This window comes from Alicyclobacillus pomorum DSM 14955, assembly GCF_000472905.1.
Lineage (GTDB): Bacteria > Bacillota > Bacilli > Alicyclobacillales > Alicyclobacillaceae > Alicyclobacillus_A > Alicyclobacillus_A pomorum.
This window is the reverse complement of the sequence record NZ_AXAR01000001.1, coordinates 288,358-474,303: the sequence shown is the minus strand read 5'-3', so window position 1 is coordinate 474,303 and position 185,946 is coordinate 288,358. Positions and strand designations below refer to the sequence as shown.

Sequence of the window (185,946 nt, the reverse complement as noted above, 5' to 3'; positions counted from 1 at the left end):
TTCGCCGCCTCCTGTGTTGGTTGGGCAAAAATCGTGCGAACAATCGAGGACACCATGGCTTGCGAGGACTTCGGTACCTGGCTCAATACATTGCGCATCGCATGTACCCTGCAACGCTGCCATGTAGCCCCGACCAGCGTCGTTTCAATCGCCGCCCGCAGTCCTTCATGAGCATCGCTAATCGCCAATTTCACGCCCTTTAATCCTCTTGCCACTAGGCTCCGTAAGAATGTCAGCCAGAAAGAACCGTCCTCGCTGGTGCCAATGTCAAAGCCCAACACCTCACGCTCGCCGGTGGCCTTCACACCAATCGCTATGACGAACGCAGGTTAAGGCCAGCGTAAATAGCGCGAGTATACCAGCAACAGCAAGCCATGACAGCAGCCCTGCCGATGAGCGAAAGCCCATAATTAACGCGACGAGAATGATAACGACAACCGAAATAGCGTTGGATACCAGCGAGGTCAGAACCTGCCCCCACAGAATGGTCGAACGTCAGTCTTCGATTGCCTGATAGACCGTGGTCCAGAAGTCGTGGATAAGCCGCGCTGAATCCGGGGTTGACATCCCGACCTGGGTGAGCAGGATTCCGGTGAGCTGGTTGTCCGGGTCGGCGTAGGTCGAGGTGCCGCTTCCGCCGTCCCAGCCGAACTGGCCAATGGACGCGTAGTCACCACGGTAGGTGCGCACCGCCATCCCGAATCCCCAGCCGCCGTGCTGCCCTTGGCCGAATGACACATGGACGTTGTTGCTGGCCATGGCGTTTCGGGCGGCTTGTTGCTCGGGCGTGAGGCGGTTGGTGGTCATCAGCTGGACGGCGGGCCGGGACAGGATCCGTTCGATCCCGTGCATCCCGTGATTCAGCAGCATCCGGAAGTAGGCGTGGTAATCGTCGACGGTGGAGGAAAGTCCGCCTCCGCCGCTCTGGAACGCCGGAGGCTGGCTGTGGCGTCCCCCCTTGGCCTCGTCCCACACGATGAACTCTCCGGTCTGCGGGTTGGGGGCGTAGAGGGGCGGCAACCGGTCGATCTTGTCGGCGGGCACGTGGAAACCGGTGTCCTTCATGCCCAGGGGGTCGAAGATGCGTTCGCGCAGGAACGTCTCAAACGACTGGCCCGTGACCCTGGCGACGAGCACGCCGAGTAGATCGTTGCTGATGTGGTACTGCCAGCGCTCTCCTGGCTGGTGCATCAGCGGAAGCGTGCCAAGGCGGCGCATCCACTCATCCGGCTCGGGCATCGGCTCCGGTAGATCGGGCGTGAGCCCCTGCTCGAAGATCGCGCCCATGATCGGAGTGCCCAGCGACGTCATATCCATACCGAGCCCGAACGTGGAGGTCAACAGGTCCCGTACGGTGATCGGCCGCCGCGCCGGCACGGTGTCGTCCAGCGGGCCGTCGGCCCGTTTCAGCACCCGCCGGTCGGCGAGTTCGGGCAGCCACGGCTCTACCGGGTCGTCCAGCCGCAGCCTGCACTCGTCGAGCAGGATCATCACCGGCGCTACCGCGACCGGCTTGGAAGTGGACGCCATCCGGAAGATCGTGTCCCGGCGCATCGGCGCACCACCGTCATGGCACATCGTACCGATCGCTTCGACGTGCGTCTCACCGTACCGGCTGACCAGGGCTACAAGCCCAGGAATCTTCCCGGACTCGACATGCCGTGCCAGCACGTCGCGCATTCTGCGCAGCCCTGTTTTGGAGAAGCCGCTGTTGCTTTGTCCCGTTGTAATCTTTTTCATTTGGTTTCACTCCCTTATATGACCGTAACGTTTGACAAATCGACGACCCATAGTCCTTTAAGCGCAGCATAGGTCAGCTTATCCATCGTCGCGCCGTCAAAGCAGACGGTTTTGAAGGCAAGGTAAGATTTGTTTGTCACGGAAAAAGGTAGACGGAATGACACGTTCTTGAGTGTCGCTCCCCTAAACGAAACGTCGTTCAGTGCAGACTTGTCAAACTTGACACCGATGAAGGTCTGCCCGTCAAAACAAATCCCTCGCAGATCGGAATATTTGAAATCAACGCCGTTAAAGATACAGTTCTCAAAAGTTGCTTCTCTAAGGTCGGTCTTGGTCAGCTTGACATCGGTCAGTCTTATATCAATGAATTTCGCGCCTTTCAGGTCCGACGTACTCAGGGTGGTGCGTACAAGGATGGATTTGCGGAAGCTTGCATCCGCAAGGTCAGTGACGGAGAAGTTGCAGTCTGTCAGATTTGCGCCGTCAAAATTGGCTTCACGCGCATTACTGCTTGCAAACGAGGTACCGGTCAAGTCGGCGCCAGCAAAGTCGGCTCCGCGCAACGCGCTCGCTTTGAATTTTCCTTTGTGTAAAATAACGCCCGCGAAGTCACTCTCTTGCAGATTGCTCGCACTGAGGTTTATCAGCACTTGCCGCTCCAGCGATCGGGAGAGGTTGGCGACCTCTTGTACCGTTTGCTCAATGTCGCCGATGCTGTCAATAGTCATTTCAAAAGCCGTTTCATCGTCCTTGCCTTCGGCTTTGAGTTCGCGGAACCGCTCCTGCAAATCGGAGAGAAGGTCAGACTTTAGTTCGGTAACGCTTTTTAGCCCATCGTATGGCGCAAATACGTCGTTCAAATAATTCGTCAATTTCTCATTCATAACATCAAATCTCCTTTACAATAAGGTGTCGAGTACGCGCTTTGCGTACTCCCAATTTCTTTTGTTGCTGGCGTAAGTAGCCTTACCCTTTTCGGTAATCCGATAATACTTACGCCGTCCACCTTGAGATTCATCGCCCCAATACCACTCGATGTCACCGTTTGCCTCAAGCCGCCGAACGCTGGAGTACATCGTAGCTTCCTTCAACTCATATTCACCCCCTGAGCGCTCGGCAATCAGCTTGACAATTTCGTAGCCGTAGCGATCACCTTCGGACAAGAGCCGCAAAATCATCGTATCGGTATGTCCTCGCAGCAGGTCGGATGTAATTTTGTTCTGACTCATATCGTCACCTCGACATCAGCATTATAAATCACACTACTGTGACAGTCAAGGTACTTTATTAATCTTAGTACAATGACTATTTATGAACAGGATTATTGTATAGCAAACAAAAAAAAGCCCATTTGTATGCTGACGGAAATCAGCAGGCAATGGGTTTTTGGGGATGTATCCACCATATGGTAAACATTTGTTTTTAGTGGGTTCCATATCGCTACGGCAATGCGGGCGAATCAGCTGTGCATGAATAATACGCCATATTCAATTAATCCCAATATCCTCGGATCCTCATAGAGATTTATTGCGCACTCCTGCCCCATAGTTCAGCAAGGAACACGTAATTGCCGTTGCATATTCATTCAAAAGTTCCTTCAGAATTTATACCGTAATAACCCGTATTAACTACGGACCTTCCGTCGGTGGATTCAAAACATGATCTGCGAAGTCATTAGCCATGGGTACACCAGAGACGAATTTGGTCAGCAGCGTGCCGATAATCGTATTGTGTTTCACGTAAATCTATATCTGGACCCAGCAAAAGCCAACACGCTCCACGAGCCGCACTTTGAAGTCCGACGCTACCCGCATTGATGATGCGTTTACCGAGTACAGTACGGTCAAATTGAATATGTGTATGCCCGCAAACAATGATGTCTTGACTCACTGAATCAATCATCGGTGCAATTTCACTATCTGGTGTATCTTTGCGAATAGCTTCTTCATCGCTTCTCGGAGAACCATGAACAAATAAGACTTGACCTAAACCGTCTATGTTAAGCGTGACGCTCTCTGGTAAGTTCTGCAAAAATTCCTTCTGTGGCTCTGTTAGTTGATCTGAACACCATTGATTTATCTCTGCAATCCAATCATCCAGTCCCTGTTCCGCTCCATATCTCCCTGCTACCTCTCGGTCAGCGTTACCTCTAATGGAATACACATTGCCACTAAGCGACAAAATCCGTTCCATAACCAATGCGGGTTGCGGACCCCAAGCGAGGTCGCCACCAACTACAATCGCGTCAACATGGCAATTCTCAATTTCTGATAATACCGCATCCAATGCTGAGGCATTCCCGTGGATGTCATAAATTGCGGCCACTCGTTTAACCATTGTTTTACCTCCTCTCCGTCTGTTTTACCGTCTCTTCTCTTCTGGTAAACCAAGTGTACACCCAATCATATCTACTCTGAAAATTCATTGATTTGCTATTGCGCTCTTCTGCCCCTAAATGCAGTAAGGATGGGAACTGTTAACTGTATGTTTATTCAGAAATCAACACGGGGCATTGTTGAATTTATGCCCCCTATAGTTCAATAAGTTTTGGGGATTACCTAAGTCAAACATACTGGTAAAATTGATAGTAAGTCATGGAGGGGGATATTGTGGACATTCGAATCGCTGAATTGCACCAGCGACAGGCTATTGCTGAGTGCGTGGATGCGGCTTATAGCATGTACATTGAGAGAATTGGGAAAAATCCTGCTCCTATGCTTACAGACTATACCGACCTCATTTCGAAAAATCTTGTCTATACAGTTACAGACAAGGGAGAATTAAAAGGTCTTATTGTGTTGATTCCGAAAGGAAACTACTTGTTGATTGAAAATGTGGCAGTCCACCCCAGTTTCCAAGGACAGGGAATTGGACGCAGATTAATTGAATTTGCTATTAAGTTTGCTAAAGAGGCATGTTTACAGGAAGTCCGTCTATACACTAACGAACTGATGACTGAAAACCTTATGTACTATCCCAAGTTTGGATTTATTGAGGTGGGTCGCCGAATAGAAGATGGTTATAGACGTGTATATATGTCAAAAACTTTGTAATTCGGCGTAGCCGTTATTGGAGTAACCTGCCCGTTAACGCAAGAAGGGGTCCCATGCCTCTGTCGCATAAGCCCCCGAATGTGAGAAGGACAGGAGACCGCTCTGGTGTCATTCTCAGCTGTATCCAAGAACGTCGGTTACCATCCGGTTGGAATGTTGATAGTGCCTTTAAAGCACCTGACGTTCACCGGTATCAGCTGCTTTTTGTATGCGATCAAGTAGTTTATGTAGATTAACTGCATCCTCAAAATTAGGAACACAATGGGTTCCCTCTATAATGTCCCTTGCAAATTTCTCAAGAGCTTGCGCTACATTGAAAACAGGTCCGTTAGAGATCGTATCAGGTACCCAGCGATAATGATCCGGGATGTTTAATTCAACAAGTGAAGCCGATTTGTTTGCATTGGCTAGATGCATACCTTCAACCTTCAAATCCCCCCATTGAAGTTGAGCATGAGTACTTTCATTGGACAGTACAAGAACGCCCTCTGTCCCGTAGATTTCAAACGAGACTCCCGTTCGATTGAATACGCCCCCCTGTACATGTATAGAGGCTGTTGCGCCGCTTTTTAATATTCCATTAATTAAGATTTGATCTGCGGTCGTCTTCTCTATGATTTCACCGGTTTCCTGCACTTTCGCTTGTTTGATTTGATTGGCAATCGTGGCCGATAACTCTTTAAAATCGCCAAGAGCATAACACAGTGCATCAATGGCATGTCCAGCATTAATGGTCAATAAGTTTGCACCATTGGAATTGTCCAATAAATATTTAGAGGTTTCATTCGTTGTACCACCTTTTGCCGTTGTAAAGACTTTCATATGACACGATAGCACTTTTCCTATATATCCCTCATCCACCAAGTTTTTCACATAGTTAACTTCAGGAGATTGCCGAGCCTGCAAGCCAACCGCATGGTGAACCTTTTTGGCTGCAGCTAACTTGTTCATCTCGACAGCTTGAGAAGTGTTTAACCCCAAAGGCCATTCACAATATACATGTTTCCCGGCATTGAGGACTGCCATGACAGCATTGTAATGACCGGGAACTTTTACACTCACAATAACCATATCCACATCCGGGTGTCGGGCTAGTTCGTTTGAATCCGAAAATGCATGAGGAACCTCAAATTGGGAGGCACTTTTCTCAGCACTCTCCATCCGGGTTGTACCGATTGCTGTAATTTTAAATTTCGGAAGCCGTTGCAATGCAGGAATGTGAGTAGAACTGGCCCATTGGTTGTTAGCCGATCCCCCGATTACACCGACATTTATTGTCTTATCCATTTATTGTATAGCCTCCCTTGAGTTTCTCCTTGGACACATCCAAGCCAACGAACTTTGTGATAGTCTTCATAGTATCGGCTCCTTCGTATGTGGCCCTGCACTGGTTTCTCAAGATTCAATGTAATCCACGATGTACGAATTGGGGCCGGTGTCGTTCATTATGACTAGTTCAACAACGAGCCGAATAATCAGTAGAGTAGGAGGGGGCGCCTAGCCTCCGACCTTTCTCACCACCGTACATGCGGGTCCGCATACGCGCCAGACGGCAAAACCGTGTGTTGGAGAGGTATCCAGCGATGTCTGCGAAATTGGGCGGTAGGCGTGAAGAATCGTCTTAACGCCAAGGTAGACAAGATATACTGCACCTACCGTCCTAAGAACCTCGATCAGCCAGCTCATGCGAGCCATCAGAAATCCCAACCCAACAAGGCTTCCGATGATCCAGATTGAGATAGCACTTGTAATACCAAGTGCGACAAATATACCTTCGCGCCGAGAGCGTGTTGTAGCGTAGTGGACGGTCGCGACAAAGTCTGGACCTGGGCTGATGACTGCTAAAATCCAGATGCCTGCAAGTGCCATGAGGCTTGGTAGATAAGACATGTCACATTTCTCTTTTCTCTAGCAATGCTGTTCCAAAATATCTTTTATAATTTATCACCTGATCAAACCTGCCCCTTAGCCGAATAAGGACAGGGCTTCAGAAATGCAAAGGCATACAAAATCGACGCATAAATAAACGTCGAATTGGCTTGTCGTTATTGCAGATACGCCCCCGTTAGTTGAAAAACAATAAAACGTATCAAAGAAACAACTCCATCTCATTATCCTTAGTAGTAAAACCCATTTTTTTGTATAGATGTTTTCCATCTTCAGATGCGTGCAACCAAATCCGTTTAACGCCAATTTTCTTGCATTCATCTATACAACTTTCAAGCAATCGTCTTGCCAAACCTTTTCCACGATAATCAGGGACAGTGTACATATTAAGAATGTAGGCTTCAATCCCTCTGAGATTTTCCAAATATGGTGGTCTTTTAAATAAAACCATTCCACTGATACTTACGGCTTCCCCTTTAGATTCCGCCATATAGGATATAAATTCATTGTTTGAAAGTGCTTTTTGTAAATACTCTCTTGTTGAAGTCTCTATAAGATGTTCCTCTTGAAGAGATTTTAACTCACCTAATTCTTTTAAAAGTTCTAACCGCAAACTAACTATCTTATCAATGTCTTCAATAGAAACCTTAATAAAATTAAACTTATTACTCGGAATCAACCAAAAACACGTCCTTTCTTTTGATGTTCTGTTCAGGCTTGTTACGTTTATGCCGCCGTATCTTAACAAGAATCGTATAACAAGCGAGGCATGATACTGCAAGAAGATTTAGTGGTTACCAGCACTATCTCATGGTGGAGGGACCCTACCCACGTTTGCTTAGGACGACCGAAAGTGCTTCCCATCCGTCCTTCGCATTCCTAACTTGTGGCATCCAACCGGTCGCGTCCTTAAACGCACGGTTCGTTATCCGGTGGCTTCTTGAAAGTACACCTTTCAATTCATCTCCTACCACCATTTTGGCTACCAAAGACGGAATACGTCTTACCTTTTGTCTCCCAACAGCGCGGGACAAAATGCTCAGGAACTCGTCGCGACGTACTGGTTCTTCATCTACAATGTTGTAAATTCCGGTAGGTGCCTGTTCTAAAGCACACACTACAGCACGTGCGGCATCATCTATCCAAATGGAAGATTGATATGCATCGTTAGGTCCTATCACAGCGGCATAACCCCATTTTGCCATTCGGAACACTTCAAGTGTTTGAGAAGATTCAGGTCCATAGAATTGTCCCATCCGAAGACTGATACCCCGACAACCAAGGTTTGCAAATTGTTGAATTTCTGCCTCCGCTGCAAGTGTAGACTGAACGAAACTGGCTGGTTCCAACGCCGAATCTGTATCAATCCAACGGTCACCGGAACTCGCATACACGTAAGTTACGCTCGGGTACACAATGGAGCCAACTCCTGCTTTAATCGCTGCATTGACTAAATTCCTGGTGACGTCGCGACGTAGATGATCGTTCTCAACCCAACTCGCCGGATTACGAACCTTAGAACTGGCGGGGATTTTTGTTGCTAAATGGAGGATGGCATCACAACCGTTCAAGGCGGTTTTTAAAGAATTGACATCAAAAAGATTAACTTCTGTGGGTTGGGCTCTCATCCTACGTAGAGTTTCTATGTTAGCAATTGAACGAGCCACCCCTAATACCTCATGTCCATTTCCGGCGAGGAGTTGTACTACCGGACGTCCGAGTACACCTGTTGCTCCAGTGACGAACACCTTCAAACGTGCTCACCTTCACTTTCGTATAGATTTCCAGGTACACACAGATCAGTGATATCTTCTTGCATTAAAACCCTTCAGGAACCACCACCACTTTAGGGAATACACGTCACAAACCTTTATCGATATTCAGTCTGTTGCGATCACGCGTGAAGGCACCGGGCCGGCTTGTTGGCCATCCGGTAATCGTTCTGCGTTGCCAATTCATAAACTTTAATTAACGGGGTCTCGCCTAGGCTGGAACCCTTATTGAATATAACTGCCCGTTACCTGAATAAGGCTTGTGTCGTACTTGCCCCCGTTTATTCACTAAGCATTTAGGAACAGGTGAGCGACGTTAGCTCGTTTTTTAGAATATCGAAAAAGTTCTCGCGTGCTGCACGCTCTAACCATGGGTCGTGCCCGCAGTCCCTGAGTAAAAACATACGAAAATCCTTAAGAACACGACTCAATGGTTCCTGTACGCCTTTGTACGGATGGGGGTCGTAATCTCCATGTATCGCTACAACTGGACACAAGATGGTCTCACCTAATTGAAGCAGTTGTCCACTACGTCTTAACTCTGATGCTTCCTGTGATACAAGTTTAAAAACATCGACATTAGGAGAAATGGGGGGTGGATCGGAAATCAAATCATACGAATCTGTTTTTAGCACCAATTTGCCCATACGAAGCAATGATTCCTCCACATCACTTTGATGGAGGTCGCCAGATACGTGTTGCATCAAATTATCAAATGTCGTTCTATCATTAGCATCAAATCTCTTCCACCGAGTCCCCATGATTTCATCGGCATAGCGGTCTTCAAACGGACTACTACTGACCAGTATCAATTTACTGACCAATAACGGGTAACGAGCTGCGAAGATAAAGGAAAGCCATGCCCCCCATGAATGACCAATTAATGTTACAGGGAATTTTGCGTTATCATCCAGCACCTTTTTTAACTCTTGCACTTGTTCCTGAATAGAAGTCGCCGTTTGCAACGGTTCCAAGACACCACAAAATTTAGCCAGTTCTGCAGCAACAGGTGCCAATTCCCCACAGGCTCCAGGACCGCCATGAATAACCGCCACTTGATAGGGGGAATTACCATGTTTTGTTACATTGCACAAGTCGCTCACCTCCCTGGATAACAGTAGTGTCGTTCTTGCACTCTCCTGCCCATAAGCTCCATAAGATCCAGCCTTGAACCCACATTATTCATACAAAATTGTTGCATACACAAACCGGCGCTACCTAGGCTTTGTGGAACACTCGCGCCGTTAGCGACATAACATTTGCTTTAGTCGAACAGTCCTCTACGGATTAGATTCGCCGTGATCGGCTCCCGCCCAATTTCTCTCGCCCACACAGACAACTGACCAATGTGATGTATTTCGTGAGCGATGACATGACGCATGATTTCTCCATGCCTGTATGTTATCCATTCACCGTTTGGACGTTGAAGCGTAAGTTCTTTACGCTCCATCTCAGGTGTCCATGACGCAACAAAAGGTTCCACCTCTGCGTGAAGCTGTTTTGATAAATCTCGCACTTTTCCCAGACTGCTGTACGCCTCGAAGGGCTCTTCAAATTCCGTCTTCCCCTGCAAAACGCGGATCCAACTGTATTCAACATCGACGATGTGAAACAGTGTTTTTAAGATTCCTCCAACACCGCCAATTCGTGTTTTAAGCAATTCATCTTCAGGAACATCTTCACACCAAGAGAACCAGTCATCACGGACCTGCCAGTTGTAATGAAACAAAGTCTTCATTGTAGGCCCACTCTCCCGTTTCGTTATTACGAAATACTCTGACCATTTAGGTCTATTAGCAGACAAGTTCGGCACTGACGTGCCATATCCTCTTATGTCGCTAACCTGCACGTTCGTATTATGAGGTCAGCCAGTTATTACTGGTTGACCTCTTTAATTATAGAGGTTTTCATTTCCGGTAGCCGGGTAGAACGTCCCTGCCCCTGGGTCTTTGAACCCGCTCGTTAAACTGTGCTATTGCACACTTCTGCCCCTTAGTTCAATAAGTGTAGCACATGGATAGCGTATGAATATGCAATGTCAATGTATAAACGACCGCCGCGTTTTTCTGCAAATTAGAACCGCGGAAAACACCGTATCGGGTTCCGGAGTTGGTCGGGAATGTAAGGAATGATGGACCGGAATGTATTGAGAAGGTAGTTCTGTACGTAATGGACGTGTTGAGCGTAGGGTGTTATCTTCTGCATCGGGGATAGGTACAGTTAAGGGACTGTCCGGTAGTAGGCAGTCCCCTTTGTGTTTCACCGTACGCGTAACGGGCGCAGCTGCGCCCATTAAACCATGTTTACGTTTTCACATATGTGCAATTTTCACACATTGACAAGCTTCAACAGAATTTATATTTGAATATTAAGATTATTTTGGAGAGGAGGATGAAAGGTGTCGTCGCTTATCGATTTTGATGACATGCAACGTATTTTACTGGAGTTGTGTGAAGATCGAGCAGAAAGGCCGGACATGGTTATTAAAGATTTAATCATTAATCCTAAGGTAGGAGAACCGACAGCAAAACAACCAGACACAACGCTATACCCTGAGATTGTTTTTAAACAAACAATCTAGGCAAATTTGAGCTATTGAGCACGAATGGCGGGACCGTCATTCTAATTTGATTATCTTAATTCCCCTTGATGGTACTAACATGCTCTCCAACCCAACGCTAAACAGACAGGCCCTTTTATCCCTTGGCGGAACCGCCATTCGCGTTGCTGCGTTCCTTGATATATCTGTACAACGTGGTCTTGCTTATTCCTGTAGCTTTGGTTATCTCGGTGATGCTGTATTGCTTGGTGTCATACATCTTGAGTGCCAATTTCACCTTATCCTCATCTTTGGCTGGCCTGCCTCCTTTCCGTCCCCGCGCTCTTGCACTCTCTAGTCCTGCCTTGGTGCGTTCGCTAATCATGTCACGCTCAAACTCGGCCAATCCGGCGAAAATGGTGAACACAAGTTTCCCTGTTGCCGTCGACGTATCAATGCCGTCTTTGAGTGATACAAAGTTGATACCCTTCTCACCGAACTCATTGATCAAATCAATAAGGTGCTTCGTACTGCGTCCGATACGATCTAGTTTCCACACTACAACCGTATCGCCTTTTCGTAGGTACTTGAGCATTTCATCTAACTGCGGTCGTTCGCGTTTTGTTCCGGTCATCTTCTCCTGAAATATTTGATCAACACCGTATTGCTTCAGGGCATCAATCTGTAGATCTAAGTTTTGGTCTTGTGTGGAGACACGAGCATATCCAAATATCATCGAGCGTCGTTCCTTCCGTTCTACATCATGTCTCCATGGTACCAAAAATGTTCAAGTAAAGAATTATCGACACCTTGATTTTGGAACGGTTTTTGGTGCCAATTTATAATGACATTTTGGCCATTTTGTAATGCCCTAATGAAAGTACCGAAAACGTTCGTTTATGGGACTAAAAAGGAGGATTTTGATGCAGAAAAGGAGAACCGTTAAATAACACTGTGAGCACCGTGCAGGACAAATTTAGTTAGAGGTGCTCGATAACCAACTGCATCGCCTACCAGTGGCGAAAAGGGGAAACAGTTATAGCCCAAAAAAGCGGCTATAACACTCCTCCTGCTCGAAAAGCAGGCTGATGCCCGGAATCTGAACATTAAAAGGCAACGGAGAGAAGCGCCCGCAAGGGTCGGAACCCTCGAACCGGAGAACCGATACAGAAAAACGAATGCAACAAAATCCCATTGTGTATCATACTCCGGTCCATCATTCCGTACATTGCCACGTAAGCGGCATTGTACGACATTTCGTTTTATATGTACATCTGTGTGTATCTCCCTGAGTACTCTGCGTATATTCCTCTGGGTATGTCTCTGAGTATTTTTAGGTACAAGAAACCCCTTGCTACACAAGAGGACGTGAAAAGACTTTATGCCTTCCGCTATACGTAAGCCATTTTTATATTGCCTGTTCGCTGGCCTCGCTGACTGACGAAAGGGTGACGGATTTACCTCTCTCTTCAGAGATACAATGTCAAGGGCGTTGTGGTGTCTTTCACGGTAAAGCTGCATCCACATGAAGTTCCTTCTCATGTGTACGGGTACTGCGAAACTGTAACTTCATGCCGAAAGCATCTCGGCGTTACGACGGCCCCCCGCCGCGCGCATACCCTAACCGTTCCGATATCTGTGCGCCGGTCCGCTTTACATACGGGGTCAGTTCACGGAGCCGCTCTAGTGTCATGCGGATGCTCGGCCCTGACACGCTGCACGCCGCCACCACCCGCTGGTTGTGTTCCCAAATCGGCGCCGCCACGCAACAGATGCCAAGTTCATTCTCCTCCACATCCACTGCGAAGCCTGTCTTCCGCGTCTCTTGAAGGGATTCAAGAAGAACGTCCTTGTCCGTAATGGTGTAGTCCGTGAGTTTCGGCAGGCCGTAGCGTTCGATGATGTTCAGCGTCTCTTGCCTGGGTAAGAATGCGAGAATGGCCTTACCGAGTCCCGTCGCATGCACGGGTACGCGTTTACCCACGCGAGACACCATGCGTATGGTATGTCGGCTCTCCACTTTCTCAATGTATACAACCTCTCCGCGATCCAGAAAGGCAAGGTGAACCACCTCATTGGACAGTTTGGCGAGTTCCTGTAAATACGGCATGGCTTCGCGCCGCAGGTCAATCGACGACAGGAGTCGCATTCCCAGATCAAGTACGGTGTACCCCAACTTGTACTTGCCGGTCTGAGGGTCTTGTTCGATATATCCCCGTTTCATCATCGTTCCGAGCAACCGGTGCACCGTGCTTTTATACATCCCGACTTCGTTCGCGAGCTCCGTAATCGCCATGCCACTCGGATGCTCACTGACCACTTCCAGCAGCATGAACGCTTTGTCCACCGACTTTACCGTGTAATCGTCCATTCTCCCACCGTTCCTTCAACGTCACTAGGACCTGCCTGCCAGTCGGTTTTGACGGATCAGCGCTTCCAAATTCCGCTACGCCCTCATTTGGAGGGCGACATGAGCTCTGTTTGTTCCTGAAATCCCCCAAAGAAGTCCGCGTTCTGCTCGATAATCCGCTGTGCATGGCGAACTTCGACGCACCGTGACGGCTTTGGCACCAGTTTCCCGGCGTTGCACAAATCCTTTGGATTGAACACGCTGCGGATCGCCAGTTGCGCTGCCAAGTCGGTGTCAGTGAACAAGAACCTCATCTCTTCCAACTTTTCAATGCCGACCCCGTGCTCTCCCGTGATGGACCCACCCACGTCGGCGCAGACTTTCAACACAGCCGAGCCAACCTTGATAGCCTTCTCCGTCTCCCCGGGAATGCGCGAGTCGTAGCAGATAAGCGGATGCAGGTTGCCATCTCCCGCGTGAAATACATTTGCAATGCGTAAACCGGACTCGCGACTAATCTCCGATATTTTGTGCAGAACTTCGGTCAATCGCGATCTCGGAATGACTCCGTCCTGCACGATATAGTCGGGAGAAATTCGTCCCGTTGCACCAAACGCCATTTTCCGGCTGCTCCACCACAACGCGCGCTCCGCGTCGTTCTCGGCCACCTTGACCGTTCGCACGTTGTGGCTCTTGCAAATCTCCACCACGCGCTGTGATGTCTCTTCGACACCCGCGGCCATCCCGTCCACTTCTATCAGCAGAACCGCCTCAATGTCGGCCGGGTATCCCACGTAGTAGTTGCTCTTGTCGACAGCCTGCATCGCCAATTGATCCATCATTTCAATGGCCGCCGGGATGATTCCAGCTCGAATGATATCAGAGACTGTGTCAGAGGCATCGGAAACCCTGTCGAACAGGGCAAGCGCCGTTTTCACGGCCTGCGGCTTCTTGAGGATGCGCACGGTAATTTCCGTGGCAATGCCCAAAGTCCCTTCAGACCCCACCACGAGCCCCAACAAGTCATAGCCGACGGGGTCCCCGAACGGTTGGCCTATGTCCACCACATTACCCGTTGGCAGTACGAACTTCGCTGCGACAATGTGATTGGTGGTGACGCCGTACTTCAGACAGTGTGATCCACCCGCATTCTCCGCCAGGTTTCCCCCGATGGTGCACACCGACTGGCTGGACGGATCTGGTGCGTAGTAGTAGCCCTTATTCGTAATCTTACGTGTCAGCGTTAAATTCACCAAACCCGGCTGAACGACGGCGCGCAGGTTGTCAAAATCAACCCTGAGCAACCGATTCATACGGACCAGGCTGACAATCACTTCGCCGTTAAGCGGCGTCGCCCCTCCGCTTAGTCCGGTTCCGGCTCCGCGGGGTAGAAACGGGATGTCGTTCTCGTGCAACAGCTTCACAATGCGTGCGACTTCCTCCGTGCTTTCCGGAAAGACAACAGCGCGCGGCAGAGACGTCTTCGCCACGTATGCATCACAGTTGTAAGTGTGCAATTGATGCGGCTTGTGCAACACCCGGGACGGCCCCAGGATGCGCACCAGTTCGCGAATGACTTTATCGCCGTTCATCGTGGTTCCCCTCCCGTCGATATGCCAGATCCAGCAGTTCCACCGTGTGCAGGACATCCAAATCGACCTTCCTGCGTTCGACGCCGGCCTTAATCTGCATCATGCACCCGGGGTTCCCCATGACCACGGCCTCCACCCCTTCCGGAATGTCATCCATTTTGCGCTCCAGCAACTGCCCGGCCATGTCCGGATGTGTCAAGTTATAGATGCCCGCACTTCCGCAGCAACGATCTGCATCAACCATTTCCACCAGGTTGACCCCAGGGATCGATTTCAAGAGCTCCCGCGGCTGGGAGCGGATCTTTTGCGCATGGCATAGGTGACAAGCATCGTGATACGTCAACGTACAGTTCACTTCTCCCTGGGGCCGCTCATACCCCACTTCCACCAGCAGTTCCGAAATGTCCCGGACGCGGCTTGAAAACTGTTCCGCCTTCTCGTGATAGACTGGATCGTCCTTGAACAGCTCCGGATATTCCTTGAGCGCGGCACCGCAACCCGCCGCGTTGATGATGATGTAGTCAGTGCCCGTGCGCTCAAACACGTCGATGTTGTGACGGGCCATTTTTCGGGCTTGTTCCCTGTCGCCGGCGTGCACTTGGAGCGCTCCGCAGCAAATCTGTTCCTTCGGCACGAGGACGTCGAGTCCGTTTCGATTGGCAACTCTGACAGTCGCCATGTTCACGTCGGAGAAAAACACGTCCATGACGCATCCCGTGAAAAGCCCTGCCGACGCCTTTCGGGCTCCTTGCGCCGGCATTAATTCAGGCAGTGCGTCGAGCGCCGACTGCTCTGTGATGTCCGGAATCACGGCCTCCAATTCCCTAAGGTGCATGGGTAACACCTTGAGCAGACCCATCTTGTGAACGGCGGTTCGCAAACCGGACATTTGATAGAATCGCATCAATCTGCGGATTTTCTTGAGACGCGCGGGACGAGGAAAAATGCCGCGCAAGAACAATTTCTCAACGGCACCGCTCAGTCCGCTGGGTGGCTCTTGATAATGCACTTGACCACGCGCTTCTTCAATCAACGCTCCCACCTGCACCCCGGACGGACACACAGTTTCGCAGGCGCGGCAGTCCAGACAGGTGAACACCGGATTTATCACTGACTCATCCAGGGGAAGCAGGCCTTGTGAGGCCTCCTTGATCAGATGCACCCTGCCCCGCGGAGAGTGGTTTTCGTCCCCCAGTTGCTGATACGTTGGGCAGACTTCCAGGCAGAATCCACAGTGTACACAGACAGAATACTGGTCTTCCTCGGGTGCGTCGGGCCACGGAAAGGACGTCGATCGCTGCGCCATATCCGCCAAATGCACTGCAGTCTTGGCCATGTTCAGATCCCCCCCACAAATCGACCTGGATTGAGGATGCCCTGTGGATCGATGGATGCTTTGATCCCTCGCAGTAGTCCTTCCACACTCCCAGTCGCTCCAAAACTATCCACCTTGTTGCGCACCGACAAAGGAGCCTTCTCCACAACTGCATGGCCGCCGCACTCGACCGCTTGCTTCCGGACTGCCTCGACAATGTGAACCACCTTATCAGCGGTGAGACCGCGGAGATATAATCTGCCAACACCGTGTCCCACACCAAGTGACAAACGGTACGCATCGACTGATACGTCGGAAAACACACTCGCTCCGATGGCAGTCAGTGTTGACGGTGGGGCGCCGATGCGGACAACAGTTTCCGCCTCCAACAACTGACGATGGTAGACATCCCACCATTCGTCGGCGGAGTCCTTCCGGAACACGGTGCATGTGAGCCCAAGCTCGTCGGCCCACTGTTTCAACTGTGCCGTCTGATCAGCAGCTGATGATTCGTTCTCATCACAATCCACGGACATGTTCCAATTTCCGTGGGACTCGCCAGCGACCTGTTGCCATCCCCCGGACGTCACTTCAAAGCGGCTCGGGATCAGATAGGAATCAACGACTTTTTTGCGTAGATGATCCATTGCCGAGGCCGATCCCGACAACACCACCGTTTCCCGGTGAATCGGTAGCGGTCTCAATTTAAATGTCACTTCCGTCAGGACACCAAGCGTACCAAAAGAACCCGTGAACAGCTTCGTCATGTCGTATCCAGCCACGTTCTTGACGACTTTGGCGCCGGTCCGAACGACTTCTCCGCCCGGATAGACGGTGCGCAGGCCGATGACCATGTCTCGTACCGTCCCGTACAGCACCCGACGCGGACCACTGGCGCCTGTCGCGACCACGCCCCCGATGGTCGCTTCATCTGCAAGGATGGGATCCAGCGGCAACATTTGCTGGTGTTCCCTGAGCACAGCCTGTAGCGTATTCAACGACACGCCTGGTTGAACCGTGACAACCATGTCTTCCGGTGAGTACGCAAGAATCCGGTTCATCTTTCCCATCGCGAGGATGATGTCCACGTCTTCTGGACTTCCCGCCGACAGCTGTGTGCCGGCCCCAATCGGGCAAACGGTCCAACGTTCCTGTTGCGCCAACCGCATGACCTCACTGACCTGTAGTTCGTTGTCAGGCTCCACGACTACCTGAAAACCGTCAGATGCGAAGTGTTCCGCGTTCCTCTTCACGATGCGCACGCAGTCTCTGCCGATCACGGCTGCTGCCGCTTCCGCCACAATCTGCGGAGAGACTTTCGACTCCACTCGTCCCATGTCAGCGCTTTCTCCTCCCCGTTTCCGCATTCTGCCGCATCACTCTGACCGTTTGATAGCTACTAAACTACTAGGCATTCACGTTTGCATCTGTATGTTTGTTCTGCATTGTGGAATTTCGTTCTAAAACGATTGTACAGAAAGAATATTCAAAATACAATGACAATTAAAAGGACCTCATGATGATCCGACCCCAGCAGCGCCTTGACACATGTCTGTGATCCAGGAGGTGTCGCCAACAAAACCAGGGTAAACAGAAATATCGCATAATCCTATCTTTATACGTTTCCTATGAGGAGGAGTCGGGTTGGTTGAACAACATTATCACCCTGTACTCGGCAGTATTGGTTGGTCAGCACTGTTGGCGTTGATTCCCATCTTGTTCTTCTTCTATGCTCTTGCAATTCGTCGGATGAAAGGGCACGTCGCTGCCTTGTGGACGCTGCTGTTGGCCATTGCGGACGCCTGGCTAATCTTTCAATTCCCTCTCGATAAAGCGCTTTCAGCGTCCGTATACGGCATGCTGACAGGTCTCTGGCCCATTGGCTGGATTGTGTTCACCGCGGTATTTCTGTACAAAATCACCGTAAAGACCGGCTACTTTGACATCATCCGCCGCTCCATTTCCGGTCTCACGGAAGACCGACGCATACAAGCATTGATGATTGCCTTTTCATTCGGTGCGTTCCTCGAAGGCACGGCCGGCTTCGGCACCCCGGTTGCCGTCGCCGCCTCCATGCTGGCGGGCCTCGGATTTAATCCCATGTATGCAGCCGGTATTTGTTTACTGGCGAACACGGCGCCTGTCGCATTTGGCGCCATTGGTATTCCCATCACGGCCATGGCGACCGCGAACCACGTGGATCCTCTTTTGATCAGTCAGATGGTCGGTCGACAATTGCCCATCATCTCTCTCATCGTACCATTCTGGCTGATGGTGGTGATGTCCGGCTGGAAGGGCATGAAAGAAGTTTGGCCTGCGGCGCTGACCACCGGTTTGTCGTTTGGATTGACACAGTTCCTCGTGTCCAATTTTATCGGCCCGGAACTCCCCGACGTGGCAGCGGCGATTGTATCTCTGATTTGCCTCGTGTTGCTCCTTCGTGTGTGGCAGCCGAAGTCGGTGTGGAGATTCAAGGGCGAACCGATGGCCGCCTATGAAACGGCTGCAACGCTGGAAAAGGAACAGCAATTATCCTTTGGGAAACTGTTTCACGCCTGGTCCCCGTTTTTGGTCTTGACGGTCATGATCGTATTGTGGGCCTTGACTCCGGTAAAGAAGCTGCTGGGTGGAGCTACGCAAGTGTTTAATTGGCCTGACCTGAACATGGCCGTAGCCAAACATGCGCCAATCACGGCCAAACTCACCCCGCTGGCAGTCACCTACAAGTTTGACATCCTGGCGGCGACAGGCACATCCATCCTCATCGCGGCCTTCATCACGATGTTCATCTGCCGACAGTCCCTCGGAGATTGGTTCCGGACCATGTGGGAGACATTTCTGGAACTGCGCTTCCCGCTGCTCACCATCGCATGTGTGGTTGGCTTTGGGCAGTTGTTCAACTACTCGGGCATGTCGGCGACCATGGCCTTGGCCTTGGCAACAACCGGAGGGCTCTTCCCCTTCTTTTCACCGTTCCTCGGCTGGCTCGGTGTATTCCTCACCGGAAGCGACACATCTTCGAACCTGCTGTTCGGCGATCTGCAAAAGCTGACGGCGCAGCAGTTACACATGAGCCCGTACCTCACGATGGGAGCGAACTCATCCGGCGGTGTCATGGGCAAGATGATTTCTCCGCAGTCCATCGCGGTGGGTACTTCCGCTACCGGTCTCGTTGGCAGAGAAGGTGAACTGTACCGGTTCACCCTGAAGCACAGCATTGCCCTCGTGCTCATTGTGGCTATCATCACCACGCTTGAGGCATACGTGGTCCCTGGTGTCATTCCAAAGTAAACTCGTGTATCAAACCCTTTAGGGTGGCCCAGGCGTCACTGTCCAGACACTGGGTCACCCGATTCTTGGTTCCATAATACAGAACCCAATTTCGCAATCCATAACAATTTGTGATACTATTCAGAAAACTACGTGTGCGATGCACACTATTTCAGCTAAGGAGGTATTCACCATGTCCAAGTACCTTACCCCGACAGGAATGGAGATCACAGGGGCGTACTCGCTCGAGTTTGCAGAAATCTTGAGTCCCGAGGCTCTTGAGTTTTTCGCAAGCATTCAGAGAAAGTTCGGTGCAATCCGCGAAGATTTGTTGAAGAAGCGCCAGCAGCGTGAAGCGGAGATCCATGCCGGCAAACTGCCGGACTTTTTGCCCGAGACAGAACACATCCGAAACAGCGAGTGGACCGTCGGGCCCATTCCACAGGATCTGCAAGACCGGCGCGTCGAGATCACCGGTCCGAGCAGCGACCGCAAGATGGTCATCAACGCCCTCAACTCCGGCGCCAAGTGCTTCATGGCCGATTTCGAAGACGCGAACTCCCCCACTTGGGAAAACACCATCCAAGGGCAGATCAACCTGCGCGACGCGATTCGGCGCTCCATTGACTACACCAGCCCAGAAGGCAAGCACTATGCACTGAAACCCGAAATTGCCACCTTGATTGTCCGCCCGCGTGGTTGGCACCTGGTAGAGAAACACGTGGTGCTCGACGGAAAGCCTGTGTCCGGCGCGCTGTTTGATTTCGCGCTCTACTTTTTCCACAACGCCAAAGAATTGTTGTCTCGCAACTCTGGCCCGTACTTCTACCTGCCGAAGATGGAAAGCCACCTGGAAGCGCGTCTGTGGAACGACGTGTTCGTGTTCGCCCAGGACGCACTGGGCATCCCTCGCGGCACCATCAAGGCCACAGTCTTGATTGAAACCATCCTGGCGACGTTTGAGTTGAACGAGATCCTATACGAACTGCGCGACCACGCCGCCGGATTAAATTGCGGACGCTGGGACTACATCTTCAGCTACATCAAGAAGCTGCGCAACCAGCCGCACGTTATTCTGCCGGATCGCTCACAGGTCACGATGACTGTCCCGTTCATGCGCGCGTACTCCCTATTGACCATCCAGACCTGTCACCGCCGGAACGCGTTTGCCATGGGCGGCATGGCAGCGCAGATTCCGGTGAAAAACGATCCCGTCGCCAACGAGGATGCACTCGCGAAAGTCCGTGCCGATAAAGAGCGGGAGGCACAGGATGGACATGATGGCACCTGGGTGGCTCACCCTGGTTTGGTACAGGTTGCCCTTGACGCGTTCGACCGTTTGATGCCCACTCCGAATCAGGTTCATCGGAAACGCGAAGACGTCCACGTGACCGCGGCTGACCTGCTAGCCGTACCCGAAGGCACCATCACCGAAGCGGGCCTGTGCAACAACGTCAGTGTCGGCGTGCAATACATCGAAGCGTGGCTGCGCGGATCCGGCGCAGTTCCGATTTTTAACCTGATGGAGGACGCAGCCACCGCGGAGATCTCCCGCACTCAGGTATGGCAATGGATTCGCCATCCGAAGGGAATTCTCGACGATGGCCGCAAGGTGACTGTCGAGCTGTTTCGCCAGACGCTCGCGGAGGAACTCAACAAGATCAAGGCGACCATCGGTGAAGCGGCATACAACGCGGGCAAATACGAGATGGCCGCAAAACTGATGGACGACATCACGACCAGCGACGAGTTCGTCGAGTTCTTGACACTCCCGGGATATGAATTGCTCGAGGATGAACGGTTGACGGTCTGAATGGAGCGCGTTCTTGGGTGTACGGATGGGGCTGTCGGGCGATGCTCGGCAGCCTGTTTGTGCGCTTAACAGGCCGCGCGTGCTCCTTGCCAGGTTTGAAAATTAGCCTGACCAACAATAATAATCGTGTATTTACATAGGAAAGTAGCTTGAAAACATGGTCAGACGGTGGCAGGGGCCCCGACAGCAAAACGACCCAATACGGGTCATTGGATCACTGGCTTTATAACCGTTTTTAGCCCTTACCCCATCGAATTCTTCTCGGCATGATGCCCCTTAGATGATAGGTCTCCGTTTACTGCATGAAAATGACACAAACCCGCCATGGTCCATAAATTGGGTCATACACCAACCAACGCCCATTCCCTGATAAATTCGGGACAATGGCCTTCGGCTCCATGGAACGGGTGTTGGCAGTCAGTATGGTCCTGGAGCTAGTCTGGGTCGATACATATTGATTTTATGCTGTCTTCGAATCGAGATGTGCGTGAGCTGCAAAGCGGTTCTTCAGAAAAGCACTGTCTTCTTCATGGTACTGCCCATGAGCCTCGCCCTATGTTCTGTGACTACAGAACATAGTTCGTGGATATTCGATTTTCCTAGATTTCAAGAGTATCCACCGAAACTTTGGATTCTGGTACGACGAGGTCAGGAACTGAAATATCAGCCGGTGGATGCAACCGCATTAACGTAACATAACCGAAAAACGCCACGCCCACACCGATAAACCAAGAAACGTCATACAGTGCCCTCAGTGATGGATCGAACTGGCCGATGAGCGATACCAGCGCGCCAATCAATGTAGCGACAAATGCACGGTAATTGAATCCCTTGTAGTAGGCGTATCTGCCATGCATTGTGTACAGCTCCGCGACGGCAATGGTCCGCTTTCTGAACACGAAATAATCTGCAAACATAATGCCGGCTACTGGACCGAGCAGTCCGCCAATCGTGCCGAGAAAAGCAAAGATGCTTGCCGAGTACTGCATCAGTTTCCACGGTAAGGTGAAGATAGAGAGAATGGCCGAAAGATATGCTCCGCGCCGGAAGTCGATCCATTTCGGGAACAAATTTGCTAAGTCATACGCAGGGGAAACGATATTTGCTGCTAAATTGGTTGAAACGGCCGCCATACAAAGGGTGACTACGGACAACAAGATGACAATTGGATTGTGGAAGTGAGCCAGGATTTGAACCGGATCCCAAAGGACCTGACCGAACGCCACTTTTGCGCCTGAACTTACCGTGATGCTGGCAAACGCAAACAGAAAGAATGTTCCTGGCAAGCCAAGTAGCTGACCAAACACTTGTTCGCGCTGTTTCGCGGCAAAGCGCGTAAAGTCCACTACATTTAAGACTAGGGTCGCCCAAATCCCAATGATGCCAGTGACGGCGGTGACAAACGGCATAAATGCGGAACCGAAGTTGTGAAAACTGCCAGTTTGGGAATAAATCGGTCCAAGTCCATGAGCAGCACGTATGGCCCAAATCACCAGCCCGATAAATACCACATAGACTAACGGACCGGCGAAAATTTCCATTTTCCGGATGGATTCCATGCCGTGGTTCAGAAACAGAACGTTTGCAAGCCAGAAGACGAGGAACGACAAAAGACCTGGCAGCGACAGACCAAGCAAGTTGAAACTTCCGCCTAGATGCGCCCAGCCGGGCCAGATGTTCACGAGCAGCACCATCAATGCACTGCTGCCTGCGAAAGTTTGAATGCCGAACCACATGATGGCCACGAACGCCCGCAGCACCGCCGGAATGTTAGCGCCGATGACCCCAAATGAGGTGCGGATAAGGACCGGAAACGGCAAGCCGTATTTGGCCCCTGCGTGCCCGTTTAAGGCGAGCGCCCCGTAGAGGACGAGCGACCCGACCATGATGGCGGCAATGGCAGCCCATGGTGAAAGCCCCATCGCTACCAACCCGCCAGCAGTGGCATATGTGGGGATGTTGTGAATCATGCCCATCCACACCGTAGCAAAGTTGTACCTGTTCCAATTTCTTTTCTCTTGAGGAATGGGTAATAGATCATGGTTGCTGAACTTACTGGCGCCTTCAGCGGTGAATTTGCTACGACCATCTTGCATTGCAATTGACCTCCCATCATTAAAAATAGGACGTAATTGTTGCATCACCTGACTCAAGCTATCGACTGCGGTGCTGATCTGTCTGTCACAGCATTAACACATGACAGAGATACTTCTTCTAAGAACCTTCCATTTTCGTAGAGTATTCGGCCCCTCTGCACCGTGTAGACTACTTTTCCGTGAAATGTCTTGCCGAGATAAGGACTGTGTGGATGCCGATAAAACAAATCTGCGCTCTCAAGCTTGAACGACGCATTCAAGTCTACTAGCGTCAAATCAGCGTCACTGCCGAGTGCCACAATGCCTTTCTGCGGAAACAGTCCAAAGCGTCGCGCCGGATTCGCAGAAGTTAGTCGAACAATTGCTTCTAACGGCAGCTTTCTAGCCCTATGCCCTTCCTCCAACAGTATGTTCAGCGTTGTCTGCGCGCCTGATATCCCTCCCCATGCCTCGAACATGTTGTCGGAACCTATATTTTTCAGAGAAACAGGGCTAGGTGAGTGATCTGATCCGATGATGTCGACCTCCCCATTGGCCACAGAACGCCACAACAATTCAACGTGCTCTTGGTCCCGAAGCGGTGGCGCACATTTTGCTACACCTCCAATCCGCTCAAAATCTTCCACGGTTAAAGACAAATAGTGTGGGCATGTTTCCACTGAAACATCTACGCCGCGGCTTTTGGCTTCCGTCACGACTGCGACGACGGGTGAACAACTCGCGTGCACGATGTGCAGCTTGCAGCCGGTGATTTCTGCGTAGGCAATGACACGCCGCACCGCCTCGATTTCAGAGAGGATAGGTCTGGTTAAACAGTAGTCACGCGCCGTCTGGCGGCCACTTTTCTGCATTATGTCTGTCAGGTGACGGGTTATAAAGTCGCTTTCAGCGTGTACAGCGAGGATTGAGTTTAACTTTGCAATCTTTTGCATGCCTTTCAGCAATGTGCTGTCGTCTACTCGCTCAAAATCTTCGATGCCGCTAGCGGACATGAAAGCTTTAAAGCCGATGACCCCCCTCTGATATAGACCTTCAAGCGAGTCCAGATTGCCTGGTACTAGTCCTCCCCACAACCGGCAGTCAAGCATTGACTCTCGGTCAGCAGCCTGTTTTTTCAGATCGAACGCCTGGACCGTATTCGTCGGAGGATGGGCGTTGAGCGGCATATCAAAAAATGTCGTCACTCCGCCGGCAGCCAAACTGCGGCTGCCATATGCGAATCCTTCCCACTCGGTTCTACCGGGTTGGTTAAAATGGACATGCGTGTCAATCAGGCCAGGAAAAATGTAAAGTCCCGTTGCGTCGATCTCGGCACGTGCCTTTACGCTGTCCGGCAAATGTTCCTCAATACGTACAATCCGCCCTTCGCGGACCCCGATATCCGCATAAAACCGGTAATTCTCATTGACAACACAACCATTTCGGACGATAAGGTCGTAATGTTCGCTCACAGTGTCTCCCCGCTTTGCAACAAGTCATAAAGTGTACAAGCGACAATCTTAGTAGCATTAATAAGATCATCAATCTTGACGTGTTCATCCGCCCGGTGTCCGTTTGCTTCCTCTAATGTTCGCGGCCCTGCTCCAAACATCACGACTGGTACACCAGCTTCAGCGAAATGGCGAGCATCTGTATAGAGAGGAACACCTTCAATCGGAGGTTCCCCGCCCATTAGCTCGCTCCAGTTCGTTGCCAGAGTTCGGACAAGCCTAGAATCCTTCGCGATTGGTCCTAGGTTGCTCGCAAGCAAAATGCGCTTGATCTCGATTTTGATACCTGGAAACGGTTTGACTGCTTGTTCAACAACGTCGCGAATCATAGCCTCGACTACTTCCGCGTTTTCCTCTGGGATGATTCGGCGATCCAAACGAATGACACATTCATCCGGAACCACGTTCGTATTGGTTCCGCCCTTGATGAGTCCTACCACGAGTGATGGCGAATCAATCCCTTCGACGCTCGAATGAATGTCAGACAAGGAGCGTCGATAATCGTAGAGTGCAAGTAGCACCGCCGTCATCGCCTCAAGCGCATCGTGTCCAGTATAGGGCACCGCAGCGTGCGCAGATTTTCCGATTGTTTTGATTTCTAAGTGTAAGCAGCCATTATGCGCGTTTGTGATGGAATGCGTGAACCCGGCGGCAATCGCCAGGTCAGGACGGATGTAATTGTTATGGATGAGCCATTTAGGCCCAATCATGCCACCTGTCTCTTCGTCAAAATTGAACGCTAAGACGACCCGCCCATTGAGGTCTCGAGCCACCTGCCGTAAAGCAAGAGCGGCAAACGTATAGGAAGCGATGTCTGACTTGGAGACGGCGGCGCCGCGACCGTAGATTTTCCCGTCTACATTTTTTCCGCCGTACGGATCTTCAGTCCATCCTAATCCCGGCGGAACAACGTCTCCATGCGCGTTTAAAGCAATTTCCAGGCCTGTGCCATCACCGAAGGTTGACGAGGCAATCACATTCGCCCCTTCAATCTGGCTTACAGCCGCTGCTTCTTCAGGACTTACTGCCAGGAACGAGGCGTCTTCAAAGCCGAACTCGCACAGACGTCTTTGAATAAAATGTGCAATTTGATGACAATTTCCCGGAGGATTATCTGAAGGAATCGTCACGATTTCCTGGAGAAATTGAATTAAACGCTCCTGATTTGCATCAATGTACTGAAGAATTTTTTGTTTGTTCGCGTCGAGCACCCTGCTACCTCCTCGAACATAAGTTATAAATTTACGAATATTATCGAATTTTAATTGACCTCTGATGTCTGAATGCACTCATTCAAAACGACATCAAAGAGAATTTCCGTTGCTGTTTCAATATCACTGGGCGAAGCGTACTCATCCGGATGATGACTGACACCGTCCTTGCAGCGAACAAAAATCATACCCACATCGCACACACCTGCGATGGCCATCGCATCATGCCCAGCTCCACTTTGAAGCTTGAGCGGTTTAATATTGCGCTTAATCAAGGCATTTTCGATCAGTGCAACCAAACGTGGAGAACAACGTACAGCAGGTGATTGCGTGACTAATTCAAATCGGCTTTCAAGACCTCTCTGTCGACAAATCTGTTCACACGCTGACAGCATCTCGGAAGCGACCTGCAACTTCCTTTGCTCATCAGTATCCCGGATATCCAAAGTACCCACAACGGTTCCGGGAATCACATTCCCAACACCTGGTTGAACATTCAACCTTCCCACCGTCGCCACAAGAGGCGGATATTGATTCGCAATTTGTTCAATCGCCATCATCATTTCTGCCGTACCTGTCAATGCATCCTTGCGCAAAGACATGGGCACTGTCCCTGCATGACCTGCCATTCCTAAGATGCAAAAGTTATATCGGAGCGCTCCGGCGATCCCCATAACAACCCCGCAGGGCTGATTCTCTTCTTGCAGAATTGGCCCCTGTTCAATATGTAGTTCTAGATAGGAGTGGACCGTCTTCGGATCTCGCTTTGCCGATGCGTAGTTTGCGGGGTCGAGCCCGACCTGTCGCATTGCATCAGATAACGTGATCCCTTGCTCATCTGCCGTCTGCAAGTCTTCGTCAGTCAGCTGACCTGCCATCGCCCTGCTACCAATTAAACTTGTATGAAAGCGGGCACCTTCCTCGTCGCAAAACGCTACGACTTCGATTGAACGATTTGGCCTGATCTCCCTTTCAAATAGTTGTGTCACGACTTCAATTCCTGCAATGACTCCCAAGACCCCGTCGTACTTACCCCCTTCCTTCACTGAATCGATGTGCGAACCAATCATGAGTACCGGGCTGTATGGGTCTGTTCCTTCATAACGGCCAATCAGGTTATTCACGCCGTCCCGGTGGACCTTCATGCCTGCTTCTTCCATCCATTGCTGCACAATGTCATTCGCTCGTTCACTTTGGTCGGTAAAGGAAAAACGAGTGACACCATTCTCTGCGGTCGCACTGATGGTTGCCAAGTATTCAATCCGTTCAATCATGCGGCTCACATTTAACCTAGCCATATTCCTCTCATATCTCCTTCACAGACGTGCGTTGTTGATTTCCAAAACGATCTAAAATTCCAACGAACGGCTTTGCCTCGGGCTCAGCAAAGGTCAACGCTTTACTTGTCTTTATCCTGCAGCCAACGAGAGCCTCGCAAAACTTCACGGCGGCAAGTGCACCGTCAATCACCGGGACACCCACTTCACACTCAATTCGCTCGCGGTGCACAGACATCGCCGCGCAACCGAGCACAATCGATTCAGCGGCGTCTTCTTGCACCGCTTGGCGACATTCGTCGATCACGCAGCGAACCGAAGGTTCTGCACCGCCGGTTAAATCCAGTACATGTAGAGGTGTCGTTCGAATACTTCGACATTTATCTTTCATCCCATAGTCATAAAGCAATCGCTCACTCATCATGCGCGTACGCGGCAACGTTGTCACAATCGTAAAGGTGGCGGCAACCATCGAAGCCATCTGCATAGCCGCTTCCGCAATGCCTAGCACCGGAGCGTTAGTCAATTCTCTTGCAGCATATAAACCAGGATCGCCGAAACAAGCTATCACGTAGGCATCGATGGCTTCTTCGCGGTCTCCCTTCTGGATTTCTTCTAGGATTCCGGGAACCGATAGGTAGTCATCATAAAACGATTCAATTGAAGGCGGTCCCATTTGGGGACTCACCGTGATAAGTTCCGTTGACGGTTCCACATATTGACGCAAGTGGTTGCCTAATGAATTCGTCAGAGACCAAGTCGTGTTCGGATTGATTATTTTGATGCGTGCCATTTCTCCGAGCTCCCTTCAGAAAATCAAAGGTGATTCGCCACCTTTTATCTTTCTGGAAATATGGTAGTGGGAACAAATTAGAACCTGGTTTATCATAATTTTTTAAAATGTATGTAAATTTACTTCGAAAAATATCAATGATTCCTGTAGTTTCAACGTCTTCGTATTCTGGTGAAGAACCGCGAACATTGGGTCGTGGAGTCCGGGAGGCTCCAGAACCAAATCATCCGCTGGCTAGATATTCGTTTTCCTGAGTATACGTCAGTGTTTCCATACGTTCTCACTCCCCGCTCTCTGGCAACTTTACACCTTTTCCCTACTCCAAGAGACCTACGTGGGCTAACACCCCTTCAGCTCATAGAAGCTTGGACAAAACACATGCCTCGCCCAGGTGGTTCTAGAGGTTTGTCGAAAGCGACTCATCGTCTTTTGGTCTAACAGTACTGTGTGAGCCGAATGTAGCATAAAGCTTCGGCGATGGCAATGGATTATGTAATAAAACCTTACATATAACTAAAAAAAAATTCGAATTTGTTAGATTATATTACATTATATGTTACGTAATTTGCCGAATGTAGTGTGGGAGATGTGATTGCTCTTGAGGAGGACAAGTGGGAATTACAGCACCTGTTGGACGCTTACGATCAAGTTCGAACGACCATCGACCAAGCCGTGAAAGAATCGAGAGCCTTCAAATGCCCTGCGCAGACCTGCTGAGGTCAGTTGATGGGTAAGTTAAGTGAAAAGATTATTGATGAACTTTACGACAGAATAGATAGGTGAGCTCTGTAGCTCCACCTGTTCTTTTCGTAACATGTGCATAGCCTCAATTCCCTTGAGGATACAATCGGCAGTTTGAAACGATTTGAACCCCAACATCGGGTTCGTGATTTTCTTGATAAACCGATGTGCTCCACGATGTTATTTAGGTATTTAGTTTGTCTAATTCGTTGTTTCGGACTTAATGATTGATTCGTCCTTTAATTGCTGTATTGCCGGAGGATATGTGGGGTTTTATCTACGGTGATGACTCGCGGCGCTTGATTATGCGAAGAAGACAGTGCTTTTCTGAAGAACCGCTTTGCAGCTCGCACATCTCGATTTGAAGACAACATAAAATAAAATCAATCGTCTTCCCTTTAGAATCACTGCTCTATATAGATACTTCCATTGTCCCTTTACTTTGATGTAGGTTTCGTCGACTCTGTAGGAGTCGGTCGTTGGTTTCAAGAAACGGCGAATTCGCTTGTCGAATTCAGGACCGAACTGATGAACCCAACGCATGATCGTCGTATGAGCGATATTCAAACCACGTTCTGCCATGGTTTCTGTTAGATCACGGTAGCTTAACTATATCGAAGATACCAATGGAAACCCAATCGAATTGAAGAGACACAAAAGCGCGCGGGAATCGGAAATCCGATAGACCCGCGCCATGACTGGAATTTCTGGCGGAGAGGGTGGGATTCGAACCCACGGTAGCCTTGCGACTACGGCGGTTTTCAAGACCGCTGCCTTAAACCACTCGACCACCTCTCCAGGTATACAACATTCGGCCAGAGTTCTTTCCGCTGGCCGAATGTCCTTTGTCTGTGGAGCGGAAGACGGGATTCGAACCCGCGACCCTCGCCTTGGCAAGGCGATGCTCTACCCCTGAGCCACTTCCGCAAGTGGTGAGCCATGCTGGACTCGAACCAGCGACACCCTGATTAAAAGTCAGGTGCTCTACCAACTGAGCTAATGGCTCGTTCAAGACGACGCCATTGAATATAACACAGATTACGCACTCGTGCAAATGGTTTTTTCAACCATTAGCCCTAGACCTTGCACCAGCGCATGGCGTGACTCAAGTACCCCTTTCCGCTGCCAACCCCATCCCCCTGCTTACGACGCCTTCGCCCTGCTTTCCACCACCAATGGCCCCCGTCTACGAATAATGCACAGTCATTCCGAGATACTACGACTATGAACATAACGTCCCGATATGTAGGCCTGCTTGGATTCGTCAGTTATATATTCCTGGGGGCACAGAGCGAGAACCCAACGATGGCTGAACGTCCGGTCAGTAATGGCGTTCCGAATTTTACGTACGCACAGAGACTCGTGCATGCCGATGAAAGTATCACGGCACCGCAGAAACTGAAGATTGCGTCCGCAGTGACGGCAATGAAACAGGAACCGGAAGAAGAACGGCAGATAGAAGTAGCACCAAGACAGCGTACGCAGAGTTTAAAAGGGAAACATGGAGATGGAACACAGCCCTCCGTGCGTTTGACCTCCACGAATCCCCTTGGAGATGCCACGACGCTCGGAGACTTCATGCTGACAGCGTATTCTGTGGGCCCGAGATCGACCGGGAAGTTGCCGTCCGCGCCGGACTATGGCATCACGTACAGCGGCACTCGTGCGGATGTCAGACGTACCGTCGCGGTGGATCCGAAGGTCATTCCGATTGGCACCCACTTGTACATCGAAGGCATTGGCGAACGCATCGCCGAGGACACGGGCGGCGCCATCAAGGGGCGCCACATCGATGTCCTGTTATCGTCCGACGAAGCGGCGATACAGTTCGGCGTCAAGCGGCATGTCAAAGTGTACGTGTACAGGATGCAAAAGCCTTCTGCTAGCCGCGAATTCCTAGATACGAGCGAATGGCAGCAACGTAAGGTGCAAACAACGGTGTCGACTCGGCGACAGCGTCCCTGACCTCTTCTGGGGTGAGCTGACGATATTTGCGAATCAAGCGCTCCCGAAACGATATGACGCTCAAAAACTGTTCAAACCAGGCGTTGTCCACAACTTCTTCTTCCGCAATTACGCGCAGAATGTCCGCGTAACCTCCCGGATCGCGCATCACTAGGGCGTCGATGATCTCATTGGCGGCGTCAACCACACACTCGACCGCGACGTGGAGTGCCCGCTCCGCTGCCCAGCGCTGAGTGGGCTCGTCCCACCAATTCGGTGACTGTTCGAGGGTTGCCAGCCAACCTGCGCGTTCCTCTACGGCGCACAGCATCTCATTTACTTTCTCGCGCAAAGCATCTGTAATAAACATCGGCTCCCCCATCCTTTCAGAAGATTGGACGAAGTGTGATAGAAACGTTTTACTGACCACCTCAGTACAGTATAATTGACCTTGATGGGTGTGGAAAGTACACCACGAAATCAACTCTGCCCCAGTGATAAGTGTGTGGATCAGCGCGTCGACATTGTGTCCATCGAAAACGTTTTGCAAATAGTTTTTGAGGATCCAACGCCACGTAGTGGGCCCACGGCCCAAATATGTCTACATATGCAACGGCAGAGCTGTACAGAGGAGTGGACGAAGCATGCTTGAGCAACTTTCCTGGAAAGTTGGCGGCCAGCAAGGGGAAGGTGTAGAGAGTACCGGAGAAACCTTTGCCGTTGCCCTTAATCGTCAAGGGTATTATGTGTATTCTTTCCGCCATTTTTCCTCTCGAATCAAAGGCGGTCACTCAAACGACAAAGTGCGTGTGAGTCTGAAACAGTATCGAGCCAGCGCAGACCATACGGACGTATTGCTGGCTTTTGACCAGGAATCCATCGACCTCAACGTAGGCGAAGTCAAGCCGGGCGGCATCGTCATCGCCGACGAAAAGTTTAACCCAACGGCACCGGACCACGTGCGCCTCTTCGTTGTGCCGATTACGAAGATCGCTGAAGAGTGCGGATCGGCCATTATGAAAAACATGGTCTCGCTGGGCGCTTCCGCGTGCGTCCTTGGGTTACCTGTGGACATCTTTTCAGAAGTGATTGAAGAACGATTCAGCCGCAAGGGGCAGAAAATCGTAGATCAAAACATGGAAGCTGCACGTCGCGGTTTTGAGTATATGAAGGAACTTGGCGGCGCAGACCCTGCCTTCGCTTTGAAGCCCGCCGACGGCAAACGCCGTTTGTTTATGATGGGCAACGACGCACTCGGCCTCGGTGCACTGGCGGCCGGTGCTCGCATCATGCCAGCCTACCCGATTACGCCGGCTTCCGACGTGATGGAATACCTGATCCGCAAATTCCCTCAGGTCGGCGGCGTCGTTGTACAGACGGAAGACGAGATTGCGGCCATGACCATGGCCATTGGTGCGGCGTACGGCGGTGCCCGTGCACTGACGTGTACGTCCGGTCCTGGTCTCTCGTTGATGATGGAAGCCATCGGCTTGTCAGGCATGACCGAGACGCCGGTCGTCATCATCGACACACAGCGCGGAGGTCCCTCTACCGGCCTCCCCACCAAACAGGAGCAATCGGACTACCTCGCAGCGCTGTTTGGGACGCACGGCGAGATTCCGAAGATTGTCCTGACACCGGCAACGCCGGAAGAGTGTTTCACCGTCATGGGGCGGGCGTTTAACTATGCGGAAAAATATCAATGCCCCGTCATCGTCATGACAGACTTGCAACTGTCGCTCAGTAAGCAAACGACCGAAATGCTTTCCTTGGACGACGTTAAGATTGACCGCGGAAACCTCATGACAGAGGAAGCCATTGGCGCGGAAGACCCGAAGGCGGAGTTCAAGCGGTATCAATTGACCGAAGATGGCATCTCACCGCGCGTGCTGCCCGGCACGAAGGGCGGGTTGCACCATGTCACCGGTGTAGAGCACGCAGAAAACGGCCGTCCCAACGAAACGGCGCCGAACCGCGCAGCCATGATGAACAAGCGCTTGCGCAAGCTCGCGGGTGTGGAACTGCCCGGTAGTGTCGAGAAGACCGGGGACGACAATGCGGACATCGCCATCATTGGCGTTGGGTCCAACATTGGTGCCATCGCGGAAGCAATGGAAAAGCTCCGGGCCGACGGCCTCAAAGTGGCACACATTCAGCTTCATGCCCTACTGCCGTTCCCGACCCAATCGCTCACGGCAGCCATCTCCGATGCCAAGAAAGTACTCGTGGTGGAGAACAACGCGACGGGTCAGGTTCGCCACCTAATGTCTTACTTCGGCGTCGAGCACAGTGACGTTTCGGGGTTGAACAAATACGACGGCCGACCGTTCTTGCCGTCCGAAATCTACAAACACGTCAAGGGGATGTTTTAACGATGGCGACGGTAAAAGATTTTCGCAATGACATCCGCCCCAACTGGTGTCCGGGGTGTGGCGATTTCTCCGTTCAGGCGTCCATTCAGCGCGCTTTGGCGTCGATGGGCAAGGAACCACACGAAGTCGCGATTATTTCCGGGATTGGCTGCTCCGGGCGCATTTCCGGTTACGTGAACAGCTACGGATTCCACGGCGTGCACGGCCGGGCTCTCCCCACCGCTCAAGGCGTGAAGTTGGCGAACCGCGATTTGACGGTCATCGCAGCAGGAGGAGACGGCGACGGATTCGGCATTGGCCTCAACCACTTCATGCACGCAGTGCGCCGAAACATCGACATCACGTACATCACCATGGACAATCAGATTTACGGTTTGACCAAGGGGCAGCACTCTCCCACCAGCGCTCATGGCTTTAAGGCCAAGACGACGCCTGCTGGCAACATCGAAAACGCGCTCGTCCCGACTCAAATCGCACTCGCGGCGGGCATCGGTTTCCTCGCGCAGGGCTTTTCCAGTGACGTCAACCAATTGGTGTCACTGATTGAACAGGGCATCAACTACAAAGGCTTTGCTCTGATCAATGTATTCAGCCCCTGTGTGACGTACAACAAAATCAACACGTACGACTTCTTCCGCGAAAACGTGAAAAACTTGGATAAAGTCGAAGGATACGATCCGACCGACAGAGCCAACGCGATGAAAACCATCATCGAGACAAACGGCTTTTGCACTGGGCTCATCTACAGAGACGATTCGCGTGTCCCGTACCAGAACCAGATTCCCGGATACCGCGAAGAGCCCATCGTCAAGTTGGACCTGAACCTGGATGAGTCCGTGTTCGAAGCGGCGCTCAAGGAATTTGCGTGATGGATCCATCGCAAGTACGATGATGAAAAACGCGGATGGGGCGTGTTTCCCATCCGCGTTCTTATGAATATGTTTGGAGGAGGTCCCCCCGTGAATCGCGTACTCACGATGGTTTGCTTTACAGCCGCCGCACTGTGGCTAGGTACTGGGTTCTACTTTTTCGTGTTTGCTGCCAATGAACTGTTTGCGGCTCTACCCGTCGACACAGCGGGACAGGCGGTTAGCGCCCTCTTCCCCACATTTTTTGCACTATGTACCACACTGTCCGCCATCGCGTTGATTGTGTACATATGGGTCGGGCGGATCAACGGCGCCCAGTCCATCCGATATTCCATCGGCCTTTGGGGCGGGGGCCTTGGGTTTGTGCTCAATGCCGTGAATCAGTTCTACTTGTTGCCCCGGGTTCAGCAGATTGAATCCAACATGGGTCCCGTGAGCAAAGCAGCACCAAACGTCTTAAAACAATTTTGGATGATGCACGGCATCTCCATGTTGTTGGAGTTGATAGCGCTGCTGGCCGCAGCCGCAATGTTTTTGGCCATGACGGGATCTGTAACATGGACGTGGGGCAGGAAAGGAGACCTCAACCGATGAGTGAATTGGATAGGGCCGGGTTCTCTCGCGTGCGGATTCCAGAGGGATGCATGCTGAAGCGGAAACAACTCTTCGAGTACACCACACCCCATCACGTTTACGACATCGAGCTGTTTGAACAACAGGACGGCACGTTTTATGCAATCGGTGTGCCACGTGACGAGGAACGATGGGTGGTGTACGGGTCCAATATCGTGGACACCGCCGAGCAGGCGTTGCAGATCCTGGTGGACAAGATCCAACGCGAGGGTGTCGACGTGCTGTTCGGATCTGGCGCGTCAGAAAACGACGGCGGCGAGTAGCCGACGCTGCGGCTTCACCACCACCACTTTCCGAACACGGCGCCAATCATGATACCCAAAATGGCGCCGACCACCACCTCGCGCGGTTCATGCCCCAGAATCTCCTTCAGTCGCTCTCCTTCAAACACAGGCTCTGGTGACGATTGAATGGTCATGCCGGAACGACGCATTTCCATCGCGATGCGATTCAACAAAGCTGCGTGCTCGCCGGCATGTCGCCGAATGCCGCCGGCGTCATACATCACGATGGCAGTGAATACTACGGCCGTTGCAAACGTCGGTGACTGAGGTCCCACCACGTACGCCAACGCCGTCGTTAACGCGGCTGCACCGGCCGCGTGCGAACTCGGCATGCCACCCGCGTCCACGACCTTGTGCAAATCCCACACCCGATAGAGTATAAAGTGAATGGGAATCTTGAGCACTTGCGTAATGATTATGGCTGCAAAAGCCGCTATCAGCGGTGAATTATGCCAAATACCCGTGAGAAAATGGATGAGTTGATGAAACATACGCGCCTCCACATGAATCAGTGTATCGCCAACGCACATGTTGTTCCGGCCGAACCTGCCAGGCGCAGGACCGTGGAACCCAACGCCTGGCAAGATCAACGCCGGACGGTTGACCGTTTAGTATTCCTGAATCTCTTTCACTGTGTTCCTGTCCAGGCGCCGGACCAATTCAGCGACCAAACGAACTGCGTTCTCGAAGTCATCGTGGTGGTAGATGGCCGAATGGCTATGAATATACCGCGTCGGGAATCCGATGGCAACGGACGGAACCCCCGACCCAAAGGTGTGGAACTTTCCTGCGTCTGTGCCACCTCCAGCGACGAATTCCACTTGCAGCGGAATGTTGGCTTCCTTGGCTGTATCTATCACGAAATCGCGGAACCGCGTGTTCGGAATCATGGAGGCGTCGTAGATCAGCAAGATGGGACCATCACCGCATTTGCTCATCGCCTCGCGCTTCGTCAGGCCAGGGGTGTCACCGGCAACGCCAACATCGACAGCGATAGCAACGTCCGGATTCACTTCGTGAATCAGCGTCTGGGCACCGCGAAGCCCAACCTCTTCTTGTGTCGTGGCTCCGGCGTATAAAATGTTCGGATGGGTTTGTCCCTGCAGTGCGCGAAGCACTTCGACAGAAGCGGCACAACCCAAGCGGTTGTCGAGCGCCTTGCTCATGAAGTACTTCTCGTTGGCCAGCGGTGTGAACGGCCCCCACGGTGCAATGGGGTCACCCGGACGCACCCCGACTTCTTCTGCCTCTGCCTTGTCTTTCACGCCGATATCAATGTACATGTCCTTGACCTTGACGACCTTGTTCCGTTCATCGGCAGGCAGAACGTGAGGCGGCTTGGATCCAATGACGCCCATGACGTCACCTTTGCGCGTCTGAATGACAACGCGCTGCGCCAACATCACTTGCGACCACCAACCACCGACCGTCTGGAAATAAATGAATCCTTCGTCGGTGATGTGGGTGACCACCATTCCGATTTCATCGAGGTGTCCGGCCACCAAAATCTTCGGCCCGTTCGCATCGCCGATTTTCTGGCCGACAATCCCTCCAAACCGATCCCGCACGAGTGCGTCAGACACCGGTTGAAGGTACGTCTCATACAACTTCCGTACGTTGTGCTCGTGACCGGAAATGCCGTTGGCATCCGCGAGTGTTCGGATGATTTCAAGGCTGTTGGTCGTCAACTGCAACCCCTCCTGTATGGTATGTACAACTCCCATGGTATGTACGTTTTCCACTGTACTTAGCCTCTCCCATCGTAACACATCTCCATCCAGTGGGACATAGCCTGAGACTCCGTTGTCGGATTCGAGGTATTTACCCTCACCATTGGTTCAGATCCCCATACGCTGAATATGGATGAATAAGAAAGGAGCACGAGGCAATGGTCAAAGTGGAACCTATGTGGCTAGGTGATTACCCCGTGGTGTCCATCGAAGTGCGGTTGCCGAAGACCAACTTGCTGATTATCCAGACGGACCATGGATATGTCATGTGCGGGGCACTTGACGTGCAGCTCCTGCGGAATAAACTGACCGATAGAGGAGTGATTGCGGCAAGGGCCGTCGGCGTAAAGACGATGGATGAACTGCTGGGCGGCACCGTGGAGTCCTGCACACAAGCCGCGGAAAACATCGGGATACATGCAGGCATGCCGATTCGGCTAGCGTTAATCACCATGATTGAAAAAGCGGGAAACCCGAACCTCCAATGACAAAAATACAGGCGCCGCGTTCGGCGCCTGCTTGCACTTCCATCCATTGTTCAGAACACGTCCATTGGAGCTCAACGGCTACGCAGCTCGTCGAGACGAATGGCACGTTTGTGGATGGTGTGCGCCCACTTCCGGTTGGTTTTCGTGAAGTATGCTTGAAACACCACAGGGCCCCAGGTCCACAGGAAGAACGGGAGAATGATGAGCCCGACGTACGCTTTCCAATTCACGCGCTCCAAAAAGAGCGCCAGCGGCATCTGCAGATACAAAAACACGTTCACAGCGACCCAAAAGTCGGTCGGCAAAAACGACGTGACGTGCGACATCAGTGTGTTCTGCGGCGTCGACACTTGAAGCAACAGCATCAAGGACGTCAAGAACAGAATGAGAAAGCGAGCCGGCTGGAACAGATACACACCAGCGTCAAACTTGACGAAGTTCCGTTCCTTGATACCCGCTACCAGCAGCGGAATCATGTGCTTCTTTGCACAATGGAAGTGACCTTGCATCCAACGCAAGCGTTGGCGCATCGAAGCGATGAGCGTGGTCGGTTTTTCATCGTATACCACCGCGTCATGCGCCCAAATTGGTATGATGCCGCGCTCTACGCAGCGAACGCCGAACTCCAGGTCTTCCGTGAGCCCTGTGGCTCCCCAGCCCATTTCCTTCAGCAGAGGCATGTCGATGCATAGCCCCGTGCCGCCAAGAGAACTGGACAACCTGAGATTTTGACGGGCGTTTTGCCACATGCGGTTGCTGTACCAGTAGGAGATGGCCATGGATACGCTAACCCACGTGTCGAACGGGTTCTTCACACCAAGATAGCCTTGGATGACCTTGTGGCCTTCCATCAGCCTGTCGTTCATAATGCGCAGAAAGTCTGGCGCGACGAGGTTGTCTGCGTCAAACATGACCATGGCGTCGTATTCCACGTTCCATTTCCAGAGCCGTTCCAGCATCCACTCAATCGCGAAGCCTTTCCCCCGCTTCTCCTCGTCCACCCGAACGTGGACGATAGCGCCGTGTTTTCTGGCCACATCCTTTGTGTGATCCGTACAGTTATCTGCAATCACGTGTATATCGTACAGTTCTTTTGGATATTCTTGGGCGGTAAGGCTGTCGATTAAAGGGCCAATCACGCGCTCCTCATTATGAGCAGCGATAACCACCGCAAAGCGTTTCGTCGGCTCGTGCCGTATGGGCTGACGCCGATGCCAAATGCCAAACAGAGACATCACAATCTGGTACACGCCGATGGCGCCCGTAAACAATTGCATTGCCACATATATGAAATTGAGCAACGCGTGAAGCAGGGACATGGACGTTCCCTCAGCTTTCTACACTGGTTTGCTTTCCGTGCATGGTGGACGTTCCAAAATGAGACACGGTTGGATTACGCAACTTGGGCAAACGCCCATCCGTTTGCCAAGCCTATGCGATAAAATCCATGACTATCCCATTGTCCTGAGATTCGGGGAGTCTGTCAACCCCGCGGCAGTGCTGCCACCGATTCACATTTAGGCGGAAATCATGTACCATGGGACAGGACCGCAAGATCCCGGACTGTCCAAGGAGGGCCCAAGGGTTGGCAGAACATCTCAGTACGTTTATTTCTCACTATGGTAGTGTGGCCGTCTTTTTACTCATGACACTGGAAAGCGTTTGTATTCCAATTCCCAGCGAAGTGGTCATGCCGTACGCTGGCTATTTAGCTTACATGCACGAGTTGTCTTTCGTAGGTGCAGTTTTGGTTTCGACAGCCGCAAACCTGGTCGGCGGGCTCATCGCATACGCCATCGGACGATTCGGTGGTCGAGCATTCATCACTCGTTACGGCAAGTACGTGCTGCTTAGCACGTCTCACCTGGAAAAGGCCGAGCGGTGGTTCGCCAGGTACGGTGAATGGACTGTCTTTTTTGGACGGTTGTTGCCCGGCGTCCGAACCTTCATCTCGCTGCCCGCTGGAGTGGCAAAGATGAACGTAGGCAAGTTTGTCCTGTTTTCCGCACTGGGGGCCTTGCCCTGGAACCTCGCCATGACCTATGGAGGATATCAACTCGGTAAACACTGGGATGAGCTGGACCGGTTGCTCAAGCCACTTACATATTTCGGTGCTGCGCTCCTGGTTTTGGCTGTCATCTGGTTTTGGTTCGGAAAGCGAAAGTCAAAACAGCGACAACGCAACGTGTCATGACGACTCCTGTTTCGCCTGCACGATGGATAACACCCGATGCTGGAGCGGCCCTTCCGACTCCAGCATTTCTTTTGGCAAAAACAAGCGGTACTCAGAATCGGGATTGAGTGACCGGACGATTTTCGATACGCGACTTAACTCGTTCACCCGTCCGTCGTCCGACAACACCAGAATTCCCTCACCGCGATACACGTAGGCTGCGACTTCGGAGCTTCGCCCGGACACGTAATAATCCGGATGAAATCCCAGCGCTCGCGCTGCCGTGCGCAAAGCTGCCCACTCTTCACTGTTCGGTTCCGGGCGGATGACCGGCGCAAATAGCTTTCTATCCAGAAAGCGTCGTGCCAAATTTGCCAGAACGCGGTCCTCCGACTTTGACCAGCGCCGGAAGGCGTACTGAAGTGTCGACTCGTCAATCGCTAGGTAGTCTTCAACGGTCACCTGGTCTTCCCCTGAGAACAGCGCCGCAAGCTCGTCAGGCATGTCCACCCATTGACCTTCCCTCCAAAGCTCACTCGCCCGCCGGAGGATTTGCCCGACCAGAATGTCGCTGCCCACGGTGACCGGGTGCAGGTACACTTGTGTGTACATAAAGTAACGCGCGAGAATGTACTGCTCCGCTGTGTGCAATCCACTTTGCTTGAGCATGACCGTTCCTTCGTGGAGCGCCAGCGAACGCACCAGTCTTGCCAGTTCAAACCGCCCGTACGTCACACCGGTATGCAGCGCGTCCCGCAACAGGTAATCCATTCTATCGACATCCAACTGACTGGTGATGAGCTGCTGCACGTACGGGAATTTTCCGTCCTTTTGCAGCACGCCCACGAGGTCCGATGCAAACGCCTCGTCCACTTGATTCAATACCGAGCGCAGTTCCTGGTCCTCTAGAATGATGCGCTTCGTCCAATGTTCGTGGTGTAAAGGATAAATGCGTTCAAAAGTATGTGAAAACGGCCCGTGCCCGACGTCGTGCAGCAATGCAGCGGACAGTGCGAGCCGCCGTTCGCGAGTGGAATCGGGCCATCCATACTCGCGATGTAAGTGCTCGACAACGCGTCGCATCGTCTCGTACGCGCCGAGCGAATGGGTAAACCGGCTGTGTTCAGCTCCGTGAAACGTCAAGTACGACGTGCCGAGCTGGCGAATGCGCCGCAGGCGTTGTACAGCGGACGTATTCACGAGTTGCCAAATCCACGGGTCGTCCACCCGGATTTCGTCGTGCACAGGATCTTTCAATACCTTCTCAAAGTGGACCAAAGCACATCCCTCTCCCAAGCGCTGGGTATAAAAAAGCCTGTCCGCACACGCTGTCGGACAGGCGCAAGACTATCTTAGACGTCGCAGGATCCGGGCTGTCCAGCTTGTGTCGCTGTCCGAAAACTCGATCCGCATCCACAGGTGGACGTTGCGTTCGGATTCAAAATCCGAAACCCTTGTCCTGTAAAGTCGTCCACATAGTCCACTTCAGAGCCGTCAATCAGTTCCAGACTGTCCTTGTCCACGAGCACAAGGATGCCGTTAATGTTGTACTGCAGATCCGACGGCTTCGGACCGTCCAGTGCCATGCCGTAGCTGAATCCGGAGCAACCGCCCGGCTTCACGTAAATCCGCAACGCGCTCTCATCCTCGCCGCGTCCGGCCATCATCTCCCGAAGTTTTTCGGCAGCGCTGTCAGTGACTGTAATCACGTCTGACCCACTCCCTTCGGTTCCTATTATACTGTACCATTCCGCTGTCTGCATGACCCGATTTACCAGGCTTCTACTCCATCGATTGTACGAACGCTAACACAGCTTCCGCGTGTCCATCCACTTTAACCTTCGGGTAGATCTTTGCAATCCGGCCGTCGCGGTCAATGACAAACGTCGTGCGCTCGATGCCGAGCACTTTTTTGCCGAACATGTTCTTTTCCTTCACGACGCCGTACGCGTCGCACACTGCACTCGTCGTGTCCGCCAAGAGCGTGAGTCCAGACAGTTCGTGCTTTGCAGCGAACTTTTGGTGGGATGCCACTGTATCCCTGGACACGCCGAGAATCACAGCACCCGCTCGTTCAAACTCCTGCGCCAAGCTGCAAAACGTCTTGGCCTCCAGCGTGCAGCCTGGTGTATCGTCTTTCGGGTAAAAGTACAACACCACAATTTTTCCTTTGCAGTCTGCCAGCGACACCGTATCCCCAGTTTGCGTCGGCAGCGTAAATTCTGGTGCAACTTGTCCGACCTGGATCTCTGCCATCATCCATCCTCCCACCACATTGTCTTATCAGCAGTATACCACTTTGCTCTGCGGCTTCTGCATCCACGAGCACCATGTCCGTCAAAACAAACAAACGCCGGCCTGAGGCTCAGACCGGCGACAGATTACGATTTGACCACTTTCACGAAGCGAATTTCCGGATCGTCAGGCCCTTGCACAGGCAAACCGGCGCGCAGGTTTTCCTCGATGTAGTCAATGTTGTCCTGCGTGACAATCTCGCCGGGCAGCAGAATGGGTATCCCCGGTGGATACACCATAATCATTTCTGCGATGGTCCGACCGACGCTTTCCTGGAGCGGCACCAACTCCGTTTTCGCGTAAAATGCCTTGCGCGGCGACATGCTCAGCGTTGGCATGGACGGCGTTTTGACCACGGCACTGCGCCGTCCAATCCGGTCTTCGTACATCTGCGAAATCTTCTGCAGCGCTTCGACCAGGCGGTCGAGATCCTCCGGCTCATCTCCCCATGAGACCAGGCAGAGGATGTTGTACAGGTCGCTCAACTCGACTTCAATGCTGAACTCCTCGCGGAGCATCCGCTCCACGTCGAACCCCCGGATGCCCAGGTCCTTGACGCAAATGGTCAGTTTTGTTGGATCCAACGCATACGTGGCGCTGTTACGGAGAATTTCTTCTCCTGGACAGTACAGACCGGGAATTTCGTTGATTCTCCGTCGCGCGTCTTCTGCCAGAGCAATGGCTTTCGACACGCGCTCGTGCCCGTACAGTGCGAGTTGCTTCCTGGCCACGTCGAGCGACGCCAAGAGCAAATAGGACGTGGACGTGGTGGTGAGCATGCTCAGTATCACCTGGACGTGCCGGGGATCCACCAGGCCCTCCCGAACGTTCAGGACACTGGACTGCGTCATGGAACCACCCAGTTTGTGGACACTCGTGGCGGCCATGTCGGCGCCCGCTTCCATCGCCGACATTGGCAGTCGCTCGTGGAACGGCGTATGCGTTCCATGCGCTTCGTCTACCAACACCAAGGCGTTGTGCGCGTGCGCAATGTCGACAATCCGCTTTAAGTCTGCCGCCACGCCGAAATACGTCGGGTTGATGACCACAATCGCTTTCGCGTCAGGATGTTGCCTGAACGCCTGCTCCACGGTTTCAACGGACAGCCCGTGCATGATGCCCAATTCATGGTCGACTTCCGGATGCAGGAAGACCGGCATGGCATCTGCCAGCATGATGGCGGTCAATACCGATTTGTGCACGTTTCTTGGGACCAGGATTTTTTCACCTGGAGAGACGGCGGCCAAGACCATGGTCATAATGGCCGAGCTCGTCCCTTGTACGGAGAAAAATGTATAATCAGCACCAAACGCCTCCGCCGCGAGTTCCTGGGCCTGTTTGATAATCCCAGTCGGTTTGTGCAGGTCGTCTAGTGGCGCAATGTTGATAAGGTCTAGCGACAACGCGTTTTCCCCGATAAATTGCTGAAACTCAGACTCCATCCCGCGGCCGCGCTTGTGCCCAGGTATGTGAAATTGTATGGGTTGTCGCTGCACGTGTTTGAGTAGGCCCGTGAACAGCGGTGTATCCGTTTGGTTCAATGAACTACCCCTTTCTCATCTCTTCATCGTCAAACGCCGCGCGAAATGCAGCTGCAGCGTTCTCCCACAAATCAGGCCGTAAGTTCACAAGGAAGTCGCGGACTTTGAGGCGGACTTCGTCAGGAATGTCGCTCAAATCAATCTGGCCCCTCACCGCTTTGTCCATCTTGTTGACTTGTTCCGCAAGAGATTTGTACCCCAATTTGGCTTGTTCGTCAATCCATATCACAAACGGCATGGCGCCGTGAAAGCCCATCTTGCCTTCGGATCTCTTCAACGTAATCCAGAACACGTAGACCAATCGTGGACTCGACAGTTCGTCCTTCGACTTGGCGAACGTGACGCTGCGCTCTAATTCACTTTTGGCGTGAATCGCACCGTTGTCAATGAAAATCCGGTCACCATCCACAAATACCGCCGAAAGCCCCTTCAATGTATCGTCCGTACTATGTACGGATTTCCCAGTCAGGCTTAACTTCTCCATCCTGCAGAACCTCCTTCGTCTGTGCCTACCGCTCGGAGAGTCCCATTCATTGTAACGATTCCATGCGGGAAAGTCATGCATCCGTCCGCCCAAAGTCTCCAGAAAACGTGCATGGCAATCTCGACATTGGGAATTGTAAGAGTATCTTGCACCTTTGTGAAGCAGGGGGAGGCTCATGAAAAGACTACTGATTGGAAGTGTCGCGTGTGCGATGCTGTCCTTCCTAGGGCTGGCACTACCACCGCAAGCACACGCTGAAAACACGATTTACAACACGTCTTTACCCAGTATTGTTCGCGTGGCCATCCGGGAAAACAACTCCAGCGGACAACCAGATCCGCGCGGGCGCATCATCTGGGTGCAGACCGTGCCATTTGAACAGTACTGCGAGGATGTGCTGCCAAACGAATGGATGCCCTCGTGGCACCCAGAGTCTCTAAGAGCGGGTGCCATGGCCATCAAAATGTTCGCTTGGTACCATCACCTTCACCCGGTCTCGATTGACGGGTTCACGTTCGACGTGGATAACACCGTGAACTTCCAAACGTACAGATCCTGGTCCCGCCAAACCGAGACCAATCAAGCGGTGGAGTCGTTGCGTGGCTACTCGTACGTCAAGCCAAATGGAGAAATCATCGAATTAAATTACCGTGCAGGCTATCGCGAAGATCCAAACTGGCAGTACCGCAACGCACAGAAAATGGCGCAGTGGGGTTCCCAATACTGGGCCGAGCGCGGCAGAACGTACATTCAAATTCTGCAGTTTTACTACGCCGAACGAGCCCTGCGCAGAGTTCGATAATTTTTCAGGGGGAATTGTTCGTGAAAAGCTGGTTACCTTCTGGCAAAACCCTTGGAGTGTGCCTGACCGCCATCGCGTTGGCGCTCTGGTCACTGCCGAATACGCCAGACCCAAACTCAACGTCAGACTTGCACACAGGCTCGTCGATATCCAGTGGCGCCATTCCCACGATGGCTGTCCCTGTGGAGGGACCGGCACAACCGAACCAAAGTCCTCCGCAGAACCAGACGCCGAGTCGCCCGCAGCCCCCGAGCAATGCCGTGAATCCAGCGGCACCGAAGGCCAAACCTGGGGATCCGACGGAGCCTACCAACAAGTTTTCGCCGTACGTGCCAATACCGAAGTCGAAGTTGCGCATCCGTGTCATCGACGGGCGCACGGAGCGGCCGATTGAAGGGGCCGAGGTGGTCCTCATCGAAACCGAGCAGCGGTTCAAGACCGGGCCTGACGGATTTACGCAGTGGATGGATGCGCCAGTTCTTCGCGATCCGCGCTATCGCCCACTGGTGGCCGAACTACACGGACAGCTCGGGGCCATCGCGTATAGAAACGGGTACCGCGATTCCATACAACTCGGGATTCGGGTGCACGATGGCGTTCGCAACGAAACCACCATCTGGATGTATCGCCTTGGACCCGGCGACAGACGGATTGAACCCGTGTTGTACCAGGTTCCGTACCACCGCCTGTGGTTGATTGAGTTGGCCGACCGGTTCAGAAGCAAGTCTCAACCCGGTGAAGGTCCTGAGCGTCCCTAGCACAGACAGGGCTGTCCCAACGGGTGGATCCCCCGTAGAGACAGCCCTCGCATGTGTAATGGACGTCGTACACCGAGACGCGCTCAACGCGCCTCTCTTGCTTCCTGCACAGCCCGCACAATGCGCAAGGCGGCTTCGCGCAATCTATCCTCCGTCGTCAACAAACCCACGCGCACAAACCCGTCTCCACATTCCCCAAAGCCGACACCCGGAGCCACCGCAACGTTCGCTCGTTCGAGCAAGAAGTCCGCAAAGGACGTCGATGTGTATCCGCTCGGCACAGGCATCCAGACAAAGAACGAACCTTTTGGACGAGGACAATCCACGCCGTTCTCCTGCAGTGTGGATACAAACGCGTTGCGACGCCGCTCGTACGTATCGACCAATTCACGCACACATTCCTGCGATCCGTTGAGCGCCTCCGCCCCTGCCAACTGTACAGCGGCAAACAGGGATACATAGTAGTGATCCTGCATCAAGTTGATGGCCGACACGACCGATGGGTTCCCTACCGCGAAGGCAATTCTCCACCCCGCCATGTTGTACGTTTTGCTTAACGTATAAATCTCCACGCCGCACGCTTTGGCACCCGGCGTTTGCAAGAACGACGGCGGCTTCACACCGTCAAAGCCGATGGCGCCATAGGCAAAATCGTGCACCACGAGGATGTGATGCTGGTTGGCATAAGCGACGACGTCAGAGAAAAACGCCGGTGTCGCGACACCACCTGTAGGATTGTTCGGGTAATTCAAAAACAAAAGTTTGGCCCGATTCGCTTCCGCTTCTGGAACGGCTGCGAGGTCCGGTAGAAACGCGTTCTCCGGCAACAGCGGAAACTTTACCATTCGTCCTCCCGCCAGGGCGATGCCGCTCCAGTAGTCCGGATACCCTGGATCTGGAACCAACGCCACGTCTCCCGGGTTCAGATAGATTTCGCTGATCTCCACGAGTCCCGTCTTTCCGCCAAACAGCACGGCCACTTCGGTGTCTGGATTGATATGTACTCCGTACTCCCGCGCGTAAAAATCAGCGACTGCCGCCTTCAGCTTCGGTAGGCCGGAAAACGGCGAGTACCGGTGTGTTTTCGGATTCAACACAGCCGTTCGCAGTGCTTCCACAACATGCGGAGGCGTCGGCAGGTCTGGATTCCCCTGACCCAGGTTAATGACGTCGTAGCCCGCCTGCACGCGCGCATTCACTTTGTCCACCAAGCTGGCAAAAAACTGTTTCGGCAACCTCGACATCCGCTCTGCCATTTCAAAGTGCACTAGACAGCACCCCCATCGCAACTTGCGACATCCATTGTCGCACGCCAGTCCGTGCTACGCAACGGATGCACATCGCTCAATAGACAGTACTGGCCTGCGTGTGCAACCGCAGGCCAGTCCATGGACAGTCTATGGAAGCGATTTGCTAATCTCCGATGCAGCTGCCGTACAGCCGTCACGCGGCAACGGTTTCGGATTCGTAACCGGTTACCGGCCGCTTGAGCACGAGCACAAGAACAGCGCTGATGATGGCACCGACGAGAATGCTGAGAATGTACTGCAGGACGTGTCCCATGAGCGGAAAGACGAAGATACCACCGTGTGGCGCTGGCAGCGTCACCCCAAACAGCATCGTCAGAGCTCCCGTGACGGCTGAGCCAACCATAATGGAGGGAATGACGCGGAACGGATCGTTCGTCGCAAACGGAATCGCGCCTTCTGTAATGAAACACGCACCAAGCACGAGGGCAACTTTCCCCGCGTCTCGCTCTTCCTTGTGGAACTTCCGACCATTGATCAACGTGGCGAAGCCAAGCGCAAGCGGTGGCACCATACCTGCCCCCATGACCGCTGCCATAATCACCTCAGCTTCGTGCGTGTGGCTTCCGAGTAGGCCAGCGGCAAAAAAGTACGCGACTTTATTGACAGGCCCGCCCATATCAAACGCCATCATTGCGCCCAACAACAATCCAAGCCCGATGGACGCGGACGCGCCGATACTGTTCAGACCATCCGTCATCCACTGCATCAGTGCTGCAATCGGTGAACCAAGCACATAAATCATCAAAAGTCCGACAATGCCGACAGACAGTACAGGTAGAATTAGAACCGGTTTCAAGCCTTCCAGCGCGCGTGGCAACCGAATCCAGTGTTTCAGCCACTTCGTCACGTATCCGGCCAAGAACCCTGCCAGAATGCCGCCGAGATAGCCCGCGCTCTCGTGTGGATGACCAAACATCGTCCCCTGTGTACCAATCCACCCTCCGACAAGTCCGGCGGCAAAGCCGGGTCGGTCCGCGATGGACTGTGCAATGAACGCTGCTAAAATCGGAACGAAGAGTACAAACGCTGAGTCACCGCCAATGTGCATGAACGCTTGCGCCAACGGCGATGTGTTATTGATGTCGACCGCGAAAGACAGGGCGATGAAGATGCCTCCAGCCACAACGATGGGCAACATGTGAGATACGCCATTCATCAGATGTCGATAGCCGGAAGGCATGCCGGACTTCTTCGCATCCTTACCTGCTTGCACCTTGTCGAGAAAGTCACTCGACTGGCTGGTGCCGTACACGGGCTGNCGCAAAGCGTCTTCCAGCAGCTGCTCTGGCGCTTTGATGGCACTGGACACAGACGTCTGTAGTAAACGCTTACCTTGAAACCGTTGTAGGTCCACGGCTTTGTCCGCGGCGACAATCACGGCATCCGCGCTCTGAATGTCCTCATACGACAGCTCCTGTTCCACGCCAGAAGCACCTTGCGTCTCCACTTTCACTTCATACCCCAGCTTCTTGGCCGCCTGAAGCAATGCTTCCTGCGCCATGTACGTGTGTGCGATACCTGTCGGACACGCCGTTACGGCTACGATTTTTTTCATCGATTCGCCCTCCGTTCGACCACCTGGATGGCGGCCTCAAAATGAAGTACGTCGGCCAGTTCCGGCCTCTTGGTGCCTGCCGTGGTGACGGCTGCGGTCGCTGCAGCAGCTGCAAAACGGATGGTCTCTTTCATGGATTTACCAGTGCATAAACCGTGCAGTATCCCAGCGACCACCGTGTCACCCGCACCGACCGACGAAACAACCTCCACCTTCGGCACGCGGACTTCCCACGTTGCATCTTGCGTGACAACCACCATACCTGAAGCGCCCATCGAGACGAGAACCATGCCTACGCCATCGGCAACAACCTCCTGCGCAACAGACACCACTTTCTCAACGCTCGAGAGTTCCAATCCTGTGAGTTCTTCTAGCTCGTGCAAATTGGGTTTAATCACATCTGGTTTTGCGAGAATGCCGTGACGCAACGCAGCGCCGCTGGAGTCAAGCAATGTTTTCAGCCCGAGTTCCTTGGCCTTGGCGATGGCCTCTTGATACCAATGAGCAGGGCATCCCTCGGGCAGTTTGCCACAAAACGCAAACCACTCGCTTTCGCCGGCCAACGCCGCAAGTCGCGTTTCGAACTCCGTCCACTCACCTGGTGAGGGCAATGTGGTGCTGCTATTGAACTCGGTCAGAACACCTTCGCTGTCGACCACTTTCACGTTCAGGCGCGTCTCTGTCGCTGTCGAAACGAATCGAGCGTCGATGCCCAAGTGCTGGAGCTGACTCTCTATCCAGCGACCATTCGCCCCACCGAGAAATCCTGTCGCCACGACGGGCGTTCCAAACGCCTGCAGCGCCTTGGCCACATTAATTCCTTTCCCTCCAACGAACTTTTCAGGTTTCGGAATTCGATGCAGCGTCCCTGGCATGAGTTTCTCTACCTGCACGAACATATCTACAGCCGGCGTAAGAGTAATGGTGACGACACGCTTTCCTGCCTTCAGTCGTTCTTCCTGATTGTTCATGTTGTCATTCCTTTTGTTGTGTTTCCTCGGCAACAACGACCTTGACGCCGTTTCTGTTCAATACTTCAACTTCATCCGTCGCAAGCGGAGCGTCTGTGATAAACGTGTGAATTTCATCGATATCGCAAATTTTCACGAGACTCCTTTGCTGCAGTTTGCTGTGGTCGGCAACCAGGATGACTTCGCGAGCCGCACGCATCATGGCACGTTTCGTCGCGGCCTCGATGGCGTTTGGCGTCGTGACGCCAAACGTGAGGTGGACGCCGTTGGCCCCCAAGAAAAACTTGTCCACGTGCAGTCTCGAGAGCACGAGTTCTGTGAACGGCCCGACCATCGCGCCCGTCGTCGTACGCAACTCGCCGCCGAGAATCAATCGGTGAATTCTTTCATAGGAAGCGAGTTCTTCGGCAATCATGAGACTGTTTGTCACGACGGTCAGTTCCATGTCCGGCAACAGTCTGGCCAGCTGCAAGGTGGTCGTTCCCGAGTCCAACAAGATAGTGTCTCCGGGCTGGATCCACTCTACCGCCGCTTTGGCGATAGCGGACTTCTCTTTCGCGCGCTGTGTGTGTTTTTCCTGAAGTGTCGGCTCAAAGGACGCCACCTCTATCGGTACGGCCCCACCGTGCGTTCGCTTCAACAGACCAAGCTCGTCAAGTTCCTGTAGATCTCTCCGAATGGTGGACTCAGACAAACCAAACTCTGCGGCTAACGCCGATACCGTAACACTTTGCGCATGAGCCAACCGTTCTAAAATTTTCTTTCTGCGCTCATCGGCAAACACCAGACACCACCCGTTTGTAGTCGAGCAAAGGATCCATCCGCCGCGACTCATTGTCATTCAAGCAGCCATTCGCAACCCAATGTGCTTGTTTGTGAACGATTCTGCTTGATTGCGCTCATTATAGTTTGATAACATGACACGTGTCAACCGTTTCTGACAAGCGCTTTCATGCTGTCACGTGCTATCTTTTCTCGGATTCAAAGGTGCCGCGGTGGCGGTTACGCGAAGCGCTAATTCGGATGACCACTCTGTCAAAAGGCGTCGGAAACGAGCACAATTGAGCACATGCGTGCAACCCAGTACATTCGGGAGGGATCCGTGTGATTGACGAAAAGCAAGTACTCCTCAATGTCCCGGCGAGTAGCCAGCGGGACGTGATTGAACGTTTGGTGCAAAAAGCGTTTGAACTGGGCAAGGTCACAGACGTGGCGAGTGTCACGGAAGCCGTTCTGAAGCGAGAGCAGGAAGGCACCACCGGTTTCGGTAAGGGAATTGCCATTCCTCACGGAAAGTCTGCCTTTGTGACCGAACCTTCCCTCTTTATTGCCAAGACCACTTCGGGTCTCGACTGGAAAGCCATGGACGGACAACCTGTGTCCACGCTGTTCCTCATCCTTGTCCCTGAAGGCAGCCACACGGAACATCTGCAAATTTTGGCGAAGTTGGCTCGCAAACTCATGCATGACGACTTCGTGGAGACGGTCACTCAATTGAACGACGAGGCATCGCTAGCGGACTTTATTCGGCGCGAGATTTCCTGATGGAGCGAAGTTGCCCGCGGCCGTGACAAAAACCAGGTAAGGGCCGAACCATCCTCCTGCCCTTGCCTGGTCCAACGATTCACCAGAACGCGTCAGCCGTCCGATTGCGCTTCGTATACTGCGCTGGTATCGTCGCCAGCGGCACTGTCATCGTCGCGGACACGCCCTGACGGCCAACGTTCCAAAGCTCGCAACGCTTCTTCGTACGAATCGTACACCTGTGTATACGTGTATCCCGCGGGATGACGCGCACAGTTCCCAATTACAATCTGCCACTGGTGATCCCCAATCTGATGAACCGCGTACGGCAGACCGTTGATTTCCCGAATGGGCACGCCTCGAAATTGAAATGTCACTTGGCTCCCCTCCGTTTGATGCCGAATACCGTTAGCGTATCCACAGTTGAGGCGTACATTCAGCCGCTCAGCGCGGGTGCGTGGATTGGAGAAGTGCATGGACGCGGCGTTTCATGCACAATTCCATGAGCAATCACGCGGTCCGCTCCTGTAAAAACCTCCTTCGCACAGCCACGCCAACGTCCGGACGGTTGGTGACAATCCCGTCCACGCCCATACTAAGCAGACGAGACATGATGTCCCCGTCGTCGATGGTCCACACGTGCACCTGGAGTCCAGCCTGGTGCGCGGTATCCACAAATTTTTGCGTGACGACGGGGAATCCGTAAAAGTCCATGGGGACTTGAAGCGCAACGTACGGAAGCGCTGGGAAGGCGTTGCGTCCCGTCCAGGTCCGCGAGAAAAAGCAGGTGCATTCTCGAATCGATGCACTGGTTGCAATACGGCGCGTCATCGTGCGAATGGTCCGCAAGACGTGGTGGTGAAACGACGCGAGTAACACACGTGACTCGGCGCCAAAGTCGTAGAGCTGCCGGACGAGCTGTTGCAAGCTCAGCGGTCGATTGGGCTTGACATCGATGTTGAATCGCACATTCGGAAACGCGGTCAACGCTTCCTGAAGTGTCAGTATCTCGATGCCTTGGCCGCGAAACGGATACGATTGGCCTGCGTCGGTTGTAAATTGGTAACCGAAGTCCAACCGTTTGAGTTCAGCGAGCGTGAAATCCTTGATGGCTCCACGACCGTTGCTTGTGCGGTCCACGGTTTCGTCGTGACAGAAGACCAGAACACCATCTTTCGTCCAGTGCAGGTCCGTTTCCAGAATATCTGCGCCGCACTGCAGAGCCAGTTCGAATGCAGGAAGCGTGTTGCTCGGCGCCTGCTGGCTATGGCCTTGATGCGCCAGGACAACCGGATACGGACTCTCCAAATACGGATGCACACTCTTCACGGCCGCTACCCACCACCTTGTTGGTCATCAGATGTCATAATCATCTTATTATCAGGACGTCCCTTCTGTTGCCGCACTGGACCAGTTGGGCATTCGCCGTCTCTACACAGGCAAATGTCCCATAGACTGGTGCCAAGGAGGGGCGGCACATGAAAATCACCCACCGATTCCTGGAAAAATTCATTGGCCAACACATCCATTGCTATACCCATTTTGGGACATTTCGGGGTGTCATCGTTCACTGCACGAAGCGCCACATCATTCTCTCTGCCGCACCGCGCACCCCATATATGGATCCAACGTGGAGCATGGAAGAGATGAGTGATGCCCGTCCGTTTTTGGGTGGTCCCTGGGGACCTGGGGGACCTGGGGGACCTGGTTACGGTCCAGGACCAGGACCCGGTCACGGACCCGGACCCGGACCAGGTCCTGGACCTGGCTGGGGCGGTGGCGGCGGAGGTTGGGGCTTCGCTATTCCACTCGCCGCCATCCTTGGTGTGACAGCTATTGGCATGCACTGGTGGTAGTCTTGACCGCGCGTCACCCTGTGGAAATCCCGAACTCGTAGCAGGGGAAGTCTCCATCCACGTCGAAGAAGATTCATTTGTCTAGACTGGATGGGGGGTGACGCGCTTGCAAAGACAACGACACCAGATGGATTATGTACTCTTCTTCACAGTGCTCATTTTGACAGCGGTCGGTGTTCTCACCGTCTACTCCGCGAGTACGGTCATCGCTCTACAGAGTGATTTACCGGCTTCCTATTACGCAATCAGGCAGTTGATATTCGCCGTCATCGGTATCGTCCTGATGATTGGCGTGAGTTTCCTCCCTCACAAATTTTGGTACCGAGTAGCGGTGCCATTTATGGGTTGCAGTTTGCTTTTACTGTTGCTCGTTCTCTTCATCGGTCACGAGACGTTAGGTGGGCGACGTTGGCTCGGTGCGGGCAGTGTGCTCATACAGCCTTCAGAAATCGCCATCATCGCGGCTGTTGTCTACCTGTCTTTCTTCTTCACGAAACAAGTGACGTTGATACATAGTTTTAAACGCGGACTCCTGCCCGGACTCATTGTGGTCGGCTTGGCGTTCGCCCTGATTATCGCGGAGCCGGACATGGGAACGGCCATGAGTTTGTTGACGACATGTATCGTGATTTTGTTTGCTTCTGGCGCCCGTCTGAAGCCGCTCCTCATGCTGGGCGGCGCCTTATTGCCGGTGGTGATTGGACTCGGCTTCATGGAGTCTTACCGATCCGCCCGTATCAAAGCCTGGCTGGATCCCTTCCATAGTAGTCAGGCCTACCAACTGCTGCACGGCTTCACCGCCATGGCGGCTGGCGGATGGTTTGGACGTGGCTTTGACATGAGCATTCAAAAGATGGGCTACCTCCCGGTCCCCCAGATTGACTTCATCTTCCCCGTGTTCGTCGAGGAGTGGGGATTTGTCGGCGCTATCGCGTTGCTGGCAACGTTTGCTGTGCTCATCTGGCGTGGATTCCACACGGCACGGCACGCGCCCGATAGGTTCAGTGCTCTGCTCTCCATCGGCTTGACCGGCATGATCACCTTCAAAACCATCATCAACCTCGGTGCTGTCACTGGCCTGCTTCCGGTCACGGGCATCCCGCTGCCGTTCATTAGTTACGGCGGCACCTCGTTGCTGATGAACCTCGTTGCCATGGGCATGTTACTGTCGGTGTCCCGCGCTACCGTCGCTGAAGAACCAGAGGTGGATCAACTCGCGGACGTCATCTACGTAGAAGACGTGGAACAACGCCGAGGCAAGCGATTGGGCCAGGCATCGGATGTACCGCCGCTCAGCGTGGTCTCCGAACGCCGTGCGGACGTACGGCCGTTGTACCAGCGGCGCCAGCAGAAGGCAGACCGTACGGGCTCCTGGCGTGCCCGCCAAGAGGTAGCGGCAACGCGACGAGAGACGCCCACAATTCGCCCTTCGTCCATGCCCATGACGTGGAGAGAGCGTCACCAAGCAGCCAACCGCCCTGTGTCCGACAAAGACGGAGGTAAGTCGAGGAGAAAATCGTTGTTTCGAAAGGATTGATGAGAGATGGCAGACGTTCGCACACATATCGAAGACATGGGGCACGACGTTTGGCTCATAGACTTGTTTGAACAGGACATCCCCTACCGAACCGGCGCGTACCTGATTCAGGACGAGAAGATGGTGCTGATTGACACCGGGTCCGGCAAGTCGCACGAGACATTGGTCCACGGGCTGCAGGAGCTTGGCGTCACGCCCGATATGCTGGACTACGTGATTGTTACCCACGTACACTTGGACCACGCCGGCGGAGCAGGGCACATCATGGAATTGGCGAAACATGCAACCCTCGTGGTTCACCCGCGTGGAGCCCGTCACGTGGCAGACCCATCCCGACTTTGGGCAGGTGCGGGACAAGTGTACGGCGACCAGCTGGAGCACTATTTTGGCTCAGTAAAACCTGTGGATGAATCGCGCATCTTGATCCGGAACCACGGCGATACGCTCCATATCGGTCAGCGTACGCTCACCTTTTTCGATTCTCCAGGGCATGCCAAACACCATTTCACCATTCTTGATCCGGTCTCGGACGCCTTGTTTGCGGGCGACGCAGTCGGAATACGCTATCGCACGGGATTTACCGGATGGGACTTTGAATGGGTGTTGCCGTCGACATCGCCTGTCGACTTTGACCCAGTCGCAGTCCATCGGACGCTGGACATGTTGGAACAGGTGCCGTTCAGTACTGTGTATCACGCGCACCACGGAAGGTCACCAAAGGCAGAGGCGATTGCGGCGACCCGCCGCGGTGCGGATGAAATGGCCGCCCTTATCGCGCGGGTGTACCACGAGGACATTTCAGCGGCGGACGTGGTGCCAGCGCTGCGGGAATGGGTGGTGGAATATTTGCGGAGCATCGGCTGTGAGCCAGGCGCGGACCTCTCCCCCCTGAACTTCGACTTCATGGTCGATGCCCTTGGCCTCATCCACTACGAACGCCAACGGCGCCGGGCATAAGCCGGCGCTGTTATGTCAGATGTCCGGAAAGTGGATACGAGCGTAGAACGGGATACGTCAGTTTCCCGTTCACGCGCGTGGACTCGAACAAGCACAGTTCCGTCACAGGAAAGGAAATGCCTTGCTGCGGGAAACCTTCACCACTCCCGGCGGCTTGAAACGTGGGCACGTTCAGTTTCCGCGCGAGGGTCAGGTGAGGACGGTACGGCCGTGACTCTACCGAAATGCCTCCGTGCCTTACAATGTGTCGCCGCACAGACGAGTGCAAGGCTTGTAGCGTTTCATACCCGTCATCCTCTGCCAGGCCAAGCCACAGAATGCGGTTTCGTTCAAACGCCCCAGCATGCGTGAGGCGAAGTGCAAACGGGCGCACGCTCTTCGCCGCCGCCTCCCCCACTTCGTCCAGAAAAGGCAACAAGTCGGGGGCCAATTCACCCAAGAACAGCACGGTGATGTGGAAGAGTTCTGGAGCGGACCAGTTCCCTGCAACCACACCGCGCTGCTGCAGACCTTTCTGCACGGCAGCCCCCTGCGTCTTACAGTCGGGTGGTATCGCCAAACCGTAAAACAGTCTCGGCACCCTCGGTCAACCCCTTGCCGTCAGTTCGTCGTACTTTGCTTTGTCAAAGCCCACCACAACCGTGTCTCCCGCAACGAGCACGGGTCGCTTCAGCAATTTGCCGTCCGACGTCAAGAGGTCCATCCACTCGTCATCCGACAACACCTTGTCCTTCAGCCCGAGTTCGCGGAACCTGGTTCCCTTGGTGTTCACAAATGGCGCCACACCCTGCCCGAGTTTATCCACCCACGACTGCAGTTGCTCTCTTGTGGGCGGTTGGTTCACGAAGTCTTGAAACGGTACGTCCACACCGCGCTCCGTCAGGTACTTGTGTGCATTGCGGCACGTTGAACATTTTTTGTATCCGTAAAATTCCAAGATCATCACCCCTCGGTTTGTTAGTCTGCGCCGGTGGTCACCGAGTCAAAAATCTCGTTCCTGCCAGCAAAACGTCGACAACCTTCTGCAGGCCGACCGCGTCCTCCTCGTCAAACCGTCCCGGAATGGGACTGTCGATGTCGAGTACGCCAATCAGCGCCCCGTCCTTCACCATCGGCACGACGACTTCTGCGCGCGAGTCCGGATCGCATGCGATGTGCCCGGGAAACGCAAGGACGTCCGGTACCACTTGGGATGTGCGAGTTTCTGCAGCAGTTCCGCAGACGCCTTTGCCCAGCGGAATGCGAATGCAAGCGGGTTTCCCCTGGAACGGGCCGAGAATGAGGGACTGCTCTTCGCTGTACCAAAGGTAAAATCCAACCCAATTGATGTCTTTCATGTGAACATTCAGCAGTGCCGCCACATTGCTTAGGTTTGCCATTTCATTGGGTTCACCGGCAATCAGGTGAGATACCTGCTCTACCACCATGTTGTAAAACTGTTCTTTTGTCTTATACTGCAAATCCGTCACGGTAAACAACGGCGTCACTCCTTCATCTGTCACAGTGGAGCCCGTTTTCAGGCCCCCACGTCCCATACGGTATAGTATAATCCATACGACAACCTTCTGCGGACGGACCCGCGGTCCTTTGATGAACGCTCGACGGAGTGGCCCGTCATTCATCGCAAGGTGTTGAACGACACGAGAACGTACGCATCAGTGACTTCTGGAGCTGCACGCGCAGCGGATTTATGCCATTCTGCGCTCGCATCCAGAGCACGTTGACAAGGAGTTGAATTGGATTGTTCGGCGTCTGGATTGGTAAGCTTGTCCTCCTCCTGCTGAGTATGTTGCGTAAACGAGCAACCAGTCTCCCAGGAAAAATTGCGTTGAAAGTGTCCCCGCGTTTGCTGCGCAAGCTCGGCACGCAACTGGAGAGGTGCATCGTCGTGACCGGAACCAACGGCAAGACGACGACCGCCCGACTCCTCGCGGCTGCCATGAAACAAGAGGACCCCATCATCCACAACACGGAAGGCGCCAACCTTCCGCAAGGTCTCGCAACCGCACTCTTGCGCCACACCAGTTGGTTCGGACGACTGCGGCGCAAGACTGCACTGTTTGAGATTGACGAAGCCACACTGCCGTTGGTGGCCGAGACATTGCCTATCAAGGTGGCTGTGGTGACGAACGTGTTCCGAGACCAGTTGGACCGGTACGGAGAGTTGGATACGACAGTGGAGAAGTTGCTGGCCGGACTGCGCAAGACGGACGCTGTCGCCATCCTGAACGCGGACGATCCCCTCGCCCGCCACATTGGCTTGTCCTACGGAAAGACGGTGTTGTACTTTGGTATGTCCAAGGAACATCTGAAGCAGGAACACCGCGACCAAATGCGCGACGGCGCGTTTTGTATGCAATGCGGCCACGAACTTCAGTACGACGGCTTTTACTACGGGCAATTGGGCGACTACCACTGCCCGAACTGCGACTTTTTCCGACCGGTGCCTGACTTTGTCGGCCACTTCCAGGAATCTCGACTCGAGGTGACGCAGGGTCAACTGCCGCCCGTATCGTTCCAACTCCCTGTGCGTGGCATCTTCAATGTCTACAACGCGCTCTCTGCGATTGCGGCGGCCCGCGTGTGTGGCCTAGACGCGAGTGTCATTCAGCAGGGTCTACGCCAATATCAACCACCGCTCGGTCGAATGCAGGCGTTCCCCACCCGCCCGCACACGGTGTTGAACCTCATCAAAAACCCGACGGGCTGCGACAGCGTGCTTCAGGCCATTCATTCGGAACCTGGAGACAAGGTCCTGTGCATCGCCATCAACGACCTCGCTGCCGACGGCAAGGACGTGTCCTGGCTGTGGGATGCCGATTTTGAACTGATCACAGAGGATGACAGTGTCGTCAAATGCGTCACGACGGGGCTCCGCGCTGAAGACATGGCGCTACGCCTCAAATACGGAGGTTATCCGGAATCCAATCTGTCCTACGTACCCGAACTCGAAGCGGGCTTGGACCACGCGCTGGAATTGGCAAGGGCATCTGGGGACGTGCCGGTCTACGTATTGTCGACGTACACCGCACTGTACCCGCTCGCAGACTTGTTGAAAAGGAGGGCGCACAACAATGAACCGGCCGCTATGTATCGCCCATCTGTATCCTGACCTGTTAAACCTGTACGCAGACAAGGGAAACATCCTGACACTGAAGCGTCGCCTGGAGTGGCGTGGCCTGGAGGCACAGGTCACGCTCGTCACCAGCAGCGAAGAAGCGCGACCAGGCGACTACGACCTCGTGTTGCTCGGTGGGGGGTCCGACCGCGAACAGGAGATTGTGAGCCGGACGCTTCGCCGCTCACGCGACGAATGGAAAGCGGCAGTAGAAGATGGATTGCCGCTGCTCGCGGTGTGTGGTGGGTACCAATTGCTTGGCGAGTACTACCAGTTGCCGGACGGCACCAAAGTTCCGGGCCTTGAGTTGCTCGACATGGTGACCGTGGCGGGATCGCCACGCCTCATCGGAAACGTGGCGATTGAGTCGGACGAGTGTGGCACCATCGTCGGATTTGAAAACCACGGAGGGCGGACAACACACCATCACGCCCCCCTTGGCAAAGTCATCTCGGGCCACGGCAACAACGGAACGGACGGCCACGAGGGCGTTCGGTACAAGAACGTCTTTGGCACGTATATTCACGGGCCCTTGCTTCCGAAGAATCCGGCGCTGGCCGACTTCATCCTGCAAACGGCACTCGATTACGCCGGAATCGATGTGAAACTTGAACCGCTGGACGACGAACTGGAGAAGGCGGCACGAACCGCGTTCCAGGTCCGTCGGATGAACTTGTCCGAGGTGGCGGCTCAGACACCGTAATGGAGCACGCTGACGACCAAGCGGGTGTGCCCTGTGAGATCACTGGATGCATCCGACACCAGGAATACCGCGGGGCCCACCCATTCCTCCCCTTCTCCCACGCAGCAGAGGCGACCAGGCGAAGAAGTCCGCCGGGTTCTGAATCATCCAGAAGCTTCTGTGTGCTTCGGCTATCCGCGTGAGGCGGGAACACCCTCTGGTCCTTCCGTGTGGCTTTGTAACGCGGTCCTTACCTCGTCCCACAGCGGCACGCTTTTTTTGGCCGCGCAGTCGTACGCAATCAGCGTTGCCTGTCCGCGCGCGACCCACTCTCCCCGAACATTTTGCAGTGCGTGTTCGACGACAAAACTGGAGTTGCCAATCCTGCCAATCCACGTGTAAATCTTGAGCGTCTCCGCATACGTGACTTGTTGCAAAAAGTCGCAGCGTGTGGACGCGACAATCAGGTTCCACTTCCCGAGCTCCAGCGTCGGATTGAACAACCGGAACACGTCCATTCTCGCGTCTTCCATGTACGTGAAGTAGGTCCCGTTGTTTACATGACCAAGCCCATCACATTCTCCGAATCGTACAACAATTTCTCTCACAAACATATCAATTCGCACCCTTCGTTCGTTGTAAGCTACGTCCGCTGTTCCCATACACATCATATCGAAAGGGCTCTGGTCACGCGAGGTCCTTGTATCGCGCTCGAAGTTCCCTCTTCAGCACCTTTCCACTTGGATTTTTCGGTAGCTCGTCCACCACTACGACGTGCTTGGGTACCTTGAATCGAGCCAACTTCTCCTTGCAATGCGCTAGCAGCGAATCCACGTCGATGACTTCCCCAGGCTTCGGAACAACCACGGCCGTCACGGCTTCAATCCAGTACGAGTCAGGGACGCCAATCACCGCAACTTCCGAAACACTGGGAAATTGATATAAGACCTCTTCCACTTCCCGGCTGGACACGTTGACACCCCCCGATTTAATCATGTCCTTCTTGCGGTCAATCACCGTCAGGTACCCTTCTTCGTCCATCACGCCAAGGTCGCCGCTGTGAAACCAGCCATCTTTGAATGCTTCCGCAGTCTTCTCCGGATCTTTCCAATATCCTTTCATGGCGTGTGCCGTGCGATGGACGATTTCGCCAATCTGCCCTGGTGGTAGTTCGTTGCCATCGTCGTCGACAATCTTCGTCTCGACGTTGAGGGAAGGACGTCCAGCCGAACCCAATTTCCGAAACTGATCCTCCGGCTGAAGTACCGTCGCCAGGGGCGCCACTTCGGTCTGCCCGTAGAAGTTCCAAAACTTCGCCTGCGGCAATCGCTGCGACAATTCCTTGAGAACTTCTACAGGCATGATGGCGGCACCGTAGTAGCACTTTTCCAAGCTTAACAAGTCGCGGGTCGAGAAATCCGGATGCCGCAGCAGCGCAATCCACACCGTGGGTGGACAGAACAGTTGTGTTGCGGACTCCCGCTCAATCGTCTCGAGAATGGCGTCGGGTGCAGCTTGACGGAGGATGATGCCCGTCGCGCCCACGTAGACACCGGGCCCGAGGAAACAGTTGAGCTGGGCACTGTGGTACAGAGGTAGTGCGTGTATCGCGACATCCCGCGCTTCCATGCGGCCGTCGACAATACAACTGACGTACTCCGAAATCAGATTGGCATGCGTGAGCATGACGCCCTTCGGCCGCGACTCCGTGCCGCTCGTGTAAAGCACATGGGCGACGTCGTCGTCTGATACATCCGATTCAAACGGCGTCATCGGCGCAGCGGCTCGCCGTGCCTGAAGTGGAACCCAATGCGCCAAATCGGCTGGCACTTCGGACGTATCCATCAGGTAACGCGCGACAATGCTCGGTTGCCGCCCGGACAACTGACAAGCCTGGTCGAGGAGTGGCGCAAATTCTCCAGACGCCGTCAGACAGGAGACTTCCGCGTGCTGCAGTATGTAAGCGATTTCTTCTGCGTTCAACATATAGTTGATGGGTACCATGGTGGCTCCGAGGCGGGCCAACGCGAAGTTGATGACCGCGAAATCCAGGCTGTTCCGGGACAATACGGCCACCCGTGCGCCTTTGTCCACTCCGTCTTCAGAGAGCGCATGCGCGGTCTGATGAACGGCATCGTCAAACTGTTGGTACGTCCAACGAACGTCCTCGTACACCAGCGCCAGCTTCTTCGGATACCGTGCCCGCGTTCGCGTCAAAAGGTCTCCCACGGTATTGCGCCGGGCCCGTGCAACGTAGGGCGCCGTCTCTGTGTTCCCCGTCACAGTGTGGCTCATTCAGCCTCATCCCCTCACATGTTTCTGAATATTCTATCATAAAGGGAGGTAGATTGCGGAGAGGCCGGCCTACTCTGTCCCTCGTCACACAGGGGGAATGTCACGGGTCCCTTTCCGGTGAATGTCGCCAATCACTTCTCCTTCGGCGTTCACAGCCAAATACGTCACATCTTCGATGGACTCGCCGCCGAGCCGCTTCACCTGCTCCAATAGCCATTCCATGTCGTGCCCCGTACTGCGCAGTTTGTCGTTGTCCACTTCCCCGTCAATGATAATTTCCACGTACGGTCCCTGGCCCTTGTCTGATAAATCCGGGCCATAGGCCAAATCGGCCTTGGAAACCGACTGTGACGCCTGAGACGGGAGGATGCTGAGGTTTCCTGTCGGCTCGAGAATGGCGTATTCGATGTCGGCATAAGAAAAATAACCTTTTTCGCGCAACAACATCATCAGGACGTCCAGGTTCACTTTGGTCCGCCCGAGGTTTTCCCGCAACACGACGCCTTTGTGGATGAGCACCAATGGCTCGCCGTTGGAGATTCGGCGAAACCTCCGGCTTTTCAACGCAATAAACGCAGCAATGATGGTGGCTGCCGTAAAAGCGACCAGGGTGTAGCAAGAGGCGGCCCAGTCCAGTACGGTCCGCGCAGCCATCATGTTGGCTGCAATGTTTCCCATGCTGGCCCCGGCCACCCAGTTGAAAAACGTCAATTGCGTCAATTGTGTACTCCCAATCCAGCGTACCAAAAGCAGTAAAATCACAAACGTCAGCAGGATACTGACGGTCAAAAACACCCAATATAGACTCATCATGTCCTCCGATACAGGTCTTGGTTCGTTGTCTCATCACCCAACCTACGTATCGGTATTGACATGTCCGCGTCTGAACAAACCCAACGCTTAGTCCGTGAGTGGCTCGTGGTAGGCCTCCAACACCTGGCGCAACTCGTCTGGAACTGGCGCTGGCTTTTGTGCTTCGTAATCGAAGTACACCACCACCGCCACGCCTTCAAACACCACAGTGTCCGTACCTTGCCGCCGCATGCGATTCGCGACGTCAAAGCTGGTGTTGCCGATTCGAGTCACCCAAGTCTCCACCTCCAGCACGTCGGGGTAATAGGTTTGGGCGCGAAAATCAACCTTGGCAGAAGCCAGAATGAGTGGGATGTCGGTCATCCCAACTGCTTGTAAGAAGTCACACCGCGCCTCTTCCATGTACGTGAAGTACGACGCGTTGTTCACATGCCCCAACATGTCTGTATCGCCGAAGCGCACGCGCAGTTCTGAAAGATGTCTCATGTCAGAGCGCTCCCATCATCGAAAAATTCTATATTCATCAACGTACTGAAGTTGAAACGCGAAAATCAAGAAATCCCATGACCGATGCACACGTTGCGACGCACGTGCTTCACAAAACAGGACGTCCCGCACCACCGCTCACAGCGGTGCGGGACGTCTCCGATGGCAGGACATGTCCGGATTATTCGCTATCCTTGTACATCGTCTTCAGCGAATCTATCACAGACGGGTCCGCCAATGTCGTGGTGTCGCCAATCACGCGGCCTTCCGCAATGTCCCGCAACAGCCGGCGCATGATTTTGGCGCTCCGCGTCTTCGGCAGTTCTGCCGTGAAAATGATCTCTTCCGGCCGGGCCAGGGCTCCAATCTTTCCGACCACATGCTGCTTGAGTTCCGCCACCAACTCCGGCGTCTGTTCCACGCCGTCCTTCAGTGTCACGAACGCAGTGATGGCTTGCCCCTTCACCTCGTGTGAGCGACCAATGACGGCAGCTTCCGCAACGCTCGGATGGTCCACCAAGGCACTCTCGACTTCCATGGTACCGATGCGGTGACCGGACACGTTGATGACGTCGTCAATGCGCCCCAGAATCCAGAAGTACCCATCTTTGTCCAGATGAGCGCCATCCCCCGGCAGGTAGATGCCTTGGAATTTACCAAAGTACGTGTTGCGGAAGCGTTCGTCGTCGCCCCACACCGTACGCAGCATCGACGGCCAAGGTTTGGTAATGACCAAGTAGCCTCCGTTGCCCGGCTCCACTTCGTTTCCTTCTTCGTCCACGACTTTCGCCGAGATGCCCGGCACAGGCCGCGTCGCAGACCCCGGTTTGAGCGACGTAATCCCTGGCAACGGGGCAATCATGGCCGCCCCTGTCTCCGTCTGCCACCACGTATCCACAATGGGCGCCTTGCCCTTGCCGACGTGTTCGTGGAACCACATCCACACCTCTGGGTTGATTGGCTCTCCCACAGTGCCTAACAACCGCAGCGTATCCAGGTTGTACTGCTCCAGATACTCCGTCCCCCACTTCATGAACGTGCGAATGGAGGTCGGTGCCGTGTAGAAAATGGTCGCGCCGTACTTTTCGATAATCTCCCAGAAACGCCCGCGGTGCGGCCAGTCTGGTGCACCTTCGTACATCACCACAGTGGCGCCTGCGGACAAAGGCCCGTAGACGATGTACGTGTGGCCTGTAATCCAACCAATATCCGCTGTGCAGAAGTACACGTCGCTGTCCTTGATGTCAAACACGGTGCGCAAAGAGGTGTTCGCGCCCACCAAGTACCCTGCTGTGGAATGTACGATGCCTTTCGGCTTGCCTGTGGTCCCGGAAGTGTACAGGAGGAAGAGCGGGTCTTCTGAGTCCATCTCCTCCGCGGGATACGGCGTATTCGGCACTTGCTTGTACAGCTCGTGCCAGTACACGTCGCGGCCCTCCTGCATTTGTGCACCGGACTGCTCGCCAACGCGCTGCACCACCAATACCTTTTCCACCGGCGTGTCAACAACCGCTTCGTCCGCGTTTTGTTTCAGTGGAATCAATCCACCTCTGCGCCAACCTGCGTCTGCGGTAATCAGCACCTTGGCGTCGCAGTCTACAATCCGCTCCCGCAGCGCCTTCGACGAAAAGCCACCAAACACCACGGAGTGGATGGCGCCAATTTTTGCACACGCCAGCAATGAGATAGCAAGTTCAGGGATCATCGGGAGGTAAATCGTCACCCGGTCACCTTTCTTGACACCGAGTTTCGTCAACATATGTGCGGCCTTGTCCACTTCGCGGCCGAGCATGTCGTAGGTGAACACTTTGCTGTCGCCCGGCTCACCTTCCCAGATGATGGCCGCCTTGTTTTTCCGCGCGCCTTCACGGTGCCTATCGACGGCGTTGTACGCAGCATTGATCTTGCCGCCGATAAACCACTTCGCGTGGGGAGGATTCCATTCAAGCACTTTCTCAAAAGGGCGGAACCACGTGAGGTGCTGAGCCTGTTCAGCCCAATAGCCTTCGGGGTCTGCCTCAGCTCGTTCGTAAACGCTTACGTCGTTGAAATTCGCTTGCGCACGAAACGCCTCCGAAGGTTGAAAGGTCCGTGTTTCTTGCAGCAGTGTGTCGAGTTTGTTGGATGCGGTCGTCACTCAGCTTATCCTCCTTGTTGTCCCCGCCGAACATCGCCTCGGTCAGGTCCCGATTTGTCATGGTTCAGTATATTTACACTTCTCTATCTAGAATAACAGAAGATAGGCCGTGATTGAAGCGTCGATTTCGACTTCAGCGCGGTGAGCCTCAATATCCCCGCGTCAGGTCGACCCGTCCCTCCTGCGGCGTACCGCTTGAACCGCCACACCCGCCTCATCCAAGGCCAGCCGCAGCCGCTTCGCGAACATGAGCGCATGTGGTCCGTCTCCGTGGATGCAGACAGTATCCGCAGCAATTGCCACATCCGTGCCTTGTTGCGACCGGACCCGCCCATCCCGGACTATGCGCAGCACCTGCGCGACCGCTTCCTCTTCCGTTTCAATCAGCGCGTCCGGTGCCGTCCGAGGCGTCAGCGTTCCGTCCTCCTGATACGTTCTGTCGGCGAACACTTCACTCGCCGTCTGCAACCCGATGGCTCGTCCAGCGTCAATCAGCGCACTTCCAGACAATCCGTAGAGAATGAGGGATTCATCGACCTTGTAGACCGCTTTCGCAATCGCTGTGGCAATCGACGGCTGGCGAGCGGCGACGTTATACAGTGCGCCGTGCGGTTTTACGTGGTGCAAACGTCCACCTTCGGATTGAACAAACGCGGCAAGTGCGCCAATCTGATAGACCACCATATCGTAGACTTCCTGCGGGCTCGCATCCATGGCACGGCGTCCAAAACCGACCAGGTCTGGGTACCCCGGATGTGCACCAATGGCGACCGAATGGTCCAATGCGAGCCGCACCGTCTTTCGCATGGTGGATGGATCGCCCTTGTGAAACCCACACGCGATGTTCGCCGAGGTCACGTAGGCCAACACATCGGCATCTGCGCCTTTCTGATAGGTTCCAAAGCTTTCCCCCATATCGCAGTTCAGGTCAATCTGCGGCATGGAACGTCATCTCCTTTCCCACAACCATGTCACACCGCATCTCAAGATGTGCAGTACACGCTGTTGCCGAAGCCACGCCCGTCGGGCCGACGCCACGTCCACTTCCTCGAACTGAATGACATCACCGGGTCGCTTCTGTGCCAGCCTGGGCAAATCCGCCGTCGCCACGTGTAGGATCCGTGGATACCCGCCGGTGGTTTGCGCGTCCGCCATGAGAATCATCGGCTGTCCACCCGGCGGAAGCTGAACCGTCCCTGGCATGACGCCCGCAGACACCAGTTCTCTGTCCATTGAAATCGGCAGCGATGGCCCATCCAGCCGCATCCCCATCCGATCCGCTTTGGGCGTAACGCGAAAACTCGCGCTCCACACGGCAGTCTGAGCCGCGCGGGACAATTTCGCGAAATGCGTTCCTGGCAGGGCACGGATGCGGCTCGCCAACAGCTCCGACCAGATTCGAGGAGAGACGCCCCACCGCGGCCAGTGACAAGCACCATCTTGGCGTGCACACCAACCGCCGATGTTGGGGTGAGAAGACACCTCCCCTACTGGCAGCACATCTCCTTGCACCAATGCCCGGCCTTTCCAGCCGCCGAGGCCTGCTGGCACATACGTACTGCGCGACTCCATGGTGCAAGGAACGTCGATTCCCCCCGCTACCGCGATATACGCTCGACACCCTTGCACCGCTTGGCGCAGTGCCAAGACGGCATCTTTTCGGATGAACAGCGGACGCCACATCGGCACAGGCGCCCCATTCACGGTGGGATGAAAGTCGGCGCCACAGATGGCGACAACGACATCTTTCGTACATCGCAATGTCGGTCCAACGAGTGTTACTTCGAGCGCTGCCGCCCCGAGCGGATTTTGAACCAAGATGTTGGCCACCTGGTAAGACACAGCGTCCATGGCGCCAGATCCACCGACGCCATATTTTCGATACCCTGAACGCCCACCGTCCTGCACGGTGGTGAACAGTCCAGGCTGGAGAACCTCCAACATACAAATCCCCTCGCTTCGCGCCCAAACAGTTTACACAGTGGAGCTGCTCAACGCAGCGTATTGTTCGGCCGTGATGGCCTGAAATCGAACCTGCTGGCCGGGGTGAAGCAAGGTCGGCGGGCGAGCGTCCGGATTGAACATGCGATACGGTGTCCGCCCGATAATCTGCCAACCTCCGGGCGTGTCGAAAGAATAGATGCCCGTCTGCTGACCCGCGATGCCCACGCTACCGGCTGGTACGACTACCCGAGGCTCGGATCGCCGTGGCGTCGCCAATCGCTCTGAGAGTCCCCCGAGATATGGAAAGCCGGGTGTGAATCCAATCATGTAGACCACGTACAAGCCAGACGTGTGGAGTTCCACCACCTCGCTTGGGGTCAAACCGTGATACTTCGCAACGTATTCCAGATCCGGTCCGAATTCTCCCTCGTAGCAGACCGGAATCACCACCGGTTCGCGTGCGATGGCGCTGACATCCTCCGGCTGCTGCCAAAGGTCCAGAACGTATGCGCGCACCGATTCGAAATCGATGGTGGCTGGATTGTATATGATGGTAAGCGAACTATACGCAGGCACGAGTTCGACGTAACCGGGAAACGGATGCTGCTCACACTGTTGCGCCAGCCGGGTGACGTCCTGGTACACAGCGTTGTCAATCACGTCCCCTAACGAGACCAGGACGGCTGAGTCGCCGAGCGGTGATACCTCGGGCGTACGCAACATGGTTCAGTCACCTCCCGATGGCTTTCGATTGCTCCAACATCACGTGGTGTCGAGAGAGCCAACGCGCCACTGCCGTACTCAACAACACAAGGAACAAGAAAACCAGTACGAACGAAAAGCCGAGGGCCAAACCAAACGACGACGCCATCCAGCCGATGAACGTGTTCAGCACCATGGTTCCGACGCCAGCCGCCGTGAACAGAAAGCCTATCACCGCACCGGCGTCCTCGCGAAACTCGTGACTGGCAACCGATGCAATGGTCGGAAAGACGATGGCAAAGCCGGCGCCTGCAACCATGAACAAGGGCAGCGTGGATTTCACCGACAGCGCCATGCCGACGGACCCGAGTGAAAGGCACGTACTGATTAGAATTGCGCGATAGTTGCCAAGCCGCGTAACCCACAGTGGCGCGCTCAGGCGACCGATGGTAAACGTCAGGTAAAACCCGGATAGACACAGTGAACCTTGCTCGACAGACGTGTGGCGGACGTTCACAAGATAAGTGGGCAGCCAGCCACAGACGGCCGTCTCCGCCATCACGTACGCGGTGATGGAAACCAGTAGCGTGTAAAGCAAGGGACTTTTGTAGACCGCTGAGCGCCGCGGGCCGTCCGCTGTGCGTGCGAGCCTAGTAATGGCTGAGGCGGTGCGTCGCAGGAGCGGATCGCGACTGAGCCATGTGACCCCCAAGACGCACAGAAGGCACGCGCCCAACAACACATAGAGACTGCGCCAGCTATGTAACGCGCCGATGATCCAGGCCGCCAGCACCGGAAAGCCGAAGGCGCCAAGTCCGTAGAGCCCGTGCAGCGTATTGAAGTAGCCCGCTCTTTGCTGCTCCGTCGAAGCCACTGCTGGAACGACGCCGTTCACGCCGATTTCCAAAGTGCCTGTGCCCATTCCGTACAGGAGAAAACCAGCTACGACACAGCCGAACCCGTGCAACGAAACGAACGTGGCTAATCCGAGAACAGTGAGCAATCCCCCGCACAAAATCACCTGTCGCATCCCAAACGTATCGACAGCAAACCCGCTGACGAAACTGCCAAAAACGTATCCGAAGGAGTTGGCAGCGAAGGCCATCCCGAGTTGAAAATACGTCAGCTGCCAATCGAACTGCATGAACGGTGCCGAGACACCCCGTGTGATGTCGAACGCTCCAAAGAGAAACATCGTCGTGAGCGCAATCGGAAAAGCGAGCGTTCGCACAGGTCGTCATCCTCTCCATGATGTGGTCCCAAGTGTAGACAGAAATGAAAGTTGTGGCAATCATCCGCACTTCTTTCACTGTAACGTAATTTCGCTCGACCGGGAATACATGAACCACCAGTACACGGAATGGACCGACTGCCGCCCAACGTTCTGGTTGATTTTGGCTGGAAATTGCAGTAGAATTTTGAGTCCTCTGAGTTGGATTCAAGATTGGAAGAGAAAGGAGTGCGGTGATGGAATCCACTCATGGGTATGCTTACGAAGCTCGTAAACTGTCGGAGACGCTCACGGAGATTGATAGGCAACGTGAGAAACTGGACCGTCTGCCACGGTACTACGGCGAAGACCTCGTCGAACAGTCGTTGGACGCCATCCGCGAACAGCAGCGTACAAACTTGGCCATTGCAGCGCGAGAGCCTTACTTCGGGCGAATCGACTTTCAGCCTGATGAGGCTCCTGAACCCACTCCACTGTACATCGGCAAGGTCGGACTGCAAAAGGCGGATACGGGAGATGTGCTGGTGGCAGATTGGCGCGCGCCGGTCAGCAGTCTCTTCTATTCATTTACCGGTGCGACGGACACAGCACAATACGTCTCTCCAGAGGGTGTCGTCAGCGGCACCGGTAAAAGTGGCGGACCACAGCGAGATCCTGGAACAGTGGTTCCAGCCCAACGGAATGACAGACAACGCGCTGGTTGAGCAGATTCGATACCGCGGGTCCGTTCAGTTTGCTCGCGACCTCGACGCGTACTTGTCCGGATTTGAAGCGAACATGGTACCGGCTGCAGACTTTGACGCAGGCAGCCATCTGAGCGTCGATTCGGCGACCATTCGCGAGTGGTTCTCACACGAATACGCGCACTACCCACTGGCCCAACGCCGAGAGAGAATCCTCTCGCGCTTGAAACGCGTGATTGAAACAGAGGCCAAAGTACGGAAAAGCAAGGGGATTTCGTTTGACCGCAAGAAAGCCATGCAGCGGCTGAAGGCATATGAACGGCTGTGGCCGGACTGTCGGCCTCTGGAGGTCTACCGCGAAGCAGTGGTCGCCCTAGGAATTGCCGGCCCGTCAGAGGAGAACACGCGGTCGAAGCGGACACGGAAAGTCCATACGGGATACACCACCGTACGCCGCGAAGAATTGCCAGCCCTGGTCTACCTGCACACCCGCCTTCGCGGTAGCGACAGTTCGTACATGTTCGACCACGTGGTTATCGACGAAGCACAGGACTTTTCGCCATTTCAAGTGTGGGTGCTCAAAGCGTTCTGTCCTTCCAACTCGTTTACCATCCTCGGCGACACCGCCCAGAATATCTACTCGCTCTACGGAATTTCCGATTGGCAAGCGTTTTCGGACTTATTCGAGGGGAAATCTCAGAAATTTACGTTGGACAGAAGTTATCGGTCTACGGTGGAAATCATTGAGTTCGCCAATTCTGTACTCGCCGAGGCGTCCGTCCAAGAGACGCTGGCAAAGCCTGTGTTCCGCAGCGGCGAACCGGTCCTCGTACAGACCGTGCCCATCCGTGAACAACCGCGCGTCATCGCAGAGATGTTGTCCGCGTGGCGAGCGGCAGGGACGCAGTCTGCAGCCGTTGTCACGCGCACGCTGGCCGAAGGCAAACGCATGGCAGACCAACTGAACGCCCTCGGAATGGAGGCGCACCTCTGACTGGGCAAGACACCACGTACCACGGCGGCATCTCGGTTGCCCCTGTCCATCTGACCAAAGGTCTTGAATTTGACGGCGTCATCATATCTGGCGTCAGTGAAGACAATTATCGACGGCAATCGCTCGACGCCAAACTCCTCTACGTTGCGTGTACGCGTGCCATGCACAAACTCTGCATCCTCTGCGCAGAGCCACCCTCACAGCTTGTCCGCGGTGCGCGCAACACCACGGCCGCGGCCGAGTGAACAGCTCGTGACACGTAATCCTGCAACGTCGAATTGCGTCATGCGGGCACACAAAAGTGCGAAAGATGTAGAAACATTTTTCTCCTTTGCGCCAACGGTTTGACAGGGTTTTCCGAGTGTGTCTTTTATGCTGGTTCCAAACTCGCATTCGGAGGTAAATCGGCATGAATGCAAACTGGCAAAAGTCACTGGCTCGGCGAAACGCAGTCGGCTGGCTCGCGGTTGTGGCACTGCTGGCCGTCAGTTTGCAAGGGGCTACACTCATCTCGAATTGGAGCACCCACAGGCTGGGCGACGAAGTCGCGAACCCCAGTACCGTCGTGAAACAAGCAGATTCCGGCGTTTCTGCGACCTCTTTCTCGCCGGCTGCAGTGACTGCACAAAGCGACGCACCTCTGCCGAACGGACCCGCACCGGTGTATTGGACAGATGGGCAGCAAGTGTATCGGGCCGTGCACTTTATTTCCAAGTGGAACTCGAAAACATCGAGTTGGCAGCAGATCTCTCCGGATTTGACGGAGGCGGCAGTAGCCGGCTCCGAGGGATACCGCGTCGACGGGATCACGGCACTGTCAAAACTCGGATCCACCTGGTACGTCGGAACGCTCGCCGGCAGTCTCTCCGTCGGGGTAAACGGTCATTGGCAGGACAGGTCCTTCGGGTTGCCCAACCGCACCATCACTGCGATTGCCATCTGTCCGGACAAACCGGATGGGGACGCGGCTGTCGTCGGCTTCGACGGGTATTCCGCCGCCACACCAGACTTGCCAGGGCACGTGTACGAGACGTTTGACGGTGGCACACAGTGGACGGACATCAGCGGCAACCTGCCGGACGCGCCCGTGCAGTCGCTCCACTTTGTCGGCAGGCACGGCGCAAGTCAATTGGTGGCAAACGTACAGGGACAGTGGTACGCCATGGAACACAGAGGCCATTGGGTTCAGCGGAACGGGGCATCGGGGTGAGTGGAGCCGCACCACGGCCCGGCCGCCCCTCCGCTCGCGCATAACCCAGCAAAGACAAACGCATGTTGAATCATGCAGGCTCCCACGCAAGCCGCCGCACGAGTATGGATTGTCCGAGACAATTCCGTATAATGTGCGTATGCGGCCTCTTGCCGTGAACTCCGACAAGACAGGAAGTGTTGGCGATTTTAACGCAGTTTTCTCGAACCGAACTCGTCTTTGGCAAAGAAGGCGTTGAAAAACTGAAAACCAAAACGGTCGCAGTCCTTGGAGCAGGCGGCGTTGGCTCGTTCGCAATGGAAGCGCTCGCCCGAACGGGCATTGGACGGCTCATCCTGATTGACAAAGATGTGGTGGACATTACCAACGTGAATCGGCAGATTCCTGCGCTGGTGACCACCATCGGTCGACCGAAGGTTGAAGTCATGAAAGAGCGCATTGCCCAAATCAATCCGGATTGTGAAGTCATCGCGCTGCAAACGTTCTTTCTCGAAGACACCAAAGAACAGCTGTTTCAGTTTCCGCTGGACTACGTCGTAGACGCGATTGACATTGTCACGGCGAAAATTCTCCTCATCAAAGAGTGTGTCCAGCGAAACATTCCCATCGTGTCCAGCATGGGCGCAGCCAACAAGCTGGACCCAACCCGTTTTCGTGTCATGGACTTGTCACAGACGCGCATTGATCCCATCGCAAAGGTGTTGCGCCGAGAGTTGAAAAAATACGGCATCACCAAAGGGGTCAAAACGGTGTGCTCGACGGAGCGCCCGCGCACGCCCAGGGAAGACGTGCGGCAGCAAATTGTCTCACCGGAAGTGGAGGCTACGTCGAAGGTGCGCAAAGCGAAGATGCCGCCGGCCAGCACCGCTTACGTGCCGTCCGTCGCAGGGCTCATTCTGGCCAGTGTCGTCATTCACGACCTCACAGGCGTATACCCGGAAGATTAATGGAGAACTGCCCACGCAGCGCACAGCTGCACCTTCACTACCCGCGTTGAGGCACAACTTCAGAATGTCACCTCACAAAAACAATGACGTGCTCGCAGTGGAAGCCTGCAGCACGTCACTTGTTCTGTCATGCGATTTGATGGTTCCCCAATTTACTTCGGCAACACCATGGATACCGACCGTTGCTCAGGCACAAAGTGCTCGCGCAGTCGCTGATTTGCCTGCTCCAACGTAATCCGTTCCAGCACGTCCGCCGTCTCAAACATGTCCGCCCCGCGGAGCGCGTAACTCACAAATGCGCGTGCAACATAGTTGGGATTGTCCACGGACGTAATGAAGCGCCCGATGGCCTTGCGCCGACTGCGTTCGAAGTCCTCCTCGGACACGCCGCGTTGTTGTGCCTCGGTCAACAGGGTCTGAACCGTCTGCACGAGGCGCTGCGGATTGGGTGTATTCCCCCCGACAACGGAGTATCCGTAGGTAGGGGCACATTCGTACTCCCAGGAAAAATTCTGGTCAATCAGGTTCTCGTCAATCAATCGGTGGTAAAAGTCGCTGCTTCGTCCGAACAACGCGTCGAGCAGAACGCCCGTTAGGATTTCCTGCTCCAATTGCTCCGGACCCGTCAAGCCGGTCTTTGCGTCCTTCCAACCGATAAAGCAGCGCGGTTGACTGACGCCGAGCTTCGCCGTGACTTCTGGTGCATCCACCTGGGGAGGTTCCTCAGGAAAAATTCTCTCTACGACAGGTGCGGGTCCGAACTGCTTCTTGGCTTGGTTCTCCCGGATCCACTGCAACATGGCCTTTGGTTCAAATCCGCCAACCGCAAAGAACACCATATTGGACGGATGGTAGAACGTTTTATGGCACTGGTACAATGTATCGGGGTCTATCTTCGCGATGGACTCCACCGTACCCGCGATAGGCACCTGCACTGGATGCTCCTTGTACATGGCTTGCAGTAAGTTGAAGAACACCAGCCAATCCGGATTGTCATCGTACATCCGTATTTCCTGGCCAATGATTCCCTTTTCCTTTTCCACGCTTCGCTCGGAAAACCACGGATCCTGGACAAAGTCGAGCAACACCTCGGTGTTTTTCGCCACGTCGTCTGTGCAGGAAAACAAGTACGTCGTCAGGTCAAACGTCGTAAACGCGTTGGCTGAAGCGCCGTGTTTTGCAAACTCTGGAAATACGTCGCCGTGTTCCTTTTCAAACATTTTGTGTTCCAGAAAGTGCGCAATCCCGTCTGGAACCGTCGTGGGCTCAGCGGCTCCTTGCAATTTGAACGTCCTGTCAATCGACCCATACCGGGTCGTGAACGTGGCGAACGTTTGTTGAAATCCAGGTTTGGGCAGCAAATACACGACGAGCCCGTTGTCCAGTTTGTCCTGGATAAGGGTCTGGTGAAGTCTGTCATAGGAGATTTCACGCACTCGCGTTCACCTCCTGATTGTTCAAAAAGTAGACGGTATCCAATTCCAGTGTCTGGGCGGCGCGAACCACGTCTTCTTTGCCCACCGCAGAAATCTGGTCGAGCAAGTCTTCAACACTTCGGTGAATTCCTGCCAACACGCCACTGAAATGGATCTCCGTCAACGACATCGGCTGGTCCAACACTTGTCGATACTGGTTACGCAAGCCGCGCAGCGTGAAGTCGAGTTCCTCGTCGGTCACGTCACCCGCCTTCAGCGCTTCCACTTGCCGTAAAATGATGTCGTACGCTTGCGCCTTATTCCCCACTTCGATGCCCGTCTGTACTGCGACGATACCAGTGAGGCCATCCAGGCGACTGGAGGCGTAATACGCCAAGCTGGCCTTTTCGCGAACGTTCATGAACAGCTTGGAGTGAGGAAACCCCCCAAGGATTCCGTTTGCCACGAGTAAAGGTAAGTACTCAGCATCGCCGTAGGAAACGCCTGTGCGGAACCCTAGGTTCAGCTTTCCTTGTTGCACGGACTCGGACTCCACCACTTCTCTGGTGTCCCCGTTGCGGATTGCGAGCGCGCGAACCGGCTTCGTGTCAGGGGCATTACCTTGTCCAAACGCCTGGTGAAGCTTCCCCATCATGCGTTGCAAGGTCGCCTGAACGTCCTGCACGTGCCCCACCACGTACATGTGGACGTCGCATGTGGCGAGGATTTCCTGGTACACTTGCCACAACCTATCCTTGTCGACCTTACGCAGATCTTCGATATACCCCAGGCGCGCCAGACCTTCCGGCTGTCCCTGGCACATCTCCTCCAGGCAACGCTCCATGGCGTATGTAATTTTGTCGTCGAACACACTTTGAATCCGCCGCTCGTGCAGACCCCGTTCGCGCTCCACGTGCTCGGGAAGAAAGCCGCGGTCGCCCAGCGCAGGGTCCGAAGCGATTTGCAGCAACAAGTCCTCCAGTTTCTCAATCACCTCTTTGGCACCGGTTACAGTGCCTTCTTCGGGAGCACTTGCCTGCACTTCTAGTACGTGTCGATTTCCTCGTTTGTTGATAAAGGTGCGAACAGAGGCGCCAAACAACTCATCTGCGTAGCGCGTGATTTCCAATGCAGACGGGTGCTGCGCGGTACCCTCCATCCACAGGTACGGCAGCATGGCACTTTCAGTGACGGTTTCACGTTGGACAGGACGCGACAGCTTCAACGCGAGATGGCGTGTACGAAACTTGTCCGTCGCAAGTACGTGAACGGAGAACCGCCCCTCTTTATGCGTTACGAAATTGGCCAAACTAGGCACCCCAATCTTTTCCCACGAGTGGGCAATGTACGACACACACGGTCGCTATCACATAGAAAAGAGGCACAGTGCCTCTTTTCATTTACAATCCAGTATGATCGATTCGAGGCGTGTTTATCAACCTTAGTGTTTTGCAATACGCCGCTGAGCTAGGTTGCGTATCACTTGCATGTCACTTTTGCAGAGCGCCGGGCTCGAACAACGCGGAGTCTCTTTTTCTAACCGTGAGACGTTCGGCGTCGGAGCATCGTGCGAGCGGCAGCCTGTGCAAGCTCAAAATCCAGCTTCGTAATGACTTGCGCGTCACGGATCCACCGTTGCACCTCGCTGTCAATTCGAGGCGCGACGTACTTTGGTGAACCGTGACGCGCAATCAATTCCTGTTTCGTTGTTTGGTGGCGTGCGACGCAGTGGACATTTGTAAGCGCCTCCATTAACTCTCCGCACACTGGACATTGGAACAACGAAATCCCTTCCTTCTCTTTTTTTCCATTCATATGGCGGGATAGTGCTCCGTATGCGGTCTGGACGGGGAAAGTATTTTCACACAACATCGTTGATTGGGGGAGGAGGTGGGTCCTACCGCCCTACCCCGAGACAAGGCGGACGAACCCAGATTCCCCTATATAAACACCCTCTCGGGCGGGTGAGCACCGTGCCGGCAACCACGTCACACGTCATTCTATGAGCATATGGGCCGATGTGTTCACGGCAGAGTCATCCCCCTTCCTTTCGCCGAGAACGGGAGTACATGGAGGAATCTTGAGACATAGGTTGGTGGCGCTGCAAAACTTTTTGCGGTCCACTACGACTAGGGTTTGTGCAAATGCGGGGAGACTGGAACGAGTGGCCGCAATGGCTTTCCAGCGGCGCACAAACGATTTACAATCAAAGTTGGACGATTTTGAACGTCCGGGGGAATATTGGGTGTAACCGGACTTACTCCATACATACGAGAGGAGTTCACCATGCGGGTGCGTTGGGTTCGCCAGTGCGTACAGTCCATATATAGACTGGAATTGTACGAAATACTCGGTATCGCCGTATCCGCTTTGGCGATAGCGGTCTTCTTCGTATTTGCGAAGCGGTTGGATGAGATTATCGGGATCAGCGACTACCACTGGAAAGTGGCAAACGCTGTCGTGGGAATGTACCAGAACCTCTTCACCTGGCTGTTTACGGGTGCGTTTATGCTGCTGTTACTTTTGCTGGCGCTCTTACGCAAACAGAACCATCAGCTTCTGCGCAAGTTAGCTTACCTCATTCGCGTACTGTTGGCGTTTTGTACAATGCTGGCTATTTATAAGATTGTCAACTTCTACATCTCGGTGTTCAACCCGTTTGACCGAGACATCGCGTTGCAGCGCATAGACAGAGCGTTGTTCTTCGGAAAACTTCCTGCCGAGTGGTTCAGCTATATCACGTGCAAACCGTTGACGGACCTTTTTAGCGCAGCGTACATGTCCTGGTTTGTCTTGACCTACAGCACCATCCTTGTCATGATGACGCACAGCCGTAAAGCGGTGGTGGAATTTGTCTTCACCGCCATGTCCACCTTTTACATCGGCTACTTGACCTACATCATGGTTCCGGCCATTGGCCCTATTTTCACCGTGCAATTCGCGCACCCCATCGGGGGGATCTCCAGCGTGTTTACGCACGACCAGGTGCTGGTGGAACGGGATTGCTTCCCTAGCCTTCACACCGGTATATCCCTGGTCATGCTGATCTCGGTGTGGCGGTATCGGCGCAAGTGGATGTGGCTGTACGCTCCGCTGGTCACCTTGATCATCTGCTCTACCATGTACCTGCGGTTCCACTACGGCATCGACGTGATTGCCGGCGGCGCCCTGGCTGTTGCCATGACGCAGCTGTGCCCTCTGGCCGTCCGCTGGTGGGAAGCGAAGCGAGCGTCACATCTCGACTTTGCTTCATCAGACGCCGCCGCGCCGGCCGCGGACGGGCACAGTAGCGTTTCGGAACTGGCTTGACCCCGTGCCGTCCACACCGTGGTTGAAATGGGGTAGGTGGTGTTATATCATTGATCTAGTATCGTAACTTAACATGTTTGAGGAGGAGTCCTACGTGGCATTTGTAATCACCTCGCCATGTATCGGCGAAAAAGCCGCTGACTGTGTTGAAACTTGCCCCGTTGACGCAATCCACGAAGGCGAAGATCAATACTACATTGATCCAGATTTGTGCATTGATTGTGGTGCATGCGAGGCGGTTTGCCCTGTCTCCGCCATTTACATGGAAGATTTTGTGCCAGAGGAAGAAAAAGAGTTTATTCAAAAGAACCGCGATTTCTTCCGGAAGTAATCTGAGATTTTGCAATACGCTGCAAATGTTGCGTAGGGATAGAAAACGGGAACTTGTCCCCAAGTTCCCGTTTTGTCTTTCCCGAGGATTTCCCGATAAGCGACCAAGTTCTACGAACCTCTGACCTTACGGTGAACCGCGTATAGGTGCCCGGTGTTTTCCATGGGCGTTCGCTCCCTTTGCCCGAGGTAAATCAACCACCAGGTGATGAGCTGCACAAACCCCAACCCCACCGCAAACGTGCCAATCGTTCTCGCAGTGGGACTGATGGTCACCAGCGCGATGAACAGCGAAATTCCAACCACTCTACCGACGTTTTCAAAGACTTCCCGCATGATGATGTACTCCATATGGTGTTCTTTGGCGTTGGGCAACTGGCTGATGGTGTCGAAGACAAAGCCCTGAAGCGGAACCAAAAACAACGGTAAGGCGACAGAAATCAACGCACCGTACCACACCAAAGAACTGGCTCGAACGGGCAGTAGGAACAGGAGCGCGGTCAACGCCATGCAAATCGAACCCGTACCAAGAAACCACAGCCGTCGGCGCGCTGAAAGCAGCCGACTAACCGTGTAGAATGACACGAACGACAGCGCACTCTGTAGAAGCACGAATTCGCCCAGTTTGAGTTCACTTCCGGTGGCTATGTACATCAACAGCGCGATGAGGAACAGGAACACCCCTTCACGCAGTCCATACACGGAACAACCAAACAGAATCATTCGCCACGGTCGCACCCGGAACGACTCGCGCACGACCGTGAGAGACAGATTACCTACAACCCCTTTGGCCCGAAGCTTGGCGCTGAGTACCGTTGCCAACGCAAACAGTGCTAGAGACAGTCCGAAGATCCAATGGTAACCTGACAGTCCACCCCACCGGTCTTCTTGGGAGATCAGGTACCCAGCCACAGGTGGCGCGACGATGCCAGCAACGGCCCCCATGACGCCGTTGAGTCCGTAGAACCGATCTCTCGACCCACTCTCGGTAAATCGCAAGCTCAACTCGTTGAACGAACACCAGTAAAAACCGCCCGCCAGCCCCATGATGGCACCTAACAGAGTCGGCCAGCGCGCAACCCAAGTGCCGCCTATCAAAGCGGTCAAATAGAAGACGCCGTGTAGGCAGATGCCGATACGCAACGTCAATACACTGTGAACTCTTTTGGCAATCCACCCCGCCAGCACGAATGTGACAGGCATCACACAGTACACAGCCAGGTTGTACCAGCCAATCGCGCCGTAGCTCTTATCGACTTTCCACAGGTATACGTTGACAAACGTATTGGACAACGACACAGACAACGCGAAGATCCCGCTGATGACTAGAAGCCAACGCGCACGCCCTGCAAACGGCTCGCGTGTCAGAACCACCACCTCCAATGAACAGGGTTGTCTCCGCCAAGATGCCGGGAGATAAAAGCAGAAGCCGAAGAATCCGGTCGGAAGAAACGGCTGTGTACGGGTTCGTAGAGAAGGCCGGTGCTCGTAATGTAGAACCTTCGGTCAACTACACCCGCGCGTTTGTAAAACACAAGGACGTGTTGCAACGGATCTCGCGCCGTGTTTTGCAACGTGGCGTCGTTGATTCCGGTGGCCAGCTTTACAAACGTCGGCTTGTCCAGATTCGTGACGGTCAGGACCGGGTTGTCCGTCGTCAATCCCTTGTAAAGGACCACACGGATGTCGGTCTTGGGGTCCACCGGACAAACCGCCGACAGTCGGACGGCAGAGTTTGCCAAGCTTACGGTGTGTTTCCCGTGTGGAAATCCAGCAATCGTGGAGGTTAGACACAGTAGCACAGCGCACAACGCCACCCCGAGCTGCGTACACTCCTTGTGTCTCATGGTGTCCCTCCTTCCGATTTGCGTTCCCATACCGCGTACGGATCAACACACCACGGCTGGTTCTTCGCGCAGTAGTGTGCCCGAAAAAGCCGCCTTGAATCACGTGTTCTAGACATGAAAACGGCGCCAGGAGTCTCCTGGCGCCGTTTTTGACCAGCGCTGGATTACATATTGCGACGGTACTTGCCACCGACTTCGTACAATGCGTGCGTAATCTGACCCAGGCTCGCCACCTTCACCGTTTCCATCAGCTCGGCAAAGATGTTTTCACCGCGCTGCGCAACCTGTTGCAGTCGCTTCAAAGCAGCCGGTGCTTCTTCCTTGTGCGCTTCCTGGAACCGTTTGAGGTTTTGAATCTGTTGCTGCTTTTCCTCTTGCGTGGCACGTGCAAGTTCCAGCTTGGGCGGTTGATAGTCGGGTGCCAGCGTCTTGGGATTGATGAACGTGTTGACACCGATAATCGGCAACTGCCCAGAGTGCTTGAGTTCTTCGTAGTAGAGCGACTCTTCTTGGATCTTGCTGCGCTGATACTGCGTCTCCATTGCGCCGAGCACACCGCCTCGGTCGTTGATGCGCATGAACTCCTGCATCACCGCTTCTTCCACGAGGTCGGTCAATTCGTCGATGATGAAGGCGCCTTGTAGCGGGTTTTCGTTTTTCGCCAGTCCAAACTCCCGGTTGATAATCATCTGGATGGCCATCGCGCGCCGCACAGATTCTTCCGTGGGCGTGGTAATCGCTTCGTCGTAGGCATTGGTGTGCAGCGAGTTGCAGTTGTCGTAAATGGCAATGAGTGCCTGCAGAGTCGTTCGAATGTCGTTGAAGTCAATCTCCTGCGCGTGCAATGACCGACCGGACGTCTGAACGTGGTACTTCAACTTCTGGCTGCGCTCATTCGCTCCGTATTTGTCCCGCATCACGACGGCCCAGATACGCCGCGCCACGCGGCCAATGACCGTATACTCCGGATCCATGCCATTGCTGAAGAAGAACGACAGGTTCGGTGCAAAGTCGTCAATGTGCATACCACGACTCAGGTAATACTCCACGTAGGTAAACGCGTTGGCCAGCGTGAACGCCAACTGCGAAATGGGGTTGGCACCCGCTTCCGCGATATGGTAGCCGCTGATGCTGACGGAGTAGTAGTTCCTGACCTTGTGGTCGATGAAATACTGCTGGATGTCCCCCATCATGCGCAAAGCGAATTCCGTGGAGAAAATGCACGTGTTCTGACCTTGATCTTCCTTCAAGATGTCCGCCTGCACGGTGCCGCGAACCGTTTGCAACGTCCTCTCCTTGATTTCCTCGTACTCCGCGGACGTCGGCTGGCGCCCCGTGCTCTCCACAAACTTCTCAACTTGCTGGTCTATCGCAGTATTCAAAAACATTGCAAGAAGAATTGGCGCAGGTCCATTGATGGTCATGGACACGCTCGTTGTCGGCGCGCACAAATCGAAACCCGCATAGAGCTTCTTCATGTCGTCGAGCGTGCAGACGTTGACACCGCTTTCCCCAATTTTTCCGTAGATGTCCGGCCGAGTATCCGGATCTTCGCCGTACAGTGTGACGCTGTCAAACGCCGTGGAGAGGCGCTTTGCAGTGTCGTTTTGGGAAAGGTAGTGGAAGCGGCGATTGGTCCGTTCCGGCGTCCCTTCTCCCGCGAATTGCCGCTTGGGTTCTTCCTCGGTGCGTTTGAACGGAAACACGCCCGCTGTGTACGGGAACTCGCCCGGTACATTCTCCGTGAGCGACCACTTGACGATTTCGCCCCAATCTTCATAATTCGGCAGGCACACTTTCGGGATGCGCGTCCCGGAAAGAGACCTTGTGTACAACGACGTGCGGATTTCCTTGTCGCGAATTTTGGTGACAAATTCGTCCGCGCGGTAGCGTGACTTTTTCTCCATCCACCCTTCAATGATGCGCTGCACATCGTAGTCCAGTTGTACCCAAGTGTCCTGATACACCTTCTCCAACACTGCGGTCACGTCTGCTCCTGGACTGGATTCCTGAACCACTGTCATGGCGCCCTTCAGTTGGTACGCCTTCCGCGCAAGGGATACCTGCTTGGCCACCCGCTGCTTGTAGTTGCGTACGGTGTTCACGATGTCTCTTAAGTATTGCTCCCGGTCGCCAGGAATGATGGCCCGTTTCCGATCCGCCGCCTGACCTACCTCGAGCTGGCTTTGCCAATCCGTACCGCATTTCTGATTCACGGTGTCAATCAGAGCTTTGTACAGAACGTTCGTGCCTGGGTCGTTGAATTGGCTTGCAATGGTCCCGTAGACGGGCATTTCGTCAACGCTCTTCTGGAAGGCGTTGCGACTCCGCTGCACCTGCTTTTTGACATACCGGAGCGCGTCTTCGGAACCGCGCCGGTCAAACTTGTTGATGGCCACCAGATCTGCGTAGTCGAGCATGTCAATCTTCTCGAGCTGAGACGGTGCTCCATACTCTGCCGTCATGACGTAGAGCGACACGTCCGCGACAGAAACGACGTCAGCATCGCCCTGACCAATCCCACTGGTTTCAACGACAATCAGGTCAAACCCCGCCGCCTTTGCAATGAGAATCGCGTCCTTGGTCGCTGCAGACAGCTCGCTCCTCGCCGACCGGGTCGCCAAACTCCGCATGTACACGCGAGGATTGTGAACGGCGTTCATGCGAATACGGTCTCCGAGCAGTGCGCCTCCCGTTTTCTGTTTCGATGGATCAATCGAAAAAATAGCTATCGTCTTGTCCGGAAAATCGCTTAAATACCTCCGCACCAGTTCATCCGTCAAGGACGATTTGCCAGCTCCACCGGTTCCGGTGATTCCGACGACAGGGACGTTCTTGGCGCGTTCGCGAAGTACGGAGATGACGTTTTCATATCCCTCCGAGTCGGTCTGGCCCGCTTGTTCCACATACGTCACGAGTCGCGCGATGGCGTGCGGTGCCTGGGTAGACAACTGCTGCAACGCGGATTCCACGTTACTCTCCAGGGCACGGTCACAGACCCGCACCATGTAGTTGATGATGCCTTGCAGTCCGAGGCGGCGGCCATCATCCGGGGAGAAAATCTTGGTGATTCCATACGCCTCCAACTCTGCGATTTCTTCAGGGACAATGACGCCGCCCCCACCACCGAAGATGTGAATGTGAGAAGCGCCCTTCTCTTGCAGCAGGTCGTACATGTACTTGAAAAATTCGACGTGGCCGCCTTGATAGGAACTCACAGCAATGCCGTGCGCATCCTCCTGAATGGCAGCGCTTACAATCTCTTCGACAGAACGGTTGTGCCCGAGATGAATGACTTCTACGCCGGTCCCTTGAAGAATGCGACGCATAATGTTGATGGCAGCGTCGTGACCGTCAAACAGGCTGGATGCCGTGACAAAGCGCACTGGATGGACCGGTTTGTAAGGTTCTTTCTCCTGTGTTTCCGCCCAATTGATGCTCGTGGCGTTTGCAACGGCCTCATGCTCGGGCTGTACAGCGGTCTGGTCATGTATGGGAGTTGACACGTCGCGCATACCTCCTATCCTTCCGTCACTCCAGAGGCGCGTCAACCGCGCCACTGGCGGACATCAATATCGATGTTTGCAGCTCTGCAAACTGTTCAAACGAAACGTCTTTCAGCGCCCAGCGGTGGAACGCCCACATTTGCCCCATCACCACGATGTTGTGAGCGAGCAGAGGAATCCGTTCACAGGACACCTTCAATGTCCCGTCCTTGACGCCTTCTTGCAACAGGTGCTCAAACATCTCCACAATGCGCTGTTCCTGCCGCAGCACCTCGCGTAGGTAAGGCCGGGGCAACGACTTCGCCTCCTGGTAAATGAGGAGCACGTCGGCCTGCATCCGTTGCATGACGGCAAACAGCCCTTCAATCGCGCGCCGGAGTTTGGCCGCACCGGAATCAGCGTCCGTCAGATGGATGTCCAGCTGCCGCGCAATCTCGTTGTGGATGTGCTGGCAGACGAGAAACAGGATGTCTTCCTTGGAGTTCACGTACTCGTAGAGCGCACCGTTGGACAATCCGCTCGCCTTGGCAATTTCGCGCGTCGTCGTCTTGTGAAAACCCTTCTCGGAGAAAAGGCGAACCGCCGCCTCCACAATTTGCTGACGTCGTTCGCGAATCCTCTCTGGGTCCTTCACATTACTGCCAATCTGTACGCCCACTCCCCTGCCTCCTTCCGACTGAGCGCTCGCTCAGTTTCAGTGTACGGGAACGCAACAGGAGGCGTCAAGAGACGCCTCCAGAATCTATCCTATTTTTTGATGATTTCGATGGGTAACCTACCGCCGCTTCTGTTTCCAAGAAAGCGGGCATTTGAAACCAGTTCGGTGGGGGACCGGTGGCTTCAATCCACTCCGACCGAGCAAAGAACGGTGCGTGGTGTTCCTTGAAGTAGACGTCCAACAATTGCCGAGCCATGGGCACTGCGGTGTCGTAGCTGCTGCCACCTCCCGGAACCATGACCGCAACGGCCACTTCTGGATGGTCCGCAGGGGCGTACGCCATGAACACCGATGTGTCTTCCCTTCCTGTGCCCACTTGTGCCGTGCCGGTCTTTCCCGCCGCTTTGTACGGCGCGTTGTAGAAAGATCCGTACGCAGTCCCGCCAAGCGTGTTTACGACGTCGTACATCCCCCGTTTCACGATGTTCAGGTACTGTCGGTTGATGTGGATGGTCCCGAGAACTTTCGGCTGCACCACTTGGCCTTTGGCATCTTTGGCTGGAACGACGCCCGACGGATAGACCGTCTTCAGCACGTGGGGTTGAATTCGCCTGCCACCGTTCGCCAAGGTGGACACGTACTGAGCCAACTGGATGGGCGTGAACTGCTGCATCTGGCCAATCGCCGCTGCCGCATTGTCATACAATACAGAGTTGTTCCGGTAATACCCTTGGGTATCTATCGCTCGCATGGCCTCATCCAGGTTGTAGGGGATGGCCCGTCCCCTGCTGGCGTCGTCCTGAAAGAATGATCCAAGCGCTTCTCCCGGCAGGTCAATGCCCGTTCTCTTGCCGAGTCCGAACAAGGTCTCCCAATGGAACAGCGTGTTTAGCCCTTTCACGTGTCCTCGCCACAACCACTCTGCCACGGTTTGCCCTGCAGGAGGTCCGCCCCACCAGTCTGCAAGCCACATCCCCACGTGGTAGAAAAATGTATCGCAGGATACCTGCAACGCCTTCACCGGATCCACCTGGCCGTGTCCTGCGAAGCTATCGTCCTTGGCCCTGTACGTGCCGACCACGGCGTAACCCGGATCGGATATGGTGGTATGCGGCGTGATAACACCCTCTGTCAGCGCGGCGAGCAAGTTCACAGGTTTCACAGTGGACCCCGGCGGATGGCGGCTCGCGATGACGTGGTTAAGCGTCGGGGTCTGCACTGGATCCCAGACGTAGCCCAAGTGCTTCTGCAACGTCTTCTGGTCCATGAACCACTGCGGATTGTAATACGGGTAACTGACCAGAGCGAGGACGGATCCGTCGTTCGGATTCATCAGGATGGCGCTGGCTTCTTTGGGATTGTAATGATGCTTGGCGCGGACGGCCTTCAGGGTGTCCAGGACAATTTGCTGCGCATAGGCCTGCAACGTCGAGTCAATCGTCAACTGCAAGGTGCTGCCCGCCGCAGGTGCTGGATGAAGCCCCAGGTCCTTGATGGGCACACCGAGTGTGTTGGTCTGCACCAAGCGATATCCAGGCTGCCCCTGCAACAGGCTTTCGTATTGGAGTTCGACACCATCCTTTCCCACCAGTTGATGGATGCCGTAGTGCTTGGCCGCGTACTTCGGCCTATCTCTGTCCGATTGTTTCCCAACGTAGCCAAGGACCTGTCCAGCGAGTCCTCCGTACTTGTAGACACGCTGTGGGACAACCTCCACGTGCACGCCTGGCAGGTCTGACTGATGTTCCCGGACAAACGACACCTGTTGCTCATTCGCATTGTCGTACAGCTCGACTTGTGATTGATTCTTGTTCGTGTCATTGTTCAGCAATCCGAGAAATTGCTTCGGGGTCATCCCCAGTACCGGAGCCAGGGTCTTCGCGATGTCCACAAAGTTCTGTTTGTGCGCGTTGAGTCGAGTGAGTGAAATCGAAAAAGAGGGCTTGCTGTAGGCCAACAGCACGCCGTTGGCGTCGTAGATCCAACCGCGAGACGGCAACACGGACATGCGGGACAACATTGTGGTGTGAGCCTGTACGCGAAAGTCGGCGCCACGGGCAATCTGCAAGTAGCCAAGTCGCATGATGAGAGAGGACAACGCAAGAAAAATGATGCCGTACACAACGCGAACCCGCCCGATTCTCGGATATTCCTCTTTGTCCACGTGCATCCCCCCTTTCTTCTGTCGCAACCACTTGCCCACGGCGCCCGATATCCAGGTGAGTCGCGCCATCCGCCTCGGCTCCAAACCGGGTTTTCCTCTATGTTGAAAAGTTGGTATGCTAGACAAGTATCCCACCGTTGAGGAGGCTTTCTGTATGACGTCGCCGCGAACCTATGACACAGAAAAAGGCATTTACCTCGGCGCCAACGTGTCCATCGCAAAAACAGGTCTGTTGGCCGCTGTAGAAGAAACCATTTCTTATGATGCAAATACCTTCATGATCTATACACGCAGCAACAGAGGCGGAAAGGCCCGCCCGATTGAAGACTTCAACCGCGACGAAGGGCTCGCCTTGATGGCCGAGCATGGCATTGAGGACCCAGTCGTGCATCTGTCGTACCTGGTGAATCTGGCCAGTCCGAAAGAAGACACATGGGAATACGGTATATCTGTGCTCACCGAAGAGATTCAGCGCGTGGAGTACCTTGGCTTTCGGTACATCGTCATGCACCCTGGAAGCCACGTGGGTGAAGGAGAGGCGTACGCCATCAAGCGGATTGCGGAAGCCCTCAACGGGATTCTGACGGGTGAAGAGAAGGTGACGATTTGCCTGGAGACCATGGCAGGAGACGGATCCAAAGTGGGAAACTCGCTGGAGCAAATCGCGGAAATCATTTCGCTGGTCAAACACAAGGAAAAGCTGGGCGTGTGCATTGACACCTGCCACAACTACAGCTTTGGATACGATATCGTCAACGACTTTGACGGGTTCCTGCAGAAGTTTGACGACGTCATCGGACTGGACCGGCTGAAGGTGGCACACATTAACGATTCGAAGACGCCGTTTCAATCTCACAAGGATAGGCACGCCAATATCGGTGAAGGCTCTCTCGGACTAGAAGCGATTCGGCGCATTGTCCACCACGAGGCACTCAAGGAGATTCCACAGATTCTGGAGACGCCTGGCGGCAAGTACCGCTCGGAAATTGACCTCCTGCTTGGCCGCTGAAGTACCTCATCAGCCTCTCTATCACCGCCGCCTACGGATGTTGGCGAGCGGTGTTTTTTTGTGCCTACCTGAGGTTTATCTTTCCGTCTCCCTGTCCATGCTGGTAGATAGCAACGCATTGATAGAGATGAGAGGAGACGGAGAGTTGATGCGAATGCGTCGAGCCGAACTTGCGTGGTTAACCGCCGCTGTCGTCTTTCTATTGACTCCCTGGATGTGCTTTGCGAGCGCGATGTATCCGGTACCGCAGAAATTTGACACGCTGGTCGCTCGATTCAGAACGGTTGCGACCCAGGTGTACACGGTTCATCCAGGCGACACATTATGGGGTTTATCTAAAAAATTAGGTGTCACCGTAGAAAACCTCATGCAGCTGAACCACGTGTCAAACCCAACACAGTTACATGTTGGTCAGCACCTCACATACACTGCAATGACCCCAACGGATGAGACCGACTCACGTCGTATTGTATTAAATCGGAAGGAAGTCCTAGCGTCTCGCGGCGCGCGGCCAAAGTTGATGCCGACGGGCACCAAGCTTCTCTTCTGCACCGTCACCGCCTATACGGCGGGATATGAATCGACCGGGAAACGGCCGGGAGATCCAGGGTTCGGCATCACGTCCATCGGGACGAGAGCACTTCAGGGTGTCACGGTGGCGGTAGATCCGCGCATCATTCCATATGGCAGCAAGCTATACATTCCTGGCGTCGGGTTCCGCGTTGCGGAGGATACGGGCGGCGCGATTGTGGGCAATCATATAGACGTCTACTACGACAACGTGTCGTTTGCCCGCGACTTTGGAGTGAAACACAACGTTCCAGTGTACATTCTTCCAGACTGGTACACGCCTCCAAACAACGTGTAGCAATGTCCAGAGACATGATGTCAACGCGCTTTCGGAAACAACTGTCCTGTCTTGACCATGTGCGCGGCCCAACAGGCCAGCCAGCACAAAAACAGATATAGCAAGAGCCACGGCCAAAAATGGAACGTGAAAACAAACGCCAGCGCTGCCAAAGTTCCTGCTAGAATAACCAGTGTGCATATCCAGGCTCGCTGCAACCAGTAGTACAACGCGAACGGTATGATGATGGAGAGGAGCGGAAACACCCCCGCAATCCATGCCATCGAATGTTCAGGAACCATCATCGCTGTCCCTCCCCGGGCCCGTTTTGAACACCGTCTGCATGCTTACTGAAAGTCTACCGCAGGCCTGGTTGGATGTCTATGTGGCACCGTACTCGAAAACAGAGACGGATCTCGCGCGGTTTTAGTGCATGGTCCACATGTGGTACAAACGCCTAGAACCACAAGAAATTGGGAGCTGTCCCCTCCCCCCATCTTACGATGGGTTTTGGGACAGCCCCTTTTTGTGGGTACCTTATGCAGAACCAGATCTTCACGAATTGATACAAGAAGGCGATACACCAATGATGAAACAGAAAATCATTGAAAAAGTATGTATCGAACATCAGAATGAAGTCAGCGGTTTGCAAAATCACGACGAACACCTGGTTCAGGAGGAATTTGCAAAGGAGAGTGGTACTTCATGCTGTTTCATGTGACTGCGAGGCACCATGTTGATAACTGCGGAATGTACAACGAAGAGATCAGACAGGCATTACAGGAATTTGCTCCATCCATTCCTGAGCGGTGTAAAGAGTTAGGAGTAAAAGTGCATTTTGCTGTCATGGGGCATCCTGATCACGTTTTTTATTTTCTTGTGGAAGCGAATGATTTAACTTCTGTATGCGCATTATTGAGTGCAGTTCCAATGAAGCAAGAATTTGATATCAAACCAGTTCGCGCGTTGGAATTCGGGATGGCTTAGTATCAGCGATTTGCAAAACAACGAACAGCTCTAAAGGAATTTTGCAAATCGCTCAACATCAATCAAGTTTCAGGACCTTCCAGAAGAATGGGATGGCCGTTTTTAGCCATATTCGGCCCTGAGCGGTGATGTTGTGTTGCAGCGCTACCAAATCAAAGAAGCCATGGAATGTATGAAGGAGCACTTCATAGATTCCATGGCTTTTGAATTGGCATGACTGCCGTTTACGGTAACGGTTGGTTACAGGTGCAGACACGTCTCTGTGTCAGGGTTTGGTAGGCGAAGCAGACATCAGCGCTCCGCCACGCAACACCTGGATCAGGCGAGGTATTTCTCCGCCTCGATGACGCGCGCCGCAATCCGACGTTTCAATACTTTCGAGTTCACCGGTTGGAACCGAGTCAGTTTGCGCAACACCGCCAATTGCGTACGCAGTGCGTCACCTTCCTCCATCGAAGCCAGCACTTCGCGGGCGTAGCTCTCAATCCGGCTCATGGCTTCCGGTACGTAGACCTTCACCATGTCGAGTTTGTTTTCGGCATCCTTACCAGCTTCCACAGACTTCAAGGCGCGTGCAATCGCACTTTCCATGGCGTAGATTTCGATGATGATATCTGCGAGGTTCGCAAGAATCTCCTGCTCGTTCTTCAGCGCTTGCATGTACTTCTGAACCGCTGTACCGCCTACGAACAGGAAGATTTTCTTCGCCATGCGAAGCAGATGCTTTTCCGCACCGAGCGTCTCGGACTCGTCCGCCATCGGGAGCATGCCCATCAGTTCTTCCTGCAGACCTTGCGCCGCTTGCAACAACGGCAATTCGCCCTTCATCGCCTTGCGCAGCAACATGTCCGGGATAATCAAGCGGTTGATTTCGTTCGTGCCCTCGAAGATGCGGTTGATTCGGGAATCGCGGTACATCCGTTCCGCTGGGTAGTCCTGAATGAACCCTGCCCCGCCGAAAATCTGAACCGTCTCGTCCACGACGTAGTCGAGTGCCTCTGACGCGTACACCTTGTTCACGGAGCATTCCAGCGCGTACTCCTCAATGGCCTTCGCGACCGTGCGGCCGTCTGCGCTGCCGCCGAGGGATTCGAGTTGCTTGTCGATATCGCCCGTAGAACGGTAGCACATGCTCTCCGTGACGTACGCTTTGATGTTCATGTTGGCAATCTTTTGTTGGATGAGCGGGAAATTCGCGATGGCGGTCTGGAACTGCTTGCGTTCCTTCGCGTACTTGACAGCCGTCTCAAGCGCTGCCTTCATGCCTCCCACGCAGCCAACGGCCAACTTGTAACGGCCGATGTTGAGGATGTTGAACGCAATCACATGACCGCGACCTGGTTCGCCAAGCAGGTTCTCCACCGGCACCTTGGCATCTTCCAGAATGAGTTGGCGGGTGGAAGAGGCCTTAATGCCCATCTTCTTCTCTTCCACGCCCGTGGAAACCCCCGGAAAGTCGCGCTCGACGATGAATGCGGAGAATTTCTCCCCATCGATTTTTGCGTAGACCACGAAGACGTCCGCGAACGCGGAGTTCGTGATGAACTGCTTTGTGCCGTTGAGGATGTAGTACTTTCCGTCGTCCGACAGTTTCGCGACAGTCTTCGCGCCCAACGCGTCCGAACCAGATCCTGGCTCGGTCAGCGCGTACGCCGCAATTTTCTCACCGCTCGCCAGTGCCGGAAGGTATTTTTTGCGCTGTTCCTCGGTGCCGAAAAAGACAATCGGCAAAGAGCCAATCCCCACGTGCGCGCCGTGACTCAACGCAAACGATCCGCCGCGTGTCAGATACTCGGTAATCAGCGCCGAGGTCACTTTGTCCGCGCCGAGTCCGTCGTACTCTTCCGGTACGTCGGCCGCCAACAAGCCGAGTTCGCCGGCTTTGCGGAGCAATTTGACCGTGAGTTCCCAGTCCTGGTGCTCCAGGGTCTCCTGGTTCGGGATCACTTCGCCCTCGACAAACTGACGCGTGGTCTCTGCAATCATCTGGTGTTCCTTCGTGAAATCTTCGGGGGTGAAGACGCGCTCCGGTGTGGTCTCCTCAATCAGAAACGCGCCACCCTTGGTCAGTTGTTGTTCCGTCGTACTCATCAGTGGTTCCTCCTCTGCGCCTGCTCGCAGGCGTGGTGTCAGGATATGCGTTCAAAAACCCCAGCAGCGCCCATGCCGCCGCCGATACACATGGTGACGAGTCCGTAACGCCCGTTTGTACGCTGCAGTTCGTTCAGAATGGACACCGTTAAACGAGCGCCCGTGCAACCCAAGGGATGTCCGAGTGCAATCGCGCCCCCGTTGACATTGACTTTGTTTTCGTCCATTTCCAGCGTGCGAATCACATGCAGCGCCTGCGAAGCAAACGCTTCGTTGAGCTCAATCAGGTCGATGTCGGAGAGCGACAGTCCCGCGAGCTTGAGGGCTTTCGGAACTGCGGCCACGGGACCGACGCCCATGATGTCGGGATCCACCCCTGCGACAGCAAAAGAACGGAAGGCGGCCAGCGGCTTCAGCCCGTATTCGAGCGCCCGATCCGCAGACATAACCAACACGGCGGCCGCTCCGTCGCTGGTCTGCGACGAGTTGCCCGCGGTCACGGTACCATTGACGCGAAATGCCGGCCGCAACTTCGCCAACGCTTCCAGGGACGTGTCCCGGCGCACACCTTCATCGGTGTCAAACACAAACTCTTGATGGACCGGTTTGTTGTTGTCGTCGATGTACGTGTGCTTCACCGGTACGGGTACAATTTCGTCCTTGAACTTGCCGGCCTCGATGGCAGCGGCAGCACGTTGATGGCTGCGAAGAGCGAAGGCGTCCTGATCTTCACGACTGATGCCGAAGCGACTTGCAACCTGTTCAGCGGTATGTCCCATGGACATGTACACTTCCGGGAACGTTTCGGCCAGCGTCGGGTTCGGGGACAGGTTATACCCACCCATCGGGAGGAGACTCATGGTCTCCACCCCGCCGGCAATAACCACATCAGCCATCCCAGTCATCACCTGTTGCGCGGCCATCGCAATCGTCTGCAGCCCGGAAGAACAAAAGCGGTTCACCGTCACGCCAGGTACTGTGTTCGGAAGCCCTGCTCGCAGGGCGATAATCCGGGCCACGTTCATACCCTGTTCCGCCTCGGGGATTGCACATCCCATCACGACGTCTTCCACGTCCTCCGGCGACACCTGCGGCACCCGCTTCATGAGCTCCGAAACCACCAATGCGCCCAAGTCATCCGGGCGAGTATTGCGGAGTGTGCCCTTCGGCGCTTTGCCGATAGGTGTTCGTACGCCGGCAACAATCACTGCTTCTCTCACGGGATCTTCCCTCCTACCCTGAAAATCGTTGCTACACGGACTAGTTGCGCAATGGCTTGCCGGCGGTGAGCATATACTGCATGCGCTGCTGCGTCTTCGGTTCCCCAATCAAGCTGAGGAATGCTTCGCGCTCCAGATCTAACAAGTACTGTTCCGTCACAAGCGTGCCACGCGGTACGGATCCGCCAGTCAACACACGAATCAAATGGTTCGCAATTTTTTCGTCGTGTTCAGAGATGTAACCGCTCAACTTCATGCCGTAGACGCCCATTTTCAGCATCGCGGCGCCCGCTTCGCCAATGACCGGTATCTTCTTCGGATGCTTGCGCACGTAACCGGACTTTGCCATGCCCAGCGCTACCTGTTTCGCGTCGTAGAGAAGGTAGTCTCGATTCACGCTGATTCCATCAGAATCGCGCAGATATCCGAGTTCCTTGGCGTCCTTCGCGCTGGTGGACACTTTTGCGAGCGCGATGTTTTCAAATGCCTTGCGTACAAATTGATCCAGCCGTTCGTCGATGTTCTGCGGCACGTTTTCCACCATGCGAATGAGCAACTCCTTGTTGCCGCCACCGCCTGGAATCAAACCAACGCCCACTTCGACGAGACCGAGGTAACTTTCCGCCGCCGCCTGAATCCTGTGTCCTGCATAGGCGACCTCCAGACCGCCACCCAGAGCCATCGCATAGGGCGCGGTCACCACGGGCTTGTCGAGGTACTTGAGCTTCAGGAACGTGTACTGGGTCTGCTTCACGATGTGGTTGATCTCATCCCAGTTTTCGTCCTGCGCTTCCATGAGCATGAGGGCCAAGTTCGCGCCAACACAGAAGTTCTTGGCCTCTGCAGCAATGACCAACGCGTCCCAGTTCGCAGACACTTCTTGTGCAGCAAAGTCCATCATCTGAATGACATCGACACCCAGTGCCTGCTTCAAGGAGTGAATCTCCAGGCAGGCGACACCATCGCCAATGTCAATCAGGCTGGCACCGGCATTCTTTCGCACCACTTTGCCTTGCTCTTTGAGGCGAGCGAGGGAAATGTACTCTTTGGGTTCCTCCACCGTGCGGAACTCGCCACTGCCGACGTAGAAACGCGGAACTTCCCCGTTCGGGCGCTCGTAGAACGATGTCTTACCGGAGCTGAGCAGATTCTCCACAAACGCCGGGATGGTCTCCCCCTCCGCACGCATGCGTTCCACCGATTCTTTCACGCCAATCGCATCCCACGTCTCATACGGTCCGAGTTCCCAGTTGAAGCCCCACTTCATGGCGTTGTCCACCGCGACGATGTCGTCAGCAATTTCTTCTTGCTTCGCCGCGGTATAGAGCAGGACTTTCTTGAGGACTTCCCATGCGAATTGGGAGGCCAGATCCCTTCCGCTGACCAGCGCCTTGATTTTACGACCTGCTCCCGAGGCCGCTTTGGCCGCGTCGAGCGAAGGCGATTTCAGTTTCTTGCGCGGACGGTATTCCAACGTGGACAAGTCGAGCGCAAGAATCTCTTTGCCTTCCGCAGTCTTCACGCGACGGAAGAACCCTTGCCCGGTCTTCTCTCCGAGCCAACGGTTTTCAACCATCTTTTCGATGTACGCTGGCACCTGAAATGCGGCTTTTTCCGTCGAATCGCTGACAGATGCCTGTACGTTTTTCGCCACGTGAACAAACGTGTCCAAGCCCACGAGATCCAGGGTGCGGAACGTCGCACTCTTTGGGCGACCCATGGCAGGTCCGGTGATTGCGTCGACTTCGTCGACGCCAAGTCCATACTTCTCCATCGCCTGTAGTGTCACCAGCAATCCGTACGTACCGATGCGATTTGCAATGAAGTTCGGCGTATCTTTGGCAAATACGACCCCTTTGCCGAGGACCCGCTCTCCAAACGACCGCATGAAAGCGAGAATCTCACTGTCCGTATCTGGACCGGGGATGACTTCGAGCAACTTCATATAGCGCGGAGGGTTGAAAAAGTGCGTGCCGAGAAAGCGCTTGCGAAACGACGCGCCGCGGTCCTTGACCATCTCAGCGATGGAGATGCCCGACGTGTTCGAACTAACGATGGCATCTGGGTGGACGACATTTTCCAGTTTGGCAAACAGTTGTTGTTTCACAGCCAAGTTTTCGACAACGGCTTCGACCACCCAATCACAATGTTTCAACTTGTGAAGGTCGTCTTCCAGATTTCCGATTTCAATGAGCTCAGCATCTGCCGGCGAATAGAACGATGCTGGCTTCGCACGCCGTGCGGCTTCCAGTCCCCTAGCAGCAAACCGGTTGCGAACAGACTTTGAGTCCAAGGTCAGGCCTTTTTTTGCCTCGTCTGGTGTGAGTTCCTTTGGAACAATGTCCAACAAAATCACGGGTATCCCGACGTTGGCCAGGTGTGCAGCAATCGCTGCCCCCATGACACCAGCCCCAATGACACCCGCTTTGCGGATTTGTCGCGCCACTTGCCAATCCTCCTCGCACGCGGTCAGCGTGACCGACCGGTCGGTAGATTTTCATGTACTATCATACCAAATTCTCCGGTGACTGAACAGCCCTTCATTTTCTTAATCACAATGAATTCGCAAAATTCAACGAGGGATAAGAATCCCTCAACGCGACGAGACGTGCACTTTTCGTTTTGAAACGGTTGAGCACACATGGAAGATGTGTGCTCAACCCGTTATTCGTGGCTATTTTGAAAATGGCTGAGATGTTTTTAAGGATATATCCCCTGGGAGCGTAACGCCGTGTTTCCGAAATTCCTCCACAAATGCCTGGAAGGCGGTATCTAAACGTTCCGTCAACTGTCCCGGTACGGCGTTGGTGCGCCACAATGTCAACAATTCATCTGGTTCGCAAACCTGGTGCTCCGGAGCGGCTTCCGGTAGCGCGTGCAGCTGGCGGAAGTGGTTTCTGGATACCACGATGGACTGAATTGGGAGAATCTCCTGTGTGCTGCTCGTCATAAACACTTCATCCACGGTCTCCAGGTCGTCCAGCGAGATGGCTTGCTCCACCACAGGGATGTTCGCGAGCCGCGCCAATTCAATCACGAAACGCCGGGTGATTCCGCCTAAAATAAAGCGGTTGGCGGGCGCTGTATAGAGTTTACCGTCGCGCACGAAGAAGGCGTTACTGCCGGCTCCTTCCGTAATCACCCCACTTCGCACGTACAGAGCTTCCACCGCACCCGCTCGTTTGGCATTTTCCTTCGCCACCACGTTTGGCAACAAGTTAATGCTCTTCACGTACGCATTCGCCCAACGGTCATCAGGCAGTGCGAGCAACTGGGTTTCACCGGAAGGCTTGTGTTTGGGAGTGGCTGCATGAACGGTCAAGCTCGGTACCGTCGGTGAAGCGGGAAAGGTATGTAATCGGGCCGCAATCCCACGGGTCACCTGCCAGTACACTTGAGCTTCCGCGAATCCGCTGCGGCGAATGGCCTCTGTAATGAGTTCCACCCACTCCTGACGAGAGAATGGGTTGGCCATCTCCAGTACGGACAGGCTTCGCTCAAACCGATCCAAGTGCCAATCCAGCAAAAAAGGGCGTCCACCGTACACCCGTACTACCTCGTAGACCCCGTCGCCAAACTGGTGCCCCCGTTCCTCGATAGGGACTGGGGTCTCCTCAGGTGCCAAAAATCGATCCCGGTAGTAAAAGATATCTGGCATTCTCGCTCCCTCTTTTCGTTGATAAAGTATGATGCGTCTTGAATGAATGTGCTGTGGAGACGTGGTAAACTACAAGCAGAAGGAGTGGTGAATGTGTCCGATTGCATTTTTTGCAAGATTGTCGCGGGCGAGCTCTCCAGCAAGAAGGCGTACGAGACAGACGAAGTCCTGGCCTTCCACGACATTCGCCCGCAGGCACCCGTGCACGTGTTGCTGATTCCCAAAAAGCATATCGCGTCCGCACATCACATTCAGCCGGAAGACGCGGCCCTGGTGGGTCGACTGCATTTGGCAGCGCAAAAAGTGGCTGAAGATTTAGGTATCGCGAGCGACGGCTATCGATTGGTTACAAACATTGGAGTACACGGTCAACAGACCGTCCCCCATCTACACTATCACCTGATTGGGGGACGCCAGTTGCAGTGGCCGCCCGGTTGATCTCCAAAAGTGAAGCGGTGAATCTCTGGATACGGCCAGCCTTGCGGCGCAGATCACACGTCTGCGCCGCTGTTGTTTGTGGGCGAGGGAATTTCTGTACCATTCAAGACAAGGTGCGGAATGATGGTGGCGTTCAACGACGCAGAGGCGGAACAGTACTTTTCCTCGCTGAGAACAATCGCCCGCCACGCTTTGTCTGCATCCACATCGCCGTCCATGCGGTAGGTGAGGTGAATCTCTGTAAACGCCTGCGGATATTCCTCACGCCGTTTACCGACCACTTCTATGCTGAACCGTTCCAGTTGTTGTCGCATTTTCTCCAGAATCATCGTCACGTCAATGCCGGTACAGCCGGCCAATCCCATCAACAACATCTCCATCGGCCGACTTCCCTTGTCTTCCCCGCCCACCTCTGGCTTTGCGTCCATCGTCACTTGGTGTCCCGAGGCCCCTCGGGCCACGAACTGCCGCTTGCCTTGCCACTGTGCCGAAATGCTCATCTCCATCACGCTACGCCTCCTGCAATCTCCACAAACGTCCTGCTCTCATTGTAGCGCGGTTTCCTGAAGAATACGACAGCGCTGTCCAAAGGTTAGCGCACAGTCAGCGTCCCCCGCATGCCTGGTTCCGGTCTGCCGGCTTTGTCAGAGTAAAAGGGGAATCGACCCGTTTTGTCAGGGGTAAAACCGACGGTGACATCCTCGCCGGGGTGAAGATTGTTGGAAAAAACGTAGAAGTCACGAATGACAAAGTTGTGCACATTCGCGCCCGCATTGGTGACGTGGATGGTGACTTTGTCGCCTTTGCGAACGGAGATCTGTGCAGGCTGAATGCTCCCGTCCCGCAGCGTGACCTCAAATGTGGATTGCGCGGATGCCACTGGCGCAAAGGTGGCACAGACCAGTGAGAAACTGACCCATGCCGCTGCGACCACTCGCTGTACATGCAAGCCCTTACTCCTCCCATCCGGTTCCCGTCGTGTTTCAGGCAGTCATAAAACACATCGTGGATGTGTGCTGGACCACTCTCGTGGATTTGCAAATCACTCATCCCATAACGTAACCGAACCAGGCTACGTTGATGCTGTTCAATTGGTCCGATTTGCTGCATTTAGAAAGACGACCCAGACAGGATGCCGTGAAACGTAAAAAGCAGGAAAACGGACACCGCCGTCCCGTGCAAGGCACCGGCCGCAACGTCCGTCACGAAGTGCAATCCCGTGTACACGCGTGCGCTAGCGAGCAGGAGGGCGAGCGCGAACAAAATCGGAAAGTAGTGGGGTACCCCAGCCATACCTACCGCCAAGGCAAAAGCACCTGTCGCATGATTACTCGGGAAACCGTTTCCCCGAGAATGTTCCGTGAGCGAAGCAAAGCCCAGGACTTCAAACGGTCGAGGTCGCGCGACTTGAACGGACACCGGTTCATTCAGGACGCGCGCCACGATGGCCGAACAAACCGAAAGTAAACCGTGCGTCATGGTCCATCGAAGGGATCCCGCTGGCGTCGCGAAGCCGGTTGCAGCCAATGCAATCAACCCCGTCATCACGACGGGGGTCCACTGCGCCAAGGTCACCATCAGAGCGTTCAACGTCGGGGACACGTCCCACCAACCATGCACCTTGTCTGCCAGCTTGACTTCCCAGAGAAATGGAAATCGCAAGTTGATAAGTCCTACACCTGCCTCTGTTTCACTGTGTCACTGTACGACCAACCCGCGAGAGGTAGCCTCAGTCACCTTCCGAACTCGCGGAGTTGGTTGTGTGCTTTTTCTGATGCGCGGGATAATCCGTGCCGCGCTCAATTTGTAAGGTAAGGTCGCGCTTGAGAGATTGGTCGAACGTCGGATACCCGTGTAGTTCAACGTCTCCTTCGTGGTTATATGTGTAAGCTTGGTGGCTGAAATTCGCGCTGCCAATGATAAACGTTTCCCCATGGTCTACGTCAAGAATCTTGGCGTGCATCCACTCATTCTCGTAGGACTTGTAAAACCGAACCGTGGCACCTGCATCGCGCAGTCGATTCGCAGCTGACACATTTTGCGATTGGTGGGGATCCAACAGCACTTCGACCGTCACACCTCGTCGACTGGCGGCCTCCAAAGCGTTCAATACACCCCAGTCAGACAGGTTAAACGCCTCGAGGTAGACCGTGGATTTGGCGCTGTGAATGGCCTGTACCACGTGCTGCTCAGTGCTTCGTTCATTCAAAAGAGGCGGTTGAACCGACGGCTGAGCAGACGGAATGCCTTGTGCCCTCTGCCAATCCCAATGGAATATCGCGAGAAAAGAGGGATTCGGAGAAGGAATATGTACGGATGCGTCGTTGTTGTCCCAACTGCGGTCGCCAAAGTTCATTCCACCAATTAATACGCCACCGGAAGGCCCGTCGGTGATCAACATCTTAATGTGCGAGATTCCCTTGTGAATCTTTTGCGATTCCACAGGAACCCCAGCGTGTGAAAGCGTGGGCACTGCCTGTTGCTGACTGTGTTGTTCTGTTGCATCGACCACCACGCGGACGTCCGTGCCGCGTTGGTGGGCTTCAATCAAAGCGTGTAAGATGTCTGGATCAGACAATTCGTACATGTCCAGATAACAGTATTTATGACTGTGTTGAATCATGGTCAAAGCTTCTGTCTTCACATCGTGTCCCCAATCCAGCGTCAGACCGTGATCTGTCACGGGAGCGGGAACGCGCTGAATTTGTTGCTTTTCTCCAGTACTGGGGAGAAGTGCACATCCTGACAATAGACCGACTGTAGATGCCAGTATAAGGACAAACCGAGCCCCTTTTTTCTTCAGCAAGTTTCTCACTGTCTCTCTCCCCTGCTTTGGAAATCTCGAAAGGTTGGTGCCGCGTAACCGCTTCCTCCGACTCAACCCAATCCCCATCTCGCCGCGGTTGGGCCGCACCGAAAATGACGGTCTACCCTCGGGTGGACAGCGACCAGACTTTGGACACCACCAGTTGAGGGCGACTCCCGCCACGTCGTTGTACCGTGCCCTCGACGCCAACAAAGCGACCGAAGGGGGTAAACAAGACGGCGCCGCTTTCGTGATACACCGACTCGAACATCGTAGCATCCACAAATCCAGTCTCATCTTCCAATGTAAAAAAGACGACTGTTTTCCCACTCTTGGTCGGCGGGCGATGCGGACGAACCACCAGTCCAGCCGTACACAGCACTTCGCCGTCCGGACACGCTTCCACTTGAGCAGCTGTCCGATATCCAGAGACGTTCAGGTACGGACGAAACAGTTCCATCCAGTGGCCAGAGATCCCAACGCCGACTAAATTGTATTCATCACCAAGCTTGGCCGCAAGCGGAAAATCGCCTTCCGGTAATTCCGAAGCGTCTCCAAAATCCTCCCGGCCCGCCGCCAACAGCGGCAACGAAGGCATCGACCGAAGCGCCATCCAGTCTGGAAGCGCCCACAGTGCCCGCCGCCTCGAGGTGGATACACCGTCAAACGCGCCAATCCGGATCAGCCGTTCTGCCAGCAGTCTATCGAGCGCTGGGACGCGCTGCAAACAGTCGAGAATAGAAGTATACGTCCCTTGGCGTTCGCGCTCCGCACAGAGCGATATCGCCACGGATTCGCGAAATCCCTTGACCCGGCAAAACCCAAGGCGTATGGCGCCGGGTTCCTCCACCACGCATTGCCATTCACTGCGGTTCACGTCCACCCCCCGCACTTCAATGCCACGGCGACGCGCTTCCGCGCAAATCACGTGAACGGGGTAGTAGCCCATCGGGTACTGGTTCAGAATCGAAGCGTAAAACTCGGCTGGGTAGTGTTGTACTAAATAGGCCGTCTTGTACGCCGTGGTAGCGAACGCGGCGGCATGTGCCTCGCAAAACCCGTAACTGGCATATCCCTGGATGTAGGAAAAAATCGTTTCCGCCACGTCCGGATCAACCCCGGCTGCACTCGCCTTTTCGAGAAAGTGTTGGCCGATTTTCTCCATCTCCGCACCGGATCTCGCCCGGCTCATGACCCGCCGCAACTGATCCGCTTCCCCGGGTGTGAAGTTTGCAATGGAAGTCGCAATTTCAATCACCTGTTCTTGAAACAGTACCACGCCGTACGTTTTACCGAGAATCGGCTCCAGTTTCGGGTGCAGGTAAGTAATCGGCGCTTCACCGCGGCGGCGCACCAGGAACGGGTCCACCATGTTGCCCTTGATGGGACCTGGGCGAATCAACGCCACACTCGCCACAATGTCCTCCAGCCCTTCCGGTTTGAGCCTGGCTTGCAGTGCGCGCTGAGCGGGACTTTCCAGCTGAAACACGCCAATCGTGTGACCGGTGCCGAGCATCTCAAACGTAGCCTCGTCGTCCAGCGGCAGTTGGTCGTAATTCAGCGCGTGACCTTGCCGCTCCCGCAATACAATCGCATTTTCCACCGCCGACATGGTCCGCAACGACAGCAGGTCCAGTTTGACCAGCCCCACCTCTTCCGCGCCGTCCTTGTCAAAGGGCGTCATCCACTCCCCTTTGGCAGACGGCTGCAAGGACGTGGTCTCCAGCAAGGGTCGGCGGCTGATGACCAGTCCGCCAACGTGCATGCCAAAATGTCGAGGGAATCCGGCGACCTGTGCGGACAGTTTCCACAACCACTGGAGTTGGCGCTGGTATCGCGAGATTTCTTTCAGCTCCGGCACGGAGTCAAACACTTGCTCCAACCTGTCCGCATGTGTCATCCACGGCACTCGCTTGGCGAGCAGATCAATCACCGCGTCAGGCAAGCCCAGCGCTCCGCCAATGTCGCGGATGGCAGAACGCCCGCGAAACGTCTGATACGTGGCCACGCGCGCAACGTGGCGTTCCCCGTATTTTTGGTAAACGTACTGAATCACTTCATCGCGGCGGCGGCTGTCAAAATCAATGTCGATGTCCGGCTTTTCCGCTCGTTCCAGGCTCATAAACCGCTCAAACAACAGACCGCGTCCAGCAGCGTCCACATCGGTGATGTAGAGGCAGTAGGCGACGGCGGAATCCGCCGCAGAGCCCCTGCCAGCGCAGCGGATTCGGTGACGGCGCGCGTAGTGAACGATATCCCAGACGACTAAAAAGTAATCGACGTAACCCAATTGTTCAATAATGGATAATTCATGTTCTAGGCGGTTTTGTAAATGTCTATCCACGTTTCCATACCGCTCTCGCGCACCTTGATACACCAGTGTGCGCAAATAGGATGCAGCGTCGCGTTCAGAAGATGGAAGTGGATACGCTGGAAACAGAGGATCATGCAAACGCAAGACGACCTCGCAGCGCTCTGCAATGTGCAGCGTATTCGTCAGCGCCGTCGTTGGCAACCGCGCAAAGCGCCGCTTCGCTTCCGATTCGTCAAACAGCCAGCGCGCGTGATTGAACGGCCTATCTGCGTGCGGCGTGTGGATGTCACACTTCAGTCGAATACAAGACAGGATGTCGTGCACCGGGAATTTGTCCGGTTGGTCGTAGTGCACGTTGCCTGTGGCAACGAGCGGAATGCCGAGGTGCTCCGACAGTCCTACCAATTGCCGTTGTAAGTACTCCGACGAAGGGTATCCGTCAGCCTCGACTTCCAGAAAAAACGCGTCTTCAAACACGGCTCGATACCGCCTGGCCACATCTTCCGCAGCCTCGCTGTCGCCGCAGAGCAGATGTTTTGCAATTTTGCTTTTGCGACAACCGGAGAGGACTATCAATCCATCCCTGTGTTCAAACAGCGCTGTTTCTGAAACGCGCGGCGCCAGCCTGCCGCCTTCGCCTGCGTGCGCCGCCGTCAGCAACCTGCAGAGGTTTGCGTATCCCGTTCGATTTTCTGCCAACAGCGTCAGATGTGATTCATCATCCAGGGTGATCTCAGCCCCGGAAATCGGCTTAATTCCGTAGATAGACGCCCACTTGTGAAACTCCGGCAAACCTGCGATGGTGTTGTGATCCGTCAGCGCCAGCGCAGACATCCCGTACAGTTTGGCCCGAGCCACGAGGGATTCCAAGGAAGATGCCCCATCTAAAAACGAAAATGGTGAGTGACAGTGCAGATGAACAAACATTCGCTTAGCCCCCGTGGTGCGCGTCCTCGAGCACGGCCTTCAACCGAAGTTCTCGAAAGGTGGGACGTAAGCCCACTTGCAGTCCTTTCGGGAATTTCCGATTGACGTGGTACAGGAGTCGGCTCAAGTCGTTTCGCGACACTTCTTCAGACGGGACAAACGCACCGTTTTTGATGGCAAACGAGGATTGAACGGACTGCAGAGGGCGAATGTCAGCCACGGACACTTCCAACCGCCGAAGCGCCGAACCACGAAATGCATCCAGCCCTGGCCACAGTGCGGCTTGCAGCGCCTCCGCAGTATACGCAGGTTTCTTTGTGACTCTTTCAAAAGAACCCTCGGCTACATCACTTTCCCAATCCATGCGAACATTCAAGGCACCACAAGCCGCCTGCTCCAACTCCACTGCAAGTTCGCCAGTCAGAGACTGCAACAGTTCTTCCATGTGAGCCACTTCTACCTGCTCTCCCAACGGTGCAATCCAAACTTTTTTCCGTTGCACAGGCGGGTAATTTACCCGTACGGTTCCACCTGGCTCCTGGTCGAGCAGTCGAAGCCAAAGCAGTACCTCCTTGCCAAAGTGCCGAAACAGATGCGGCTTCGGAATCTGTTCGAGCTGCCCAAGCCGGGAAACTCCTAGCTTCAGCAACCTGTCCTTGCTCTCCGCTGGCAGTGTCCACAACGCCGCCAGCGGAAGGTTGTGCACCCATGTGCCAAATGGCGCGTATGGCCCTCCCTTCCGAAGCCATGCAGCCAGTGATGGAGATAACAGCCACTGCTGTCTGCCCACTTTGTAATACAGCGCCTCCGGAACCCGCTCCAATCGGCTCCATTCCACCAGCGCTCTCGCCAAAAATGGATTTTCCGCTAAGCCAGCGCGAATCCGCTGCTCTTCAGACAATTGTTCTTCGAGGGACAAAAGCAGATTTCGGGCTTCACGAAGTGGCGGGGTACGTCCGGGAATTTGCAGCAAGAACACCCGTTTCCCCACAGTTTCCAGCCATGGAGAAGAAGCCCACAAACGCTCCCAAATCGCTCGCATGACCGAAGTGGGCTCATCAGGCTCGTCTTCCAGTACAATCCCTGGAACCAACGCTTTTGCCGCCTTTGCCGAAATGCCGGGAAGCACACCCTGAGTACGCGCAGAGACGGAAGCATCGGTCACAACGCCCTGGGCAACCGTTGCCCAATGCGTCTCTTTGGCACTTCCGAGCACCCCTTCGGCTTCTCCGTAGAGTGTAAAGCGCATCTCTTTCACCGGCTTCCACAGGAACACATGTTCGCTTTTTGTTACACATTATATGCTCTCACACCGAAAAAACAAACATATGTTCGCATGAAATGTCTGGTCATTCTGGGGCAGACTTTCTAACCGAGCATGTGGCTGCATACTGAAATTCATTTTTCTCCGATGAAACGTTTTTACTCTGACAGGCGTCTATATGTATGGGACAGATTTGCAAATCGCTGGTACGAAGAGTAAACACAAGGGAGGTTCACAAAATGGGATTCGCATTCGTACTCACCATTGTTTTACTGGGAGCGATGCTGGGGATGGCCGGGCGGCAAGCACTGGCATCCTCGGAAGAGCAAGCGATGGAAGTGGATACGGACACAGAGCCCCCCACACCTCACTCCCACGTCATGTGAGTTTTCTTCCAGTTCGTCCAAGGGGTCAATCGAACTTCGGGTTCAATTCGGTGCCTCAGCACCGATTTTGTCTCTGTCGACGCGCCGAGAAGACAGATTTCCTCCTCTTGCTGCCAGGAAAGGTTCACTTGCAACGCGGGTGCAGGTGTCGTCATTCGCCCACACAACGCCCTTGCCGCGACGACGCTGTGGGCTTTTGCGCTGGACAGCAGTTTCTCAACATCGAGGCCGACGTATGTCAACGCTGCCAGTGGATTCCTTTGCATTTCCCACACCAGGTGGTACACCAGTGTCAGAACGTGTGGGCACAGCGGTTCACGGTCGGAGCAGGTGCAACGCACGCCGGAAATCCACTCGTCCACCATCGATGGCTGTGGAAACAGCGACAATCCCGCCTGCGTCACAAACTCCAAAAACTCGTCGTTCCACGTTTTGGCATATAGCGCAGCCAGCCAATCTGGACGCCGCGACAACCATATCGCAACCTCGTCCAAAAACGTTGCCCACCAGTCTACGGTCGGAACCTGCACGCGAAAACTTCCAGACCTGCCCAATTTCACTGTTGCTACAATCACCTTATCAGCGACAGTGACACCTTTCACCACACCCTGCTTCGCCGTGACCTTTGCGCGCCGCAGCCGACTGCTCTCCGCCTTGTCAAACAGCACTTTCCAATGGGACTCAACCAAATTTGCCTTGTTCACTTTTCGCTTCGCCATTCATCGTCCTCCAATGCAGCTTGCAGATCCAGCGCAAACAAAGATTGCAGCGCATCGTTGTCCAGCTCTGTAATCCAACTTTCCGACCGGCCGACAACTGCGGACGACAGACTTCGCTTCGACTGAATCAAAGCATCAATGCGCTCTTCCAAGGTACCCGGACAGACCAGCTTATGCACCTGAACGTCACGCACCTGTCCAATGCGAAATGCGCGATCCGTCGCCTGATCTTCCACCGCCGGATTCCACCACCGGTCGTAGTGGAAGACGTGGTTGGCCCGCGTGAGATTCAACCCCACACCGCCCGCCTTGAGCGACAACACAAGGACAGGCGACGGGTCTTGCCCAGACTGAAAGCGCTCGACCAACTCGCCACGCTCGCTCGCGCTGAGGCCGCCGTGCAAAAACCTGGGCCGCCAGCCAAACCGCTCTTCCAAAGCGCTGCACAGAATGGAACCCATTTCCCGGAACTGTGTAAACACCAGCGCCGCTTCGCCTTCACTCACCACAGGTTCCAACAAATCGAGCAGCAGTTTCAACTTCCCGGATCTGTCCGGCCCTGTCCGCCCGCCCTGAATCAGGCAGGGGTGATCACAGACCTGTTTGAGCCGCACCAGCGACGCGAGAATTTGCCCACGTCTGGACATCCCTTCGCTCGGCAATTCCACGAACAACTGGTTCACAATCGCCTGGTACAACGCCGCTTGTTCCGTCGTCAATCCCGCGTACTGTGTGTACTCCCACTTCTCCGGCAACTCCATTTGGATGGCTGGATCCGTTTTGCTGCGGCGCAGGAGCACCGGCTGCAGCAACCGATGTAACCGTCGTGCGGCTGCCTCCCCTTCCCGACCTTGTGCAATCGGCTGTGCAAACGTCTTGCGGAACCAGGCCGCGCTGCCTAGATACCCAGGGTTTACAAACTGCAGGATGGACCACAGCTCTTCCAGGCGATTTTCCATCGGCGTCCCCGTCAGCGCCACCCGATGGTATCCCATCAACGAACAGATGGCCTGCGCTTGCTTGGTGTCCTGATTTTTGATGTTCTGCGCTTCGTCGGCAATCACCACGTCCCACGCCAACGGTTGCAACAACTCCAGGTCGCGAACGACCGTCGCGTACGTGGTCATCACCACGTCGCACTCCTCGAGCGCTACCTCCAACGGACTGCGGCCACTCTCCACGCTCACATTCCTATCTGCCCCATGGTGCACGTACACTTTCAAACTCGGCGCAAACTTCGCCATCTCCGACCGCCAGTTCTGCACCAGCGAGGTTGGACAGACGAGCAGGTGTACACCGCGAGCGCATCCCGTCTCCTTCAGTCGTAGCAGATAAGCGAGCACCTGGATGGTCTTGCCAAGCCCCATATCGTCGGCCAGAACCGCGCCGCAGCCCGCGGATCGTAAATGCCAGAGCCAGGAGTAGCCAAACCGCTGATAATCCCGGAGCGTCCCCTGGAACCCGTCCGGCGTCGGCTGCAACGTGGGCGTCCGGGCGTCCAGCAACGCCTTCAAGATGCGCCGTGCGTCCGTCGCTCCCTCATCGAACTCGACGTCCACCTGGACACTGTCTTCGCCTTCGCTCTGTGCCATCAGCACCGCCCGCAAAAACTGCACCGCACCCAGATTCTCGGATCCTCGCCCAGCCCGCAACTGCTCAATCTGCTCTAACACGGCCTGAATGGGAACCAATCTCCAAGATCCGCCCACTTGCACGAACGGCGTCCGCCGCTCCACCATCTGCTCAAATTCCTGCTGGGATAGTTCGACGTCACCCAGCACCACAGTCCAGTCGAAATCCACCAGTTGGTCTGCCGAGAACCACCGTTCAGCAGGCATTCCCTTGCGGCTCGACGTCGCTTTTGGACGGGTACGCCGAACTTGCATCTTGATGCGCACGTCCGCCAGAGATTGAGTGGATACGTCCGGGTAACGCACAGGTACACTGATGTCCTCCAACTGTAACAACTGCTCGGTAAGAAATGTGAACACTTCCTCCGGCGACAGCGAACATTCTGACACAGCGGGCTGCCCCAGTGCGTGTTTCAGTGCAGGAACGATGTCTGCGACCTCGAGCAACTTCGGCAGAATCCACGTATCCGGCGCCTCTAAAATTTCTTGTCCAATCTGCCACCGCCGCCCCGATTGCAGCCACCAGTCCGCCAGTGGCGCCCGCGCGTTCCACTCGTTGTGTGCGACGTACAGCACGAGTTTCCAGTCCGCCAGTGCTCCGTCCATCGGAGGTGGGACCAGCTCCACCTCCAGGTGGTAGTTCGTCTTCCCGGATTTGTCCGTCAGCCACTCCCTCTGCCACCCGCTTGGCGCCAGCACATGCCGCAGCGTCCGCCAAATCAGCCAACCGTCGGCGAAAAACGCATTGTCCGGGCCTTCCAATGCCGCCACCCAGCGGTCGAACAGTTCTTCCTCGCCGCGGTACATCACCCGATACGAAGAACCCAAATCATGCCGCAAAGCGAGCTTGGGTTTGCCGAATTTGCGCATGAGGATATCGACACAGCGCCAGATCCACAGCTCCGCCAGCAGAGACGGACTGTGGGGTACACGCAGGTCGCGAAGCCCAGAGGGTGTGGGCTTGGCCCACAGTTCCTCCGCCACGCTCATCCACATGCTGCGCAGCGCTCGATGCTTCGGATTGGACCAAGCCGGCGCCCACACCGCACTGTAGTTTCCCACTGCTGACCCCCATGCGCCAAGCGCATCTTCCCCGCTCGCAGCCAACTCGAAGCAAATGTCGTACACGTCCGGCCACGCGCTGGTTTGTGGAGCGGCAAACGCCAACACCTCTCCACTGTCCACGAGTGCTGCTGCCAGCCTCAGGAGATGCGCGTAAAAAGCAAGCTCTGAAGACACCTGCTGTCCAAACGGCTCCAGTGCATTCGACGAAGGCCGCACACTGGAGGCCAGTTTACAGACCACTGCAAAAAACGTCGCTTCATCCACCGAAACGGCGTTCTTTGCATCGACACGCTGCACACCCACAGCGGAAAACCGTACGTCCGCCGCATCCCCGAGTATGGAGCGCAGATGATGTTCAACTTCTTTCTCTGTCAAGTCACTTTCGGTGGACCAAAACACTCCCGTTCCTGGTTCCGCAAATGTTTTCCCCGGCAGATACTGCCCACAAAGTTGCACTGTCGGTTGTTCAGTTGTTGGCAGTTTCCTGCTGGTTTTGGCCATGCACAGTACCTCCGAACAAATAGCTATTCATTGATTATACCGCGACTGGGCCAGTCATGATATGTTCAGGCGCGAAAATGGTTCACGGTTGCCCGGTTTGGCCAAGCTATGCCATGATATTGGTTGACAACAACGAAAGCATAGGTGTTCCAACATGGAAGTTCGCGAGAAAATCCACCCGTCCGAAGACTCTAAATACATCCAGCAACACCTTGCCAACGAGCGAACCTTTCTGGCCTGGATTCGAACCATCCTGTCCGTCGTCGGCATCGGCATCGTGGCGACGAGTTTGCACTTTGAACTGAATCGGGACTTGAGTCGCCCGGCCGATTTCCTGATTAAAATCGTGGGCTTTTCGTCTTTGTTGTTCGGCCTGATCACGCTCATCTACAGTGTCTGCAGTTACATGGTCAAACGAAAAGGTATCAACGACGGTACTTTTCGGTCCGTGTCTGGCTACGTCGTACTGACAGGTGTTTTTCTGGCCGTTCTTTTGGTGATTCTGTGTGTCTCATTTTATCTGACGTACGGATTGGCCATTCGCTGACTGTATTCACGCCACGCTACAGACATGACATGACTGGCCGAAGCATAAATCTTCCCTCCGGATCGTATCCATCAGTACAAGCTGGTGCGCCGAGGGAGGTTTTTTTATGTCGTCAATATCGGCATCGACGCTATCTAACCTCTTCATCAACTTTATGGTGGCGTTTGGCATGGTAGTCGGGGGATCCATCCTTGGTGGCATTGCCATGATGCTCACGACGCACAGGCCGCCGTTTCTCTTTATGGTCAGTTTGTCGGAGAGGTTGAAAATCTGGGCCATGGTGGCGGCGCTGGGTGGATCCATGGACGCGCTGAAAGCGATTGGTGACGGGGTGTGGTTGCGTGATTTAGATACAGTCGGTCGACAGTTAACGTACCTGATTGTGGCCTTTATCGGGTGCCAGTTGGGATCTCTCATGATCCACTGGCTCGCTGGAGGTAGCGCGCAACAATGAACAAGCCCAGTTTTGCAGCCGCATTGTTCGGATTTATACTGGGTGTGATTGCGATGTTTCTCTTCCAAGCACGTGACCTGAACACACTCCGCTACAACAACGCCAGTCTCAAACAAGAAAACAGCGACCTCACGCACGAAAAAGAATTGTTGTCCTTAAAACTTGAACAGTCGAATCCAAAGCGACTGATACAGAGTATTGCCGTCACTGTGGAACCACAACTCCCCGCTGGTGTTTCGCAAGTGGATGTCAATCAATGGGTCCGACAGCAGATTGGCTTTCTGATAGGAACCGAAGTCTCGACGCTCAATAGCCACCCCAACATGCCGAGGGAGTTTTTGAATGATAAAATCTTTACTGTGGACCAAAACAAATACAAAGTGAAAGTGAGTTATGCCTTTCTCGCGGAGACGCTGACCATTGGACTCACACTCACCCCGATAGACAACTCATGATAAAGAGGCGAGCAAGCAGTGAAGAAATTATACAGCCAGATGACCCCAGAAGAACTACAAGCGGAGATGAAACACCTCCAAGAACTAGGGCAAGCGGCCTTTGACGAACAGCGATGGAGCGAATACGAAGTGCACATGAAAAAGTGGTACCTGGCGAAGTCATACCTCATCAAGGATACCGCGAACATTGAAATTGGTCGCACCTACCGCATTGCGGAAGAGTACGACCGGCTGACCGTGAGCTTCATCGAAGGTGTCATGGCCTGGGGCACACGAGAGTCCACCGCGCAGTCCGCAGCGGTCCCCATTGCGATGCTGGAGGAAAAAGACGACGACTGACACCTGGTCATCGCCCCTCGTCTCCGTCAAGCGCGAATGATGACGTCCTCCAGCGCTTTCGGAGACTGGTTCAAAGACCGAGCCNCGTCCTCTTCAATGACGACGAGATCCTCAATGCGAACCCCGAATTTCCCCGGCAGGTAAATGCCAGGCTCGACGCTCATCACCATGCCTGTTTCCAACACGGCTTCGTTGCCAGCGACGACGAATGGTTCTTCGTGGATGTCCAGACCCACGCCATGGCCCGTCCGATGCGTAAAGTACGGACCGTATCCCTGGTCGGTGATGTACTGGCGCACCGCTGCGTCGACATCCCCCAAGCGAACGCCGGGTTTCGCCGTTTCAATGCCAATTTGTTGCGCTCGCAATACACACTCGTACACTTTGCGGATTTCCTCGGTAGGTTCTCCAACGACAAATGTTCGCGTGGTATCCGACACGTAACGTTGGTAGATACCGCCGGTGTCCACGATAACGGTGGACCCTTCCTCAATTTTCGAATGATCCGGCTCATGGTGAGGCGCGGCTCCGTTTGCACCTGCCGCGACAATGATAGGGAACGACAGTCCTTCCGAACCAGCTTCTTCCCACAACTGTTCAAGCATCTCGGTGGCTTCCAACTCGGTCATCCCGGGTCTCAGCATGGTCTTGAGTTTGCCTACCACTTCGTCTGCCATCGCGGACGCTCTTTCCAGTTTGCTCAGTTCATCCGCGTCTTTCCGTTCGCGCAGCGCACTGATGACGGCGTCCGCAACCACAGGTTCCGGCGCGGTCGGTCGAGTGGCCATCAACTTGATGACATGCCGAGCAGCCCAATTCCCGTCAATCGCCAGCCGGGCGTTTATCCCCACAGCTTCCCCGATGAGCGGATACGGCGAAACCCCGTCTTTCCAGAACACCTTTTTGACGTCTGCGCTACTCACCTCATTGGCAAACATTTCGTGGACAATCCACACAGGCTCCTTGTGCGGCCGAATAATCAACGCTGTTGGCCGTTCCCCGGTTTCTAGCCACACTCCGGTAAAATAATAGAGACTTGCCGGCGAAGTGATAACGACTCCGTCTAGGTGAATTTGCTGTAACACTGCGTCTAAACGTCTAATTCTATCTCGGTAGATGTCTATTTGTACCATCCCCGCCGCCCCTTTCACGAATCGCCTGTATTTTCATTGTACCAGAGGCTCGGCGATTGGGCACCTATGCTCGCCAGTTTGTCGTCCAGAGGATGGCAATGGGTACTGCGGCGTCTTGGGTGCTCCAACAAATACTTCGCGAAACCAGCCACCGAGTGCACAAACGCCTCGACTTCCTGGTCTGTGAGAATGTCCCGACCTGGGCGGCCATTACAGTCGTAGACGTACCACTCGCCTTCCACGGACTGGCCGACGTCTACGCCGAGGCTGCCGAGCAACGGATACTTCTGCTGCAAGCGTTTGGCCACACGCAGTGCAAACTCCTGCGCATGCTCAAACGGAATGTCGCGAATCCCCTGACGCGTCATCCACGCGAGATCCTCCTCGCTGGAGCGCGTCAACGATTGGACGGCACCTCCCGCATGGTAATTGGTCAACATCGAACCCTTGGCGCTCAGCCGGGCGGTGATGGCGGTTATTTGCCACGCGCCGGTTTCGTTGCGCTGCACTGTGACGCGAAAGTCGACTTTCCGACCGTCGCTCGAAGTGATGAGCGGTATGTGTTGCTGCGCCATATATCTGCGGCGCTCCATCGCCTGGCACAAAATGCGTTTCAACTCGCGCCTGTTCACTTCCCCCACCAATCGCTGTCCAAAAAATCGTTCCCCGGAGACCAAGTACCGTCCAGGTTTCAGCCTCTGCACGAACAAGATATTGCGCCCGCCGGATCCGTACACGGGCTTCAACCACCACTGAGGTACTGATTTGAACAATTGAAGTACGCCGTTCGGCGAAAGGTCGTACCTCGTCTCAGGTAACCCCCCGCCCTTCAGCGGCCGTCCGGAAAGAGCACGGTACACGGTGTCTTTCGGAGGCAGGACAGGATTGAACACGGGTACCTCAAGACCGTGCAGCGCATGCCGCAATGGGTGGAAAGAAGAGCGAAACAACTGCAGGTCCGAAAGGTACATGGCATCGTACACGACGGCATGTCGCGACAATGGAATTTCAGCACATGTCCACGGGGACCCTTCGTCGTCTGCACGGTATAGACGACCTCCTATCCACCGGCGATGCGGTTGAAATTCCGCAGGCGTAGTCACCATCAGTGGTAGCCCAAACTGTTCAGCAGCACGCCCTAGCTGTAGAAATGTCCACTGTCGGCGCGCATGCGTGAGCCTATCGGGCGGTACGCCAGTCAGGGCGACAAGCACAGAAATCCCCCATTTCGCCGCGAGCATGTTACAGGCTATGAAAGGTGGGCGATGGCGGAATGGGCGAATGTCTAGGTCTCTCCACATCGTGGCATCGAGCATACGCTACCGAAGAACTGTTGGGAGGTGCAGGAAGTGAGGATTGCCATTCTCGCGCCAGAAGATCTGCCAGTGCCCCCTGTTCGCGGCGGCTCCGTCCAGATTTACGTGCATGCGCTGTACCAGGAACTCACCCAACGCAACTGTGACGTCACCCTGTTGAGTCCGAGCAGGTCCGAAAATGGGGATGGCCACATCCGGATCTCTGCGCGCGGACACGAGTATCAACGCAAAGCCCTGCAATGGCTGCGCACACTCGCGCCGGACATCGTGCAAATTGAAAACCGCCCCCACCTGGTTCGTCCTGTCCGAAGAGCGGTTCCCCATGCCAAGGTCATTCTGAACCTGCATTCCACGACCTTCCTGGGTCGAAAACACTTGACTCCAGCCGCAGCGCGGCACGCGTTACGGTCGGCAGACCGGGTGGTTCTCAACAGCCGCTCCTTACGGCGCACCATTGAGCGGACGTTCTCCATCCACCGAGCGCAGTGGAAGACAGTGGTCATCCATCCCGGCGTGGACCTCCACAAGTTCGCGGCAGATGGCACTCCGAGAGGCGAGGGAACGCTTCGCTTGCTCTATGTGGGCCGCGTCATTCAACAAAAGGGTGTGCACGTGCTCCTGGAAGCCGTACGAATTCTGGTGCGCCAGGGGATTCCAGTCCAGTTGACCGTTGTCGGTGGCACGCATCCTTGGGAGCGAAAATACCGTGCCAAGTTGTTGAAACAGGCCCGCGCGCTTCCTGTGCGCTTTGTCGGATTCGTGGCGCCGGAACACTTACCGGAATACTTTCAGGACGCGGACTTGCTGGTCTGCCCGTCACAGCGCAACGAAGCGTTTGGCATGGTCAATGTCGAAGCATTAGCGGCCGGTCTGCCCGTGGTGGCAAGCCGACAAGGGGGGATTCCGGAAATCGTCGACGACAGCTGTGGCGTTCTCGTCCAACACTTCACAAGACCCGCGGCATTTGCAGCGACGCTTCGCAGGCTCGCGCTCGACCGAAGTCGACTGAAAGCGCTGGCTGCAGGAACCAAAAAACAAGCCGACCGCTTTCAATGGTCGCGGACGGCAGAAAAGTTCCACAAGCTGTATCATCGTTTGTCACTTGGCCCACCGGCCGTTCATCAGGACTTCTCTTGCGGTAAAGCCGGGCGTGGTAGCTTGAATCGATCCCGCGTCCGCACATAGTCGTCCCCCGCCATGCGCCCGACTGCAGCGAGAGCGTCAGGGTTGATCTTCCCGTCCACGTACACGTCATCGCGCACGTGCATCCGGATCACTTTACCAAGCACGAGAAATCCGCTGCCGGGGCCATCTCCGAACTGCAGGATTTGCTCAAGCTCGCATTCCATCTGGATGGCGCTTTCCTCAACCCGTGGCGGTGCAACGTCCACACTCGGGATGGGCGTGAGGCCGGACACCTCAAACTCATCCACCTCGGGTGGAAACTCAGGGGCAGTCAGATTCATCTTTTCCACAATGTCTTCACTGACCACGTTGATGACAAACTGGCGGGTTTCCTCGATGTTGCGGAGCGTGTCTTTTTTCTGCCCATCCTGTCCGCGGAACATCGGCGCAAATGCGACGATAAACGGCTTCGGACACACGCCGTTGAAAAAGCTGAAAGCACTGAGGTTCCGGATTCCGTCCTTACTGACGGTGGACACAAACGCGATGGGCCGAGGAACAATCGCTCCAATCAAAAGTTTGTAGACGTCCCGCCACGGGAGTGCGTCTGGTATCAACTCCACCACGAGCCACCCACCTCCATTCCAGTTCACCGCGTGTGAGCCGCGCGGCTCACAGCCAGGAGTACATGTAATTGGGATCTTCCACGGCGAGCGCCGGTTTCAATACCTTGAGTGGACGGAATGTGTCCACCATGACAGCCAGTTCTTCTGTGCGCTCCTTCCCCAAGCTGGCTTCCACCGTTCCAGGATGCGGTCCGTGTGGAATTCCAGATGGGTGCAGCGTCATGGACCCCACCTCTACACCACGTCGACTCATAAAATTTCCACGTACATAATACAACACTTCGTCACTGTCGACGTTGCTGTGGTTGTACGGAACTGGAATGGCTTCCGGATGATAGTCAAACAACCTCGGAACGAAGGAACAGACGACAAAGTTCTGTCCAGCGAACGTCTGGTGCACCGGAGGTGGCAGGTGAATACGGCCAGTTATCGGTTCAAAGTCCTCAATGTTGAACGCGTAAGGATACACATATCCATCCCAGCCGACAACATCGAATGGATGATGTGCAAGCACAAGGGTCGTGATGGCACCCCGGGCTTTGACGCGGACGGGAAATTCCCCTTCATTCGCGACGGGCGCCGCGTACACCGGCGGACGGAGGTCCCGTTCACAGAACGGCGCATGCTCGAGAAACTGGCCGAATTCATTCCGGTAACGCCGCGGCACTTCGATGTGGCTCGCTGATTCAATCAGCAGGTAGCGAACCGGCTTGTCAATCACCAGTTTGTAGATGGTTCCGGCGGGAATCACGAGGTAGTCACCGGGTCGGAACTCAATGTACCCAAACATCGACTCCAGTGTACCAGTGCCTTCATGGATGAAGAGGATTTCGTCACACTCGCCGTTCTTGTAGAAATCGTCCATGCTCTGCGTAGCCACGCACGTGCCCAACAACACGTCGTCGTTACCCAGCAAATACTGGCGGGCAGCAATCGGATGGCCCTCGGTCGCAAGCCGCTTGGTCCAAAAGTGACGGTGGCGAAGCGGCCCAGCTTCCTCCGGCACATACGCCACGGGCACGGGTCCCTCCACGCGGCGAACGGCTGTCGGTGGGTACGTGTGGTAGAGGATGGACTGGATGCCAGAAAACCCTTTGGTACCAAACACTTCTTCCTTATACAGTTGTCCATCCGGACGCCGAAACTGCGTGTGTCGTTTGTGCGGAATCTCACCGCGCACAACGTAAAACGGCATGGTCCATCACCTCCAGTTGGGTCTCTCGACAATCGGTGTCTGCAACACACCCAGCTTATCTACGGTCAGTTCCACGACGTCTCCGGGCTGCAACCAGCTGTGCACCTGGGTTCCCAGTTCCAGGATGCATCCAGTTCCCACGGTGCCTGACCCTATCACGTCTCCGGGCATGAGGTCGACGTCCGCAGAAGCACGCTCAATCATTTGTGCAAACGTGAAATGAATGTCCGCCAGATTGCCGCTGGAAATGGTGCGGCCGTTGACAGAAGCTGTCATCGTCAGGCGATGTCTACGTCCATGTGCGCCCGACACCGCCACATCGTCCAGATGGTCAGCCGTGACCAGATACGGCCCGAAGGAAGTGGCAAAGTCTTTCCCTTTTGCCGGGCCAAGCCCCACTTTCATCTCCTGCCGCTGCACATCGCGAGCGCTCCAGTCGTTTAAAATGGCGTAGCCAAGGATGTACTCATCCGCCTCTTTTGCAGCGATATTTCGCCCAGGTTTTCCGATGACGCACGCGACTTCCAACTCATAGTCCAGTTCCTGGCACCCCGGCGGTGCCCAGACCGGTTCATTGGGTCCTCGGAAACTCGTCGTATTGGAGAAGTAAAAAACCGGGAACTCATACCATTCCGGCACCATATCCAGTCCGCGCTTGCGCCTGCAAGTGGCCACGTGCTGTTCAAAGGCGTAGAAGTCGCGAAACGAGCGAGGTCGAAACGGCAAGCACAGGTTTACCGTGTCCGAATCTATCGTGCAAACGAGTGCAGATTCATTACCATGCCGCACTGCCTCGGACCAATCGTCGTAGACCTGCCGCATGGCTTTCCACAGATCACTCACTTCCCCGCGCCAAACCAGTTCGGAGAGATCCTGAAACAGCGCACCATGCTTGCGCAGGAACCCCCTGACATGACCTCCGCCCGCTCGAGTGCTGTATGATTCGCACCACCACTCGACCGCGCGACGGATGTCTACCAACGTACCATCCTCGACAACCCAGGCCGAACGCGGGGCGGCCGTCGCGGTCCGCCCCTCTTTTCTTCGATAACTCGCCAACCTCATTCCAGATTCCCGCGCCTAGCCTGCTCTTTTTCAATCGCTTCGAACAGAGCCTTGAAGTTGCCGTTGCCGAAGCCGCGGCTGCCTTTGCGTTGGATGATTTCGAAGAACACGGTCGGCCGGTCCATCAACGGCTTCGTGAAGATTTGCAGGAGATAGCCTTCTTCGTCCCTATCCACGAGAATGTTTAACGCCTGGATGCGCTTCACGTCTTCGTCAATCGGGCCAATGCGGTCCCAAAGCTCCTCATAATACACATCCGGCGCACTGAGAAACTCAACGCCAGCTGCCTTTAAATCGGTCACGGTCTGCAGAATGTCCTTAGTGATGAGGGCAATGTGTTGCACCCCGGGGCCGCCAAAGAAGTCCAGGTATTCTTGAATCTGCGACTTCTTCTTGCCCTGTGCCGGCTCGTTGATAGGGAACTTAATCTTTCCGCCGCCGTTCTGCATCACCTTCGACATCAGAGCAGAGTACTCGGTGTTGATATCCTCGTCAGTAAAGTGAATAAATTGCTCAAAGCCGAGCGCCTTTTCGTAGTATCGGACCCACTCTTCCATCTTGCCCAGTTCGACATTGCCGACGATGTGATCCACCGCGAGCAACCCTTTCGGCTCACCGCCGAAGATGTTGTCCATCGGCTCGTACCCGGGCAGAAACACCCCGTCGTACTTTTCGCGCTCAATGAACGCGTGCACCGTTTCCCCGTAGGTGCCGATGACGGACTTCCGTACCACCCCATGTTTGTCTTTCAGCTCTATGACATCCGCCACCGGAATCGCGCCGCGACTCGTCGATTCCCGGTACGCCACCGCCGCATCGTCCACAGTAAACGCAATCTCTTTCACGCCATCCCCGTGCTTTTTGACGAACTCAGCAATCGGATGATCCGGTCCCAGAGCACTTGTCACAACAAAGCGAATGTCCCCTTGCTCGAGCACGTAAGAAGCTTTGTCGCGAACCCCCGTTTCCATTCCTGCATACGCAACCACCTGGAAACCGTACGCCCGCGACAAGAAGTATGCGAATTGCTTGGCATTGCCGACGTAAAACTCTACGTAGTCAATCCCTTGCAAAGGCAAATGGTCTGCCATTCCTGTCTCCTCCATCCCAGTAGTTTCTCGAACGACGTTTGCACAACGTTTCTACGATGCGAATACTTTGTAAGCGATTCCACCGTTATCTTACTGAAACGCAAGAATTGTCTGCAATAACACATGCTACTGCGGATATGCTGTTCCGTATTAAAGCAACGAAGACAAAAGAGACCGCCGAAGCGGTCACTATCTCATCTCTGCACTGCGCCTATGGTCATCTGTCTTGCCGACAGGCAACGGAAACAGTTCACTCAGCCGCACCGTTCGGCCGTACTCGTTCTTGTAGACCACGTGTTCTCGCGTGAATTGACGAGGACTGTCCAATCCACATGCGGCTGCCAGTGCAAACAACCCTTGTCGAAGGCTAATAATATAGTTCATCACGCGCCACTGCTTCTCTTCCGGAACCAGCGCATCTTGATACTTCGCATGGGTCGTGGTGATTCCTGTCGGACATTTCCCCGTGTGGCACTGCAGCGCCATGATGCAACCATTCGCCATCATAAAGCCGCGCGCCGAATTGACGGCATTCGCTCCAAGCGCCAGGGCAATGGCCACTTTGTCTGGCGTTATCAATTTTCCGGAGGCAAACACAGCGAATTTGTCCCGCACACCATACCGGACGGCAGTGTCGACCAAGGCGATGAGTGCCGGATAAAGCGGCAAGCCCATGCTGTCCGACATCGACTTAAACGTCGCACCAGATCCGCCCTCTCCACCGTCGACCGTCATGAAGTCGGGATAAATGTCCAGCCGCACCATGACATCGAACAAGCTCTCCAAACGATACTGATCTCCGACCACAATCTTGATACCGACCGGTTTGCCTCCTTCCTCCTGCAACATCTTTACAAACCGTAACGCCTCTTCGCTGTTGCGCAGGAACGGGAAGCGGTTCGGAGAGTTCACCGTCACGCCGACAGGGACTTTGCGAATCGCTGCCACCTTCGCAGTCACTTTTGAGCCCTCCAGATGTCCTCCGCGGATCTTGGCCCCTTGTGCAAACTTCAATTCGAACGCCTTGATGTTCGGTTCCGCCGCCTTGATTCGGAACTCTTCGAATGAAAAGTTCCCCTGCTCGTCGCGGTAGCCAAACAGCCCAGGCCCAATCTGAGCCACGACGTCCACGTTGGTCTGCAAGTGCTCCGGCGCAACGCCGCCCTCACCCGTGTTGATCCAAGATCCCCCGGCCATCCTTGCCCCGTTTCCAGTTGAGAGAATATAGTGCTCCCCAACCGCTCCGTAGGACGTTGCCGATGCGCCGAACATCCCCCGCAGCTTCCAAGGATGCCGACGGGTAGAACCCACCACCATCTGGTCTTCTTCGGTATACAGCCATTTGGAGACTTCAACGGTCTCCAGTTCCTCTTCCCGCGCGAACAGCCCTTCACGCACAATGTTGTACCTTCTCGCTGCCACAACATCTTGATTGTCTACCTTCAATTCGTTCACAAGCAGTGGAAACAGGTCGTTGGAAATGTAGTAGCCTGGTTTCTCAAAGTCCCGCTTGGATCCAAAACTGATCAGATCACTCTGATACTTCGACGCAAACACAACGCCGAGAAAATCGCTCCGCGAAATCGGACGTCCGTCGGTATCACCGTCAAACCAGTACTGTCGAAACTCCGGGCCGAGTTTCTCCAGTAGGTAGCGCAGCCATCCAAGGTACGGATGGGCACGAATCACCGAATGCTGTGGTTTCCGGGAGGCCATGTATAGGTATCCGAACAACACCGCCGGAATCACAAGGAATATGACGAGAAACAGAATCAGAAGGATGATTACCAAGACTCCGACACCACCCTTTCTGTTGAGGTGGCTCGCCCCCAAACCGCGTGTACCGCTTACGCCTCATTCCCTACCCCAGGATGCGAAAGGCCTGTCAGGTATTCATAACTCAGACGCACACTCTCCAGCGGGTCCCGGCGGCACACATCCTGTTCGACGATGTACCACTCGACACCGGCTCGATCCGCTTCGCCCAAAATGAGAGGCCAGGGCAGAATCCCTCGACCCACCGCCTCGAAAAAGCGCTCCTCGTCACCCGACATGTCCTTTACATGCAGCAGTCGGCAGCGAGACGCGTACTGAGCGATGCAACGCGCAGCGTGCTGACGGGCGAATTCTACCCAGTAGACGTCCAGCTCAAACTGCACCAGTTCCGGATCCGTGCATTCATACAGAAGGTCCAGCGCAGTATGTCCGCTCCACAACTGAAATTCGAAATCGTGATTATGGTACGCAAACGTCAGCCCTGCCGCCCGGCACGCCTGCCCAACACGGTTGAAAAACTGGGCAAGCTCGCGGTATTGATCTTCGCTGGCGCGCAGAGACTCAGGGATGAACGGACAAACCACGGTCCCAATCCCGATGATCTGCGCTTCACGAATCACCGCGTCGAGCTCGTCCTGCAACCGATGAAACGGTACGTGGCTGGCCACCGGCACCAACCCGAGTTCCTTGACACAGTCTCGCACCCCTTCTGGGGACAGACTGCCATATCCGGCAAACTCGACGCCTTCAAAGCCGATGTTCGCCACGTCCCGCAACGTGCCCTGAAAATCCTGCTGCAGCCGGTCTCGCAAGGTGTAGAGTTGCACCGCCAGTCGTGCCAATCGATTCGCCGTCCCTTCGCTCTATTTCTTCTGCGGTTACGCCCACCACATGTCCGCCACAGATTCCCGCAACAGCGCTCGCTGCAACAGTTCAACCGCCTTTCGAAATCCTTCCATCGGAGAGGCCAGTGCGTCCTCGTGTTCGATGCTGAGGACACCGTCATACCCCACCGTCCGCAAGACGCTGACGATTTCGCGCCACTTGTGTTCCGACAGTCCGTACCCAACACTCCGGAACGTCCAGGCACGGCGGTTGATCTGCCGGTACGACTTTGTGTCAAGCACCCCATTGACCCGGACATTCGCCGGATCTAAGTACACATCCTTCGCATGGACGTGGAACATGGCGTCGTGCTGCGCTAAATAACGGATGGCCTCGCATGGATCGATGCCCTGCCACACAAGGTGACTCGGATCGAAATTCGCCCCAATCTCCGGCCCGACCGCTTCCCGCAACCGGATCAGCGTCTCCGGGTTGTAGACCAGAAACCCCGGATGCATTTCGAAGGCGATGTGACGCACCCCATGTTCCCGCGCGAATTCCGCTTCTCGCTGCCAATACGGGATGAGCTTTTCGTTCCATTGCCATTCCAGGACCTCTGCGTATTCCGGCGGCCACGCGCATGTCACCCAGTTCGGAAAGCGGGCCGCATCGCAGTCGCCTGGACAGCCTGAAAAAACATTGATGCAATCGATTTCCAGCTGTTCAGCGAGTCGCACCGTCTGTCGCCACGTCTGATGGGCCCTCTCCGCCACGTCCCCATCCGGGTGCAGCGGGTTACCGTGGCAGCTGAGAGCGCTGACTACCAGATTGCGTTGTGCGAGGGCCTCAGAGAACGCCTTCCGCGCCTGTGCGTCGTTCAACAGCACATCCGGCTGGCAATGGGCGCTGCCCGGATAATTGCCGGTCCCAATTTCCACCGCGTCCAGACCGTGCGCCTTCACAATGTCGAGCATCTCTTCAAATGGGTGATCCTGAAACAAAACCGTGAATACCCCGAGCTTCATATCGGTCCTCCTCCCCTGTCTCACGCATCGTAGGCGACAGATACCCACTGGCGCCGCGCGTGGCTTTCCAGCATCGCGTCGATGACGCACTGCATCCGGTGACCCTCTGCAAATGTCGCGAAACCGCAGGACTGTGTGTCGGTGGATGCAGCCCCTTCTCTGACGGCCTCGTAGAATCGGAGCATGAGGTTTTTCAGGCCATCCGGCCAGCCCTGGTTGTGCCCGCCGGGATAGTGCAGGAATGGACGAGCGGACGCCGCAATCAAGGCGGGATCCGCCATCACGATTTCATTCGGACCATCCCGGTGTCCAATCCACAGACGCTCCGAGGCCTCCTGATCCCACATCGCTGACGCGTCGCTCCCGTCAATTTCGCAGACGAGATGGTTCTTTCGCCCCGGCGTGATCTGCGAGACCGTCACCGTACCGACCGCCCCGCCGTCGAATCGCAACAAGAGCGTCGCATAGTCCTCCGTATGCACCTCGACCTCCTCAAAGTCCGGGGCGGAAGTCTCTGCAAACGTCGCCGCGCGCTGCTTCGCCCGCCGACGCGTGGGCAGCAACGTGGCGAGGTCTGCAAAGACCTCAGTGATACGCTGTCCGGTGACAAACTGCACCGTGTCCATCCAGTGCGATCCGATGTCCGCCACCGCCCGAGACCTACCGCCCAGCTGCGGGTGAACGCGCCAGTTGTAGTCCGAATCTTTCGACAACCAATCCTGCAGATAATGACCCCGGATGAGTCGAATCGTCCCCAGCCGTCCGTCTGCAATCATGGCTCTGAGGTGCTGCACCATCGCGTAGTGCCGGTAGTTGAAGCAGACCCCGTTCACCACGCCGGCCTCCTCCGCAATCCTCACCAGTTCCTCGGTCTCCGCTCGGCTTGTGCCGAGGGGCTTTTCCGATAACACGTGTTTGCCGGCCAGAATGATGTCGCGATTGATGGAAAAGTGCAGGTGGTTCGGGGTACAGTTGTGGATGCACTGGATCTCAGGATCCTGGAGCATCTCGCGATAATCACCGTACGCTCTGGCGATACCGTACTGCCTGGCCGTTCGCTGAGCCGCTTCCACATTCGAACCGGCCACTGCGACCACCTCCGCACACCCCGTCCGTTCCACTGCTTCAATGTGTGCAGGTCCAACAAATCCAGTCCCAATGATTCCAACCTTAATTTTCACCGCCATCCTCCTTTCTTCGAATGCCATGTGGTCGACTCCGACCTGCCTCCGCATTGCGGCAGAAGCCAAAGAATTGGAAGTCACCACAGCGCCGGAGCCCATCTGGCGATGGTGAAAAAATACTCAGGCGAGCTGAATCGAGGCGCGCCGCTCTGCACTGCGATACATCGCGTCTACAATTTCGGTCACTTGCAAAGCTTGTTGAACGGTCACGAGTGGTGTACGTTCTTCCAAAATCGAATGGACGAACTCCGCAATCTCCAAGTCGCCCACATTGTCTTGCTCACCAGGCATCCACGCGGGTTTTGTGTTCAATAACATGCCGTGCGCAGCCTTGTTTAACTGAAAGGGAAATACGTCGAGGCCTGCATGTGTGCCCGAAAAGGACACATTTTCAACGGATTGAGCAACATTCAGTGCCCAGGACGCTTCAAACTGCATCGCCATTCCATGCTCACAGCGAATGAAGGCAGCGGCGTGGTCTTCGACTTCAAAGTGTTCATGATCCCAAGGTCCCCACGGATTGACGTTTGGCTGGGTTCCCAAGTGTGCCGAAATCACACCGGTCACTTCCACGACCTTGGGATTTCCAGCGAGCCACAACGCCAAATCCAGCAGGTGCACACCAAAGTCAATCATCGCGCCACCGCCTTGCAAGCTGCGGTTGGTGAAGACGCCCCAACCTGGTATCCCCCGTCGACGAATCGCTTGCACGCGCACCATGTAGATGTCGCCAAGTTCTCCCGATTCAATCACGCGCTTGGCCGCCTGTGCCTCGGCTTGAAAGCGGTAGTGAAACCCTGTCATCAGCGTCTTACCTGCTTGCTCTGCGGCCCGGATCATGTTTTTGGCTTCTTCTGGGCACAGCGCCAGCGGCTTCTCACAAAGAACATGGATGCCCCTTTCCAGCGCTGCAATGGAAATAGGCGCATGGAAACTGTTGGGCGTACAGACACTGATGGCATCCAACTTTTCACAATCAAACATTTCTCGATAATCCGTATAAGCTTTCTCTATGCCGAACTCGGACGCTGTACGAGTGACCACGTCCTTGGACACATCACAAATCGCGACGAGATCGACCTCGTCCTGCAGTTTTACGTAACCTGGAATGTGTCTGTTGCGTGCAATCCCGCCTGTTCCGACGACGCCTACGCGCAATCTCGCCATGTCAATATCCCTCTCACGGTATGTCTTCTTTCGTGCTGAACCACTCAGGAATTTTGCAAATCGCTCAGATAAATGGGCTTGTGTTCCATGACGGATCGATTCGACGCTTCCATCAACCGGGTCAAATCTACAGCCATTTCAATGTTCTCAGCAGCCGTCGTACCTCGTTGAATGTGTGTAATCCACTGCTCGAAAGCAGACGGCTTGTCGGGAGGGAATTGCTCTAACGCCACCCAGTTCGCGTCAGACGTACGTTGCATTGAACTGCGAACCCACAACTTGTTTTCTGGGGTGCCGTAAAATAAACTTCCATGCGTTCCGTGAATCTCAATAGAAAACGGAGAGTGCGGGTTTACAAATCCCGCCTCGACGACGCCGATGGCTCCATTCCGATACCGCAGGATGGCGACGGCATTGTCCTCCACTTGTCTATCGGTGACATAGCCATAATTGGCCGACACACTCTCAGGTAATCCGGCGAAGAGACGGGCCAAATACATGGGATGACAGCCGAGGTCTATCAGCGCCCCTCCACCACACTGAGCCAAATTGTAAAAGTGTTCAGGCAACCAACCACTTGCAGCGCCATCACTCGGGATGGCTCCATTGTGAGACAACCGAACTCGGACTAGCGTCAATTGCCCCAGTAACCCCTGAGCGAGGATCTCTTGAATCGCTTGTGTGGATCCCGTATTGAGCCTGGGCAGAGAAACCATCAATTTGACCCCGGCTTCAGCAACTGCCGCGAGAATTTGGTTGCACTCGGCCAGCGTCGGCGCAAGGACTTTTTCCGTAAAAATGTGTTTGCCGGCCCGCGCTGCCCGCACAATGACGTCGTGGTGATCTGTTGTCGGCGTGGTCACAATGACGCCGTCGATGTCCGGTTGTGCCAGAAGGTCATCGAGATTGGCGAAAAACCGCGCCCCACGTTTCGCCGCCTCGGCTTCACCCCGCTTTGGATCCTCATCCCAAATCGCCACAATTTCCGTATCCGGGTGTTGTTCGGCTTGGTCTGCGTATTCCTTCGCATGGACGTGCCAAAAACTAAGAACCGCAAGTTTCATCATGGCATGAACCTCCCGATGTCCACTCTTGCAAATCGTGCAGGCTTTCGCGAAACGGAAAAATATCCTTTCCAACCATCATTTATATTTATATCGATGAATTTTCAGACTACGTTGAACGGGGCAGTGCCTCTTCTATGTAAGCTATGGGACTACACCGTACGGCGTTCACTGAAAACATCATCTTAGTTTGTATTGAGATTCATACTCGAAGCCCCCACTTCTGCGGCTTTTTCATGATTGTTTCTAAACGCCGAGAGGAAGATGACAGCAATCACTGTGGCAATGCCGGCTGGAATCAACCAGAAGATTTGCCACTGTTGAAGTGCCTTGATTCCTGTCGCCGTCACAGTAGAGTTGAAGATATCACCCGCAATCAACGAGCCGACGAACATGCCAATGCCTTGAGTGAATAGGATGAACAGACTCTGAGCTTGCGCTTTTACCTTGTCACCGGCCTGCTTTTCCGCATAGATGGAGCCGGTTACCATGAAGAAATCGTAGCAGACTCCATGAATGGCAATACCGATAAAAATGAGAGGCATGATCCCTGTGGGTGCACCGATTGCGAACAACCCATACCGAACGGCCCAGGCGAACATCCCTACGAGCAACACATACTTGACTCCTAACCGAACAAAGAGAAACGGAATAAGCAACATAAAGATGACCTCGAGCATTTGTCCGATGGTCATAATGGTTCCCACATTCTTGAATCCGATGGCTCCAAGAAATGGTGACGTGAACGAATAATATGCAGCCAGCGGAATGCAGATCAGTAATGAGCAGATCATGAACACCGCGAAATTCCATTTTCCAAACAATTTCAACGCATCCAGACATAGCAAATCTCTCATCGACAGTGGTTTCCCCTTAGCCGGCGCAGGTGTATGAGGCAAAGCAAAACTATAAATGCCTAGCAGAACAGAAGCGACAGCTGAAATCGTAAAGATGATTGCCCTGTCCGAAAATCCCAGCTGTCCGATTCCTATACCCGCAGCAATCCATCCAATGGTCCCAAACACACGAATGATGGGAAAATGTCTAGCGCTGTCTTCAACGTGATGAAAGGCGACGTTATTCGTTAATGCCAGTGTGGGCATAAAGCAAAGCATGTATAAGAAAATAACGAGGAGAAATAGACTGCTGTTGGCAGACTTCATTTGCGATGGGATGATAAACAGGAGGGTACCACCGATGATATGAAGAACGCCCAGGACTTTTTCAGAAGAGAAAAAGCGGTCGGCAACCATGCCAAGAAAAAATGGAGCGATAATGGCGGAAACAGCCGCCAGTGAATACGTTAATCCAATAATGGAGGACAGACCGTACTTGGTCATCGCCAAACCTGCGGTAGCATACCAAGCTCCCCATACAAAGTACTCCAAAAACATCATGGCGGAAAGGCGAGGTACCTTTAAATCTTGACCCATTCTGCTTCAGCTCCTATAAAAATACTCATGGCAAAATGGAAACTTCTACAGAGAAAGTCAACCGTGCTTCACATTCGTAATACAAGGGAGAAAATACCTTGTTCCTACCTTCACCCCCAATCCAATCGCTCGATTTGCCCTAAATGGTCGATTTGAATCCGTGTGATTTATATGAATTATCGGATTATTGCGTTTGAAAATATTATACTTCGTTTCACTGTACATGTACGTACGAAGTTAAATCCCCCTAAGGTGGTGTAAGGGGAATTTCTTTCACCGCCCCATGAGATTTTGCACCAGAACCCGTCCGGTTATTTATCGGTACGTTTGATTAATAGCAACTTAAACCAGCGGGAATCTGAGGCCATGTAAATGGTGGTAAATTCGGACTGTCATCAGGCACCAATGTATATGAGTTGCCGCTTGGTACGTATTTCTGCGGTACATACGTACCTTTCAGGAACTCGTAGATGAGGTCGTACAAAACACGGTTCTGTTGGTAGTCTGTTAAAACCCCTTGTGTATTTTGATACCAGGCTAATGGCACATTTTGATTGAAATGGTAGGCTAGTGCCGCATCCTGATACTGCAGGTACGTGTTTGTTCCCTTCGTAGCTCCAGGATTAAAGTCTTGGAACGGAAACTCCATTTCCACACCAAGTTGATAATGTTTTGCCAGTTCTGCGGTCTCTGTTAACCGATTTACCGGTGCATCGTAGAAGGCATAATTCGGTTGCATGATGGCGACGTCAAAGCCAAGTGTCCGCCAAATTTTGTAACCTGGTGCTTCAAAATAAGGAATCCAATAAAAGTGCAGATGATTCGCATGAATCAAGCGAGACGTATGCTGCAGTAATTGAACCTCACCGGGTTGGTGAACATCTACACCTTCGTTAAACCAATAGAAGCCGACAAGTTTTAGGTTGTTGTAATGCGCACTGTTCCACAACTGCTCCACTTGATGTAGATACCATGCAACTGCTTTTTGCCGATCTACTGCATGACTGAAATCTAGTTGCCGTCCGCTCATGGATCCCCAATTCGTCACCGAAGGGTCAGGATACGGTATTGAGATGATGACTTTTTCTTGGTAATTCGGGTCGTGTAATGCGGCTTTCGCATGACCGACAGCTTGGTTGAGAGCGTTCAATTGAGTTGGTGTTGTTGCGCTCGGCGAACCCCCATTATGGAAGATATCATCAAGCCAGTTGGTCCAGTCTTGTTGGGTAGCGCTGGGCTGATCTACATTAGGCATCGCCAAGACCGTCTTAAACATCCAGTCACGAATATGGCCTTTACCATCCATATATGTGATCATGGGCAGCCATTGTTGCTCAGTAACATCCCACGGGTAAATCCTTTGATCATACTTTTCCGAGAGCCACATGTTACAAAGCAGAATTTGGTTCGCTCCACCTGTTTGGCTAACCTTAGCATATCCTAGACTTGGCTGGATTTGATTGGGTGTCTCCCGGGGGACTTTTGCTCCGGCCACAATCCCCCTCACTCCAAGCACTTGAATTTGATCGGAGAGTACATATGTATCCACCGGGAATTGTACACGCACGTAACGAGCTTGGAGATTCACGCCGTTTTTCACAAAGGTCACGTTGCGAAGGGATTGGTCAGCGAGCGTTATAGGAGAATTCACGCCTTGAAGACTTTGCCAATGTATTCTATCCAATGATACGGAGAAGATTACCTTTTCAGGCGCATGAACGTAGTCTCCTGGGTCGTTTAAAAAATCCGCAGTCAATGCGTGTACAGTGTCTGTTTGCCCGAGGTCAATCACAATGCTGCGATCATCTTGATCGACAAATCCCACCCAACCTTGATCGTTTGTCGATGGAGCAAGTTTTGGATTCAGAAACTTTCCGTCTGTCAATTTTCCCCCTGTGTCCGGAAACCAGCTTTGTTCATCCGCAGATAGCAATGGATCGGGTATGGGAGCGGATACTGTATATGGTTTATTTAAGGCTAAATTGATATCTTCTTGACTTGTATCAGCAAATACAACGTTAGAGCAACTGAGTACAAGGCAAGATGATAAAGTCGATACTGCAAACGCAATCTTCTTCACACAAACTCCCCCAATATGCATAGACAGAGATTCACCATGGGCTTTTCCTGGTATTTGAAGTCCTTCTGTCACGCGCCAACGCGTCAACCGAGTACGACTTCGCGCCTTCGCTCTGCACTCGCAACAATGGCAGTCAACATTTCCACAATGGAGACGCCTTGTTCCACGGGGATGAGGGGCTGCGTACGGGTCTTCACGGCCTCCACGAAGTGATGGATCTCTGCCTCATATGGATCGTTCCGTTCAATGGACGGACTGGAGTCCAGGAAGATGTCGTTTCTCTCCGAGTAATAGGTGAGCGGATCCAGCGACACACCGCCCTTTGTTCCATACAAGTCGACCTTCAGGTTGTCATCCTGGGGCCCGTTCAACGCCCAGCTGACTTCCAATTGAAGGACAAGGCCGTTTTTGAATCGTATGTAGGCGCTCGCGTAATCCTCCACGTCGAACACGCCATTGTCCTGGTTGGCCGCGTCCGAAGAGCGCCACCGCGACGACATAACCGTGTTGTAGCGGCCGATACCTGTCACGAGGTGGCCAGAGACTGTCTCTGGCACCGGCATGCCCGCCAGCCACCATGCCAAATCGAGCACGTGGACACCGATGTCCATCAGCGGCCCACCGCCTGATACAGCGCGGTTGGTGAACCAACCTGCGGGCGTACCGCGACGGCGCAGAATTTGTGCCCGCGCGGCGTAGAGGTCACCGAGATCGCCAGCTTCAACAAACCGCTTTAACGCCTGCGCATCGTTGCGGAATCGGTGCGTCATGCCCACCATGCAAATGCGCCCGTGCTTCGTTGCCGCGTCCGCCAGTTGGCGCGCCGCTGCCAGGTCCGTCGCCAGTGGCTTCTCCACAAGCACATCGGCGCCGTGTTCAAACGCCATGAGCGCCAGCGGCACGTGGCTATTGTTGGCCGTGCAGATGCTGACGGCGTCGAGCCGCTCCGAATCAAACATGTCCGTGGGGTTTGCATACCAGCGGGCCGCCCCGAATTCTGCCGCCACCTTTTCGGCGCGTGTTGGATCCACATCGGCCACCGCGACCAACTCCACCTCTGGATGATTTCGATAGTGCGGCAAGTGCCCAACGCGGGAAATCGATCCCGTTCCGATGACGCCAACTCTTACAGTCATGCATGGTCCCTCCTGAAAATTCCGATTCATCGAGATATCGCTTTCCGAATCTCTTCCACAAAATCCCGCGTAATGTCCTGTGGCCGCGTGATAGCGGAGCCGACGACGACGGCCCAGCACCCCAGCTCGATACAGGCTTTCGCCTCCTCTGGGCGCCGGATACGGCCCTCCGCGACCACCGAGACCGTAAGCGTGTTCACAAGGTTGGCCACCAGCGCCAGGTCTGGCCCCGCAGATGGGCGGCTGTAGGCGGTGTATCCGGCCATGGTGGAAGCCACGACATCCGCTCCGGACTGTTCCGCCATAATGCCTTCTTCAAGGGTGGAGATATCCGCCATGAGGACGATGTCCGGGAACTCGCGCTTGACCCGCTCCAGAAACGCCGATGTGGACAGATTGCCGGGTCGTCTCCGCATCGTCGCGTCCACCGCCACGATGTCGGCACCAGCCTCCACCACCTCTTCGACTTCGCGCAAGGTGGAGGTGATATAGACCTCCGAGTCTTCGTAGACGCGCTTGACAATTCCAATCACTGGCAGTTCGGTGCATGCTTTGATTCGGCGAATGTCCTCAGCGCCATTCGCCCGAATGCCGACAGCGCCCCCCATCTTCGCTGCCAGCGCCATCTTCGTCATCGTGTCTGCACCATGAAGGGGTTCTCCCTCCACCGCCTGGCATGATACAATGAGCCCGCCTCGGATGCGTTCCAATACCGACCGTTTGTTCATAGACTCCCACCAGACATGTTTTGGCGTTCAAATCCTTTCAGTCACCGTTGACACACCTACCTTGCTCTAGACTATTCGTCAGAAAATAAGAAATATCCTTTCTTTTTGTTTGGTATGGTGGAATAATTTTTTATAAGGACGCCGGTCCGGCAGTTCAAAGCTCCACACCGTTCCGGCCAGACGGCCGTCTCTCGGCCGAAAGACGATGTGAACGAGAAAGGATGGTACAGTTCATGACATCTCAGTCCGGCCGTATTGCCGTGTTCTCCGACATGCACTTTATGGCCTGGCAGCAGACGCTCACCCCTGTGGAGTGGGTGCCGGACTTGGAGCGCGCCCTGCAGGACGCCGCGCGCCAGTCCCCCGACATCTTCGTCTGTAACGGGGACCTGACCAACGGGAAGGATCGCGACTACGATTTGGCCATGAGCGCCATTCGCCGCCACTGTGGCCGGCCGAAACACTATTTCACGATGGGCAACCATGAATACTATGGATTCTACGAGGATGCCGATTTCAGTGATGACCTTGCGCAACAGCGATTCCTGCACCATACCGGCATGCCCAACATCCACTTTGAAGTGCGCCGTTTCGGGCTGTCGCTCGTGTTCCTATCGACCGACGGTTACCGACCGGATTGGAAGGACGCCGGCGTGCTCCACCCGGCCACGCTGCATTGGCTTGAGCAGCGGCTCCTCAACGCACCGCCTGGCCCCGTCCTGGTCTGGTTCCACCAACCCGTTAACGATACGGTCGCCGACTCTACCAACACCTGCATGCAGTCTGACGAACTGCGCTCCATCTTCAGCAAGCGTCCGGGCGTGTTGTTCCTGAGCGGACACACCCACTGCCGTATGGACCGCAAGGACCAGCTCGTGTACCAGGATGGCACGCTGTTCGTCGGCGGTGGTTGCGCATTCGGCGACACGCCCCAGTCTCGTTGGTTAGACATCGGTCGGAACAGTATCGTGCTCCGCATTCGCGATCACCGGGACGAACGGTGGCTCGATGACTGGACGCGGACGGTGCGTTTCCACGGCGGCCTGTGGAGCATCGATTGACGCCCTGTCACTGGATGGACGCGGTCACGGAAGACGAAATGACCGCGTCCGCAGATTACAGGAAGACCTCACGACCCGTCTGGGATGATTCGTAGATGGCCAGAGTGATGTCCACCGCTTTGCGTGCCTCTTCACCAGGCACGAGCGGTTGTCTATCCTCCACAATCGCCTGCGCCATGTCTTCTACGAAGCGATAGTGACCATAGGAACCGACCCCCGAGATGGACGGCGTATCGACTGTGCCAGGGGCAGCCTCGCTACCCTGTACGCACCACTCGAGGAGCCCGCTGTCGTCAAACACAATGGTCCCGCGTTCACCGTGGATCTCGAAGCGAGTGTTACGCTCTGGGTATACCGTCGTCGCCGCTTCAATGACGCCGAGGGCCCCGTTTCGGTAGCGGACGACCGCCACTGCCGTGTCCTCCACCTCAATGCGGCGGGCAAGCGCCGATGCTTTCCCAAATACGGACACGACCCCGCCAGCCAGCCATTGAATCATGTCGACGCCGTGGACTCCCTGGTTCATTAAGGCGCCACCCCCGTCCATCGCCCAGGTGCCGCGCCAACCAGCGCTGTCGTAGTACGACTGATGGCGATAATACTTGAGTGACGCGTCACACAACACGAGCTTTCCGAGTTCGCCGCGGTCAATGGCGCGTTTCACTTGCTCGACAAGCGGCAAGGCACGCCGCTGGTAGACGGCGCCAAGCTTGACCCCAGCCCGGCGACAGGCCTCAATCATCGCGGTCATCCGCTCCGCGCGGATTTCTAACGGTTTTTCGCAGAGCACATGCTTTCGGGCTTCCGCTGCCGCCAGTACAATGTCCCCGTGCATGCCACTCGGAGTACACACACATACCGCATCGACCTTGCGCTCGGCCAAAAGCTCACGGAAATCCGTATAGACGCGGGGCACACCGTGTTCCACTGCAAACCGCCCCGCCCGATCCCGGTCGACATCCGCGACAGCGACCAATTCCGTCATCGGGCACGCCTTAAGCGCTTCCGCATGCAAGTGAGATACCACACCGCAACCCACGATGCCGAACCGAACCCTCTCCCGCGGGAACTTCGCCATATTCCGTCTGCCTCCCATCCCAGTTCGTTACATCGGTTCCGGCGGCACTGCAAAGCGCCGCAACCGCTCCATCACCACCGTGCAGCCAAGTCCCTCGCCCTCCGGCAGTTGCGCTGACCCGTCGAGCACAATCGGCTTTCGGTCAATTGGGTCATCTGCGAGGAAGAACGGGCCGTTGAGATCCACCGGGTCTTCTATCCCCAGCGCGTGAAACAAGTGTGCGCTGGCAACGAGGCCCAGGCTAGATTCGGTCAATCCGCCGCCCAGCAAGCCAAGCCCGGCCTCCCGGGCCAGTTCGCCGCACAGCCTGGCGCGCGCGAGGCCGCCCATTTTTGTCAACTTCACAACCACTGCGTCGCACGCCTCCAGACGAATCGCTTGCAACAGCATCATCGCGTCCCAAATACCCTCGTCCAAAGCCACAGGGACGTCCACCTTGCGCCGCAGTTCGGCATGGCCGAGCCAGTCCAGTGCGGCCAGCGGTTGTTCGAACACGCTGACACCAAGGCGGCCCATCCGCCGGGCCATCGCGATGGCCTCGGGCAGTGTGTATGCCTGGTTGGCGTCGACGCGGAAGAACAGGTCTTTCGCGTACGGGGCCACGGCTTCCAACAAAGCTTCGTCCACCTGCAAGCCAAACCCGATTTTCAAGTCAATGCCCTGATATCCAGCTTCCCTGGCGGCTTTCGCCATCGCTTCCGCATCCGCCGCATCCTTGGTGCTGATGAGGTAAGACAAACGGATGGCCGCTCGCGGTGCCGTCCCCCACAGCGCACACAAGGGCACACGCTGGCGCCGCGCGAGAAGGTCGTGTACCGCCGTATCGATGGCCGCTTTTGCAATCGGTTGCCCACCGCCGGGACCGGGCGCAATCTCCGCGTCCATGGCGCGCAGGATTTCCGTGCTGGAGAGGACGGATTGACCGAGCAACGCGGGGGCGATATAGCGGCGAATCGTGGTCACCACGGATTCCAGCGTCTCGTAGCTCCAGCGCGGGCTCGGCCGCGCTTCTCCCCAGCCGACACTGCCGTCGCTCGCCGTAACTCGGACATACACGTGCGGAGCGCCGGACGCCATGTCGCCCACCACGCCACCAGAAGTCGCGAACGGCCGGCGCAGCGGCAGTCGAACCGGAAACGCTTCAATGGCCGTCATCTTCAATACGCATCACTCTCCCACAACATGGGCGGGCAGGCACTGATAGCCCGAAGCTCAGCCATACGGAGGGCGCCGCCAGCAGCACACCCATGGCTGGGCCGCGCGCCCGCCAGCAACAACGCCGCCAACGCTGCCGTATCATCCGAGGAATCCGTCACCGTGTCGCCGAACCCCGATTCCCGCCAGGCCGCCATGAGCCGCACTGGGTCGACAATGCGACACATCACATCGTTCATCGGCTTGACGGCTGCCATCCCACGTGAAACCCAGGCCCACAGGTGGTGGTCAGCCGGCACACCGATTTCCAGGCGCTCCAGCCCCTCCGACCGGCGCGCAAGCTGCTGCACCAAGCAGGGCGCCGCCGACTCCTCTCCCTCCGCATAGCACAACTCACAGACCCGTACCGTCTTCTCCGGACCGGGCACGGCGCGTACATAGCCAGCCAACCGCCCGTTGCGCCGGGCGAGCAAAAACGTCCCCCGCCGCACGGTCCGGTCAAAACTGGCCTGTGCGTAGGGAAGTTCACGGATGCGGGACCCGGGACGGCCTGCGTTGAACGCCTCGTAGAGGCGGCAGACCTCCTCCGCGTCCGATGCCCGATATGGGTTCACCTCGTACGGCGCCGATGGTTCCGCGGCCAACGTCGCCAACGCCGGTCCTTCCACGACCAGCATCTCGCGGGGCGCGATGCGCCAACCAAGCGCCTCATAGAAATCCGGAATCCCGGTGTACAAGGCGGAAACCGCGAAACCGTTCTCAGACATCCAATGGATCTGGGCGTTCAAGATGGCTCGTGCCAGACCGCGGCCGCGGTAGTCGGGCCTGGTCGCCACATTGCCGATGCCGCCCATTCGCACGCTCGCCTTGCCGAGCCGTGCCCAATACGGAAACACCTGAGCGGCCGACACCATCTGCCCGTCCACCAACGCCAGCCAGGTCGTCTCAAGACCGCAGTCCGCCTCGGCAGCCAACCGCTCAGCAAAATACGAAGCATCTTCCGGAAACACGCTGCTCCAAAACATGAGACACGATTCCCGTTCAGCCCATGTCCGCGCCTGCCGGATCTCCGTCGCTTCCATCTGATCTGCCCCTTTCCCTACCGATTGGGCAGGTTCCTTCGGCTCCCTTACTTGATGCCGGTCAGCGTGATCCCCTGGATGAACCTTCTCTGTACAAAGAAGTACAGCACAATGATGGGCAAGGTGAATAACGTGGAGGCTGCCATCAGCAGTCCCCATTGGACGCTGTGATCCCCGATGAACGACTGCAGTCCAATGGAGAGCGTCCACTTGGTCGGATCGTTCAGATAAATCAACGGACCCATGAAATCGCTCCAACTCGCCAGGAACTGAAACAGGATCACCGTATACATGGCCGGCTTTGCCAGAGGGATCATAATTTGAGTAAAGATGCGAAACTCTGAGGCACCGTCAATCTTGGCCGCCTCCGACAATTCAAATGGAATGGACATGAAGAACTGCCGGAGCAGGAAGATGTACATCGCGGAACCGAAAAAATGCGGAATGATGAGCGGCCAAAACGTGTTGATTAAGCCCATCTTGTTCCACATGACGTATACCGGGACCATCGTCACCTGGGACGGCAGAATCATGGTCGACATCATGAGAAAGAACAAGAACGTGCGGCCCGGATAGCGCAAACGGGAAAAAGAATAGGCGACCAGCGGGCAAGAGATGACCTGTCCAATGATGGAGAAAAACGCGATATACAAGGTATTGTACGTGTATTGCAGAAAGGGAAAATCCTGAACGGCCTGCGCATAATTGGACCACTGCAACACGTGTGGGAAAAAGACAGGGTGCGAAGAAAAAATCTCCTGGTCCGTCTCCACAGACGTCACGACCAACCAGGCGAACGGCATCAGGAACAGGATTCCTACCAGGACAAGTGGCACGTGTGGGAGAATGCGCCTCCGGAACACAACGCTCCAACGCATTGGGGGGTTTGCTGGTTGGGCCTCGAACAGATCTGCAAGCTGTGGATTCATCACTTTTCGCCTCCGTAGTACACCCATCTCGCGGAAGTGCGAAACACCAGAATCGTGAGGACCAGGACAATGACGAAGAGCACCCACGCCATTGCTGAAGCGTACCCCATGTCGAGGAACGAAAACGCTTGCTGGTAGAGATAAGTGGCATAGAACAACATCGAGCCGCCGGGTCCACCGATGTTGTTCGGATCGTTCGCAAATACGTACGCTTGCGTGAAATATTGGAACGAACCAATCAACCCTGTAATCAATTGAAAGAGCGTCATCGGCGAAATCGAAGGGAACGTAATTTTCCAGAACCGCTGCCACGGTCCGGCCCCGTCAATTGCCGCCGCCTCGTAGTACTCGCGCGGCACGTCCTGTAGTGCCGCAAGGTACATCACCGTACCAATTCCGGTTCCCCAGAACCCCATCAAGATTAAGGCTGGTTTCGTCCAGTTGGGATCAGCCAGCCAAGCCGGTTGCCCCATCCCTAGACTCCGCAAGATTTCGTTCACAAGCCCGTGCTCACCATTCAGTAGCCACATCCACAGCAAGGAACTGGCAACGAGCGGTACAATGGTCGGCAAGAAAAAGATGGTACGGTAGATGGATTGCCCTTTTACGTTCATGTTCAGCAACAACGCGATAAATAACGAGAACGCCAGCTGCGGCACAAAGCCGAAAATGGTGATGTAGATGGTATTGTACAGAGACTGATAGAACTTTGGATCCCGAAACAGGTCCTGGTAATTCTTCAATCCCGTAAAATGCGGAGCCGACATCAAATGATAATCGGTCAAGCTGTAGTAAAACGAGATGAGAATGGGGTAGAGTTGAAAGATCAAAAAGCCTAGGATCCAGGGGCTCGCGAATAACAAACCAACCAACAAGGCCTTGCGTCGCCGGCTGCGGATTCCCAACAAGTTCGCATTCACTGTGCTTGCGCTCATACTGCCACTCCTTCGGTATCGCGAGAACCTTCTGACGTTGTAAGGCGCCGCCGCCATGCTCATCCCACAGACGTGCAGAACGCCGCGAAATGGGCTGCTGCGGCACCCCATTTCGCCTGGTCCGATACACGCCTGAGCGGTGGTAAATACCTAAGCGATTTGCAACAGTCCGATGGCTTGGTTCAGCAGGACGAGATACCGTGTGCGTTGCACATCGCCGACCTAGTTCCCTTGGCCGACGAGCGGTTGAATCTGCTGCTTGACCTGCGCCATCGCAGCCGCCGCGCTTTCCTGTCCAAGCAATACCTTCTGCCCTTCGTCAATCAGTGCCTGGGCATACTTCGCCGCGTATGTGCTTGCAGGGAAGGCACCCAAATTATGACTGGATGCCATTTTGAAGAACGGATCCATCACTTTCATCTTCGGATCATCGACCAACGATGGATCGGTCAACGCCGCCGTGACCGATGGGATGGAGTTTCCTTCCTTGGAGAACAGAATTTGCGGCTTCTCGCCCACCATCCACTGCAGAAACTCCCACGCAGCCTGCTTATGCTTGGACTTTGCTGGGATGAACACCGCGTCGGAACCCATCAGGCCGGCGCCGGCGAGTTCAGGATGGCCGTCCGGATACGGGAACGGAGCCACGCCGATGGGGCCATTATCGCCCCTGTACTGTGCGTCCGTGTAGTCCCACCCCATCTCCATCGCCAGCTGGCCGGTCACGAGCGGATCGTTCGGCGTGCCGAGCTTGCCGAAGCCGGATTTGAACTTGTTCATCTGGTTGGCGCCATACAGTTGATAGAATTTGCGCTCGTACTCCAACGCCTGGATGTTCGCTGGATCCGTCGGTGTGACCTGTTTGGCCGCTGGGTCGTAGAACTTTCCGCCGAAAACCAGTGGCCAGAACACAGGGTCGAACCACGGAAAATCGGGCATAAACCCAATTTGCGTGATGTTCCCAGCGCTGTCTCGCTTCGTCAGCTTCTGCGCATCAGCGTACAGCTCGTTGAGCGTCTTGGGCGGACTCTTGATGCCGGCAGCCTGGAAATCTTTCTTGTTGTACAAGAGTGCGCTCTCAATCCCCACGCTGTAAGGCAGCGCGTAGGTATGACCGTTGTACTCCAAGTCCGTCATCAACCCTGGAATGAATTGGGCTGTGCTGAAGTTGCTCTGCTTTATGTCCGAATCAAGCGGTTCAATCGCCCCTTGACCCGCCCACGGAATGATGTTGGTGGATGCCGTCAGGATGATATCCGGGGGTGATCCGCCCGCTAAGGCGATGGTCTGCTTCTGGTTATTCTGGTTTCCGATGGCCGTGACGTGCACATCTTTGTGCGTCTTGTTAAACTCGTCGACTACAGCATTGATTGGGCCTTGGTCCGCTGCCGTCCAGGGATGCCAGAACGTAATCTCGACGGTTCCTCCGCTGTTGCCCGTGTTATTGCCACCACCCCCGTTCCCGCAGGCCACGAGGCCGAAGGTGGAGATGGATCCAACCATCGCAACGGATGCCGCTTTCAACCATCTGCTCTTCACGTTACATACCCCTTTCTCCATTCAACTCTGTGCGTATCCCATAGACCTGACTGTTCCCGAACCTCATTGGGTGTACTGTGTACCGTCCCACAACCTGTCAATAAATTGGTTTGTGTCGTCGTACACCCGATGGTAGAAGGGCGTCTGGTCAGCGTACGCCGTGACCAGCGTTTTCGAATTCTCGTAGTAGCTGTTCATCACATTGTCTTCGAACCCGAGCAAATGACCAGCCGTGAAGTAATCAAAGTAGCGATTCTGCGCGGTCTGGGCCAGGCTCGAGTCACTCGACATCACGTCCCAGTGCGCCTCTATCTCAACCCCCGTCCCGTACGTCTTTGCGAACTGCGCCACGGACTCGAAGCGGGGCCCGGGCGGCATATCCCAATTGAACGAAACGTTGGGCTGGACCATCACAGCATCGAAGCCAAGCTTCCGCCATTCGGTCAACCCGACCGCTCCGTAGAACGGGATCCAGTAGAACCGCATCCAAGCTTGGTGAACCAACTCAGACGTCCCTTTGACCAGCGCTGCGTCCTCCGGTTTTGTGACGTTGAGCGATTCAGGTTGCCAATAGAAACCGGCCAGCTCGAGGTTTTGAAACTTTGCCTGCTGAAAGTCGCGCATTGTCTGTTGTATGTACCACTGGACGGCTTTCAGTTTGTTTTCAAGCGCCTTCTGCTGCCCTACATCCTGTGGATTCAGGTCGAGCGAACTGTCGTTCCCGACAGGTCCGAAATTGCTCGTGTCTTGGATGGTCGGAATCGTAACGACCACCTTGACTTTGCCGTCCGGCCACAGCCCTGGAAGACGAGCGCTCTGCTCCTTTTTCAATTGCGCCTTGTACTGCGACACAGCCTGATCCAGCGCGGACAACTGAACCCCCGGTGAGAACAGGTCTTTAAGCCAACTGTTCCATGCGTCCTCCGACGTGCTCAAGCTATAATTACTGAAGAGGAATCCATCGTACATGGGGCCGCGGGCATGACCCGATGCGTCCTCGTTGGCCACCATCGGCAAGAAGTCGCTGACCTGCCAGGTGCCGAGTGGCCCATACCCGTCCGTGTAGCAGAGCAGCATGTTATGGATGCCACCGGTCGCCGGGCTGCTGGCCCTCAAGTAGCCCGTTTGCCACGTCACCGTCGGATGACCATGCGGTGTCTCGGCGCGTGGATCTGGCGTGGGGTTGCCGTACACTTCAAACTGGTCGATGAATCCCCAAATCTTGTTGGTAAACTCGGCGCGGACATACCGTGCGTTGACATTGATCCCGGAACGTTCAAAAGCTTGCGTCTGCGGTGTGAAATCCCCAGCGCCTTGGGAAGAGGGCACGGCGCCGACGGGCGCCCAGTTCTTTCCGTCTTGCGACACGTAGTAGGTCACGCTGTCCGGAAACACGATGCCCGCACCGAGATCTTGCAAGAAGTCGAGCGAACACCCTTTGATGTTCTCGACTTGTCCGAGATCCACGGTGATGTCGTGGACATACTGGTATGCCAAACCCACCCACTGCGGATCTTTAAAGTTAAGGGTGGCCATCTTCCCGTTCGTCAGCTGCCCTTGATCCGGGTAGTTGGACTGCTCCATGTTGTGCCAATAGGAGTCCGGAATTTGTGCGGTAATGATGTAGGGACGATTCAGTGCCAAGTCTTGTCCAACCGGCTGCGGATTGGCGGTCCGACCTGCAAGATGGGGCACGACTTGTCCGGGGGGCAGAAACGGATAGGACGCTGGATTATCCGGATTGGCTCCGGGATTCTGATCCGGATACCGAGCGTGCATTGTCTCAGCAGTCGTGGGTGGGCTCCCCTGCGCTGTTCCTGCTTCGGCAACGGTACCGAAGAACGGAATTCCGGATGCCATCACGGCGGCGCCTGCAACGAGCCATGCATTGCGCATAAACTCCCTCCTCCAGAAATACATACCGAATCTTCTGAATCACACCCCCGTGTTTGGCCCTATCACTGCGAATTCTCGGTGCGCGATATCGTGGAGTTGTGAGGGTCAGGAGACAGTTGCTGAAGACGTAGGTGGGTACGCCCCCATTATATGAGAGCAATTTTCTTTTTAGCAAGATAAATTTGGAGAAATATTTCGTCACAATTCGACATCCGGTGCATTTCCGTCTCTGGTTGGACTTTCCACAGGTATACGTTCGAGCCCATCCGTATGCGATACAATAGTCCCGAGGCATTCCGAATGAAAGGCGCGTGACCTGATGACCCGCTTGTTTCGAGAAGCAGATATGTACTTACCGTTGCGCGCATTTCTAGAGGAACAAGGGTATACCGTCCGAAGTGAAGTGCACCATTGCGACATTGCAGCCGTTCGCGAAGGCAACTTGCTCATCATAGAAATGAAAAAAAGCTTGAACGTAGATGTACTCGTCCAGGCCGTCAAGCGGCAGAAATTGACCGACACCGTCTATGTGGCCGTACCAAGACCACGCAAAAATGTGGCAATATCCAAGTGGAGAGACACTCGGCACCTTCTCCGCCGACTCGAATTGGGTCTAATGTTCGTCACCCTCGAGTCCCCACTACCTCCAAAGGACCGCGTGCAAGTCGTGGAACATCCCCGTCCGTTTGTGCGCCGTCGCCAAACCAGACAGGTGCAGGCCATCCTCCGCGAAATCTCAGGCCGATCCCTGGATTACAACACGGGCGGCAGCACCCGCCAACCGCTGCTCACGGCATACCGGGAACAGGCCCTGTTTATCGCAACGTGTCTCGCGGTTTATGGCCCACTGTCGCCAAAAGCGCTACGCGCACTTGGAACCGGAGACAAGACCCAATCCATCCTTGCGAATAACGTGTACGGATGGTTTCGTCGCGTGAAAAAGGGCGTCTACGCATTGACGGAATCCGGTCGCCAGGGGCTTGAAGCGTATCCCCAGCTCACCACCTACTACCACGGAGTCATTGAACAACAGAGGCAGAATAAAATATAAAACGTGCCCCAAAGCCACCTCGGGGCACGTGCATGATGACGATGCAAAAATTGCGTGTTTCTTGCCTTAATTGAACATTCCTTTCAATACGAATCCAACGTTGGCTGGACGTTCCGCGAGACGTCGCATAAAGTAGCCGTACCAATCATTTCCGTACGGGACGTACACGCGCATCGGATACCCCTCTCTGACCAACTGCTGCTGCAAATTGGTACGAATACCGTAAAGCATCTGAAATTCGTATTTTTCCTTCGGAATATTGTGCTTTGCAATAAACGATTTTGCGTGTTCAATCATCTTTTCGTCGTGCGTGGCAATCGCCGTAAATCCTTTGCTCAACAATTGCGCTTCCATCAATTTAATGTAGTTGGCGTCCACATCCGCCTTGTCAGGGAACGCGACTTCAGGAGGTTCCTTATAGGCGCCTTTCACAATGCGCAGATGTACGCCCTCAGCGCCCAGCCGCTGTACATCCTCAAGGCTGCGGTACAGGTAGGCCTGGATGACTGTGCCAACATTGTCGTAGTCCTTACGCAATTCGTCCAAAATATCCAGCGTGATTTGGCAATGCGAAAAGTCTTCCATATCAATAGTGACAAGCAGTCCATACTTCTTGGCGACATCGAGAATCCGCCGCATGTTGCTCATGCACAATTCGCGGCTGATATCGAGTCCCGTCTGCGTCATTTTCAATGAGAGAGACGCATCCACACCGGACGCATGAATTGCCTCCAGCGTCCTTACGCAATAGTCGGCGGCCTCGTTTGCCTCAGATTCATCATTCACGAACTCGCCCAAGTGGTCCAGGGTGACTGTCATACCCTGCTGGTTGAGCGTACGCACAACACGAATGGCGTCGTCAATGGTCTCGCCTGCCACAAATCGCTGTGCACCCAGCCTCAATCCGTAACGTTTCGCCCATCGGTTTGCAGCGCGATTCTGTGCCATCGACAAGAACAACGAACGCATCAACTGCTCCATGTACTAAGCCTCCGTTTCTTCACAGCAAGAAAAAAGGTAACAATCCGCCGTCTATTATACACGCATTCTCAGTGACGCGCTTAACGGAAGATTTTGCAGCATTTGATGTTGCTTTCGTTTTGCAAATTTCTGTTTGAATGGGTTGAGCACGTTTCGATGTCCCTTGCGTTTTGCAAGTTCCCACCTGAATTGGTTCAGCACATTTAAATGTTGTGTTTCCCTACAGCCGGAAACACTATGTATTGCGCTGAACCAATCTCTCATTAGTGACTTGCAAAACGCCTGGTGTGTTTCCCGATTCCCGTTGCAAAAAAGTAAGTCCCCCTGCCAATGACAGTGACAGGGGGACTTACTGTTCCATTCGAGAATCGCATATGTGAACTATAGTCAAACCTTGAGCACCTGAAACCCGTGTTGCCCCACCGAGTATCCAATCACAAATCCAAGCAACGCCAGGAAAGCAATCCAAAACAACACGGCCAACAACGTAAACAACCACTTGACGTATTTTCTTCGCAGCCACGTGCAAACAATCGCAATGACGAGTAAGAGAATCAGTAACAATACGAGCAAAGCCAACTCTCCCTACAGTAACGGCGTCTTCTCACCGACAATGACTGTCGTAAGCGTCTGTGGCACAGGTGCGAGGGTCACGACTTCCGAGTTGTCGGCAGAAGCCTATCGGCGCGGACCGTCCGCACGGGTTCCCACGTCGTCGGATCATCCTCCTCGTACTGTTCCAGGTACTCAATGACCTCTTTGGTGATGGGCGTTGGTGTTGATGCACCGGCCGTGACGGCCACCTTCTTGACACCCACTAGCCATTCGCGTTGAATCTCAGTCACGTCCGCAACGCGGTACGCCTTTGTGCCAGCGATTTCCTCAGCAACTTGCGCCAGGCGATTGGAATTGTTGCTGCGCGGGTCACCGACGACAATGCACAAATCGGCCCCCTTCGCCTGGTCTGCCACTGCCTGCTGGCGGGTCTGTGTCGCCATGCAGATTTCATTGTGAATTTCGGCCTGCGGATACTTCTCTTTGACAGCGTTCATGAGGTGCGCGGTATCCCACTGACTCATGGTGGTTTGGTTGGTCACGGCAATCTTGTCGTTGTCAATCGACAACGCTTCAATGTCGTCCAGATTTTCGACCAGAAATACGTGACCTGGCGCGACCCCCATGGCACCTTCCGGTTCTGGGTGACCTTTCCGCCCAATGTAAATGATATCGTAACCGTCTGCAACCTTTTCCCGGATCAAGTCGTGCGTTTTCGTCACGTCCGGACAGGTGGCATCAATCACGTGCAAACCGCGCTCCCGTGCGCACCGCTTCACTTCGGGAGAGACGCCGTGCGCCGTGAAGATGACCGTCCCCTCCTTCACCTGCTCCAGCAGTTCCAGGCGGTTGGCGCCATCCAGGGTAATGATGCCCTCGCGCCGAAACGCGTCGACCACGTGCTGGTTGTGCACAATCATACCCAAAATGTATATTGGGCGCGGCAACGATTTGTCATCGGCCGCCTGCTTTGCGAGGACCATGGCGTCCACCACGCCGTAACAGTATCCGCGCGGTGCAATCTTGATGACTTCCATCCTGGTGCACCTCCGTTCTTACTTATTGTATTTCGCGTGCGGGCGCCATTGACGTAACAAGTATTGCTTCAAATCCCATAACTTTTGCGAAAGATCCACGTGGTGGATATGCGGATTCACGTGTCGCAAGACTTCCGACGAAAATTGCGATAGTCCCTTCACCACCGTCTCCCGAATCGCCTGGAGCGTTGGCAATTCGTAGACCAGCTTACCGCCCACAAACACAGGCACCAACAGTTCTTGAATCTCGTAGTTCTGAATCACCTTGCGCTTGTACGTGTGGACGGGATCAAACAGTTCCAGCGGTTCCGCTGGGTTGAATTGCTCGTCGTCAAGCGCAATCAGATCCGCCGATGCCACCCCATCCACCAGCAAGCGCAGTACTTTCTTCTTCCCCGGATTGGTCACCTTCTCTGCATTCTCGGATATCTTGATGCGCGGCTCCAACCGGCCGTTTGCTTCCTGCGCCGCGAGCTTGTAGACGCCGCCGAGCGACGGGTGGTCGTAGCTCGTAATCAGCTTGGTGCCGACACCCCAGCTGTCAATTTTCGCCTTCTGCATAATCAGGTCGCGTATCGTCCACTCGTCGAGATCTGACGACGCAACAATCTTCACGTAATGCAATCCCGCATCGTCAAGCATCGCTCGCGCCTGTTTCGAGAGATAGGCGAGATCACCACTGTCAATGCGAATACCCTGCAGTCGCTTCCCGTCTTGTTCCATTTCCTTCGCCACGGTAATGGCATTGGGAACGCCACTGCGCAAAACGTCGTAGGTGTCCACAAGCAACACGGTGTGGTCCGGAAATGCACGGTAGTATGCCCGGAACGCGTCCAGTTCTGACGGGAAGCTCTGAATCCAAGCGTGCCCTTGCGTTCCCGACACGGGAATCCCAAAACACTGTCCTGCCAGGACATTGCTCGTGGCGATACAGCCGCCGATGAACGACGCCCGAGCCCCAAACACCGCCGCATCCATATTCTGCGCCCGCCGCAATCCCATTTCTATGACAGGTCCTTGCGATCCCCCACTCTTCGCCGCATCCACAATTCGCTGTGTCTTCGTGGCAATCAAACTCTGGTGATTGACGAACGATAACAGCGCCGACTCAATCAGCTGAACTTCAAACAACGGTCCCTCCACCCGCAGTATTGGTTCCTGCGGGAAGACAATGGTGCCCTCCGGAACGGCGTACAGGTCGCCGGTAAAGCGAAACGACCGCAACTCCTCAAGGAATGCGTCGCTAAACATGTTCAAGCTTTTGAGGTACTCAATCTGCGCGTCATCGAAATGCAAGTGGTGCAAATACCAAACGACCTGCTCTAGCCCTGCAGCGATGACGTATCCGTTCTGACTTGGGTTCTTACGATAAAAGAGGTCGAACACCACGCGCTGGCGATGGCGCCCGGCCTGATAATGGCCGTACATCATTGTCAGTTGGTACAGATCTGTATACAGAGCGACCGGGCGGTTGCGGTAGACCGCCAATTGTGAGATTTCCTCAATGCGCTGAAGCGCACGTTGATGAGATACTTCTGAAACCGTTTGATTCGTCATTCGATGGTCATCCCCTTAGCGCGTCCGGAATTTGTACAGCGGCGTCAATGCCCTCTACCACGTCGTCGCGTCCGGCCGCCACGACGTTGCGCACGCCCAGGTGGTACGGTTTCCCGCCGATTTCCCGAACAATACCACCTGCCTCTGAAATGAGAAGGACACCGGCTGCCAAGTCCCAGGCATTTAAGTCGTACTCCCAGAACGCATCCAACCGTCCCGCTGCCACGTAGGCCAATTGCAGGGCAGCCGCCCCCAGAGCGCGGAAGCTCTTCACCTTGCCGACCATTTTGAAGGCCGCCTCGGTTGTCCACGCACGCGCTTCGCCTCGTGTCGGAACGCCGGTGGCCACCACACAAGCGCGAAGTTCCTTTTCGTTGGCTACCTGCAGCTTCTCGCCTGGCAAAGACGTTGACTGCCCGTTTGCAAAATCCGACGCTTGGGAAGCAGACACGCGGTAAGCGCCCATGCCGCGGACAGCGTAGAACAATTCCTGTCGGTACGGATCGTAGACGACGCCGACACAGAGCTTGCCTGCCTCGGCATAGGCGATGGATACGACGGACAGAGGAAGACCTTGAACGAAATTTGTCGTCCCGTCGAGCGGATCGACAATCCACAAGTGCTGTGCGTTGGCTGCTTTTGCGGTTGCCTCCGCGGATGCCTCGGAGCCTGGCTCCGTCGTCTCTTCGCCGAGGACGTCGTGTTCCGGGAACGCCTCGGCGATATGCTGGCGAATCCGACGTTCACACTCTGGATCCACGTCGGTCACTAAATCAGATGGAGACGACTTCGTCTTCACTTCCCCCACGCTGTCAATGCGGGAGCGGAAGTAATCTCCCGCTTCGATGGCAGCGCGAATGGCAACCGCCAACGGTTTGAACCACGGTTCACTTTGTGTACCCAATCCGAAATCCAGTCCTTTCTCACGGGCGCCCTACGCGCGCCAAACACGTCTATGCAAGGGCAACTCGGCGTCAAACTCACTCAACTTGCCAGTCGCCAAACGGCGTTCAGTTCACCAGAGACTTCAACCACCAAGCCTAGTCTTTCCCAAAACCCACATACGCAGTGGTCACGTTGGCGAAAATGACATGTGTTTCCAATTAGACGCCGATTTTGTCTGCCCAGTTTGGCGGAACCCTTGGTACCGTCTGGTTTGTGTCGTGTGCCTTATACGTGCGACGGCACCGAGATACCCAGTATGAGAAGTACGAAAATCAGCAAGTAGCCGAGAAACTGGGTTCGCGACGACCTGCGGTCCTTGAGCATGGTATGACCCAGTGCCACGGCAATCAGCATAAACAGTGGGTGGAGCAGCCATCGGCTCGGTTGTGGATGGATGACCCAGGTAATCACGCCGAGCAATACCTGCAAGTCCAACAACCCCACCAGCACCATCCGGTAACTGGCCGCTTGGATGCCACGCCCCAGTCGAAAGCCGTTCCAAATGAGCAAGGCCACGGAGACAATCAGGGTGACCATGCCAATNACACTATGAACGAGTAACATTCGCGTATCCTCCTTGGTGCTACTCGACGTGTCCAGCGTCATCGATGTAGCAATTACCACGTCCATCTTACCGAATCCGCACGGGAATATCTATCCAACTCCATCCGCGGCATACATAAAGACGGACCTGCAGTTGGCAGGTCCTCGCGATGGCCTCGTTCATGCCCATTCGGATGGATTAGACCACGAACTCATATCCGGCTTCTTCAATGGCTGCGCGAATGACGTCGACAGCCACCGGGGTATCCGATTCGACGACAACTTCACCGGTCTCGACATTGGCCAAGGCGCTTCGTACGCCTGGAACATCTTCGAGCGCGCTCTCTACGGCCTGCTTGCAGTGAGCGCACGACATCCCTTTGACTCGATAGATTTGGCTCTGCATCACATGAACTCCTCTCATTCAGGTCGTCACGATGTCCGGTGGTGACTTGGACTTATTGTACAGTACCCCCATGGGGTATTCAACTGATTGCGTTCGGTGAATACCCAAGCCTGCGTGAGCTATACTGGAAGAGGTAAGGAAAACGTTGCCATACAACTCGGATATCGAAGGGAAGCGACGTTCATGATGAACTCAACCCGAATCGTTCGAGACTCGCTGGGCGAGTTGCAAATACCCGCAAACGCATACTTCGGTGCGCAAACCGCGCGCGCTGTCGACAACTTCCCCATCAGCGGATTGCGGTTGCCACACGCATTCATTCGCGCACAGGGTATTGTGAAGTGGGCGGCGGCCAAGGCACACGAACAACTGGGCGTCATGGATCCCCGTAAAGCACAAGCCATTTGTGCAGCAGCGGAAGAAGTGATAGCTGGCAAATTGAATGAGTGGTTTGTGGTAGACATCTATCAGGCTGGTGCAGGGACCTCCCAGAACATGAACGCGAACGAAGTGATTGCGTCGAGAGCTGCCGAATGGCTGGGCGGCGCGTTAGGTGACACCACCCTGGTACACCCGAATGACGACGTCAACATGTCTCAGTCTACCAACGACACCATCCACGTCGCCATGAACATCGCGGGCATGGAACTGCTCGCACATCAGCTGGACCCTGCCCTCGCTCGGCTCGAGCAAGCGTTATCAGCCAAAGGAGCCGAATTCCGAAACGTAGTGAAGGCAGGCCGGACGCACCTCCAGGACGCCGTACCGATGCGGCTTGGCGATGAATTTTCAGCGTACGCGGAGAACATCCGCAGGCACCGAAAGTGGTTGGAGGCTGCGGCAAGCAACTTACTGTCGATTGGCTTCGGGGGCAACGCTGTAGGAACGGGGATTAACACCCCGCCCGGCTTTTCGCAAACGGCGGTGGAGTTCGTTGCGGCGTACACGGGTCTAGCGTTCCGACCGGCGGACAATCCATTTACGTTCAACCAGAACCCGGACGAAGTCGTGTGGGTGAGTGGGACCCTGCGCAATTTGGCGCTGGCATTGCAGAGAATCGCCAATGACCTACGGCTGTTGTCTTCCGGTCCCAGAACTGGACTCGCGGAAATTGAGCTGCCTGCGGTGCAGCCGGGGTCATCCATTATGCCCGGAAAGGTCAACCCTGTCATGGCCGAGATGCTCAACATGGTGGCATATCAAGTCATCGGGTGCGATACCACAGTGGCCCAGGCCGGAGGCGGTGGACAACTCGAACTGAACGTGATGATGCCCATCATGGCGGCCAATTTCCTGCACGAAATCCAAATCCTCACGAATGCTGTGAACGTCTTCACGGACAAGTGTGTGAACGGAATTCGGGCAGACGAACAGCGGTGCAAGGCGTATGCCGAACATACGTTGTCACTGGCAACGGCCCTCAACACGGAAGTCGGATACGATACAGCGTCGAAGGTCGTCAAGCACGCCCTCGCGCAGAACATCGGGTTGAAAGAGGCAGGCATCCAATTGGGCATTCCACCGGAAGCGCTCGAACACGCGCTGGATGTGTTCCGATTATCCGAGACCGTGCCGAGATTTCGAAATGGCGGTGCGAATGCAGGTGCAGGCCATGGGTACGGTGTTCCCCATCCGCAGCGCAATTCCGCTTCCCTTCAAGGTCAGGGCTTGCCCCCGCTACCACACGACGAAAGAGCGGACTAAGGTCCGCTCCCCGGTGGTTCCACGGCAAACCCGCCTGTAGAGGTTGGTACACAATGATTTCCCCTACAAGCCCAAGTTCTTGGCGATGATGGTTTTCATGATCTCGTTCGTGCCGGCATAGATGGACATGACTGCGATGTCCCGGTACCGACGGGCGATTTCGTATTCTTCCATGTAGCCGTAGCCCCCGTGCAACTGCAAGCATTCAGCAATCACGTGCTTGGCCACGTCTGTGGACCACCACTTGGCCATGGACACCTCAGTGACAATGTCCTCTCCGGCGATATGTCGGGCAATCAACTGGTCGAGAAAGGCGCGGCTCACGGCCACCTGTGTCGCCATTTCCGCCATTTTGAAGCGGGTGTTCTGAAACTTGCTGATGGGTTGGCCAAACGCTTTGCGCTGTTGCACATAGTCCTTGGTGATACAAAGTGATTCTTCCATGGCCACCTGGGCTGCAATCGCCACGAGCAAGCGCTCCTGTTGCAGCTTTTCCATCAGATAATGGAATCCCATGCCTTCCTGTCCCAGTAGGTTGGACGCGGGAACGCGGCAGTCGTCAAAAAATAACTCTGCGGTATCCTGGCTGTGTTGACCGATTTTCTCCAACTGGCGGCCACGCGTAAACCCGGGCGTCCCTTCCTCCACCACCAGCAGACTCATCCCGTTGTGGGGAGGATGAGCGTTCGGATCCGTCTTGCAGACAACCACGACCAATCCCGCCTGGATGCCATTCGTGATAAATGTCTTTTGGCCGTTCAAGATGTACGCGTCTCCGTCGCGGATGGCCGTCGTGCGGACGCCAGCCAGGTCCGACCCAGCTCCTGGCTCCGTCATAGCAATCGCGGTGATGGTTTCGCCTGTCACACATTTCGGTAACCACCGTTGCTTCTGTTCCTCACTGCCGTAGCTCACCAAGTACGGTACCACAATGTCGTTGTGTAGACCGATGCCAACCATACCGGAACCGATGCGCTCGAGTTCCTCGTTCACCACGACCGAATACCCGAAGTCGACGCCGGCGCCCCCGTATTCCTCCGGAACCATTGGACAGAGAAATCCTTGCTCCCCCATTTTCCTCCAGAATGCTTTTGGGATCTTCCGTTCTCGCTCCCACTGTTCAAAGAAGGGTTTCGCTTCCTTCTCGAGAAATCGGCGCAGCGAACGCCGGAACAGCTCGTGCTCCGCTGTGAGGTACAAGTGTCGCAACATGGTCCTCTCCTTTACCACGGGCCGGGGCCCTCGTATGGAGTCGGCCCCGGCAGAATCGCAGCCTTTCCTCTACATACTCGCTTCCAGAGTCGTCAACGCGGAGCCATCCGGATGGCCCCGTCCAAGCGGATGACCTCACCGTTGATCATGGGGTTCTCCACGATGTGCCGTGCCAACAACCCATATTCTCGCGGTTGACCCAGTCGAGAAGGAAACGGAACCTGGGCACCCAGTGATTGGCGGACCGCTTCCGGAAGCTGTCCGAGCATGGGGGTATCAAAAATGCCCGGTGCAATGGCGACCACGCGGATGCCGTACTGCGCCAGTTCCCTGGCGATGGGCAGCGTCATGCCGACGACGCCACCTTTGGAAGCCGAGTAAGCAGCCTGCCCGATTTGTCCCTCGAAAGCGGCCACAGAGGCGGTGTTGACAATGACTCCACGTTCTCCGTCCGCATTGGGTTGCCCCTCGGCGGCGACAGCTGCCACCCACCGAATCACGTTGAAGGTGCCAATCAGGTTCACTTGGATCACGCGGGAAAAGGCGTCCAGCGAATGGGGGCCCTGCTTGCCGAGCACCTTGGCCGCCACCCCGATGCCCGCACAGTTCACTGCTCCGTGCAGTCCACCATAGGCGGCAGCCGCTTCGGCGACGCCATGTTTCACATCCTCATCCGACGTCACGTCGACGCGTACATATCGCCCTCCGATTTCCTCAGCTACACGCTGGCCTGCCTCTTCCTGTACGTCAAACACAACCACGTGGGCCCCAGCTTCAGCAAACACGCGAGCCGTCGCGGCGCCCAAACCGGATCCGCCACCGGTCACGACAAACGTTTTGTTCTGCAGTTCCATACCTCTCGCTCCCTCTATCTCCGTTTCTTTTCATGTTCGGCTGACACGGCCATCGCGGGATCATCCATCAGCGTTCGTGTTTACTGTGAAATTCGCTCGAGAATCGTGGCATTGGCCATGCCGCCGCCTTCGCAAATGGCTATCAATCCAAAGCGGGCATCTCGCTCTTCCAAGGCGCCTAACAGCGTGGACGTAATACGCGTACCCGTCGCCCCAAGCGGATGTCCCAAGGCAATGGCGCCGCCGTGTACGTTGACCTTGTCAAAAGACGCGCCAATCTCCTTCTGCCAGGCCAGTACGACCGAAGCGAAGGCCTCGTTCACCTCGAACAAGTCAATGTCCTCGACTTTCATACCGGCCCTGTCCAAGGCCTTTTGGGTCGCAGGAATTGGCCCGGTCAACATGGTCACTGGATCCACACCGACCACGGCAAAGGAGACAAACCGAGCTCGCGCACGCAACCCGAGCCTGTCCGCCACCTCTCTGCGCATCACTAATACGCCACTGGCGCCGTCCGAAATCTGACTGGCGTTCCCCGCGGTGATGAGCTCGAGGTCAGGGAAGGCCGGCGCCAATCCAGCCATCTTTTCCAGACTGGTGTCTGGCCGAACGCCTTCGTCCTGGGAAAACACCCGAAATTCCTGTGCCCCCTCCGCCGCGGGTACCTGAACCGGCACAATTTCCCGCAAAAAGCTGCCCCGCTCTCGAGCCGCGGCAGCCAGTCGGTGACTGCGCAGTCCGAATCGGTCCAGCTCTTCTCGGGTCAACCCCCACTGCTTCGCAATCATTTCCGCACCCAAAGCCTGGTCGAAGAAGTGCCGATTCCACTGATCCATCCGGTACCGCTCCTGCATGGCCTGCGTCATGGGAAAACCGTGCACGCCGACTGTACTCAACATCGGTACCCGCGTCATCGACTCAACACCGGCTGCAATGGCAATGTCGTATGCTCCTGACATGACGCCCTGGGCAGCAAAGTGCAGTGCTTGCAGGCTGGATCCACACTGTCGGTCCAGGGTCACAGCCGGCACCGACTCTGGCAGTCCCGCCGAAAGCCAGGCGTTGCGTGCGATGTTGGCAGCCTGTTCACCAATCTGATCCACACATCCGACAATGACGTCGTCTACCAGAGCTGGTTCCAGACAGTTTCTGTCCAGCAATTGTCGAAGCAAACCCGCCAAAAGGTCCACCGGGTGCACCAGAGCTAAACCCCCATTGCGCCGGCCTATCGGTGTGCGTACTGCATCCACAATCACGGCTTCAAACAAAGTGTCTACCTCCTCCATGCGTGCTCCACGTGTTTTCTAGCCCGGAACCCCCAGGCGAAAGCAAGAATCCGCTTTCACAGGGAACCGACGAACACCGCACGCCCGGATTCAAGTCCGGGTCTTTCGTCAGCCATACTAGAGCACTGTTGACAATCCTCGAACCAACCGGTCGTTTGGTACAGCACAACCATGGACTTAGCTTTGCGTGACATCCAACTTTGTCACTTCGCGGTGACTGTCCAACCGTGGAGGTTCTGAGCAGCGCGGACGCTGCCCGGGCTCCCGACTTCCACCAGCGTGGGTGTGCACTTGGCGGAGGGTTCCCCAGGTGGGCGTCTCTGCGTCCCAAACCATGCCTCTGGCCTTTGCATAGTCGCTGGCAAAAGCCTCATTCACTTCCAACACCGGTTGCAGGCAGCAGTCCACCTGCTGTCCAAACTGGGTCCATTCCGCAAGGCTGCGCTGTGCAAATAGGTCCGTGACTTCGCGAAACACCGGATTCTCCAAAGTCGCCGGTGTGAACTGGGCTTGCACCCAGTCAGGACGCTTGACGCCTGCACAGAACGCCTCCCAAAACTTCGGCTCAAGAGCCCCCAAGGAAACCATCCGTCCATCCCGTGTCCTGTATAGGTTGTAACAGACCAGCCCGCCCCCTAGTTCCTGAACACCCCATGGGTACCCATTCACTGCGTCAATGAGCGCGTGCATCGTGAGCAGTCCCATCAGAGCGTCGGTCATGGCAACATCGAGGTACCGCCCCTCCCCAGTCCGCTCTCGATGCAGCAACGCCGCGAGAATGGCTTCAGACGCCACCACACCACCGAGGAGATCTGCCAACTGTACCTTGGGAACCACCGGTCGACCCTCTGCATCGCGAAACTGCGCTAACATGCCGCTCGTAGCCATGTAGTTCAGGTCGTGACCGGCCATATCCGCCAGCGGACTCATTTGCCCGTACCCGGTGAGAGAACAGTACACAATCCGCGGATTCACACGACGAACGGCCTCATACCCGATGCCGAGGCGATCCGCCACGCCTGGGCGGAATCCTTCCAGAACCACATCCGCACTCTCTACCAACGCCATCGCTTCGGATTGGCCGGAAGCCGTTTTCAAATCCAACACAACACTGGTCTTGTTGCGGTTGTTTGCCAAAAAGACAACGCCGGCCCCCGCGCTGTTGAGCCCTATGTAACGAGCCGGATCTCCTCCGGGCGGCTCCACCTTGACCACTTCCGCACCGAGGTCAGCCAGTCGCAAGCTGGCGTATGGCCCCGGCAGCAAAGGGGTGAAATCAACCACTTTGACGCCTGTGAGCAACACTGCGGTCCCTCCTCCTGTCGTTCTTCTCGCTGCATCCTACGTGCTTCTTGGAACCCGTAGACCTACTAGCCGGCCTCGGATATAGTATAGATGAAATACTCAGAATTATGGTATGATTGCTAACCAAAAAAAGCATCGGCAAGATGGACAAGCGCCATCTTCCACAGTTTTTGAAAGCGTTTTCCTGAACGGCTCTTCTGAGGAGGCATGGTCCCATGATGAACACACCGCTATTACTACGACACCTATTTGAATACGCCCAAACCTACTATCCGAAAAAGCACATCATATCCCGCACACGCGATGGTCTTTTCCGCTACACCTATGCGGAGTTTGGCGACCGTACTCGCCGCCTATCCGCAGCCCTAGCGCAGTTGGGCGTGCAACCTGGAGACAAAGTCGGTACGTTTGCCTGGAACGACCACCGACATTTAGAAGCCTATTTCGCCATCCCATGCATGGGAGCCGTGCTGCACACCATCAACATCCGCCTGGCCCCGGATCAAATTGCGTACATCGTCAACCACGCAGAGGACAAGGTTCTGCTGGTGGATGCCGGGTTGCTGCCTTTGCTCGAACCCATCCGCGACCAGCTGAGCAGCGTCCGCGCTTACGTGATTCTGGAAGATACGGTGGATATCTCCGCGAGTCCGCTGCAGCCAGCCTACAGTTATGAAGCACTCCTCGCCGACACAAATCATGACTTTGTTTATCCAACAGACCTGGACGAAAACGCCCCCATGGGCATGTGCTACACCTCGGCAACCACGGGCAACCCCAAGGGGGTCACCTACTCCCATCGGGGCATTTACCTCCACAGCATGGCGCTGGGGCTTGCCAATACCGCCGGTTTGTCCGAGAACGACACAGTGCTCCCGATTGTCCCAATGTTCCACGCCAACGCCTGGGGCTTGCCATTTGCCGCCGTGTGGTTCGGCGCCGACATCGTTCTGCCCGGACCGGCGCCGACGCCAGCCATTCTACTCGACCTCATGACGGAGGAAGGCGTGACTTTTGCCGCTGGGGTCCCCACGGTTTGGCTGGGCGTGCTCAAGGAATTGGATGCACACCCGCGCAAAGTACCGCTGCGCATGGCATTGTGCGGTGGATCTTCTGCACCGCCGGCGCTCATTCGGGCGTATGAGGAACAGCACGGAATCCCGTTTGTCCACGCCTACGGCATGACGGAAACGAGCCCCCTGGCCACCTTCTCCCGGCTCAAAAGCTATCAACAGGCACAACCAGAAGATGAGCGTTTAGCCATTCGGGCCACCCAAGGCCTGTTGGTTCCAGGGCTTGAGATGCGCCTGCACAACGGTCGCGAAGACGTCCCCTGGGATGGTCAGCAAATGGGTGAGCTGCTGCTGCGAGGACCTTGGATTGCGGATGGCTACCACAACGACGAGCGCACCAAGGACACGTTTGTCTACGGCTGGCTGCACACGGGTGACGTGGCCACCGTGGACAGCGAAGGGTTCGTCCGCTTGGTGGATCGGGCCAAGGACCTGGTCAAGAGCGGTGGCGAGTGGATTTCCTCCGTGGACCTGGAAAACGCGCTGATGGCCCACCCAGCAGTCTTTGAGGCAGCCGTGGTGGGCGTTCCGCATCCCAAGTGGGACGAACGTCCACTGGCCTTTGTCGTGCTCAAGGAAGGTCAGACCGTCGACAAACAGGACCTCCTCAGCTTCATTGCAGGGAAATTCGCCAAGTGGTGGCTTCCGGACGACGTCATTTTTCTTCAAGAGATTCCTAAGACTTCGGTAGGAAAGTTTATGAAGCGAAGTCTGCGAGAGCAATACCGAGACTACCTACAGGTGAATCCGTAATATCTTTCAACCACTGACGGACCGAAAGACGCTCCACGCAGTCCAAAGGGAGGCCAACGTATGCCAAGCATTGGTCAAATTCTCGAGCGCAATGCGCGTCGGGTACCGGATAGGACAGCATTGGTGTTTGAAGACAAGCGGTACACGTATGCGGATTTAGACGCGACCGTCAACCGAGCCGCCCACGCCATCGCCCGCCTCGGCGTCCACAAAGGCGACCGGGTGGCCTTGATGTCGCCCAACAGTGACCATTTCATCATCGCCTACTACGCCCTGCTGAAGCTGGGGACGATTGTGGTTCCCACCAATGTCCGCCTGACCGCGCCCGAATTGGCCTATCAACTCGAGGACAGCGGCGCGCGTTTGATTCTGTACGACCCGAGCCTTGTCACTGTTGTACAGTCGGCTACCGAATCCACCGACGTTCAAAGCTTTTGCCTGTCTCCACATGACGATAGGCCGAACCTGTCCACGGCGCTCCTGTGTGAAAATCCGGAACCGCCCGAAGTCCTCGTTCGAGAGGAGGACGATGCACAGATCCTCTACACCTCTGGGACCACTGGCCGTCCCAAGGGCGTACTGCTAGACCACCACAGAGTGATTTGGACGGGATTGAATATTTCCATCGGCGTCGGCTTGCGAGAAGGGGACAGTCTACTTCATGTGGCCCCACTGTATCACTCTGCAGAACTGGACCTGTTCTTGATGGGTGGCACGTATATGGCCGCTACTCATGTGGTGCTGCGAGAATTTCACCCGACCAAGGTACTGAAAATGTTGGCGTCACACCGGATTACCGCGTTTTTCGGAGTGCCGACGATGTACCAGTTCATGCTTCGCGAGCCACTGTTGCAACAATTGGATCTCTCCGCTTGGCGGGTGGGGATGTTCGGTGCGGCCCCGATGCCACCTTCGACTGTGACAGCGCTCTCCGAAGCCCTCCCCCATCTGGTGCTGTACAACCTCGCGGGGCTGACGGAAATGGGGCCCGGCGGCGTGTTTCTGGGCGGCGAAGAGCTCCGTCGGCACCCCGGAGCCGCTGGCCGTCCCATTCTAAATACGGAGGCGCGCGTGGTGAATCCAGCGTTTAAGGACGTGGCGCCAGGTGAGGTCGGCGAACTCGTGCTACGGGGAGAAACGCTCATGAAGGGGTATTGGAACAACCCTGAAGCCACCCGCCAGGCCATCCGGGACGGTTGGCTGCTCACGGGAGATTTAGCCACTGTGGACGAACACGGCCTCATCACCCTGGTGGATAGAAAGAAGGACATGATCATCACGGGCGGCATGAATGTGTACTCCGTCGAAGTGGAGAACGCCGTCCTCACGCACCCCAGCGTGGCAGATTGCGCCGTGATTGGAGTGCCTCACCCGGACTACGGGGAGACGGTGACAGCGATTGTTCACCTCCACCCTGGCGCTACACTCACACTGAAGGGACTACGAGAGCACTGTCAGCCACTCATTGCGGATTACAAAATTCCTCGTAAGTTGCTGCTCAGACCCATCCCCCGCAACGCATCGGGGAAGGTGTTGAAGTACCAACTACGGCAGGAGTTTGCCGGAGCTGAAGTGTGACCACACCGTAAGCATCGAGCGGCGATTACATCCAAACATCGTCTGTCAGTAGCGCATGTGCCAGTTTTTCAATCTCCTCACTCACCGAGGCATCCTCGCGAAGTGGCGGAACCATGCTGCGAATCCACGCCAGCCTTTCGCGCGACTTCGACGACACTTCACTTTCTGCTTGCTCGAGGTAAATGGCTTGGGATGCGCAGATCATCTCCATCGCAATGACCCTCACCGCGTTGTGAACCATTTGTCGCAACTGGCGGGCCGCGATGGTGCCCATGCTCACGTGATCCTCCTGATTGGCGGAAGACGGAATGGAGTCGACGCTCGCTGGATGTGCGAGAACCTTGTTCTCACTCACGAGAGCCGCGGCCACGTATTGGACAATCATGAGGCCAGACTGTAGCCCAGGGTCATTCGAGAGAAACGGAGACAGTCCGCTCAACTGTGGGTTGACCAGCCGCTCGATGCGGCGCTCGGATATGTTCGCCCACTCCGACACACCAATCTTCAAGAAGTCCATGGCAATGGCCACCGGTTGCCCGTGAAACTGTCCGCCCGACAAGATGTCTCCGGAGGGCAAGATGATGGGGTTATCCGTCGCCGAGTTCATCTCCACCTCGAGAATGCGCTCCACGTGGCCGAAAGCCTGCCAGGACGCGCCGTGGACCTGCGGCGCGCAGCGGAGGGAATACGCGTCTTGTACGCGGAGTTCCCCTTGACGAGTCACTCTGCGGCTGTCAGCAAGCCACGTACGCACCCGATTCGCTACCTGCTCTTGCTCCGGGTGAGGGCGGGTGTGCAGGAGGTCCGGATGGAAAGCGGAAATGACGCCGCGCAGAGCTTCCATGGTCAGACACAGCGCGGCATCCGCTGCCAACCCAACGCGCTCTGCCTCAGACAGGGCGAGCAACCCAACGCTGGTCATGGCCTGCGTGCCGTTGATCAGGGCCAGTCCCTCTTTCGCCTCCAGCCGCACCGGCTGCAGCCCAGCAGCGCGCAGTGCTTCGCCTCCTGGCAGAATACGACCTTGATACTCGGCCTTCCCCTCCCCAATCAGGACGAGGGCCATGTGGGCCAAAGGGGCGAGATCGCCACTGGCTCCGAGGGAACCCTGTGAGGGAATCACCGGATGAATGCCCTTGTTCAGCAAATCAACCAGCAACTGTAACGTCTGCGGTCGGATCCCGGAATACCCTTTGGCCAACGCGTTTGCACGCAGCAAAAGCATTCCCCGGACAACCTCCGTGGGAAACGGCTCCCCGACTCCCACAGCGTGAGACCGCAACAGGTTGACCTGCAGTTGCTCTACGTCGCTCTGGTCAATGACAACATCACTCAGCTTTCCAAATCCGGTGGTCACTCCGTAAACAATCTTCCCTTGTTGCACCTGTTCCTCAATTTTGCAACGACTCGCGTGTACTTTCTGCCATGCCTCGTCGGTGACTTTGCACGGAACGCGATGACGTACCACGCTGAGCCACTCGGACCGGGTCAAATGCTCCCCGTTCAGCAACACTTCTTTTTTCACTCCATTCCATCCCCCATCTGTGTATCGCTCTTCTATCGCTCGTTGGTACATTGCATATCACCACATCGTGCTAGTGCTTTAGCATAAGAAAGGGTGACCGGATACTCCGGTCACCCTCGTAGCATGCGTGTATGAATATGGATGCCATACCTTTGTCGGTACGATTGTCGACGCAAGGTCATCTACTCCCTGACAGAACAGTCACACTTGTGTGTGCGACCATTGTACCTGTGCGTCGACATCAAGGTCAATGGGTAATGGCCCACAACCGCGGGAGCGTCATCAACCGTTGCGCTTCAGACGTCCCGTTCTCATCGCGAATCGCTCCGCTGCGACGAAAATGCCGAGTCCAATCGGCACCAGAATCACGCCGATGGCCGTAAGTTCCAGCAAGGAAAGCCACAACGTGGATAGTCCCGCGTTGTTTAGAAGCGCCGCACGCGACATGCTCAAGGCATACGTCGCCGGTGACAACCACGACAGCCACTGTACCCAGTGCGGCAACACGCTCACCGGGTAGTAAATGCCGGAGATGAGCAGAATGACACCCTGGATGATGTGGGTGGCCTGAGCGCCGCGTTCCGTCGACAGCAGCGGCAAAACTGCCGCAATGAGCCCGAGTCCCATGAAACTCAAACTGGAGACAACCAGCACCAGAATCGCACCGAGAACATTGGCGTGCGAGAGTGGCAAGTGAAAAAACCAGGCAATGGCCGCGAGGACAATCAGTGTCCGAACCATGCCGTACGCCACACCGTATAAACACGTTCCCAGCAAGTGTGTCAGTCGCCGGATGGGGGCCATAAACGTGTATTCGATGGTGCCCTCCCACCGCTCGTAGCTGATGGAATTGGCGACTTCGTCGAAGAGAATCGACAGATATCCCCACAACAGTGCACCGATGACCAGGTACAAGGTGGTCTCCGCTCTATCTTTGGCCGGCGATGTAAATCCAATCAGACCGATGGTCATCGCGTTGATAATGCTATAGAAAATGTGTACAACTTCCCACGACAGGTACCTCTTCGCCAGGCGAAAATTGCGCTCGACAAATGCGTACATGGTTCGAACTTCCGCAACCGGACTCGGATTAGGCAGGGTCCTCATCTGCCATCACTTCCTTCCAGTCCTTCCCCACAAAGGCGAAGAACACGTCTTCAAACGTCTTTACGTTCGGTCCAGCGAGCCGCTTCAAAGCCTCCGGTGTATCCAACGCCACCAATCGCCCACCGTCCAAAATCGCCACCCTGTCGCACAACCGCTCTGCTTCCGGCATGTCGTGCGTGGTCAGGATGATGGTGGTCTGTCGCTCAACAATGATCTCTTCCACGAAGTCCTGGACGTCGCGTCGAGATTTCGGATCGAGGCCGGTTGTCGGTTCGTCAAGCAACAGCAGTTCAGGACTGGTCATGAACGCCCTCGCAATGGAGACCTTCTGTTGTTGCCCACGCGACATATTTTCTAGAGACGCCGTCATCTTGCTCTGTGTGAAGCCGAGCCGCTCCAAAATCGCGCCAGCCCGTTTTCTGATTTCAGCGGGCTGCAATCCGTACAAACGCCCGGCAAACATCAAGTTTTCCATCGCCGACAGCTTCTTGAAAAAGGACGCTTCCACGGACACTCGGTTAATTCGGCGGCGAATCTCGTGTGGGTGTTTGACGACGTCCAGACCAAATACTTCCACCACGCCTTCATCTGGAAACAACAGGGTGGAAATGAGTCGAATCAAGGTGGATTTGCCGGATCCGTTCGCACCCAAAATCCCGAGCACTTCGCCTTTGGAGACGTCAAACGTCACGTCATGGACCGCCGTGACCTCGCGCTTGCGCTGCTTCAACCAGCCGCGCCGAACGACGTCATCACCCGGCTCCGCGTTTTCGTAGAATCGTTTGTACACGTGCTTGCAGTGGATGACCGGCGGGCCCGTTGGGATCCAGGCCGGTTGAGCAGCGTGAACCTGCCCTACCTCCGCAACCTGTGACTGTACATCGGTTTGTGTATCCAAAGATCTCCCTCCAACCCTGCCCTGGTAGGACAGACGCGTTACGTCATTGAAATTCAATGGTTGAGAGACTGGCGAACTTTCTGTCTGTCGGCTGCAGGGCATGCCGTCAAACATAAAAGCCATGGGCTCGCCATGGCTGAAATGAGTCTATTTCTCGCCACGGGCCCATTGCCCGCGGCAGGGTTTTCGGTTACGGTCGAGCTTCCTGCCCAACACGCCGCCGCGGGACACGCCATGCAGTTGTTGCGCGCGGACGCACGCCGACAGTCCCAAAGACAGAGCGAATCCGCCCCTGCGTGGGGACAGTGAGCCACACGTTCTTGTGCATGGTCGTTCCTCCTTCCCACTTTCTTGCAATGTGAGAACTCCGGAGAAGATTTCTTTTCTTGGATGAGTTCTCCAGCGTTTAGATTCAGCAGAATGCAAACAATTCCGCCAACCGCATCTTTACGATATGCGCGCAGGTGTCACCTCATGCCATCGTCGATGAAGCGCGAACCGGCTGCTGCGAGCACACGAGTGCCTGGTTCAAGTCTGACCAGATGTCTTCTCCATCTTCGATTCCGACAGCAAGGCGTATCAGGCCGTCGTCAATGCCCATCTGGTACCGAAGCTCGGCGGGAACGGGCGAATGCGTCATACTGGCCGGATGTTGCACCAGGGTGTGGACCTCTCCGAGCGATACTGCGCGTTTGCACAGTCGCAACGCATTCATGAATCGGACGCCCGCTTCCACGCCACCGCGGACGATAAAGCCTATCACACCCCCGGGCCCGGACATTTGCCGCAAGTACAGTTCTCGCTGCGGAAAATTGAGCAAGCCAGGAAAGTATACGGCAGAGACCGCTTCGTGCTTCGATAGTTTGTCTGCAATCACCATCGCGTTTTCCACGTGCTGCCGCATGCGTAACGCCAACGTCTTCATGCCGCGCAGTACCAACCAGGCGTCAAAAGGTGCCGCCGTTCCACCCATGTCCTTCTGCGTCGTCACCCGGATCTCGTCGAGTACGTCCTTTCGTCCGCACGCAATGCCCAATACCACGTCTCCGTGACCGCCGAGGTACTTCGTTGCGCTGTGCACAACAATATCGGCGCCGAGCTCCAACGGCCTCTGTAAAACCGGTGTAGCAAACGTGTTATCCACGACGAGCATCGCTCCGATTTCGTGCGCCACCCGGGCGCACGCAGCGATGTCCACCAGTTCCATGGTTGGATTGGCCGGTGTCTCCACGTACATCACCTTGGTGTTCGGTTGGGCGGCGGATTTGACGGCTGCCTCGTCCGCAAGCCCAGCCAGGGTGTGTGTGACGCCAAACTTCCGCTCCAGCATCGTCAGCAGCCCGTACGTACACCCGTAGATCCCGCGTGAAACCACCACGTGATCCCCACTGCTGACGAGCCCCATCAGCACGGCGGAGATAGCCGCCATCCCCGTGGCGAATGCAAGTCCTTCCTCGGCGCCCTCCAACTCTGCCACCGCTTCTTCCCACAACCGCACCGTCGGATTTCGCAGACGGGTATAAATGTATCCGCTTTCACCCCCAGCGAACCGACGCCCGCCTTGTTCTGCAGAATCAAAGACAAACGTGGAGGTCTGGAACAGCGGCGGTGTGACGCTCCCGAGCAATTCCGCGTGACCGTCGCAATCCGGTAGATGCACCAACTTCGTGAGTAGCTTCTCGCGCATGACCACATCCCCCTTGTACACAACTCGGTGTATGCCGTTCTTCACCACGGTACATGCAAGTGGCGTGCCAACCGAAAAATCGTTGTGGAAATGCGCTTTCGGCGGGATATACACGAGTAGGCATCGGCACTCCAAAAGGGAGACTGGCGAATCATTTGACCAGCGTGGAAACTTTTTTAGCCACTCCGAGGCCGGTTTCCATCTGGCTTGAATCGCTTCTGTTTGTTGGACAACGTCGTATGTGTCACGCCGAGCCGCTTGGCGGCAGCACGCAGACTGCCACACTCTCGCACGGCTTGCTCAATCACGCGCTGTTCGAACTGCCGAACTTGTTCCTTCAGGGTTCCTGTATGGTTGACGACTTGGAGTTTGGTCTCAGATGGAGGCTGCAGCCAGAGGTGTGGAACATCCATGGGTTCGTCCGTCACAAGGTAACTCGCCCGTTCCATGAGGTTTTGAAGTTCTCGGACGTTGCCGGGAAAATCATACGTCAAGAGGCGCTGTTCGGCAGCTGCTGTGAGGGAAAGAGTACGATCCAATTTTCTCGACATCTTCTCCAGGAAGTGACGGGCCAGTGGGAGGATATCTTCACGTCGTTCACGGAGCGGCGGGATGAACAAGGGGATCACGTGCAAGCGATAAAAGAGGTCCTCGCGAAACTGTCCGGTCTTGACCAATTGGTGAATGTCGCGGTTCGTCGCAGCGATGATGCGGACATCCACGTGCACGGCTGTGGTGGCTCCCACACGGCGAATTTCACCGTCGTTGAGGGCGCGCAACAATTTCGCCTGCACGGTCGGATTTAGCTCCCCGACCTCATCCAGGAACAGCGTGCCTCCGTCAGCGACTTCAAACAGCCCAGGACGGCCTCCCTTCGCCGCGCCTGAAAACGCGCCGTCGACATAGCCGAACATTTCACTTTCCATGAGCGCGTCAGGAATTGCAGCGCAGTTGACAGGCACAAATCGGCGTCCGCGCCGCCCCGAGGCGTTGTGCACGGCTCGTGCAATCAATTCCTTGCCTGTACCACTCTCTCCGCAGATCAACACAGGCAGCGGGCTGTGCGCGGCGGCTTTGGCCATCTGCACCACCTGCTCCATGCCCTTGCTTTGGTACACGAGGTTGGCAAATGAAAGGTCCGACTGCGCGTCTTCCTGATTCATGACGCGCAACACGAGCCGAGCCTCGTCTGCCTCAAAAGGCAACTTCTCCACGTCCATGACGCTCTGTACACCGGACACTCCCAGTACGCGCTCGCGGACCGGGTGGATGGCTTCGTGCGGAACGCGAAAGCGAATGTAGAGCACCTTCGCGACCACTTCCATCGCTTCCACATCCCCGTTTAGACAAGCGATGGCACCCACGATGTCGCGGACCATGCCAATCCTGTCCTCTGTCACGACGCACCAGCGGATCACTGTGTGTCCACTCATTCCTTAAACGACCGCCAGTCGAGCTTCGATTCATTCAAAAGGTCCTCGAAGTTGTCCGTCTCTTCCTCTTGCGGATCAAACAGTTCTGCAAACGATTTGGATTCATCGTCCGGGTCAGCTGGACGCGCTGGCGAAGAATGTTTCCGTGCGGCCCTTTTCCCGGCCTGGCCTTCCTCATGTGCTTGCGCATCCGACTCCATTTTGGCTTTGAGTTCCGCTAATTTGGCGACGGTCCCGCCAGACAGCCGATCTTCCACACTGAGTTTCGCCGCATCGTCCACCTTCGACTTTTCTGGCTTTGGTTTGGGTCGGAACCAGTCTGCCGCGTAGTCCGGTTTATCCTGGATCTCGTCAGCCGTGCGAGTGGTTTTTCGTTTCTTGGCCACTCTCCTCACCCTCTCCACAAGTTGCAACTTCGGATTTCCTTACGTGTCAGACGCCCCGTTTTCAAACTGCTCCAGGTACCGCTTTTCGTCCGCAACGAGACTCGGATGGTCGTTCAGGTACGTTCGGAGGATCTTTTCCTGCCATTCATCCGTGCCCGGCTCTGCGTCCACCGCAAACAGCTCATCGAGCTTTCTGTCGTAGACGATTTCCCACTCTTCCGCACCGCCGACGTTCGTTTTGCGCGACACCTGCATGAAGATACCGGGATCGCCCTCCGCCTCGTCTCGTGCATACAGCATCATTTCGTAATTGTCCCACTGGTGAATCCAGTCTAGCGGATCATACTTTTGCATTTTTCATCCCTCGTTCTGGCGACCGATTCATCGCGTCTGCTCAACCTTTCGTAGGTACCCCCAGTGTACTGGTTGGCGCGCCACGACATCAAGTCTACCCGCGATTGTGCGATGGATGTTGCTTTTTGCTACAATAGATGGAGCGATTGGCCGACACGTCCCAACCCGTGGAAAGGAGTTTACGTACATGAGAGCGACTCTGGTAGTCTTCGTCATTATCGCCGTCGTTGTAGCCTTTTTGACCTTCTACATCCAACCGAAGGACGCACGCCCGACGTCGGTTGCACTGGCACCTTCTCAAACGTTCAACATCGGTATCAGTCAGTAATTCCATCAGCGATTTGCAAAATATCGACGAATTCGTGGAATTTACAAGTGGCTCACATGAGCACATGAAACCGCCCCAACCAACGCACTGCTGGTGGGGCGGTTCTGCTCTTTCCTCTTCCCGACTGACCTCGTGTGACAGCGACTATGCTAGCGCCTTCTTCACTTCCACCGTAAGCATCGGTACCACTTCGAACAAGTCGCCAACAATGCCGTAATCTGCAATCTGGAAAATCGGCGCTTCTGGATCTTTGTTGATGGCCACGATGACTTTCGAGTTGGACATCCCAGCCAAGTGCTGAATGGCACCAGAGATACCGCAGGCGATGTACAAATCGGGCGTGACAACCTTGCCAGTCTGGCCGATTTGCAGCGCATAGTCGCAGTACCCCGCGTCACATGCGCCACGCGACGCCCCGACCGCCGCACCGAGTACGTCTGCCAGTTCCTGCAACGGCTTGAAGCCGTCGGCGCTCTTGACACCGCGACCACCGGACACGATAATCTTCGCTTCCGACAGGTCGACGCCCGTGCTCGCCTTTTGAATGATTTCCTTCACCATCGTGGACAAGTCCTGTGCTTCGAAGGAAACTGCCAGATTCTTGACAGTTCCTGCTTTTCCGAAGCTACCTTCGGCAGGGGGCAAGTTGTTCGGACGAACGGTCGCGATGACCTTACCTTCCGTGACCTGGACTTTGGTGAACGCTTTCCCCGCATAAATCGGACGGGTAAACGTCAGGTTGTCGCCGCTGCCTTCCAATGCCACAATGTCGGAGACCTGCCCGGCACCGAGCCGCGTGGCAATCACAGGAGCTAGGTCTTTCCCTACAGCGGAGTGCGCCATGAAGATAATATCTGGATTCGCATCGCGCACGGCTTCCATAAATGCCTTCTTGTACGCATTCGGCGTGTAGTTTGCCAGTTCTGGGGCATCCACCAGATACACCGTGTCGGCGCCCGCGTCGCCCAAGCCTCCAACCAGAGACTCAACACCACTGCCGAGGACGGCCACGGAGACGGTCCCACCTTCCGCAACGGTATTGGCCGCCGCCAGCATTTCGAAAGTGACATTGCGCAACTTCTGCCGCCGTATGTCGGCGAGAATCAGTACGTTTTTCGCCATGTGTTTCCCCTCCGTATCTCGATTACCCGATAACCTTTTCTGTCGTCTTGAGGGCCGACACCAGTTCTTTCACCTGATCCGCCAAATCGCCACTCAGAATTTTCCCGGCAGTCTTCGGCGCTGGCAGGAACGTTTCGGTGATGGTGGTCTTCGGCTGGATGTCTTCCGCCGACAATCCAAGATCCGACAACGTCACCTTTGATAGCGGTTTCTTGCTCGCTTTGCGGATGCCAATCAAGGACGGATAGCGCGGTTCATTCAACCCTTGCTGCGCCGTAACGAGTACTGGTAGTGTCGCTTCCACAATCTCCTCGTCACCTTCCGCGTCCCGGTGACCCGTGACCTTGTCGCCGTTCACCTCAAGCTTGGTCAATGTGGAGATGTGCGGGATGCCCAGTTCCTCTGCCAGGCGCACGGCGACCTGACCAGAACCGTCGTCGACCGCCTGATTGCCTGCGATAATCAGGTCAAACGGATGCTGCTTGACGATGGCCGCAAGCACTTTCGCAGCCGTAAACTCGTCCCCAAACAGAGCCGGATCATCTGCGAGAATTGCTTCGTCCGCCCCCATGGCCAATGCCGTGCGCAACGCTTCTTCCGCGCGTTCCGGCCCAACAGAGATGACGGTGACTTGTCCGCCCAATTCATCGCGGAGTCGAATCGCTTCTTCCACTGCGTACTCGTCATATGGATTGATGACGAATTTCACGCCATCTTCTTTGATTTTCCCGTTTTCAATCACAATGCGCTCTTCCGTGTCAAACGTTTGTTTCAAACAAACCAGAATATTCATGGAACGCACTCCTCTCCTTCAATGCTGCGTGATGCCTCGTTTTTACACAGACCATGCAGCAACACGTCAACGACGTCGTCTGCCAAAGCGTGCAGGTCGTATTTGCCGCCAGGCAACACCCATGCGGTGACCGTTTCGTCCATGGTACCGAAGATCATGCGCCTCGCAATCCGCCTGTTGACGGTTTCGCGAAAAACCCCTTCTTCAATGCCTTGCTGAACAATCTCGTCCAGCATGTTGTAAAACGGTTTCAGGATGTCGCCGATGTGGCGCCGAATGTTTGTATCCACCTGACGTAGGTGAACTTGTGTAACCATGGCAAGGTCCGGGTGAGACCCAAGTTCCTGGAAGTAGAGGGAGACCAACGCGCGCAACTTGTCGGGAGCAGTCTTCGCATGAGCCAGCGCGGATTGACTACGCTCCACGATTTGCCCAATGGCTCTCCGCAGCAAAGAGACGAGGACGTCTTCCTTGTTCTTGAAGTACAGGTAGACAGTACCGTCCGCCACCCCAGCCGCCTTCGCAATGCGAGAGATCTGGGAGTGGTGGTATCCTGATTCCGCCATCACCTTGACTGCTGCGTCGAGAATCGCCTCGTACTTCGCTTCGTCGCGTCGTGTAGCGATGCCCCTCCCCCCTTATGAATGAATTTTCATTCATTCTCTATCGCCATTGTAGCCCGTACGTAAGAAACGTGTCAACGCTGAGTTTTGAATGTTGCTAAAATAAATAAAGCGATTTGCAAAAGTTCTCTAGAGTGGTTCAGCACGACGAGGTGTCGCCTGCGTTTTGCACATCGCTGAAATAAAAGCCGCCCACGGCGTGAGCGGCTTGTCGGTATTTTATTCTTCCGGCGGAAGTCCAAGTGCCTCGCGAATTTTCGGCTCCACTTTTTGAAACCCTTTGTCGCCGGCGGCGCGAAACTTGAGGGTTCCATCCTTGCCGAATATGAAGAACGCGGGTACGTACTCATTTTCAAAGCGATTCGCGACGGTGTGTTGATGGTCCAAGCCGAGTGGCTGCCGAATGTTGTATTCCTCTACATCGTGCTTCACACGTTCAATGTTGGTGTCTTCCTCCATGCGCGGCATGTGAAGCGCCACAACCTGCAAGCCGTCCTTGGCGTATTTGTCCTTAATCGCAATGACGTCATTCATCGTTTCATGACAAATGTGGCAAGAGACCGCCCAAAAGTGGATGAGTGTGACCTTGTTTGGATCTAATTTCGGCTCGCCATCCGAGTTCCACCACTCCGTGACGCCCTCCAGTGACGGCATAGGCGTTCCCAATCGCATAGGCATATGCTTGACACTCCCTTCGGATTCGCACGTGCTTATGGAAAACACCCGCTGCACTCCTCACAGCGGGTGTCCTTAAGACCAGTCAATTACTTCTGCAACAGCTTGTCGCCAGGCTTCCAGTTTGCCGGGCACATTCCGCCTGCCTGCAGCGCTTCGAGAACGCGGAGCGTTTCGTCCACACTGCGACCGATGTTCAGGTCGTGGACAACCTGGTAACGGAGGATGCCCTCGGGATCAATAATGAACAGTCCGCGCAGCGCAACACCTTCACTCTCAATCAGGACGTCGTACTTGCGCGCCACTTCCTTGGTGAAGTCCGCAGCGAGCGGATAGTCCAGTCCACCGAGCCCGTTCTTTTCTTTCGGAGTTTCAATCCACGCCTTGTGGCTATGTACGGAGTCGCAGCTCACGCCGAGCACTTCTGCGTCCAAGTCCTTGAACTCCTGCAGCCGATCATTCATGGCGATGATTTCTGTCGGGCAGACGAACGTGAAGTCTGCTGGATAGAAGAACATCACCAACCACTTTCCTCTGTAGTCGGACAGTTTGACACGTTCGTCAAGCGTCTTCAAGTTCTTCGTGCTGAGCATATCGAAGTCTGGAGCTGGATATCCCACTAACGGCATTGAAATCCCTCCTCGAATCTTGCTTCCTTGGCTGTGAACCCATCTTGGATTATACTATTGGTTACAGGGACTTTCAAATTCTCTCCAAGGCTGTACATTCCAATACTTGTACCCATCTCTGATGTGGGCGCTTGGAAGGCCGCGGGAGTACGACAAGTTCGGAAAGGATGGCCCTATATGGATCTCAGGCAGATGTCTGAAGAATGGACTCAATCGCACTTTCTGGTCAATGACCTTCTGTCAGAACTGCTGAACGAAATCCGCAATCTCGGATACAATCCCAGTCACCACGTGTCATATGACAACGTGGAGCACCATTTGCTCGTCGACGAAAACCTGCTGGAACAGCACGAGAAGTTGCGCGGTATTTTCGAGAAGTATCTAGAGGCGTGCGCGAGACGTGATCAAGCCGTTCGCAACATACAAGCGTTGCCAAAGATAGACCTCGGTTTTGCACAAGAATAATACCCCTTCCACATGAAGAAACAGGACGGTTGAGGTCTTCCCTCGACTGTCCTGTTTTGTCTCTGAGCGATTTACAAAATTCCAGGAGAGTGGTGTAGCAGGGCGAAATGTTGCTTGCATCTCGCAATCCATGTGCTACACATCAGGCCCTCGAGGAACCCCTGTCCGACCTACGTTATCCTCCGGTCGCCTCATCGAGGAGCACGTCGTCGTGCATGACATCGGCCAAGGTAATGGAATCTAGCGCCTTGGTCACGGCGTCCATGACGCGGAGCCAGACACTTCTCGTGTGGCAGACCGGAATCCGCCCACAGAATTGACTCATGTCCGACATGTCTTCACTGACGCACCCAATGGGCGCCAATGATCCTTCCAACACGCGCACTAAGGACCCGATGCTGATCTGATCCGCCGGACGACTGAGCGTATATCCTCCATTGACGCCCCGAGTGCTTTTGACGAAACCGGCCTTCCGAAGCTTTGCAACAATCTGGTCTAAGAATTGTTCCGGGATTTGCTCCTGTTCAGCAACGGTCGGAAGAGGGACCGGCTGGTCTTCCCCGGCCATCAGGGCAATGGCGACCATAGCTCGCAACCCGTATTCCGTTTTCTTCGATACCTTCACGGGCCTTCCCTCCTGACATACCTGCTGCGGATGGCAATCTCAACTTGCGGAACTAAAAGTCAATCCAAACCTCGCCGTCACGCACCTCTACCGGGTACGTCTGCAGCGCGTACACACACGGAAAGGCGACAGCCGCTCCGGTTCGAATGTCGAACTTTCCTCCGTGCTTCGGACACGCGACAATATGCCCATCCAGCCGTCCTTGCGACAGAGACTCTGCTGCGTGCGTACACGTGTCAGATGTCGCGTAAAAGCCATCCTCCGCGTGGTAGATGGCCACGGGATCATCCTCCAAGTCCACGTACAGCATGTGCCCCACCGGAACGTCGGTTACATTTGCTACTTTAATCCATGCCATTTCAACGACACCTTCTACACCGCCGAAGTGGGCCGGCAGACACACTCATCCGCCACCTTCCGGCCCCACTCCGACATTCGAAATCGAATCCAAAACACCCTTCACCGTGGTGAACTTAACCGATGGAACCTTCCATTTCAAACTTGATCAAGCGGTTCATCTCCACAGCGTATTCCATTGGCAGCTCGCGGGTGAACGGCTCGATGAAGCCCATGACAATCATGCGCGTTGCATCTTCTTCCGAGATGCCCCGGCTCATCAAGTAGAACAGCTGTTCTTCGCTGACTTTGGACACGCTGGCCTCGTGTTCCAGAACCACGTCGTCGTTCATGATTTCGTTATATGGAATCGTGTCTGACGTGGAGTCGTCGTCCAGAATCAACGTATCGCACTTGATATTGGCTTTCGCGTTGCGTGCATTCGGACCGAAGCTAGCCAAACCGCGGTAGGTCGTCTTACCGCCGTGCTTACTGATGGATTTGGAAACAATGGTCGAAGACGTATTGGGTGCATTGTGAACGACTTTTGCACCGGCATCCTGATGCTGACCGCGGCCCGCGACAGCGATGGAGAGCACCATCGCCTTGGCACCTTCGCCCTGCATGTAGACAGATGGGTATTTCATGGTCAACTTGGATCCGATATTGCCGTCAATCCACTCCATGGTCGCGTCCTTGTACGCTACGGCACGTTTCGTCACCAGGTTGTAAATGTTCGGCGCCCAGTTCTGGATGGTGGTGTAGCGACACGTAGCTCGGTCTTTCACGATGATTTCAACGACTGCACTGTGAAGCGAGTTCGTGCTGTATATTGGCGCGGTACATCCTTCGACATAGTGCACTTGGCTATCTTCGTCGCAAATAATCAGCGTACGTTCAAACTGTCCCATATTCTCGGAGTTAATGCGGAAGTACGCCTGCAACGGAATTTCGCACTTCACGCCTTTCGGCACGTAGATGAAACTGCCGCCGCTCCAAACCGCGCTGTTCAACGCTGCAAACTTGTTGTCTTCTGGCGGAATGACCGTGCCAAAATACTCCTTGAAGATCTCCGGGTGTTCGCGTAGGGCTGTGTCGGTGTCCATGAAGAGAATGCCGAGCTTCTCCAGATCTTCACGCATCGAATGGTACACTACTTCGGACTCGTACTGAGCGGATACGCCGGCCAGGAACTTCTGTTCCGCTTCGGGGATGCCGAGTCGGTCAAACGTCTTCTTGATCTCCTCAGGCACCTCATCCCACGTCTTTCCCTGCTTTTCCGACGGTTTGACGTAGTACGTGATGTCGTCAAAATTCAGATCCGACAGGTCTCCGCCCCAATTCGGCATCGCTTTTTCGTAAAAAATGTCTAGAGAACGCAGGCGAAAATCGGTCATCCACCCCGGTTCGTTCTTCATCATGGAAATCTCTTCAACAACTTTCCGCGACAGCCCCTTCTGGAACTTGACGACAGATACATCCTTGTCGCGAAAACCGTATTGATACTCTTCAATCTCGGGCAACGGCTTTGCCATGTGCGTTCTACCTCCTTTATGTCGGTGGTCTTGCGGATGTTCTCAAATCCAACTTCTGTATCGAATCCGTCTGTCCGGCACCGCCGAAGCGGTCTCATTGCCTCGGCTCTTGCACGCCTTTTTCCAGTGCCTGCCACGCGAGTGTGGCGCACTTGATGCGGGCGGGAAACTTGGAAACCCCATGTAGTGCCTCCAGGTCGCCCAGCTCATCCGGATCTACATCTTCACCTTTCATCATGGCACGAAACGCTTTGTTCAGTTCCAATACCTTGTCGACCGGTTGCCCTTTGACAGCTTCGGTCATCATGGATGCGGACGCCATCGAAATAGAGCATCCGGACCCTTGAAACCGCACGTCCCTGACGATGCCGTCTTCCACCTTCAGTCGCAGGGATATCTCGTCTCCGCAACTGGGGTTCTTTAAATCGACCTTGATACCACCGTCCAACTCCCCTTGGTTGCGAGGATGCTGGTAGTGATCCATGATGACCTGTCGGTATAAATCATCCAAGTGCATGTTGGAAAAACTCCTTTGCAGTCCGCACACTCGCTACCAACGCGTCCACGTCCGCTTCCGTGTTGTACAGATAAAAGCTGGCGCGTGCTGTGGACGGCACCTTCAGAATTCTCATGAGCGGTTGCGCGCAGTGGTGTCCAGCCCGGATGGCAATCCCCTCAGAATCGAGGACGGTAGACACATCGTGTGCGTGAATGGACAGCAGATTGAACGTGACGAGACCGCAGCGCTGTCTGCTATCCTCTGGACCGTAGACTGTTACGCCTTCCACCGACTTCAATTGCTCCAAGGCGTACGCCGTCAGACGATGGTCATGCTGCCGAATTTCCTCCATACCGATGTCGCTGAGATAATCCACCGCTGCCGCAAGGCCGATGGCTCCTGCGATAATGGGCGTACCGCCTTCGAATTTCCACGGCGTGTCCTTCCAGGTGGAATCGTACAGTTCCACGACGTCAATCATTTCACCACCGAAGTAGGTCGGTTCCATGATGTCCAGCCATTTGCGTTTCCCGTAGAGCACGCCGACACCCGTCGGTCCGAGCATCTTGTGGCCCGAGAACGCGAGAAAGTCGCAATCCAAATCCTGTACATCCACCGGCATGTGCGGAACGCTTTGCGCGCCATCCACCACCATGACAGCCCCCACCTGGTGCGCCATTGCGGCGATTTCCTTAACAGGGTTAATCGTGCCAAGCACGTTAGAGACGTGCGCCATCGCAACCAACTTGGTCTTGCTGGAGATGGCTTGCTTGACATCGTCCAGTGACACTGTCCCGTCCGGTTGCAGCGGCACGTACTTGAGCGTGGCCCCTGTCGCCTTCGCTGCTTGCTGCCAGGGCACAAGATTGGCGTGATGTTCCGCGGGTGTCAGCACGATTTCGTCCCCTTCCTTCAGGAAGGCCCGCGCGTACCCGTAGGCAACCATATTCAGTGATTCCGTCGTACCACGGGTGAAAATCACCTGTTCCGCGGACGGGGCGTTGATAAACCGGGCCACCTTTTCGCGGGCCAGCTCATACGCTTCCGTCGCGCGCGATCCGAGCGTGTGCACACCACGGTGCACATTCGAATGGTTTGTCTCATAGTAATGCTTCAACGCCTCAATCACCTGTCGCGGCTTCTGTGAACTCGCCGCACTATCGAGGTAGACAAGCGGATGGCCATTGATCTGTTGCTGCAGTATCGGAAAATCCTTGCGTACTTCGAGGACGTTCATCAGGCCAACTCCCCGTCAATCAAATTGCTCACAAACTCGCGTACGCCTGCAGAAGGTATCGCATCCACCGTCGGCTGTAGATAGCCCCAAACAACCATCTTGGTCGCCTCGGGCTTAGGAATGCCCCTCGACATCAGGTAATATATCTGGTTCTCATCAATCCGGCCCACGCTCGCGGCATGCCCGCAGCGCTGTACGTCGTTCTCGTCAATCAACAACATTGGAATTGCGTCCGCGCGAGCCGTGCTGTCCAGCATGAGCATCCGGTCATGCTGTTCACTCCCAGCGCCTACGGCGTTCTTAAAAATGTGCGTGGAGCTTCTATAAATCGAATTCGCCCGCCCACGCAGGACGCCGTGCATCACGATGTCACTGGTCGAATAGCGCCCTTCATGCAACATGCTCGCCGTCAGGTCGAGGTGTTGGCGTCCATACCCCATTCCCAGCGCGCGAATGGTGGAACGCGATCCGGACCCTTGCAATTCGCTTTCGAGCAAGCCAACCGTGTATCCGTCGCCGACGTCGGTAAATACCCAATCGACAGAAGCGTCCTGATGCACCAGAGCCCGTGAGGTTGCAAAGTGTGTGGGGCCCTTCCGGAACTGGTTAGACGAAACGAATGTCACACGGGCGTTCGCCTTTGCAACGACTTCAGCCACGTGGCTCGTGACCACGCCGGACGCCTTCTCACTGCTCGCGACGTGGACTTCAACAAATGAGAGGGAACTGTTTTCATCCGCCACCACAAGAATGCGCGGCGCAATGCCGGCACCGGCACCGGTATCCTCGTGTACAAAATGAACGGCGACGTCAACAGCAGTGTTTTTCGGCACGTATACAAACGCACCACCCTGCCACAGTGCGGCGTTGAGCGCAGCCCATTTGCTTTCATCCGTCCGGACGACGCTCCCGAGGTGAGCCTTGACGAGTTCGCCGTGCTGTGCGACCGCGGTGTGCATATCCGTTACAATAACGCCGCGCTGAGACAACGAAGCAGGCACCTCTGTGCGTACCACTTGACCGTCACGTACGTACAGAACCGGTGCGCCACTCTCCACAATGCTCTGAACCAGTGCGTCTACAGCATCTGATGCGGTGGATTGAACGTCAAGCGGCAGGTTTTCAATCTCCCATGACCGCTTGCTGAGGTCCGACTTTTCCAACCGCACCACAGGTGTATTCACATAGCTGTTCCATGCGCTTTCGCGCATCTCTTTCAACCACTCTGGCTCCGCGTACTTCCTGGACAGTTCCTGTACCACGGAGGCCAACGTTGATGTCCCTTCCGTCATGGATCCGTCCTCCTTACGCTTCCGCCCCGACAGTTTCATCTTCAATGCCAAGTTCCTGTTTCAACCAATCGTAGCCTTGGGCTTCCAACTTTTCAGCCAATTCACGGCCACCTGAACGAACGATGCGACCCTGCATCATCACGTGCACGTAGTCCGGAACAATGTACTCGAGCAACCGCTGATAGTGCGTGATAATCAGGAATCCAACTTCTGGAGAACGCAAATCGTTCACGGCTTTCGCCACGATTTTCAATGCGTCGATGTCGAGACCCGAGTCAATCTCGTCGAGAATGACAATGCGCGGGTTCAACATGCTCATTTGCAAAATCTCATTGCGCTTCTTTTCTCCGCCCGAAAACCCTTCATTTAAATACCGTTCAGCGAACACAGGGTCGATGTTCAGTGACTTCATCTTCTCCTGAAGTTGCCGATGGAACTTAATGACCGGCACTTCGTTGCCTTCCCCAAGTCGCGCGTTTAATGCCGTACGTATGAAATTGGCGTTGGATACACCCGGAACTTCAGCAGGGTACTGCATGGCCAGGAACAATCCGGCGCGAGCACGTTCATCGACGGACATTTCCAGCAAGTCTTGTCCATCCAAAGTGACAGTGCCGCCTGTCACGTCATACGCCGGATGGCCCATTAGCGCAGATGCCAATGTACTCTTTCCGGTTCCGTTCGGTCCCATGATGGCGTGAATCTCTCCGCCTTTAACTTCGAGGTCCAAACCTCGGACAATTTGCTTATCTTCGATAGAGACTTTCAGTCCGTCAATTTTCAAATGTGGGGATGCCATGTCTGACCAACCTTTCCCAGCGTGAATCTCTGTCGTAATGTTGACTACATTAGTCACCTTTTTATTTAGATTAACACACTGCCGCCAAATTGCAAACAGTATCGGGTGCCAATACGGGAGAGACCCAAGTTCCCATCTGTTCTCGATGGCGACTTGGGTCTCTGCCTGTAGACGGTTCTCGTGAACATCGGGCTTAGAGGACCGACTTGCTCATTAGAACAGGTATTTGAAAACAAGTTTCGCCTCTTCAGACATCATTTCTTTGTCCCAAGGCGGATCAAACGTGAGCTCAACTTCTGCCTTTTCCACACCAGGCAAGCTTTCCACTTTCTCAATCACTTGCGCTTGGATATCGTCAAACGCGGGGCATCCCATCGTTGTCAACGTCATAATGACTTTCACGTGTTTGCCGTCTTCGGAGATCTCAATTCCGTAGACCATGCCGAGATTGACAATGTCAATTTGAATTTCGGGATCCAACACGTCGGTCAGAATGCCGCGTACCAGTTCCTCGGTGACCATCATCCATCCCTCCTTGCGCGTCACTATCCCCTTCAGGGTATCTTATTCCGCAATCGCTGTCCATAAACTGTCACAATCAGCGCGTTTGTCAGGTCCTACTGAACCTTAAATTGAGTGAACATGTTGCTGTGCCCAGACCCACAATACTGGCTGCACGCGATGGTATACGTGCCGGGTTTGTCAAATGTCCACACCTTATCGATGGCGTTTTTGCCTTCTGCCACCGTCACGTTAATCTTCGTACCAACAACTTCGAAGCCGTGTACGCCTTCCGGCGATTGCACGTGGAAATCCACCGGCACGCCGGCCTTTACCGTCGTCTTGTCCAACGTCCACTTCCAATCGGAAGCGACGACGTTGATCTTTTGTGCGTTACTTGGCACTGAATCGCTCTCCCCGCTCTGGCCACAAGCCGTTAACAGAAGGGGTAACAATACAACAAGGGCAACACCCTTGATTCGTTCCATCTGCTTCACCCCATTGATCCATCAGTCAAAGTGTTACACACGTGAAGATAAAAAAACCTGTACGTCCCTAGTATAACAGGAATCGTACAGGTTCTGGATCTATGAATGATGTCTAAATGACGTCGGAAAGCGGTGTGTAAGGCAGACCTTGATCTTTCGCAACCGCTTCGTACGTCAGCTTTCCTGCGATGGTATTGACGCCCTTCGCGAGTGCTGCGTTCTTGCGAACCGCCTCACGCACACCGTAGTTCGCCAACTGAACTGCGTATGGAATTGTGACGTTGGTCAAAGCCAATGTGGACGTACGGGGCACAGCGCCTGGCATGTTGGCGACGGCATAGTGAATCACGCCGTATTTCTCATACGTAGGATTGCTGTGCGTGGTGATCCGGTCGATGGTCTCAATGGATCCACCCTGGTCAATCGCCGGGTCTACAATCACAGCGCCCTTGTTCATGCTCTTTACCATGTCGGACGTAACAATCTTCGGCGCCCTCGCACCCGGAATCAAAACGGCACCAATCAGCAGGTCACAGCCTTCAATGTGCGCCTGAAGATTGTAGCCATTCGACACAACCGTACGCAAGCGAGGTCCGAAGACGTCGTAAAGATAGCGCAAACGGTTGACGTTGGTATCGAGGATGGTCACATCGGCACCAAATCCCAGCGCGATTCGAGCTGCGTTTGTACCGACTATACCACCGCCGACAATGACCACGCGAGCAGGTGGAACCCCTGGTACTCCCCCGAGCAATTCTCCCCTGCCGCCGTGCGCTTGTTCCAGGAAATGCGCGCCAATCTGAATCGACATGCGGCCAGCGACTTCACTCATCGGCGTTAACAAAGGTAGAGAGCCATCGGCGAGTTGAACCGTTTCGTACGCAATGGCCGTCATACCAGAGTCCAACAACGCCTTCGTGAGCTCCGGTTCTGGAGCTAAGTGAAGATATGTGAACAATGTCAGATCAGACCGAAAATACTTGTATTCCGTGAGTAGAGGTTCCTTTACTTTCATAATGAGATCCGACTTGTTCCACGTGTCTTCTGCGGTACTCGCAATTTGTGCCCCCGCAGCCACATACACGTCGTCCGAAAAGCCGCTTCCCTCGCCCGCAGACGTTTCCACAATCACCTGATGTCCAGCAGCAACCAGTGCGTGAACACCAGCAGGCGTGATGGCAACGCGGTACTCGTTGTCTTTAATTTCCTTCGGAACGCCAATAATCACCGCAGTAGCTCCCTTCTGTTACATGAATCTTCTTGAAGCCCGTCCTCAGTGTAAATCACAGACGTGATGCACGCAAACGGTAGATGCGGACAGCAGCATTCAAGTGTCCGAACCGTTTGACGGCAGTACCTCTTTGCGGCGGATTTTGCGGACGGGTGGCCGAATTTCCAATTCTCCACTTTCCACCTTCTGAACAATCCACGCTTGAATTTTCTTCGTATCGCTCGGAGCAATCCGCCAATTGCGATAACCGTATTCGAACGATTCCGCCGTTAATTCTCCGCGTTTCGACAGGTCATCGACAGCGGCGCGAACGGCTTCCACGGTGGTGTGCAACATGTTGGCTAGTTCAGCCAGACTGAATCGCGTCGTCATTGCTATCTTCCTCCGCTTTCCCGCGTATCATCCCCATATCAGCGACAAATGAACCGGCGTCTTGGACAAGTCCAAAGACGCTGGACCAATCAGGTAAAAATGTACCGTAGTCGCCGCACCTGGTGCAAGGACGACCGGGGAAGCTTCGTTGGTCAAGCGATTCATAAAGCGGACGGCGCCCGGCTGTGTCCAATCGTCCGACTGCAAGGTAGAAAACCAGACGATGGCCTTCACGTCATTGATGCGGATGGGCGTCGAACTCGTGTTCCGCAACGTCGCGTTGACAGCGAAAGACTTGCCACTCGCCCACTGAAATCGGGGCGTCACGCTCACATCGGATATAGATATCGGTGCCTTTTGCCACGTCACGTCTGCGTTGGCCATCTCCACGAATCCACGTTCCAAAAACATCAGCTTCGGTTTTCCCTGGAAATGTCCGTTTGCATCCATGGGAACGCCAAGCGGGCGGAACGTCCAAGTCAACGACTCGCCAGGCCTCAAGGGCTGTTTCGGCGGATCGACAAAAGCAGCCCACCGCGCGTCCACGAGCCAATCCGGTTGATCTCCGGATTCAAACACGAGCAATCCGACCACGTCCTCGGGCTGGATGACGTCTGTACTCATGTTCGTCAAGGTCGCTTCGACCATCCCTTTGTTCAACGCTTTGTCAGTTGTGACGAAGCCGACGCTGATAGGGGCCACTTTCAACGCAACGAAGGGACTGCTCGGATTCAACGTCCTCCCATCATCGGCCCGGTGGGACGACGTGCCGTTGGGTCCTCCTCCGTACGACCAAGCTCCCCAGACCAGCACACCAGCTGCGGTGACGGCCGCAGTACCTGACAACAAAGAGCGAAGCCACATGCGATGTCGGCGAGGGGGCCTCATGTCCGCGGCTTTGCGTAGAATGTCCTGTTTTACAGACTCAGGCAGCGGAACTTGACTGATCTCCGCAAACTGTTCCCGTAATTCGCGGTCATCGTCATGCACGAGACTCCCCTCCTTCTGCCAGGCGCTCTTTCAAGAGCAAACGACCGCGGTGCAATCGCGTGCGAACGTTCTGCTCCGTGGTGCACAACACCTTGGCGACCTCCTGACTGCTCAAACCCTGTATGTAATAGAGAGAAATCACTTCGCGAAACTTGTCCGGCAAATGGTGGACCGCGTTCCACAAGGCATCACGTTGCAGTTTCGCCACCACTTCTCCTTCAGTATCGGCCGCTGAAACTTCTTTGTGATACACTGTCTCATCCTGGACTTCGTAGCGCTTGGACCAGGACCTGAGATAGTCCTTGCAGCGATTGGCCGTAATGGCCAACAACCACGTGCGAAGGCTGCTTTCTCCGCGGAACGTATCCCGCTTGGTGTAGGCTCTAAGAAAAACTTCCTGGGCGATGTCTTGCGCCTGGTGATAGTTCTTTACGTAGGCGTACGCAGTGCTCATCACATCTCTGCCGTACTGCTCCATCCACTGTTCAAGCGTCCGTAACTCGTCCGGGCTGGCAGAAGACTGCTCTGTCAAGACATCGTCACCTCCGTTGCCAGCGCCTCATCCGTTTGACGAGGCACGACGCGTCTCTGTGACAAGAGTATATGAAACTCACTGACACTTCCGTTAAATTTCCGCAGACTGCACGCAATTCGGGCCTTCATACCTCCATAGCCAGGCGCTGATTGTCTTCGATAAGGTGCGTCATCGGCGCAAGCTACACAAAAAGACGGCACTGAGCATGAGGCTCAGCGCCGTTTGTGATGGTCAAACGGAAGTTTACACCGATGCAGTCGACCCTGGTGCAGCAATCACGTCGCCGCCCTCGACATGTTCAACGTCAAACACTGCTCTTGGCAATGCGGTTTTCACGCCCCAGTAGTAGACCACGACCGAAATCAGTGCAACAACGATTTGATCCCACGGACCTCTGATGGCACCCGTGCCTTCGAATGTACCGAAGTACGACAGAACAATCATGATGGCGAAATACACAATCAGCCACCAAGAAGACTTCACTTGCTGTGCGAGACTGACTTGTCCTTTCGGCACGGATTTGCTGAAAATCAGGTACAGAACGAACATGACCAACATGGACCCTAAAAGCCAGGAGTCGGTTTTCCAACCCGTCCAATAGATGATCTCAGACGCGATAATGAATGCCAGTGGGCTGATGATTCCCATGCCCTTCAAGTAGAACGGCCGCGCCAGGTCAGGTGCATTGTAACGGAATGCGTGGGCTGAAATCGGGCCGACAATGTAGGTCAACACAGTGGCGCTCGACACCACGCTAACCATTGCATCCCAAGATGGGAACGGCAACGTCCAGAACAGAGAGGCAAAAAATCCGAGCCACAGTGCCGCACGGGGAACCCCCGTCCTCTCGTCCACTTTGCCAAACACTTTGAAGAAGGTACCGTTCCGCGCCCAACCAAAGATGACGCGCGAGGTGGCGGACAAGTAGATGTTGCCTGTACCATTCGGTGAGACAATGGCATCAAACGTAATCAAACCGGCAAGCCAGCCAAATCCCAGCACAAGGGCGATGTCCCGGAACGGCAGGTTGAACTTCTGTTTGACAGTTCCCCATCCACCTGCCAGGTCGCTGGTCGGGATACCACCTACGAAAGCCAGCTGCAACAGAATGTACAGGCCTGCAGACAGCAACACGGCGAGAATGATAGCGACGGGAACCGTCCGTTGAGGATTTTTCGCCTCGCTTGAGAAGCCCACTGCTTGTTGAAATCCTAGAAAGGCAAATACAATACCGGCCGTGGAAACGGCAGTTTCAATACCACTGAAGCCGAACGGAGCAAATCCTTTCACAGAGAAGTTTGCACCGTGAAAACTCGTCAGAAGTACAATGACCGTAATAATAGGCACAATGAACTTGAACGCCGTGATAATGGTGTTTGCCTTCCCAAACACCTTGACACTCCAGTAGTTTAACAAGAAGAAAATGACGAGGAAGGCCAGTTGAACAAACCATCCCAGTACGGTAGGATGACCGGTCGTCGGGTCGGCCGTGAGTCCGGGCACCCAACCTCCCAAGTATTGACGTGCTGCTTCTACCTCAATGCCGGCAACACTGGAAAATGCGATGAGCGATGCAAATCCCATGAGATAACCAATAAGAGGCCCGTGAGAATAAACTGGGTACCGCACCGTGCCGCCGGCTCGAGGAATGGACCCACCAAGCTCGGCGTACACGAGACCAAGCAGGATCACTGCCACTGCACCAATCAACCACGAAATCCACGCGGCCGGCCCGGCTGTGTTCGCGACTTTCGCTGACGCGAACAACCAACCAGAGCCGATGATTGACCCCAGGCCCAGGAAAGTGAGGTCTACGAGCGTAAGTTGTTTTCTAAACTTCCCTTGTCCCTCCATAAATTTTCTCCTTTCGAAGTTAAACCTATTGATGTATTGTTGCGCCCACCGGACGCTAGAACACATTATAATTCATATTTCAGATAAATCAAATATTTTGTGCAATAGAGTAACTATAAAAATTTTTCCATTCGATACCTAGATTCCAAAGCCGAATCCTGAGACCACCGACGTCTGCGAGTCTAGGTTTTTCCTGCACCTTCTTCTTAGAACAAGTCAAGGGACGGCGTCTGCCGTCCCTTGACTATGCTGGGTGGTTATGCAAGTGTCAAATCAGGCTTGCACAAATTCCGGCGGTGCCTCGCCCTCCGTGTCCGTCTCGAACGACGGTTTCGGCAGCGCCGAGTTGACGCCCCAGTAGAACAGAATGATGGCACCGATGACCACGACCACGGTATCCCATTGACCTGGTATCCACGGGGATTTCATCGGACCAAACGAGCCGATGTACGACATCACCAGGATAAAGATGTAGTAGACGACGAGCCATGCGCCGGACTTCCAAGCCTGCTTCAGGCTTGCACGAGTGGAATCGTCTTTGTCGATAAATGCGAAGTACAAAACCAAAGCGCCCAGCGTTAAACCAATCAGCATGCTGTCGGTTGTCCAACCTGCCCAGTAAATGATACAGGTGGCCGCGATAAACGCCAGCGGGCTCAAAACGGAACCGCCCTTGAGCGTAAATGGGCGTTTCATATTTGGCATGGTCTTACGCATCGAGGTCATGGAAATAGGACCAATCATGTACGTCATGACCGTTGCAGATGTGACAGCATCTACGAGCTTTGACCAAGTGTCCGTACTGGGCGGCAAAATCCAAGCAACCGCCAACAGGAAGCTCAACCAAAGGGCAGCGCGAGGAACGCCTGTACGTGGGTCAACCTTCGCAAACCAGGAATAGAAGTGGCGGTTTTTGGCCCATGCGTAGAGTACGCGACCAGTACCCGAAAGGTAGATGTTACCAGTCCCAGCAGGTGAGATGACAGCGTCAACCAACAGAAGGGTCGACAACCAACTCAAACCGAGCGAACCCGCAATCCAGACAAACGGGTAGTTTGCGGACTTCGGCATGAAGTCAGCAACGTGCCCCCAGCCATTGGCCAGCGCGTTACTCGGAACAGCGCCAAGGAACGTCACTTGAAGCAGGATGTACACAATGGTACCGAGTGCAACAGCCATAATGATGGCGCGTGGAATATCGCGTTGGGGATTCTTCGCTTCAGCGCCAAAGTCGACCGCCTGGCGGAATCCGAGGAACGCGAAGACAATCCCCCCGCCAGCGATGGCCGTGAACACGCCTTCCGCACCACCTGGAGCGGCGCCCACCGCCGCGAAGTTGGCTCCCTTGAAGAAGAAGAACAAAGTGATGATGGTCACAGACGGAACCACGAATTTGAAGAACGTGATAATGGTATTAATCTTACCGAACACGTTCACGCTCCAATAGTTCAACAGGAAGAACAAAAGGAGAAGTACGATTTCAATGGTGCGACCGGTGAGAGATGGACCGCTGCTGCCCATCAGAGCGGGCCAGTAGTAGGATGCATGGCTGACGACCGCCTCAACTTCAATCCCAGCCACGCTAGAATACGCGAGCAATGATGCCATACCTGACAAAAAGCCAACCAGTGATCCGTGCGTGTATTCCGGATATCGAACAAATCCGCCAGCACGGGGCAGTGCCGCTGCCAATTCTCCGTATACCAGACCGATTAATAAGACCGCGATGGCACCGCCCACCCAGGCCAGCCATGCAATAGAGCCAGCGTACTTCGCTCCGTTCATGGACGCCATCAGCCAACCAGACCCGATGATGGAACCAAGCCCCAGGAACGTCAAATCGAGCAGGCTCAACTTCTTCTTAAACGTTCCTTCCATACCGTCTCTCCCTTCAATAAATAGTGTGAATAATCAGATACTTCTCTGCAAGATATGCGAGATATCGAATTTTATTATAAAGTACATTTCTAATAAATAAAATAACTTTCGTGAATTACGGAACCATGAAATATTTCCATCCGAAGGGAAGTTTTCTGCTGCAGATTGTATACTTTTCGTTCGACCTGGAAGGTTTTCAGCGCTGCCTTTCCCAGGCGCTCTCTATCGTGTTACACTGGATGGCAAATTTGAGATGCCGCGAAGTAAATTATTGGAGGTTTTTTCGTGTACCGCTTGATTCGCCCACTGCTGTTTCGAATGTCACCGGAAACAGCTCATCATCTCGTCTTGCGAGGGCTCTCCCTGGCTCCACGCTTCGCCGCGCTGGCGGCCCCGAAATTCACTGCGCCACAGGCGCTCAAACAACAGTTGTGGAACCTTTCCTTCCCACATCCCATTGGCTTGGCTGCTGGGCTCGACAAGGACGGAATCGCTGTCAATGGACTTCTTCGGTGTGGGTTCTCTTTTATTGAAGTAGGAACCGTGACCCCGAAACCACAACCTGGAAACCCATCGCCTCGGTTGTTTCGGCTCGTCGAAGACGAAGCACTGGTCAATCGCATGGGCTTCAATAATCAAGGCGCTGATGCATTAGGCCGCAATTTGTTGCGGCGCAAGCTACCTGGCGTGATTGGCGTCAACATCGGGAAAAACAAGACCACGCCCAACGCTCAAGCAGTCGATGACTACGTCCAATTGGTGGACAGATTGTACCGCGTGGCCGACTACATGACCGTGAACGTCAGCTCGCCGAATACACCTGGTCTGCGCGACCTGCAGTCGGAAGATTGGCTGATCCCGTTACTTCAAGCTGTCAAAGAGGCGCGCGACAAACAGTACCAAGCTCACCTCGACAAAGTTGTCCCACACTGGGTGCCCATCCTCGTCAAGCTCGCCCCAGATTTACCGGACACCACCCTGCGGTCGCTCGCAAGGCGTATGATTGACATCGGCATTGACGGATTGATTGCAACCAACACCACCATCGGGAGAGATGGCCTGTTGTCGCCATTGCAACGTGAAACAGGAGGACTCAGTGGTCGGCCACTTCGGAAGCGCTCGACAGAAGTGGTGTCCCTGCTCTATCAGGAGACTGCTGGACGGATCCCGATTATCGGAAGTGGAGGCGTGTTCTCGGCAGAGGACGCGTATGAAAAAATCCGTGCCGGTGCCAGCCTGGTGCAGGTGTACACCGGTTTTATCTACAAAGGGCCTCGATTGGTCAAAGAACTGGTAGACGGACTCGACCAATTATTGAAAGCTGATGGTTTTCGTTGCATTGTGGACGCTGTAGGTGCGGATCATCGATAATCCCCCGCGCATCCAGGGCCATGCCGCTCACCAGTTGTCCTTCATGCAACCCCTTGTGAAAACTGGAAAACCGTCGGCGAATGCGCTAAGATGAGAGATGGTAAGACCGTTGCAAGACTCAATCTATGGGAGGGATTGTCATGGCACACGAATTGCCGCCACTTCCGTACGCGTACAACGCTCTCGAACCTCATATCGACGAGCAAACCATGCAGATTCACCACGATAGACACCACGCTACATATGTGAACAACTTGAATGCAGCTTTGGAAGGACATGCGGACCTGCAGAACAAACCGTTGGAAGAATTGCTGGCATCGTTGGATTCCGTTCCGGAGAAAATCCGCACGGCTGTCCGCAACAACGGCGGCGGTCACGCGAACCACACGCTGTTCTGGGAAATCATGAGCCCGAACGGCGGCGGTCAACCGACCGGTGCGCTGGCGGACGCAATTAACTCCACGTTCGGCAGCTTCGAAAACTTCAAGGCCGAGTTCACCAAAGCTGCTACGGGCCGCTTCGGAAGCGGTTGGGCATGGCTGGTCGTGGACAACGGCAAGCTCGCTATCACCAGCACACCGAACCAGGACAACCCCATCATGGAAGGTAAAACGCCCATCTTGGGATTGGACGTCTGGGAACACGCCTACTACCTCAAGTATCAAAACAAGCGCCCGGACTACATCGCTGCGTTCTGGAACGTGGTGAACTGGGCGGAAGTCAACAAGCGCTACGAAGCTGCGAAGTAAATCGTTCGCGTCAAACCGGGGAGGTCGCAGAACCTCCCCGGTTTTTGTTTCCATATCGCATTGCACGGTTCAGCCTGTCCGTCGAGAAGGCCCCCTCTCACCTAGTCGTCGCCTAATGTTCGCTCCTGCAGATACCTGTATTCGTCCACGCTCCGCTCAAACGCGGGTAGAAACACATCCATAAAGTACCCCACCGCAGGCATGGTCTCAGCGTACTTACGGCATGCTTGAGCAATTTGGTCATGGGCAATGGCGAAGTCTTGGTTGCCTCGGCGCAGTTCCTGCTTGCACTTGCAGAGGGCGTCCAGTTTGTCCGCTGCGTGCACGTAGTTCCGCACCGCCTCGCGCTCCCTATCAAACGCACGGGCATACCCCCCCTTTAAGGAAGCGGGCAACGTATCTAGAATTTGTTCTTCCGCAATGGCTTCCAGTTGCGCGAACGCGCGTTCAATGACTGGGCTGTACTTCTTCACTGGGGCCACGACGTCGGTGAGAATACTCTCCGTCGCATCGTGGTACAGCGCCGCCACGAGCACTTCTTCTGTAGGGGGGTTCTGATGAAACACGTGTTTATCGATTTCGCACAAGGCGTGCGCAATGAGTACCACTCCGAACGTATGTTGCGCCACGTCTTCCGGTTGGACCGCCGTCATGCCACTCCATCTCGCGGTGGACCGCAAGCGATTTAGAAGCGCAAAAAAGGGACTTGGCGTCTGCAAAATGACATTCCTCCTACGATATTCAGTGTTGCGACACTGCCAACAACGAGTCACGTCTCAACTGTTCCGCCTACTACTATACACTTAGCCCACGTCCGCGGGTGGATACGGGGAGTTTGAGGCTAACTTCTTCGAATCTCGACGTTTCTTTGAAAAACATATAAAATTACAACGGAAATATAATATCCCGGCATTTATACACATGACCTCATTCAGTAATCGGTTGAACAGCGGACAACAAGGGTTGACTCAAGATAATGCGCGGGCAGGGTCACCGTAGCGGACTGCATATTCGATAACACCGGTTAAATTATCGAAATTATCACTCTTAGTTCGATTGTCGTTTGACTGAGTGATTATCTCGAGAGGCGTGAAGCGCATCGACGCAGGGACAAGCCTGAGCGCCTTTTATATGAGCCCACCCATCCTATGCTATCTATTTTGTTTGTCGGAATGCCTGGCATCAAAGCGAGGAGTCTGTGAAAGCCTTTCAACAGTACGACGTTCAAGCCATTCGCTGGTCGCAGAGAAATGAATTTCTCCCTCGACTTACGGCATAGGCCCATTCAATCTTCATGGCCCTTCGGGGCTTTATTCTTTTATTGTAACAATATTCCCCTATATTACCATCGCCCTTGTCCTCGTACGCAAACATCTCTCCGGCCCGCGCGGGTTTGTAGGGCACGGAGATAGGAAACACTGGACCTGAACCAGTAGAGTCCAGGAGGTCCTCATGAATTCGACGTTAACGCTGATTCAACATGCAAACATCTACGCACCGCAGCCCCTCGGTGTCCGCGACGTCTTGTTGGGCGGCGGGCAAATCCTCGCGGTTGGGGAAGACCTCTCGTTCCACGGCAACATTCCGAACCTGGACATTGTGGACGGGAAAGGCTTGTATCTGTTCCCCGGACTGATAGATCAGCACGTCCACATGTCCGGAGGCGGTGGCGAAGGCGGTTTTCACTACCGCACGCCTGAGATTTCGCTCAGCCACATCACAACGGCTGGTGTCACCACCCTGGTGGGTGTCCTCGGCACTGACGGCATCACTCGATCCACGCGTGAACTGCTCGCGAAAGCGAACGGGCTCGATTTCGAAGGCGTCACCACCTACATATACTGCGGCGCTTACCAAGTGCCCACGCGGACCATCACGGGCACCCCGCGCAGCGACATCGTACTCATTGACAAGGTCATCGGCGTCGGCGAAATTGCCATTTCCGACTCCCGTTCTAGCCATCCCAGTGAACATGACATCGCTGAACTCGCCAG

Annotated in this window: 176 protein-coding genes, 3 tRNA genes and 4 pseudogenes (1 of these 183 only partly in view); 47 read left to right on the top strand and 136 right to left on the bottom strand. The window is 54.8% G+C overall.

Annotated elements, in window-relative coordinates:
- The 6 genes and pseudogenes from YWK_RS21310 to YWK_RS17885 all read right to left on the bottom strand — a co-directional run.
- Positions 1–326: pseudogene (locus YWK_RS21310) on the bottom strand (transposase); the annotation flags it as partial.
- A pseudogene (locus YWK_RS21305) lies at positions 322–495 on the bottom strand (ABC transporter permease); the annotation flags it as partial. The pseudogenes YWK_RS21305 and YWK_RS21310, both read right to left, overlap by 5 nt.
- Positions 496–1,740, bottom strand: coding sequence for a serine hydrolase domain-containing protein (locus tag YWK_RS0102215; protein WP_051374917.1), 1,245 nt, complete (start codon positions 1,738–1,740; stop codon positions 496–498). It abuts the pseudogene before it with no gap.
- 14 nt (positions 1,741–1,754) lie between these two features.
- A complete protein-coding gene (locus YWK_RS0102210; RefSeq protein WP_026963509.1) occupies positions 1,755–2,624 on the bottom strand; it encodes a pentapeptide repeat-containing protein in 870 nt (289 codons plus the stop codon).
- 15 nt (positions 2,625–2,639) lie between these two features.
- Positions 2,640–2,969 (bottom strand): PadR family transcriptional regulator, encoded by a 330-nt coding sequence (locus YWK_RS0102205; protein ID WP_026963508.1) that lies wholly within the window; start codon positions 2,967–2,969, stop codon positions 2,640–2,642.
- 445 nt (positions 2,970–3,414) lie between these two features.
- The gene (locus tag YWK_RS17885) at positions 3,415–4,077 is read right to left on the bottom strand and encodes a metallophosphoesterase family protein (protein ID WP_245578476.1); all 663 of its coding nucleotides are present in this window, start codon (positions 4,075–4,077) and stop codon (positions 3,415–3,417) included.
- A 272-nt stretch (positions 4,078–4,349) separates the two neighbouring features.
- Between YWK_RS17885 and YWK_RS0102195 the strand changes: the two genes are divergently transcribed.
- A complete protein-coding gene (locus YWK_RS0102195) occupies positions 4,350–4,793 on the top strand; it encodes a GNAT family N-acetyltransferase (protein WP_169727120.1) in 444 nt (147 codons plus the stop codon).
- Positions 4,794–4,961: 168 nt separating this feature from the next.
- On the opposite strand, the gene YWK_RS0102190 is transcribed toward YWK_RS0102195, so the two are convergent.
- From YWK_RS0102190 to YWK_RS0102165, 6 genes are all read right to left on the bottom strand, one after another.
- A complete protein-coding gene (locus YWK_RS0102190) occupies positions 4,962–6,080 on the bottom strand; it encodes a Gfo/Idh/MocA family protein (RefSeq protein ID WP_026963506.1) in 1,119 nt (372 codons plus the stop codon).
- Positions 6,081–6,290: 210 nt separating this feature from the next.
- Complete coding sequence (locus YWK_RS17880) at positions 6,291–6,683, bottom strand: LysE family translocator (RefSeq protein WP_051374914.1); 393 nt, start codon at positions 6,681–6,683, stop codon at positions 6,291–6,293.
- Between the two features lie 199 nt (positions 6,684–6,882).
- Positions 6,883–7,359, bottom strand: a complete 477-nt coding sequence (locus YWK_RS0102180) for a GNAT family N-acetyltransferase (RefSeq protein ID WP_026963505.1) — start codon at positions 7,357–7,359, stop codon at positions 6,883–6,885.
- Positions 7,360–7,504: 145 nt separating this feature from the next.
- A complete protein-coding gene (locus YWK_RS0102175; RefSeq protein WP_245578481.1) occupies positions 7,505–8,428 on the bottom strand; it encodes an NAD-dependent epimerase/dehydratase family protein in 924 nt (307 codons plus the stop codon).
- A gap of 320 nt (positions 8,429–8,748) precedes the next feature.
- Positions 8,749–9,546, bottom strand: a complete 798-nt coding sequence (locus tag YWK_RS0102170; protein WP_026963503.1) for an alpha/beta fold hydrolase — start codon at positions 9,544–9,546, stop codon at positions 8,749–8,751.
- 170 nt (positions 9,547–9,716) lie between these two features.
- Positions 9,717–10,190: a DinB family protein gene (locus YWK_RS0102165; RefSeq protein ID WP_026963502.1), complete on the bottom strand. Its 474-nt coding sequence runs from the start codon at positions 10,188–10,190 to the stop codon at positions 9,717–9,719.
- Between the two features lie 660 nt (positions 10,191–10,850).
- On the opposite strand from YWK_RS0102165, the gene YWK_RS0102160 reads away from it, so the two are divergent.
- Entirely contained in the window at positions 10,851–11,033 is a 183-nt protein-coding gene (locus tag YWK_RS0102160; RefSeq protein ID WP_026963501.1) for a hypothetical protein, read from the top strand.
- Positions 11,034–11,148: 115 nt separating this feature from the next.
- Here YWK_RS0102160 and YWK_RS0102155 read toward each other — a convergent pair whose 3' ends face one another.
- A complete protein-coding gene (locus YWK_RS0102155; protein ID WP_026963500.1) occupies positions 11,149–11,727 on the bottom strand; it encodes a recombinase family protein in 579 nt (192 codons plus the stop codon).
- Between the two features lie 386 nt (positions 11,728–12,113).
- Here YWK_RS0102155 and YWK_RS22785 point away from each other — a divergent pair.
- Positions 12,114–12,230: pseudogene (locus YWK_RS22785) on the top strand (hypothetical protein); the annotation flags it as partial.
- A gap of 352 nt (positions 12,231–12,582) precedes the next feature.
- Here YWK_RS22785 and YWK_RS0102150 read toward each other — a convergent pair.
- The 4 genes from YWK_RS0102150 to YWK_RS0102135 form a co-directional block, all read right to left on the bottom strand.
- A complete protein-coding gene (locus YWK_RS0102150) occupies positions 12,583–13,362 on the bottom strand; it encodes an IclR family transcriptional regulator (protein WP_026963499.1) in 780 nt (259 codons plus the stop codon).
- A gap of 83 nt (positions 13,363–13,445) precedes the next feature.
- Positions 13,446–14,933 (bottom strand): FAD-binding oxidoreductase, encoded by a 1,488-nt coding sequence (locus YWK_RS17875; RefSeq protein WP_051374912.1) that lies wholly within the window; start codon positions 14,931–14,933, stop codon positions 13,446–13,448.
- Positions 14,920–16,269: a (Fe-S)-binding protein gene (locus YWK_RS0102140; RefSeq protein WP_084453401.1), complete on the bottom strand. Its 1,350-nt coding sequence runs from the start codon at positions 16,267–16,269 to the stop codon at positions 14,920–14,922. The genes YWK_RS17875 and YWK_RS0102140 overlap by 14 nt, the downstream gene beginning before the upstream one ends.
- 2 nt (positions 16,270–16,271) lie before the next feature.
- Positions 16,272–17,585, bottom strand: coding sequence for an FAD-binding oxidoreductase (locus YWK_RS0102135; protein WP_051374910.1), 1,314 nt, complete (start codon positions 17,583–17,585; stop codon positions 16,272–16,274).
- Between the two features lie 307 nt (positions 17,586–17,892).
- Between YWK_RS0102135 and YWK_RS0102130 the strand changes: the two genes are divergently transcribed.
- Positions 17,893–19,539: an L-lactate permease gene (locus YWK_RS0102130; RefSeq protein ID WP_026963496.1), complete on the top strand. Its 1,647-nt coding sequence runs from the start codon at positions 17,893–17,895 to the stop codon at positions 19,537–19,539.
- A 172-nt stretch (positions 19,540–19,711) separates the two neighbouring features.
- On the top strand, positions 19,712–21,331 hold the full coding sequence (aceB, locus tag YWK_RS0102125) for a malate synthase A (RefSeq protein ID WP_026963495.1): 1,620 nt from the start codon (positions 19,712–19,714) through the stop codon (positions 21,329–21,331).
- 599 nt (positions 21,332–21,930) lie between these two features.
- On the opposite strand, the gene YWK_RS0102120 is transcribed toward aceB, so the two are convergent.
- From YWK_RS0102120 to YWK_RS0102085, 9 genes and pseudogenes are all read right to left on the bottom strand, one after another.
- Positions 21,931–23,427: an NCS1 family nucleobase:cation symporter-1 gene (locus YWK_RS0102120; RefSeq protein WP_026963494.1), complete on the bottom strand. Its 1,497-nt coding sequence runs from the start codon at positions 23,425–23,427 to the stop codon at positions 21,931–21,933.
- Between the two features lie 53 nt (positions 23,428–23,480).
- Positions 23,481–24,878 carry an allantoinase gene (locus tag YWK_RS17870; RefSeq protein WP_051374908.1) on the bottom strand — a complete coding sequence of 466 codons (1,398 nt, stop codon included), beginning with the start codon at positions 24,876–24,878 and terminating at the stop codon, positions 23,481–23,483.
- Entirely contained in the window at positions 24,875–26,128 is a 1,254-nt protein-coding gene (locus YWK_RS0102110; RefSeq protein ID WP_026963493.1) for an ArgE/DapE family deacylase, read from the bottom strand. Before YWK_RS0102110 ends, YWK_RS17870 begins: the two co-directional genes overlap by 4 nt.
- 50 nt (positions 26,129–26,178) lie before the next feature.
- A complete protein-coding gene (locus YWK_RS0102105; RefSeq protein ID WP_026963492.1) occupies positions 26,179–27,426 on the bottom strand; it encodes an allantoate amidohydrolase in 1,248 nt (415 codons plus the stop codon).
- Between the two features lie 7 nt (positions 27,427–27,433).
- The gene (locus YWK_RS0102100) at positions 27,434–28,198 is read right to left on the bottom strand and encodes an aspartate/glutamate racemase family protein (protein ID WP_026963491.1); all 765 of its coding nucleotides are present in this window, start codon (positions 28,196–28,198) and stop codon (positions 27,434–27,436) included.
- Positions 28,199–28,933: 735 nt separating this feature from the next.
- Positions 28,934–29,622 (bottom strand): annotated as a pseudogene (locus YWK_RS22325) (IS6 family transposase).
- Between the two features lie 25 nt (positions 29,623–29,647).
- A tRNA-Ser gene (locus YWK_RS0102095) sits at positions 29,648–29,737 on the bottom strand.
- 54 nt (positions 29,738–29,791) lie between these two features.
- A tRNA-Gly gene (locus YWK_RS0102090) sits at positions 29,792–29,866 on the bottom strand.
- Between the two features lie 3 nt (positions 29,867–29,869).
- Positions 29,870–29,945 (bottom strand) — tRNA-Lys (locus YWK_RS0102085).
- 299 nt (positions 29,946–30,244) lie between these two features.
- Here YWK_RS0102085 and YWK_RS20715 point away from each other — a divergent pair.
- Positions 30,245–30,904, top strand: coding sequence for a 3D domain-containing protein (locus YWK_RS20715; protein WP_051374906.1), 660 nt, complete (start codon positions 30,245–30,247; stop codon positions 30,902–30,904).
- Here YWK_RS20715 and YWK_RS21295 read toward each other — a convergent pair.
- Complete coding sequence (locus YWK_RS21295; RefSeq protein WP_026963490.1) at positions 30,822–31,253, bottom strand: DUF86 domain-containing protein; 432 nt, start codon at positions 31,251–31,253, stop codon at positions 30,822–30,824. The two genes, YWK_RS20715 and YWK_RS21295, sit on opposite strands and share 83 nt — an antisense overlap.
- A 274-nt stretch (positions 31,254–31,527) precedes the next feature.
- Between YWK_RS21295 and YWK_RS0102070 the strand changes: the two genes are divergently transcribed.
- From YWK_RS0102070 to YWK_RS0102055, 4 genes are all read left to right on the top strand, one after another.
- Positions 31,528–33,255, top strand: coding sequence for a 2-oxoacid:acceptor oxidoreductase subunit alpha (locus YWK_RS0102070; RefSeq protein WP_026963489.1), 1,728 nt, complete (start codon positions 31,528–31,530; stop codon positions 33,253–33,255).
- 2 nt (positions 33,256–33,257) lie between these two features.
- Positions 33,258–34,124, top strand: a complete 867-nt coding sequence (locus YWK_RS0102065; protein WP_026963488.1) for a 2-oxoacid:ferredoxin oxidoreductase subunit beta — start codon at positions 33,258–33,260, stop codon at positions 34,122–34,124.
- A gap of 90 nt (positions 34,125–34,214) precedes the next feature.
- Positions 34,215–34,718, top strand: a complete 504-nt coding sequence (locus YWK_RS0102060; protein ID WP_026963487.1) for a DUF4149 domain-containing protein — start codon at positions 34,215–34,217, stop codon at positions 34,716–34,718.
- Positions 34,715–35,020, top strand: coding sequence for a hypothetical protein (locus YWK_RS0102055; RefSeq protein ID WP_026963486.1), 306 nt, complete (start codon positions 34,715–34,717; stop codon positions 35,018–35,020). The genes YWK_RS0102060 and YWK_RS0102055 overlap by 4 nt, the downstream gene beginning before the upstream one ends.
- A gap of 14 nt (positions 35,021–35,034) precedes the next feature.
- Here the strand turns inward: YWK_RS0102055 and YWK_RS0102050 are convergent, their stop codons facing one another.
- Together YWK_RS0102050 and YWK_RS0102045 are read right to left on the bottom strand one after the other, a co-directional pair.
- A complete protein-coding gene (locus YWK_RS0102050; protein ID WP_026963485.1) occupies positions 35,035–35,532 on the bottom strand; it encodes a divergent PAP2 family protein in 498 nt (165 codons plus the stop codon).
- 117 nt (positions 35,533–35,649) lie between these two features.
- Entirely contained in the window at positions 35,650–36,765 is a 1,116-nt protein-coding gene (locus tag YWK_RS0102045) for a M42 family metallopeptidase (RefSeq protein WP_051374953.1), read from the bottom strand.
- A gap of 164 nt (positions 36,766–36,929) precedes the next feature.
- On the opposite strand from YWK_RS0102045, the gene YWK_RS0102040 reads away from it, so the two are divergent.
- Positions 36,930–37,259: a YunC family protein gene (locus YWK_RS0102040; protein ID WP_026963483.1), complete on the top strand. Its 330-nt coding sequence runs from the start codon at positions 36,930–36,932 to the stop codon at positions 37,257–37,259.
- Between the two features lie 71 nt (positions 37,260–37,330).
- Here the strand turns inward: YWK_RS0102040 and YWK_RS0102035 are convergent, their stop codons facing one another.
- Positions 37,331–38,578, bottom strand: a complete 1,248-nt coding sequence (locus YWK_RS0102035) for a glycosyltransferase family 2 protein (RefSeq protein ID WP_026963482.1) — start codon at positions 38,576–38,578, stop codon at positions 37,331–37,333.
- Between the two features lie 266 nt (positions 38,579–38,844).
- On the opposite strand from YWK_RS0102035, the gene YWK_RS0102030 reads away from it, so the two are divergent.
- Complete coding sequence (locus YWK_RS0102030) at positions 38,845–39,453, top strand: DedA family protein (RefSeq protein ID WP_026963481.1); 609 nt, start codon at positions 38,845–38,847, stop codon at positions 39,451–39,453.
- Here the strand turns inward: YWK_RS0102030 and YWK_RS0102025 are convergent.
- The 5 genes from YWK_RS0102025 to YWK_RS0102005 all read right to left on the bottom strand — a co-directional run bounded on the left by YWK_RS0102025 (position 39,448) and on the right by YWK_RS0102005 (position 43,752).
- Entirely contained in the window at positions 39,448–40,710 is a 1,263-nt protein-coding gene (locus YWK_RS0102025; protein ID WP_035465688.1) for an HD domain-containing protein, read from the bottom strand. The genes YWK_RS0102030 and YWK_RS0102025 overlap by 6 nt on opposite strands.
- Positions 40,711–40,784: 74 nt before the next feature.
- Entirely contained in the window at positions 40,785–41,141 is a 357-nt protein-coding gene (locus YWK_RS0102020; RefSeq protein ID WP_026963479.1) for a HesB/IscA family protein, read from the bottom strand.
- A gap of 73 nt (positions 41,142–41,214) precedes the next feature.
- Positions 41,215–41,688, bottom strand: a complete 474-nt coding sequence (gene bcp, locus YWK_RS0102015; RefSeq protein ID WP_026963478.1) for a thioredoxin-dependent thiol peroxidase — start codon at positions 41,686–41,688, stop codon at positions 41,215–41,217.
- 125 nt (positions 41,689–41,813) lie between these two features.
- Complete coding sequence (locus YWK_RS0102010) at positions 41,814–43,268, bottom strand: aminotransferase class I/II-fold pyridoxal phosphate-dependent enzyme (RefSeq protein ID WP_026963477.1); 1,455 nt, start codon at positions 43,266–43,268, stop codon at positions 41,814–41,816.
- Between the two features lie 4 nt (positions 43,269–43,272).
- Positions 43,273–43,752, bottom strand: coding sequence for a YwhD family protein (locus YWK_RS0102005; protein WP_026963476.1), 480 nt, complete (start codon positions 43,750–43,752; stop codon positions 43,273–43,275).
- A 175-nt stretch (positions 43,753–43,927) separates the two neighbouring features.
- On the opposite strand from YWK_RS0102005, the gene YWK_RS0102000 reads away from it, so the two are divergent.
- Together YWK_RS0102000 and YWK_RS22320 are read left to right on the top strand one after the other, a co-directional pair.
- Entirely contained in the window at positions 43,928–44,554 is a 627-nt protein-coding gene (locus YWK_RS0102000) for a SpoIID/LytB domain-containing protein (protein ID WP_026963475.1), read from the top strand.
- 20 nt (positions 44,555–44,574) lie between these two features.
- Positions 44,575–45,312, top strand: coding sequence for a superantigen-like protein SSL4 (locus YWK_RS22320; protein ID WP_245578473.1), 738 nt, complete (start codon positions 44,575–44,577; stop codon positions 45,310–45,312).
- 83 nt (positions 45,313–45,395) lie between these two features.
- Here YWK_RS22320 and YWK_RS0101990 read toward each other — a convergent pair whose 3' ends face one another.
- The 4 genes from YWK_RS0101990 to YWK_RS0101975 form a co-directional block, all read right to left on the bottom strand.
- Complete coding sequence (locus YWK_RS0101990; RefSeq protein WP_035465809.1) at positions 45,396–46,568, bottom strand: pyridoxal phosphate-dependent aminotransferase; 1,173 nt, start codon at positions 46,566–46,568, stop codon at positions 45,396–45,398.
- Positions 46,569–46,755: 187 nt separating this feature from the next.
- The gene (locus tag YWK_RS0101985; RefSeq protein ID WP_026963472.1) at positions 46,756–48,177 is read right to left on the bottom strand and encodes a PTS fructose transporter subunit IIC; all 1,422 of its coding nucleotides are present in this window, start codon (positions 48,175–48,177) and stop codon (positions 46,756–46,758) included.
- Entirely contained in the window at positions 48,174–49,148 is a 975-nt protein-coding gene (gene pfkB / locus YWK_RS0101980) for a 1-phosphofructokinase (RefSeq protein WP_035465685.1), read from the bottom strand. The genes YWK_RS0101985 and pfkB overlap by 4 nt, the downstream gene beginning before the upstream one ends.
- A 4-nt stretch (positions 49,149–49,152) precedes the next feature.
- Complete coding sequence (locus tag YWK_RS0101975) at positions 49,153–49,932, bottom strand: DeoR/GlpR family DNA-binding transcription regulator (RefSeq protein ID WP_026963470.1); 780 nt, start codon at positions 49,930–49,932, stop codon at positions 49,153–49,155.
- A gap of 320 nt (positions 49,933–50,252) precedes the next feature.
- On the opposite strand from YWK_RS0101975, the gene YWK_RS0101970 reads away from it, so the two are divergent.
- Positions 50,253–50,693: a PTS sugar transporter subunit IIA gene (locus tag YWK_RS0101970; RefSeq protein WP_026963469.1), complete on the top strand. Its 441-nt coding sequence runs from the start codon at positions 50,253–50,255 to the stop codon at positions 50,691–50,693.
- A 92-nt stretch (positions 50,694–50,785) separates the two neighbouring features.
- Here the strand turns inward: YWK_RS0101970 and YWK_RS0101965 are convergent, their stop codons facing one another.
- Both YWK_RS0101965 and YWK_RS17860 read right to left on the bottom strand, forming a co-directional pair.
- Positions 50,786–51,049, bottom strand: coding sequence for a hypothetical protein (locus tag YWK_RS0101965; protein WP_026963468.1), 264 nt, complete (start codon positions 51,047–51,049; stop codon positions 50,786–50,788).
- A 133-nt stretch (positions 51,050–51,182) separates the two neighbouring features.
- Positions 51,183–52,001 carry a glycerophosphodiester phosphodiesterase family protein gene (locus YWK_RS17860; RefSeq protein ID WP_245578472.1) on the bottom strand — a complete coding sequence of 273 codons (819 nt, stop codon included), beginning with the start codon at positions 51,999–52,001 and terminating at the stop codon, positions 51,183–51,185.
- Positions 52,002–52,150: 149 nt separating this feature from the next.
- Here YWK_RS17860 and YWK_RS0101955 point away from each other — a divergent pair, with 149 nt between their 5' ends.
- From YWK_RS0101955 to YWK_RS0101945, 3 genes are all read left to right on the top strand, one after another.
- Positions 52,151–52,528, top strand: a complete 378-nt coding sequence (locus tag YWK_RS0101955) for a hypothetical protein (RefSeq protein WP_026963467.1) — start codon at positions 52,151–52,153, stop codon at positions 52,526–52,528.
- Positions 52,529–52,625: 97 nt separating this feature from the next.
- Complete coding sequence (locus tag YWK_RS17855; RefSeq protein ID WP_415782760.1) at positions 52,626–54,065, top strand: FtsW/RodA/SpoVE family cell cycle protein; 1,440 nt, start codon at positions 52,626–52,628, stop codon at positions 54,063–54,065.
- Between the two features lie 6 nt (positions 54,066–54,071).
- Positions 54,072–55,022, top strand: coding sequence for an MBL fold metallo-hydrolase (locus tag YWK_RS0101945; RefSeq protein ID WP_035465684.1), 951 nt, complete (start codon positions 54,072–54,074; stop codon positions 55,020–55,022).
- A 10-nt stretch (positions 55,023–55,032) separates the two neighbouring features.
- On the opposite strand, the gene thpR is transcribed toward YWK_RS0101945, so the two are convergent.
- From thpR to YWK_RS0101930, 3 genes are read right to left on the bottom strand one after another with little or no spacing between them, the layout of a single operon-like run.
- Complete coding sequence (gene thpR, locus YWK_RS0101940; protein WP_026963465.1) at positions 55,033–55,602, bottom strand: RNA 2',3'-cyclic phosphodiesterase; 570 nt, start codon at positions 55,600–55,602, stop codon at positions 55,033–55,035.
- Positions 55,603–55,608: 6 nt separating this feature from the next.
- On the bottom strand, positions 55,609–55,959 hold the full coding sequence (locus YWK_RS0101935) for an arsenate reductase family protein (RefSeq protein ID WP_051374900.1): 351 nt from the start codon (positions 55,957–55,959) through the stop codon (positions 55,609–55,611).
- A gap of 37 nt (positions 55,960–55,996) precedes the next feature.
- Positions 55,997–56,449, bottom strand: coding sequence for a GAF domain-containing protein (locus YWK_RS0101930; protein WP_051374949.1), 453 nt, complete (start codon positions 56,447–56,449; stop codon positions 55,997–55,999).
- Between the two features lie 314 nt (positions 56,450–56,763).
- On the opposite strand from YWK_RS0101930, the gene YWK_RS0101925 reads away from it, so the two are divergent.
- Positions 56,764–58,134, top strand: a complete 1,371-nt coding sequence (locus YWK_RS0101925; RefSeq protein WP_026963462.1) for a Mur ligase family protein — start codon at positions 56,764–56,766, stop codon at positions 58,132–58,134.
- Positions 58,097–58,843: a type 1 glutamine amidotransferase gene (locus tag YWK_RS0101920; protein WP_026963461.1), complete on the top strand. Its 747-nt coding sequence runs from the start codon at positions 58,097–58,099 to the stop codon at positions 58,841–58,843. Before YWK_RS0101925 ends, YWK_RS0101920 begins: the two co-directional genes overlap by 38 nt.
- Before the next feature lie 170 nt (positions 58,844–59,013).
- Here YWK_RS0101920 and YWK_RS0101915 read toward each other — a convergent pair whose 3' ends face one another.
- The 9 genes from YWK_RS0101915 to YWK_RS20705 form a co-directional block, all read right to left on the bottom strand.
- Positions 59,014–59,436: an acyl-CoA thioesterase gene (locus tag YWK_RS0101915; protein ID WP_026963460.1), complete on the bottom strand. Its 423-nt coding sequence runs from the start codon at positions 59,434–59,436 to the stop codon at positions 59,014–59,016.
- 73 nt (positions 59,437–59,509) lie between these two features.
- Entirely contained in the window at positions 59,510–61,117 is a 1,608-nt protein-coding gene (locus tag YWK_RS0101910; protein WP_026963459.1) for an acyl-CoA synthetase, read from the bottom strand.
- A gap of 84 nt (positions 61,118–61,201) precedes the next feature.
- Complete coding sequence (locus YWK_RS0101905) at positions 61,202–61,927, bottom strand: DUF421 domain-containing protein (protein WP_026963458.1); 726 nt, start codon at positions 61,925–61,927, stop codon at positions 61,202–61,204.
- A gap of 90 nt (positions 61,928–62,017) precedes the next feature.
- Positions 62,018–62,416 carry an acyl-CoA thioesterase gene (locus YWK_RS0101900; RefSeq protein WP_026963457.1) on the bottom strand — a complete coding sequence of 133 codons (399 nt, stop codon included), beginning with the start codon at positions 62,414–62,416 and terminating at the stop codon, positions 62,018–62,020.
- A 181-nt stretch (positions 62,417–62,597) separates the two neighbouring features.
- On the bottom strand, positions 62,598–64,553 hold the full coding sequence (gene acs / locus YWK_RS0101895) for an acetate--CoA ligase (RefSeq protein ID WP_026963456.1): 1,956 nt from the start codon (positions 64,551–64,553) through the stop codon (positions 62,598–62,600).
- A gap of 162 nt (positions 64,554–64,715) precedes the next feature.
- Positions 64,716–65,495: a LamB/YcsF family protein gene (locus YWK_RS0101890; RefSeq protein ID WP_026963455.1), complete on the bottom strand. Its 780-nt coding sequence runs from the start codon at positions 65,493–65,495 to the stop codon at positions 64,716–64,718.
- A 6-nt stretch (positions 65,496–65,501) separates the two neighbouring features.
- The gene (locus YWK_RS0101885; RefSeq protein ID WP_026963454.1) at positions 65,502–66,497 is read right to left on the bottom strand and encodes a 5-oxoprolinase subunit C family protein; all 996 of its coding nucleotides are present in this window, start codon (positions 66,495–66,497) and stop codon (positions 65,502–65,504) included.
- Between the two features lie 30 nt (positions 66,498–66,527).
- Positions 66,528–67,220 carry a 5-oxoprolinase subunit PxpB gene (gene pxpB, locus YWK_RS0101880; RefSeq protein WP_026963453.1) on the bottom strand — a complete coding sequence of 231 codons (693 nt, stop codon included), beginning with the start codon at positions 67,218–67,220 and terminating at the stop codon, positions 66,528–66,530.
- Between the two features lie 7 nt (positions 67,221–67,227).
- Positions 67,228–68,430: an MFS transporter gene (locus tag YWK_RS20705; protein WP_051374898.1), complete on the bottom strand. Its 1,203-nt coding sequence runs from the start codon at positions 68,428–68,430 to the stop codon at positions 67,228–67,230.
- Between the two features lie 236 nt (positions 68,431–68,666).
- Here YWK_RS20705 and YWK_RS22070 point away from each other — a divergent pair, with 236 nt between their 5' ends.
- From YWK_RS22070 to YWK_RS0101855, 5 genes are all read left to right on the top strand, one after another.
- The gene (locus YWK_RS22070) at positions 68,667–69,134 is read left to right on the top strand and encodes a hypothetical protein (RefSeq protein WP_026963452.1); all 468 of its coding nucleotides are present in this window, start codon (positions 68,667–68,669) and stop codon (positions 69,132–69,134) included.
- Positions 69,064–70,107, top strand: a complete 1,044-nt coding sequence (locus YWK_RS0101865) for a UvrD-helicase domain-containing protein (protein WP_169727119.1) — start codon at positions 69,064–69,066, stop codon at positions 70,105–70,107. The genes YWK_RS22070 and YWK_RS0101865 overlap by 71 nt, the downstream gene beginning before the upstream one ends.
- Positions 69,999–70,352: an ATP-binding domain-containing protein gene (locus tag YWK_RS22780; protein ID WP_084453396.1), complete on the top strand. Its 354-nt coding sequence runs from the start codon at positions 69,999–70,001 to the stop codon at positions 70,350–70,352. Before YWK_RS0101865 ends, YWK_RS22780 begins: the two co-directional genes overlap by 109 nt.
- Positions 70,353–70,516: 164 nt before the next feature.
- On the top strand, positions 70,517–71,317 hold the full coding sequence (locus tag YWK_RS0101860; RefSeq protein ID WP_026963450.1) for a beta propeller repeat protein: 801 nt from the start codon (positions 70,517–70,519) through the stop codon (positions 71,315–71,317).
- Between the two features lie 185 nt (positions 71,318–71,502).
- Positions 71,503–72,264, top strand: coding sequence for a tRNA threonylcarbamoyladenosine dehydratase (locus tag YWK_RS0101855; protein ID WP_026963449.1), 762 nt, complete (start codon positions 71,503–71,505; stop codon positions 72,262–72,264).
- Between the two features lie 152 nt (positions 72,265–72,416).
- Here YWK_RS0101855 and yfmH read toward each other — a convergent pair whose 3' ends face one another.
- The 3 genes from yfmH to YWK_RS17840 all read right to left on the bottom strand — a co-directional run bounded on the left by yfmH (position 72,417) and on the right by YWK_RS17840 (position 75,494).
- On the bottom strand, positions 72,417–73,700 hold the full coding sequence (yfmH, locus tag YWK_RS0101850) for an EF-P 5-aminopentanol modification-associated protein YfmH (protein WP_026963448.1): 1,284 nt from the start codon (positions 73,698–73,700) through the stop codon (positions 72,417–72,419).
- Positions 73,693–74,988 (bottom strand): EF-P 5-aminopentanol modification-associated protein YfmF, encoded by a 1,296-nt coding sequence (gene yfmF / locus YWK_RS17845; protein WP_035465683.1) that lies wholly within the window; start codon positions 74,986–74,988, stop codon positions 73,693–73,695. The genes yfmH and yfmF overlap by 8 nt, the downstream gene beginning before the upstream one ends.
- 227 nt (positions 74,989–75,215) lie before the next feature.
- Complete coding sequence (locus YWK_RS17840; protein ID WP_035465682.1) at positions 75,216–75,494, bottom strand: hypothetical protein; 279 nt, start codon at positions 75,492–75,494, stop codon at positions 75,216–75,218.
- 471 nt (positions 75,495–75,965) lie between these two features.
- Here YWK_RS17840 and YWK_RS0101835 point away from each other — a divergent pair, with 471 nt between their 5' ends.
- Positions 75,966–76,988 (top strand): phosphatase PAP2 family protein, encoded by a 1,023-nt coding sequence (locus YWK_RS0101835; protein ID WP_026963447.1) that lies wholly within the window; start codon positions 75,966–75,968, stop codon positions 76,986–76,988.
- A gap of 94 nt (positions 76,989–77,082) precedes the next feature.
- Complete coding sequence (locus YWK_RS0101830; protein ID WP_026963446.1) at positions 77,083–77,319, top strand: ferredoxin family protein; 237 nt, start codon at positions 77,083–77,085, stop codon at positions 77,317–77,319.
- Positions 77,320–77,429: 110 nt separating this feature from the next.
- Here the strand turns inward: YWK_RS0101830 and YWK_RS17835 are convergent, their stop codons facing one another.
- From YWK_RS17835 to mrdA, 5 genes are all read right to left on the bottom strand, one after another.
- Entirely contained in the window at positions 77,430–78,695 is a 1,266-nt protein-coding gene (locus YWK_RS17835) for an MFS transporter (RefSeq protein WP_245578480.1), read from the bottom strand.
- Positions 78,683–79,165 carry a hypothetical protein gene (locus YWK_RS0101820; protein WP_026963445.1) on the bottom strand — a complete coding sequence of 161 codons (483 nt, stop codon included), beginning with the start codon at positions 79,163–79,165 and terminating at the stop codon, positions 78,683–78,685. Before YWK_RS0101820 ends, YWK_RS17835 begins: the two co-directional genes overlap by 13 nt.
- Before the next feature lie 164 nt (positions 79,166–79,329).
- The gene (gene icmF / locus YWK_RS0101815; protein WP_026963444.1) at positions 79,330–82,602 is read right to left on the bottom strand and encodes a fused isobutyryl-CoA mutase/GTPase IcmF; all 3,273 of its coding nucleotides are present in this window, start codon (positions 82,600–82,602) and stop codon (positions 79,330–79,332) included.
- Positions 82,603–82,696: 94 nt separating this feature from the next.
- Complete coding sequence (locus YWK_RS0101810) at positions 82,697–83,329, bottom strand: TetR/AcrR family transcriptional regulator (protein WP_026963443.1); 633 nt, start codon at positions 83,327–83,329, stop codon at positions 82,697–82,699.
- 64 nt (positions 83,330–83,393) lie between these two features.
- A complete protein-coding gene (gene mrdA / locus YWK_RS17830) occupies positions 83,394–85,562 on the bottom strand; it encodes a penicillin-binding protein 2 (protein WP_051374894.1) in 2,169 nt (722 codons plus the stop codon).
- Between the two features lie 85 nt (positions 85,563–85,647).
- On the opposite strand from mrdA, the gene YWK_RS0101800 reads away from it, so the two are divergent.
- Both YWK_RS0101800 and YWK_RS22605 read left to right on the top strand, forming a co-directional pair.
- Positions 85,648–86,502, top strand: coding sequence for a deoxyribonuclease IV (locus YWK_RS0101800; RefSeq protein WP_026963442.1), 855 nt, complete (start codon positions 85,648–85,650; stop codon positions 86,500–86,502).
- Between the two features lie 148 nt (positions 86,503–86,650).
- Positions 86,651–87,370 (top strand): 3D domain-containing protein, encoded by a 720-nt coding sequence (locus tag YWK_RS22605; RefSeq protein ID WP_051374892.1) that lies wholly within the window; start codon positions 86,651–86,653, stop codon positions 87,368–87,370.
- A 20-nt stretch (positions 87,371–87,390) separates the two neighbouring features.
- Here YWK_RS22605 and YWK_RS0101790 read toward each other — a convergent pair whose 3' ends face one another.
- Positions 87,391–87,654, bottom strand: a complete 264-nt coding sequence (locus YWK_RS0101790) for a hypothetical protein (protein ID WP_026963441.1) — start codon at positions 87,652–87,654, stop codon at positions 87,391–87,393.
- A gap of 400 nt (positions 87,655–88,054) precedes the next feature.
- Here YWK_RS0101790 and YWK_RS0101780 point away from each other — a divergent pair, with 400 nt between their 5' ends.
- Positions 88,055–88,336: a DUF3303 family protein gene (locus YWK_RS0101780; RefSeq protein ID WP_026963440.1), complete on the top strand. Its 282-nt coding sequence runs from the start codon at positions 88,055–88,057 to the stop codon at positions 88,334–88,336.
- A 318-nt stretch (positions 88,337–88,654) separates the two neighbouring features.
- On the opposite strand, the gene YWK_RS0101775 is transcribed toward YWK_RS0101780, so the two are convergent.
- From YWK_RS0101775 to YWK_RS17820, 4 genes are all read right to left on the bottom strand, one after another.
- Complete coding sequence (locus YWK_RS0101775) at positions 88,655–90,427, bottom strand: acyl-CoA dehydrogenase family protein (RefSeq protein ID WP_026963439.1); 1,773 nt, start codon at positions 90,425–90,427, stop codon at positions 88,655–88,657.
- Between the two features lie 38 nt (positions 90,428–90,465).
- Positions 90,466–91,647 carry an acetyl-CoA C-acetyltransferase gene (locus YWK_RS0101770; protein ID WP_026963438.1) on the bottom strand — a complete coding sequence of 394 codons (1,182 nt, stop codon included), beginning with the start codon at positions 91,645–91,647 and terminating at the stop codon, positions 90,466–90,468.
- 40 nt (positions 91,648–91,687) lie between these two features.
- Positions 91,688–94,093, bottom strand: coding sequence for a 3-hydroxyacyl-CoA dehydrogenase/enoyl-CoA hydratase family protein (locus YWK_RS0101765; RefSeq protein ID WP_026963437.1), 2,406 nt, complete (start codon positions 94,091–94,093; stop codon positions 91,688–91,690).
- A gap of 228 nt (positions 94,094–94,321) precedes the next feature.
- Positions 94,322–95,305 carry an aminotransferase class IV gene (locus tag YWK_RS17820; protein WP_051374891.1) on the bottom strand — a complete coding sequence of 328 codons (984 nt, stop codon included), beginning with the start codon at positions 95,303–95,305 and terminating at the stop codon, positions 94,322–94,324.
- 42 nt (positions 95,306–95,347) lie between these two features.
- Here YWK_RS17820 and YWK_RS0101755 point away from each other — a divergent pair, with 42 nt between their 5' ends.
- Positions 95,348–95,743 carry a histidine triad nucleotide-binding protein gene (locus YWK_RS0101755; protein ID WP_051374889.1) on the top strand — a complete coding sequence of 132 codons (396 nt, stop codon included), beginning with the start codon at positions 95,348–95,350 and terminating at the stop codon, positions 95,741–95,743.
- A gap of 53 nt (positions 95,744–95,796) precedes the next feature.
- On the opposite strand, the gene YWK_RS0101750 is transcribed toward YWK_RS0101755, so the two are convergent.
- From YWK_RS0101750 to YWK_RS0101725, 6 genes are all read right to left on the bottom strand, one after another.
- Positions 95,797–96,249, bottom strand: a complete 453-nt coding sequence (locus YWK_RS0101750; protein WP_035465679.1) for an OsmC family protein — start codon at positions 96,247–96,249, stop codon at positions 95,797–95,799.
- Positions 96,250–96,335: 86 nt separating this feature from the next.
- Positions 96,336–96,692, bottom strand: a complete 357-nt coding sequence (locus YWK_RS0101745; protein WP_026963434.1) for a cupredoxin domain-containing protein — start codon at positions 96,690–96,692, stop codon at positions 96,336–96,338.
- A gap of 161 nt (positions 96,693–96,853) precedes the next feature.
- Complete coding sequence (locus YWK_RS17815; RefSeq protein WP_035465676.1) at positions 96,854–97,405, bottom strand: phosphatase PAP2 family protein; 552 nt, start codon at positions 97,403–97,405, stop codon at positions 96,854–96,856.
- 67 nt (positions 97,406–97,472) lie between these two features.
- A complete protein-coding gene (locus YWK_RS0101735) occupies positions 97,473–98,558 on the bottom strand; it encodes a phospholipase D-like domain-containing protein (RefSeq protein ID WP_169727118.1) in 1,086 nt (361 codons plus the stop codon).
- A gap of 112 nt (positions 98,559–98,670) precedes the next feature.
- Positions 98,671–101,790 carry a DNA polymerase III subunit alpha gene (locus YWK_RS0101730; protein WP_026963432.1) on the bottom strand — a complete coding sequence of 1,040 codons (3,120 nt, stop codon included), beginning with the start codon at positions 101,788–101,790 and terminating at the stop codon, positions 98,671–98,673.
- A 4-nt stretch (positions 101,791–101,794) separates the two neighbouring features.
- Entirely contained in the window at positions 101,795–103,048 is a 1,254-nt protein-coding gene (locus tag YWK_RS0101725) for a DNA polymerase Y subunit UmuC family protein (RefSeq protein WP_156909002.1), read from the bottom strand.
- A gap of 245 nt (positions 103,049–103,293) precedes the next feature.
- Here YWK_RS0101725 and YWK_RS21745 point away from each other — a divergent pair, with 245 nt between their 5' ends.
- Entirely contained in the window at positions 103,294–103,440 is a 147-nt protein-coding gene (locus YWK_RS21745) for a hypothetical protein (RefSeq protein ID WP_156909001.1), read from the top strand.
- Here YWK_RS21745 and YWK_RS20695 read toward each other — a convergent pair.
- Positions 103,422–104,159: a hypothetical protein gene (locus tag YWK_RS20695; protein ID WP_051374887.1), complete on the bottom strand. Its 738-nt coding sequence runs from the start codon at positions 104,157–104,159 to the stop codon at positions 103,422–103,424. The two genes, YWK_RS21745 and YWK_RS20695, sit on opposite strands and share 19 nt — an antisense overlap.
- A complete protein-coding gene (locus YWK_RS0101710; RefSeq protein WP_051374885.1) occupies positions 104,141–107,356 on the bottom strand; it encodes a DEAD/DEAH box helicase in 3,216 nt (1,071 codons plus the stop codon). The genes YWK_RS20695 and YWK_RS0101710 overlap by 19 nt, the downstream gene beginning before the upstream one ends.
- A gap of 154 nt (positions 107,357–107,510) precedes the next feature.
- Here YWK_RS0101710 and YWK_RS0101705 point away from each other — a divergent pair, with 154 nt between their 5' ends.
- The 4 genes from YWK_RS0101705 (at position 107,511) to YWK_RS0101690 (ending at position 109,151) form a co-directional block, all read left to right on the top strand.
- Positions 107,511–107,903, top strand: a complete 393-nt coding sequence (locus tag YWK_RS0101705) for a YidH family protein (RefSeq protein ID WP_026963429.1) — start codon at positions 107,511–107,513, stop codon at positions 107,901–107,903.
- A 106-nt stretch (positions 107,904–108,009) separates the two neighbouring features.
- Positions 108,010–108,357 (top strand): YtrH family sporulation protein, encoded by a 348-nt coding sequence (locus tag YWK_RS0101700; protein WP_051374883.1) that lies wholly within the window; start codon positions 108,010–108,012, stop codon positions 108,355–108,357.
- Positions 108,354–108,812 carry a sporulation membrane protein YtrI gene (locus YWK_RS0101695; RefSeq protein WP_026963427.1) on the top strand — a complete coding sequence of 153 codons (459 nt, stop codon included), beginning with the start codon at positions 108,354–108,356 and terminating at the stop codon, positions 108,810–108,812. The genes YWK_RS0101700 and YWK_RS0101695 overlap by 4 nt, the downstream gene beginning before the upstream one ends.
- An 18-nt stretch (positions 108,813–108,830) precedes the next feature.
- Positions 108,831–109,151: a DUF1811 family protein gene (locus YWK_RS0101690; RefSeq protein ID WP_026963426.1), complete on the top strand. Its 321-nt coding sequence runs from the start codon at positions 108,831–108,833 to the stop codon at positions 109,149–109,151.
- 26 nt (positions 109,152–109,177) lie between these two features.
- Here YWK_RS0101690 and YWK_RS0101685 read toward each other — a convergent pair whose 3' ends face one another.
- Positions 109,178–110,284 (bottom strand): M24 family metallopeptidase, encoded by a 1,107-nt coding sequence (locus YWK_RS0101685; RefSeq protein WP_084453393.1) that lies wholly within the window; start codon positions 110,282–110,284, stop codon positions 109,178–109,180.
- Positions 110,285–110,298: 14 nt separating this feature from the next.
- Positions 110,299–111,498 (bottom strand): YheC/YheD family protein, encoded by a 1,200-nt coding sequence (locus YWK_RS0101680; RefSeq protein ID WP_026963424.1) that lies wholly within the window; start codon positions 111,496–111,498, stop codon positions 110,299–110,301.
- A 135-nt stretch (positions 111,499–111,633) separates the two neighbouring features.
- Here YWK_RS0101680 and YWK_RS17805 point away from each other — a divergent pair, with 135 nt between their 5' ends.
- The gene (locus YWK_RS17805) at positions 111,634–112,785 is read left to right on the top strand and encodes a glycosyltransferase family 4 protein (RefSeq protein ID WP_051374881.1); all 1,152 of its coding nucleotides are present in this window, start codon (positions 111,634–111,636) and stop codon (positions 112,783–112,785) included.
- Here YWK_RS17805 and YWK_RS0101670 read toward each other — a convergent pair.
- The 14 genes from YWK_RS0101670 to YWK_RS0101605 all read right to left on the bottom strand — a co-directional run bounded on the left by YWK_RS0101670 (position 112,722) and on the right by YWK_RS0101605 (position 129,120).
- On the bottom strand, positions 112,722–113,351 hold the full coding sequence (locus YWK_RS0101670; protein ID WP_342664223.1) for a flavin reductase family protein: 630 nt from the start codon (positions 113,349–113,351) through the stop codon (positions 112,722–112,724). The two genes, YWK_RS17805 and YWK_RS0101670, sit on opposite strands and share 64 nt — an antisense overlap.
- A gap of 46 nt (positions 113,352–113,397) precedes the next feature.
- Positions 113,398–114,546: a homogentisate 1,2-dioxygenase gene (locus YWK_RS0101665; protein WP_026963422.1), complete on the bottom strand. Its 1,149-nt coding sequence runs from the start codon at positions 114,544–114,546 to the stop codon at positions 113,398–113,400.
- 6 nt (positions 114,547–114,552) lie between these two features.
- Entirely contained in the window at positions 114,553–115,611 is a 1,059-nt protein-coding gene (locus tag YWK_RS17800; RefSeq protein WP_026963421.1) for a fumarylacetoacetate hydrolase family protein, read from the bottom strand.
- A complete protein-coding gene (gene hppD, locus YWK_RS0101655) occupies positions 115,608–116,717 on the bottom strand; it encodes a 4-hydroxyphenylpyruvate dioxygenase (RefSeq protein WP_026963420.1) in 1,110 nt (369 codons plus the stop codon). Before hppD ends, YWK_RS17800 begins: the two co-directional genes overlap by 4 nt.
- Before the next feature lie 174 nt (positions 116,718–116,891).
- Positions 116,892–118,493: an FMN-binding glutamate synthase family protein gene (locus YWK_RS0101650; protein ID WP_026963419.1), complete on the bottom strand. Its 1,602-nt coding sequence runs from the start codon at positions 118,491–118,493 to the stop codon at positions 116,892–116,894.
- 56 nt (positions 118,494–118,549) lie between these two features.
- Positions 118,550–119,320 (bottom strand): sugar phosphate isomerase/epimerase family protein, encoded by a 771-nt coding sequence (locus YWK_RS0101645; RefSeq protein WP_026963418.1) that lies wholly within the window; start codon positions 119,318–119,320, stop codon positions 118,550–118,552.
- A 36-nt stretch (positions 119,321–119,356) separates the two neighbouring features.
- A complete protein-coding gene (locus tag YWK_RS0101640; protein WP_026963417.1) occupies positions 119,357–120,328 on the bottom strand; it encodes a sugar phosphate isomerase/epimerase family protein in 972 nt (323 codons plus the stop codon).
- A gap of 20 nt (positions 120,329–120,348) precedes the next feature.
- Positions 120,349–121,515, bottom strand: coding sequence for a Gfo/Idh/MocA family protein (locus YWK_RS0101635; protein ID WP_026963416.1), 1,167 nt, complete (start codon positions 121,513–121,515; stop codon positions 120,349–120,351).
- A 117-nt stretch (positions 121,516–121,632) separates the two neighbouring features.
- Entirely contained in the window at positions 121,633–122,679 is a 1,047-nt protein-coding gene (locus tag YWK_RS0101630; protein ID WP_026963415.1) for a Gfo/Idh/MocA family protein, read from the bottom strand.
- 44 nt (positions 122,680–122,723) lie between these two features.
- Positions 122,724–123,746 carry a Gfo/Idh/MocA family protein gene (locus YWK_RS0101625; RefSeq protein ID WP_026963414.1) on the bottom strand — a complete coding sequence of 341 codons (1,023 nt, stop codon included), beginning with the start codon at positions 123,744–123,746 and terminating at the stop codon, positions 122,724–122,726.
- Positions 123,747–123,928: 182 nt separating this feature from the next.
- Positions 123,929–125,176 (bottom strand): MFS transporter, encoded by a 1,248-nt coding sequence (locus tag YWK_RS17795; RefSeq protein ID WP_051374876.1) that lies wholly within the window; start codon positions 125,174–125,176, stop codon positions 123,929–123,931.
- Between the two features lie 331 nt (positions 125,177–125,507).
- Entirely contained in the window at positions 125,508–127,256 is a 1,749-nt protein-coding gene (locus YWK_RS0101615; protein WP_169727117.1) for a DUF4855 domain-containing protein, read from the bottom strand.
- Positions 127,257–127,339: 83 nt separating this feature from the next.
- On the bottom strand, positions 127,340–128,392 hold the full coding sequence (locus YWK_RS0101610) for a Gfo/Idh/MocA family protein (protein ID WP_026963412.1): 1,053 nt from the start codon (positions 128,390–128,392) through the stop codon (positions 127,340–127,342).
- A 26-nt stretch (positions 128,393–128,418) separates the two neighbouring features.
- The gene (locus YWK_RS0101605; protein ID WP_026963411.1) at positions 128,419–129,120 is read right to left on the bottom strand and encodes an N-acetylmannosamine-6-phosphate 2-epimerase; all 702 of its coding nucleotides are present in this window, start codon (positions 129,118–129,120) and stop codon (positions 128,419–128,421) included.
- Positions 129,121–129,353: 233 nt separating this feature from the next.
- Here YWK_RS0101605 and YWK_RS0101600 point away from each other — a divergent pair, with 233 nt between their 5' ends.
- Positions 129,354–130,181, top strand: coding sequence for a metallophosphoesterase family protein (locus tag YWK_RS0101600; RefSeq protein ID WP_026963410.1), 828 nt, complete (start codon positions 129,354–129,356; stop codon positions 130,179–130,181).
- Between the two features lie 55 nt (positions 130,182–130,236).
- Here the strand turns inward: YWK_RS0101600 and YWK_RS0101595 are convergent, their stop codons facing one another.
- The 7 genes from YWK_RS0101595 to YWK_RS0101565 form a co-directional block, all read right to left on the bottom strand.
- Entirely contained in the window at positions 130,237–131,259 is a 1,023-nt protein-coding gene (locus YWK_RS0101595) for a Gfo/Idh/MocA family protein (protein WP_026963409.1), read from the bottom strand.
- Between the two features lie 27 nt (positions 131,260–131,286).
- Positions 131,287–132,414, bottom strand: a complete 1,128-nt coding sequence (locus tag YWK_RS0101590; RefSeq protein WP_035465781.1) for a mandelate racemase/muconate lactonizing enzyme family protein — start codon at positions 132,412–132,414, stop codon at positions 131,287–131,289.
- Between the two features lie 2 nt (positions 132,415–132,416).
- Positions 132,417–133,496, bottom strand: a complete 1,080-nt coding sequence (locus YWK_RS0101585; RefSeq protein ID WP_026963407.1) for a GNAT family N-acetyltransferase — start codon at positions 133,494–133,496, stop codon at positions 132,417–132,419.
- Between the two features lie 47 nt (positions 133,497–133,543).
- Positions 133,544–134,425, bottom strand: coding sequence for an ABC transporter permease subunit (locus YWK_RS0101580; RefSeq protein WP_051374874.1), 882 nt, complete (start codon positions 134,423–134,425; stop codon positions 133,544–133,546).
- A complete protein-coding gene (locus YWK_RS0101575; RefSeq protein ID WP_026963405.1) occupies positions 134,425–135,360 on the bottom strand; it encodes a carbohydrate ABC transporter permease in 936 nt (311 codons plus the stop codon). The genes YWK_RS0101580 and YWK_RS0101575 overlap by 1 nt, the downstream gene beginning before the upstream one ends.
- Positions 135,361–135,582: 222 nt before the next feature.
- Entirely contained in the window at positions 135,583–136,899 is a 1,317-nt protein-coding gene (locus tag YWK_RS0101570; protein ID WP_026963404.1) for an ABC transporter substrate-binding protein, read from the bottom strand.
- Between the two features lie 63 nt (positions 136,900–136,962).
- Positions 136,963–138,795: a DUF4855 domain-containing protein gene (locus YWK_RS0101565; protein ID WP_026963403.1), complete on the bottom strand. Its 1,833-nt coding sequence runs from the start codon at positions 138,793–138,795 to the stop codon at positions 136,963–136,965.
- Between the two features lie 319 nt (positions 138,796–139,114).
- On the opposite strand from YWK_RS0101565, the gene YWK_RS0101560 reads away from it, so the two are divergent.
- A complete protein-coding gene (locus YWK_RS0101560; RefSeq protein ID WP_026963402.1) occupies positions 139,115–139,846 on the top strand; it encodes a DUF2161 domain-containing phosphodiesterase in 732 nt (243 codons plus the stop codon).
- Positions 139,847–139,912: 66 nt separating this feature from the next.
- Here YWK_RS0101560 and YWK_RS0101555 read toward each other — a convergent pair whose 3' ends face one another.
- The 6 genes from YWK_RS0101555 to YWK_RS0101525 form a co-directional block, all read right to left on the bottom strand.
- A complete protein-coding gene (locus YWK_RS0101555) occupies positions 139,913–140,827 on the bottom strand; it encodes a proline dehydrogenase family protein (protein ID WP_026963401.1) in 915 nt (304 codons plus the stop codon).
- Positions 140,828–141,214: 387 nt separating this feature from the next.
- The gene (locus YWK_RS0101550; RefSeq protein WP_026963400.1) at positions 141,215–141,400 is read right to left on the bottom strand and encodes a hypothetical protein; all 186 of its coding nucleotides are present in this window, start codon (positions 141,398–141,400) and stop codon (positions 141,215–141,217) included.
- Between the two features lie 77 nt (positions 141,401–141,477).
- Positions 141,478–142,419 (bottom strand): 4-hydroxy-3-methylbut-2-enyl diphosphate reductase, encoded by a 942-nt coding sequence (locus tag YWK_RS0101545; protein WP_026963399.1) that lies wholly within the window; start codon positions 142,417–142,419, stop codon positions 141,478–141,480.
- A gap of 18 nt (positions 142,420–142,437) precedes the next feature.
- A complete protein-coding gene (locus YWK_RS0101540) occupies positions 142,438–143,976 on the bottom strand; it encodes a nicotinate phosphoribosyltransferase (RefSeq protein ID WP_084453385.1) in 1,539 nt (512 codons plus the stop codon).
- A gap of 7 nt (positions 143,977–143,983) precedes the next feature.
- Complete coding sequence (locus YWK_RS0101535; RefSeq protein WP_026963397.1) at positions 143,984–144,880, bottom strand: inositol monophosphatase family protein; 897 nt, start codon at positions 144,878–144,880, stop codon at positions 143,984–143,986.
- Positions 144,881–145,663: 783 nt separating this feature from the next.
- Entirely contained in the window at positions 145,664–145,870 is a 207-nt protein-coding gene (locus YWK_RS0101525) for a heavy-metal-associated domain-containing protein (RefSeq protein ID WP_026963396.1), read from the bottom strand.
- Between the two features lie 183 nt (positions 145,871–146,053).
- On the opposite strand from YWK_RS0101525, the gene YWK_RS17785 reads away from it, so the two are divergent.
- Positions 146,054–147,574 (top strand): class II fumarate hydratase, encoded by a 1,521-nt coding sequence (locus tag YWK_RS17785; protein WP_156908999.1) that lies wholly within the window; start codon positions 146,054–146,056, stop codon positions 147,572–147,574.
- Between the two features lie 63 nt (positions 147,575–147,637).
- Here the strand turns inward: YWK_RS17785 and YWK_RS0101515 are convergent, their stop codons facing one another.
- The 4 genes from YWK_RS0101515 to YWK_RS17780 all read right to left on the bottom strand — a co-directional run bounded on the left by YWK_RS0101515 (position 147,638) and on the right by YWK_RS17780 (position 152,231).
- On the bottom strand, positions 147,638–148,786 hold the full coding sequence (locus YWK_RS0101515) for an acyl-CoA dehydrogenase family protein (RefSeq protein ID WP_035465670.1): 1,149 nt from the start codon (positions 148,784–148,786) through the stop codon (positions 147,638–147,640).
- Between the two features lie 92 nt (positions 148,787–148,878).
- Positions 148,879–149,640 carry a 3-hydroxyacyl-CoA dehydrogenase gene (locus YWK_RS0101510; protein ID WP_026963394.1) on the bottom strand — a complete coding sequence of 254 codons (762 nt, stop codon included), beginning with the start codon at positions 149,638–149,640 and terminating at the stop codon, positions 148,879–148,881.
- A gap of 80 nt (positions 149,641–149,720) precedes the next feature.
- Positions 149,721–150,908, bottom strand: coding sequence for a thiolase family protein (locus YWK_RS0101505; RefSeq protein ID WP_026963393.1), 1,188 nt, complete (start codon positions 150,906–150,908; stop codon positions 149,721–149,723).
- A gap of 195 nt (positions 150,909–151,103) precedes the next feature.
- Complete coding sequence (locus YWK_RS17780; protein WP_084453384.1) at positions 151,104–152,231, bottom strand: CaiB/BaiF CoA transferase family protein; 1,128 nt, start codon at positions 152,229–152,231, stop codon at positions 151,104–151,106.
- 215 nt (positions 152,232–152,446) lie between these two features.
- On the opposite strand from YWK_RS17780, the gene YWK_RS0101495 reads away from it, so the two are divergent.
- Both YWK_RS0101495 and YWK_RS0101490 read left to right on the top strand, forming a co-directional pair.
- Positions 152,447–154,057 carry a long-chain fatty acid--CoA ligase gene (locus YWK_RS0101495; protein ID WP_026963392.1) on the top strand — a complete coding sequence of 537 codons (1,611 nt, stop codon included), beginning with the start codon at positions 152,447–152,449 and terminating at the stop codon, positions 154,055–154,057.
- Between the two features lie 60 nt (positions 154,058–154,117).
- Positions 154,118–155,635, top strand: a complete 1,518-nt coding sequence (locus YWK_RS0101490; protein ID WP_026963391.1) for a class I adenylate-forming enzyme family protein — start codon at positions 154,118–154,120, stop codon at positions 155,633–155,635.
- A 25-nt stretch (positions 155,636–155,660) separates the two neighbouring features.
- On the opposite strand, the gene hutH is transcribed toward YWK_RS0101490, so the two are convergent.
- The 8 genes from hutH to YWK_RS0101450 form a co-directional block, all read right to left on the bottom strand.
- Positions 155,661–157,160: a histidine ammonia-lyase gene (hutH, locus tag YWK_RS0101485; RefSeq protein ID WP_026963390.1), complete on the bottom strand. Its 1,500-nt coding sequence runs from the start codon at positions 157,158–157,160 to the stop codon at positions 155,661–155,663.
- Between the two features lie 282 nt (positions 157,161–157,442).
- Positions 157,443–158,267 (bottom strand): ABC transporter permease, encoded by an 825-nt coding sequence (locus YWK_RS0101480; protein WP_035465669.1) that lies wholly within the window; start codon positions 158,265–158,267, stop codon positions 157,443–157,445.
- Positions 158,251–159,165 carry an ABC transporter ATP-binding protein gene (locus YWK_RS17775; RefSeq protein ID WP_211231362.1) on the bottom strand — a complete coding sequence of 305 codons (915 nt, stop codon included), beginning with the start codon at positions 159,163–159,165 and terminating at the stop codon, positions 158,251–158,253. The genes YWK_RS0101480 and YWK_RS17775 overlap by 17 nt, the downstream gene beginning before the upstream one ends.
- A 190-nt stretch (positions 159,166–159,355) precedes the next feature.
- Entirely contained in the window at positions 159,356–159,493 is a 138-nt protein-coding gene (locus tag YWK_RS21740; protein ID WP_156908997.1) for a hypothetical protein, read from the bottom strand.
- Positions 159,494–159,637: 144 nt separating this feature from the next.
- Positions 159,638–160,852 (bottom strand): trans-sulfuration enzyme family protein, encoded by a 1,215-nt coding sequence (locus YWK_RS0101465; protein WP_026963388.1) that lies wholly within the window; start codon positions 160,850–160,852, stop codon positions 159,638–159,640.
- Positions 160,853–161,028: 176 nt separating this feature from the next.
- A complete protein-coding gene (locus tag YWK_RS0101460; protein ID WP_084453383.1) occupies positions 161,029–162,285 on the bottom strand; it encodes a sigma-54 interaction domain-containing protein in 1,257 nt (418 codons plus the stop codon).
- Positions 162,282–162,671 (bottom strand): hypothetical protein, encoded by a 390-nt coding sequence (locus tag YWK_RS0101455; protein ID WP_026963386.1) that lies wholly within the window; start codon positions 162,669–162,671, stop codon positions 162,282–162,284. Before YWK_RS0101455 ends, YWK_RS0101460 begins: the two co-directional genes overlap by 4 nt.
- 39 nt (positions 162,672–162,710) lie before the next feature.
- Positions 162,711–163,025 carry a hypothetical protein gene (locus YWK_RS0101450; RefSeq protein WP_026963385.1) on the bottom strand — a complete coding sequence of 105 codons (315 nt, stop codon included), beginning with the start codon at positions 163,023–163,025 and terminating at the stop codon, positions 162,711–162,713.
- A 187-nt stretch (positions 163,026–163,212) separates the two neighbouring features.
- On the opposite strand from YWK_RS0101450, the gene YWK_RS21735 reads away from it, so the two are divergent.
- On the top strand, positions 163,213–163,353 hold the full coding sequence (locus YWK_RS21735) for a hypothetical protein (protein ID WP_156908996.1): 141 nt from the start codon (positions 163,213–163,215) through the stop codon (positions 163,351–163,353).
- 144 nt (positions 163,354–163,497) lie between these two features.
- On the opposite strand, the gene YWK_RS0101440 is transcribed toward YWK_RS21735, so the two are convergent.
- From YWK_RS0101440 to YWK_RS0101420, 5 genes are all read right to left on the bottom strand, one after another.
- Positions 163,498–164,475 (bottom strand): electron transfer flavoprotein subunit alpha/FixB family protein, encoded by a 978-nt coding sequence (locus YWK_RS0101440; protein WP_026963384.1) that lies wholly within the window; start codon positions 164,473–164,475, stop codon positions 163,498–163,500.
- A 22-nt stretch (positions 164,476–164,497) separates the two neighbouring features.
- Positions 164,498–165,268, bottom strand: coding sequence for an electron transfer flavoprotein subunit beta/FixA family protein (locus YWK_RS0101435; RefSeq protein WP_026963383.1), 771 nt, complete (start codon positions 165,266–165,268; stop codon positions 164,498–164,500).
- On the bottom strand, positions 165,265–165,894 hold the full coding sequence (locus YWK_RS17770) for a fatty acid metabolism transcriptional regulator FadR (RefSeq protein WP_342664225.1): 630 nt from the start codon (positions 165,892–165,894) through the stop codon (positions 165,265–165,267). Before YWK_RS17770 ends, YWK_RS0101435 begins: the two co-directional genes overlap by 4 nt.
- Positions 165,895–166,110: 216 nt before the next feature.
- Positions 166,111–166,569, bottom strand: coding sequence for a TlpA family protein disulfide reductase (locus YWK_RS0101425; RefSeq protein ID WP_051374940.1), 459 nt, complete (start codon positions 166,567–166,569; stop codon positions 166,111–166,113).
- Positions 166,570–166,655: 86 nt separating this feature from the next.
- A complete protein-coding gene (locus tag YWK_RS0101420) occupies positions 166,656–167,195 on the bottom strand; it encodes a peroxiredoxin (protein WP_026963381.1) in 540 nt (179 codons plus the stop codon).
- A gap of 177 nt (positions 167,196–167,372) precedes the next feature.
- Between YWK_RS0101420 and YWK_RS0101415 the strand changes: the two genes are divergently transcribed.
- Complete coding sequence (locus YWK_RS0101415) at positions 167,373–167,660, top strand: hypothetical protein (RefSeq protein ID WP_026963380.1); 288 nt, start codon at positions 167,373–167,375, stop codon at positions 167,658–167,660.
- A gap of 175 nt (positions 167,661–167,835) precedes the next feature.
- Here the strand turns inward: YWK_RS0101415 and YWK_RS0101410 are convergent, their stop codons facing one another.
- The 15 genes from YWK_RS0101410 to YWK_RS0101340 form a co-directional block, all read right to left on the bottom strand.
- A complete protein-coding gene (locus YWK_RS0101410) occupies positions 167,836–168,285 on the bottom strand; it encodes an RrF2 family transcriptional regulator (protein WP_026963379.1) in 450 nt (149 codons plus the stop codon).
- A 52-nt stretch (positions 168,286–168,337) separates the two neighbouring features.
- Positions 168,338–168,688 carry a non-heme iron oxygenase ferredoxin subunit gene (locus tag YWK_RS0101405; protein WP_245578471.1) on the bottom strand — a complete coding sequence of 117 codons (351 nt, stop codon included), beginning with the start codon at positions 168,686–168,688 and terminating at the stop codon, positions 168,338–168,340.
- Between the two features lie 70 nt (positions 168,689–168,758).
- Positions 168,759–170,156, bottom strand: coding sequence for a Fe-S cluster assembly protein SufB (sufB, locus tag YWK_RS0101400; RefSeq protein WP_026963377.1), 1,398 nt, complete (start codon positions 170,154–170,156; stop codon positions 168,759–168,761).
- Positions 170,157–170,250: 94 nt separating this feature from the next.
- Positions 170,251–170,673 carry a Fe-S cluster assembly sulfur transfer protein SufU gene (gene sufU / locus YWK_RS0101395; RefSeq protein WP_026963376.1) on the bottom strand — a complete coding sequence of 141 codons (423 nt, stop codon included), beginning with the start codon at positions 170,671–170,673 and terminating at the stop codon, positions 170,251–170,253.
- On the bottom strand, positions 170,660–171,892 hold the full coding sequence (locus tag YWK_RS0101390; RefSeq protein WP_026963375.1) for a cysteine desulfurase: 1,233 nt from the start codon (positions 171,890–171,892) through the stop codon (positions 170,660–170,662). Before YWK_RS0101390 ends, sufU begins: the two co-directional genes overlap by 14 nt.
- The gene (gene sufD / locus YWK_RS0101385) at positions 171,892–173,184 is read right to left on the bottom strand and encodes a Fe-S cluster assembly protein SufD (RefSeq protein ID WP_035465667.1); all 1,293 of its coding nucleotides are present in this window, start codon (positions 173,182–173,184) and stop codon (positions 171,892–171,894) included. The genes YWK_RS0101390 and sufD overlap by 1 nt, the downstream gene beginning before the upstream one ends.
- Positions 173,185–173,197: 13 nt before the next feature.
- Positions 173,198–173,983 carry a Fe-S cluster assembly ATPase SufC gene (sufC, locus tag YWK_RS0101380; RefSeq protein ID WP_026963373.1) on the bottom strand — a complete coding sequence of 262 codons (786 nt, stop codon included), beginning with the start codon at positions 173,981–173,983 and terminating at the stop codon, positions 173,198–173,200.
- A 213-nt stretch (positions 173,984–174,196) separates the two neighbouring features.
- The gene (locus YWK_RS0101375; protein ID WP_245578470.1) at positions 174,197–174,508 is read right to left on the bottom strand and encodes a metal-sulfur cluster assembly factor; all 312 of its coding nucleotides are present in this window, start codon (positions 174,506–174,508) and stop codon (positions 174,197–174,199) included.
- A gap of 92 nt (positions 174,509–174,600) precedes the next feature.
- Complete coding sequence (locus YWK_RS17765) at positions 174,601–174,972, bottom strand: cupredoxin domain-containing protein (protein WP_156908994.1); 372 nt, start codon at positions 174,970–174,972, stop codon at positions 174,601–174,603.
- 112 nt (positions 174,973–175,084) lie between these two features.
- Positions 175,085–176,200 (bottom strand): alanine dehydrogenase, encoded by a 1,116-nt coding sequence (gene ald / locus YWK_RS0101365; RefSeq protein WP_026963371.1) that lies wholly within the window; start codon positions 176,198–176,200, stop codon positions 175,085–175,087.
- 99 nt (positions 176,201–176,299) lie between these two features.
- Positions 176,300–176,575, bottom strand: coding sequence for a hypothetical protein (locus YWK_RS0101360; protein WP_026963370.1), 276 nt, complete (start codon positions 176,573–176,575; stop codon positions 176,300–176,302).
- A 27-nt stretch (positions 176,576–176,602) separates the two neighbouring features.
- Positions 176,603–177,565, bottom strand: coding sequence for a hypothetical protein (locus tag YWK_RS0101355; RefSeq protein WP_026963369.1), 963 nt, complete (start codon positions 177,563–177,565; stop codon positions 176,603–176,605).
- On the bottom strand, positions 177,558–178,097 hold the full coding sequence (locus tag YWK_RS0101350; protein ID WP_026963368.1) for a sigma-70 family RNA polymerase sigma factor: 540 nt from the start codon (positions 178,095–178,097) through the stop codon (positions 177,558–177,560). The genes YWK_RS0101355 and YWK_RS0101350 overlap by 8 nt, the downstream gene beginning before the upstream one ends.
- A gap of 246 nt (positions 178,098–178,343) precedes the next feature.
- Entirely contained in the window at positions 178,344–179,954 is a 1,611-nt protein-coding gene (locus tag YWK_RS0101345; RefSeq protein ID WP_026963367.1) for an APC family permease, read from the bottom strand.
- Positions 179,955–180,227: 273 nt separating this feature from the next.
- Entirely contained in the window at positions 180,228–181,832 is a 1,605-nt protein-coding gene (locus YWK_RS0101340) for an APC family permease (RefSeq protein WP_026963366.1), read from the bottom strand.
- 285 nt (positions 181,833–182,117) lie between these two features.
- Here YWK_RS0101340 and pyrD point away from each other — a divergent pair, with 285 nt between their 5' ends.
- Together pyrD and YWK_RS0101330 are read left to right on the top strand one after the other, a co-directional pair.
- Positions 182,118–183,203 carry a dihydroorotate dehydrogenase (quinone) gene (pyrD, locus tag YWK_RS0101335; RefSeq protein ID WP_026963365.1) on the top strand — a complete coding sequence of 362 codons (1,086 nt, stop codon included), beginning with the start codon at positions 182,118–182,120 and terminating at the stop codon, positions 183,201–183,203.
- A 140-nt stretch (positions 183,204–183,343) separates the two neighbouring features.
- A complete protein-coding gene (locus YWK_RS0101330) occupies positions 183,344–183,952 on the top strand; it encodes a superoxide dismutase (protein WP_026963364.1) in 609 nt (202 codons plus the stop codon).
- Between the two features lie 101 nt (positions 183,953–184,053).
- Here the strand turns inward: YWK_RS0101330 and yfbR are convergent, their stop codons facing one another.
- Positions 184,054–184,671 carry a 5'-deoxynucleotidase gene (gene yfbR / locus YWK_RS17760; protein WP_051374868.1) on the bottom strand — a complete coding sequence of 206 codons (618 nt, stop codon included), beginning with the start codon at positions 184,669–184,671 and terminating at the stop codon, positions 184,054–184,056.
- A 733-nt stretch (positions 184,672–185,404) separates the two neighbouring features.
- Here yfbR and iadA point away from each other — a divergent pair.
- Positions 185,405–185,946, top strand: the 5' portion of a protein-coding gene (iadA, locus tag YWK_RS17755; RefSeq protein WP_035465666.1) for a beta-aspartyl-peptidase. Its footprint extends 796 nt past the window's final position; only the first 542 of its 1,338 coding nucleotides appear in the window; the start codon lies at positions 185,405–185,407; its stop codon lies beyond the right edge, outside the window.

Bases quoted from the DNA above. Each gene is read 5' to 3' on its own strand.
- YWK_RS0102215 (WP_051374917.1), bottom strand. From the start codon at position 1,740: ATGAAAAAGATTACAACGGGACAAAGCAACAGCGGCTTCTCCAAAACA.
- YWK_RS0102210 (WP_026963509.1), bottom strand. From the start codon at position 2,624: ATGAATGAGAAATTGACGAATTATTTGAACGACGTATTTGCGCCATAC.
- YWK_RS0102205 (WP_026963508.1), bottom strand. From the start codon at position 2,969: ATGAGTCAGAACAAAATTACATCCGACCTGCTGCGAGGACATACCGAT.
- YWK_RS17885 (WP_245578476.1), bottom strand. From the start codon at position 4,077: ATGGTTAAACGAGTGGCCGCAATTTATGACATCCACGGGAATGCCTCA.
- YWK_RS0102190 (WP_026963506.1), bottom strand. From the start codon at position 6,080: ATGGATAAGACAATAAATGTCGGTGTAATCGGGGGATCGGCTAACAAC.
- YWK_RS17880 (WP_051374914.1), bottom strand. From the start codon at position 6,683: ATGTCTTATCTACCAAGCCTCATGGCACTTGCAGGCATCTGGATTTTA.
- YWK_RS0102165 (WP_026963502.1), bottom strand. From the start codon at position 10,190: ATGAAGACTTTGTTTCATTACAACTGGCAGGTCCGTGATGACTGGTTC.
- YWK_RS0102155 (WP_026963500.1), bottom strand. From the start codon at position 11,727: ATGATATTTGGATATGCTCGTGTCTCCACACAAGACCAAAACTTAGAT.
- YWK_RS0102150 (WP_026963499.1), bottom strand. From the start codon at position 13,362: ATGGACGATTACACGGTAAAGTCGGTGGACAAAGCGTTCATGCTGCTG.
- YWK_RS17875 (WP_051374912.1), bottom strand. From the start codon at position 14,933: ATGAACGGCGATAAAGTCATTCGCGAACTGGTGCGCATCCTGGGGCCG.
- YWK_RS0102140 (WP_084453401.1), bottom strand. From the start codon at position 16,269: ATGGCCAAGACTGCAGTGCATTTGGCGGATATGGCGCAGCGATCGACG.
- YWK_RS0102135 (WP_051374910.1), bottom strand. From the start codon at position 17,585: ATGGGACGAGTGGAGTCGAAAGTCTCTCCGCAGATTGTGGCGGAAGCG.
- aceB (WP_026963495.1), top strand. From the start codon at position 19,712: ATGTCCAAGTACCTTACCCCGACAGGAATGGAGATCACAGGGGCGTAC.
- YWK_RS0102120 (WP_026963494.1), bottom strand. From the start codon at position 23,427: ATGCAAGATGGTCGTAGCAAATTCACCGCTGAAGGCGCCAGTAAGTTC.
- YWK_RS0102105 (WP_026963492.1), bottom strand. From the start codon at position 27,426: ATGGCTAGGTTAAATGTGAGCCGCATGATTGAACGGATTGAATACTTG.
- YWK_RS0102100 (WP_026963491.1), bottom strand. From the start codon at position 28,198: ATGGCACGCATCAAAATAATCAATCCGAACACGACTTGGTCTCTGACG.
- YWK_RS20715 (WP_051374906.1), top strand. From the start codon at position 30,245: ATGGCTGAACGTCCGGTCAGTAATGGCGTTCCGAATTTTACGTACGCA.
- YWK_RS21295 (WP_026963490.1), bottom strand. From the start codon at position 31,253: ATGTTTATTACAGATGCTTTGCGCGAGAAAGTAAATGAGATGCTGTGC.
- YWK_RS0102070 (WP_026963489.1), top strand. From the start codon at position 31,528: ATGCTTGAGCAACTTTCCTGGAAAGTTGGCGGCCAGCAAGGGGAAGGT.
- YWK_RS0102065 (WP_026963488.1), top strand. From the start codon at position 33,258: ATGGCGACGGTAAAAGATTTTCGCAATGACATCCGCCCCAACTGGTGT.
- YWK_RS0102055 (WP_026963486.1), top strand. From the start codon at position 34,715: ATGAGTGAATTGGATAGGGCCGGGTTCTCTCGCGTGCGGATTCCAGAG.
- YWK_RS0102050 (WP_026963485.1), bottom strand. From the start codon at position 35,532: ATGTTTCATCAACTCATCCATTTTCTCACGGGTATTTGGCATAATTCA.
- YWK_RS0102045 (WP_051374953.1), bottom strand. From the start codon at position 36,765: ATGGGAGTTGTACATACCATACAGGAGGGGTTGCAGTTGACGACCAAC.
- YWK_RS0102040 (WP_026963483.1), top strand. From the start codon at position 36,930: ATGGTCAAAGTGGAACCTATGTGGCTAGGTGATTACCCCGTGGTGTCC.
- YWK_RS0102035 (WP_026963482.1), bottom strand. From the start codon at position 38,578: ATGTCCCTGCTTCACGCGTTGCTCAATTTCATATATGTGGCAATGCAA.
- bcp (WP_026963478.1), bottom strand. From the start codon at position 41,688: ATGGCAGAGATCCAGGTCGGACAAGTTGCACCAGAATTTACGCTGCCG.
- YWK_RS0102005 (WP_026963476.1), bottom strand. From the start codon at position 43,752: ATGGAGAAGTTAAGCCTGACTGGGAAATCCGTACATAGTACGGACGAT.
- YWK_RS0102000 (WP_026963475.1), top strand. From the start codon at position 43,928: ATGAAAAGACTACTGATTGGAAGTGTCGCGTGTGCGATGCTGTCCTTC.
- YWK_RS0101990 (WP_035465809.1), bottom strand. From the start codon at position 46,568: ATGGCAGAGCGGATGTCGAGGTTGCCGAAACAGTTTTTTGCCAGCTTG.
- pfkB (WP_035465685.1), bottom strand. From the start codon at position 49,148: ATGAACAATCAGGAAGAACGACTGAAGGCAGGAAAGCGTGTCGTCACC.
- YWK_RS0101955 (WP_026963467.1), top strand. From the start codon at position 52,151: ATGAAAATCACCCACCGATTCCTGGAAAAATTCATTGGCCAACACATC.
- YWK_RS0101945 (WP_035465684.1), top strand. From the start codon at position 54,072: ATGGCAGACGTTCGCACACATATCGAAGACATGGGGCACGACGTTTGG.
- YWK_RS0101930 (WP_051374949.1), bottom strand. From the start codon at position 56,449: ATGGTGGTAGAGCAGGTATCTCACCTGATTGCCGGTGAACCCAATGAA.
- YWK_RS0101920 (WP_026963461.1), top strand. From the start codon at position 58,097: ATGAACCGGCCGCTATGTATCGCCCATCTGTATCCTGACCTGTTAAAC.
- YWK_RS0101915 (WP_026963460.1), bottom strand. From the start codon at position 59,436: ATGTTTGTGAGAGAAATTGTTGTACGATTCGGAGAATGTGATGGGCTT.
- YWK_RS0101910 (WP_026963459.1), bottom strand. From the start codon at position 61,117: ATGAGCCACACTGTGACGGGGAACACAGAGACGGCGCCCTACGTTGCA.
- YWK_RS0101905 (WP_026963458.1), bottom strand. From the start codon at position 61,927: ATGAGTCTATATTGGGTGTTTTTGACCGTCAGTATCCTGCTGACGTTT.
- YWK_RS0101900 (WP_026963457.1), bottom strand. From the start codon at position 62,416: ATGAGACATCTTTCAGAACTGCGCGTGCGCTTCGGCGATACAGACATG.
- YWK_RS0101890 (WP_026963455.1), bottom strand. From the start codon at position 65,495: ATGCCGCAGATTGACCTGAACTGCGATATGGGGGAAAGCTTTGGAACC.
- YWK_RS0101885 (WP_026963454.1), bottom strand. From the start codon at position 66,497: ATGTTGGAGGTTCTCCAGCCTGGACTGTTCACCACCGTGCAGGACGGT.
- pxpB (WP_026963453.1), bottom strand. From the start codon at position 67,220: ATGTTGCGTACGCCCGAGGTATCACCGCTCGGCGACTCAGCCGTCCTG.
- YWK_RS22070 (WP_026963452.1), top strand. From the start codon at position 68,667: ATGGAATCCACTCATGGGTATGCTTACGAAGCTCGTAAACTGTCGGAG.
- YWK_RS0101860 (WP_026963450.1), top strand. From the start codon at position 70,517: ATGAATGCAAACTGGCAAAAGTCACTGGCTCGGCGAAACGCAGTCGGC.
- YWK_RS17840 (WP_035465682.1), bottom strand. From the start codon at position 75,494: ATGAATGGAAAAAAAGAGAAGGAAGGGATTTCGTTGTTCCAATGTCCA.
- YWK_RS0101835 (WP_026963447.1), top strand. From the start codon at position 75,966: ATGCGGGTGCGTTGGGTTCGCCAGTGCGTACAGTCCATATATAGACTG.
- YWK_RS0101820 (WP_026963445.1), bottom strand. From the start codon at position 79,165: ATGAGACACAAGGAGTGTACGCAGCTCGGGGTGGCGTTGTGCGCTGTG.
- mrdA (WP_051374894.1), bottom strand. From the start codon at position 85,562: ATGGCGCGACTCACCTGGATATCGGGCGCCGTGGGCAAGTGGTTGCGA.
- YWK_RS0101800 (WP_026963442.1), top strand. From the start codon at position 85,648: ATGACGTCGCCGCGAACCTATGACACAGAAAAAGGCATTTACCTCGGC.
- YWK_RS22605 (WP_051374892.1), top strand. From the start codon at position 86,651: ATGCGAATGCGTCGAGCCGAACTTGCGTGGTTAACCGCCGCTGTCGTC.
- YWK_RS0101790 (WP_026963441.1), bottom strand. From the start codon at position 87,654: ATGATGGTTCCTGAACATTCGATGGCATGGATTGCGGGGGTGTTTCCG.
- YWK_RS0101780 (WP_026963440.1), top strand. From the start codon at position 88,055: ATGCTGTTTCATGTGACTGCGAGGCACCATGTTGATAACTGCGGAATG.
- YWK_RS0101775 (WP_026963439.1), bottom strand. From the start codon at position 90,427: ATGAGTACGACGGAACAACAACTGACCAAGGGTGGCGCGTTTCTGATT.
- YWK_RS17820 (WP_051374891.1), bottom strand. From the start codon at position 95,305: ATGCCAGATATCTTTTACTACCGGGATCGATTTTTGGCACCTGAGGAG.
- YWK_RS0101755 (WP_051374889.1), top strand. From the start codon at position 95,348: ATGAATGTGCTGTGGAGACGTGGTAAACTACAAGCAGAAGGAGTGGTG.
- YWK_RS0101750 (WP_035465679.1), bottom strand. From the start codon at position 96,249: ATGGAGATGAGCATTTCGGCACAGTGGCAAGGCAAGCGGCAGTTCGTG.
- YWK_RS0101730 (WP_026963432.1), bottom strand. From the start codon at position 101,790: ATGTTTGTTCATCTGCACTGTCACTCACCATTTTCGTTTTTAGATGGG.
- YWK_RS21745 (WP_156909001.1), top strand. From the start codon at position 103,294: ATGGGATTCGCATTCGTACTCACCATTGTTTTACTGGGAGCGATGCTG.
- YWK_RS20695 (WP_051374887.1), bottom strand. From the start codon at position 104,159: ATGGCGAAGCGAAAAGTGAACAAGGCAAATTTGGTTGAGTCCCATTGG.
- YWK_RS0101710 (WP_051374885.1), bottom strand. From the start codon at position 107,356: ATGGCCAAAACCAGCAGGAAACTGCCAACAACTGAACAACCGACAGTG.
- YWK_RS0101705 (WP_026963429.1), top strand. From the start codon at position 107,511: ATGGAAGTTCGCGAGAAAATCCACCCGTCCGAAGACTCTAAATACATC.
- YWK_RS0101700 (WP_051374883.1), top strand. From the start codon at position 108,010: ATGTCGTCAATATCGGCATCGACGCTATCTAACCTCTTCATCAACTTT.
- YWK_RS0101695 (WP_026963427.1), top strand. From the start codon at position 108,354: ATGAACAAGCCCAGTTTTGCAGCCGCATTGTTCGGATTTATACTGGGT.
- YWK_RS0101665 (WP_026963422.1), bottom strand. From the start codon at position 114,546: ATGCCGTTTTACGTTGTGCGCGGTGAGATTCCGCACAAACGACACACG.
- YWK_RS17800 (WP_026963421.1), bottom strand. From the start codon at position 115,611: ATGAGGTTGGCGAGTTATCGAAGAAAAGAGGGGCGGACCGCGACGGCC.
- hppD (WP_026963420.1), bottom strand. From the start codon at position 116,717: ATGGAGGAGACAGGAATGGCAGACCATTTGCCTTTGCAAGGGATTGAC.
- YWK_RS0101640 (WP_026963417.1), bottom strand. From the start codon at position 120,328: ATGAAGCTCGGGGTATTCACGGTTTTGTTTCAGGATCACCCATTTGAA.
- YWK_RS0101635 (WP_026963416.1), bottom strand. From the start codon at position 121,515: ATGGCGGTGAAAATTAAGGTTGGAATCATTGGGACTGGATTTGTTGGA.
- YWK_RS0101630 (WP_026963415.1), bottom strand. From the start codon at position 122,679: ATGGCGAGATTGCGCGTAGGCGTCGTCGGAACAGGCGGGATTGCACGC.
- YWK_RS0101625 (WP_026963414.1), bottom strand. From the start codon at position 123,746: ATGATGAAACTTGCGGTTCTTAGTTTTTGGCACGTCCATGCGAAGGAA.
- YWK_RS17795 (WP_051374876.1), bottom strand. From the start codon at position 125,176: ATGGGTCAAGATTTAAAGGTACCTCGCCTTTCCGCCATGATGTTTTTG.
- YWK_RS0101610 (WP_026963412.1), bottom strand. From the start codon at position 128,392: ATGACTGTAAGAGTTGGCGTCATCGGAACGGGATCGATTTCCCGCGTT.
- YWK_RS0101605 (WP_026963411.1), bottom strand. From the start codon at position 129,120: ATGAACAAACGGTCGGTATTGGAACGCATCCGAGGCGGGCTCATTGTA.
- YWK_RS0101600 (WP_026963410.1), top strand. From the start codon at position 129,354: ATGACATCTCAGTCCGGCCGTATTGCCGTGTTCTCCGACATGCACTTT.
- YWK_RS0101595 (WP_026963409.1), bottom strand. From the start codon at position 131,259: ATGGCGAAGTTCCCGCGGGAGAGGGTTCGGTTCGGCATCGTGGGTTGC.
- YWK_RS0101590 (WP_035465781.1), bottom strand. From the start codon at position 132,414: ATGACGGCCATTGAAGCGTTTCCGGTTCGACTGCCGCTGCGCCGGCCG.
- YWK_RS0101585 (WP_026963407.1), bottom strand. From the start codon at position 133,496: ATGGAAGCGACGGAGATCCGGCAGGCGCGGACATGGGCTGAACGGGAA.
- YWK_RS0101580 (WP_051374874.1), bottom strand. From the start codon at position 134,425: ATGAATCCACAGCTTGCAGATCTGTTCGAGGCCCAACCAGCAAACCCC.
- YWK_RS0101575 (WP_026963405.1), bottom strand. From the start codon at position 135,360: ATGAGCGCAAGCACAGTGAATGCGAACTTGTTGGGAATCCGCAGCCGG.
- YWK_RS0101565 (WP_026963403.1), bottom strand. From the start codon at position 138,795: ATGCGCAATGCATGGCTCGTTGCAGGCGCCGCCGTGATGGCATCCGGA.
- YWK_RS0101560 (WP_026963402.1), top strand. From the start codon at position 139,115: ATGACCCGCTTGTTTCGAGAAGCAGATATGTACTTACCGTTGCGCGCA.
- YWK_RS0101555 (WP_026963401.1), bottom strand. From the start codon at position 140,827: ATGGAGCAGTTGATGCGTTCGTTGTTCTTGTCGATGGCACAGAATCGC.
- YWK_RS0101545 (WP_026963399.1), bottom strand. From the start codon at position 142,419: ATGGAAGTCATCAAGATTGCACCGCGCGGATACTGTTACGGCGTGGTG.
- YWK_RS0101540 (WP_084453385.1), bottom strand. From the start codon at position 143,976: ATGACGAATCAAACGGTTTCAGAAGTATCTCATCAACGTGCGCTTCAG.
- YWK_RS0101525 (WP_026963396.1), bottom strand. From the start codon at position 145,870: ATGCAGAGCCAAATCTATCGAGTCAAAGGGATGTCGTGCGCTCACTGC.
- YWK_RS17785 (WP_156908999.1), top strand. From the start codon at position 146,054: ATGATGAACTCAACCCGAATCGTTCGAGACTCGCTGGGCGAGTTGCAA.
- YWK_RS0101515 (WP_035465670.1), bottom strand. From the start codon at position 148,786: ATGTTGCGACACTTGTACCTCACAGCGGAGCACGAGCTGTTCCGGCGT.
- YWK_RS0101510 (WP_026963394.1), bottom strand. From the start codon at position 149,640: ATGGAACTGCAGAACAAAACGTTTGTCGTGACCGGTGGCGGATCCGGT.
- YWK_RS0101495 (WP_026963392.1), top strand. From the start codon at position 152,447: ATGATGAACACACCGCTATTACTACGACACCTATTTGAATACGCCCAA.
- YWK_RS0101490 (WP_026963391.1), top strand. From the start codon at position 154,118: ATGCCAAGCATTGGTCAAATTCTCGAGCGCAATGCGCGTCGGGTACCG.
- YWK_RS0101480 (WP_035465669.1), bottom strand. From the start codon at position 158,267: ATGAGGACCCTGCCTAATCCGAGTCCGGTTGCGGAAGTTCGAACCATG.
- YWK_RS21740 (WP_156908997.1), bottom strand. From the start codon at position 159,493: ATGCACAAGAACGTGTGGCTCACTGTCCCCACGCAGGGGCGGATTCGC.
- YWK_RS0101465 (WP_026963388.1), bottom strand. From the start codon at position 160,852: ATGCGCGAGAAGCTACTCACGAAGTTGGTGCATCTACCGGATTGCGAC.
- YWK_RS0101460 (WP_084453383.1), bottom strand. From the start codon at position 162,285: ATGAGTGGACACACAGTGATCCGCTGGTGCGTCGTGACAGAGGACAGG.
- YWK_RS0101450 (WP_026963385.1), bottom strand. From the start codon at position 163,025: ATGCAAAAGTATGATCCGCTAGACTGGATTCACCAGTGGGACAATTAC.
- YWK_RS21735 (WP_156908996.1), top strand. From the start codon at position 163,213: ATGAGAGCGACTCTGGTAGTCTTCGTCATTATCGCCGTCGTTGTAGCC.
- YWK_RS0101440 (WP_026963384.1), bottom strand. From the start codon at position 164,475: ATGGCGAAAAACGTACTGATTCTCGCCGACATACGGCGGCAGAAGTTG.
- YWK_RS0101435 (WP_026963383.1), bottom strand. From the start codon at position 165,268: ATGAATATTCTGGTTTGTTTGAAACAAACGTTTGACACGGAAGAGCGC.
- YWK_RS0101425 (WP_051374940.1), bottom strand. From the start codon at position 166,569: ATGCCTATGCGATTGGGAACGCCTATGCCGTCACTGGAGGGCGTCACG.
- YWK_RS0101420 (WP_026963381.1), bottom strand. From the start codon at position 167,195: ATGCCGTTAGTGGGATATCCAGCTCCAGACTTCGATATGCTCAGCACG.
- YWK_RS0101415 (WP_026963380.1), top strand. From the start codon at position 167,373: ATGGATCTCAGGCAGATGTCTGAAGAATGGACTCAATCGCACTTTCTG.
- sufB (WP_026963377.1), bottom strand. From the start codon at position 170,156: ATGGCAAAGCCGTTGCCCGAGATTGAAGAGTATCAATACGGTTTTCGC.
- sufU (WP_026963376.1), bottom strand. From the start codon at position 170,673: ATGCACTTGGATGATTTATACCGACAGGTCATCATGGATCACTACCAG.
- YWK_RS0101390 (WP_026963375.1), bottom strand. From the start codon at position 171,892: ATGAACGTCCTCGAAGTACGCAAGGATTTTCCGATACTGCAGCAACAG.
- sufD (WP_035465667.1), bottom strand. From the start codon at position 173,184: ATGACGGAAGGGACATCAACGTTGGCCTCCGTGGTACAGGAACTGTCC.
- sufC (WP_026963373.1), bottom strand. From the start codon at position 173,983: ATGGCATCCCCACATTTGAAAATTGACGGACTGAAAGTCTCTATCGAA.
- YWK_RS0101375 (WP_245578470.1), bottom strand. From the start codon at position 174,508: ATGATGGTCACCGAGGAACTGGTACGCGGCATTCTGACCGACGTGTTG.
- YWK_RS17765 (WP_156908994.1), bottom strand. From the start codon at position 174,972: ATGGAACGAATCAAGGGTGTTGCCCTTGTTGTATTGTTACCCCTTCTG.
- YWK_RS0101360 (WP_026963370.1), bottom strand. From the start codon at position 176,575: ATGACGACGCGATTCAGTCTGGCTGAACTAGCCAACATGTTGCACACC.
- YWK_RS0101345 (WP_026963367.1), bottom strand. From the start codon at position 179,954: ATGGAGGGACAAGGGAAGTTTAGAAAACAACTTACGCTCGTAGACCTC.
- YWK_RS0101340 (WP_026963366.1), bottom strand. From the start codon at position 181,832: ATGGAAGGAACGTTTAAGAAGAAGTTGAGCCTGCTCGATTTGACGTTC.
- YWK_RS0101330 (WP_026963364.1), top strand. From the start codon at position 183,344: ATGGCACACGAATTGCCGCCACTTCCGTACGCGTACAACGCTCTCGAA.